This is a genomic window from Clostridium sp. TW13 (genome assembly GCF_024345225.1).
Taxonomy (GTDB): Bacteria; Bacillota; Clostridia; order Clostridiales; family Clostridiaceae; genus Inconstantimicrobium; species Inconstantimicrobium mannanitabidum.
The window spans coordinates 1,153,428-1,384,113 of record NZ_BROD01000001.1 but is presented as its reverse complement, the minus strand read 5'-3'; the positions used below and the strand labels follow the sequence as shown (position 1 = coordinate 1,384,113).

The 230,686-nt window shown below is 29.2% G+C and carries 242 protein-coding genes, 1 tRNA gene and 1 riboswitch (2 of these 244 only partly in view); of the genes, 54 read left to right on the top strand and 189 right to left on the bottom strand.

The window, feature by feature from the left end:
* From OCU47_RS06665 to OCU47_RS06600, 14 genes are all read right to left on the bottom strand, one after another.
* On the bottom strand, nucleotides 1-283 hold the start of the coding sequence (locus tag OCU47_RS06665; protein WP_261827816.1) for a RelA/SpoT family protein. 1,910 nt of this gene lie to the left of the window's left edge; 283 of the gene's 2,193 nt are visible here — the first part of the coding sequence; the start codon lies at nucleotides 281-283; its stop codon lies off the left edge, out of view.
* A 102-nt stretch (nucleotides 284-385) separates the two neighbouring features.
* Nucleotides 386-904, bottom strand: coding sequence for an adenine phosphoribosyltransferase (locus tag OCU47_RS06660; RefSeq protein ID WP_261827815.1), 519 nt, complete (start codon nucleotides 902-904; stop codon nucleotides 386-388).
* A 59-nt stretch (nucleotides 905-963) separates the two neighbouring features.
* Nucleotides 964-1,809 carry a DHH family phosphoesterase gene (locus OCU47_RS06655; RefSeq protein ID WP_261827814.1) on the bottom strand — a complete coding sequence of 282 codons (846 nt, stop codon included), beginning with the start codon at nucleotides 1,807-1,809 and terminating at the stop codon, nucleotides 964-966.
* Between the two features lie 132 nt (nucleotides 1,810-1,941).
* Nucleotides 1,942-2,811, bottom strand: coding sequence for a protein translocase subunit SecF (gene secF / locus OCU47_RS06650; RefSeq protein WP_261827813.1), 870 nt, complete (start codon nucleotides 2,809-2,811; stop codon nucleotides 1,942-1,944).
* A gap of 5 nt (nucleotides 2,812-2,816) precedes the next feature.
* The gene (secD, locus tag OCU47_RS06645; protein WP_261827812.1) at nucleotides 2,817-4,070 is read right to left on the bottom strand and encodes a protein translocase subunit SecD; all 1,254 of its coding nucleotides are present in this window, start codon (nucleotides 4,068-4,070) and stop codon (nucleotides 2,817-2,819) included.
* Between the two features lie 88 nt (nucleotides 4,071-4,158).
* A complete protein-coding gene (gene scfB, locus OCU47_RS06640) occupies nucleotides 4,159-5,520 on the bottom strand; it encodes a thioether cross-link-forming SCIFF peptide maturase (protein ID WP_261827811.1) in 1,362 nt (453 codons plus the stop codon).
* Between the two features lie 74 nt (nucleotides 5,521-5,594).
* Complete coding sequence (gene scfA, locus OCU47_RS06635; protein WP_021801337.1) at nucleotides 5,595-5,732, bottom strand: six-cysteine ranthipeptide SCIFF; 138 nt, start codon at nucleotides 5,730-5,732, stop codon at nucleotides 5,595-5,597.
* A gap of 71 nt (nucleotides 5,733-5,803) precedes the next feature.
* Nucleotides 5,804-6,172, bottom strand: a complete 369-nt coding sequence (locus OCU47_RS06630) for a TIGR04086 family membrane protein (RefSeq protein ID WP_261827810.1) — start codon at nucleotides 6,170-6,172, stop codon at nucleotides 5,804-5,806.
* Between the two features lie 74 nt (nucleotides 6,173-6,246).
* A complete protein-coding gene (gene yajC / locus OCU47_RS06625; RefSeq protein ID WP_261827809.1) occupies nucleotides 6,247-6,570 on the bottom strand; it encodes a preprotein translocase subunit YajC in 324 nt (107 codons plus the stop codon).
* A 37-nt stretch (nucleotides 6,571-6,607) separates the two neighbouring features.
* Nucleotides 6,608-7,747 carry a tRNA guanosine(34) transglycosylase Tgt gene (tgt, locus tag OCU47_RS06620; RefSeq protein WP_261827808.1) on the bottom strand — a complete coding sequence of 380 codons (1,140 nt, stop codon included), beginning with the start codon at nucleotides 7,745-7,747 and terminating at the stop codon, nucleotides 6,608-6,610.
* 17 nt (nucleotides 7,748-7,764) lie between these two features.
* Nucleotides 7,765-8,793, bottom strand: coding sequence for a tRNA preQ1(34) S-adenosylmethionine ribosyltransferase-isomerase QueA (queA, locus tag OCU47_RS06615; RefSeq protein WP_261827807.1), 1,029 nt, complete (start codon nucleotides 8,791-8,793; stop codon nucleotides 7,765-7,767).
* A 15-nt stretch (nucleotides 8,794-8,808) separates the two neighbouring features.
* Complete coding sequence (gene ruvB, locus OCU47_RS06610) at nucleotides 8,809-9,846, bottom strand: Holliday junction branch migration DNA helicase RuvB (RefSeq protein WP_261827806.1); 1,038 nt, start codon at nucleotides 9,844-9,846, stop codon at nucleotides 8,809-8,811.
* A gap of 13 nt (nucleotides 9,847-9,859) precedes the next feature.
* Nucleotides 9,860-10,462 carry a Holliday junction branch migration protein RuvA gene (gene ruvA, locus OCU47_RS06605; RefSeq protein WP_261827805.1) on the bottom strand — a complete coding sequence of 201 codons (603 nt, stop codon included), beginning with the start codon at nucleotides 10,460-10,462 and terminating at the stop codon, nucleotides 9,860-9,862.
* A gap of 150 nt (nucleotides 10,463-10,612) precedes the next feature.
* Entirely contained in the window at nucleotides 10,613-11,182 is a 570-nt protein-coding gene (locus OCU47_RS06600) for a hypothetical protein (protein WP_261827804.1), read from the bottom strand.
* Between the two features lie 249 nt (nucleotides 11,183-11,431).
* Here OCU47_RS06600 and argH point away from each other — a divergent pair, with 249 nt between their 5' ends.
* Nucleotides 11,432-12,745: an argininosuccinate lyase gene (gene argH, locus OCU47_RS06595; RefSeq protein WP_261827803.1), complete on the top strand. Its 1,314-nt coding sequence runs from the start codon at nucleotides 11,432-11,434 to the stop codon at nucleotides 12,743-12,745.
* 89 nt (nucleotides 12,746-12,834) lie between these two features.
* On the opposite strand, the gene OCU47_RS06590 is transcribed toward argH, so the two are convergent.
* The 3 genes from OCU47_RS06590 to OCU47_RS06580 are packed head-to-tail and all read right to left on the bottom strand — an operon-like array spanning nucleotide 12,835 to nucleotide 16,248.
* Entirely contained in the window at nucleotides 12,835-14,055 is a 1,221-nt protein-coding gene (locus OCU47_RS06590; RefSeq protein ID WP_261827802.1) for a hypothetical protein, read from the bottom strand.
* Nucleotides 14,056-14,114: 59 nt separating this feature from the next.
* Nucleotides 14,115-15,572: a sensor histidine kinase gene (locus OCU47_RS06585; RefSeq protein ID WP_261827801.1), complete on the bottom strand. Its 1,458-nt coding sequence runs from the start codon at nucleotides 15,570-15,572 to the stop codon at nucleotides 14,115-14,117.
* Nucleotides 15,559-16,248, bottom strand: a complete 690-nt coding sequence (locus tag OCU47_RS06580; protein ID WP_261827800.1) for a response regulator transcription factor — start codon at nucleotides 16,246-16,248, stop codon at nucleotides 15,559-15,561. Before OCU47_RS06580 ends, OCU47_RS06585 begins: the two co-directional genes overlap by 14 nt.
* A gap of 253 nt (nucleotides 16,249-16,501) precedes the next feature.
* Here OCU47_RS06580 and OCU47_RS06575 point away from each other — a divergent pair, with 253 nt between their 5' ends.
* Both OCU47_RS06575 and OCU47_RS06570 read left to right on the top strand, forming a co-directional pair.
* A complete protein-coding gene (locus OCU47_RS06575; RefSeq protein ID WP_261827799.1) occupies nucleotides 16,502-17,005 on the top strand; it encodes an AAA family ATPase in 504 nt (167 codons plus the stop codon).
* A gap of 161 nt (nucleotides 17,006-17,166) precedes the next feature.
* Entirely contained in the window at nucleotides 17,167-18,867 is a 1,701-nt protein-coding gene (locus tag OCU47_RS06570) for a GGDEF domain-containing protein (RefSeq protein ID WP_261827798.1), read from the top strand.
* A gap of 323 nt (nucleotides 18,868-19,190) precedes the next feature.
* Here the strand turns inward: OCU47_RS06570 and OCU47_RS06565 are convergent, their stop codons facing one another.
* The 9 genes from OCU47_RS06565 to OCU47_RS06525 all read right to left on the bottom strand — a co-directional run bounded on the left by OCU47_RS06565 (nucleotide 19,191) and on the right by OCU47_RS06525 (nucleotide 27,136).
* On the bottom strand, nucleotides 19,191-20,282 hold the full coding sequence (locus tag OCU47_RS06565) for a 3'-5' exonuclease (RefSeq protein WP_261827797.1): 1,092 nt from the start codon (nucleotides 20,280-20,282) through the stop codon (nucleotides 19,191-19,193).
* Nucleotides 20,283-20,284: 2 nt separating this feature from the next.
* On the bottom strand, nucleotides 20,285-20,701 hold the full coding sequence (locus tag OCU47_RS06560; protein WP_261827796.1) for a hypothetical protein: 417 nt from the start codon (nucleotides 20,699-20,701) through the stop codon (nucleotides 20,285-20,287).
* A 159-nt stretch (nucleotides 20,702-20,860) separates the two neighbouring features.
* The gene (locus tag OCU47_RS06555; RefSeq protein ID WP_261827795.1) at nucleotides 20,861-22,138 is read right to left on the bottom strand and encodes a hypothetical protein; all 1,278 of its coding nucleotides are present in this window, start codon (nucleotides 22,136-22,138) and stop codon (nucleotides 20,861-20,863) included.
* A 334-nt stretch (nucleotides 22,139-22,472) separates the two neighbouring features.
* Nucleotides 22,473-23,231, bottom strand: a complete 759-nt coding sequence (locus OCU47_RS06550) for a potassium channel family protein (protein WP_261827794.1) — start codon at nucleotides 23,229-23,231, stop codon at nucleotides 22,473-22,475.
* Between the two features lie 238 nt (nucleotides 23,232-23,469).
* On the bottom strand, nucleotides 23,470-24,447 hold the full coding sequence (locus OCU47_RS06545) for an Ig-like domain-containing protein (RefSeq protein WP_261827793.1): 978 nt from the start codon (nucleotides 24,445-24,447) through the stop codon (nucleotides 23,470-23,472).
* Between the two features lie 151 nt (nucleotides 24,448-24,598).
* Nucleotides 24,599-24,952 carry a GIY-YIG nuclease family protein gene (locus tag OCU47_RS06540; protein ID WP_261827792.1) on the bottom strand — a complete coding sequence of 118 codons (354 nt, stop codon included), beginning with the start codon at nucleotides 24,950-24,952 and terminating at the stop codon, nucleotides 24,599-24,601.
* A gap of 7 nt (nucleotides 24,953-24,959) precedes the next feature.
* Nucleotides 24,960-25,148 carry a hypothetical protein gene (locus OCU47_RS06535; RefSeq protein WP_261827791.1) on the bottom strand — a complete coding sequence of 63 codons (189 nt, stop codon included), beginning with the start codon at nucleotides 25,146-25,148 and terminating at the stop codon, nucleotides 24,960-24,962.
* A gap of 1 nt (nucleotide 25,149) precedes the next feature.
* Nucleotides 25,150-25,707: a hypothetical protein gene (locus OCU47_RS06530; RefSeq protein ID WP_261827790.1), complete on the bottom strand. Its 558-nt coding sequence runs from the start codon at nucleotides 25,705-25,707 to the stop codon at nucleotides 25,150-25,152.
* A gap of 274 nt (nucleotides 25,708-25,981) precedes the next feature.
* Nucleotides 25,982-27,136 (bottom strand): hypothetical protein, encoded by a 1,155-nt coding sequence (locus OCU47_RS06525; protein ID WP_261827789.1) that lies wholly within the window; start codon nucleotides 27,134-27,136, stop codon nucleotides 25,982-25,984.
* Between the two features lie 159 nt (nucleotides 27,137-27,295).
* Between OCU47_RS06525 and OCU47_RS06520 the strand changes: the two genes are divergently transcribed.
* Nucleotides 27,296-27,499 carry a helix-turn-helix domain-containing protein gene (locus tag OCU47_RS06520; RefSeq protein ID WP_261827788.1) on the top strand — a complete coding sequence of 68 codons (204 nt, stop codon included), beginning with the start codon at nucleotides 27,296-27,298 and terminating at the stop codon, nucleotides 27,497-27,499.
* Between the two features lie 95 nt (nucleotides 27,500-27,594).
* On the opposite strand, the gene OCU47_RS06515 is transcribed toward OCU47_RS06520, so the two are convergent.
* From OCU47_RS06515 to hflX, 10 genes are all read right to left on the bottom strand, one after another.
* Entirely contained in the window at nucleotides 27,595-27,768 is a 174-nt protein-coding gene (locus tag OCU47_RS06515) for a hypothetical protein (RefSeq protein ID WP_261827787.1), read from the bottom strand.
* Nucleotides 27,769-27,794: 26 nt separating this feature from the next.
* Nucleotides 27,795-28,001 carry a hypothetical protein gene (locus OCU47_RS06510; protein ID WP_261827786.1) on the bottom strand — a complete coding sequence of 69 codons (207 nt, stop codon included), beginning with the start codon at nucleotides 27,999-28,001 and terminating at the stop codon, nucleotides 27,795-27,797.
* 61 nt (nucleotides 28,002-28,062) lie between these two features.
* Nucleotides 28,063-30,015 carry a hypothetical protein gene (locus OCU47_RS06505; protein WP_261827785.1) on the bottom strand — a complete coding sequence of 651 codons (1,953 nt, stop codon included), beginning with the start codon at nucleotides 30,013-30,015 and terminating at the stop codon, nucleotides 28,063-28,065.
* A gap of 617 nt (nucleotides 30,016-30,632) precedes the next feature.
* On the bottom strand, nucleotides 30,633-31,421 hold the full coding sequence (locus OCU47_RS06500; protein WP_261827784.1) for a tyrosine-type recombinase/integrase: 789 nt from the start codon (nucleotides 31,419-31,421) through the stop codon (nucleotides 30,633-30,635).
* Between the two features lie 174 nt (nucleotides 31,422-31,595).
* Nucleotides 31,596-32,333 (bottom strand): YebC/PmpR family DNA-binding transcriptional regulator, encoded by a 738-nt coding sequence (locus tag OCU47_RS06495; protein WP_261827783.1) that lies wholly within the window; start codon nucleotides 32,331-32,333, stop codon nucleotides 31,596-31,598.
* Nucleotides 32,334-32,505: 172 nt separating this feature from the next.
* Nucleotides 32,506-33,159, bottom strand: coding sequence for a YigZ family protein (locus OCU47_RS06490; protein WP_261827782.1), 654 nt, complete (start codon nucleotides 33,157-33,159; stop codon nucleotides 32,506-32,508).
* A gap of 15 nt (nucleotides 33,160-33,174) precedes the next feature.
* Nucleotides 33,175-34,566, bottom strand: coding sequence for a MocR-like pyridoxine biosynthesis transcription factor PdxR (pdxR, locus tag OCU47_RS06485; protein WP_261827781.1), 1,392 nt, complete (start codon nucleotides 34,564-34,566; stop codon nucleotides 33,175-33,177).
* A 38-nt stretch (nucleotides 34,567-34,604) separates the two neighbouring features.
* On the bottom strand, nucleotides 34,605-35,498 hold the full coding sequence (locus tag OCU47_RS06480; protein WP_261827780.1) for a nucleotidyltransferase domain-containing protein: 894 nt from the start codon (nucleotides 35,496-35,498) through the stop codon (nucleotides 34,605-34,607).
* 82 nt (nucleotides 35,499-35,580) lie between these two features.
* The gene (locus tag OCU47_RS06475; RefSeq protein WP_261827779.1) at nucleotides 35,581-36,114 is read right to left on the bottom strand and encodes a hypothetical protein; all 534 of its coding nucleotides are present in this window, start codon (nucleotides 36,112-36,114) and stop codon (nucleotides 35,581-35,583) included.
* Nucleotides 36,115-36,220: 106 nt separating this feature from the next.
* Nucleotides 36,221-38,008 (bottom strand): GTPase HflX, encoded by a 1,788-nt coding sequence (gene hflX / locus OCU47_RS06470; protein ID WP_261827778.1) that lies wholly within the window; start codon nucleotides 38,006-38,008, stop codon nucleotides 36,221-36,223.
* Nucleotides 38,009-38,110: 102 nt separating this feature from the next.
* Here hflX and hpt point away from each other — a divergent pair, with 102 nt between their 5' ends.
* On the top strand, nucleotides 38,111-38,635 hold the full coding sequence (hpt, locus tag OCU47_RS06465; RefSeq protein WP_261827777.1) for a hypoxanthine phosphoribosyltransferase: 525 nt from the start codon (nucleotides 38,111-38,113) through the stop codon (nucleotides 38,633-38,635).
* A 71-nt stretch (nucleotides 38,636-38,706) separates the two neighbouring features.
* Here hpt and yunB read toward each other — a convergent pair whose 3' ends face one another.
* The gene (yunB, locus tag OCU47_RS06460; protein ID WP_261827776.1) at nucleotides 38,707-39,342 is read right to left on the bottom strand and encodes a sporulation protein YunB; all 636 of its coding nucleotides are present in this window, start codon (nucleotides 39,340-39,342) and stop codon (nucleotides 38,707-38,709) included.
* Nucleotides 39,343-39,441: 99 nt separating this feature from the next.
* On the opposite strand from yunB, the gene OCU47_RS06455 reads away from it, so the two are divergent.
* From OCU47_RS06455 to OCU47_RS06445, 3 genes are all read left to right on the top strand, one after another.
* Entirely contained in the window at nucleotides 39,442-41,976 is a 2,535-nt protein-coding gene (locus OCU47_RS06455; protein WP_261827775.1) for a transglycosylase domain-containing protein, read from the top strand.
* A gap of 174 nt (nucleotides 41,977-42,150) precedes the next feature.
* Complete coding sequence (locus OCU47_RS06450; protein WP_261827774.1) at nucleotides 42,151-42,543, top strand: YtxH domain-containing protein; 393 nt, start codon at nucleotides 42,151-42,153, stop codon at nucleotides 42,541-42,543.
* A gap of 17 nt (nucleotides 42,544-42,560) precedes the next feature.
* Nucleotides 42,561-42,902: a hypothetical protein gene (locus OCU47_RS06445; protein WP_261827773.1), complete on the top strand. Its 342-nt coding sequence runs from the start codon at nucleotides 42,561-42,563 to the stop codon at nucleotides 42,900-42,902.
* A 23-nt stretch (nucleotides 42,903-42,925) separates the two neighbouring features.
* Here OCU47_RS06445 and OCU47_RS06440 read toward each other — a convergent pair whose 3' ends face one another.
* Nucleotides 42,926-43,960, bottom strand: a complete 1,035-nt coding sequence (locus OCU47_RS06440; RefSeq protein ID WP_261827772.1) for a type 1 glutamine amidotransferase family protein — start codon at nucleotides 43,958-43,960, stop codon at nucleotides 42,926-42,928.
* A 283-nt stretch (nucleotides 43,961-44,243) separates the two neighbouring features.
* Between OCU47_RS06440 and OCU47_RS06435 the strand changes: the two genes are divergently transcribed.
* Genes OCU47_RS06435 through OCU47_RS06415 form a run of 5 tightly spaced genes read left to right on the top strand, consistent with a single transcriptional unit; the run spans nucleotide 44,244 to nucleotide 48,509 of the window.
* On the top strand, nucleotides 44,244-44,783 hold the full coding sequence (locus OCU47_RS06435; RefSeq protein WP_261827771.1) for a helix-turn-helix domain-containing protein: 540 nt from the start codon (nucleotides 44,244-44,246) through the stop codon (nucleotides 44,781-44,783).
* Between the two features lie 22 nt (nucleotides 44,784-44,805).
* Complete coding sequence (gene potA / locus OCU47_RS06430; protein WP_261827770.1) at nucleotides 44,806-45,855, top strand: spermidine/putrescine ABC transporter ATP-binding protein; 1,050 nt, start codon at nucleotides 44,806-44,808, stop codon at nucleotides 45,853-45,855.
* Nucleotides 45,856-45,857: 2 nt separating this feature from the next.
* Nucleotides 45,858-46,682, top strand: a complete 825-nt coding sequence (locus OCU47_RS06425) for an ABC transporter permease (RefSeq protein WP_261827769.1) — start codon at nucleotides 45,858-45,860, stop codon at nucleotides 46,680-46,682.
* Nucleotides 46,682-47,473: an ABC transporter permease gene (locus OCU47_RS06420; RefSeq protein WP_261827768.1), complete on the top strand. Its 792-nt coding sequence runs from the start codon at nucleotides 46,682-46,684 to the stop codon at nucleotides 47,471-47,473. The genes OCU47_RS06425 and OCU47_RS06420 overlap by 1 nt, the downstream gene beginning before the upstream one ends.
* Complete coding sequence (locus OCU47_RS06415; protein ID WP_261827767.1) at nucleotides 47,460-48,509, top strand: ABC transporter substrate-binding protein; 1,050 nt, start codon at nucleotides 47,460-47,462, stop codon at nucleotides 48,507-48,509. Before OCU47_RS06420 ends, OCU47_RS06415 begins: the two co-directional genes overlap by 14 nt.
* A gap of 56 nt (nucleotides 48,510-48,565) precedes the next feature.
* Here OCU47_RS06415 and ndk read toward each other — a convergent pair whose 3' ends face one another.
* Nucleotides 48,566-49,015, bottom strand: coding sequence for a nucleoside-diphosphate kinase (gene ndk, locus OCU47_RS06410; protein ID WP_261827766.1), 450 nt, complete (start codon nucleotides 49,013-49,015; stop codon nucleotides 48,566-48,568).
* Between the two features lie 253 nt (nucleotides 49,016-49,268).
* Here ndk and dapF point away from each other — a divergent pair, with 253 nt between their 5' ends.
* On the top strand, nucleotides 49,269-50,234 hold the full coding sequence (gene dapF / locus OCU47_RS06405; RefSeq protein ID WP_261827765.1) for a diaminopimelate epimerase: 966 nt from the start codon (nucleotides 49,269-49,271) through the stop codon (nucleotides 50,232-50,234).
* 77 nt (nucleotides 50,235-50,311) lie between these two features.
* Here the strand turns inward: dapF and OCU47_RS06400 are convergent, their stop codons facing one another.
* On the bottom strand, nucleotides 50,312-50,962 hold the full coding sequence (locus OCU47_RS06400) for a flavin reductase (protein ID WP_261827764.1): 651 nt from the start codon (nucleotides 50,960-50,962) through the stop codon (nucleotides 50,312-50,314).
* A 178-nt stretch (nucleotides 50,963-51,140) separates the two neighbouring features.
* On the opposite strand from OCU47_RS06400, the gene OCU47_RS06395 reads away from it, so the two are divergent.
* Nucleotides 51,141-52,058, top strand: coding sequence for a magnesium transporter CorA family protein (locus tag OCU47_RS06395; protein ID WP_261827763.1), 918 nt, complete (start codon nucleotides 51,141-51,143; stop codon nucleotides 52,056-52,058).
* 101 nt (nucleotides 52,059-52,159) lie between these two features.
* Here the strand turns inward: OCU47_RS06395 and speE are convergent, their stop codons facing one another.
* The 4 genes from speE to OCU47_RS06375 form a co-directional block, all read right to left on the bottom strand.
* Nucleotides 52,160-53,014: a polyamine aminopropyltransferase gene (speE, locus tag OCU47_RS06390; protein WP_261827762.1), complete on the bottom strand. Its 855-nt coding sequence runs from the start codon at nucleotides 53,012-53,014 to the stop codon at nucleotides 52,160-52,162.
* A 1-nt stretch (nucleotide 53,015) separates the two neighbouring features.
* Complete coding sequence (locus tag OCU47_RS06385) at nucleotides 53,016-54,470, bottom strand: aminotransferase class I/II-fold pyridoxal phosphate-dependent enzyme (protein ID WP_261827761.1); 1,455 nt, start codon at nucleotides 54,468-54,470, stop codon at nucleotides 53,016-53,018.
* Nucleotides 54,471-54,490: 20 nt separating this feature from the next.
* Nucleotides 54,491-55,309 (bottom strand): adenosylmethionine decarboxylase, encoded by an 819-nt coding sequence (speD, locus tag OCU47_RS06380; protein WP_261827760.1) that lies wholly within the window; start codon nucleotides 55,307-55,309, stop codon nucleotides 54,491-54,493.
* 250 nt (nucleotides 55,310-55,559) lie between these two features.
* Nucleotides 55,560-55,712 carry a hypothetical protein gene (locus OCU47_RS06375; RefSeq protein ID WP_261827759.1) on the bottom strand — a complete coding sequence of 51 codons (153 nt, stop codon included), beginning with the start codon at nucleotides 55,710-55,712 and terminating at the stop codon, nucleotides 55,560-55,562.
* A 171-nt stretch (nucleotides 55,713-55,883) separates the two neighbouring features.
* Here OCU47_RS06375 and OCU47_RS06370 point away from each other — a divergent pair, with 171 nt between their 5' ends.
* The 4 genes from OCU47_RS06370 (at nucleotide 55,884) to OCU47_RS06355 (ending at nucleotide 58,812) form a co-directional block, all read left to right on the top strand.
* Nucleotides 55,884-56,363 carry an MgtC/SapB family protein gene (locus tag OCU47_RS06370; RefSeq protein WP_261827758.1) on the top strand — a complete coding sequence of 160 codons (480 nt, stop codon included), beginning with the start codon at nucleotides 55,884-55,886 and terminating at the stop codon, nucleotides 56,361-56,363.
* Nucleotides 56,364-56,637: 274 nt separating this feature from the next.
* Nucleotides 56,638-57,417, top strand: a complete 780-nt coding sequence (locus OCU47_RS06365) for a transporter substrate-binding domain-containing protein (protein ID WP_261827757.1) — start codon at nucleotides 56,638-56,640, stop codon at nucleotides 57,415-57,417.
* Nucleotides 57,418-57,434: 17 nt separating this feature from the next.
* On the top strand, nucleotides 57,435-58,100 hold the full coding sequence (locus OCU47_RS06360) for an amino acid ABC transporter permease (protein WP_261827756.1): 666 nt from the start codon (nucleotides 57,435-57,437) through the stop codon (nucleotides 58,098-58,100).
* The gene (locus OCU47_RS06355; RefSeq protein WP_261827755.1) at nucleotides 58,081-58,812 is read left to right on the top strand and encodes an amino acid ABC transporter ATP-binding protein; all 732 of its coding nucleotides are present in this window, start codon (nucleotides 58,081-58,083) and stop codon (nucleotides 58,810-58,812) included. Before OCU47_RS06360 ends, OCU47_RS06355 begins: the two co-directional genes overlap by 20 nt.
* A 105-nt stretch (nucleotides 58,813-58,917) precedes the next feature.
* Here the strand turns inward: OCU47_RS06355 and OCU47_RS06350 are convergent, their stop codons facing one another.
* From OCU47_RS06350 to OCU47_RS06335, 4 genes are all read right to left on the bottom strand, one after another.
* A complete protein-coding gene (locus OCU47_RS06350) occupies nucleotides 58,918-59,505 on the bottom strand; it encodes an undecaprenyl-diphosphatase (RefSeq protein WP_261827754.1) in 588 nt (195 codons plus the stop codon).
* Between the two features lie 2 nt (nucleotides 59,506-59,507).
* Complete coding sequence (locus tag OCU47_RS06345; protein ID WP_261827753.1) at nucleotides 59,508-60,152, bottom strand: DedA family protein; 645 nt, start codon at nucleotides 60,150-60,152, stop codon at nucleotides 59,508-59,510.
* 551 nt (nucleotides 60,153-60,703) lie between these two features.
* On the bottom strand, nucleotides 60,704-62,119 hold the full coding sequence (locus OCU47_RS06340) for a sensor histidine kinase (protein WP_261827752.1): 1,416 nt from the start codon (nucleotides 62,117-62,119) through the stop codon (nucleotides 60,704-60,706).
* Nucleotides 62,100-62,780, bottom strand: coding sequence for a response regulator transcription factor (locus OCU47_RS06335; protein ID WP_261827751.1), 681 nt, complete (start codon nucleotides 62,778-62,780; stop codon nucleotides 62,100-62,102). The genes OCU47_RS06340 and OCU47_RS06335 overlap by 20 nt, the downstream gene beginning before the upstream one ends.
* A gap of 180 nt (nucleotides 62,781-62,960) precedes the next feature.
* Here OCU47_RS06335 and OCU47_RS06330 point away from each other — a divergent pair, with 180 nt between their 5' ends.
* The gene (locus tag OCU47_RS06330; RefSeq protein ID WP_261827750.1) at nucleotides 62,961-63,563 is read left to right on the top strand and encodes a zinc dependent phospholipase C family protein; all 603 of its coding nucleotides are present in this window, start codon (nucleotides 62,961-62,963) and stop codon (nucleotides 63,561-63,563) included.
* A 105-nt stretch (nucleotides 63,564-63,668) separates the two neighbouring features.
* Here the strand turns inward: OCU47_RS06330 and OCU47_RS06325 are convergent, their stop codons facing one another.
* The 4 genes from OCU47_RS06325 to OCU47_RS06310 all read right to left on the bottom strand — a co-directional run bounded on the left by OCU47_RS06325 (nucleotide 63,669) and on the right by OCU47_RS06310 (nucleotide 67,527).
* On the bottom strand, nucleotides 63,669-64,694 hold the full coding sequence (locus OCU47_RS06325; RefSeq protein WP_261827749.1) for a glycosyltransferase family 4 protein: 1,026 nt from the start codon (nucleotides 64,692-64,694) through the stop codon (nucleotides 63,669-63,671).
* 78 nt (nucleotides 64,695-64,772) lie between these two features.
* Nucleotides 64,773-65,966: a glycosyltransferase family 4 protein gene (locus OCU47_RS06320; RefSeq protein ID WP_261827748.1), complete on the bottom strand. Its 1,194-nt coding sequence runs from the start codon at nucleotides 65,964-65,966 to the stop codon at nucleotides 64,773-64,775.
* Between the two features lie 356 nt (nucleotides 65,967-66,322).
* Entirely contained in the window at nucleotides 66,323-66,853 is a 531-nt protein-coding gene (locus OCU47_RS06315; RefSeq protein ID WP_261827747.1) for a GNAT family N-acetyltransferase, read from the bottom strand.
* The gene (locus OCU47_RS06310) at nucleotides 66,853-67,527 is read right to left on the bottom strand and encodes an HD domain-containing protein (RefSeq protein ID WP_261827746.1); all 675 of its coding nucleotides are present in this window, start codon (nucleotides 67,525-67,527) and stop codon (nucleotides 66,853-66,855) included. The genes OCU47_RS06315 and OCU47_RS06310 overlap by 1 nt, the downstream gene beginning before the upstream one ends.
* 185 nt (nucleotides 67,528-67,712) lie before the next feature.
* On the opposite strand from OCU47_RS06310, the gene OCU47_RS06305 reads away from it, so the two are divergent.
* The 3 genes from OCU47_RS06305 to OCU47_RS06295 all read left to right on the top strand — a co-directional run bounded on the left by OCU47_RS06305 (nucleotide 67,713) and on the right by OCU47_RS06295 (nucleotide 71,718).
* Nucleotides 67,713-68,651, top strand: coding sequence for a DUF2935 domain-containing protein (locus OCU47_RS06305; RefSeq protein ID WP_261827745.1), 939 nt, complete (start codon nucleotides 67,713-67,715; stop codon nucleotides 68,649-68,651).
* Nucleotides 68,652-69,012: 361 nt separating this feature from the next.
* On the top strand, nucleotides 69,013-71,013 hold the full coding sequence (locus OCU47_RS06300; protein WP_309297442.1) for a methyl-accepting chemotaxis protein: 2,001 nt from the start codon (nucleotides 69,013-69,015) through the stop codon (nucleotides 71,011-71,013).
* Nucleotides 71,014-71,247: 234 nt separating this feature from the next.
* On the top strand, nucleotides 71,248-71,718 hold the full coding sequence (locus OCU47_RS06295) for a DUF3237 domain-containing protein (protein WP_376778028.1): 471 nt from the start codon (nucleotides 71,248-71,250) through the stop codon (nucleotides 71,716-71,718).
* 183 nt (nucleotides 71,719-71,901) lie between these two features.
* Here OCU47_RS06295 and OCU47_RS06290 read toward each other — a convergent pair whose 3' ends face one another.
* From OCU47_RS06290 to OCU47_RS06275, 4 genes are all read right to left on the bottom strand, one after another.
* The gene (locus OCU47_RS06290) at nucleotides 71,902-72,906 is read right to left on the bottom strand and encodes an inorganic phosphate transporter (protein ID WP_261827744.1); all 1,005 of its coding nucleotides are present in this window, start codon (nucleotides 72,904-72,906) and stop codon (nucleotides 71,902-71,904) included.
* Entirely contained in the window at nucleotides 72,899-73,525 is a 627-nt protein-coding gene (locus OCU47_RS06285) for a DUF47 domain-containing protein (RefSeq protein WP_261827743.1), read from the bottom strand. Before OCU47_RS06285 ends, OCU47_RS06290 begins: the two co-directional genes overlap by 8 nt.
* Before the next feature lie 296 nt (nucleotides 73,526-73,821).
* On the bottom strand, nucleotides 73,822-74,820 hold the full coding sequence (locus OCU47_RS06280) for an inorganic phosphate transporter (RefSeq protein ID WP_261827742.1): 999 nt from the start codon (nucleotides 74,818-74,820) through the stop codon (nucleotides 73,822-73,824).
* The gene (locus tag OCU47_RS06275; protein WP_261827741.1) at nucleotides 74,813-75,439 is read right to left on the bottom strand and encodes a DUF47 domain-containing protein; all 627 of its coding nucleotides are present in this window, start codon (nucleotides 75,437-75,439) and stop codon (nucleotides 74,813-74,815) included. The genes OCU47_RS06280 and OCU47_RS06275 overlap by 8 nt, the downstream gene beginning before the upstream one ends.
* Nucleotides 75,440-75,783: 344 nt before the next feature.
* Between OCU47_RS06275 and OCU47_RS06270 the strand changes: the two genes are divergently transcribed.
* Nucleotides 75,784-76,695: a cation diffusion facilitator family transporter gene (locus OCU47_RS06270; protein ID WP_261827740.1), complete on the top strand. Its 912-nt coding sequence runs from the start codon at nucleotides 75,784-75,786 to the stop codon at nucleotides 76,693-76,695.
* Between the two features lie 85 nt (nucleotides 76,696-76,780).
* Here the strand turns inward: OCU47_RS06270 and OCU47_RS06265 are convergent, their stop codons facing one another.
* The gene (locus OCU47_RS06265; RefSeq protein WP_261827739.1) at nucleotides 76,781-78,754 is read right to left on the bottom strand and encodes a [FeFe] hydrogenase, group A; all 1,974 of its coding nucleotides are present in this window, start codon (nucleotides 78,752-78,754) and stop codon (nucleotides 76,781-76,783) included.
* 745 nt (nucleotides 78,755-79,499) lie between these two features.
* On the opposite strand from OCU47_RS06265, the gene OCU47_RS06260 reads away from it, so the two are divergent.
* Nucleotides 79,500-79,673 carry a hypothetical protein gene (locus tag OCU47_RS06260; protein WP_261827738.1) on the top strand — a complete coding sequence of 58 codons (174 nt, stop codon included), beginning with the start codon at nucleotides 79,500-79,502 and terminating at the stop codon, nucleotides 79,671-79,673.
* Between the two features lie 98 nt (nucleotides 79,674-79,771).
* Here the strand turns inward: OCU47_RS06260 and OCU47_RS06255 are convergent, their stop codons facing one another.
* From OCU47_RS06255 to OCU47_RS06215, 9 genes are all read right to left on the bottom strand, one after another.
* Entirely contained in the window at nucleotides 79,772-80,770 is a 999-nt protein-coding gene (locus tag OCU47_RS06255) for a WYL domain-containing protein (protein WP_261827737.1), read from the bottom strand.
* Complete coding sequence (locus tag OCU47_RS06250; RefSeq protein WP_261827736.1) at nucleotides 80,754-82,046, bottom strand: helix-turn-helix transcriptional regulator; 1,293 nt, start codon at nucleotides 82,044-82,046, stop codon at nucleotides 80,754-80,756. The genes OCU47_RS06255 and OCU47_RS06250 overlap by 17 nt, the downstream gene beginning before the upstream one ends.
* Before the next feature lie 180 nt (nucleotides 82,047-82,226).
* Complete coding sequence (locus OCU47_RS06245) at nucleotides 82,227-83,450, bottom strand: RtcB family protein (protein ID WP_261830591.1); 1,224 nt, start codon at nucleotides 83,448-83,450, stop codon at nucleotides 82,227-82,229.
* Nucleotides 83,451-83,861: 411 nt separating this feature from the next.
* Nucleotides 83,862-84,494: a hypothetical protein gene (locus tag OCU47_RS06240; protein ID WP_261827735.1), complete on the bottom strand. Its 633-nt coding sequence runs from the start codon at nucleotides 84,492-84,494 to the stop codon at nucleotides 83,862-83,864.
* A 242-nt stretch (nucleotides 84,495-84,736) separates the two neighbouring features.
* Complete coding sequence (locus OCU47_RS06235) at nucleotides 84,737-85,447, bottom strand: ABC transporter ATP-binding protein (protein WP_261827734.1); 711 nt, start codon at nucleotides 85,445-85,447, stop codon at nucleotides 84,737-84,739.
* Complete coding sequence (locus OCU47_RS06230) at nucleotides 85,440-86,210, bottom strand: ABC transporter ATP-binding protein (RefSeq protein ID WP_261827733.1); 771 nt, start codon at nucleotides 86,208-86,210, stop codon at nucleotides 85,440-85,442. Before OCU47_RS06230 ends, OCU47_RS06235 begins: the two co-directional genes overlap by 8 nt.
* A gap of 3 nt (nucleotides 86,211-86,213) precedes the next feature.
* Entirely contained in the window at nucleotides 86,214-87,269 is a 1,056-nt protein-coding gene (locus OCU47_RS06225) for a branched-chain amino acid ABC transporter permease (protein WP_261827732.1), read from the bottom strand.
* A gap of 5 nt (nucleotides 87,270-87,274) precedes the next feature.
* On the bottom strand, nucleotides 87,275-88,168 hold the full coding sequence (locus tag OCU47_RS06220; RefSeq protein WP_261827731.1) for a branched-chain amino acid ABC transporter permease: 894 nt from the start codon (nucleotides 88,166-88,168) through the stop codon (nucleotides 87,275-87,277).
* Between the two features lie 31 nt (nucleotides 88,169-88,199).
* Complete coding sequence (locus OCU47_RS06215; RefSeq protein WP_261827730.1) at nucleotides 88,200-89,363, bottom strand: ABC transporter substrate-binding protein; 1,164 nt, start codon at nucleotides 89,361-89,363, stop codon at nucleotides 88,200-88,202.
* A gap of 749 nt (nucleotides 89,364-90,112) precedes the next feature.
* On the opposite strand from OCU47_RS06215, the gene OCU47_RS06210 reads away from it, so the two are divergent.
* Together OCU47_RS06210 and OCU47_RS06205 are read left to right on the top strand one after the other, a co-directional pair.
* Nucleotides 90,113-90,673, top strand: coding sequence for a P-loop nucleotide/nucleoside kinase family protein (locus tag OCU47_RS06210; RefSeq protein WP_261827729.1), 561 nt, complete (start codon nucleotides 90,113-90,115; stop codon nucleotides 90,671-90,673).
* Between the two features lie 108 nt (nucleotides 90,674-90,781).
* Nucleotides 90,782-90,956: riboswitch (Lysine riboswitch) on the top strand.
* A gap of 224 nt (nucleotides 90,957-91,180) precedes the next feature.
* The gene (locus OCU47_RS06205) at nucleotides 91,181-92,662 is read left to right on the top strand and encodes an amino acid permease (RefSeq protein WP_261827728.1); all 1,482 of its coding nucleotides are present in this window, start codon (nucleotides 91,181-91,183) and stop codon (nucleotides 92,660-92,662) included.
* 52 nt (nucleotides 92,663-92,714) lie between these two features.
* On the opposite strand, the gene OCU47_RS06200 is transcribed toward OCU47_RS06205, so the two are convergent.
* From OCU47_RS06200 to OCU47_RS06170, 7 genes are all read right to left on the bottom strand, one after another.
* The gene (locus OCU47_RS06200) at nucleotides 92,715-93,428 is read right to left on the bottom strand and encodes a M48 family metallopeptidase (protein WP_261827727.1); all 714 of its coding nucleotides are present in this window, start codon (nucleotides 93,426-93,428) and stop codon (nucleotides 92,715-92,717) included.
* 166 nt (nucleotides 93,429-93,594) lie between these two features.
* The gene (locus OCU47_RS06195; protein ID WP_261827726.1) at nucleotides 93,595-94,056 is read right to left on the bottom strand and encodes a GNAT family N-acetyltransferase; all 462 of its coding nucleotides are present in this window, start codon (nucleotides 94,054-94,056) and stop codon (nucleotides 93,595-93,597) included.
* Between the two features lie 197 nt (nucleotides 94,057-94,253).
* Complete coding sequence (aspD, locus tag OCU47_RS06190; protein WP_261827725.1) at nucleotides 94,254-95,912, bottom strand: aspartate 4-decarboxylase; 1,659 nt, start codon at nucleotides 95,910-95,912, stop codon at nucleotides 94,254-94,256.
* Between the two features lie 227 nt (nucleotides 95,913-96,139).
* Complete coding sequence (locus OCU47_RS06185; RefSeq protein WP_261827724.1) at nucleotides 96,140-96,655, bottom strand: hypothetical protein; 516 nt, start codon at nucleotides 96,653-96,655, stop codon at nucleotides 96,140-96,142.
* A complete protein-coding gene (locus OCU47_RS06180) occupies nucleotides 96,652-96,840 on the bottom strand; it encodes a hypothetical protein (protein WP_261827723.1) in 189 nt (62 codons plus the stop codon). Before OCU47_RS06180 ends, OCU47_RS06185 begins: the two co-directional genes overlap by 4 nt.
* A gap of 180 nt (nucleotides 96,841-97,020) precedes the next feature.
* Nucleotides 97,021-98,865: a hypothetical protein gene (locus OCU47_RS06175; RefSeq protein WP_261827722.1), complete on the bottom strand. Its 1,845-nt coding sequence runs from the start codon at nucleotides 98,863-98,865 to the stop codon at nucleotides 97,021-97,023.
* 64 nt (nucleotides 98,866-98,929) lie between these two features.
* Entirely contained in the window at nucleotides 98,930-99,460 is a 531-nt protein-coding gene (locus tag OCU47_RS06170) for a hypothetical protein (RefSeq protein WP_261827721.1), read from the bottom strand.
* Nucleotides 99,461-99,730: 270 nt separating this feature from the next.
* On the opposite strand from OCU47_RS06170, the gene OCU47_RS06165 reads away from it, so the two are divergent.
* Together OCU47_RS06165 and OCU47_RS06160 are read left to right on the top strand one after the other, a co-directional pair.
* Nucleotides 99,731-100,333 (top strand): DJ-1/PfpI family protein, encoded by a 603-nt coding sequence (locus OCU47_RS06165; RefSeq protein WP_261827720.1) that lies wholly within the window; start codon nucleotides 99,731-99,733, stop codon nucleotides 100,331-100,333.
* A gap of 3 nt (nucleotides 100,334-100,336) precedes the next feature.
* On the top strand, nucleotides 100,337-100,666 hold the full coding sequence (locus tag OCU47_RS06160) for a DUF1801 domain-containing protein (protein ID WP_261827719.1): 330 nt from the start codon (nucleotides 100,337-100,339) through the stop codon (nucleotides 100,664-100,666).
* A 60-nt stretch (nucleotides 100,667-100,726) separates the two neighbouring features.
* Here the strand turns inward: OCU47_RS06160 and OCU47_RS06155 are convergent, their stop codons facing one another.
* From OCU47_RS06155 to OCU47_RS06130, 6 genes are all read right to left on the bottom strand, one after another.
* Nucleotides 100,727-102,655: a DUF2075 domain-containing protein gene (locus tag OCU47_RS06155; RefSeq protein WP_261827718.1), complete on the bottom strand. Its 1,929-nt coding sequence runs from the start codon at nucleotides 102,653-102,655 to the stop codon at nucleotides 100,727-100,729.
* 15 nt (nucleotides 102,656-102,670) lie between these two features.
* Nucleotides 102,671-102,988 carry a nucleotide pyrophosphohydrolase gene (locus OCU47_RS06150; RefSeq protein ID WP_261827717.1) on the bottom strand — a complete coding sequence of 106 codons (318 nt, stop codon included), beginning with the start codon at nucleotides 102,986-102,988 and terminating at the stop codon, nucleotides 102,671-102,673.
* 71 nt (nucleotides 102,989-103,059) lie between these two features.
* Nucleotides 103,060-103,917 carry an ABC transporter substrate-binding protein gene (locus tag OCU47_RS06145; protein WP_376778027.1) on the bottom strand — a complete coding sequence of 286 codons (858 nt, stop codon included), beginning with the start codon at nucleotides 103,915-103,917 and terminating at the stop codon, nucleotides 103,060-103,062.
* Nucleotides 103,918-104,041: 124 nt separating this feature from the next.
* Nucleotides 104,042-104,710, bottom strand: a complete 669-nt coding sequence (locus OCU47_RS06140; RefSeq protein WP_261827716.1) for a hypothetical protein — start codon at nucleotides 104,708-104,710, stop codon at nucleotides 104,042-104,044.
* Between the two features lie 198 nt (nucleotides 104,711-104,908).
* Nucleotides 104,909-105,232 carry a hypothetical protein gene (locus OCU47_RS06135; protein ID WP_261827715.1) on the bottom strand — a complete coding sequence of 108 codons (324 nt, stop codon included), beginning with the start codon at nucleotides 105,230-105,232 and terminating at the stop codon, nucleotides 104,909-104,911.
* 200 nt (nucleotides 105,233-105,432) lie between these two features.
* Complete coding sequence (locus tag OCU47_RS06130) at nucleotides 105,433-106,182, bottom strand: hypothetical protein (protein ID WP_261827714.1); 750 nt, start codon at nucleotides 106,180-106,182, stop codon at nucleotides 105,433-105,435.
* Between the two features lie 406 nt (nucleotides 106,183-106,588).
* On the opposite strand from OCU47_RS06130, the gene OCU47_RS06125 reads away from it, so the two are divergent.
* From OCU47_RS06125 to OCU47_RS06105, 5 genes are all read left to right on the top strand, one after another.
* Nucleotides 106,589-107,245 (top strand): zinc dependent phospholipase C family protein, encoded by a 657-nt coding sequence (locus OCU47_RS06125; RefSeq protein WP_261827713.1) that lies wholly within the window; start codon nucleotides 106,589-106,591, stop codon nucleotides 107,243-107,245.
* A 66-nt stretch (nucleotides 107,246-107,311) separates the two neighbouring features.
* Entirely contained in the window at nucleotides 107,312-107,770 is a 459-nt protein-coding gene (locus OCU47_RS06120; RefSeq protein ID WP_261827712.1) for a GNAT family N-acetyltransferase, read from the top strand.
* 32 nt (nucleotides 107,771-107,802) lie between these two features.
* Nucleotides 107,803-108,207: a hypothetical protein gene (locus OCU47_RS06115; protein WP_261827711.1), complete on the top strand. Its 405-nt coding sequence runs from the start codon at nucleotides 107,803-107,805 to the stop codon at nucleotides 108,205-108,207.
* Between the two features lie 105 nt (nucleotides 108,208-108,312).
* Nucleotides 108,313-108,990, top strand: coding sequence for a class I SAM-dependent methyltransferase (locus OCU47_RS06110; protein WP_261827710.1), 678 nt, complete (start codon nucleotides 108,313-108,315; stop codon nucleotides 108,988-108,990).
* A gap of 96 nt (nucleotides 108,991-109,086) precedes the next feature.
* Complete coding sequence (locus tag OCU47_RS06105) at nucleotides 109,087-109,434, top strand: SdpI family protein (RefSeq protein WP_376778052.1); 348 nt, start codon at nucleotides 109,087-109,089, stop codon at nucleotides 109,432-109,434.
* A gap of 111 nt (nucleotides 109,435-109,545) precedes the next feature.
* On the opposite strand, the gene OCU47_RS06100 is transcribed toward OCU47_RS06105, so the two are convergent.
* The 8 genes from OCU47_RS06100 to OCU47_RS06065 form a co-directional block, all read right to left on the bottom strand.
* Nucleotides 109,546-109,881, bottom strand: coding sequence for a LexA family protein (locus OCU47_RS06100; protein ID WP_261827708.1), 336 nt, complete (start codon nucleotides 109,879-109,881; stop codon nucleotides 109,546-109,548).
* A gap of 54 nt (nucleotides 109,882-109,935) precedes the next feature.
* Nucleotides 109,936-110,151: a hypothetical protein gene (locus OCU47_RS06095; RefSeq protein ID WP_261827707.1), complete on the bottom strand. Its 216-nt coding sequence runs from the start codon at nucleotides 110,149-110,151 to the stop codon at nucleotides 109,936-109,938.
* Between the two features lie 254 nt (nucleotides 110,152-110,405).
* Complete coding sequence (locus OCU47_RS06090) at nucleotides 110,406-113,477, bottom strand: RNA-dependent RNA polymerase family protein (RefSeq protein WP_261827706.1); 3,072 nt, start codon at nucleotides 113,475-113,477, stop codon at nucleotides 110,406-110,408.
* A gap of 280 nt (nucleotides 113,478-113,757) precedes the next feature.
* A complete protein-coding gene (locus OCU47_RS06085; RefSeq protein WP_261827705.1) occupies nucleotides 113,758-114,411 on the bottom strand; it encodes a hypothetical protein in 654 nt (217 codons plus the stop codon).
* A gap of 59 nt (nucleotides 114,412-114,470) precedes the next feature.
* The gene (locus OCU47_RS06080) at nucleotides 114,471-115,388 is read right to left on the bottom strand and encodes a DUF5655 domain-containing protein (RefSeq protein WP_261827704.1); all 918 of its coding nucleotides are present in this window, start codon (nucleotides 115,386-115,388) and stop codon (nucleotides 114,471-114,473) included.
* A gap of 98 nt (nucleotides 115,389-115,486) precedes the next feature.
* The gene (locus OCU47_RS06075) at nucleotides 115,487-116,215 is read right to left on the bottom strand and encodes an ATP-grasp domain-containing protein (RefSeq protein ID WP_261827703.1); all 729 of its coding nucleotides are present in this window, start codon (nucleotides 116,213-116,215) and stop codon (nucleotides 115,487-115,489) included.
* A 27-nt stretch (nucleotides 116,216-116,242) separates the two neighbouring features.
* Nucleotides 116,243-117,406, bottom strand: a complete 1,164-nt coding sequence (locus tag OCU47_RS06070; protein ID WP_261827702.1) for an HNH endonuclease domain-containing protein — start codon at nucleotides 117,404-117,406, stop codon at nucleotides 116,243-116,245.
* Nucleotides 117,407-117,457: 51 nt separating this feature from the next.
* Nucleotides 117,458-118,636: an NERD domain-containing protein gene (locus OCU47_RS06065; RefSeq protein WP_261827701.1), complete on the bottom strand. Its 1,179-nt coding sequence runs from the start codon at nucleotides 118,634-118,636 to the stop codon at nucleotides 117,458-117,460.
* Between the two features lie 342 nt (nucleotides 118,637-118,978).
* On the opposite strand from OCU47_RS06065, the gene OCU47_RS06060 reads away from it, so the two are divergent.
* Entirely contained in the window at nucleotides 118,979-119,515 is a 537-nt protein-coding gene (locus tag OCU47_RS06060) for a hypothetical protein (RefSeq protein ID WP_261827700.1), read from the top strand.
* Between the two features lie 48 nt (nucleotides 119,516-119,563).
* On the top strand, nucleotides 119,564-120,220 hold the full coding sequence (locus tag OCU47_RS06055) for a carboxylesterase family protein (protein ID WP_261827699.1): 657 nt from the start codon (nucleotides 119,564-119,566) through the stop codon (nucleotides 120,218-120,220).
* Nucleotides 120,221-120,351: 131 nt separating this feature from the next.
* On the opposite strand, the gene OCU47_RS06050 is transcribed toward OCU47_RS06055, so the two are convergent.
* Nucleotides 120,352-121,524: an IS1096 element passenger TnpR family protein gene (locus tag OCU47_RS06050; RefSeq protein WP_261827698.1), complete on the bottom strand. Its 1,173-nt coding sequence runs from the start codon at nucleotides 121,522-121,524 to the stop codon at nucleotides 120,352-120,354.
* Nucleotides 121,525-121,828: 304 nt separating this feature from the next.
* On the opposite strand from OCU47_RS06050, the gene OCU47_RS06045 reads away from it, so the two are divergent.
* Together OCU47_RS06045 and OCU47_RS06040 are read left to right on the top strand one after the other, a co-directional pair.
* The gene (locus OCU47_RS06045; protein WP_261827697.1) at nucleotides 121,829-122,308 is read left to right on the top strand and encodes a hypothetical protein; all 480 of its coding nucleotides are present in this window, start codon (nucleotides 121,829-121,831) and stop codon (nucleotides 122,306-122,308) included.
* Nucleotides 122,309-122,514: 206 nt separating this feature from the next.
* Nucleotides 122,515-122,979, top strand: coding sequence for a GyrI-like domain-containing protein (locus tag OCU47_RS06040; protein ID WP_261827696.1), 465 nt, complete (start codon nucleotides 122,515-122,517; stop codon nucleotides 122,977-122,979).
* Nucleotides 122,980-123,099: 120 nt separating this feature from the next.
* On the opposite strand, the gene OCU47_RS06035 is transcribed toward OCU47_RS06040, so the two are convergent.
* From OCU47_RS06035 to OCU47_RS06025, 3 genes are all read right to left on the bottom strand, one after another.
* Complete coding sequence (locus tag OCU47_RS06035) at nucleotides 123,100-123,459, bottom strand: arsenate reductase family protein (protein ID WP_261827695.1); 360 nt, start codon at nucleotides 123,457-123,459, stop codon at nucleotides 123,100-123,102.
* Between the two features lie 103 nt (nucleotides 123,460-123,562).
* Nucleotides 123,563-123,859, bottom strand: a complete 297-nt coding sequence (locus OCU47_RS06030; RefSeq protein WP_261827694.1) for a ribosomal protein L7/L12 — start codon at nucleotides 123,857-123,859, stop codon at nucleotides 123,563-123,565.
* Nucleotides 123,860-124,043: 184 nt separating this feature from the next.
* On the bottom strand, nucleotides 124,044-124,670 hold the full coding sequence (locus OCU47_RS06025) for a class I SAM-dependent methyltransferase (protein WP_261827693.1): 627 nt from the start codon (nucleotides 124,668-124,670) through the stop codon (nucleotides 124,044-124,046).
* Nucleotides 124,671-125,219: 549 nt separating this feature from the next.
* On the opposite strand from OCU47_RS06025, the gene OCU47_RS06020 reads away from it, so the two are divergent.
* On the top strand, nucleotides 125,220-125,900 hold the full coding sequence (locus tag OCU47_RS06020; RefSeq protein ID WP_261827692.1) for a TetR/AcrR family transcriptional regulator: 681 nt from the start codon (nucleotides 125,220-125,222) through the stop codon (nucleotides 125,898-125,900).
* A 26-nt stretch (nucleotides 125,901-125,926) separates the two neighbouring features.
* Entirely contained in the window at nucleotides 125,927-126,706 is a 780-nt protein-coding gene (locus tag OCU47_RS06015; RefSeq protein WP_261827691.1) for an alpha/beta hydrolase family protein, read from the top strand.
* Between the two features lie 29 nt (nucleotides 126,707-126,735).
* On the opposite strand, the gene OCU47_RS06010 is transcribed toward OCU47_RS06015, so the two are convergent.
* The 12 genes from OCU47_RS06010 to OCU47_RS05955 all read right to left on the bottom strand — a co-directional run bounded on the left by OCU47_RS06010 (nucleotide 126,736) and on the right by OCU47_RS05955 (nucleotide 137,434).
* A complete protein-coding gene (locus tag OCU47_RS06010; protein WP_261827690.1) occupies nucleotides 126,736-127,053 on the bottom strand; it encodes a DUF3784 domain-containing protein in 318 nt (105 codons plus the stop codon).
* A 173-nt stretch (nucleotides 127,054-127,226) separates the two neighbouring features.
* The gene (locus OCU47_RS06005; protein ID WP_261827689.1) at nucleotides 127,227-128,360 is read right to left on the bottom strand and encodes a sensor histidine kinase; all 1,134 of its coding nucleotides are present in this window, start codon (nucleotides 128,358-128,360) and stop codon (nucleotides 127,227-127,229) included.
* Nucleotides 128,350-129,042, bottom strand: coding sequence for a response regulator transcription factor (locus OCU47_RS06000; RefSeq protein ID WP_261827688.1), 693 nt, complete (start codon nucleotides 129,040-129,042; stop codon nucleotides 128,350-128,352). The genes OCU47_RS06005 and OCU47_RS06000 overlap by 11 nt, the downstream gene beginning before the upstream one ends.
* A gap of 89 nt (nucleotides 129,043-129,131) precedes the next feature.
* On the bottom strand, nucleotides 129,132-129,848 hold the full coding sequence (locus OCU47_RS05995; RefSeq protein WP_261827687.1) for a M15 family metallopeptidase: 717 nt from the start codon (nucleotides 129,846-129,848) through the stop codon (nucleotides 129,132-129,134).
* An 89-nt stretch (nucleotides 129,849-129,937) separates the two neighbouring features.
* The gene (locus OCU47_RS05990) at nucleotides 129,938-130,813 is read right to left on the bottom strand and encodes a radical SAM/SPASM domain-containing protein (RefSeq protein ID WP_261827686.1); all 876 of its coding nucleotides are present in this window, start codon (nucleotides 130,811-130,813) and stop codon (nucleotides 129,938-129,940) included.
* 119 nt (nucleotides 130,814-130,932) lie between these two features.
* Complete coding sequence (locus OCU47_RS05985) at nucleotides 130,933-132,372, bottom strand: glycoside hydrolase family 28 protein (protein ID WP_261827685.1); 1,440 nt, start codon at nucleotides 132,370-132,372, stop codon at nucleotides 130,933-130,935.
* Nucleotides 132,373-132,520: 148 nt separating this feature from the next.
* A complete protein-coding gene (locus OCU47_RS05980; protein WP_261827684.1) occupies nucleotides 132,521-132,679 on the bottom strand; it encodes a hypothetical protein in 159 nt (52 codons plus the stop codon).
* Between the two features lie 24 nt (nucleotides 132,680-132,703).
* A complete protein-coding gene (locus tag OCU47_RS05975) occupies nucleotides 132,704-133,537 on the bottom strand; it encodes an SDR family NAD(P)-dependent oxidoreductase (RefSeq protein WP_261827683.1) in 834 nt (277 codons plus the stop codon).
* 239 nt (nucleotides 133,538-133,776) lie between these two features.
* On the bottom strand, nucleotides 133,777-134,349 hold the full coding sequence (locus OCU47_RS05970) for a DUF2569 domain-containing protein (protein ID WP_261827682.1): 573 nt from the start codon (nucleotides 134,347-134,349) through the stop codon (nucleotides 133,777-133,779).
* Between the two features lie 200 nt (nucleotides 134,350-134,549).
* A complete protein-coding gene (locus OCU47_RS05965) occupies nucleotides 134,550-135,347 on the bottom strand; it encodes a TIGR00266 family protein (protein ID WP_261827681.1) in 798 nt (265 codons plus the stop codon).
* Nucleotides 135,348-135,562: 215 nt separating this feature from the next.
* The gene (locus tag OCU47_RS05960; protein ID WP_261827680.1) at nucleotides 135,563-135,904 is read right to left on the bottom strand and encodes an SdpI family protein; all 342 of its coding nucleotides are present in this window, start codon (nucleotides 135,902-135,904) and stop codon (nucleotides 135,563-135,565) included.
* Between the two features lie 150 nt (nucleotides 135,905-136,054).
* Entirely contained in the window at nucleotides 136,055-137,434 is a 1,380-nt protein-coding gene (locus tag OCU47_RS05955; protein ID WP_261827679.1) for an MATE family efflux transporter, read from the bottom strand.
* Nucleotides 137,435-137,608: 174 nt separating this feature from the next.
* Here OCU47_RS05955 and OCU47_RS05950 point away from each other — a divergent pair, with 174 nt between their 5' ends.
* Together OCU47_RS05950 and OCU47_RS05945 are read left to right on the top strand one after the other, a co-directional pair.
* Nucleotides 137,609-138,283, top strand: a complete 675-nt coding sequence (locus tag OCU47_RS05950; RefSeq protein WP_261827678.1) for a TetR/AcrR family transcriptional regulator — start codon at nucleotides 137,609-137,611, stop codon at nucleotides 138,281-138,283.
* A 287-nt stretch (nucleotides 138,284-138,570) separates the two neighbouring features.
* Nucleotides 138,571-139,080: a peptidase M56 gene (locus OCU47_RS05945; RefSeq protein WP_261827677.1), complete on the top strand. Its 510-nt coding sequence runs from the start codon at nucleotides 138,571-138,573 to the stop codon at nucleotides 139,078-139,080.
* 194 nt (nucleotides 139,081-139,274) lie between these two features.
* Here the strand turns inward: OCU47_RS05945 and OCU47_RS05940 are convergent, their stop codons facing one another.
* Complete coding sequence (locus OCU47_RS05940) at nucleotides 139,275-140,078, bottom strand: hypothetical protein (RefSeq protein ID WP_261827676.1); 804 nt, start codon at nucleotides 140,076-140,078, stop codon at nucleotides 139,275-139,277.
* Nucleotides 140,079-140,584: 506 nt separating this feature from the next.
* Between OCU47_RS05940 and OCU47_RS05935 the strand changes: the two genes are divergently transcribed.
* Nucleotides 140,585-146,146, top strand: a complete 5,562-nt coding sequence (locus OCU47_RS05935; RefSeq protein ID WP_261827675.1) for a S8 family serine peptidase — start codon at nucleotides 140,585-140,587, stop codon at nucleotides 146,144-146,146.
* Nucleotides 146,147-146,372: 226 nt separating this feature from the next.
* Here the strand turns inward: OCU47_RS05935 and OCU47_RS05930 are convergent, their stop codons facing one another.
* The 6 genes from OCU47_RS05930 to OCU47_RS05905 all read right to left on the bottom strand — a co-directional run bounded on the left by OCU47_RS05930 (nucleotide 146,373) and on the right by OCU47_RS05905 (nucleotide 149,124).
* Entirely contained in the window at nucleotides 146,373-146,636 is a 264-nt protein-coding gene (locus OCU47_RS05930) for a hypothetical protein (protein WP_261827674.1), read from the bottom strand.
* A gap of 107 nt (nucleotides 146,637-146,743) precedes the next feature.
* The gene (locus OCU47_RS05925) at nucleotides 146,744-147,115 is read right to left on the bottom strand and encodes a YkvA family protein (RefSeq protein ID WP_261827673.1); all 372 of its coding nucleotides are present in this window, start codon (nucleotides 147,113-147,115) and stop codon (nucleotides 146,744-146,746) included.
* Between the two features lie 13 nt (nucleotides 147,116-147,128).
* Nucleotides 147,129-147,605 carry a GNAT family N-acetyltransferase gene (locus tag OCU47_RS05920; protein WP_261827672.1) on the bottom strand — a complete coding sequence of 159 codons (477 nt, stop codon included), beginning with the start codon at nucleotides 147,603-147,605 and terminating at the stop codon, nucleotides 147,129-147,131.
* 96 nt (nucleotides 147,606-147,701) lie between these two features.
* A complete protein-coding gene (locus tag OCU47_RS05915) occupies nucleotides 147,702-148,058 on the bottom strand; it encodes a carboxymuconolactone decarboxylase family protein (protein WP_261827671.1) in 357 nt (118 codons plus the stop codon).
* Complete coding sequence (locus OCU47_RS05910; protein WP_261827670.1) at nucleotides 148,048-148,416, bottom strand: MerR family transcriptional regulator; 369 nt, start codon at nucleotides 148,414-148,416, stop codon at nucleotides 148,048-148,050. The genes OCU47_RS05915 and OCU47_RS05910 overlap by 11 nt, the downstream gene beginning before the upstream one ends.
* A 459-nt stretch (nucleotides 148,417-148,875) precedes the next feature.
* Nucleotides 148,876-149,124 carry a hypothetical protein gene (locus OCU47_RS05905; protein WP_261827669.1) on the bottom strand — a complete coding sequence of 83 codons (249 nt, stop codon included), beginning with the start codon at nucleotides 149,122-149,124 and terminating at the stop codon, nucleotides 148,876-148,878.
* A gap of 128 nt (nucleotides 149,125-149,252) precedes the next feature.
* On the opposite strand from OCU47_RS05905, the gene OCU47_RS05900 reads away from it, so the two are divergent.
* Nucleotides 149,253-150,182 (top strand): DUF2935 domain-containing protein, encoded by a 930-nt coding sequence (locus OCU47_RS05900; protein ID WP_261827668.1) that lies wholly within the window; start codon nucleotides 149,253-149,255, stop codon nucleotides 150,180-150,182.
* A gap of 109 nt (nucleotides 150,183-150,291) precedes the next feature.
* Here OCU47_RS05900 and OCU47_RS05895 read toward each other — a convergent pair whose 3' ends face one another.
* Both OCU47_RS05895 and OCU47_RS05890 read right to left on the bottom strand, forming a co-directional pair.
* The gene (locus OCU47_RS05895) at nucleotides 150,292-151,158 is read right to left on the bottom strand and encodes a nucleotidyltransferase domain-containing protein (protein WP_261827667.1); all 867 of its coding nucleotides are present in this window, start codon (nucleotides 151,156-151,158) and stop codon (nucleotides 150,292-150,294) included.
* A gap of 13 nt (nucleotides 151,159-151,171) precedes the next feature.
* Nucleotides 151,172-151,645, bottom strand: a complete 474-nt coding sequence (locus tag OCU47_RS05890) for a GNAT family N-acetyltransferase (RefSeq protein WP_261827666.1) — start codon at nucleotides 151,643-151,645, stop codon at nucleotides 151,172-151,174.
* A 278-nt stretch (nucleotides 151,646-151,923) separates the two neighbouring features.
* Between OCU47_RS05890 and OCU47_RS05885 the strand changes: the two genes are divergently transcribed.
* On the top strand, nucleotides 151,924-152,427 hold the full coding sequence (locus OCU47_RS05885) for a VanZ family protein (RefSeq protein WP_261827665.1): 504 nt from the start codon (nucleotides 151,924-151,926) through the stop codon (nucleotides 152,425-152,427).
* Nucleotides 152,428-152,604: 177 nt separating this feature from the next.
* Here OCU47_RS05885 and OCU47_RS21790 read toward each other — a convergent pair whose 3' ends face one another.
* From OCU47_RS21790 to hypB, 7 genes are all read right to left on the bottom strand, one after another.
* The gene (locus tag OCU47_RS21790; RefSeq protein ID WP_309297440.1) at nucleotides 152,605-153,600 is read right to left on the bottom strand and encodes an HD domain-containing protein; all 996 of its coding nucleotides are present in this window, start codon (nucleotides 153,598-153,600) and stop codon (nucleotides 152,605-152,607) included.
* Nucleotides 153,601-153,970: 370 nt separating this feature from the next.
* The gene (locus OCU47_RS05870) at nucleotides 153,971-154,849 is read right to left on the bottom strand and encodes an NAD(P)/FAD-dependent oxidoreductase (protein WP_261827664.1); all 879 of its coding nucleotides are present in this window, start codon (nucleotides 154,847-154,849) and stop codon (nucleotides 153,971-153,973) included.
* A gap of 549 nt (nucleotides 154,850-155,398) precedes the next feature.
* Nucleotides 155,399-155,701, bottom strand: coding sequence for a DUF1664 domain-containing protein (locus OCU47_RS05865; RefSeq protein WP_261827663.1), 303 nt, complete (start codon nucleotides 155,699-155,701; stop codon nucleotides 155,399-155,401).
* Nucleotides 155,702-155,926: 225 nt separating this feature from the next.
* Entirely contained in the window at nucleotides 155,927-156,655 is a 729-nt protein-coding gene (locus tag OCU47_RS05860; RefSeq protein ID WP_261827662.1) for an energy-coupling factor ABC transporter ATP-binding protein, read from the bottom strand.
* Between the two features lie 4 nt (nucleotides 156,656-156,659).
* On the bottom strand, nucleotides 156,660-157,472 hold the full coding sequence (locus OCU47_RS05855) for an energy-coupling factor transporter transmembrane component T family protein (RefSeq protein ID WP_261827661.1): 813 nt from the start codon (nucleotides 157,470-157,472) through the stop codon (nucleotides 156,660-156,662).
* Between the two features lie 3 nt (nucleotides 157,473-157,475).
* Nucleotides 157,476-158,465 carry a cobalt transporter CbiM gene (cbiM, locus tag OCU47_RS05850; protein WP_261827660.1) on the bottom strand — a complete coding sequence of 330 codons (990 nt, stop codon included), beginning with the start codon at nucleotides 158,463-158,465 and terminating at the stop codon, nucleotides 157,476-157,478.
* Between the two features lie 380 nt (nucleotides 158,466-158,845).
* Entirely contained in the window at nucleotides 158,846-159,502 is a 657-nt protein-coding gene (gene hypB / locus OCU47_RS05845) for a hydrogenase nickel incorporation protein HypB (RefSeq protein WP_261827659.1), read from the bottom strand.
* 288 nt (nucleotides 159,503-159,790) lie between these two features.
* On the opposite strand from hypB, the gene OCU47_RS05840 reads away from it, so the two are divergent.
* On the top strand, nucleotides 159,791-160,213 hold the full coding sequence (locus tag OCU47_RS05840; protein WP_261827658.1) for a DUF3842 family protein: 423 nt from the start codon (nucleotides 159,791-159,793) through the stop codon (nucleotides 160,211-160,213).
* Nucleotides 160,214-160,329: 116 nt separating this feature from the next.
* Here OCU47_RS05840 and OCU47_RS05835 read toward each other — a convergent pair whose 3' ends face one another.
* Nucleotides 160,330-160,872: a metal-dependent hydrolase gene (locus OCU47_RS05835; protein ID WP_261827657.1), complete on the bottom strand. Its 543-nt coding sequence runs from the start codon at nucleotides 160,870-160,872 to the stop codon at nucleotides 160,330-160,332.
* A gap of 107 nt (nucleotides 160,873-160,979) precedes the next feature.
* Nucleotides 160,980-161,537 carry a DUF1003 domain-containing protein gene (locus OCU47_RS05830; protein WP_261827656.1) on the bottom strand — a complete coding sequence of 186 codons (558 nt, stop codon included), beginning with the start codon at nucleotides 161,535-161,537 and terminating at the stop codon, nucleotides 160,980-160,982.
* Nucleotides 161,538-161,978: 441 nt separating this feature from the next.
* On the opposite strand from OCU47_RS05830, the gene OCU47_RS05825 reads away from it, so the two are divergent.
* Nucleotides 161,979-162,779, top strand: a complete 801-nt coding sequence (locus OCU47_RS05825) for a transglycosylase domain-containing protein (protein WP_261827655.1) — start codon at nucleotides 161,979-161,981, stop codon at nucleotides 162,777-162,779.
* Between the two features lie 135 nt (nucleotides 162,780-162,914).
* Here OCU47_RS05825 and OCU47_RS05820 read toward each other — a convergent pair whose 3' ends face one another.
* The 5 genes from OCU47_RS05820 to OCU47_RS05800 form a co-directional block, all read right to left on the bottom strand.
* Complete coding sequence (locus tag OCU47_RS05820; protein WP_261827654.1) at nucleotides 162,915-163,352, bottom strand: hypothetical protein; 438 nt, start codon at nucleotides 163,350-163,352, stop codon at nucleotides 162,915-162,917.
* Between the two features lie 49 nt (nucleotides 163,353-163,401).
* Nucleotides 163,402-163,713, bottom strand: a complete 312-nt coding sequence (locus OCU47_RS05815) for a DUF6897 domain-containing protein (RefSeq protein WP_261827653.1) — start codon at nucleotides 163,711-163,713, stop codon at nucleotides 163,402-163,404.
* A 133-nt stretch (nucleotides 163,714-163,846) separates the two neighbouring features.
* A complete protein-coding gene (locus OCU47_RS05810; protein ID WP_261827652.1) occupies nucleotides 163,847-164,245 on the bottom strand; it encodes a hypothetical protein in 399 nt (132 codons plus the stop codon).
* Nucleotides 164,246-164,361: 116 nt separating this feature from the next.
* Entirely contained in the window at nucleotides 164,362-164,829 is a 468-nt protein-coding gene (locus OCU47_RS05805; RefSeq protein WP_261827651.1) for an NUDIX domain-containing protein, read from the bottom strand.
* Nucleotides 164,830-164,965: 136 nt separating this feature from the next.
* Nucleotides 164,966-165,415 carry a GNAT family N-acetyltransferase gene (locus OCU47_RS05800; RefSeq protein ID WP_261827650.1) on the bottom strand — a complete coding sequence of 150 codons (450 nt, stop codon included), beginning with the start codon at nucleotides 165,413-165,415 and terminating at the stop codon, nucleotides 164,966-164,968.
* 278 nt (nucleotides 165,416-165,693) lie between these two features.
* Between OCU47_RS05800 and OCU47_RS05795 the strand changes: the two genes are divergently transcribed.
* Nucleotides 165,694-166,269, top strand: a complete 576-nt coding sequence (locus OCU47_RS05795) for an L-2-amino-thiazoline-4-carboxylic acid hydrolase (protein WP_261827649.1) — start codon at nucleotides 165,694-165,696, stop codon at nucleotides 166,267-166,269.
* Nucleotides 166,270-166,445: 176 nt separating this feature from the next.
* Here OCU47_RS05795 and OCU47_RS05790 read toward each other — a convergent pair whose 3' ends face one another.
* From OCU47_RS05790 to OCU47_RS05775, 4 genes are all read right to left on the bottom strand, one after another.
* Nucleotides 166,446-166,841, bottom strand: coding sequence for an HAD-IIIA family hydrolase (locus tag OCU47_RS05790; protein WP_309297465.1), 396 nt, complete (start codon nucleotides 166,839-166,841; stop codon nucleotides 166,446-166,448).
* Nucleotides 166,842-166,847: 6 nt separating this feature from the next.
* Nucleotides 166,848-167,006: an HAD family hydrolase gene (locus tag OCU47_RS05785; protein ID WP_261827647.1), complete on the bottom strand. Its 159-nt coding sequence runs from the start codon at nucleotides 167,004-167,006 to the stop codon at nucleotides 166,848-166,850.
* A gap of 44 nt (nucleotides 167,007-167,050) precedes the next feature.
* Nucleotides 167,051-167,422 (bottom strand): nuclear transport factor 2 family protein, encoded by a 372-nt coding sequence (locus OCU47_RS05780; RefSeq protein WP_261827646.1) that lies wholly within the window; start codon nucleotides 167,420-167,422, stop codon nucleotides 167,051-167,053.
* Between the two features lie 456 nt (nucleotides 167,423-167,878).
* Entirely contained in the window at nucleotides 167,879-168,292 is a 414-nt protein-coding gene (locus OCU47_RS05775; RefSeq protein ID WP_261827645.1) for an Lrp/AsnC family transcriptional regulator, read from the bottom strand.
* A gap of 109 nt (nucleotides 168,293-168,401) precedes the next feature.
* Between OCU47_RS05775 and OCU47_RS05770 the strand changes: the two genes are divergently transcribed.
* Nucleotides 168,402-169,154: an MBL fold metallo-hydrolase gene (locus OCU47_RS05770; RefSeq protein WP_261827644.1), complete on the top strand. Its 753-nt coding sequence runs from the start codon at nucleotides 168,402-168,404 to the stop codon at nucleotides 169,152-169,154.
* A 138-nt stretch (nucleotides 169,155-169,292) separates the two neighbouring features.
* Entirely contained in the window at nucleotides 169,293-169,484 is a 192-nt protein-coding gene (locus OCU47_RS05765; protein ID WP_261827643.1) for a hypothetical protein, read from the top strand.
* Nucleotides 169,485-169,598: 114 nt separating this feature from the next.
* Here OCU47_RS05765 and OCU47_RS05760 read toward each other — a convergent pair whose 3' ends face one another.
* The 9 genes from OCU47_RS05760 to OCU47_RS05720 form a co-directional block, all read right to left on the bottom strand.
* A complete protein-coding gene (locus tag OCU47_RS05760) occupies nucleotides 169,599-169,997 on the bottom strand; it encodes an immunity 22 family protein (protein WP_261827642.1) in 399 nt (132 codons plus the stop codon).
* Between the two features lie 19 nt (nucleotides 169,998-170,016).
* Nucleotides 170,017-170,520 carry a hypothetical protein gene (locus OCU47_RS05755; protein ID WP_261827641.1) on the bottom strand — a complete coding sequence of 168 codons (504 nt, stop codon included), beginning with the start codon at nucleotides 170,518-170,520 and terminating at the stop codon, nucleotides 170,017-170,019.
* A 431-nt stretch (nucleotides 170,521-170,951) separates the two neighbouring features.
* Nucleotides 170,952-171,800: a hypothetical protein gene (locus tag OCU47_RS05750; RefSeq protein ID WP_261827640.1), complete on the bottom strand. Its 849-nt coding sequence runs from the start codon at nucleotides 171,798-171,800 to the stop codon at nucleotides 170,952-170,954.
* Between the two features lie 24 nt (nucleotides 171,801-171,824).
* A complete protein-coding gene (locus tag OCU47_RS05745; protein ID WP_261827639.1) occupies nucleotides 171,825-174,821 on the bottom strand; it encodes a DEAD/DEAH box helicase in 2,997 nt (998 codons plus the stop codon).
* Between the two features lie 851 nt (nucleotides 174,822-175,672).
* Entirely contained in the window at nucleotides 175,673-175,804 is a 132-nt protein-coding gene (locus OCU47_RS05740; RefSeq protein ID WP_261827638.1) for a hypothetical protein, read from the bottom strand.
* A gap of 23 nt (nucleotides 175,805-175,827) precedes the next feature.
* Nucleotides 175,828-176,985, bottom strand: coding sequence for a hypothetical protein (locus OCU47_RS05735; protein WP_261827637.1), 1,158 nt, complete (start codon nucleotides 176,983-176,985; stop codon nucleotides 175,828-175,830).
* 237 nt (nucleotides 176,986-177,222) lie between these two features.
* Nucleotides 177,223-177,729, bottom strand: a complete 507-nt coding sequence (locus OCU47_RS05730) for a ribosomal L7Ae/L30e/S12e/Gadd45 family protein (RefSeq protein WP_261827636.1) — start codon at nucleotides 177,727-177,729, stop codon at nucleotides 177,223-177,225.
* A 190-nt stretch (nucleotides 177,730-177,919) separates the two neighbouring features.
* A complete protein-coding gene (locus OCU47_RS05725) occupies nucleotides 177,920-178,183 on the bottom strand; it encodes a hypothetical protein (RefSeq protein WP_261827635.1) in 264 nt (87 codons plus the stop codon).
* A 14-nt stretch (nucleotides 178,184-178,197) separates the two neighbouring features.
* Nucleotides 178,198-179,457, bottom strand: a complete 1,260-nt coding sequence (locus OCU47_RS05720; RefSeq protein ID WP_261827634.1) for a DNA polymerase Y family protein — start codon at nucleotides 179,455-179,457, stop codon at nucleotides 178,198-178,200.
* A 321-nt stretch (nucleotides 179,458-179,778) separates the two neighbouring features.
* Here OCU47_RS05720 and OCU47_RS05715 point away from each other — a divergent pair, with 321 nt between their 5' ends.
* Nucleotides 179,779-180,528 (top strand): GNAT family N-acetyltransferase, encoded by a 750-nt coding sequence (locus OCU47_RS05715; RefSeq protein ID WP_261827633.1) that lies wholly within the window; start codon nucleotides 179,779-179,781, stop codon nucleotides 180,526-180,528.
* Nucleotides 180,529-180,980: 452 nt separating this feature from the next.
* Here the strand turns inward: OCU47_RS05715 and OCU47_RS05710 are convergent, their stop codons facing one another.
* The 6 genes from OCU47_RS05710 to OCU47_RS05685 form a co-directional block, all read right to left on the bottom strand.
* Nucleotides 180,981-181,742, bottom strand: coding sequence for a hypothetical protein (locus OCU47_RS05710; RefSeq protein ID WP_261827632.1), 762 nt, complete (start codon nucleotides 181,740-181,742; stop codon nucleotides 180,981-180,983).
* Between the two features lie 18 nt (nucleotides 181,743-181,760).
* Nucleotides 181,761-182,930, bottom strand: a complete 1,170-nt coding sequence (locus tag OCU47_RS05705) for a hypothetical protein (RefSeq protein WP_261827631.1) — start codon at nucleotides 182,928-182,930, stop codon at nucleotides 181,761-181,763.
* Nucleotides 182,931-183,087: 157 nt separating this feature from the next.
* Nucleotides 183,088-183,378 (bottom strand): hypothetical protein, encoded by a 291-nt coding sequence (locus OCU47_RS05700; protein WP_261827630.1) that lies wholly within the window; start codon nucleotides 183,376-183,378, stop codon nucleotides 183,088-183,090.
* A 43-nt stretch (nucleotides 183,379-183,421) separates the two neighbouring features.
* Complete coding sequence (locus tag OCU47_RS05695) at nucleotides 183,422-183,649, bottom strand: hypothetical protein (protein ID WP_261827629.1); 228 nt, start codon at nucleotides 183,647-183,649, stop codon at nucleotides 183,422-183,424.
* Nucleotides 183,650-183,699: 50 nt separating this feature from the next.
* Nucleotides 183,700-184,476, bottom strand: coding sequence for an N-acetylmuramoyl-L-alanine amidase (locus OCU47_RS05690; protein WP_261827628.1), 777 nt, complete (start codon nucleotides 184,474-184,476; stop codon nucleotides 183,700-183,702).
* Nucleotides 184,477-184,572: 96 nt separating this feature from the next.
* A complete protein-coding gene (locus tag OCU47_RS05685; RefSeq protein WP_261827627.1) occupies nucleotides 184,573-184,743 on the bottom strand; it encodes a hypothetical protein in 171 nt (56 codons plus the stop codon).
* Nucleotides 184,744-184,793: 50 nt separating this feature from the next.
* Here OCU47_RS05685 and OCU47_RS05680 point away from each other — a divergent pair, with 50 nt between their 5' ends.
* The gene (locus tag OCU47_RS05680) at nucleotides 184,794-185,486 is read left to right on the top strand and encodes a hypothetical protein (RefSeq protein WP_261827626.1); all 693 of its coding nucleotides are present in this window, start codon (nucleotides 184,794-184,796) and stop codon (nucleotides 185,484-185,486) included.
* 71 nt (nucleotides 185,487-185,557) lie between these two features.
* Here OCU47_RS05680 and OCU47_RS05675 read toward each other — a convergent pair whose 3' ends face one another.
* The 33 genes from OCU47_RS05675 to OCU47_RS05515 all read right to left on the bottom strand — a co-directional run bounded on the left by OCU47_RS05675 (nucleotide 185,558) and on the right by OCU47_RS05515 (nucleotide 218,180).
* On the bottom strand, nucleotides 185,558-189,052 hold the full coding sequence (locus tag OCU47_RS05675; protein ID WP_261827625.1) for a BppU family phage baseplate upper protein: 3,495 nt from the start codon (nucleotides 189,050-189,052) through the stop codon (nucleotides 185,558-185,560).
* A complete protein-coding gene (locus tag OCU47_RS05670) occupies nucleotides 189,053-191,284 on the bottom strand; it encodes a phage tail spike protein (protein WP_261827624.1) in 2,232 nt (743 codons plus the stop codon).
* A 244-nt stretch (nucleotides 191,285-191,528) separates the two neighbouring features.
* Nucleotides 191,529-191,951, bottom strand: coding sequence for a distal tail protein Dit (locus OCU47_RS05665; protein WP_261827623.1), 423 nt, complete (start codon nucleotides 191,949-191,951; stop codon nucleotides 191,529-191,531).
* An 8-nt stretch (nucleotides 191,952-191,959) separates the two neighbouring features.
* Nucleotides 191,960-193,540 carry a phage tail tape measure protein gene (locus OCU47_RS05660; RefSeq protein ID WP_261827622.1) on the bottom strand — a complete coding sequence of 527 codons (1,581 nt, stop codon included), beginning with the start codon at nucleotides 193,538-193,540 and terminating at the stop codon, nucleotides 191,960-191,962.
* Between the two features lies 1 nt (nucleotide 193,541).
* Nucleotides 193,542-193,793 (bottom strand): hypothetical protein, encoded by a 252-nt coding sequence (locus OCU47_RS05655; RefSeq protein WP_261827621.1) that lies wholly within the window; start codon nucleotides 193,791-193,793, stop codon nucleotides 193,542-193,544.
* Between the two features lie 65 nt (nucleotides 193,794-193,858).
* Nucleotides 193,859-194,329 carry a hypothetical protein gene (locus OCU47_RS05650; protein ID WP_261827620.1) on the bottom strand — a complete coding sequence of 157 codons (471 nt, stop codon included), beginning with the start codon at nucleotides 194,327-194,329 and terminating at the stop codon, nucleotides 193,859-193,861.
* A 72-nt stretch (nucleotides 194,330-194,401) separates the two neighbouring features.
* Entirely contained in the window at nucleotides 194,402-194,965 is a 564-nt protein-coding gene (locus OCU47_RS05645; protein WP_261827619.1) for a hypothetical protein, read from the bottom strand.
* Nucleotides 194,966-194,984: 19 nt separating this feature from the next.
* Nucleotides 194,985-195,332: a hypothetical protein gene (locus OCU47_RS05640; RefSeq protein WP_261827618.1), complete on the bottom strand. Its 348-nt coding sequence runs from the start codon at nucleotides 195,330-195,332 to the stop codon at nucleotides 194,985-194,987.
* Nucleotides 195,329-195,652 (bottom strand): HK97 gp10 family phage protein, encoded by a 324-nt coding sequence (locus tag OCU47_RS05635; protein ID WP_261827617.1) that lies wholly within the window; start codon nucleotides 195,650-195,652, stop codon nucleotides 195,329-195,331. Before OCU47_RS05635 ends, OCU47_RS05640 begins: the two co-directional genes overlap by 4 nt.
* Entirely contained in the window at nucleotides 195,649-195,972 is a 324-nt protein-coding gene (locus OCU47_RS05630) for a hypothetical protein (RefSeq protein WP_261827616.1), read from the bottom strand. Before OCU47_RS05630 ends, OCU47_RS05635 begins: the two co-directional genes overlap by 4 nt.
* 1 nt (nucleotide 195,973) lies before the next feature.
* Nucleotides 195,974-196,237 (bottom strand): hypothetical protein, encoded by a 264-nt coding sequence (locus OCU47_RS05625; RefSeq protein ID WP_261827615.1) that lies wholly within the window; start codon nucleotides 196,235-196,237, stop codon nucleotides 195,974-195,976.
* A gap of 62 nt (nucleotides 196,238-196,299) precedes the next feature.
* Complete coding sequence (locus tag OCU47_RS05620) at nucleotides 196,300-197,301, bottom strand: N4-gp56 family major capsid protein (RefSeq protein ID WP_261827614.1); 1,002 nt, start codon at nucleotides 197,299-197,301, stop codon at nucleotides 196,300-196,302.
* A 1-nt stretch (nucleotide 197,302) separates the two neighbouring features.
* Nucleotides 197,303-197,962 (bottom strand): DUF4355 domain-containing protein, encoded by a 660-nt coding sequence (locus OCU47_RS05615; RefSeq protein ID WP_261827613.1) that lies wholly within the window; start codon nucleotides 197,960-197,962, stop codon nucleotides 197,303-197,305.
* Between the two features lie 92 nt (nucleotides 197,963-198,054).
* On the bottom strand, nucleotides 198,055-198,948 hold the full coding sequence (locus OCU47_RS05610; RefSeq protein WP_261827612.1) for a minor capsid protein: 894 nt from the start codon (nucleotides 198,946-198,948) through the stop codon (nucleotides 198,055-198,057).
* A complete protein-coding gene (locus OCU47_RS05605) occupies nucleotides 198,935-200,230 on the bottom strand; it encodes a phage portal protein (RefSeq protein ID WP_261827611.1) in 1,296 nt (431 codons plus the stop codon). Before OCU47_RS05605 ends, OCU47_RS05610 begins: the two co-directional genes overlap by 14 nt.
* Before the next feature lie 16 nt (nucleotides 200,231-200,246).
* On the bottom strand, nucleotides 200,247-201,476 hold the full coding sequence (locus tag OCU47_RS05600; protein WP_261827610.1) for a PBSX family phage terminase large subunit: 1,230 nt from the start codon (nucleotides 201,474-201,476) through the stop codon (nucleotides 200,247-200,249).
* A gap of 212 nt (nucleotides 201,477-201,688) precedes the next feature.
* Nucleotides 201,689-202,270, bottom strand: coding sequence for a recombinase family protein (locus OCU47_RS05595; RefSeq protein ID WP_261827609.1), 582 nt, complete (start codon nucleotides 202,268-202,270; stop codon nucleotides 201,689-201,691).
* 111 nt (nucleotides 202,271-202,381) lie between these two features.
* On the bottom strand, nucleotides 202,382-202,774 hold the full coding sequence (locus OCU47_RS05590; RefSeq protein ID WP_261827608.1) for a DNA-packaging protein: 393 nt from the start codon (nucleotides 202,772-202,774) through the stop codon (nucleotides 202,382-202,384).
* A 59-nt stretch (nucleotides 202,775-202,833) separates the two neighbouring features.
* Nucleotides 202,834-203,367 (bottom strand): DUF4236 domain-containing protein, encoded by a 534-nt coding sequence (locus OCU47_RS05585; RefSeq protein WP_261827607.1) that lies wholly within the window; start codon nucleotides 203,365-203,367, stop codon nucleotides 202,834-202,836.
* 49 nt (nucleotides 203,368-203,416) lie between these two features.
* Nucleotides 203,417-204,145: a hypothetical protein gene (locus OCU47_RS05580; protein WP_261827606.1), complete on the bottom strand. Its 729-nt coding sequence runs from the start codon at nucleotides 204,143-204,145 to the stop codon at nucleotides 203,417-203,419.
* A 117-nt stretch (nucleotides 204,146-204,262) separates the two neighbouring features.
* Nucleotides 204,263-204,889, bottom strand: coding sequence for a hypothetical protein (locus OCU47_RS05575; RefSeq protein ID WP_261827605.1), 627 nt, complete (start codon nucleotides 204,887-204,889; stop codon nucleotides 204,263-204,265).
* Nucleotides 204,890-204,960: 71 nt separating this feature from the next.
* A complete protein-coding gene (locus OCU47_RS05570; RefSeq protein WP_261827604.1) occupies nucleotides 204,961-205,206 on the bottom strand; it encodes a hypothetical protein in 246 nt (81 codons plus the stop codon).
* Between the two features lie 73 nt (nucleotides 205,207-205,279).
* Nucleotides 205,280-206,371 (bottom strand): hypothetical protein, encoded by a 1,092-nt coding sequence (locus OCU47_RS05565; protein ID WP_261827603.1) that lies wholly within the window; start codon nucleotides 206,369-206,371, stop codon nucleotides 205,280-205,282.
* A gap of 288 nt (nucleotides 206,372-206,659) precedes the next feature.
* Nucleotides 206,660-207,034 (bottom strand): DUF1064 domain-containing protein, encoded by a 375-nt coding sequence (locus OCU47_RS05560; protein WP_261827602.1) that lies wholly within the window; start codon nucleotides 207,032-207,034, stop codon nucleotides 206,660-206,662.
* A gap of 173 nt (nucleotides 207,035-207,207) precedes the next feature.
* Nucleotides 207,208-207,723 (bottom strand): helix-turn-helix domain-containing protein, encoded by a 516-nt coding sequence (locus OCU47_RS05555; RefSeq protein WP_261827601.1) that lies wholly within the window; start codon nucleotides 207,721-207,723, stop codon nucleotides 207,208-207,210.
* A gap of 325 nt (nucleotides 207,724-208,048) precedes the next feature.
* A complete protein-coding gene (locus OCU47_RS05550) occupies nucleotides 208,049-208,378 on the bottom strand; it encodes a hypothetical protein (protein ID WP_261827600.1) in 330 nt (109 codons plus the stop codon).
* Between the two features lie 2 nt (nucleotides 208,379-208,380).
* Nucleotides 208,381-209,085: a hypothetical protein gene (locus OCU47_RS05545; protein WP_261827599.1), complete on the bottom strand. Its 705-nt coding sequence runs from the start codon at nucleotides 209,083-209,085 to the stop codon at nucleotides 208,381-208,383.
* A 679-nt stretch (nucleotides 209,086-209,764) separates the two neighbouring features.
* Complete coding sequence (locus OCU47_RS05540) at nucleotides 209,765-212,845, bottom strand: hypothetical protein (protein ID WP_261827598.1); 3,081 nt, start codon at nucleotides 212,843-212,845, stop codon at nucleotides 209,765-209,767.
* Between the two features lie 29 nt (nucleotides 212,846-212,874).
* Nucleotides 212,875-214,161, bottom strand: a complete 1,287-nt coding sequence (locus tag OCU47_RS05535; protein ID WP_261827597.1) for a helix-turn-helix domain-containing protein — start codon at nucleotides 214,159-214,161, stop codon at nucleotides 212,875-212,877.
* A 243-nt stretch (nucleotides 214,162-214,404) separates the two neighbouring features.
* Complete coding sequence (locus OCU47_RS05530; RefSeq protein WP_261827596.1) at nucleotides 214,405-215,574, bottom strand: DUF3102 domain-containing protein; 1,170 nt, start codon at nucleotides 215,572-215,574, stop codon at nucleotides 214,405-214,407.
* A gap of 508 nt (nucleotides 215,575-216,082) precedes the next feature.
* The gene (locus tag OCU47_RS05525; protein WP_261827595.1) at nucleotides 216,083-216,385 is read right to left on the bottom strand and encodes a hypothetical protein; all 303 of its coding nucleotides are present in this window, start codon (nucleotides 216,383-216,385) and stop codon (nucleotides 216,083-216,085) included.
* Nucleotides 216,385-216,744, bottom strand: coding sequence for a hypothetical protein (locus OCU47_RS05520; RefSeq protein ID WP_261827594.1), 360 nt, complete (start codon nucleotides 216,742-216,744; stop codon nucleotides 216,385-216,387). Before OCU47_RS05520 ends, OCU47_RS05525 begins: the two co-directional genes overlap by 1 nt.
* A gap of 284 nt (nucleotides 216,745-217,028) precedes the next feature.
* Complete coding sequence (locus tag OCU47_RS05515; protein WP_261827593.1) at nucleotides 217,029-218,180, bottom strand: hypothetical protein; 1,152 nt, start codon at nucleotides 218,178-218,180, stop codon at nucleotides 217,029-217,031.
* 156 nt (nucleotides 218,181-218,336) lie between these two features.
* On the opposite strand from OCU47_RS05515, the gene OCU47_RS05510 reads away from it, so the two are divergent.
* Nucleotides 218,337-218,543 (top strand): helix-turn-helix domain-containing protein, encoded by a 207-nt coding sequence (locus OCU47_RS05510; protein ID WP_261827592.1) that lies wholly within the window; start codon nucleotides 218,337-218,339, stop codon nucleotides 218,541-218,543.
* A gap of 72 nt (nucleotides 218,544-218,615) precedes the next feature.
* On the opposite strand, the gene OCU47_RS05505 is transcribed toward OCU47_RS05510, so the two are convergent.
* The 7 genes from OCU47_RS05505 to OCU47_RS05475 all read right to left on the bottom strand — a co-directional run bounded on the left by OCU47_RS05505 (nucleotide 218,616) and on the right by OCU47_RS05475 (nucleotide 224,843).
* Nucleotides 218,616-219,056: a hypothetical protein gene (locus tag OCU47_RS05505; protein WP_261827591.1), complete on the bottom strand. Its 441-nt coding sequence runs from the start codon at nucleotides 219,054-219,056 to the stop codon at nucleotides 218,616-218,618.
* 43 nt (nucleotides 219,057-219,099) lie between these two features.
* Entirely contained in the window at nucleotides 219,100-219,849 is a 750-nt protein-coding gene (locus tag OCU47_RS05500) for a hypothetical protein (RefSeq protein WP_261827590.1), read from the bottom strand.
* Between the two features lie 169 nt (nucleotides 219,850-220,018).
* Entirely contained in the window at nucleotides 220,019-220,300 is a 282-nt protein-coding gene (locus OCU47_RS05495) for a hypothetical protein (RefSeq protein WP_261827589.1), read from the bottom strand.
* 185 nt (nucleotides 220,301-220,485) lie between these two features.
* Entirely contained in the window at nucleotides 220,486-221,319 is an 834-nt protein-coding gene (locus OCU47_RS05490) for a hypothetical protein (protein WP_261827588.1), read from the bottom strand.
* Nucleotides 221,320-222,016: 697 nt separating this feature from the next.
* Nucleotides 222,017-222,976, bottom strand: coding sequence for a tyrosine-type recombinase/integrase (locus OCU47_RS05485; RefSeq protein ID WP_261827587.1), 960 nt, complete (start codon nucleotides 222,974-222,976; stop codon nucleotides 222,017-222,019).
* A gap of 147 nt (nucleotides 222,977-223,123) precedes the next feature.
* A complete protein-coding gene (locus OCU47_RS05480; RefSeq protein WP_261827586.1) occupies nucleotides 223,124-224,122 on the bottom strand; it encodes a GGGtGRT protein in 999 nt (332 codons plus the stop codon).
* A 28-nt stretch (nucleotides 224,123-224,150) separates the two neighbouring features.
* Nucleotides 224,151-224,843, bottom strand: coding sequence for an iron-sulfur cluster assembly scaffold protein (locus tag OCU47_RS05475; protein ID WP_261827585.1), 693 nt, complete (start codon nucleotides 224,841-224,843; stop codon nucleotides 224,151-224,153).
* Between the two features lie 286 nt (nucleotides 224,844-225,129).
* Between OCU47_RS05475 and OCU47_RS05470 the strand changes: the two genes are divergently transcribed.
* A tRNA-Leu gene (locus OCU47_RS05470) sits at nucleotides 225,130-225,216 on the top strand.
* A 234-nt stretch (nucleotides 225,217-225,450) separates the two neighbouring features.
* On the opposite strand, the gene OCU47_RS05465 is transcribed toward OCU47_RS05470, so the two are convergent.
* From OCU47_RS05465 to OCU47_RS05450, 4 genes are all read right to left on the bottom strand, one after another.
* Entirely contained in the window at nucleotides 225,451-226,470 is a 1,020-nt protein-coding gene (locus OCU47_RS05465; RefSeq protein WP_261827584.1) for a hypothetical protein, read from the bottom strand.
* 46 nt (nucleotides 226,471-226,516) lie between these two features.
* Nucleotides 226,517-227,971 carry an FTR1 family iron permease gene (locus OCU47_RS05460; protein ID WP_261827583.1) on the bottom strand — a complete coding sequence of 485 codons (1,455 nt, stop codon included), beginning with the start codon at nucleotides 227,969-227,971 and terminating at the stop codon, nucleotides 226,517-226,519.
* 331 nt (nucleotides 227,972-228,302) lie between these two features.
* On the bottom strand, nucleotides 228,303-229,382 hold the full coding sequence (locus tag OCU47_RS05455) for an HD-GYP domain-containing protein (RefSeq protein WP_261827582.1): 1,080 nt from the start codon (nucleotides 229,380-229,382) through the stop codon (nucleotides 228,303-228,305).
* On the bottom strand, nucleotides 229,375-230,686 hold the end of the coding sequence (locus OCU47_RS05450) for a hybrid sensor histidine kinase/response regulator (RefSeq protein WP_261827581.1). 2,519 nt of this gene lie beyond the right edge of the window; only the last 1,312 of its 3,831 coding nucleotides appear in the window; its start codon lies off the right edge, out of view — the gene reads right to left on this strand; it ends in the stop codon at nucleotides 229,375-229,377. The genes OCU47_RS05455 and OCU47_RS05450 overlap by 8 nt, the downstream gene beginning before the upstream one ends.

Here is a 230,686-nt window from a genome sequence, read left to right as displayed (position 1 = left end):
CCAAGTCAGCAGTTTCAGCATTAAACATATTTACTATATCTTCATAAGTATATTGAGTGTCTTCAATTACATCATGTAATAATCCCGCTACTATTGTATTGGTATCCATACCTAATTCAACAAGAATTTTTGCAACACAAACTGGATGAATTATATATGGTTCACCAGATTCTCGTTTCTGCTCTTTGTGCGCTTCATCAGCCAAATTATATGCTTTAGTGATTAAATCTATATCTACACTTAGATTATTTTCTTTTATTTTTTGGATTATACTATCTAGCATTGAATTACTCTCCTTATACATATTATTCTATTTAAAATGGCTGGTTAAGACAACCAGCCATACAATATGATTATATTACATTTATTTCTTTAAAGCAATAATTTATACATCATACTCAACAAGTGACATTACATCATACTTCTTAAGCTTATCTCTTCCATTTAATTCTGTTAATTCAATAGTGAAACCTAAAGTAACAACTTCTCCACCAGCTTCTTCAACTAACTTAGCAACAGCTTCAATTGTTCCTCCTGTGGCTAACAAATCATCAATAATTGCAACTCTTTGTCCTTTTTTAATAGCATCCTTGTGAATTTCTAAAGAATCTGTACCATATTCTAATGCATAATTCATTCTAATTGTTTCAGCCGGTAACTTTCCAGGCTTTCTAACTGGAACAAATCCAAGTCCCATAGCATAAGCTACTGGAACTCCAAAAATAAATCCTCTAGCTTCTGGTCCTACAATAACATCGATTTTTTTATCTTTAAGATATTCAACAAATGCATCAACAGATTGTTTAAATGTTTCTCCATCACCAATTAATGTTGTAATATCTTTAAAGCTTATCCCCTCTTTTGGAAACCCTTCAATAACTCTTATACTTTCTTTTAAATTCATTGTTATTCCTCCATTTTAAAATATTCACTAAACTAATTTAACTTTTTAATTGTTACACCTTAATTTGCTTTTCTTAAATATTTAACAATCTGCTCTGCCCTATCCTTATCATCTGTAGTTAATAATTCCACTACTATTCTTGCATTATCTTTTTTACTCACCACATTAGATATAGGTGTTAGTACTCTAATTATATCCCATATAGTGCTAGAATTTATTTCATTAATATTGTAACTACTCATGATAGCTCTTAATCCATAGTTATCCGTAGTCTTAAGGAAATGCTCGCCTTCCTTAAGAAAAACTCCGTTTTCTCCTTGGCTATTTATATCTTTGCACATCGTACCTAACATTATTAAATCAAGATATCTATTTATACTGTTCATATTATAATAAATAGCTATTGCTTGCATAAGCTTAAAAGTTACACCACTATTAGATAAATCCTTGTACCTGTAAGAACAATCCTTCTCGCTAGGATTAATATAAATTATGTCTTTATCATTTGTTACCTTTTTATTTTCAATAACAATGCTTTCAATTCCTAAACTTTTGCATAATTCAACTTCTAAATTAGATTTAAAATTCGCACCTACAGCTATTAGCAATTCTGCGCCTAAAAAATGAATATAATTTTTTATTATCCTATCCTCTATGGTATGAGTTACATCATTGGAATCATCAATATAATACTCTACATCTGCATTTAAGTACTGCAAAATAAGAAGCAGTGATGAAACTCCACAAAGACTATCCACATCACATCCACCATAAATAACTATTTTCTCTCTATGATTAATTGCTGCAACCATTCTTTCTATTGCTCTATTCATATTTTTAATTATAAATGGATTATATCCACTTATGTAGGTAGGATGATAAATGCTTTCCCAAAATTTTGACATAACTAACTCCTCCATAAATTTAGAAACCATTTATTATTATAATTGAATTCTTTTTCTTTTACAATAGAGAATTACTAAAAGGGTAAAAACACTGAAAATCATCCAGTATTTTTACCCTCTTTCATAATAGAATTATTTATTTGCTACTTGTTTTCTCTTCCTAATAATTACCCAAATAGGTGATGCTATAAATATTGAAGAGTATGCTCCTGAGAAAATACCTATCATAAGTGGGAAAGTAAAATCTCTAATAGTAGGAACCAAGATAAATACTGAAGTTATTGCTATTAATATAGTCATTGAAGTATTTATTGATCTTGTTAATGTTTGATTAACTGAAAGATTGGCTACTTCCGCTACATCTAGACTCCTCTTATTCTTTTCATTTTCTCTTATTCTATCAAAGATAACTACAGTATCATTCATTGAGTACCCAATTATAGTCAAAATACCTGCAATAAATGCACTATTAACAGGTACATTAAATACTGAATAAACTGCTAAAGTAATCAAAACATCATGTATTAAAGCAACTACTGCTGCGATAGCATATTCATATCTAAATCTTATAATTACATATACCAACATACCTACTATTGCAATTAGTAAAGCTTTAACAGCATTTTTTGTTAATTGTTCTCCTACTGAAGCTCCAATTTCATCTTGAGATTTTAAGGCTTTATCTGTCAACTTATATTTATCCTTCAAATCTTTCATTATGCTTTGTACTTTTGCTGAATCCAATTCATTAGTTTTTGCCTTAATTTCTAGCTGAGTATTTTCTAATGTATTAGTGACAGCATTTGGAGAATATTTTTTAACTATCTGATCTACCTCTGCCTTATTGATTGCCTTACCGAAGTCTATAGTAACTTCAGTTCCACCTCTAAAATCTATACCAAAATTAAGACCGCCTCTTGCAATGCCAAAGCCAATTCCAATTAAAATTAGTATTGCTGATATAGTAAACCATACTTTTGTTCTATCTATGATTTTAAGCATTTCACTTACCCCCTCTTAACTCTAAAGTATGATGGTTTCTTAAGCCAACCAGCGCTTAGAGCTAACTTGATGAATAATTTAGTAACAACTATAGCTGTAAATAAACTTGTTACTGTACCAATTAGTAAAGTAAGTGCAAAACCTTTCACTGGACCTGTACCTAAGAAATATAATATTAACGCGCATATTATTGATGTTAAATTCGCATCAATAATTGATGCCATTGCATGATCAAATCCTAATTTTACTGAAGTTGCAATAGACTTACCAGCCTTAAGCTCTTCTCTCATTCTTTCAAATATAAGTATATTTGCATCTATTGCTGTACCTATGGTTAAAATGAATGCTGCAATACCTGGTAAAGTTAATGTAGCATGTACTCCCTTGAAGATATATAGTACAAGTACTGTATATAATGTTAAAGCTAAACAAGCTAAAACTCCTGGGACTCTATAGAATAAAATAATGAATGTAAAAATTATAACTAAAGCAAGCGCTCCTGCTAATAATGCATTTGGTAACGCATTTTCTCCAAGTTGAGCTCCTACTGTTTTAACTGAAGCTGCTTTAACTGGATATGGGAATGAACCAGCATTTATAATATTAGCATCTGTCTTTGCTTGTTCCATTGTTTGATAAGAAATCTTAGCACTTCCTCCAGTTATAGGTTCATCAACTGTTGGACTAGAAACTTCTTTATCATCCATATAAATAGAGATTTTTTGTCCTACAAATTTAGTTGTTGCATCTGCAAATTTCTTCTTTCCAGAATTATTAAGTTCCAAGCCAACTGCTGGCTTACCTGTTGTGCTATCAGTATAAGTGTTAGCTTTCTTTACATCTTTACCTGTCAACACTACATTGCCATTTGGATCTTTAAAAGTTAAATTACCACTCTTAGATAAACTTTCAACTATTTTTGATGAATCGTATTGTCCCGGAATATCAACACGTATTCCTTTGTCTCCTTCTTTTGTTACAACAGTTTCTGCTGCACCATTAGAATTTACTCTTAATGATATAAGTTCTTTCATAACGTCCCTGTCAGCTTCTGTTATCTTATCCGCCTGAATTTCCATTAAAACAGATACTCCACCTTGTAAGTCAAGTCCTTTTGTAATTAGCTTGTCAAAAGATTTAAATTCATATTCATTTGCTCCTGAACCTATTTTAAATCCATTAAAACTGGCAAACGCGAAAAAGGCAATCAATACAAAGCACACGATTAATATTACTGCGCTTCTTACTTTTGTTTTCATCTTTATCCCCCTCTGTAAAATTCTCCTATCTCTTATTCTCATTAGGTATTATAATATTTTTCTCATTTCTTGTCAATTATTGTAAAGCTTATTCTGATTGTTGCGCTTTTAAGGCTATAGCGCACTCAATTCTCTTTTTCTGTAACTCACAACCTATTTCATATGGAATATGTATGTCTCCATTGAAATTGAAGTTATTAGCTTGGCATCCACCACTACAGTAGAATCTTGCCCAACAGTCCCTACATTTTGGTTTATTGTATATATGAGCATTTTTAAAGTTATCTACTATATCTTCTTTTATTTCGTCATCAAATATAGTTCCTAATAAAAAGTCCTTATTTCCAACAAACTGATGGCATGGATAAACTTCGCCATCTGGAGTTACTGCTACATATTCATGTCCTGCACCACAACCTGATATCCTTTTATACACACAAGGACCACCATTTAAATCAATATTGAAGTGATAGAATTTAAATTCATTGCCTTCTTTTCTTCTTTTCAACATCTCGTGATATAATTTTTCATATTGCTCAAAAATTTGAGGAATATCCTCTTTTCTAAGTGAAAGCTCATGTTCATCTGGCAATACTACAGGTTCTACAGATATTTCCTTGAACCCTTCATTTGCAAGCGCCATTATATCTTCAAAGAAATCTGTATTGTTTCTTGTAAATGTTCCTCTAACATAATATTGCTTAGATTTGTCTCTACGAGAAATCATATCCTTTATTCTAGGAAGTATTCTATCATAGCTACCTGAACCATCAATTCTAACTCTTACTGCATCATTAACAGATTTTCTACCATCAATAGATAAAACTATATTTCCCATATTCTTATCTAAATATTCCATCTTTTCTTCATCTAATAATGTGCAATTAGTAGTCATTGTAAATCTAATATTTTTCTTATATATTTTTTCTTGTTCTCTTGCATAGTCTACAATTTCTTTTATAGTATCAAAAACCATTAATGGTTCTCCACCAAACAAGTCTACTTCTATATTCTTTCTTGGGCCTGATTTTCTAATTACATAATCAATAGCCTTTTTTCCTATTTCTGCAGACATAGGCTTCCTGCACCCTTTGTATTCTCCTTCATCAGCAAAGCAGTATTTACATCTTAAGTTGCAATCGTGTACAACATTCAAACATAATGCTTTTACATAATTTTCTGATTTATCGTTCATCGCTATATCCTCATATAAATCCTCTGAATATAGCATTCCTTCTTCTTCTAGTTCTTTTAAATCTAAATATGCTTCTTCAAGTTCCTTAACATCATATTTATCTTTTAGTCTATTTATTATTTCATTCTTATCTTGAAGTTTATCTACTGTATCTAACATATCATAAATTAGCTCGTCTACAATATGCAAGCTACCTGAATTAACATCTATAACATAATAACTATCATCAAGACAAAACTTGTGAATTAGCGCCACTATGAAAATCCTCCTAACTTAAGTGTGGCAGTAACATATGTCACTGCCACCATTTTTATTTCATTCTATGTGATTTAGTTTTCACACGCTAAGTTTGCAACAGTACAAGATGTTTTACATGCTGATTGACATGAATTAGCACATTCTTTACATCCTGGTTTACAAAGGCTGTTCTTTAAAGAAGATTTGTTTATTGTTTTTATGTGTTTCATTTCCATACGCCTCCATTCTTTTATTGTACATGGCAATTATACCATAATCATTTGTCAAATTAAAGATTTTTTTAAGTATTAATTCCTAGCATTCCAGAAAAGAACCCTACAGCTAAAGCAATAATTAATCTGTAGAAGTCATATAATACAAAAGAAACTTTTTCTTTTAAGATCATTGTAAAAATAAAAAGAATAATATAATATAACAATCCTAAAATAAGACCAACAAGCCAGCCTCTTTCTTGATTTTTCTTAGCGCTGTATATAGCACCTACAAAAATACTAATACAAGTAATTATTACCCAAGCTATCCCTAATGCCTTTAGATTTACATCTTTCACCATCATTATTAAACTCAGTATAAATACACCAATAAGTGTAATCAAAATAGACCTTAATAATCCTTTGAATATGTTTACCATTATTCCTCTGTGCTCCATAAAAACACCCCCTATGTTTAAAATCTATGCACATAGGAGGTATTTTATAACTATATAAAACTTCTTTAATTAGCTTATTTATCTTCCTTTTTAGCTTCTTTATCTTCTTTTTTAGTTTCTTTATCTTCTTTTTTAGAAACTACAGTCGATATGGCTTGTTTTGTAAATCTAAGTCTTACTCTATCGGGACCTGATTCTAAAACTACTTCGTCTTCTGTGACATTTATAACTTTACCAACTAATCCCCCTCTTGTTACTACCTTATCATTTACTGATAAACTATCAAGAGTTTCTTTATATTTCTTCTTTCTTTTTCTTTCAGGGATTAATACTATAGCATAAAATATCCCCATCATTGCTACTATTATTAATAATTGAACTAATAATTCAGATGGCATTCTAAACATCCTTTCTTTTTTAAATTTTTATTTATAGTTAGGCTTTTACTCCCCATTCCTCATGCTTCTGTGCTTTAAAGTCTTGGAAGTATCCCCCATCTATTGCATTTCTGATATCCTCCATAAGTTTATTATAGAAATAAAGATTATGAAGTACACATAGTCTCATTGCCAACATTTCCTTTGCCTTAAACAAATGTCTTATATAGGCTCTTGAGTAATTTTTGCAAGCTGGACATTGGCAACCTTCATCAATCGGATTAGAATCCAATTCAAATTTTGCATTCATTATATTTATTTTACCATGCTTAGTAAACACATGTCCATGTCTACCATTTCTAGCCGGCAATACGCAATCAAAGAAATCTACACCTCTAGACACCGCCTCTAATATATTGCTTGGAGTTCCTACGCCCATTAAATAAATCGGTTTATCTTGCGGAAGATATTCTACTACACTTTCTATGGTTCTATACATTTCCTCATGTGTTTCGCCTACAGCCAAACCACCAATTGCATATCCATCTAAATCAAATTTGCTTATAGTTTTGGCATGATTTATTCTAAGATCTTGAAATATAGCTCCTTGGTTAATCCCAAAAAGCATTTGCTCTTTATTAATAGTTCCTTCTAAAGAATTAAGTCTATCCATCTCAATCTTACATCTTTCAAGCCATCTAGTAGTTCTTTCTACAGATCTTTCTACATAATCTCTTGGAGATGGAATCTCAATACATTCGTCAAAAGCCATTGCTATAGTTGAAGCTAAGTTGCTTTGGATTTGCATACTTTCTTCTGGACCCATAAATATCTTTTTCCCATCAATATGAGAATTAAAGTAAACTCCCTCTTCCTTTATTTTTCTCATTTGAGCCAATGAAAACACTTGAAACCCACCAGAATCTGTTAGTATCGGCCTATCCCAATTCATAAACTTATGTAAACCACCCATTTTAGCCACTACAGTATCTGTAGGTCTTAAATGTAAATGATAAGTGTTTGATAACTCAACTTGGCAACCTATTTCTTTCAAATCCATTGAGGATACTGCTCCCTTAATAGCAGCTAAAGTTCCAACATTCATAAATACAGGTGTCTGAATAACTCCATGAGGAGTTCTAAATTCACCTCTTCTCGCTTCTCCATCTTTTTTCAAAAGAGTATATCTCTTAGACAAAAAATCACTTCCCTTACTTATTTTACGATAAACATTGCATCTCCAAAAGAGAAAAATCTGTATTTTTCTTTAACAGCAGTATTATATGCGTTTAAAACATGATCTCTGCCTGCTAAAGCACTTACAAGCATAATTAATGTAGATTCAGGCAGATGAAAATTAGTAATAAGTGCATCTACTACTTTATATTTATATCCTGGATAAATAAATATATCTGTCCATCCACTTTGTTCTCTTACTTCTCCATTGTCATCAGCAATACTTTCTAACGTTCTTGTTGATGTAGTTCCAACTGAAACTACTTTATTGCCTCTTTGCTTAGTAGCATTTATTATATCTGCAGATTCCTTTGATAAGTGATAATATTCTGAATGCATATGATGCTCTTCTATAGTATCAGCTTTTACAGGTCTAAAAGTACCAAGTCCAACATGCAATGTTAAATATACTACATTAATGCCCTTTTCTTCAATACGTTTTAATAATTCTTTTGTAAAATGAAGTCCTGCTGTTGGTGCTGCTGCTGAACCTTCTTCCTTTGAATATACAGTTTGATATCTTTCCTTATCTTCTAATCTCTCATGTATATATGGAGGCAATGGCATTTGGCCAAGTCTATCTAATATTTCTTCAAAAATGCCTTCATATGAAAATCTAATTATCCTATTTCCTTCTTCGCCAATTGCAGTTACTTCTGCAATTAGTATCCCATCTCCAAAGCTAAACCTAGCACCAACTTTTGCTTTCTTTCCAGGCTTTGCAAGACACTCCCAAGTATCCTTATCTATTCTTTTTAGTAATAAAAACTCAATTTTACCCCCAGATTCTTCTTTTTCACCAATAAGTCTAGCTGGCAAAACTCTTGTATTATTTAGAACCAAAGTATCTCCTGGATTTAAATAATCAATAACATCATGAAATACTTTATGAGTTATCTCTCCTGTTTCCTTATTTAATACCATAAGTCTTGATGAATCCCTTTGTTCTAAAGGATGTTGTGCAATCAATTCCTCTGGTAAATAAAAATCAAAATCTTTTACGTCCATATTATATCCTTCTTCCTATTCATTATGAAATAAATTTATCTGCACTTCTTGTTCAGAAGATTTATTATAATTTCTTTTCAAATGTTTATATGCTTTTTCTGTAGCCATTCTTCCTCTAGGAGTTCTTATAATAAAACCTCTTTGAAGTAGATAAGGCTCATAAACGTCTTCCACTGTATCTAATTCTTCTCCTATAAAATAGGATAAAGTTTCAATCCCCACTGGTCCACCATTAAAACTATCTACAATAGCTTCAAGAATTTTATTATCTATTCTATCAAATCCCTCTGAATCAACTTCTAACAAATCTAAAGCTTTTATAGCAGAATCTTTTTTAATTATTTCTTCTCCGCTTACTGCTGAAAAATCTCTTACCCTTTTTAACAATCTATTAGCTATTCTTGGTGTACCTCTAGATCTACTTGCAATTTGAAATGCCGCTTCATCAGTTATAGGTGCACCTAAAACATTACTTGATCTTGTTATTATCTCCTTTAATTGTTCATCAGTATAGTATTCCATGGAACATAGTACACCAAATCTATCTCTTAAAGGTGCAGTAAGCATTCCTATTCTTGTAGTAGCTCCTATTAAGGTGAACTTCGCCAAATCCAATCGTATAGATTTGGCTGTTGCACCTTTACCTATTACTATATCTAAAACATAATCCTCCATAGCTGGATATAATATTTCTTCAACAGTTCTATTCAATCTATGTATTTCATCAATAAATAATACATCATAATCATTCAGCGTAGTTAATATTGCTGCCAAATCTCCAGCTTTTTCAATAGCTGGCCCAGAAGTCACCTTAAGATTTCCTCCCATTTCCTTTGCAATAATATTAGCTAAAGTAGTCTTTCCAAGACCGGGTGGTCCATATAATAACACATGATCCAGCGCTTCTTCTCTCATCTTAGCAGCGCTTATAAAGATATTCATTCTTTCCTTTACTTTATCCTGACCAATATATTCACTTAATTTCTGAGGTCTTAAGCTAAATTCATCTCTACTATCTTCATTTAATTCTGATGATGTAGTAATACGTTCCATAAGTTCACCCCCCTTACTTCATCAACATTTTTAAGCAATCCTTTATCATAATTTCTACAGAAGCAGTCTTATCTACTGAATTTAATGCTTTTTCTGCTTCCTTCTCTGAATATCCAAGTGAAATTAATGCTGCTACAACTTCTGATAAACTTGATGAATTCTGTATTCCTTCATCCGTACTATCAGCCTCTGAGTTTTCACCCAATATTTCATCAGATTTAAATTTATCTTTTAGTTCTAATATTATTCTTTGTGCAATCTTTTTGCCTATTCCAGGTGCTCTCACAATATGTTTTTCGTCACCTGTTAAGATAGCATATTTTAAATTAATTACTGTGCTAATAGATAATAAAGATAATGCTGCTTTTGCACCCACTCCATTTATTGTAATTAGTATATTGAACATCTCTAATTCTTCCTCAGTTAGAAAACCATACAATCCAATAAAATCTTCTCTTACTATCTGTTGAAGAAATATTTTTACCTTTTCATCTATAGAAGGCATCTTTGCAATTGTGCTTCCTGAGGTAAATATCTTATATCCTATATTATTATTTTCTATGATTACGTAATCATTTTTCAATCCTTTATATTCTCCGATTATATATTCAAACATATATTACCTCCACTCATAAACCTACATTATACTTTAACATTTTCATGCTTTAATATCAATGGACATATTACTGTTTTTTTACTGCACATAGAAAAAAGTTCGTAACTTCTAAAATAAATTTTAGAATTACGAACCTTTAGTTTTAATGAATTAAAAGAATTCTGTTATATTTTCTTCTGCCTCTTCTCTTGTTTCATAATACTTTTGAAAAGTTTGTATTTTATTTTTAGATACATCATCTAATGTTGAAACCTTTCTTTTAGTTATAAATACATCTGAATCAGGATTTTCTAAAATTAATTCTCCCTTTTCGTTGCTTTTGTAAATAGCTAGATAATCATCTTTGGCTCCTAAATAGAATTTATTTGGAATAAATTTAGTACTATTTCTATTAAATACAATTCTTGAATCTGAAGCTTCTTGTAGAGAATAATCTTCTTTGGTAAATATATTCTTAACATCATCTTTTGATATCTTCTTTGATAATTTATATAATTCCTTAACTTCCTTTATTGTATATACTTTATCTGTAACATAACCCTCTTGTTGCTTTGACCTTAACACAACTAAAGTATCATCTTGCAAACTACTAGTTTGTTCTACTGTTGGTGCCTCTTTTGCACCAGTTAGCCTATAACTAATTTCATAAGATAGTACAAAGGTGAAAAGCAAACCAAGTATTACAAGTGAAGTTATAAAATATTTCTTTCTATTTTTCATTAATTTATCACCTCACTGTAATCATTGACCTTTTTTTCATGTTTTATACATAGGAAATATATAACTTGTTTAACTTTTCTTAATCAATATTTATTTTATAGTTGTCCTTATTTTTGCATATTTATAAATCAATATTGAATCTTTATGCATTATATGTTATATTTTCATTACTAAACTTTATAATTATGCACAAAACCGAATTTTATTTCAACAAAAATAGATAAATCGTATGAAAGAAGGTATATTATTATGAAATTGTGGGGCGGTCGCTTTAAAAAAGAAGAAAATAAACTTATGGAAGACTTTAATACGTCTCTTCCTGTTGATAAGCGCTTATATTTTGAAGACATCACTGGAAGTATTGCACATGTAAAAATGCTTGGAAAATGCAACATAATACCTACAGAAGATTCCAAATTAATAGAATTAGGCTTAGTTAGTATTTTAAATGATATAGAAAATAATAATTTACTAATTGAGGGTGATTATGAAGACATTCATAGTTTTGTAGAAAGTAATCTCATAAAAAGAATAGGAGATGTAGGAAAAAAACTTCATACTTCAAGAAGTAGAAATGATCAGGTAGCTCTGGACACTAGACTTTACACTAAACATCAAACTATGAATACTATAGAAAACATTATATCCCTTAAAGACACAATTAAAACTGTAGCTGAGAGAAATCCGTATATAATGCCTGGGTATACTCACCTTCAAAGAGCACAAGTTGTTACATTTAGGCATCATTTAATGGCTTATTTTAGTATGCTAAGCAGAGATGAACAACGTTTAAGAAATGCTTTAGAAATTTTAGATGAAAACCCTTTAGGATGTTGTGCTTTAGCTGGAACTACTTATAACATTGATAGAAATCTTACTACTACAGAATTAGGTTTCAAAAAGCCAGTAGATAATTTTTTAGATGGTGTGAGCGATAGAGATTATTTATTAGAGCTAATCTCAGACTTTTCAATAATAATGATGCATCTAAGTAGATTAAGTGAAGAATTGATATTATGGAGCAGTCAAGAATTTGGTTTCGTACAAATTGATGATTCATATTCTACTGGCAGTAGTATAATGCCTCAGAAAAAAAACCCAGATGCAGCAGAACTAATCAGAGGGAAAACTGGAAGTGTTTATGGCAATCTTATGTCTCTGCTTACTACTATGAAGGGACTTCCACTTGCATATAATAAAGATATGCAAGAAGATAAGCAACAATTCTTTAGTGCTTTAGATACAGTAAATAGTTGCCTTAAAATAATGAAAGAAATGATTGCTACTATTAAAGTTAAGGAAGATAACATGAAAAAAGCAGTAAAAAGAGGTTTCTTAAATGCTACAGAAGTTGCTGACTATCTTGTTACAAAACAAGTTCCATTTAGAGAAGCCCATGGAATTGTAGGTGCAATTGTTATCTATGCAGAGGAAAATGATAAAGCTATTGAAGATCTTACTCTAGATGAATTTAAACAGTTCAGTGAATTATTTACCGAAGATATATATAAATTCATAGATTATAGTGAAGTTTTAAAAAGAGGTATAAAAACCAACCTTTAATTCATGGCGAATTTACTCATTTCATGACAACAATAAGGAGACAGCTTCTTCTGCCTCCTTATACTATTTATATTATTAATAAACTTAAATTACCTGCCAAGACTAACCAAATAGTTCTTATAACCGTTGTTATTATAAATGCTTACAAATACTCTTGTACCATCTTGATTCCACATTGCTTGCCATTGTCCACTTTTCACATCAAACTCCTTAGATAAAATATTTTTAGTTTTAGTAAGTTTATTTTCCTTCAACTCACTAATGTAAATCTGAGTTATACCACTCTTAGGAGCCTTTTCTTCATATATTATTTTATTTAAATTCTCATTTTTCATATTTATTGTACTAGCATCATTAGTTGATCCCAAACTAATATTCCCTAAGCTGGATATGCTATTATTAGACAAGTTGACTGTAGCCACTACCCCTATATTTAGATTATCAGATTTATAGTAGCTTACAAGTAAGGTATCTTGTCCTTTAATTAAGGCTAAGGAATTAATACATTCAGTATTAGGAACTCTAGTTAAAATAGCATTTTTACTTGGATTCTTCAATGATCCCTTATAAATTGCATTTCCTTTTGAAAAATAATATGTGTCACCATCAATCCCTATGGTAACATATGGAAAGCCTTGAATTCCACTTACGCAGTAATCTTCTAACCCTGCCTGATTAATAACAGTTTTTTCTCCAGTGGCACTACTGATCAATACGAAATTTTTACCATTATCAGCTAATACATATTCACCCTTTACTCCTACAAACATTGGATTAATCTTAGTAGTTCCTACTTTTATTATTTTTAAAGTTTTCCCACTTTCTAAATTTAATATAGAGTAATTGTTTGTATCAAATATCACTAATTTTTTATCCTTGTAATCAACTATACTGCTATCTTTTCCAATATTACTGATATCTATAGTTCTATTTGTGCCATTAACTAAATTCCTTATAGTTAGTTTTGTGGAATTTATATCTTCTGCAGCTAAAATGCTATCATTTCCATACCATCCTCTAATATATTGCTGTTTATTCATTTCTATTTCTTTTACTGAAGAAACTGATAATTGCTTATTGTCTATTTCCTTAGATTGTGACTTTACATTTGACACTACAACTTCTTTCACATTTCCTGTTTTATCCTCAACACCAGATTGGGCTGATGGCTTAACTAAATCCCCTTGTATATCTGCCTTACTTATGTCTACTTCTCCATACACTTGAGACTTAACACAATATATTCCCAACACTGTGAACACAGAAATTATTAATACTGTAGATAATAACATCAATTTTTTTCTTTTCATTATTATCTCTCCTTTCTTTCAAGATTAATCTTATTAGAAAGTTATGACCAAAATATTGACTAACTTGTTGCCAAAATATTAACATCAGAAAACTTTATTAAAGTCTGTACCTTATAATTCTGCCATTTAATTTCTATAGTTCCTTTATGAGTTTCTACTATTTTTCTGGAAATATTCAATCCTAATCCTCTACTTCCTTTTTCTCTAGAATCACCTTTCATAAAAGGTAAAAATAGTTGCTCTGTATTCTCCATATATTCTTTCTCACTATGATTTTCAATTTCTATATTTATAAATCCATTGTATCTAAAAGTCTCTATTCTAATTTCTTTATTCGGAACACTATATTTTATTGCATTATCAATTACATTTATAAATAATTGCTGAAGTTTCTTTTCTCTGCCCACTAACTCTATCTTTTCCAATTCAAGAACAATTCTAGCACCATATCCTTCTGCTTTTTTATATAAATCATTAGATACCTTCTCTATTAGTTTAGATATATCTATAAGTGCTTCTTCCTCTTCAATTTCCGTGTTACCTTTTGAAACTTCTATCAAATCCAGAACCAATCCATGTAATCTATCACTTTCCTGCTTAATTCTCGTAGCTGCTCTCTTAGAAAATTCTTCATCATCAACACCTTCTTCTAAAATTTGAGCATATGAAGATATTCCTGTTAATGGAGTTTTTAATTCATGAGTTATATTATTAAAAAATTCTTGCCTTGTTTTTTCAAGTTTCATTACCTTAGCCTGCTCAACTTCTAAACTTAGAATATATTGGCTTATTTCATTTTTCATAATATTGAACGTATTCGCCAAAATACCAATTTCGTCTTTTGACTTCACTCTTATTTCTCCATCATAAATTCCATTTCTCATATCTTCTATTTTCTTGGTTAAGGTTTTTAATGGTTTCATTAACCTATTAATTAATACTGCTGAAAAAATAATTGCAATAATAAGAGTTATAACTTGTATAATTGTGATGTCATTAATAAGTCCCATATCTCTGCTATTTACATTAGAATAATCTTCCCTAAAGCAAACCACACCTAAAAACTTATTGTTTAAATATAAAGGATAAGAAAATCTCAAAATAGCTCTTCCTCCATAATTATCTAACACATAATAAGCATTATTTTTAATAGCTTCCTTTACATCACTATTTTCGTTAATCGCCTCTATAGGTATATCAGTATTTATTTCTTCAATTAAATCTCCATGACTATCTCTTATTGATACATATGACTTATTTAATACACTTAATTTAACCACTAGACCATACGCAGATTTTTTCAGAGTTTCTTCACTAATCTCACCCATGTCTCCTTCTAAAGTATTTCTAATAAATTCCCTGCTACTTTTGAATAAAGAATTTTTCTCATCTCTTATACTAATTTTTCTGTTTTCTTCTATAGATTTGCGTATATATAAATTTAGTGCCATATTTGAAGTAAAAAAAATCACCAAAAATCCTAATATAAACTTTATCTTTATACTACTCTTTTTCATTTCTATTCATCCTATATCCTATACCAAAAACAGTTTCAATAATTTTTCCTTCCTTATCATCTAATTTACTTCTTAACCTTCTAACATGTACATCTACAGTTCTATCATCACCGGAAAAATCCATGCCCCATATTCTATCTAAAAGCACTTCTCTACTAAATACTATATCTTTATTTTCTGATAGAAAAAGTAATAGATTATATTCCTTAGGTTTAAGCTTTATCTCTTCAGAATTTTTTATAACTTTATGAGCTTTTCTTAAAATAGTAATTTCTTTGCTGACTTCTATTGATTCATTTTCTTCTTCCTTATATGTGTTAACTCTTCTTATAGATGCTTTAATCCTAGCTACCAATTCTCTGTTATCAAAAGGTTTAGTTATGTAATCATCTGCACCCAATTCAAACCCCAGCACTTTATCGACAATATCTCCCCTTGCAGTAAGCATTATTACAGGGACACCATTGTTGTTTATTTTTTTTAGTATATCAAAGCCATTTATATCTGGCAGCATTACATCCAAAATAACCAAATTAATATCATTTGCATTAAATAACTGAATGCCGGCTTGTCCTTTAGATGCCAATAATACATTGTACCCTTCCCTTTTTAGCAAAAAACTTAATGCATCTGCTATAGAATAATCATCCTCTATTAATAAAATTGTGTTTTTCATACCTCTATTAACTCCTTATTAAATCTAAATCGTATTCATTGATTTAGTTTATTCGAAAATATATAACTTTTTTGAATCTACTCTCTATTCTATAATAATAATGTTTTTTTTCCAATTAAATTTGTGGTATTATATTCCCATATAAATTCTAATTAACATAATTCCTAATTTCTAAGTTAACAATATTCTCAAATTAATTTTATATCAAGGAACTTTTTATGACATATATAGAACATTAAAAGGAGAGTTTGCTATGAATAAAAAATTTATTGCTTTTATCACTGGCACCTCAGGTGCTGGAAAATCCACACTAGTCAACAGCCTAAAAAACATGAATCTGCTTAATTGTAATATTCACGATTTTGATGAAGGCGGAGTTCCAGAAGGTGCTGATGAGAATTGGAGAAGAGAGAGAACTAATCATTGGGTTAATATCTGTACTGATAATTATTCTAATGGAATAAGCACTATAATTTGCGGAGTTTGCGTTCCCAATGAGATTAAAGCTTGCGAAAAATACACCGATTCACTAAACATTGCTTATGGATTTATTGAAATTAGTGAAACTGCAATTTTAGAAAGATTAGCAAATAGATCTTGGGATAACATTACAATAGAAAATAATATAAATTGGGCTAAATATCTTAAGAATTCTGTTCTTGCTGAAAAGAATAATTTTATAGTAGATGGAGAAAAAAATAATCCAACTAAAGTAGCAGAATATGTTCTCAAACAACTGCTCAAAGAAAAAGTATAAATTTCACTAATAACTATACAAGAATTTAATATTATTTTTTTTATTTTTCTATGATAAAATATACATTATGCAAGTTTTACTATTTAATTAACGTTCTTGCTAGTTTTAGTAAAAAGGAACAACACAGGATAAAATATATTATTTATTATAGGAGACACTAAATGAGAAAAAAAAACAAAGTTAACGATGAAAAATTAAAAATATATCTAATAACCTTTTCTTTATTTATCTTGTTTTCTACTATAGCACTATCTATTAAATTCAGTAAAACAAATAACCAAAACATAATAGATAGCGATATTACTGTACTTAAAGACAATTGGATTTTATCTGAAGATAATAAAAAAGATAAAACATCGATTTCTCTTCCAGAGTCCTTAAAATATAAGAAGAATACAACCATTTACTTAACTCAAATTTTAAAAAAATCTAATAAACTTGATAGAAATTCTATTTGCTTATACTTAGGCTTTAGCAATGTAATTGTGTATTTAGATAATAAGGTACTTTACAAATATTCAAATAATGATTATGAACTTTATTTAAACAAGGCAAAAAATACATTCCACATGATTAATCTGCCTACTGATTTTGACGGTAAAAAACTAACATTAGAATTTCATATGTTACAAAACTCATCTTTATCATACGAAATACAAGCGCCTATTGTTGGTAATAAATTATCTATTTGTTTTAATCTCTTAAAGAAACAATCATTATTAATTTTTGTTTTGTTTTTTGTAGTGAACTTTGTGCTATTAATCATCCTCATTCTCTCATTGAAAATAGTTATAGGCAGAGAAAATTTATCGCATTTATTTTATGTTGGAATGTTTTCGTTATTATCATCAATGTACACACTCTCAGAATCTAGCATACTTCAACTTTTGACACCCAATACCTATTTGATAAATATACTAACATTTATGCCCTTATTGCTTTTGCCAATACCTATACTTATGATAGTTCTTAAAAATATTCACTACAGATATAAAAACTTCTTAAGTTATATTATTTACTTAGTATTAATTAATTTTTATGTCCAATGCTTAATTAATTTTTTAGGAATTCTAGACTTTCGAAAAATGTTATTGGCCACTCATTTTGTTATAACTACAGCAATTTTATCATTTATATATACAACAGTGCGAACTTGGAAACAAAAAACAATTGAAGCTAAATGTTTTACGTTCTCTTTAATGCCACTATTTTTTGTAACTGTACTAGATTTCTTCCTATACTATTTTGACATAGAATCTGTAAATATAGCTTTTTTTGAAGCAGCTTTACTCTTATTTGTTGTATTCCAAGTAATTTACATTATAGATTATTTTCTTAAATATTATAGGCAATCAGTACAATTTGCTACATATAAAGAAATGGCCTATACAGATATAATGACGTCTATTGGAAATAGAACTAGATTTCAAAAAGAAATTGAATATATGGATTCTAATAAATATGAGTTTAGCTCAATTTGGTGCATCTTAATGGATTTAAATAATCTAAAAAAAACAAACGATAATTTAGGACATGCCTCCGGTGATGAGTTAATTAAGAACTTTGCAAATATATTAAAAGACTCTTGCAAACACAAAGGTAATTGCTATAGAACTGGTGGTGATGAATTCATAGCACTTTTTAAAAACACAAGCCAATTAGAAATAGAAAAATTCATAAAAGATTTAAACTACAAAATAGAAGAATTCAACTATAATAATGTTGTTAAAATCAGTGTAGCACTTGGATATGATGAGTATAAGTCTGGCATTGATGAAAATATAAGCCAATTAATTTCAAGAGCTGATAAGCTAATGTATAAAAATAAATTATTGATGAAATCGAAAAAAGTTAAAGAATAAAAAAACACCTGCTATTAGACAGCAGGTGTTTTTTTATAGAATTATTATTCTTCCCATCCTTCAGGGAATTCAGCATTGTGATAAACTTCTGTAACGTCATCATCTATTTAACTGCTTAATGGCTAAACATCTATATTTAAACAAACTTTCTATTCAATATTATATTTACATACACATTAACAAATATTTGCACATATTTCTTAATGAATGTATCGTATACCTTAATAAAGGTTTATAACTAGACTGCCTACTTGTCAATATTAACTTAAAACTATTTCAGCATTTGAGAGATTTTAAATTTCAGAAAAATATAATTATAAAATTTACACACTTTCTTTCACAGGTTCATTTACTATATCCCAAAACTCTTCCTCACTTATTGTTTTAATTCCAAGTTCTTGAGCCTTTGCTAACTTACTTCCTGCATTTTCACCTACAACTAGAATATCAGTCTTACTACTAACACTATCTGGACTTGTTGCACCATATCTAATTGCAATAGCTCTCATTTCTGCTCTATCCTCTTTCATGTCTCCAGTAAAAACTATTTTCTTATTATTAAAAATATCTTTAATAATATTTTCCTTAGCTTCTTCTAGCTTTTTTTTATCTTCGTCTCTCTTTTTCTTATCATTTTCATAATTTCTTACTCTTTTAACTGTATTACCTTCTGTACTTTTTCCTAATGCAACCCATTTTTCAATCTTTACTATTTTTAACACTTCTAATAAGTCTAAAACATCCTGCATTGCATTATGTGCTTGTTCTCGCTTTATCCCATAGTGGTTTAATATATCTTGAAGTTTATAACTTTCCAAAACTTCTTTAGCCTTAATGTTATCTCTACTACAATAAAATTCTTGCTTATCATCTACCCAATTCCAATACATTAAAAACTTTCTATCAAAACTCGCATTATGTGCAATAATAGGGCATTTATATTTTGATATGAAGGCATTGAATTTTTCTTTTAAATCTTCATTTTCTTCTATTGCTTCTAAACCTGCACCATATCCATTTTTGTATTTCTCTTCATCATTTATAATTGCAAGATGTAAACTATCCACTATTCTGTAATCCTCAACTGCAATTAAAGCTACCTCTCTAATACCATCTTGGGATCTAAAACTCATTGGTGTTTCAATGTCCAGAATAATAAATCTCTCTTTCTTCTGCATATCTGCAAAGTAATCAGGATGAATGCTGTGTAATTGCCCATTTATATATAGTATTATTTCATTATCATCTACAAAACCTGCTACATCGCATTCTACAGGCTCATTAGTATATAATCCCTTATAATAGAACTTCTTTATCTCTTTTGCTTTTGGTGAAATAAGTTGCCACTCTTTTAGCTTTTCTATCTTCTCACTTTCTGACTCAAATGTTCTCCATTCTCTCTTTGGAATTATCACAATTATTCCCCCTTTGTGACCTTATGAAATATAAATAGTTTGTCCATAGTTTTATTAATCATATCCTCTTTTAAATTTTCTAAATATGCTTCTATGTGTGGTATTTCTGATTTGTACTCTACTTCCTTTTTTTTATCTTTTAAAGACGTATTATACCTAGCTATTAAACTCTCTATAGTTTCTTTCGTTATCCAATCATAGATTTTAATCATATTATCTTTTAGTTCCTGAATTTTACTGTATTCAGAATTAGATTCTTTTATGCTTTCCATAATAGCTAAAGTTGTTGCTCTACTTGAGCAAATAACTCTAAAGCACTCTGAAACTTTCTCTATATCTATGTCTTGTCTTTTCACCTTATCTTTTTTCCACTTATTGTTGATACCATTAATAATTTGTTGCTCCATTGCTTCTATCATCAATATCCCCCCTATACCCTGTAATTATATATTAATACTACACCATTTTACCAATAAAATCAAAATGTGGATAAACATAAATAGTAGTCTATTCTTTTAATAAAAGATAAAAAAGAGGAATAAAGATTCCCCCCTCTATTCCCCTTTGAAATTTGATGTTTAGTTTTTTGTTTTATTATCATAAGGTTCAATTACAACATATGGTGATGTTATAGTTATTAATTCTCTGTCCTCAGATGATATATAATATGTATTTCCTGATTGTTGAACTACCACCCCATATACAACTTTACAATTTTGTTTATTATCTATATTATAATAAGTTATTTTTGACTCTGTATTAAGATGTAGTGTTTTTCCAAGTCCATTTCCCATAAAGTTCATAGCTGAATATGCAACTAAATACAATACAAGTATCATTGAACACATAGCTAACATAATAATAACTAAAAGTACTTTATTCTTATTCTTTTCTCTTTGTGAACTATTTGAACTATTCTTTTTATTAATTAATTTTTCTATTTTTATTGCTGTAATATAAACAATTAGGACACTAATAAATATAATTTTCTCCATTATATTCACGTATAAAAACAATCCTATAATCGGTGCAATCTCAAAAAAACTCAATATACATCTAATAATAACATGTCTATCCTTTTTATAAAAAAAGCACTGATCAAGTACACCTATTACTACCACAAGCTCAAAAAAAAGTATAACTGTATAATTCAATTTATTAAGCTTAAGATTGTCCCAATTTATACTGAATACAAATATTAGGTAAATAATGAATTCACCAGTTTTTCTAAGTCTAGTAAGAACTGAATCTAAATTTAAACTATAACATATTTTTTTTATCATGCATGAAATTATAATAACTACACCTAATATTATAACTAAATTTATAGAATTACCTATTTCAGTATCATTGGCATCTTGTGTTCCTGTTAATAATAGTAATATTGTATATAAAGCCCATAACATTAATAAATGAAGACCAATGCCCACTATTTTTATTATAATTCTTTTTTCCATTACGTACATATATGATGACAGAACAAAACATGCCATAAATATTAATATACAAATTCCTATAATTGCTACCAATTTAAAATCAAATGGTATTTGTTTTACCATTACATCCATTAATTTTCCTGCTGATATAGATTTTCCACCAAAATAATATCCATAGGTAAAACTGTATCCTAGTTGAAAGAATAGATAGGTTATAGCAACTACTAAAGCAGATATATATACATAGACATTATTCGCTAAAGCAATAGGCTTTACTTTTTCCATGACTTTTTTTAATCTACTATAATCATTATTATCTTGTGAATTTTTACTTTCATTATTTTCTGGTTCTTCTATCTTCGGATTACACTCAGAAGTTACATGACTTGTTTCACTTTTTATCTTTTTTTTATTATTCATTGATACTCCCCTAAATTCTAAAACTTTTGTATATACGCAATATCTATAAAATGTATGACATTATATACGAATAATACCTTATATTTCATAAACATTAAATTAATTATATCTATTGTTTAAAAAAACAAAAAAGGGTAATAAACAAAATTTCTTTTTTTTCTACTTCTATATCTTTTGCTTGATTTTTAAAATCCTCTATTTTCATTTTCTTACATCCCCTTTCAACAATATATTGTAGCATATATTGTATTTACAGGATGTATTTTCATAACAAAAGAACCCTAAATTAATAGAGTTCTAGTTTTAAGTTGATTTGTAAAACAAAATTTAAAAACTAATCTTGTTCCACAAAACTAAGTAATGTCTTATGCATGTCCTCTAAGTCTTCTTTACTAAGTGATTCAAAGTCATTTAATTTTTCTTGAATTGTTTCTATAACTTCATCTCTGTATGATTTAGATTTCTTCTTATTAGTTAAAAAATATGTTGCTATAGTACCAGTTAACATTCCTACAAAACCTATTCCAACTAACATTAATATTGAAGCTATTATTCTACCTGTATTAGTTGCAGGACTTATATCACCATATCCAACAGTAGTTATTGTGACAAAACTCCACCAAAGAGAATCGGCAAAACTTTTGTTTTCTGTAATAGAAATTCCAAATGCTCCAAGAAAGACTGTTACAACTGTTATAATTAATATATATTGAAAATTATTAGTTTTTAAAAATTTATCTGCTCTGTTTTTAAATTTACATATCAAAACTGCAAATCGGGCTAATTTAGCTATCTTCGCTAATTTTAATACTTTAAATATTCTAAACATTCTTAGTGATTGGAAAATAGCGTTGAAAGGTATAATAGATATTAAGTCTATTTTATTATTCTTAATGAATTTAAGTTTACTCTCGCTAAAAATAAATCGTACTACATAATCTATTACAAAAATAACCCATATAATATTATCCGAAATATCTAATATATAAGCAATATTGTTTGATGGTTCTAATGTTAATTGGACTAAAATTATTGCACAGGATATTAAAGATAATATAGCTATAAAAATTTCGTAACATATTCTTTTATACATTTTAAAGAATCCTTCTTTCCATAGAATAAACTTTTTACAAATATTCTACATAAGGTTGGTAAAATCCTTCTCAACTATTACATTATTGTATAATAAGTAATAAAATTCAACAATTTATTATAGACTATTAGGAACTATTACAAACTATAATAAACTCTAGTAATTAGTACTAGTTTATACTAATTACTACTAGATTCTACTAAAAAAAGAACCCACAAAAGTGAGTCCTTAATCTATTCTAATATTGTCTTACCTCATAAGAGTCTATCTTAGCATGTACAATAGATTCTTTAACTGACTTATATGGATTTATGTTTTTATCAAATGTATATGTTGGAGAATTAGTGCTCTTATCCTTATCTCTAGCATTATACCATTTTATAAAATCATTAACCTTATCCATTGTCACATCATATTCTTTAGTATTTCCATTGTCTAAAGATATACTTAAAATAGCATTTCCTGAATCTGTTGCTTGCTTTTTAACGTTAACTACACATGTAGTTTTAATATCTGTTCCTTTTATTTTTGCTGTTACAGTTGCTGTACCTTCACTTACTGCTGTTACATTACCTTCTTGGTCGACAGTTGCTATTGCTCCATTATCTACTGACCATTCAACAGGTAATCCTTCTGGAGTTGTTGTTGCTTTTAATTTCTGTGAATCTCCTGCTAATAATTCTATAGATGAATTATCTAACACTATTGATGAGTTGCTTGGTATTAATTGACCATCTTTATCTATGTCTATAGCATCCAATACCATTCCATTTGTTGTAGCCATTTTATTTGTTATTGTTACTATATGAACCCCTCTATCCAAACCTGTTTTAATATAATGAATAACTTGTCCACAATCTGCTCCTCTTTCAGAAAATGTTTCAACTATTTTATTATCTATAGTAACTTCAATATTGGTACTATATGAACCATATCTATAACCTAGTATTAAAAATTTTGTTCCATAAAATTTAAATGTACAGGATTTTACTCCCTCTCTTTCATTTCCACCATAATGTAGGTTGCTTGATATATGCACACCACCTTCATATGTTAAGTTAGTATCTGTATCATCATACCTTCTCCATCCATCTTCTGGTTGCAATAGCTGTTGTCCAATTGTAGCTGCACTAGCTATTTGTATATTTCCTACTCCCCCTAAACATGTAATTACTAATAAGATTATTAATGCTATAGAAAATATTTTCTTTTTCAATTTTACCATCTCCTAAAAATATATTTCGTCATGTCTATTATAACACATTATTACACAATATTACATTTTTCAAATATTCAAACTATACATTATCAATTTCGATGGTTAATAGATATTTTTATTTCCTCTAGAAAAAAGCCACTCTTATTTTTTAATAATATTTCTTAATTACTTCTATAATATCTTCGCACAACTGCTCATTCTTTTCTCTTGCATATGTAACTGAACCTCTAAAACCTTTATCTACACACTTGTTAATAGGCTTGTACAAACTGTTGTAAAAATTCTCCATAGTACTAACTACTAAACTATTATCGGTCTCTAAGGTGCAAAGAACCTCAAAACTGAGGTGTTCCACACTATATGTATTAAGTTGCTTTATTTTGTGAATGCCTTTTTCTATCTCTTTAAAGTGTTCTCTGTTTCTTCTTTTATAATCCTGTGTTTTTCCGATATAAAGGCACTTATTGCTTTCTTTTAAAAATATTCCGTATATGTAACTCATTTACCTATTACCCTCTAATATGTTCTACTTCTTTTATATTTTCTTTTATAAATCGCTTTAATTCTTCTGCATCTGTTAGTATTTCTCTACACTGCATACGTAACTCTAATTGATTTATTTTATTTTCTAGTCTATCGCACTTGCACATATAATAAATATTACAAATAGCTATAAATAGCATAGCAATTAACTCCATTTTACATTACCTCACTTTCAGCAAACCACGTTGGCTTTTTAGATTCTATGTAAATCCATCTTGATACTTTGATTGCACTTATATAATTCTTATTTATGTCTATTCCATGTTGCTCTAATATTTCTGCAATTTGTCTTGGTTTATATCCTTGTTCTTTAAACCATGCTATCCATTCTATTAAAACCTTAGAATGCTTACTATTAGGATTCTTAGATCCTCTATTTGCTTCTCTTCTCTTCCAGCTTGTAGAACTGTCTGGACTTGTACTAAACTTTTTTATTTTACTAATCTTATTGCAAACAGTATCTTTATATAGATTGTAATAAAATTGCTCTAAGGTCTCTAAAGATTGCTGAATAGCTTCTCTTTCTTCTTTAGTTCCATTTAAATATGTACTATTGTTTTCTGAAAAATGTAATACTTCAAAAGTTAATTCTCCTAGATTATATTTTCTTTGTAATATGTCTTTATTAGTTCCTTCATATTTTCCACGTTTCAGCATGTACAAGTGAGATTGTAACCTGTCATTTAGCATATTAATTTTAATTCCATACTCCAAACCTCCATATAATTACTTATTTTACTTTATATATTAATTATAGAATGGTTTAGAGTAGGAAAATAGACTTTGTAAAGTATGTTTCATGTCGAATGACCTTTTGTCTTTTTGTATACTTAAAACCTTATTATTTTAAAAATAATATTGTTCCAACTGGAGGAAATACACCACCAATTTGACAAACTACGATAGCTGGAATAGCTACTACTGCTACTGCTAAAACTAGTTTAACTGTCTTTTTCATATTCTCACCCCCTTTCAGAGTGCTTTTATATTAAATATTACATAAACTCATTAGTATGTTTTTATTATCTAATCCCATATTTATATTCTTAGATATGAAAACAAATAATTCGGCATCTATACTAATAGAGTTATTTATAATTATTTGACTAATTAATTTTCCATTTTTTTTAAAATAATTTATATTTTCCTCTATGTTCTTGTATTTTATAAGCTTAGTTATTTTAAAAATTTTAGTTAATATACAATCATCTAATATATTTAATAGGTCACATGCCTTTATTATTAAATTGAAAAATTGTTGTCTTGCAAAATCATAGTAATCTTTGTTAATATCTATTTCGTTAAATGATTCTATAAACAAATTAATATCTTTTTTTAATGAAGCTATATAACAAATATTAGCCTTACAAGTTAATTCTTCATTGTTATTTTCTGTGTAATTTAATATTTTTTGATTATACTTTATAGATTCATCATTATTTCCTAATTCTAAATTAATATTTGATAATATATTATCTATATAATTCCTATATCTTATAATATATCTTACTCTACTTACTATATCTTTTGCCTTTTCAAATTCTGCTACCATACAATAAGCTGTAGCCACATTAATATAAATATCATCTTTTAACTCTAATTCTTGGCAACTTCCAACCTTATCTTTTATTACATCGTAATAGGTTATAATGCCATTCCAATCTGTTTTGTAATATGCTACTCTCTGTAATTGTAGATAAGCATATATTAAACAATTATCATCCTTACTATTTTCTATAATTAAATAGGATAATATTGAAATGCTATTTATATTATTACCGTAATCTTTTGCTAATATTTCTATTGCCCTTTTAACATTGCTGAACTCATATTTATTCTGAGTTAATTCTAAAAATTCATCTATTTTATAATCCTTAGACATTTGCTTAAAACATTCTTCTAAATCTATATCTAAGCCTTTTTTGAATACAAGACTGTTTACTTCAAAGTCTAGTATCCCATCAAGGTGTTTTTCCTTTATAACTTCGTTTAGCTTTTTCTCTAAAGCTATTGCTATTTTAGAAGACATTTGGACTACCCCGTTTTCAATTCCGCTTATGTCTCTTAGTCCTTGATCTCTTATATCTTTTTGCTTCAGCCCCAATGTTATTCTTATATATCTTAAAGTCTCGCCTCCGTTCATTTTTATCGCCCCTTTTTTGTTTGAATTGGATTGTTTTACCTTATGTATTTATTATAGTCCTGTTTTTCGTGATTTGTCAATCACTATTTTAGTGATTTTTTCACTTTTTATTGATTAATCTCATCAAATGTAATACAATATCATCAAAGAGGTGATACTATGATTAAAATGAAGCTACATATAAAACTGGCTGAAAACAAAATGACTCAAAAAGAATTAGCTGAAAAAACAGGTATCAGTAAAAATACTATTGGTTCTTATTGCAATGAAAATAATAAGCATATAGTTAAAGAACACTTAGATATATTTTGTAAGCTATTTAAATGCAATATTGAAGATATAATTGAGTATAGTGAAGATTAACCCAAAGGTCAGTGTATATTTGCATTGACCTATTTTTTTACATAGAAAAAGGACTACCAGCTTTTATTGTGGTAATCCTATATTTTTAATAAATTTTATTTTTTACTCTCTTGTTCAAGATATTCCTTTAATAATTCAGTCCCAGTAGTATTGTATTTTTCAGCAATATTCCATAACTTATCTTGAAATATTGGTAATGCTTTATCAAATTGTATATTTAATGATTTTATTAAAGCTTCACATTCCTTAATAGCTTGTTTATCTATCATAAAACTCAACTCTTTCACTTATTATTTTAATCATAATTTTTTAAAATACACTCATCAGTATTCATGTACTTGCAATTTTGTATTTGCATTTTTCTATATCCACCAGTACCAAAATCTATAATTTGCTCACAACCTTTTATTGGTTTAATATTAGCAGAAATATGAACTATATTGATTTCTATATCTTTATTTATACATTTGCAATGATCTCTATACTTTTCAGATTTAGCCATAAATAATCCCCCTTCCATAAATTTATTAACCAGCACTTATATCCCAACTATAAGTATATTCCTATTTAAATTTACCATGTAATACTCTTTCCATAATGTTTTTAAATTCTATAACTTCTATTTGTTTATTATCATTTATAAGAAAATATTTACTCTTCTTTTTTCTCAAAAAATATTTTTCACCTATTTTATCTATAAAACATACATTTTTATATCTTAAATAATCACCAATTTCCCAACATATTATCATTTTTAAATCCATCATATTATGATTAAATTCTGTTTTTAATAAATGTTTTAATTCCCCCCAAAAGCCATAAGTATATAAATTGGTTTCATTTATTTCAATCCCTAATGGTAAACAAAATAAATCCAACCCTCTATGTGGATTAGTATATAATATATTGAACCCCAATTCTTCAGGTTTTAAATATAATACTAGATTTATCGCTGAATGTAAATCTATCTCACAACCTCTATCAAATATATTTATATTTTCTCCCTCTGGATTAGTTACATTCATAGTTTTCATTTTAAGAATAACATTCATAGCTCTCTTAGTAATTTCTTCATTGTAATTATTCATTGCAGTTTCTGACATAACCGTTTTAGATGCAGAATTACTCCTGTCCTCCCCTTGTGCAGAAATCTGCACATCCTTTTGTTGTAAATTCACTGAACATGTGTTAGCTTGCTCACTTATTTTATCTTCTGTTGACTCTTTTGGATTTTCCCCACCTTTATCACCGCAGTTCTTCTTACTACTTTTAACAATATCATCTATAACAGTCATAATATTATCTCTAATAATTCCCTCAACTATGTTATTTATATATGAAGATTCCAATTCATTTCTATCTATTTTTAAAGATAGTTTATCACAATTAAAAACTCCAAAATATTGAGTTTGACCATATCCACCGCCTGCTAAACTATTAAAATTCATTCTAGTTGGGATTAATATGCCAAACTTAGATAAATATATTCCCATAAACTCATTTTGAGCTATCTTAAATAAGTCTTTACGCCCTATCAACGGATTCAATTCTATTTTAAAATCTTTATCAGTACTTTGTAATACAAAGAAATCAATTTTAACATTATTCTTTTTACATATATATTTTATTTTGTCAAACTTATCTATGAATTTTTCAAATCCTACTCCGTCACTATCAAAATACCTGATATTATTTTTATATTTTATTAAAAGCTTATCAATTTTTCTTGAGAGTTCTCCACGTTCTAAACATTCATATACATCTCTTGATTTTATAATATTTTTGTCTATTTTATACTGAGATTTATTATTCACATCAAAAATTTCATGTAAGTCTACTTTATTTAGTTTCTTATTTTTGAAGTTAGTCATATTAACTTCTAACCCTTTGAAGTAAATTCTAAACTTCTTTTTACTAAAATCATTTAATGCAATCGTCGTAAAAAATACAAGTTGTTCTTCAAGTTTCTCATGCACAAACTCAAAAATATCACTGATTGCAACTGAAAATAACTCTATTTTCACCCCTCTATTCACCGAATCTTCAAGCTGTATTTCCTCAGTTCTATAATTATATTGAATGTAACCATTTTTTTTGGATTCAATTATTTCATCTAGCTGTAGTATAGGATTTTTAACTTTTAATATTATTTTAGTTGATTTTAGATAAGATGTAATTTTCACTTCTTTACAATCTAAATTAAGTTTGAATCCTACTCCCTTAGCCCCAATATACTTTCCTTCAAATTTATTGGTTTCACTCACATGAAAAAGTGCTGATATAATTTCATCAACAGTATTAAAACAATCTCCATTATGCCAAAACATCAAGTTTAACTTCTCATCTATATAATCAACTTGGATCACTTGACTTGATGCTCCCGCATCACTAGCATTATGCATGTTTTCTCTAATTATTTCTGTTTTTTTGCGTACATTTCTAGCAATTTCTTTAATATTGTTAGCTTGTGATGCCGTAACTTCTTCTTCATCTAATTCATATTTTTCTTCATTCACTATAATTAATCCCCTTTAGTTCTTATATCTCTATACAATTCTTATGTACATAATTTGTTTTTATTCGTTCAACTGTCTATCTCCTATGAGAATATTAACTTAATTATTGACACTTTAAAAGTATCTTAATCTATAAATATCAATTGACTTGAAGCAACGCCAAGAGAATAATGTTTTAGATTGAAAGGTTTGAGCAAAAAAATTAATTTACCTACACTCACAAACAAAAAAATGAATGTGAACATAAGTAAATTAACTCTAAAGCTTATAAATATTTTGAGTTGAATAGGAATCGCTTTAAATCTTTGTTATTAATTACATTTCTGTATAAGTAGTAATGAGACATATTATACTTGTCCAATATGTCTCATTACTACTCTTTACCCGTCCTCTAGGACGCCAAGTAACCACCGAATCTATTGTTTATAGGGTATTGGTTGACGCACACCTACGCTATATAAACACCTTCCTAGCACTATAACAAAGATAATTAATACTAGCTTTATATAACGTGGTCACTTTCTGCATTGGTTGAACAAACCACTAGATTTCTTTTAAATGGTTCTAGTGCAAAGACCATTGACCTATTGTCTAAAAAAGGCAACAAGAAACTAAGCCTACACCATTCCATTTTTTAACTGAGACTGAGCAAAAAAATGTCTTTCGGTATGAGGAGAACAACGAATTTCCTTTCTTATATTTGCTTTTTCTCCTGCTATTTTTATCACTCTTTCTACTGCTTCTACTGTTAGTTTTTTAAACCTATAACTTAGAAAAAATGGAGTATCTTCGTTCATTATTCTATTAGCAAAATAACTATTTTTACATCTAATATATCTAAGAATTATTCTTCTTGTAATTGGACTTAGCGCAACTCTCCTATCTTTTCTACCTTTTCCTTGGTTTATTGTCAAAGAAATATCTTTTACATCCTTATTAGTGATGTTACATAACTCCAAATTACGAATTCCAGTATCAAATAGAAAAGCTAATATGCATTTATTTCTTATATCCATGTATTCATTTCCCTTATAAACATTCATCATATTTTCCACTTCTTCATCAGTAAATGTATTTATAATCGTTTTTCCTTCTTTTAACCAGCTAATTTTATCAACTGGACTACTCTCTATTATTTCTTCTTGCTCTGCATATTTAAAGTAAGCCCTAAAACATTTGATTAGACCATTAATATAAGTTGGCTTATTGCCTTTTTTCTGAAGTACTTTAATATAACTTTTTATGTGGATTGGTTTTACATCTTCAACCTCAGTGATATTAAACTCTTTTTCTAGATAAGTTAATAATAATAAGTTGTTATTGTTATAACTTTTCAATGTTCTTACAGAATAATTTTTAATTTCTAATTCCAAATAGAACTCTTTTAATAAATCTTTTAATAACAAAAAAGACACCTCCTATACTTAAATAGAAAGTGTCTTAAAAATTAAACATATATCATTAAACATAAACCATAATCGTCGTATATCATAATGAACTGTTACTTTTTCTAATATTTTTTAGCTGAACAAAATCCCTGCAACCTGCTATTAGACAGCAGGTGTTTTTTTATAGAATTATTATTCTTCCCATCCTTCAGGGAATTCAGCATTGTGATAAACTTCTGTAACGTCATCATCGTCATCAAGTAAATCAAGCATCTTTTGGAATTTCTTTGCTGCATCTTCATCTATTGCAGAGTATGTGTCTGGTATCATCTTAACTGAAGCTTCTAAGAACTCTATGTTTTGTGCTTCTAAAGCTTCTCTTACTGCTCCAAAATCTTCTGGAGATGTAGTTACTACAAAAACTTCATCTTCTGCAGCAAAATCTTCTGCTCCAGCATCTAAAGCTAGCATCATTATTTCATCTTCATCTAGGTCTCCTCTTTCAATAATAAGTTCACCTTTCTTCTGGAACATAAATGATACACAACCAGTAGAGCCCATATTTCCGCCACCCTTTGTAAAGGCACTTCTAACATTTCCTGCTGATCTATTTTTGTTATCTGTAAGAGTTTCAACTATTACTGCAACACCATTTGGTCCGTATCCTTCATAAACTATTTCATCATAATGAGTTGAACCCATTTCTCCTGCAGCTTTCTTTATTGCTCTTTGAATAGTATCATTTGGCATATTAGCTGCTTTTGCCTTAGCAACAACATCTCTTAGTCTTGAATTTGAATCAGGATTTGATCCACCTTCACCAACTACCATTGCAATTTCTTTACCTATCTTAGTAAAAATCTTTCCTCTTTTAGCATCAACCTTACTCTTTTTAGCTTGAATATTATGCCACTTTGAATGTCCTGACATTAAAATTCCTCCTATCCTCTATGTAAATGTATTTATTCGATAAATTACAAATCAGCTTAAATTATATCACAACAGATTTTACACTTCAATAATTTAGGTATTTTAAAATAAATAACAAGTTAAAATATACTAACATATGAACTCACTTATTTTTTAAGATACCTTGGCTTATTTATTCTTCCAGGTTATAAAGCAACCTGTTGCCCCTCTTAAAATATACTAATATATCTCCTTGTTCTATAATAGCCTTACCATTGGTATTCTCAACTATTTTAGCTATAATATTATCTTTTTCTGAGATCTCACTTCTCATTTTTATTTTAACTACATCCGTATACTCTATGTTCTCCATATACCAATCATTTTGTCCAAATAGATATTGAATTTTTCCAAGTAGGTCATAATCAAGGATTATATCCATTTCCACTCCTTGCACCTTTTCAACTATTCCAGCTGCTTTTATTGCAATTGCAGCCCCCTTAGTATATGCTCTATTAAGTCCTCCTGTACCTAATAGAATTCCACCAAAATATCTAGTTACAACTATAACACAATCTGTTATCTCATTCTTTTTGATTACCTCTAAAATAGGTATTCCTGCTGTTCCTTGTGGCTCACCATCATCATTATAACGCTGAGTATTCATATTTTGTCCTATTACATATGCAGAGCAATTATGAGTTGCATCCTTGTGCTTACTTTTTATCTCTGCAATAAATTCTTTCGCTTCATCTTCTGTGGTTACTCTCTTAATATATCCTATAAATTGAGATTTCTTCTCAAAAAATTCATCTTCAGCTCTCTTCTCTACTGTTAAATACCTCATATATAAATCACACCTTTACAAATATTCACCGATAATACTTATTCCTTCTTTAATCTTAGCACAATCTACTTCTGAGAACCCTATTCTGAAGTACTTTAAACCATCCTTACCATTCAAGAAAAACATTACCCCGGGAGTTATAAACACATTTTTCTTTTTAAGTAATTTGTAAAGCCTAATGCTATCCATATCATCATTTTTTATCTTTAGAAATAAATGTAGTGCTCCTCCACTTAATACGAAACTGACTTTGTCCCCTAAAACCTCTCTAATAGAAGTAACAATACACTCATATCTTTGCTTATATACAGATTTTAAATTATCAGCGCTCTTGGCCCAATACTCTCTCTCTATATATAATTGAAGTACCCTTTGCATTAAAGATGACGTAGATATATCTGTATTTATTTTAGCTAGCTGTATGCTGTTTTTTAATTTTTCTGGAACTATCATATATCCGAGCCTTATTCCTGGTAAAAACACCTTAGAAAAACTCTTTATATATATAATCCTCTGCTTTTTATCCAATGTTTTTATGGGAGAATATTCTATACTTTCATCATAAATTAATTCAGACAAATAATCATCTTCAACTACATAAAAATCATACTTTTCAGCTAATTGAACCAATTTTCGTTTCTTCTGGGTACTTAATGTTATACCTGACGGATTTTGAAAATAACTCATAGTATAAAAAGCTTTAACATTATTTCTTTTTAATATTTTTTCTAAAGACTCTAAGTTTACTCCATCATCTTCCATTTCAACTTCTAAAATATTAGCTCTTCTTCCTTTGAAAACAGATAATGCTCCACTATAAGTTGGTTTTTCTACAACTACATAGTCATTTGCATTTATCAAAGTCTTACCTATCAAATCTATTCCTTGTTGTGCTCCTGAAACAATTAAAATATTATCAAGTTGCACTTTATTGTCCCAAAATTTATTTTTTATTGTTTCTCTTAAATTTTCATATCCTAAGTGATCTTGATAAATCAAAGCCTCAGCACCATCTCTATTAAGTACTTCATTTATTATGCTTTTAAATTCTTCTATAGGAAATAAATCTACAGATGTAGTTTCTCCAGTAAAATCTATTACCTTATCTAAATCTTTCTTATCTAACTTTTTAAAAGTTTCACTATAATGTTTTTTAAAAATTCTAGTAAAATCCTTTCTCTTGGCAAAAGTACCACTGCCCATCTTAGAAATCGCATGTCCTTCTTCCTCTAATTTTTTATAAGCTTTTATAACAGTTATTTTATTTACATTTAAACTTTCTGATAATTCTCTAATAGTAGGTAACTTTTCACCATCTTCAATTTGGCCTCTTTCAATACATTGCTTAATATAATTAGCTAATTGAATGTATTTGTGTTCAAAATCATTAAACTCTAATTTAATCATCTTTATCTCCCCAATGTAAATCAATTGATACCAGAATCCTACACAAAGTATTCATTTTCTTTTAAAAGTTCTGCACCATTTTCATCTCTATATACTCTCTCTGACTTGTATATTAAGTTTTGTTTATATACATATCTCAGAATCTTTTCCATGTTTATGTCTATCCCATTAAATTCTTTCAAATTCATTAATTCTTGAGATGTTAAACCCTTATTTTCTCTTTTCATAATTTCAATTAGAAATTCTGTAGAATCTTTTATTGTTTCTTTTATATATTTTTCAGTTACTTCCATAAAGTTTTGTATTGCTTCCTCATGCTTATTATCACAACAAAAAAATAACTTATCTATGGAAGACTTTAATTTATCATTTAGACTAATTGCTAGTTTTATACTATCCTTACTTACAGTATATCCATTTATATTCAAAAAAAGCTTACATAATGTTTCTGAACACCTTACTGCCACAGAATATGCTACATATATTCCATTATTATGCAAGTGCTTTTTAGAAACATTGATATCTTTAAGTAATTTTCCTAAATAAATTAAGTTTTCCTTAGACTTACTGCTTGCAACTCCAGGATTATATCTTCTACCTTGAATATATACTTCTAATTCCTTATCTCTACAAAAAATAATTTTTGAAGTTGTTAATTTGTCCATTATAAAAATATTCTTTTTTGTGTTATAAATTGCATTTAAACTAACAAATTTAATTTGTATTTGAACGTCATTAATAGTTGAATATATATTTTCAACAAACTTACTCTGGTTTTTCATTACTACAATAAGATCAATATCTGATTCTTCCCATAAGTCCCCAGTAATCATACTTCCAAATACCATTACTGCTAGTACATTTTCATTTTTTTTCAGTTTTTCTACCATTGAATTTACAGCTTCTTGATATTTAACTATAATATTTGCCATCTTTTTCTCCCAATATCAATAAAATAAACTTAATTTACATCTATAATTTCACTATATTCTACTAATTATTATATATTATTTTTTATTTTTCACAACCATTCATTCTACTTTTAAAACAATCTAATCTTCCATCCAGTAGTCTTGCTGTAAACTTTAACTGCTCTTCAATGTATACACTTAAATCTAACGCTGCCTTTACGTCCTTTTTATCTTGTAACGCATTCCCTTGAAAAAGATTTGCTGTAGCTGCCATATTAAAACTTGCTATACTTAAGTTATTCATCATTTCAACTAAAGGCTTTACTTTTCTTTCATAATACAAAAGTTCAATTTCATCTACAGCTAAGTTCTGCAAGCTATCTTTTACATTGCTAGTGTTATTAATAATATCAACTATTTTGCCATAAGCTAATAATTTTTGTTCATTTACATCCTCATTTACTGTAGCATTTGTGTTATTATCTATATTCGAAGAACTTGAACTACTTCCTGAATTATCTTCACCTTGCTGTTGGTCTATTATAGCTTTAGCTTTAATATAATTCTGATTAACTCTCTCAAAAGATGATTCATCAATGTTGTTTTCATCATCTATGTTTTTAGACTCATCATCCATACACTAATCCCTCATAAAATAATTATACATAATATATATTTTAAAATTCATTTTTTTATTCTGCTAAAAAAGGCGAAAGCATTCTACATGCTTTCGCCTTAATTTATTATTCTTTTATAAATTCTCTTAATTTATTATATACTTCCTCATCAACTTCAACTTCAAGTAAAGTTCCTTCTTCTTCATAGTATTCATTAATTACATTTGCATTCCTATGAAGGTATGCCACTTGATTTTGTTCTGTATATGGAATAAGCATTTGAACTTTAGTCAATCTATTTGGCAAAAATTCTGCTACTTTATTTAGTAGGACATCAAGATTAATTTCTTCTCTTGCTGATATCTCTACAATTTCATAATTCAAATTGTCTTCCTTCAATTTTTCTAATGTTTCCTCTGAGCAAAGATCCATTTTATTTATTACTAGTATTGTTGGCTTATCTCTAACACCTAACTCTGCTAATACTTCTTCTACTGCTTCTATCTGTCCTCTTACATCCTCACTTGATCCATCTACAACATGACATAAAACATCAGCACCACAAACTTCTTCCAAAGTTGATTTAAAAGCTTCTACTAATTCATGTGGCAACTTTCTGACAAATCCTACTGTATCTGTTAAAGCTGCTAATCTGTTGTCTAATAAATTAATAGCTCTTGTTGTAGTATCTAAGGTTGCAAATAACATATTGGCTTCAAAAACCTTTTCCTTCTTTGTCACATCTTTTAAACTAGCTACATCACATAACTTATTTCTTAATGTAGACTTACCTGCATTAGTGTATCCAACCAAGGCAATTTGAGGTACACTGTTCTTATTTCTCTTCTCTCTTTGAATTTCCCTAGTCTTCTTCATTTTTTTAAGTTCTTCAGATAAATCGTAAATAGTTTCTTTAATCTTTCTTCTATCTACTTCAAGTTTCTTCTCTCCTGGACCTCTTGTTCCAATACCACCACCAGTTCTTGAAAGAATGGTACCTAATCCTATCAGTCTTGAAGATCTATATTTTAGCTGTGCAAGTTCCACTTGAAGTCTTGCTTCTTTAGTTTTAGCCCTTGTTGCAAATATCTCAAGAATTAGTGTTGTTCTGTCTATAACTTTTACACCTAGAGCTGATTCAAGATTTCTCACTTGAGATCCAGAAAGTTCGTCATCAAATATCACTACATTAGCCCTCTCTGTTTGAACCAAATGACCTATCTCTTCTACCTTACCCTTTCCTATGTAATAGGCAGGATCAATCTTAGGTCTATTTTGGAATACAGATTCAAGGACAGCAACATCACATGCTTTAGCTAATTCAGCCAATTCTTGCATGCTTTCATACGTATCTGTACCCACTATAATAGCTTTTTCCTTATCATCCTCAACTACATCGTTATCGATAATACTATTCTCGATTTCCTTTACCTTTTCTAAGAATTCCATTTTATCAACTTCAGCTAAACTCAAATTCTTTATTTCTTCAAAATCCAAAGTGTAATCCTTAACATTGCAGAAACCAATATTTATTTTTGTTAATACTCCCTCTTCTACCCCTACTGCTAAGATAGCATCCAATTTTAATTTTAATAACGCAGATATATCTAAAGCAGATAACTTAGGATTTCCATTTGGATGAGTATGTATTATCCTAACTCCAGATAACTTACGTTCCTTTATATCGATTAATGGGATTTCTACAGAAGTACTATCTCCGATAGCAACACTTATTATATTTCCTTTTCTATCAATACCAACACTAACTTCCTTTTCTAATATCTTTGTAAATCTCATCATAACATTTAGTATTTCTTCTGTTACTAGAGAATACTTTGGAACCCTCATATCATATATTAGTTCCAATTCACTTAAAAATGCATTCTTAACTCCTTCTACATTTCCATATATCATAAATTATCACCTCAATCTTCTCTTATCTTGACAACATTGGTTTAATTTTATACTATTAAAGCTATATTGTAAATAATTTATAATCTAATTTGGAGGCAAACAATGGAAGATAAAAAACGTAACATCTTATTGACTGAAGAACAAATTAAAACACAAATACAAAAGCTTGGCTTAACAATTTCGGAAGACTATAAAGGCAAAAAATTATATGTTCTTTCTTTGTTAAGAGGAAGTTTTATTTATGCAGCAGATTTAGTAAGAGCTATTGACGTTCCTACAAAAATAGGTTTCATGACAACTTCTAGTTATGGTCATTCAGAAGAAAGTACAGGAACAGTTACTGTAGTAAATGATGTGCCTGACAATATAGAAGGTTATGATGTATTAATCGTAGATGATATAGTAGATACAGGAATAACTATGGAATTTGTTAAGAACCATATTGCAAAACTTGGAGCTGCATCTATTAAAACTTGTGTTTTACTAGATAAGCCATCTAGAAGAGTTGCTAATATAACTCCTGATTATTGTTGTTTTACCATAGAAGATGTTTTTGTTGTAGGATACGGTTTAAACTACGGAGACTACTATAGAAATGTGCCTTACATATTTAACTGGGAATCTTAATAAAAAAGAAGGTATTGAATAATACCTTCTTTTTCACGTATTAACTTTCTGGTAGCTATTGAAATAACCTACTAATTTCCTAGACTTAAATTTGTGTTTGGAATCTTTCCTACTATTATTGTCTCTGAAACAGGCATATCATTTTCTACTAATACCTCCCTATTTTCTGTAGGTAAAATCACCTTTATTCTTGCAGACAATGTAATTTTAATCTTATGTCTAGTTTGATTTATCCCTGCAGCTTCAAATTCAGAAGAATACTTTATTTGCACTCTTCCTATAGGCTCCATGCATGCAGTTATTTTAGGACCAAATCTAGAAAGTAAATTGTTATTTGTGACATAACCCCAAGGAACCTTCACTCCATTTTTTCCTAAATTTTCAATATCTTTTGTGCATTTTAACGCTACCTTCTGAGCCAAAGCTGTCATTCTAACTGTATCAGCTCTTAGAAGCGTTATATTTCCTTCTGAATCCTTTTCAATTTTCAAAAAATCTTGACTTTGTGTTCCTTGAGTATATACCTCGTATACATTATTCTGCATAATTTCAGTAGCCTCTTGTTTAAATTGAGCTTCTGCGAGTAACATAGCACTGGAATTAACCTTTCTATCTACAGAATAAATTACAAGCCATAATATATAAATTATTAATATGGCTATAATGATAAATAGAATCTTATTTTTATTATTTTTTTTAAGTTTCATAATTTCACCACTTTTAATTAGTGTTTTCTAAATATAATATGTTATAATAATATTTAATATTTTATTTTTTCTTAAACTATTTTATTTTGGGAGGAAAATATGTCAGAAGTTAAAAAGAAAAAAACTATTCCAAAAAAGAAAAAAAAGAAGAGTAAAGCTAGGCGCTTTTTTAAATATTTCTTTCTTACTTTACTATTATTATTTATTATAGGTTCCGTAGTAGCAGGAGGATATGTTTTTGCAGTTATAAAAAATGCTCCAGCTTTAGATGTAAATCAAGTACTAACATTAAATCAGCCATCTCGTGTTTATGACGCAGACGGAAAAGTTATGGATGATGTTATAGATACAGAGCAAAGATATGTAATTCCATTAAAAGATATACCTTCTAACCTACAAAATGCATTTATATCTATTGAGGACGAAAGATTCTATTCTCATGGTGGTGTAGATGTAAAGAGAATACTTGGAGCTGCATTTACTGATGCAAAGAAATTTGTAACTGGCAAAGCAGGACTTCATGGTGCCTCCACTTTAACTCAGCAATTATTAAAGAATACAATTTTAAGCAATGAAATTTCAGTTGACAGAAAAGTTAAGGAAATTTATTTAGCTATACAATTAGAGAAATATCTAGATAAAAATAAAATATTAGAAGCTTACCTTAATACTATTCCTCTTGGGGGAAATGTTTATGGAGTTGAAGCTGCAGCTTATCAATACTTTGGAATTCCAGCAAATCAATTAAATTTAATTCAATGTGCGTATATAGCTGGTACCACTCAAGCTCCAAGCTATTATAATGCATTAACAGAGAAATCAAAAAAGAACCCTACACCTTATTTGAACAGAACAAAAACTGTTTTATCTAAAATGTTAGAAAACAAAAAAATTTCTCAAACAGAATATGATAAAGCAATAAAGGATATAGACAATGGTCAGTTAAAATTTAATCCAGTTAAAAAGACAAACAGATTAAACTTTGAGTGGTTTACTCGTCCTGTAATTGCTCAGGTTAAAAAAGATTTAAAAGAAAAGTATAAATATACAGATGAAGAAGTTTCTAAGATGCTTGTAAATGGAGGACTAACAATACATTCTACTATGGATAGAAAACTTCAAAATTATACTCAAGAAGTTCTTGATAGCAATGATAATTTACTTGTAGGTAATGATAAAAACGAAATGATTCAAACTGCAGATAAAAAATATATTTATCCTGCACTTCAAGCTTCAGCAACTATAATGGATTATCATACTGGTCAAGTAAAAGCGATGGTAGGTGGACGTAATTCTTCAAAGGGCACTCAACCACCAGGAACTTCAAACAATAGAGCTTATTTTGGTTACAGACCAACAGGTTCTTCTGTAAAACCACTTACTGTATATGGTCCTGCTGTAGATATGAAGGTTGTAACTCCATCTACTACCTTTGAAGATTCACCTTTATCTAACGATGAACTTAAAATTGGTCATTTTGATGCTCAGCCTATGAATCAAGATCGTCAATATAGAGGTACTGTTACTATTCGTGAAGCCATAAGACAATCACTTAACGTGGTAGCTATAAAAGTAGAAGAAAAAATCGGAGTAGATACTGGTTTAGCATACGGTCAAAAATTTGGTATGAAGTATAATGCTCAATCTAAAAGTAGTATTGCTTCCATAGCCTTAGGTCAATTTAATAATGATCCAAGTGACAGAGATGGTGCAAATACCACAACTATGGCTGCTGCTTTTGGTACCTTTGGGAATTCTGGAAATTACACTGAGCCTATTTTATATACTACAGTAGAAGATGCTAATCACAATGTCATTTTACAAAAAGCTCCTGCTAAAAGAAGAGTTGTATCAACAGAAGCTGCTTATATAATGTATGATTTATTAAAGACTCCTGTTGAAACTTACAGCGCTAAAACTGCTAAATTTGGTGATATACCTGTTGCTGGTAAAACCGGTACTACCTCAAATAATAGTGACCTTTGGTTTTCAGGATTTACTCCTTATCTTTCTGCAGCAATATGGGTTGGATATGATAATCCTCGTGAATTACTAGATCCTTATGGAACTTCAAATGTAAGTAGTGGTTCCGTAGCTGGTACACTTTGGGGAATGATAATGAAGAAGGCTCATGACGGATTACAATTCAAAGATATCCCAAAACCTGATGGTGTAATTAAAGGTGCAGTTTGTATGGATTCAGGCAAACTTGCTACTGATCTCTGTAAAAGAGATCCTCGTGGAAACAGGGTTGTAGAAGATTTATTCATTGGAACATCTTCAAGTTCCAATGAATTATGTGATGTACACGTAACTGCAAAGGTAAATAAGTTAAATGGAAAACTTGCTACAGAAAATACACCTGCAAATCTTATTGAAGAAAGAGTTTTCATTAATAAAAAGTTAGATCCTAGTTCACCGGATTATAAGTATATGTTACCAACAGAGAAGGATGATACTAAACCTGCCGCTGAAACTAAACCTGCCACCGATACTAAACAAAATCCTGATAAAGGTAACCCTGCTAAAACTAATCCTTCTCCGCAACCAACTACTGATCCCAATAATACTGATCCAAGTAAAACTGATCCAAATAAAACTGACCCTAATCCAAAAGACAAAACGACACCTTAACCAAAAAACTTTTCTCACAATAAGTGAGAAAAGTTTTTTTATTATAAATAATAAACTTATTTTTTAGCCTCAGATAATAATTATTAAGTTTAGTTTTTTTATACATATAACTTGTATAAATTAATTCCAGCATTTATAATGTATTTATACTAATCAGTACAAAGGAGAGTAATTATGAGTTTAAGTTCAATTTTAGAGAAAAAGAGAAAAGAAAAGCAAAAGAAAGTTCGTGCAGAAAAAACTAAGGTAGCCGCTTTAGGTTTAACTTTAGGTGCTGTAGCAGGAACTGTTGGAGGATTATTGTTTGCTCCAAAGTCAGGAAAAGAAACAAGAGTTGAAATTAAAGATACTGCAAAAAAAGTCCAAGATGAATTAAGTAACAAGGCTATTGAAACAAAAAATACTATCGTTGCTAAGGCTGAAGACAAAAAAGAATCTATAGCTCAAGCAAAAAATAAAATTTCACAATACTTAAAAGACAAGAAAAATTCAGATTCTAACTCTGAAGAAGTAAATACTACAGAAGAAGTTGTAGCTGAAGAAGCTGAAACTACTTCAGAAGTATAAAAAAGTTGTGATAAATTTTGAATCTATATATTGATTTAAATTGTGTATATTTAATACTCGCTTTGGTAGGTATTATAGCACTTGTTTTACTTATAATCACATTATTTCGTGTTTCAACACTTATAAAAAATATTAATATTATCATTAGTTCAAATAAAGATAATATACAAAAAGTATGTAATGATGCTCCTGAAATATCAGGCAACATAAAAGAAGCTACCGAAAATGCCAAAAGTGTAACTGAAGTGGTAACAGAAGTTACTGCTGATGCCATAGTTGCCAAGGAAAGTTTCCAATCTAACTTTGAAACTATTAAAGATATACTCAATATTGTTTTGAGTGTATTTTCAAAAAAATAAGGTTGTCCTTTTATAGGACAACCTTATTTTTTATTTACACACTGTAAAATATCATTCTTTATTTTCAGCATTACTTCATTATTAGTTTTAAAAGAATTTATCATTATTAGTTTGTCTAATTGAACCATATTATCTTCTACTAAGATTATATTACAATAAGGATCCTTTATCATAGCATACAATTTGTTCTCCATAGGGACTTTAATACTCTTATCTTTAAAAATCTCTACTGAAAGTATGTTACTAATGCTGCAGGTAATAACTAAATTACAACTATTGTAAAGTTTCAATATACTATTTAATTCCTCTTGTGAGCATAGATAATTCAAAATTTTTAAACTACTTGGAATAAGTAATAAATCATAACACTCACCCATATATATTTTAGTATTTACATTGATAACTCCCCTACTCTGAACAAAATCCTTATCTATTGATAAATACTCAATGTCTAACCCATCTTCATTTTCAAAATATCCTACCATATTTCCTAATGATAATATATCAAACTCATCAAATAGAAGCACCCCTACCTTCATGCAGCAACTTCTCTTTATCCTTCCAAATTCTTGTTCAGTTATTTTTAACGTATGAATCTCTCGCGCTTTATCTATAACTTGGAAACCTAAATTAATCATTGAATCCTGATAATATCCCTCTTGGCATTTTTCAATCATTACAGTTCCGCCAAATTCATAAAAGTAGACTTCTAAAATAAGTTTAATAGCTTCTTCCACAACTTCTGCAGATCTATATTCTTTTTTTATTTTTATATTAAGTTTTGCCATTTGAGTAGAAGGATCATAAGCATGGAAACTTGCCTCTCCAATAGGCTGATTATCATAATTATATACCAATGTATAGCAGTTTCTTCCGTCAGTTGGAGATACCATCTTCTTGTAAAATAATTTCCACTTATCATCAGTTAAATAGAACGTACCACCAAATTCCTGCATTGAATCAGTATCACTCCATAAACTTCTTACAAACACAACCTCTTCATATTGGGGAGATTTAATATATATTTTTTTACCATTTCTTCTAAATACTTTTTCCATCGTCTATCACCTATTGTTCTTTATACACCATATATTATAGACTATTTACCTACGAATACATAGTATATTTTTGTAAAACACTAATCCTAATTGGTTATAAAACATTTTTTTATAATAAATATTGATTTATTGTTAAAATCTCTATATAATATCTTTTGTTTAGTAATCATAAACTTTATGTTTAGTAAAAGTTATTAATTTTTATTCTAGTAATCAATTACAAGTCATATGCTGAAATAATGGTTAATTTCTTTTGCAGTAAATTTAAATAGGAGATGTAACGGTGCAAATAGGAGAAAAGATTAAACGGCTAAGAATTGAAAAGCAACTAACTCAAGAAGAATTAGCTAATAGATGTGAACTATCTAAAGGATTTATATCTCAAGTAGAAAATGACTTAACCTCTCCTTCTATAGCTACACTGATGGATATATTAGAGACTCTTGGCACAAATCTAACCAACTTTTTTAAAGAAGATGAAAATGAAAAAATCACTTTCTCAAAAGAAGATATGTTTGAAACATATAATGAGGAAATGAAATTTAATCTAAGATGGTTAGTTCCAAATGCTCAAAAAAATCATATGGAGCCTATTATAGTTAAACTTGAATCTGGTGGACAATACATAAATGAAGAACCACACACTGGAGAGGAGTTTGGTTATGTACTTTCTGGTACAATATTTCTACATCTAGGAGAAAGAAAATTAAAAGTTAAAAAAGGGGAAAGCTTTTACTTTGAACCAAAAGCTAATCATTATATATCAAATGAAGGTAAGGCAGATGCTGAAGTAATTTGGATCACTACCCCACCTTCATTCTAATACTAAAAGCGAGGTGTTTACTTTGAGTGAAAATATCATTGAATTAAAAAATATAAAAAAATCTTATCACGATAACACAGTTTTGGATAACATCAATCTATCAATTAAAAGAAATGAATTCTTAACATTGCTTGGACCAAGCGGATGTGGTAAAACTACAACCCTTAAAATAATTGGCGGTTTTGAAACAACAGATGAAGGACAAGTTCTTTTTGATGATAAAGATATTTCTTATGTACCACCATATTTACGTCAAATTAATACTGTATTCCAAAAATACGCCCTATTTCCTCATATGAATGTATATGAAAACGTAGCCTTTGGTCTTAAAATAAAGAAGCTTCCAAAAAGCACAATTGATTCTAAAGTAAAAGAAATGCTTAAACTTGTAGCTCTTGAGAATTTTGAAAAAAGATCTATTCATTCTTTAAGTGGCGGTCAGCAACAAAGAGTAGCCATTGCTAGAGCACTAGTAAACGAACCAAAGGTCCTTTTACTAGATGAGCCACTAGGTGCACTTGACCTTAAACTTAGAAAAGAGATGCAATTAGAACTGAAAAATATTCAAAAGAAACTTGGTATTACTTTTATTTTTGTAACACACGATCAAGAAGAAGCTCTTACTATGTCTGATACTATAGTTGTAATGAATAAGGGTAAGATTCAACAAATGGGCACCCCAGAAGATATATATAATGAACCTGCCAACGCATTTGTAGCTGATTTTATTGGAGAAAGTAATATTCTTAACGGAATTATGTTAGAAGACTACAAAGTGAACTTCTCTAACAGAGATTTTGAATGTGTAGATAAAGGATTTTTACCTAACGAGAATATTGAGGTAGTTGTAAGACCTGAAGATATTAAGATGGTTTCAGAAGACAAAGGTATGCTTAAAGGAAAGGTTAAATCTGTAGTTTTTAAAGGTGTTCACTATGAAATAGAACTTGAAGAATTAGGAACTAATAATAAATGGATTTTACATAATACAAAATATGCAGATGTTGATTCAATTATAGGTATGGACATTTACCCAGAAGACATTCATATAATGAGAAAAGTAGGAGAATAAATATGAAAAAGAAGAACCTATCTGCTTATCCATATTTAGTATGGAGTATTATTTTTATTATTTTTCCTTTGTTTATAGTTTTGTATTATAGTTTCACAAAAAAAGTTAATGGTAATTTTGTCTTTACGCTAGATAATTATAAAAATTTACTTGATCCTCTATATTTAAAGGTGTTTGGGCGTTCCTTGTATTTGGCGTTTTCTTCTACAATTGTATGCTTAATCTTAGGTTACCCTATAGCCTACATAATTGCTAGAATGAATGTAAAGAAAAGAGGAATTCTAATTTTGCTATTTATTTTACCTATGTGGATGAATTTCTTGCTAAGAACTTACTCTTGGATGTCTATTCTAGGCAAAAATGGTATAATAGATAAATTGTTTGCTCTAGTTGGTATTCATGTTGGAAGTTTGCTATATACAGATACTGCTGTAATGCTAGGTATGATTTATAACTTTCTACCTTTTATGGTATTGCCTATTTATACAATTTTAATTAATACTGATATGGATTTAATAAATGCTGCTCAAGATTTAGGAGCAAATAAATTAAAAGTTTTTTGGAAAGTAACTTTTCCTCTAAGTTTGCCTGGAGTAATGTCTGGAATAACTATGGTATTTATGCCTGCAGTTTCAACCTTCGTTATATCAAGATTACTTGGTGGTGGACAATATATGTTATTAGGTAACTTAATTGAAGAACAATTTACTACAGCCGGAAACTGGAACTTTGGTTCTTCTATATCAATAGTTATGATGATTCTTATACTTTTATCTATGGCTATAATGTCTAAATATGAAAAAACAGAAAAGGATGGTGTGATTTAATGCTAAAAAAAGCTGGAGTAAAACTTTATACTTTTATTATTTTCCTATTTTTATACGCACCCATAATAGCATTAATTATATTTTCCTTTAATAATTCAAGAACGATGGGTGTTTGGAAAGGTTTCACCTTTAAATGGTATCTCCAATTGTTTCACAATAGAAGAATTTTAAGAGCTCTTTATTATACAGTACTTATCGCAATCTCTTCTGCTGTTATATCGACAATAGTTGGAACTATTAGCTCCATAGCCATATATAAGTTAAAAGGCTTCAAAAAGAAATTAACTTTAAATATAACTAATCTACCTGTATTGAATCCTGATATTGTTACTGGTATTGCATTAATGAGTTTATTTACATTCTTAAGCATTAAACTTGGATTACTTTCGATGTTATTAGCTCATATTACCTTTGGTATCCCCTACGTAATTCTATCTGTATTACCAAAGTTAAAGCAACTTCCAACTAACTTAGAGGATGCAGCTTTAGACCTTGGTGCTACTCCACGTTATACACTAAGAAAAGTTATATTACCTTTAATTAAACCTGGTATAGCTTCAGGATTTTTAATGGCATTTACTATGTCCATAGATGATTTTGTAATAAGTTTCTTCACCGCTGGACCTGGTGTAACAAATCTTTCTATAGAAGTTTATTCTATGGCTAAAAGAGGTATAAAGCCTGAAATTAATGCATTGTCTACACTGATGTTTTTAGTTGTTTTATTCCTACTATTAATAATCAATAGAAAAGACTCAAAAGGAGGAGGCAAAAAATTTGAAGAAATTTAAGAGACTTGCCATATTATTCTTTATTCCAATACTAATATCTTCATCTTTTGCTGGTTGTGCAATAGATTCTAATAGAACAGTTCTTCATTTATTTAATGCTGGAGATTACATTGATGAGGATCTTTTATCACAATTTGAAGATGAAACTGGCATAGAAGTTTCCATGGATATATTTGAAACAAATGAAATGATGTATCAAAAAGTCAAAAAAGGTGATTCAGGCTATGATTTGATAATTCCGTCAGATTATATGATTGAAAAAATGAAAAAAGAAAACCTTCTAGACAAAATTGACTTTGATAATATTCCAAACTATCAAAACATAGATGATAATTTTAAAAACTTATCCTATGACCCTAAAAATGAATATTCTGTACCATATTTTTGGGGTACCTATGGTATCATGTATAATAAAAAGGTAGTTTCAGATCCGGTAGATAGTTGGTCTATACTATGGAATCCAAAGTATAAAGGTAAAATATTAATGCTTGATGCTGTAAGAGATTCAATGGGGGTAGCTTTAAAAAAATTAGGTTATTCTTTAAATACAGTGAATCAAGACCAAATAAATGCTGCTAGAGATGAACTACTAAAGCAAAGATCTTTAGTAAAAGCCTATGTGGGAGATGAAGTAAAAGAATTAATGTCTAGAGAAGAAGCTTCTCTAGCTGTAATGTATTCTGGAGATTACCTAACAGTAAAACAAAATAATGAAGACTTAGCATATGCCATTCCTAAAGAAGGCACAAATAAATGGTTTGATGCTATGGTAATTCCTAAAAATGCAAAAAACAAAAGTGCTGCGGAACAATTTATAGACTTTATGTTAGATCCAGAAGTTGCTAAACAAAATGCTGAATATGTTGGATACTCTACTCCAAATAAAGCTGCTTTCGAACTCTTAGATCCTTCTATTAAGTCAAATAAGTTATTATATCCTGAAAAGTCTTTACTTGATAAATGCGAAATCTTTAAAGATTTAGGAGAAAATATCTCAAAGTATGACGATGCATGGTTCCAAGTAAAATCAAAATAAACTGTTATAAATAGCGCTGGAATTTCTAAAATCCAGCGCTTGATTGTTATAATTTTTTACATATTTCTGGCACTGAACCATTCCTCTTTAGCCACAAGTTCTGGAAACCATAGTTTTATTTCTCTTTCTGCACTTTCTTCACAGTCAGAAGCATGTACTGAATTCTCTGTATTATTTAAAGCATACATTTTCCTTATAGTACCCTCTTCTGCTTTTTCAGGATTCGTATTGCCATTAATACGCCTTATTTTTTCTATAGCATTTTCTCCTTGTAGTACTATAGCCACAATTTCGCTTCTTGTTATAGTCTTAATTAAATCATTAAAAAAAGACTTTCCTTTATGCTCTTTATAATGTATTTCAGCAAAAGTCTTATCCAATTTTACAAGCTTCATTGCTGCTATATTTAAGCCATGCTCCTCGTACATACTTATAATTTTCCCAACTAGTTTTCGTTCCACTGCATCAGGTTTGATTAGAACTAAACTTTTTTGTACTTTTTCCATAAAATCAGCCTCCAAATATTATACCTGCATAATATACTTTAATTATATTATGTAACCTTATGTTTTGTAAAGAATATTCTGAATTTTCAAAACATATCAAAGTTATCTTTCATATTATATATACTAATTTATGTGTTAAATTATTCATAAATAATTATTTTCTGAAGACGACAAATAAATAAAACATCAATAATACTAATTTTTATTATTACATGATATAATAACCCTATATTATTATAATTGGGGTGAAAATATGAACATACTTATAAGAAAATGTCACGGAACAGCCAATGACTTCATTTTAATTGACGAAATATCAAATAAGTACTCTTTTACTGATAAAGATAGAGCTACACTTGCAAAGAACCTTTGTGATAGACAAAATAGCATTGGAGCTGATGGAATTTTATTTTTACAATCTAGCACTACTTGTGATGCAAAAATGAGAATATTTAATTCTGATGGTTCTGAAGCACAAATGTGTGGAAACGGCCTTAGATGTATTGGTAGATATGCTCTTGAGCTTTTAGATAAAACAGAACTTGACATAGAAACACTTACAGCTCACTACAAAGTAGTCAAGGCTCCTAGCCTTTATAAAGATATTTATACTGTACAAATATGGTTAAACACTGTTAATTTTAACGTTGATTCTCTTCCTATGATATTTGATAAAGAACAATGCTTATTTGAGACCATAGATGAATTGGATTCTAATTTAAAAGTTACTGCAGTAAGTATGACTAATCCTCATATTGTAACTTTTGTACCTGAATTAGATAATACTTTAATTCAACCTCTTGGAGAAAAAGCAAATAACTTAAAATCAGTATTTCCTCAAGGTGTAAACTTTAACTTTGTAAAAGAGATTGATGAAAACAGTATTTATGTAAGAACTTATGAGAGAGGTTGCGGAATCACTAAATCCTGTGGTACAGGAATGACTGCTTCTACCATAACATTTTGTCTTGAACACCCTGAATGTTATGGAAAAGATGTTACTGTGTACAATGATGGCGGAATGATAAAAATAAACGTAACTAAATCTGGTGATACTTACGAAAATAAATTTATTGGAAATGCTTCTTATGTCTTTGATGCAGAAATTGAAATAGATGATAACTTTGCCTTAGAAAACACTATATCAAAAAAATTCTACGATGAAGAAATTTCAGTTTATGATGAATTTCTGTCTTATACTCGAGAACTAACTAAATAGAAGTAATTACAAGAAAACCACCATATAAAGCATAAGCTTTATATGGTGGTTTTTGATTTATGATATATCGATATATATTAATTTATTCTCTTAAAAGCTGATTTAGGTTTGTGACAAATAGGACATAAATAATCATCTGGCAAATCCTCAAAAGGAATATCCCCATCATAAATATAATGGCAAACTACACATTCATATAAAGGCTTTTCTTCTTTTTCTAATTCTTTATTTTCTTCAGTTTTAGATTGATTTGATACTTTTCCTGCTTTTAAATCTCTATAATAACTATAAGTCATAGGTTCATCTTTTGATAACTTATTAGCCTCAACAACATCTGCAATAAACAATAGATGAGTTCCTAAATCTATAGTTTGTACTACCTTACATGACATCGTAGCTATACAGTCATTCTCTACTATTGGATTGTTAATCCCATCTATTTTATAATCTATTCCTTCAAATTTATCCTTATTCCTCCCACTACTATATCCAAAGTGAGCAACGGTATCTAGGGAAGCTTTTTTACTCAAAACTGATACTGAGAATTTATTTGATTTACTTATTAATTCGGTTGTGTAGTTCTTCTTCAGTATTGTTAAACTAACTCTTATTGGATCTTGTGTTACTTGAGCTACAGTGTTTACTATACAAGCATTTTTTATTCCATCAGCTTCAGTACTCAATATAAACATGCCATAACTTAGCGCAAATAATGCTGATTCATCCATTGAATAACCCTCCTTAGGTAATAATTATTATTAATAATAACATATAACAATTAGCCTGCTTTGTCAATAGAGTCATATTATATTGCTATTTCCTATTATTTGACTTTATATGCTTGTTTTATTAATATATTTATATGGTATCTTGTACAAACAAAATAATTAAGAAAGCAGTGATGAAATGATTAATTTAATAAATAAAGCTAGTGTTCAATCACCAGACAATATTTGTATAAATGATAATGAATTATATCTTGGATTATTTACCATAGAAGATTTTGATTTAGTATATTCAAAATTAAATTTAGATGAAAAAATTATTACTGAATGCCATAAAAATGGTACATCTAAATTTGAAAGTCATTTAGGATTTGACTTCATTAAATTAATATTGCCAACTTCAAAGGATTCAAAAGACAAACAAACTAAAATATTTATTTATTTTAGTTCAAATTTATTGATATTTATAAGCAACAACAACAATATTCTCAAAAAAATATCTTCAGATTTTAAATCTAGTGACACTAATATAATAACTTTAGAGAAGGTACTATATGCATTCCTTGAAAAATTAACTTCTGAAGATTCACTTATGCTTGAAAAACTAGAGCAGCATATTTCAAATCTTGAAGAGAAGCTTATAACCTCATCAAATTATGATAACTATATCAATGAGATTATTACATTACGTAGAAGACTTCTAAGCTTAAAACGTTATTATGAACAATTAATAGCTATAGGTGAATCCATAGAAGAAAATGAAAATGAATTGATTTCTGAAAAACAACTTAAATATTTTAAAATGTTTACTCATAGAATGAACAGACTTTTTAATAGTGTAATAAATTTAAGAGATTATGTAACTCAAGTTAGAGAAGCTTATCAAGCTCAGGTAGATATAAATCAAAATAATCTTATGAAAATCTTCACTCTTATTACTACTATATTCTTTCCTTTAACCCTTATTGTGGGTTGGTATGGGATGAACTTTCAAATGCCTGAATATGGTTGGAAGTATGGTTATCCTATAGTGATTACTCTAAGTATATCTATAATAGTAATTTGTATTTTCTTGTTTAGGAAGAAGAAATGGTTTTAATATACTAATACGTGCCTATTATAAGTACGCTTAAAATAATAGGGTATGTCCACCGGACATACCCTATACAATTCTTTATGAAATAATTATATTTTCCTTAATTACTTTTCAGCTTCAGCTAAAAGATCTTTTACGTAATTAGGTAAAGCAAAGCTTCCCTTGTGAATATCAGTATTATAATACTTAGTTTTTATTTTTAAGTTATTCCAAGCTTCTTCATTTAAATCTGATATCGGATCAAACTTCTTTGAAGCAAATCCAAATAACCAATGTCCAGAAGCATAAGTAGGTATATGAACTTGATAAACCTTACATATTGGGAAGAACTCTTCTATTCTCTTATGAGCACGTTTCATAGCTTTTGCATATTCTGAATAGTATGGAGATTCATGTTGATTTACAAGTATTCCATTTTCATTAAGTGCTCTGTAGCAGTTGCTATAAAAATCTGATGTAAATAATCCTTCTCCAGGTCCAATAGGATCTGTTGAATCTACTATAATTAAATCATATTCATTTTCTTTTGTTTTAACAAACTTAAGACCATCTTCAAAATATAGATTTACCTTTTCATTATCAAAACCACAAGCAGTTTGTTGTAAATATTCCTTACATACATCTACTACGACTTTATCGATTTCTACCATATCAATTTTTTCTATAGTACTATATCTTGATAGTTCTCTTATTGTACCACCATCACCAGCACCTATTACTAGTACCTTTTTAATATTAGGATTAGTTGCCATAGGTACGTGCACTATCATGTCATGATAAATAAATTCATCTTTTTCTGTTATCATAACTAAACCGTCTATAGTCAAGAATCTACCAAATTCCTTTGAATCAAAAACATCAATTCTTTGAAAATCACTTTGCACTGAACAAAGTTGTTTGTCAACTTTTATAGAAAACCTGACATCTTTAGCATGTTCTTCAGTATACCATAATTCCATATTACAATTCCTCCACAACATTAATTCTTTCTATGTTTATATCTTCTGTTCCTGTAAGGAAACATCCTTTTTCCTTTGAATAACTAATATAATCTAAAATCTCTCTAGTAATTCTTTCCCCAGGAGCAAGTATAGGAATTCCTGGTGGATAACACATTACAAATTCTCCACTAATTTTATTAACACATTCGTCAAAAGGCAGTGATTTTTTATCTGCATAAAATGCGCTTTGTGGAGTCATAACAACATCTGGATTAATATATTCGTTGTCAAAAGAGTCACCTGTATTTCCCTCATTTAATCTTTTTATTTGAGAAATAGCTGCAACTAATCTTTCCACAGCGGGCATATCATCTCCTACAGAAATTATTGCCAAAATGTTTCCAATGTCTCCAAATTCAATTTGTATATCATATTCATCTCTAAGAATATCATAAACTTCTATACCTGCAAGTCCCATGTCTCTTGTAAATACCGAAAGCTTTGTAACATCAAAATCAAACACTTCATTATTATCAATTAATTCTTTTGAATAAGCATAATATCCATCTATCTTATTGATTTCTTTTCTAGCATATTCGGCTAATTCTGTTACTCTTTTAAATATTTCCTTACCATTAAGTGCTAGTTCTCTTCTCGCCAAATCTAGAGAAGTTAATAATAAATATGATCCACTAGTAGTTTGAGTCAAATTAATTATTTGACGAATATATCCCACGTGTAAATCACAATTTGTAAGTAAAAATGAACTTTGAGTTAACGATCCTCCAGTCTTATGCATGCTTACTGCAGCCATATCTGCTCCTGCAGCCATGGCTGATATAGGCATGTTTTCGCCAAAGTAAAAATGAGTACCATGAGCCTCGTCCACTAATACATACATTCCATGCTTGTGGGCAAGTTCTACGATACCTTTTAAATTTGAACAAATTCCATAATAAGTTGGATTATTAACTAGAACTGCCTTTGCTTCTGGATGCTCTTTAATTGCATTTTCTATATCTGATACTGACATTCCTAAAGGTATACCTAGCTTTTTATTTACTCCTGGATTTATATAAACTGGAGTTGCTCCACTTAGTATCAAAGCATTAATTGCACTTCTGTGAACATTTCTAGGCATAATAATTTTATCACCTTTTTTGCACACGCTCATTACCATTGCTTGCACTGCAGATGTAGTACCATTTACCATAAGAAAAGCATGCTTAGCGCCAAATGCATCTGCTGCTAGTTCTTCTGCTTCTTTAATAACTGAAACTGGATGACATAAATTATCAAGAGGTTTCATAGAATTAACATCTACTGAGAGACAACGTTCCCCTAAAAACTCAGTTAATTTTGGATTTCCTTTTCCATGCTTATGTCCTGGAACATCGAATGGTAATATTCTCATAGATTTATATTTAACCAATGCTTCATAAATCGGAGCATTGTCTTGTTTCAATTTATACATTTTAAAGTCTCCTCTTGCTATCAATATATATTCATACCGCTATAAATTTCAATCATCTCTCTACGTAATTTTTGGGTGATATCAAGTCTCTCTTTTGGTGAAAGTTCATAAACATCCTTCTTAAAGAGATAATTTTGAAGGTTAATTTCTTTTATAAGAAGTTTTGTATGGAAAATATTAGATTGATATACATTCACATCTAAAGCATCATATTTAGCTAAAGTAGTATCATCTATATAATCTTGAATAGATGCTATTTCATGATCAATAAATAATTTTTTTCCATCCATATCACGTGTAAATCCACGAACTCTATAATCAGTTGTTATGATGTCAGAATCAAAACTACCAATCAAATAATTTAAAGCATTTAATGGTGAAATCTGCCCACAGGTAGAAACATCAATATCTACTCTAAAAGTTGCTATTGAATTGTCTGGATGATATTCTGGATAAGTATGAACTGTAACATGACTCTTATCTAGATGCCCAACCACACTATCTCTAGTTTTTAGGATTTCAAGCTCACCATGATTACATGACTTATCAATTAAATGTATTGGTAGAGATTCTTCTGATATAAGAATTGTAACACTAGCACCTTGTGGATCATAATCTTGCTTTGAAATATTAAGCACATTGGCACCAATAATCTCTGTAACATCACATAAAATTTTAGTCAATCTTTCCGAATTATATTGCTCATCAATATAAGCAATGTAGTCCTTTTGCTCACGTTCACCTTTTGCATAGCATACATCATATATGTTGAAGCTAAGTGTTTTTGTGAGGTTGTTAAAGCCGTATATTTTCAGCTTATCATTCAACCCTAACATCACGCCCTTTCCTTTATTTTTTTGTACTACTCTACATTACATTAAAACAATTAAAATGTAAATAATTCTATGAATTTTTTTCATAATTTAACGTTGCAATATATCCCAATAATACTACATACTTGATACAAATAAATATCTAAACTTATTATGTAAAAAATATAATAATTTTATCCATTATTAATGATGTATTTTAAATATAAAAAAGATTCAACGCAGACTTAACTCTACGTTGAATCTTTTTTTGTTAAATTTAATCTATTGGTTCAGCTTTTCTATTTCCACTCTTAGCTTTTCCTTGAATTTCAGGAACTGTAGGAGTTGGCTTTTCAAAACGTGGTTTATGATTACTCTCAGTGCCATGAGCATCATTTGGATCTGGTCTTCTCATACCTGCTTTTGCCATAATATCACCTCTCCTCAAGTTTATGATGATATTATTAATCTTATATTCAAAAAATATTCTATGTATATATGTAAAACATAATTTTCTAAGTAACTTAGCAATATCATGGATTTAATAGTATTTTAGTGTTAAGATATAGCTTATATATTATAATTATTAGGAGATAAATTAATGATTGGTATTCCTGAACAATTACTTAGATTATTTATTGCCTCAATTGTTGGAATTCTTATTGGGGCAGAAAGAACAAAAAGAGGCAAATCTGCCGGTGTAGCAACTTTTTCTATAATTTGCATAACTTCATGCTTTTTAACATTAATCTCTGCTTACGGCTTTAAAAATTCTACTACAGATCCTACTAGATTAGTTGCAAACATTATAACTGCTATCGGATTTGTAGCTGGTGGTGTAATTTTTACCATAGGTAAAGATAATCAAATAAAAGTTACAGGTATTACTACAGGAGCCATAATATTTTGTGTAGCTTCCTTAGGAATAGGCATTGGCCTTGGTTTGTATTGGATAGTGTTTACTGCTATATTGTTAGTTGAATTAAACTTAATCATTGCAATGAAATTGAAAAAACACTATGCAAAACAAAAGAAATACCTATCTCTTGATGAAGAAGAAGACTATAACCCAGATTTATAAATCAAACCCTCTCGAATAATCTGATTATGATTATCTGAGAGGTTTTGATTTATATTTTGAAAAATTATCATTGATTTTATTTACTCCATATCTATTATTGAATCCCATTAATTACACTCTACCTTATCAACAAGTTTACATTGTATATACGTAATTGTATCGTGTAAAAAAATAACTTAACATAAAAAATACTCCCAGAATAAAATTATTTTTTATAGCTAATACTAAATTTACAATAAAAATAATTCAATAGTATATAAGGGGGCATTTATAAATGAAAAAAAAATCAATATTATCAGTCATATTATCATCATTACTTTTAGTAGGGTTATTACAAGGCTGTAAAGCAAATAATACTAATAATACACAAACTGCAGCCAAAAAGTATATTATAGCTTGCGATGCTAAATTTGCACCCTTCTCCTTTGAGGAAAATGGAACTTATAAAGGTATTGATGTTGAAATTCTAAACGCTATATCCAAAGCAGAAAATTTCCAATATGAATTAAAACCTATGGATTTTGAAGGAATAATTCCAGGTTTAACTTCAAATCAACTTGATGGAGCACTAGCTGCAATGAGCATCACTGAAGAAAGAAAAAAATCTTTAGATTTCTCCAATGGTTATTTTGAATCTGGTTTATCTTTAGTTACAAATAAAAGTAATACATCAATTAAGAGTGAAGCAGATTTAAAGGGTAAATCTGTGGCAATTAAAAAAGGAACTGCTGGTGCAAAATTTGCTGAAGACAACAAAGATAAATATTCTCTTGTATTAAACTATTTTAGTGATTCTCCTTCAATGTTTCAGGCTGTTGAAAATGGAAATGCGGATTTCTTATTAGAAGATTTTCCAGTAATAGCTTACAAAATAAAAGTTGATAAGAATTCTAAGCTAAAAATAGTTGGGGATAAGTTAAACACTGTAAATTATGGTTTTGCTGTTAACAAGGGACAAAATGCTACACTATTATCTAAATTTAACTCTGGTCTTAAAAAGATAAAAGATAATGGTGAATACGATAAGATTGTTGCACAATATATAGCTAAATAGTATAGGAGAATAAAAAAATGAATTTTTTAACCTTATTAAAAGATAGCTTACCTAGTTTATTAAGTGGACTTTGGGTTACTGCACAAGTTGCAGTAATCTCCTTAATTTTTGCTGTAATTTTGGGTATTGTTTTTGGTATTCTAAGCATAAGCACTTCTAGCATTTTAAGAGCTATATCTGCTATCTATATTTACATAATACGTGGTACACCACTAATAATTCAAGCTCTATTCCTTTACTTTGGTGTAGGGCAGGCACTAAATGTCAGATTTAATCCTATAGTAGCTGCTATTATAACACTTTCTTTGAATGCAGGAGCTTATATGTCTGAAATATTTAGAGCTGGTATACAGGCTGTGCCTGTAGGTCAAACAGAGGCTGCAAGAAGTTTAGGACTAAATTATGTTCAGACTATGAGCAAGGTAATCATACCTCAAGCAATTAAAATTATGGTTCCATCAATAATGAATCAATTTATTGTTACAATAAAGGATACATCTATCTTATCTGTAATCAGTATTAGAGAACTTACTTTAAGTGGCCAAATTATTATAGCTAGAAACTACAAACCTTTTGAAACTTATAGTATTGTAGCAATAATGTACTTTATTTTAATAACTCTTTTAACATTAATATCAAAAGGTGTAGAAAGGAAATTGCATTATGGTAATAGAAGTAAGTAACGTAAAAAAACATTATGGTCGCTTAGAAGTACTTAAAGATATATCTTTACACGTATCTGAAGGTGAGGTTCTTTGTATAATAGGGCCTTCTGGTTCTGGCAAAAGTACACTTTTACGTTGCCTTAATAGATTAGAAGAAATTCAATCTGGCAGCATAGTAATTTTTGGTGAAGACCTGGTACATACAAAAGATGTAAATAAATTAAGGCAAAATATAGGCATGGTATTTCAATCCTTTAATCTATTTCCGCATCTAACAGTATTAGAGAATATGATTTTAGCACCATTAGAATTAAAGAAAATGAAAAAAAATGAGGCAGTTGAAAAAGCATTAGATCTATTAGATAAGGTTGGACTTAAAGATAAAAAGAATGTATATCCTGATACCTTGTCCGGAGGTCAAAAGCAAAGGGTAGCTATTGCTAGAGCTCTAGAAATGAATCCTAAAATTATGCTTTTTGATGAACCAACCTCTGCTTTAGATCCAGAAATGGTTGGCGAAGTTCTTAAGGTTATGAAGGATTTAGCCCAAGATGGAATGACCATGGTAGTTGTAACTCACGAAATGAATTTCGCCAAAGATGTAGCAGATAGGATAATTTTTATGGATCAAGGATACATTTTAGAGGAAGGGCCTCCAGAAGAAATCTTCACAGCACCTACCAGCGATAGATGTAAAGAATTTTTAGATAAGGTAATTAACAATCACTAAAAATGAGGCTATTATATTGATATGCTCTCTTCCAAGTAAAAACTAATAAACTTTAGTTTTTACTTATAATGAAGATTATCATATAGTAGCCTCATTATTCTTTAATTAATTTCCGTTATATACTCTTTTGATTCTTATTATTGATAATATATACTTTTCTACTGCTATATATAATTTTTCAACTTTACTTCTTAATAGCAAGTTATAAACATAACTTGTAAATAAAACAAGTAAATATGCTCCTATGACATCCATAGGATAATGATGTCCAACATATATTCTTGAAAATCCTACTACTATAGATAGCATGGTTAATATTAAACTAAGTATTTTATTATATTTTCCAGTTGCTAAGGCTATACTCATTGTTCCAGTGGCATGATCACTTGGAAATGATGCATCCACAACATGTGGAAATAATAAGTTAACTTTATTATGTACAAAAGGCCTGTCCTCATAATAAATGCAGCCAATAGCAAAACTAAATATTAGATTTAATGTAGTAAATACAAAAGCATTCACTGCAATTTTTCTATACTTTGAATTTCTTTTTACAACTCCCATCATAAATACTGCTACAATGATGCCCATAAATAAATATGGGACATCTTTGGAGAAGAAAATCATTACCTTATCTAATATATTATTTTTATATGCTAAATCATTTATTGCTCTAAATATTTCTATGTTCATTCTTATTTCCTCCTTTTTTTCTTCTCAATGATGAATGCTATTATTCCAGGAATAATGGATATAAAGATTACACCAACTAATATAAGTGAAAAATTGTTTTTAATTAAAGGAATATCACCAAATAGATACCCTCCCCCTAAAAATAATAAAACCCAAAGAAACCCTCCAAACATATTGTACATAATAAATGTAAGATATCTCATTTCCCCAATACCTGCCACAAAAGGTACAAAGGTTCTTATTATTGGTATGAATCTTCCCAAAACTATTGTCATTGAGCCGTATTCCTCGTAGAAACTATGTGCTTTTTTAAGGTTTTCCTTGTTTATAAACCTTATATTCTCCTTTTCCAGTATCTTATTTCCAATACTCTTACCTATATGGTAGTTAACTGTATCACCAATAACAGCAGCCAAAAATAATACAATTAGCAATGTATATATATCCATGGAACCTGATGCTGCAAGAGCTCCTGTAGCAAATAGAAGAGAGTCCCCAGGCAAAAATGGTGTAACTACTAACCCTGTCTCAAAAAATATAATTAAGAATAAAATTATATAGGTTCCTACTCCATAGTTTTGAATTATAATGTTTAAATATTTATCAATGTGTAAAATTACATTAATTAAAGTATGTATGTAACTCATATGCTCTCCTTTCAAATTACCACTCTTTCAAAAATCATGCCTTTGTAAACTCTAACCTAGAAATTAACTTAAATTAATTAAGTTTTATTTTTATTACATTATTATTATTGCCACAATACATTAAAATTAAATTAAAATCTTCTAATATTAAGCTTAAATTTTCAGAGAAAGAGCCTCTGTTTTTTCCACCACATTATTAAATATCAATATTCCTTTCAGTAAAATTCTATATCAAGTGAAACTTGATTCAGGTGGGGTGTATCCCCATCTGAATCTTAGTTGAACTTATCCAGGAGCGTGCAGCCGTTATCTCCAACTTAAAGAAGTTGGAGTGTTACGGATGCTAGCTATCGGATAAAACAACGAAATGGATATTTTCAGTTATGAAAATATCCATTTCGTGAATGGTCTGAAAGCATGACCCCATCATGCTTTTTATATTTTATTCATTAGGCTTTTATGTGCCATATTCAATCAAACTTCCTAACTTCTTCTTATTTCTTGTACCGCAAAGTAGTTTCCTTCAATATCTGAAAAATTGAAAGTTAAAATTATGTATCAAGTTGAAATGTAACAACTATTTTAGTTCCTTCATTTTCTTTACTTTCTACCTCAACAGTCCCTTGATGCATTTCTACAATCCATTTAGCAATAGACAATCCAAGTCCTGTACCACCCTTTTCCTTTGATCTAGATTTATCTACTATATAAAATCTATTAAATATATTTTCAATTTCATCCTGTGGTATTCCAATACCGTTATCAATAACAGATATTTTTAAAGCTGTATCCTGCACTTCTGATTTTATATCTATATTTCCATGTTCTGAAGTAAACTTTATACTGTTATCAATAAAAATTCTTAACATTTGCTTTAACATATCATAATCAGCGCATATCTCTACAATATCATTTTTACTATTTGTTATAAAACAATTTTGTGCAATCATTCTACTTTCATCTACTACTTCTGAAATTAATTCGTTAACCCTAAACACTTTCTTATTTATCTTTTGAGTGCCGCTATCCCCTTTAGCCAAGAATAATAACCTTTCAACTAAAGCCGCCATATTTGCAGTTTCTAATTTGATTGCATGTATTGATTTCTCTAAGGCATTTTTATCATCCTTTCCCCATCTATCCAATAAATTTGCATACCCTTGAATAACAGCTATGGGGGTTCTAAGTTCATGTGATGCATCTGATACAAACTGTGTTTGGCTTTCAAAAGAATTTTGAAGTCTATCTATCATCTTATTAAATGTTTTTGAAAGCCTTTCCAGTTCATCATCTGCCCCTTTTAACTCTATCCTCTCCTTCAAATTGTTAATACTTATATTTTCGGCAGTTTTAGTTATATGATCAATTGGCCTTAACATTCTCTTACTTGCCAAATAGCCAAATCCAATAGAAACTATTACTCCTATAAAATCTGCTACAGCCATTACCACAAACAATATTTTCAAAAAGTTATACTCACTATACATATCTTTTATAATTTGAATATATATATCACCATATTTCTTACTATTAAATTCAACATTTTTATATACAAAATGCCTTTCTTTATCTTCAAAATGACGCTCACTTTCTTCTTGTTTTACTACACCTTTATCAGGAATTTTAATTTCATAAGCAAATTTTTGTGATGAGTTTATTACTTCACCCGTCTTGTTAGTTATTCGTATGTATATATTTTTATTTGCAGGAACTTCTGAAAAAATATCTTTATCTAATATGTCCAACGATTCTCCCTTTAATTCAAACTCATTAAGTATTAAAAATTGTGTATCTTCAATCTGCTTATTAGCTTGATTATATATATAAAACTTAACACCATATAAAATTGAAGCATTTGATAAAAGTAATACTAAACAAAACATAAATGTATATAGAACGGTAAGTTTTATAGAAATCTTTGCAGCTTTTATAACCTTTAACCCCTTATCAATTATCCTTAATGACATATCCCACACCTCTAACTGTAGTGATTAATTTATCATCAAAACCTTCATCAATTTTACTTCTTAAATATCTTATAAATACATCCACTACATTTGTATCTCCTATATAGTCATACCCCCATATCTCTTCAATTAACCTTTCTCTTGTAAGTACAATATTTTTGTTTATCAGAAGAATTTCAAGAAGGTCATATTCTTTTTTGGTTAATTCTATTTGTCTACCATCTCTCCAAACCTCATGAGTTGTATTATTCATTATAATATCTTTTACTTTAATTTCATCACCTTTAATTTTTACTGAATTTTCTCTGGTATGTACTCTTATTCTTGCTAATAGTTCTTCTATAGCAAAAGGCTTAGTTATATAATCATTAGCACCACCATCAAGTCCTAGAACTTTATCTGATATATCACTTTTAGCCGTTAGCATAATAATAGGTACATTAGAAAATTGCCTTATTCTCCTGCAAACTTCCATTCCATTTAAATTTGGTATCATAATATCAAGAAGAATCAAATCATACTCTGTACTCTCCACCTTATTTAAAGCTTCTCTACCATCATAAGCTAAGTCCACTGTATATCCTTCATGAGCAAGCTCCATTTCAATAAACATAGACATCTGCTTCTCATCTTCCACTAAAAGAATTTTAAAATATTTCAAACTACAATCCCTCCAAAAACATGACTTAGTATAAGTATTTACATATACATAAATTTATATTTTATTTTGTATATTTCATATTAATTTTACATAACTACCACAATGCTTAATTCTAGCTTAACATCTATATAGTTTAATTGTATATATAGAAATGTTATATACATTACAAGGAGATATTTTATGAAAGTAAAAACTCATGTTAAATTAGGAGAATTATGTCTACTTAAAAGTAACATTGATCTTCCAAAAGGTTTTTCTAGATTTATGTTTAATTTTGGACTTGTAATGATTGACCAAAGCTGGCATGTAAAAACTCATCCTCATTATATGCAAAAATCTCTAAGTTATATAAATGAAAAAATCAAGAAACTTTCAACTCAAAATTTAAATACCTATAATTCTATGCAACTAGGTATAATTGTCCACTACCTTTGTGATTTTTGTTGCAAACCTCACAAATCAGGAGCTGCTGGTAACGTGGTATATCATATAAAATATGAACATGACTTACAAAAATATCTACTCAACAATTTTGACCTTATAAAAAATCAAGTTATTAATGACTCGAGCTATTCTTCTCTACCAATAAGTAACTTTTCTTCACTTAAAGATAATATAGATACTATATTATCAGACTATATTAATGGAGAGGAGTCTTACCTTTGGGATATTCTAAACTCCATAAAAATAAGTTCTTTAGTTTGTTCTTATATTTTTAATACTTCTGCAAATTATACAATCGCTGTAAAACAGCCAAATAAACTACTACAGTTATCTAATTAATAAAATTTAAGCAAAGCATCATGTTAAAGACGCTTTGCTTATTATTTTTCTACCTGCTCATTTTATATTTTCTCCTAACCATAATACGATCCAGTATTAGTATATTTATTCATCAGCTTTTACCTTACAGTAGAACTCCTGCCACATCCTTGAAACATTCTCTTTACAATAATATTCATGACCTTTTCCTGACATTTCACACGCCAAACCATAAAATTCCTCATCTCTCCTTAATCTATTTATTAGCTTTATAAAATCTTCATTATTATTTGCTTTTAAATAGAAATCAAAAAGAATATTCTCATAAATCTCTAAATCTCTTAACAATATAGGTACTTCACAATTCATTGATTCTAATACTGTCATAGGAAACAATTCCTCATAAGAAGGCAAAAACATCAAATCAGATAAATTATATACCTCATTCATTTTTTCTCTATCAATTAAGCCAAGAAAATGAATGTTATTAGGTACATTAGCGAGCATTTCATTTATTTGTTTATATCCATCAGATATCTTGCCAAATGCAAAATTCCCCGCCCAAATAAATTGAACATCAGGCATTTTATTGGCTATCTCAATAAAATCAAAAATACCTTTTCGCTTCTGAAGCTGCCCAGCACAAAGTACTGTAAATTTATCTTGGTCTAAATTATATTTTATTCTCAACTGCTCTTTATTTTCTTTGCTTAACTTATAAAAGCTTTTTGAATCTACAAAGTTGGGTATATAACTTACTTTATTTTTATCTACTCCATATTTATTTAAAACATCTATAAAGTATGGATTTACAGTTACTAAATAATCCATACTTTTATAGAATGTAATCACATACTTATAAAATATTTTCTTTATTATATTAGGTAACTTGATACTATTTTCTAAGGTTTCCGGAAGAAAATGCACATATCCTACTGTTTTCCCTCTTCTCTTTGCAAAAGGAATCATGAAAAAGAATTCCGGATTTATTGTATGAAAGTGCATAATATCGCATAGCTTTAATTCATTTTCTACAATTTGAAAATCCTTGGTTAATTGTTGTTTTACTAAATTCACCTGTTCATCATGTGCAGACAATACACCTTGACCTTTTACCATATCTGCTCTTGAAAGCATATTAATTATAGTCATATTTATCTCCTTAAATAATCTAATTTAAAAGTATTAGAATCAAACTTTAATACCATATACTATATTAAAAATATTATTCTAACTACCAAATGTTGAATATGGTTTTTCAATTTCTAAATTGTACATTTGGCTTTCTAATAATTGATTAAAATAAACACTCTCAACTTGTCTAACGAAATTTTTCTCCGAATATTTTTCAGCAACTTTGTGTGCATTATTTGACATAAAGTTATATAAATTATCATCATTTAAAATAGTCTCAACTTTTTCTAAATATTCAGTTATACTCTCATAGGCAAATCCATCATATCCATTAATTATTACATTTTCTAAACATGAATCTTCTCTACATACTGCAGGTAATCCACTTGCTAAAGCCTCTAAATATGTTAGCCCCTGTGTTTCACTTTTTGAAGCACTAACAAAAATATCCCCTAGTTTGTAATACTTATATATCTCTTTTGGATTTATCATTCCTGTAAAAATTACGTTTTTATCTATTTTCATTTCTTTTGCTTTCTTTTCCAACTCTCTTCTGAAAGGTCCATCTCCAACAATCAATAATACTAACTTTTCATCTATTACTAATAAATCTTTCATATTGTCTAGCAGTTCTTCAATATTCTTTTCTTTTGCCAATCTTCCTATAGTAACTAATACTTTATTTTCTTTGCCTATTCCAAGCTCCTCTTTTAACTTATCAATTTCTATAGGTTGTTTTTCAAAGTTCTCTAATTTAATTCCTGTAGGAACCGTTACAATATTATTTTTTACTCCATAATCCTTTAGTACTTTTTGTACTTTATCTGTTGGTACAATAACTGTTGTAACATTATTCAAGAGCTTTCTCGAAAGCATACTCACCACTTTTCTGCCTAAATTTTTGTTATGTGTAAAATAATGAGTATAATCTTCATACATAGTATGGTAAGTGTGAATTATTGGTATATTCAACTTCTTTGATATTTTTCTAGCAAAAATAAAAGAAGTAAATTCACACTGGGAATGAATAAGGTCTGGATCCCAATCTATAATTTCTTTTATATATTTGTTATGAAAGTTCATAGTGGCTCTAGCATTAGGATATATCCTTACTCCAAATGATTTTACATAATACACATTATCTTCTTTCCTTGAGAAATTATCTTCTGATAAAGTCAGAATTCTAACATCATGGCCTCGTTCTATAAGTTGAGAGCGTAAATTTAATACAGATGTTACTACACCATTAACTGTTGGGGTAAAAGCATCTGTTGTAATTAAAATTTTCATACTCTTCATCCTCTCCAATTTAATACTTTCTTGTCAACATCTTTAATGTAGCTTTCAAATATTATGAATTTCTTAGTATTTCATAAATAGAATATAGATTTTATATAAAATAAATCTTATTATCTAAATCTAATATCTATGGATTCTTGTGTAAGCTGATTTTCATCACTTGTTTGCCACACTCTACACTCTAAATGTAATAATCAATTAGATCTATTTTCTATATTCTATGTTTCCCAAATTAAGAAATTTTAAAGCTTATATTAAATTTGGATTAAAAAATTAACTCATTAAGGATTTTGTAGCCTTTAAGCTGCACATTCTTAACGAGTTCACCACACATATCTTTATAGTACTTATTTTCCTGTTAAACTAATCCATTCCTCTCTTAATATTGACATAACAATTTTATTATGGAATTTTCCGTCTCTAAAGCAGGCTTGCCTCATAATTCCTTCTGTTTTAAAATTCGCTTTAGTATACGCTCTCACTGCCCCAACATTAATATCTGAAACAGTTAACATAATTCTATTAAGCCCTAAATCTTCAAACCCCATTTTAACTATCTCTTTTGTCACAAATGTACCTACACCTTTACCATGATAGGACTTGTCACCAATAAATATAAAATATTCTCCAGATTTATTAATCTGACTGATTCCTGATATTCCAGCATATCCAATCAAATTGTTTTTTGCACTATCCACTATGGCTTTTTTATAGGATGACTTATCTAATAAGACTTTATCAAACCATTCTGAGATTTCACTATCACTATTCATTTTTTGAAACTTAGACAGCGAATATTTAACTACCTCTTTATCTCTTATCCATGAATAGAAATATTCTTTATCTTCTTTTTGCAAATTTCTTAAACGTATGCTCATTATTTAATACCTCTCATCTCTGCCCTTAACGTATTAAAATATTCTTCCATGAACTTCAGTCTCTCTATCCCTATTTCTTTTGCTTTTTGTGTATACAATTTTTCAGGAACTTTTTTAAACTTTACTTCATACTCAATAAATGGTGAATGTTTTGAAACGTCTTTTATTCTTCCATTTTCAACAGTGTTTGTTTTTAAATATTGATCAAGTGAATCATCTATCTCCAACCTTTGTCCAAATTGACCTGCAAGCATAAACGTACGAGCAATGCCTGTAGCTCCAATAACATCTAACTTATCTGCATCAAAAAGTATCTTTGCTTCTATGGTTCTAGGTTCATTTCCTGTTCTGAACCTATGTGCAAGGATACAATGCTTTATTTTATAAATCTCTGTTTCCTCATATTCTAATGCTCTCAGTATTTCACCTGCCATCTCACTTCCTAAAACAGCATGATCTATTTCTCCTGTTTCATCCTTACTTTCTTTTACTCTAGCAATATCATGCAGTAAAGCTGCTGGGATTAATACATCAAGATTTACACTATCTTCACTCTTAGCAATTAATAAGCAAAGATTATAAACTCTATAGACATGATCCAAATTATGCGCTGAACAAGTTAACTCCTTTTCTACTATCTCAACTATTTTTTTGTGCTTCATTTCACTACTCATAAAAGGCCTCCTAAATATTTCTAAACAAAGTTTATCAAACATACGTTCTTTAGTCAAACATTACTTCCTTTTTACTATCTATACATAGTTACAAATTTAACTTACTATTAATAAAAAGCCACTCACTAAAATCATGATTTTTGAATATATTATTTATAGTAAAAATATTATTATTGGAGAATTAAATGATAACAAAGCAAGATTTTATTACTCAGTCCTTAGAATTAAATCTATTTTTTCTAAGAATAATGAAAGAACATTCCATATTCTTAGAGGCATCTTTTACACCTAAGAACAAAGATTTAATTGCTCAAGCAGATTCATTCAAAAATGAATTCAATAAATTACTTAGTCAAGCTATAACTTTATCAGAAGGAATACTTCCCCCTAAAATAGCAAGATCAAACGAACTCGTAACACAATATACTTTGGATGCTGAAAAAGTAACTGAAAATTATACTGGAATACCAATCGACACTAACTTAACCAAAGCAGAGCAATCTTTATCAGCTGGCCGCAGTGATCAAAACATATCTCTGTTAACTGAACAGATTTATATGTTAAATCACCGTGCTATATATGCCGCAAACATGCTTATTAAATTTAAAGCAAAAATTAAAAATGAAGTATTATCTTGTAAGTTGTTCACTACTCTATATCCAGCAGTAATTAATCATATACTTAGTGAAGCTCAATTTTATGTAAAACTATTGACTAAATTGCAAGATGGAACTGAATTTGATTTAAACAAAGAAATGCTTGATAAAGAAGTCTTTTGGGATGATAAATTATCAGAACATGCTTACACTATAAGAGGATTATTAGATCCTACTGAAAAAGCATTATTTAAAACAGCAGATGATTTTGGACATGATTTTGAAGACTTGAAAAAACAAGCAGAAGAAGCACGTGCCACTTCTAAACAATTAGAGGATCTTACTAGAAAAACAATAGAAGAAACTCTTAAATTAAAAGCCTTTAAGGAGGCAGCTACAGGTGGTTTGTTAGCCTGTAAGATTAAATCAATAATCTTGCCACTTTTAGCTGATCATGTATTAAGGGAAAATAATCACTATTTAAATCAACTTGAAACTTATATGGCTGATCAGAAATTACCCAAATAAGAATACTTCCTAATTTTAAGAGAACCAATACGGTTCTCTTATTTTAACCTACTTACCTTACATTCTTTTTCACGAAACTTATTGATAAATTAAATTATATTAATTATTAATAATTGTTCTTGCATGCACATTACTTTACATTTTCTATGTATAAACTTGTTAACTTTTAATTAACCTTATGTGAATTTTCTATGTATTTTAATGATTTTTTAGCATTTTTCAAAAAATATTATCCACATTAATACACCAAAACCATATACTTAAATACTAGTAATTAACTTCTTGTGTAGAATTTGATTCAAAGTTCGATAAATAATATCATTTAAAAAATATTATTTCAAAATAAAGATTGGGGGTCTAAATGATGAAACAAAAAAAATTCACTTTAAATTCAATTCGTACAAAGCTGATTATAAGTTTTCTGTCGGTTTGTCTAATTCCACTTATAATCTTAGGCTCAATCTCCTTGGCTCAGTCAACATCAATTTTAGATAAAAAACTTCAATTAACTAGTACCCAGACATTATCTCAAGTTAATTCAAGTTTAAATAATTATTTTTCTGGAATGAACTCAATGACAAGTATAATGTCTAATAACTATTCATTCCTTCATATGAGTGAAGCTAATAATTTATCCTCTGCAGAAGAATTACTAAAATCAATTAAAGAAAGTCATGCAGATATTCTTAATACATACGTAGGCACAGAAGAAGGCAAGTTTTATATTAATCCTAGCCAAAAGCTGCCTGATGACTTTAATCCAACTCAACGACCTTGGTATATTAACGCAAAATCTAATCCTGATAAAGTTGTAACTACTTTACCTTATAAGGATGCTTCAAGTGGCAAATTAGTTGTCTCCACCGCAAAAGCAATTCAAAACAATGGTAAAATTCTAGGGGTTGTAGCTATTGATATCTCTGTGGATACATTAATAAAAGATATCTCAACTAGCAAGATTGGTTCATCTGGATACATATTTACAGCTGACATGGATGGAAATGTTATTGCACATCCAGATCAAGCACTTATCGGAACAAATGCAATTGGAAAACAATCATACTGGAATGAAATCAAATCAAAGGATAGTGGATACCTTCCTGTTACTGTTGGAGGACAAAAACAATTTTTAGTATATCAAACCAACAAAATTACTGGTTGGAAAACTGTTGCTGTTATGGCTCATAGTGAATTAACAGCTGATACTAATTCAATTATGTCTACTACACTAATTATGATAGGTATAATGCTAATTATAGGAATAGCTGCTTCTTGGGTATTAAGCAAAGGCATAGCCGAAAACATAAAAAAACTTAAAGAAGTTTGTGCAAAGGTATCAAAAGGAGATTTTACTGTTTCCGTTGAAACCAAAGCTAAAGATGAATTCAAAGATTTAATAAATGATTTTAATTTAATGATAAGTAATATATCCAGTCTTATGAAAAAAATAAAGAAGTCATCAGAAACTGTTCTTGAAACTTCATCAAACCTTGCAAGTATGTCAGAAGAAACTACAGCATCTGTTGAAGAAGTTACAAGAGCAATTAACGAAGTATCTATGGGTGCTGTTAGCCAAGCTGAAAATGCTCAAGAAGGAGTTGCAAAAATTCATGAACTATCTTCTACTCTAGATATTATTACAAAGAATAATGCTGATATGAATAAACTTTCATTATCAACTGAAAGCTTAAGTAGCGAAGGTCTTGCTAAGGTTAAGGATTTAATTGAAAAATCTGATAGAACAAAAGCATCAACTGATCAAGTATCTAAGATTATATCAGACATGGACAGCAGTACAGCCAAAATTAATTCTATATCTGAAACTATATCTGATATTACAGAACAAACTAACTTATTATCTTTAAATGCAAGCATAGAAGCTGCTCGCGCAGGTGAAGCTGGCAAAGGCTTTGCTGTAGTTGCAGATGAAATAAGAAAACTTGCTGAACAATCTAAAGATTCTACAGAAGAAATTAAATCTATTATTGAAAATATAAAATCTAGATCTGAAATAGCAGTTATGGCTATAGAAGATGCTGGAAATATAGTTATAGAGCAAGAAGTTGCAGTAAAAGAAACACAAGAAATTTTCAATAAAATAATAGAAGCAATCTCCTCAATAACATCTCTAATTGGAGACATGCGTAGCTCTGTAATAAATGTAGATTCTAAAAAAGAAGATGTTCAAACTGAAATAGAAAATATCTCATCCGTTTGTGAGCAAACAGCCTCTGCTTCTCAGGAAGTAACTGCATCTGCTGAAGAAATAAATGCAACAATGGACGAATTTACTACTTATGCTCAAAATCTTCAAACTCTATCAGAACAACTTGAAGAAGAACTTAATAAATTTAAAATATAATAATTAACTAATATAGCCGTAACAAACATTCGTTACGGCTTATCTTTTTATTGTTTTCAGGTGAAAAAATTCTATTTCTAGATTGATTTTATAGTGCATATTTAATGATCATAGAGCTATCTATCTATTAATATCTACTGAATTATATACTAATTCATAAAACTAATATATAATTGATGAGAAACAGATAATAATTATCTGTAAACAAAAAATAGAAACTAGGTGAAAAAAATTATGATGAACTTTGACAATGTACAATTCGAAGAAGTATTTAGTATTACAATTGATGTAGATGCACCTATAGTGATTGGTCAAGACGAAATAGTTGGTAGACGTCAATTAATTCCTATACGTTCTGGTAAAGTAACTGGTAATGGATTTAATGGTGAAGTCCTACCTGGTGGTATTGATAGCCAAATTATTCGACCTGATGGGAAATGTGAGCTTTCGGCTCGATATGCAATAAAACTTGATGATGGTGCAACCATATACATAGAAAACAATGGAATAAGAACTGTTCCACCTGAGTATGTTAATGCTGTTAAAAATGGTGAATTTATAGATCCAAATGTATACTATTTCCGTACTGTTCCTACATTTGAAGTCTATAGTTCAAAATATAAATGGCTGACTGAGTATACATTTTTCTGCTCTGCAAAAAGGTTACCTGAAAATGTTCTTTTGCAATTTTACAAACTCTTATAGAACTTCTAGAAATAAGTACTAGGGCAAAATAGATTCACATATAAAGCCACTTATTTTCCGAGGATGCCAAATTATAATAGAAAACAATAAATGTCATAGTACTGGTAAAACTGCTAATTCTAATAGCAACCTTAACAAATCTATGACATTTTCTTTTCTAACATCTATTCAATTATCTAAATATTATACAAATAGCTTGGCCACAGTGATTATAATAGCTGATAATCCTGCAGTTATTGGAATAGTCAATACCCACGCCCAGACAATATTTTTAGCCACTCCCCATTTTACTGACTTCAATCTTTTTGAAGCTCCAACTCCCATTACAGTTGTTGAAATTATATGAGTTGTACTAACTGGAGCATGGAATGCACTTGCCATTAAAATAACAACTGACGCACCAGTTTGTGCTGCAAAACCATTTACTGGAGTCAACTTAGCCATTCCGCTTCCCATAGTTTTAATTATTTTCTTTCCACCTATAGAAGTTCCAAGTGCCATAGAGGTTGCGCAAGCTATTATTACCCATGTAGGAACTTTAAAGGTAGCCGCACTTATAAATCCACCACTCATTAATGCCATTGTAATTAATCCCATAGACTTCTGTGCATCATTACCACCATGGTTTAGAGCCATTGCAGCGCCTGCTACTACCTGAAGTTTTAAGAATATCTTATTTACAATTCTAACTTTGAAAGGCTTTAATATCCAGTTCAATATCTTCATTATAATATATCCTACTGTAAATCCTATTAAAGGCGAAAGGAATAGCCAAAGTACTACACTATGAAATAAGTTGTACCAGTTTACCACTTTTAAAGTACAAGTGTAAGCAATAGCTCCTCCAACTAAAGATCCAATTAATGCATGTGAAGAACTACTTGGAATTCCAAAATACCAAGTAATCAAGTTCCAGATTATAGCTGAAATTAATACTCCAAATATAACCCATTGAGGTATTGATGAATGACTAACAATATCCTCACCTACTGTTTTGGCCACAGCAGTACCTGTAAATGCTCCAATAAAATTAAATATAGCGCATATTATAATAGCTGCTGTTGGTGAAAGTGCTCTTGTAGTAATAGACGTTGCAACAGCAGTCGCTGTATCGTGAAATCCATTAATAAAGTCAAATATCAATACCAAAATTACTATAAAAATAGTTATAGCTAAAGCACTATGCATTCTTTATGACAACTCCCTCTATAAGATTTGCAATCTTCTCACATTTGTCAATAGTATTTTCTAAAATTTGATATATTTCTTTCCATTTAATAACCTCTAATGGGTTTGTCTCATTTCTAAATAATTCTCCAACGGTTTTTCTAAATAGAGCATCTGCATCATTTTCTATTTTGTTTATGTTAATTATTCTTTCTTTTATGTGATTTGACTTACTGCTCAATAGATGAAGTTCACTCATTAGTTCTAGAATGTTTACTGCACATTCTACTACCATATCTGCTAAAAGTTTAGCTTCTTCTGTACTTTCATCAATATTAAACATTACAAATCTGTGGGCTGTGGAATTTATTAAATCTAATATGTCATCCATTTGCTTAATTAATACATATATATCTTCTCTGTCTATTGGTGTTATAAATGCTTCATTTAGTTCCTTAGTAACAACACTAACTAACCTGTCTCCTTTATGTTCTAACTCTTCAATTTTAGCAACATCTTCTTGTTTGTTAGATAAAGAATCTAAACTTTTTCTAAGTGTTACAGCTGCTTCATTTACATTTTGTGCTGCGTCTAAGAACATAGTATAGAATTTATCTTCTTTTGGCTTTAAGTTAAACATATTATCACATCTCCCTATAAAATACGCATACTCGACATATAAATTAATAAATCGCAATCCATTACAAGTATATTCTATTTTGAAAATTTTTTAAACTATTTTTTAAAAAACTTAACCTAATCTTAATATTGCACCCCTTTACACTTAACACTATAAAATATAATTTTAACATTTCTATTTAATAATTTATACAATTTAAATAGAAAATAGACCTGTGAATTCTAATATTATTAAAATCCCCAAGTCTATTTTCTAATTTTCCTAACTTCATATGTATATAGAACTATAGCTCTGAATTATACAAATAATTTAATTATGAATATAGTTAATGCTGAAATTATAGCAGTTATAGGAATAGTTAAAATCCAAGCCCATACTATGTTCTTAGCTACGCCCCACTTTACTGATTTTAATCTCTTAGAAGCACCAACTCCCATTACAGTAGTTGAAATTACGTGTGTTGTACTAACTGGAGCATGGAATGAACTTGCAAGCAATATTACTCCAGCTGCCCCTGATTGAGCTGCAAAACCATTTACTGGTGTCAACTTTGTCATACCACTACCCATAGTTTTAATGATTTTCTTTCCACCAACAGAAGTTCCAATAGCCATTGCCAATGCACAACATACTACAACCCATTTTGGCACTTCAAATGTACTTATATAACCACCGCTTAATAAAGCCATTGTAATTAGACCCATTGATTTTTGAGCATCATTACCTCCATGGTTCAAAGCCATTGCAGCTCCTGCTACTACTTGCAATTTTAAAAATATTTTATTTACTATACGCACATTAAATGGTTTTAATATCCAATTTAATATGAACATTATAATATATCCAGCAGTAAAACCTATAACTGGAGCCAAGAAAATCCACATTATTACATCCTTAAAAAGATTATTCCAGTTTACCACTCCAATTTTCCAAGTATAAGCCATTGCTCCACCAATTAATGCACCTATTAAAGCATGGGAAGAACTACTTGGAATTCCAAAATACCAAGTAATTAAATTCCATATAATTGCCGATAACAGTACGCCTAAAATAACCCATTGAGGAAGCTCTGAACTTTTTACTATATTAGCACCAACAGTTTTTGCAACGGCTGTACCAGTAAATGCTCCCACAAAATTAAAAATTGAACAAATTATAATTGCCGCTCTCGGACTTAATGCCCTTGTAGAAATAGATGTTGCTACCGCAGTAGCTGTATCATGAAATCCATTTATAAAATCAAATATCAACACAAAGGCTACTATTAAAATAGTTATAGTCATAGTGTTATGCATTCTTAATAACAACTCCCTCTACCATATTAGCAATTCTTTCACATTTATCTATAGTATTCTCCAAAATTTGATATATCTCTTTCCACTTAATAACTTCTATAGGGTTTGTCTCATTTCTAAACAACTCTCCTACTGTCTGTCTAAATAAAGCATCAGCTTCATTTTCAATTCTATTTATACTTATAATTCTTTCTGATAAATGATTTGACTTGCTGCCAAGTGAAGGAAGTTCCTCCATTATGCCTAATATATTGCTTGTGCATTCTACAATCATATCACCTAAAAGTTTTGCAGTTTCAGTGCTTTCGTTAACGTTAAACATAACAAATCTATGTGCTGTTGAATTTATCAAATCTAATATATCGTCCATTTCTTTTATCAACATATAAATATCTTCTCTGTCAATTGGTGTTATAAAGGCTTCATTTAATTCTTTTACTATTTTGCCTACAAATTTATCTCCTTTATGCTCCAATTCTTCAATTTTACTAACCTCTGCTTCTTTAGTTGATAAAGAATCCAGACTTTTTCTTAAAGTCAATGCAGCCTCATCAACATTTTTTGCTGCTTCCAAGAACATAATAAAAAATTTATCCTCTTTTGGCTTTAAGTTAAACATACTTATCACATCTCCCTAAAAAAATAATTATTTGATGTTTTTTAATTCAATCCATTATAAAGTATATTCGATTTTTAACAAATTTTAAACTACTTTTAAAAAATTTAACCTAAACTTAATATAAACAACATTTATTTGACTCATATTCCATATTATTGAATTCGTTCTGCCCGAATTATATATTTTGTAATGGATAAAATACAATTATAATTATAAAACTCATTTTCAATTGATAATGAATCCCACTGTGTTTTATGCTTGACTTTCCAATAATTATAGATGTATTATATATTTAATTTAAATTCTCAACTGAAATAAAAAAATATATAATTGGAGGCAATATTATGAATGCTAAAGTTAAAGTTGCTAGATTATCTTTACTTTCAAATTCAACATTAATTGTAATGAAATTAATAGTCGGTTTACTCACAGGTTCTGTAAGTATTATTTCAGAGGCTATTCACTCGACAATGGATTTATTGGCTGCCATCATTGCTTTTTTCTCAGTAAAAATTTCTGACAAACCTGCAGATAGCATGCATCCTTATGGACATGGAAAGATTGAAAATATTTCTGGTGTAATTGAATCCTTATTAATATTCGCAGCTTCTATTTGGATAATTGTTGAATCTGTTAAGAAAATACTTAATCCATCTGAAATTGGTTCAATCGGATTCGGCTTTATTGTTATGTTTATTTCATCAGCCATAAACTATATTGTATCAAGAAAGCTATACAAAGTAGCCAAACAAGAAGATTCTATAGCCTTAGAAGCAGATGCTCTCCACTTAAAAGCTGATGTTTACACTTCTTTAGGTGTAGGCACAGGATTATTGCTAATATGGGTTACTAAATTAAACTTTTTAGACCCTGTAGTTGCTATTGGCGTGGCCATTTTTATTCTAAAAGAAGCTTATGAATTGTTAAAGACTGCCTTCGAACCACTTCTAGATGTAAAGTTGTCTGACGAAGACATTAAAGTAATAGAAGATAAAATCATAAAATATTCCGATGTATACTGTAACTATCATAATCTTAAAACAAGAAAATCAGGACACATGAGATATATTGATCTTCATTTAGTTTTTCCTGATGAAACCACAATTAAGCAGGCTCATGATATATGTGATTCCATTGAGAAAGATATAGAACAAAGTTTAAAGCACACTGATATCATGATTCACATGGAAGCTTCTGAAGAAGCAAGTAACTGCGAAAACTGTAAAGTTAAATGTAAAAATAAATTTGCACACTAAAAACAGGTTATAAAATACTTTTAACGGTATTTTATAACCTGTTTTATTATTCTAAATTGTTATGCTTATATAATTAATGTATATATTATTCTTTGTATTCTACTACATCAGATTTATTTTTATCCTTTCGTACTTTAACCCTAGGAAAATATGAAGTATGTAGCAATTCATGCGCCTTGTGACTTAATGGATGCTCTAAATATTTTTCATAAATTGCTTGGATATATGGGTTTTCATCAGATTTTCTAATTTCCTTAGACCTATCTATACTATTCAATCCCTCTGCTCTATTAATTAATACTTCCTTTTTATTTCTCTTTATCTTAGGCTGTCCGCCTCCACCTACACATCCACATTCGCATGCCATAATTTCTATAGCATGGAAAAACTCTTCGCCTGATCTTATCTTATCCAACATTTTGGCTGCTTCTCTAAGACCATGTGTTACACCTATCCTAAGTTTTAGATCTCCAGCCTCTACTTCAGCTATTCTAAAACCATCCCAACCTCTTAACTGTTCAAATTCAATATTATCAAGCTTCTTTCCTGTTATCTTTTCAACAGCAGTTCTAACTGCAGCTTCAATTACTCCTCCTGTTCTTCCAAAGATTATTCCAGCTCCAGTATACTCTCCTAAAACCGGATCTATATCTTCTTCCTCAATATTTTTCAAATCTATTCCTGAAGTTTCTAATATCCTAATTAACTCTCTAGTAGTAATTACATAATCAACATCATAATTTAAATTTATTGAGAATTCAGCCCTTGATGCCTCATACTTTTTAGCTATACAAGGCATAATTGCTACTGAAGTAACTTCTTCTCTTGAAAAACCTTTTTCTTTTGCCCATATCTCTTTTGCTACAGTTGCAAACATCTGCATTGGTGATTTTGCAGTAGAAGGAACATCAAGCATATCTCCATAATTTTGTTCTATGAATTTAATCCAAGCAGGACAACAAGAAGTTAAAATAGGAAGACGTACATTTTTCTCTCCAGCCAAATACCTTTCAAGCCTATCTTGAAATTCAGCGGCTTCCTCAGCTATTGTTAAATCAGCTCCCCAAGTGGTATCAAATACATAATCTACTCCTAATTTTCTAAGAGCTGCTGCTAGTTTTCTTTCAACATTCTCTCCTGGTTCAAATCCAAAAGCTTCTCCAATTGTAACCCTTACAGCTGGAGCCATCTGAGTGATTACCAGCTTGTTTGGTGTTGCTAAATCTCTTAAAAATTTAAGACTATTATCACCAGCAGTAATGGCATCCACAGGGCAAACTGATATACAAGCTCCACAATGAACACATCTATCATAATCAATTTTATGTAGCTGTTTCTTTTCTCCCACTATACAGCTAACAGGACAAACCCTTGCACAGCTCCCACATCCTATACATCTTGGCGTAATTGTTATTTTAACAAGATGGTTGCATTGAGAGGTATAGCATTTTTTTTCTTCAATATGCTCCTCTATTTCCTCATAAAATTTTTCTATAATTTCTTTTACTACGTCATGCTCTTGCTTCATTTTATTTGTGATATTTTGAGAAATTCTTCTCATAAGATAGATATCACGCATATTAGTTACACCCTTACTTATCCTATCCCAGACCTTAAGCAATTCTGTGAACTCTTCTTTTACTGCATCATACTCTCCATAAATTCCATCTTTTATTTTGCCTAATAAGTACTCTAAATAAAATTTTTCATACTGAACAATGCAATCTTCTTCAGATAAAATAATTATTGTTTTACTTGAAATATCTTTGAATGTGTCAAAATCTAATTCATCCTCTAAATTTTCTTTTGTTAAAAAACCACCAAATGGAATTCCTATCTGAGCAGCTTTAAAATCAAAATCATCAATAATTCCACCAGAAACTTCAATAAGATCCTTAAGAGTCCCCCCTTGTTTTAATTCATATATTCCTGGATTATTAATCTTTCCACATATAGCTATTGACCTTTCCCCTTTAAGCTCTTTTAATTCTTCTTCACTAAAAACAGAAAAAATACATCCAAAAGGACTTTGTATAAATGTTGGTTTATTCTCAGACATTATATCACTCCTTAGATTCTCAATAAATTTTATATAATCACTACAACCATAAGATAGTAAATTTAGTTTCTATTAAATATGTGTAAAATATCTAGCTATCTCTTTTATTACTAATCAAATATTATTTTAAGTATTATCCTCGAATATTATTCAATTATTGTATATAATGTTCAATTTCTAGTATCATTAAACTTTTGTGCTTTAAAGAGTATATAACTGTTTCTTAGACTTTTGTATATTATTCAAAATAGTGGTAAATAATATATATGTGTTGCTTTTTTGATTTAAAAATTGCATAAATGTATATATTGAGAATAAAAAAATTCATATTTTAATAAATTAATGTTATCCATCCTTTTTATAAAATTAATCAGTTTCATAAATTTTAGTGTCCTATATCTAAAATCAGCATATGATATAACTTGTAAGGCAACTTTTAAGTTTTCAAGTATATACTCAATGTGATTTTTTTAATATTCAGAGTTAATTTATATTGAAATTGATAATAAAATATTCATATTATTGCATAATTTTTTCTGATTATTTGCAGGTTTTTATGCAATTATTGTACAAATATCATTTGAACATAACTTTTTTACTTTATTATTCATGAATTTTTTTACATTATTATTTTTTTGAAAAATTACGTAGGGATATTTTACTATATTAATAATTTCGGTTTCTTTACTCTTATCGGAATTATTAATATAATAAAATCAACATAAAGAAGGAGTGTGAAGGAATTATGTTATTTATAATAATTTCAGCTTTAATTATATCTTTATTAGTTTATGACTATAATGAAGAAAAGAACGTAGATGACATTCCAGAGGAATATAGAAACTTACCTGAAATGAATTCATTTGCAAAAATAAAGAGAATGAGAAGAATTAGAAAATGTAATGTTCATCGTATCTAGACGTTTTTCTAGATTAGAAATAATTATAGCGTAGGATAATATCCTACGCTTCTTTTCTAATTTTATATTCAATAAAAATTTTTGCTGCTTATCTATTTCTATTCATAAGCTTTTTTAATTCTATCGATTAAAATATTTTTAACTCTTTCTGGTGATTTCACCTTAACATATGGTCCAAGAGACAATATCTTATTTATTACTTCACTTTCATCGAATGTGTAATAATAAATATCCATTTCATACTTACCTTTATCTAGCTCCCTAGAAGTTCTTTCAAAGGATGAGAAGCTCATAAAGCATCTTTCAACAACACCTCTTGTATCTTGAAGTTCCAACGTGATTGGAGTATCACAATATTTGCTTTCCCGTAATTTTTTCAATATCTGCTCTCTATTTATCTCTAATTTTGTATCTTCATCTATTTTAACCTCTCGTAATGTATGTAAGTTTACCAACACACTTCTATTATCTTCTATTGAATATAATGATGCCCTAAGAACGTCATCCTTTATGGAATACTCAATCCTTATTGGAAGTGCCAATTTATCTATATATTCATTGCCATACTTATCAACATTCGTATATCTAATTGGTGTTTCTTTTATTATTCCTTGTAAAATAGTAAAAAAGACATTAGCTACATTGTCATAGTCGTACCCGAAGTTTCTTTTTATTTTATTAGTAAATTCTATTATATTATTATTTCCTTCATTTATATTTATTAATGCCTTTTCTAATTTACTTACAATCTCTCTGCCGAGGAGAACTTGTACTATAGGCTCCTTAATTAATCCATTAAGCCATTCTTTTTCAACCTTTGAAAATCTAACTTTAAGGGGTAATTTATCTTCTTCATTTATTACAGCATAGAACTTATTATCGATCCTTTTTAATAGATTTAAGTTGCTCTCAGGATTGTATTCATTTGTTAACATTCCTTCAAAAGTTCTAAAGTCTTTACCTATTGCTTTTTCTTCATATTCTTCTTTATCTACAAGTTTAATAATTTCCTCTTCACTAATGCCAGTATTGGCTAAATTCAAGATTCTAAATATAAAATGAAAATATTTATTTTTGTACTCATGAAATAACTCCATAACTCCTCAACATATCCTCCCAATCATTTTTTATTCTCTTACTCAACCAACTAGGAGCAATAACCTTTAAATATCCAGCATATTTACGAATCCACGGAATCATTTCTATAGGAGAATTTACTTCTTTGGTTATCAGATACTCCGTATCACTTATTTTTTGAATTATGCATTCTAACAATTCTCCTTTAATTTTTTCAACAATATAATACTCCTGCTGAGAATTTATATTAACTTTAAACTTCACTATTTCATAAGGATCATTGTTGTTATGTGGCACACTTGAAAAACTATTCTTCATAGAAAATCTATATTTGTCTTCATACTCCTCATAATTGAACTTTGTCTTTAAAATCTCTACCTCATCTCTTCTATCAATTCTAATACTTATACATCTACCACTGTTATTAAATCCAATCAGATAAAACCTACCACATTCAATATCATATCTAAGTTTAAATGGCTTAATAATTTCATCATTATGATGCTTAACTCTAATTGTTTTAGACTTAGCTTTAAGAATTATTTCATATCTACCCTCAATTGCATTCATAATTCTTAATAGTAATTCTTCATCTATAACAGGGTGAAAGTGTAAATTTTTATATTGAAAACAGTCATTATCAGCAACCTTAATATGCCTCTCAAATTCCATATAATCTTTTAATGTATCATAAAAGTAATAACCACTTATATTAGGAAAAACAATATTCTTAAATAGATGCACTACATAATAAAGTTTTTCTAACTCCTCAGCATCTAATTCCTTTAATATATCTTCAGAAATATAATATTCCTTTACTCTTCCTATTTTTTGAAATGACACTATTTCCATAGAATTAGCCATTTCACTAAGTTTTCTTTCTATAGTTTTACTGCTTATGTTATCATAATTTATAAGTCCTCTATTTACCAGCTCATTTTCAATTTCAGAAAAAGTCATTGGTTCATCAAAATAATTTAAAATTAATAAAATATAGTAATATAGGATAACATCTGTTTGAGTAAAGCTTTTGCTTAGGTATGTATCAATCAAAAAATTTTTAGTATTGGAAATAGAATCATAACTTAAATTCAAAAGTTTATTTTTTCCATCCTTATCTACCTTTACAAAATCTTTTGCTATATACTGCCTAATTCTTCTCATTTCATAGCTAACTTTTCTGGAACTCCCATGATTTTTACTTTCCAAATCGCTTCTTGAAAAGCATCCATATAAAAAAATATCTCTTAAAATTGAACGAATTAAATCATAGTGTTTAATAAAATCTGGGAACATTAATAACACCCCTTCCAGTTATGCATCATAGAAAAGTTACTCCATATTATAACATATAATTATCTTGATTAAACCTTAGGATTTAATATTATTGTTCCCATGAATACTTCACCATATATGAATGATGAAGTATTCATGGGAACAATATATATCTTATATTCACTTATCTTAAATCCAAATTTATGCTTGAGCCTTAAAATTATAAATTGGTTTAATTATTTCTATGATATCAACTGTTTCTAAAATATTATTAATTATTTCTTCTTTTGGCTTATAAACCATCGGTGCCTCATCAATCGTATTTTCTGAAACTGATGTAGTATAAACACCTTCCATGGACGCTTTGAATTCTTCTAAACAAACCTTCTCTTTAGCCTTAGTTCTACTCATAACACGTCCTGCTCCATGAGGTGCTGAATAATTCCAGTCTTCATTTCCTTTTCCTATAGCAAGTATGCTGCCATCCCTCATATTTAATGGAATTAATAATTTTTCACCTTTATAAGCTGAAACACTTCCCTTTCTAATAATGTTATCTTTGAAGTTTATATAATTATGAATTGTAGAAAATGATTCAAATTCTTCAAATCCTTTATTCAACAACCTTTTTAATATTATATCTGCCATTGTATTTCTATTTAAAGTAGCATACTGTTGGCAAATATCCATATCATACAAATAATCTTCTTTATATTTTCCACTTAGAAAGCATAATTCTTTAGCATAACTTGGCTTTAACTCATCATATAGTCTCTTCAACGCAAGTAAAGCACCTTGTATCTCTTTTCTACGTCCTTCTTTCTTATATTCTTCAATTATTTTGTCTCGTTTTATAAAATAATCTTCTTTTCCACTGCACAAATCAATTGCTAAGTTTTGATACATATCTGCTACCTGTGTGCCTAAATTTCTGCTTCCAGAATGTATAACAAGATATTTTGTCCCATCACTTCCTTCATTAATCTCTATGAAGTGATTTCCTCCACCTAAGGTACCAATACTTCTTTCAATTCTCTTAGTTTTTTTTAGATTCCTATAACACTTTAAATTTTGTAATTCAGGAAACTTAACCATTCTTCCTTCATGAACATTCATTCCTGATGGAACATGTTGATGAATAATGTTATCTAACTTTTCTAGATCTATTTGAACTTTTCCTAAGTTTACCGTTAACATTCCACATCCAATATCTACACCTACAATGTTAGGAATAACCTTATCTCCTAAATCTGCTGTAAAACCTATAACACAACTTGCTCCTTTATGTGTGTCTGGCATTATTCTTACTTTACATCCTTCAGTAAAAGACTGATTACACAATTCTATTATTTGATCTACTGCTTCTTTTTCTATATTATCGGTAAATACTTTTGCAGTATTATATTTTCCCTTAATCTCCATAATAATTAACTCCTTAATTAAAATAAATGTATTGAGTTTTAGTTCATAAATATTAGAGATGATTTATGGAGTTGCACCATAAAATACTCATATCATCACATTATCATCAATAATAAATTTAATTGCAAACCATACTGCTTTGTGGTATTTAAAAGATACTCTACATTAACTCTCGTGACCATTACCCAAAGATTTTAAAGATTCTTTATCTTTATTATTTATTCTTTGACAACTAAAGAACTGTAATCTTTAAGGTTTAATCTTTAATCCTTGAACTTTGAACTTTTCTTTTCCAATCCATAAATAAAACCTAAGAGATTTATTAACCCATAAATCAAGGGAATGTAGAATTTATAAAATTTCATATAATTTGCAATTTATATTATTTTAGTAACTTTTATATACTAGCTTCCCTTAATCCTCAACTTCTATAAATGTTGTGGCATTAGACTCACTAAGTACAAAATCAATGTTATTTTCAAAATCTTCAATTTCTAACTGAAGTTTTTTTATTTCTTTCTCAATCTCAAGCCCATCAACCAGCTCCCATTCATTTTGCTCCTTATACTGATTAATGAAGCCATCCACTCCTGAAGACTTATTTTGTTTATCAGATCCTAATATAATTTCAATCTGCTGATTAATATTTATCTCTACTTCTGCATTCTTTCTATTTACATTTGCCATGTTGAGATTATATTGAGCTATTAATTGATTTAACAAATCTTTTTTATTTTCTATAATCTTCTTATTTTCAATTGCTTCTGCTACAGTATACTCCTTACCTCCAACAGTAACTATGGTCTTAGCATTTGATAATACTATTAATCTCTTTATTTTAGTTCTTCTATTAATTAGATCATTAATTGATTGATATTCACTCTTAACACTCTCAACAAATTTTTCTTTGGTTGAAGTTGTATCATGCACATTTGTAGCAGATTTTTTCTTGCTTCCTACAAACTTTGTCTCTTTAATACTTCTTGCAATTCTTTTATCTAACATTTTTAATTCGCTTAAACCTCTATGCACTGACATCTTTATCATAATTGTGCCCTCCTCTAAATTACCTATTTATAAATATTCACTATCTATGCTTTTAATCCAGTTCTTAACCACAAGATTTATTATAATCATATATAAAATTTGTTACAGACAAAAAGTTTGCAACTTTTAGCATTAATACCATATAATTTTTGTTCACTAAACTAATGCAGAGGCAATTATTGCAAAAAAATAAGGTGCAATAAGCACCTATTTTCTCACTATATTTATATTCATATCTATTTTTATAATTGTTCACCAAGATAAGCCTTCTTAATCTCATCATTGTTTAGAAGTTCTTTACCTGAACCTGTTAAAGTTATTTTTCCAGTTTCCATTATATAGCCTATATCAGCTATTTTTAGAGCTGCATTAGCATTTTGTTCTATTAATAAAACTGTCATGCCTTCTTCATTTATCTTTTTAATAATTCCAAACAACTCTTTTACTATTATAGGTGCAAGTCCTAAGGAAGGTTCATCCATCATTATTAACTTAGGTCTTGACATAAGCGCTCTTCCTATAGCAAGCATTTGCTGCTCTCCACCTGAAAGAGTACCTGCTGCCTGCCAAGTTCTTTCCTTTAATCTTGGAAACAAAGTGTATATCTTTTCTAAATCTTCTGCTATTCCCTTTGCATCCTTTCTTGTATAAGCACCTATCTTTAAGTTTTCAAGTACTGTAAGGTCTGCAAAAACTCTTCTACCTTCTGGAACCAAAGCTATTCCCTTGCTTACCATGCTTTCAGTACTTAATTTTATTAAATCTATACCTTCATAATTTATGGTACCACTCTTAGGTTTAACAAGTCCCACTATGGATTTTAATGTAGTACTCTTTCCAGCCCCATTAGCACCAACTAAAGTTACTATCTTGCCTTTTGGTACTTCTAAGCTTATACCCTTTAAAGCTTCAATTCCACCGTAGGACACTACTAAATTATCTATCTTAATCATCTTCAGTTACCCCCAAATATGCATCAATAACCTTCTTATCATTTTGAATTTCAGAAGGCGTACCTTCAGCTATAGTAATGCCATATTCAAAAACTTGAATTCTATCAGATAAACTCATAACCATATTCATATGATGCTCTATCATGAATATACTCAAATCAAACTTATCCTTTATTTCTTTAATAAAAGCAGTAAGTTCATCTGTTTCAGTAGGATTCATACCTGCTGCTGGTTCATCAAGAAGAAGAAGCTTTGGATTTGTTGCAAGCGCTCTTGCTATTTCAAGCTTTCTTTGCTTACCATATGGCAGTGAACTTGCCTTTTCATCCTTTAAATCCTCCAAGCCTAATTCTCCAAGTAAATCAAGAGATTTTTTAACCATTTCTTTTTCTTCTCTTCTGTACTTTGGTAACTTAAGTATAGCCTCTAGAAAATTAGACTTAATGTGAACATGATTTGCAATTAATACATTATCAAGCACGCTTAAATCCTTGAATAGTCTTATATTTTGAAAGGTTCTTGCTATACCTGTTTTTGTTATAAGGTCTTGCCTCATTCCAGTAACATCTATATCATTAAAGATTATCTTTCCCTTGGTTGGAGTATACACATTGGTTATCATGTTAAAAGCTGTAGTTTTACCAGCTCCATTTGGTCCAATTAATGAAACAACTTCGCCTTGATTAATCTTAAGATTAAAGTCTTTAACTGCAGTAAGACCTCCAAATTGCATAGTTGCATTTTCTACATTCAATAGTGCCATATTCTATTCCTCCCCGTGCTTTAGAGGTTTTTTATTAAAAATTCCAAATAGAGATTTCCAAGTAATCTCCTTTGTCCCCATAATTCCATTTCTAAAGAATAATACTATAATCATAAGTAAAACTGAAAAAACTACCATTCTAAGTCCAGATATTCCTGTAAATTTGAATAAAAACAAATCAATTGGTTTTTCCATATCTAAAAATCTTAATACTTCTCCTAAAATTGTTACAAAGAAAGCTGAGATAATTGTCCCAGTAATACTTCCCATACCTCCAATTACAATTATAAGAATTATATTAAATGTAAGAACAAACTTAAACATATTCGGATCTATAGTTCCCATTAAGCTTCCCAAAAGTCCTCCACCTATTCCTGCAAAAAAAGCACCAACAATAAAAGATATAACCTTATGTTTAAATAAACTTATTCCCATACTTTCAGCTGCAATTTCGTCTTCTCTTATTGCCTTTAAAGCTCTTCCGTAAGAACTATTAATTAAAGACACAAGAACTATTATAGTTACAATTGCAATTCCAAAGGTCCAATATAAATTTGTATTATGAGGAATTCCTCTTAGTCCTAAGGCACCGTTAGTTACATTTTGAACATTATTTAAAATTATTCTTATTATTTCTGCAAAACCTAAGGTTGCTATAGCTAGATAGTCTCCTTTAAGTCTTAAAGCTGGAGCTCCGATTAAAAAGGCTATTAATGCAGCTACAAGCCCTGCTATTACCAATGCCACCACGAAAGGTAATTGGATATTATTTAATGGAGCAATTAATGGCTCCATAAAGAAATTTTGATTTTTTACCTTTGTAGACATTGTAAGAAGTGCAGTTGTATAAGCACCTATAGCTATAAATCCAGCATGTCCTAAAGAGAATAATCCTGTAAAACCATTAATTAAATTTAAACTAAGTCCAAGAATTGTATATATCGCACATAGATTTAAAATTCTTATTCTATATGAATCAAAGTAGTAATTTGCAGCTAATAATAGTAAAAATACAACTGCAATAAGAGCTATATTTAAAAATTTATTTTTCGCTTTCATATCTATTACACCTTCTCTGTTAGATTTTTGCCCATTATTCCTGTAGGCTTAAATAACAATATTACAATTAAAAGTACGAAGGCAAAGGCATCTCTGTAACCTGTTAATCCTGGTAAGAAAGCTACTAACATAATTTCCCCAATTCCAAGAATAAAGCCCCCAATAACTGCCCCTTTAATATCACCGATACCGCCTATAACAGCTGCTATAAAGCACTTTAATCCTGGGATCATTCCCATAAGTGCAACTATTTGCGGATATTTAGCTGACCACATCATAGCTCCTACAGCTGCTAACATTGAACCTATAGCAAAAGTAAAAGATATTACTCTGTTAACTTTTATTCCCATAAGCCTAGCAGTTTCAACGTCCTTTGATACTGCTCTCATTGCCATACCTATATTTGTATTATTAACTAAATGTAATAGTCCAAATAATAATAATGCTGTTACTAAAGGAATTATAAATGTAAGATTTTGAATTGAAACTCCGCCAATAACAATTCCATCAGTAAGTATCTTTGGTGTTGGGAAGGCCTTTGGTCTTCCACCAAATAAAACTACTGCTAAATTTTCAAGTAAAAACGAAACACCAATAGCAGAAATCAATATAGAAATCTTGGGTGCATTTCTAAGAGGTCTATAGGCTGTAAATTCAATAGATACACCAAGAACCCCTGTTAATGCTATGGCTATAATAAAGGCAAAGTACCAAGGAAGATGGAAGGTTGCTACTCCAAAGAATGCAAAGTAGGCTGCCATCATAAATATATCACCATGGGCAAAATTTATAAGCTTTAATATTCCATAAACCATAGTGTATCCTATAGCAATAAGAGCATATAAACTTCCCAGAGAAATTCCATTTGTTAAATGTTGCATAAATATACTAAAAGTCATGTTCTCTCCCCCTAATTTATTTTTAGATATCTTATTCTGGTTTTATTGTATCAAGATAAGTAAACTTTCCATTCTTAACTACCTTTAATACTGCATCCTTTACTGCGTTATTATTTTCATCTATAGTAATAACTCCTGCAGCACCAGGATAATTTTTAGTTTTAGCAATTTCATCTCTTATCTTTACTGGATCTGTAGAATTTGCTCTTTTTATTGCATCTAATATAACTAAGTAAGCATCATAAGACAATGCAGTAACTGCTGATGGTTCCTTATTATATTCTTTTCTATAAGCATCTAGGAATGTCTTAGATTCTTTGGTTATAGGTGTTTCACTAGCAAAGAAAGTTGAAAATACTGTACCTTCCACTGCTGATCCTCCTATTTCAGTAAACTCAGGTGTTTCCCAAGTATCCCCACCTATTATTGGAGTTGTGATTCCTAATTGTCTAGCTTGCTTAATTATTAAAGCTCCTTCCGTAAAGTTTCCTGGAGCAAAGATTACATCTGGATTCTTTCCTTTTATATTTGTAAGCTGAGCTGAAAAATCTTGATCCCCTGTGTTGTAACTTGACTTAGCAACAATTGCATTCTTATCCCCTGTAATTTTTTCAAAAGCATCTGTGAAGAATTTACAAATACCAACTGAATAGTCACTAGATACTTCTTGAAGAAGTGCAACCTTCTTAGCCTTTAATTTTTGAGCCGCATATTTTGCCATTACTGTTCCTTGAAAAGGATCAATAAAGCAAACTCTAAAATAATAATCATTTCCTGCAGTTACTAAAGGATTTGTACACGAAGCTCCAACCGCTGGAACTTTTGCTTCTTGAACTATGTCTCCTGCAGCCATAGAATTTCCACTTCCCCAACTTCCTATGATTGCATTTACCTTTTCTTGTTCCACAAGATTTGATGCTGCACTAGCTGCTTCAACCTTATCTGATTTGTTATCAGCAAACACTAACTCAACCTTTTTACCAAGAACTGTTGGATAAAGCTTATTTGCAAGTTTTACCCCTTCTACTTCAAGTTGTCCTCCAGCAGCATTTGCACCAGTCATAGGCTCAAATACTCCAATCTTTATAACATTGCTGTCAACTTGAACTTTAGTTTTTGATTTAGGTGTACAGCTTACTAAAATCAGTGAAGTTGTCATCGCTAATGCTAATAATAAAGAAATTTTCCTTTTCATATAATTTAGCCCCCTATGTTAGTTTAACTTTATGCACTATAAACACTAGGTTAATTTCATATAATGTTCGTGCATTATAAGAATTTTCACCAAATATCAATACTGCCAACTTTCTCTTGAAAAATTAGTAAATTATCAATATTTAGCCCAATTATTTGACGAATTACGTATTATGAACATATTATATCATAGAATTTATTATGTCAATACAGGATGTTACATGTAATTTATACAAAAATAATCGTATAAATAATCTCGGAAAACAAGATAATGTTTACATTTATTATTTTCAACTATTTATGCTTTTTTATGTAATTTTCACTAAAAAAATAGTACTAAAATTTCTACTAGGAAACTTCAGTACTATTTTGACTAATATTTTTCTCTTAAATTATCTTCCACTCTTTTGCTTTTGAACCATTCCAACAATAGCTACAATTATTGCTATAACAAGAAATACCATTGGCTTTAATAAATTCGAAGTACAAATTAAATTCTTTCCTAAATAAGAATTTTCCTCCTATTTCCAAGAAAATTATATCATTCTCAATGAAAATATCAACCTACGTTACGTTTACATTAACTCTATGTAAGTAAACGAATAGTAGAGTTCTACTTTTTATAAGATTTTTTCGATTTTTTTGTCAAAAAAGCTAAAATTCATTGTTATATTGTGATATAATTATCAATGTTGGCTTTTTACTTATCTATAATTTGCCAAGTAATTTTTTAGTTAAGGACGTGGAAAAATGAAGAAATATTTAATGCTTATAGGCTCTCCACCTGCTTGTGGAAAGACTTATGTATCAACTGAGATTGCTAAAAGACTTCCAAATCCAGTTTATTTGGACAAGGACACTATAATACCTTTATCTAAGATGGTATTTGCTGCGGCTAATGAGCCTTATAATAGAGATTCAGCATTTTTCAAAGAATATGTTAGAAATGCTGAATATGATGCAATAATGGATGTAGCTTTTGAATCTCTACAATTCAACACACATGTAATGGTTAATGCTCCATTTGCAAAAGAATTTAAAAATGAAGCTTACATCAGTAATCTAAAAGAAAAGCTTAAAGAGTACGATGCTGAGTTAGTTCAAATTTGGGTTCATTGTGATGTAGATGTTTGCCATCAAAGAATGATTGAAAGAGACTCTGAAAGAGATATTTGGAAGCTTCAAAATTGGGACGAGTATATTAGCGGTCAAGATTTTTCAATTCCTCAAGTTGAAGGAATTCATGTAGTGGACAACTCTGGTTCAGATAAAGTTCAAGCTGATATAGAGAAGGTACTAAAGGTATTATAGGATTTCCCTATAATACCTTTTTTGTATAATGATTTGGAATTGCCATATTTTTATCATTGACTTATTCATTGTTTTGATTCATAATGACTTAGTAATTAAATAGTAGATAACTGAGATAGAGGCGCGAAACCTAAGAGTAGTATTACGGAGGTAAGCTCAATGAAGTAATATGAAAGGATGTTTCGCCGAAGTGAATAGTAGATTGCTTTGAAACTATTTGCTGGTTTTATGTACAATATGCATAAAACTGTCACAAATTATTTTGTGGAGAGCTATTTTCAATGAGAATGTACGGTTTATTTAATATTTTTTAATATTGAACCTTTCGTATAATGTCATGAATATGCTTTCATGGCATTTTTTTTATTGCTCAAATATAGATATCTTAGTTACTTGCTTAGACATCTTCAAAAATATGCAAGTCAATATGTGACAGATAATGATACTTGTTTCTATTTGCAGATGTGTTATGGACTTTATTTTTTACACCCATAAGGAGGACAAACAATGAATGACGAAAAAAATGAATTAAAAAGAGGTCTACAAGCAAGACATTTAAACATGATAGCTTTAGGTGGCTCCATTGGAACAGGTATTTTTCTTGCTATGGGAGACACTCTAAATCAGGCTGGACCTGGTGGTGCACTGGTTGCTTATGGCCTAATAGGCATTATGGTATATTTTCTAATAACAAGCTTAGGAGAAATGGCAACTCATATGCCAATCTCAGGATCTTTCAGCTCCTATGCTACTAAATTTATTGACCCAGCTCTTGGATTTGCTCTTGGTTGGAACTATTGGTACAACTGGGCTATAACTATAGCAGCTGAAATGGTTGCAGGATCTTTAATCATGAAATATTGGTTTCCGCATGTAAGTGGATTTGTATGGAGCATAATATTCCTTGCAATAATAGTAGGCTTAAATGTTCTTTCATCTAAAGCCTATGGAGAATCTGAATATTGGTTTGCAGGAATAAAGGTATTTACTGTTCTTGTATTTTTACTAATTGGTGTTTTAATGATTTTAGGTGTTATAAATGCTGGAAGTGATGTAGGCTTCCATAACTACACAATAGCTGATGGCCCTTTCCATGGAGGAATAAAATCTATATTTGCTATTTTCCTAATTGCAGGTTTCTCCTTCCAAGGAACTGAACTTATAGGAGTTGCTGCTGGTGAAAGTGAAAATCCTGAAAAAACTATTCCAAAGGCAATTAAATCAGTCTTCTGGAGAATATTAATATTTTACTTAGGAACTATAATTATTTTAGGAGCTATAATACCATTTACTAAGGCAGGGGTTTCAACAAGCCCATTCACAATGGTATTCCAAAAAGTTGGTATAGCTCAAGCTGCTTCACTTATGAACGCAATAATTTTAACTTCAGTATTATCTGCTGGTAACTCTGGAATGTACGCTTCAAGCAGAATGTTATATTCAATGGCTAAAGAAGGCATGGCCCCAAAAATATTTGCAAAAACAAATAAAAGAGGTGTTCCTGTAAATGCCTTAATCATAACTACAATAGTTGCATCTGCTTGCTTCTTAACTGGTATTTTTGCAGAAAGCACAGTTTATGTTTGGCTAGTTGCAGCTTCTGGACTTGCTGGATTTATAGCTTGGGTAGGTATTGCAATCTGCCACTATAGATTTAGAAAAGCTTATATTTATCAAGGTAAAGATCTTAAAGATTTAAAATATCAATCAAAATTTTATCCTTTAGGACCTATAATGGCCTTATTGATGTGTATAATAATAATTTTAGGACAAGGTTACTCTTGTATAAAACCAGAAGGAATAGACTTTAACGGTCTAATAGCTTCTTATATAGGAATTCCACTTTTCGTTGTACTGTATGTTTGGTATAAAGTTAAACACAAGACAAAAGTTATTCCTTTAGCTGAAGTTGACCTTGAATACCATGAAGAAATTGAAAATACAGAAGATAATGCTACTGTAATAAAAACAGAAAATAGTTTAGCATAAAAATTTAAGCTTAGGATATTTGTACTATCCTAAGCTTTTATTATATATATTATTACAAATCGAGTCTCATGCCATTTTCCTTAAGCCATTGTCTCCTCTCCTGATAATCAGGAAGAATTTTACCCACTGCATTCCAAAAATTCTTAGAATGATCTTTATGAGGCATATGACAAAGTTCATGAACAACTACATAGTCGATTATATACATTGGAGCCATAACACAGCGCCAATTAAACAATAAATCATCCCTATAAGTACAACTTGCCCATCTTCTCTTCTGTTCCTTAACCCTTATACTTCTAGGCTCCTTATCAAAGAAAGTGGTGTAGTATTCTACCCTTTCACTTATCTTTTCAAGAGCTCTTTCTCTATACCATTTCTCCAAAGCTGATTTTATAAACTCTTCTTCTGCATTGTGAGTTGTAACTATGAGCTTTCCTCTCAATAATTTTACACTTGCCTCTTTATCTTGCTTACATATATTTATCTGCAAAGTATAATTTTTTCCTAAATATAAATAGGACTCTCCATTTACAGCTCTTCGTTTTATGATACTAGCATTTATCTTACTTAACTCTTCTTGCTTTTCAACTATCCACTTACCCTTTTTCTTAACCAAATTGACTACAGTTTCATCAGAAACACCTATAGGACACATAACTCTTACTTCACCTGTAGGTACTATCTGTATTCCAATTGTTTTTCTTCTGCTATGCTTAACAGTAAATTCTATTTCTTTTGTTCCATATATAAATTTGTACTTCATCTAATCACCATTTCAATTTTTTATTACTATCTTTTGTACATCTCAGTTATGTTAATACGCATTCTTTGATTACGTAATTCAACGCCATTGCTAACTCTATGTTTTATAAATTATTCCTATACCAAGAGATATGTTTTAGAATACATTTAACAATAAATTATGCTCGTTATCCCCAATTTTCTATTGCGGTGTTTGTACATTTAAATCCATTATTCAAATATAGTTGAATAGCCTCTTTATTCAAGTCTGCAACATATAAAGTAATTTCATCAATTCCTACTTCTTGCAAACTGTTAATAGCAAAAAATAAGAGTTTCTTTCCGTATCCTTTATTTTGATATTTTTTGTTAACAAATAAGTGATCTATTATATTTTCATATATCTCAACAGAACCTACCATCTCTTTATCTATAAACATAATAAAAACATTAGATTTCTTTTTATTCATTTCCTCTTGTGTATAAAATAAATCTGGGTCTAGATTGGTGGCTATACTTAACTCTCTAAAACAATCACAACAAATACTTTTATAATCATTATAATATTCATCACTATAATTAACTACATCTATATTCGAACTCACTTTTTCACCGTAATATTTCATTTCATGTACAATAACTTCAGCCATTTTTACCTCCAAAAATATAAACAATACATTTATATCTATTCTACCATTAGCTACTTGTCTAATTATGTATTATATACATCCTAATTATAGCATTAATTTCCATGAAATGTACGTATTTAAATGAAATTTAAACAATAAAAGAAAGCATAAGTAAGTTATATAAATACAATTTATACTTTTACTTATGCTTTTGCAAACTATTTATTATTTTTATTTGTGCTTTCCCAAGAAGCTACATACTCTTCCAATATTTTATGTAATTCCTCTCCAATTTTTGAGTATGCTTCATCATTAAGATTTGCTAGTGATATTCTTATTGACCACTCAGGTCCTTGAAAACCACTGCCACTTAACAATACTATAGATGAATCTTCAGCTAATCTATATAAAATATCCACTGGCTTGTAATTGCTCTGCAAGTAATCTCCAAATTCTGCACCGTAATAACAGCTAGCCCATTCTAACAAATCAAATTCAGTATAATAAGCAGTATCATATGGGTCCCTTCTTAAATCTAGACCTAACCCTTTGAACAAAAGTTTTTGTCTACGTCTGCAAATATTCTTTGTCTGCTCCTTATATATATTTTCCTTATCAAGAAGTGCAAAAGCACAGAAAAATGCCATTTGTACCTGTTGTGGAGTTGATAACCCTGCTGTATGGTTAAGTGCTACTTGACGACTATCTGCCACTACTCTATCGATAAAAGGTATATTATCAGGATCAATAGAAAGTGCTCCATATCTCTGTCTAAGCTCAATTTTCACTTCCTCTGACTGTCTTTTCAGTAATTTATCAAACACATTCTCTTCATAAAGAGCTATGGTTCCAAGTCTCCACCCTGTGACACCAAAGTATTTTGAAAAAGAATATACACCTATTGTATTATAAGGTAAATCAGCCATTAAGGAACGGAAGTTGTCAACAAAGGTGCTGTATACATCATCCGAAATAATCATCAAGTCTGGATTATCATTTTTTACTATATTAACCAAATAATCTGCTGACTCTGGCCTAATTGCAACTGAAGGAGGATTACTAGGATTAACAACAAATAAAGCCTTTATAGAAGAATCCCTAAGCTTATCAAGTTCATTTTTAGGATACTGCCAAGTATGAGTTCCATCCTTTGTTAACTCTGTTGCATTAACATATACAACTTCAAAGTTATAACGAGGCAAATGTGGTATTTCTAAATAAGGGGTGAAAACTGGTACCATAAGTGCTATTTTATCTCCATGAGCTAATAATTCATTAGCTATTAAAGTATCAAATACATAACACATTGCCGCAGTAGCTCCCTCCAACGCAAAAATATTAAATCTGCCAACAGGAGGCTTGTTATAGCAAAGCTCTTGAACAAGATATTCATGAACAATCATTTCAATATGGGTAAGCATTCTATCTGGTACAGGATAGTTATCTCCTATAATTGCATCTGTAAGCTCGAACACCCATCTATCAGGATCAAACCCTTCTCTCTTAATTCCATAATCAATTATATCTTTTAAAAGTTTTATTCCTGGCATATTATTATTCTTTTCTATAAAATCATAAAGACGCTTAGCTATTCCGTCTCTTTTCGGCATACCAGCTAAGTCACCATCATTCCAAACTCTTCTTGTTTCTTCAACTGCAAAAAGACCAAAGGTAAAAAAAGCTTCCCTTGGTGTAGCTGCTGTCCAATTTGGATTTCCTCTTCCCGCATCAAGCAAGGTATGAGCACTCTTTTTTCTTTGACCCTCTGCAAGACTTATTAATTTATTTTTAAATTCAAATGGACTTATTTTACCGTAAATATTCTCAATTTCTTCACGTTGAACATTTTTAGTTTCCTCAATCTCCATTGTTATCATAAGCAATTCTCCTTATCAAATAATATAATTACAACATATATTGTTTGATAGGACTTAATAATTTATTCTTTATTAATGAGGTATGTAATGTATAGACCTGAGTCTGTATAAAACTATTCCATAATAATGTTGGTGTACAAGTTACAATAATTTGACATTTTTTTCACCAACATTTAAGTGGAACAGTTCTATATACTCCTAAAAAAATATATATTAAATGAAGTTGATTAGTCTTTAAATAACATTGGCACCCCTTCCCAAGCCAGTTGTGGCATTTCATTCAGTCTATTCAAATAAACATATATTGTCTGATCATCACCCCAAATTCCAGATTTCGGCTTAACAGTACATAGTGTAATATGATATATTCCTTTCTCTATTTCTACTTGCTGCTCTTCAGGACAATATGAATCCCAATCCATAAGCCAAAATAAATCCTTAATACAAATTCTATTTCCTTCAACATCTATGGCTAATCTTATTTGCAATGGGTATAATTCATCTACTTCCTCTGTAGGATAGCCACTTCTAAACTTTAATGTATAATCTCCACCTGAACCAGTACAAAATCCAACTATATCTCCTTTTTTCACGTGTTTTGCTACTTGCTCTGGTTCACTATATTCATTTTGGAAATAATTATATCCTTCTTTTATATCTTTTACAGCCCCGTCAGAATAAAAAACAATTCCCATACCATCTAAAGGTAATTTAATATCAATATTTAAGTTATCATATTTCATTCGATTTCCTCCCATATTCTCTTCTGTTTTTTATAATTATTTACACCTATATAAGCGTAAGTCAATCCTAAAATTATAAATGGAATTCCTATTAAATAATTTGCGCCAATTATCTCCATTATCCCTACAAATTCAAAACAAATACTTGGAAGTAAGCGCCAAATCCATGTTTTTACTTTACTCATTGAAGTCCCCCCTTATGTAAAATAGGCAAGATATTATTTACTAATCACACCCTATATAACATTAATGATTAATTATACCATATATGTCCATAGCAATTGATTGTAAAAGAATCAATTTCACAAAAAAATCACTTGCAATTAACATTGTTAATTTACAAGTGATATCAATGGTTATCTCTACTATACTTGTTTGTTTACATTTTTCTTGAACATCTTAATTACTAATGCTTTATCTTCTTTTTCATATATATATCTATCATTAGCATCTAATTTTAATTCTTCCCACCAAACACCAGTTAATACTTTGGCTAGCTTTATCTCTGCTAAGATTCTAGTATTCTTTCTGATAATAGCTTTTTGCTCTTCTAACAATTTTTCTAATTTCTCAAAAGAAGTATCAATTTTATTTTCTCTTAAATACTCTATATATTCTTTCATTATAGTTTCAGGCTTGTTCAATTTCTTGTTTGTACTTTGCATCTTTTTTAGTAGATTGTCTACCTTAGGCAAAATACTAAAATATTTTAATCCAAACTCAAAGAACCTGCACTCATATTCATTAGAACTTTCTTCTACTACCTTATTATCTATTCCACTATAAACTCCACTTAAGTCTATTCCATATTCCTTAAGAAGCTTTATTTGCTCCTTTGAGTACTTTGCTACAAATCTACATTGAGTCTTTTGAGCTACGCTCTTGATAAAATATCTTATAACCTTTTGCTTACATTCAGCCACTCTTTGCTCATAATAAGTCTCTAACACATAACCTAAATTATCACTTTCTAAAACATAATTCCTGCTCAATACTGGTAGCTTGCATATGTTTATCTGTATTAGAGTATGATTATCTAACTTATAATTTTTATTCTTAGATATGGAAAATAAACCTTTTGTCTTTAAGTTCTTTAAAAATTTTAATGTGTCCTCAGACACTAAAACTTTAAATTTTTCTATATTTCTATCTCCATCTTTAATAATTGTCTGCTCTCTAAAAACCTTTGCATTAAAAATGTTGGTATCAAAACCAACTTCCTTAGCTTGTCTAGGATTAATAGTAACAGTGCCTTGAATTTCATACCTAACAGAAATATTCATCTTATCTTTTGAGAATACTAGATTCCTAAAACTTGTCACTACCTGCTCTTCGCTATTAGGCTTAAATACATTATAATTATCCACTACCTTTTTCCCAATTCTCTTATACTTTTCTGAAGATATTGGAATGAACATATCCTCGTTTTTCTCAAACACCTCAAGCAGATCCATAAAGCAAGGTCCACTCTCTAAAACCTCACCCTTCTCTATTATACCCTCAACAAGCCTAGCTTTTGTCCATACTTTAGGTTCTAACTCTATCTTTCTATTATGAACTGACTTCAACAACAATTTCTTGCAGCTTTCACGTTCCTTAGGCGTAAATGAATTTAATACTTGCTTGCTTAAATATTTATCCTTTAGTGATAAACTCAAGATATCTAAGGCCTCAGCTGAATTTCCTTTGCAATACGCATTATAGGCTAAATAATATAGAAGATTATTAACCTCTGAAGATATAAGTTCATCTTTTACATCAGAAGACTTATACACCTTCCCATTTATGTTAAATTCAAATTCTTTTTCTTTGGCACTCAATATATAAAATCTGTTAATAGATTTCAATATATTGATACTAAGATTATCGTTTTCTAATCTTGATTCTTTTTTTGATAAATACACTATAGATTTTCCCTCACAGCTAATATCTATAGTCTCACTGGATTTGTCCTCTATGACTTTAAACTGTTCTTTGAATTTAGGTAAATACTGATACACAGCATTCCTTGCTTCAACAATATCTTTTGTACTATTGATTTCTTCTATAAGACAATCAATATAGTTAAGGATTCCTTCTTGCCTCCTCAAAACTTCAATAAATTGATTTCTTATTGTTGAAATGTCCTTATATTTGTAAGGAACATAATTGAATTGGATAACAGTATAAGTAGTCTTTCCTACAGGTATAATAGACTTTTTTATTTTCATCCTTTCTCCTAAATCACACAAACACATGTTTTCATACTATTCTATGATTTTGAGGATGAAATCATTACTTAACATAATTATCTTTACCATTATTTCTTTTTCTGTGCTGCATATTATTACTCCTTAGACTACAAAAAACAAATAAAGGTACGGGAAAATATACGATAAAATAATATACTGCCCCCTTAGTGCCTAACGTTAACGCAGCTACTGCTAATACAAATAATATGGATGACAATAAAACTAAATTAATATATTTATATAATGTATATTTTTCTGAATCTTCTACCATTGATTTAAAGAAAACAGCTTTAAACACTTGAACTAAACAAAACTCTAGTAATACGGCAAGTCCAACATTCACCAAGGCTAAAAGTGCGAATATTGGCATTGTAAATACATTGCAAAGTACTGAAAAATCTGAACCATCAACATACATTCCTTTTACAAAACAACTCTCAAAAGAAATTTGTATATTCTTTAAGGTACCAAAGATAATTACACAACATACTATGCTAAGTACAGCATATAAAATTAAAAATTCATGCCATTTACTATCAAATGACTTTATTGGAACTTCCTTTTTACTATTCATTATTTCCTCCATATTTATTATTACTTCATGTATAACTACTTTGCTTTCTTATATTATATTGCAAATTTGTTTAAAAATTCAATTTAGTATTAATCATTCATTATTTAATTGTATTTCATTTTCTATAGGCTTAATTTTCAAATCCATGCATTTCCACTTTGTTGACATATCACTATTCCTGCAGAATCCCTATGTTGTAATTATTAACATTATATTTCAATCCATGTTATAATTAACATAAAGACAAACTATATTTTTGGGGTGATTATTGTGACAGAACAAAAGAAAGCAGCAATTCTTATTTATCCGGACTTTAGTAACTATGAAATAAGCATAGTATCAGCCATATTTAAGATTTTTGACAAAGAAATTGTTGTATTTTCTGCTGAAAAAAATGCAGTTAACAGCGAAGAAGGGTTTCATTTCATTCCTGATAAAACTCTTACTGAATTTGATATAAATGATTATGATTGTCTCATATTGCCTGGCATGTGGTGTTTCCCGGATGTTTTATGTGATGATAGATACCTAAACTTTTTAAAGCAATTCAAAGGTAATAAAGACATCTTAATTGGAAGTATCTCAAGTTCCCCAATACTCTTGGCCAAAGCTGGCGTCCTTGAAGGAAAAAGATACTGTGCTGGTTTATATGAAGAAGACATAGATACTTATGATTTTATTAATCGAGACTATGTGGTGAAGACCCCTCTTGTAACTGATGGAAACATTATTACTGCAGTAGGAAAAGCCTACAGAGAATTCGCCATAGAAGTAGGACATAAGTTAAATTATGATTGCGATGATGAGTGGTTTACAGGAATTAAAAAGCCAATCAGAGCGGAGGACTACACATTTTTTAGAAATGAGGAATAAAAAATGATAGAAGATATAACTAATTATTTAGAAAAATTCGAAGATAATACAAAACAAAGGTTTTGTATACTAAATGAGCTTATTTACCAAAGCACTTCTCAAAAGATTGATGAGAAATTGTGGGCTAAAATTCCGTCTTTTTATGTTGGTGAAAACTTTATTCGCCTTATTCCTTTCAAAGACCATATTAACATTGAAGCAAAGGCAGTAATCTTTTATAAAGATCAATTGGCGGGATATAAGATAACACCTAAGGGAATGCTACAAATTTTTCATAATCAAGAGATTCCTTGTGAATTGTTAAAAGCAATATTTAAGGAGAGTTTTGAGTAAAGCTTATATTTTTATAACAAAAATCCTAAGCAATTATAAAATTGATTAGGATTCTCTCCTTTACACATGTTCCAAAGAAGTTTCTTCTATATCTTTAAAGCCAATTGTATGATTAAAGGCATTTACCCTATCTCTAAAATAGTTTCTAAGAGCCTCATCCTCGCACCATACATAGCAGCCTTTAAGTCCTCTTGTCATCAATATTCTATAAGTATTTTTTATGAGTTCATCACTGATTTTTAAAGCCTTTTCTTTGTCTGTTTTGTATAACTTCTTTATCCCGTTAAGGCTTTTATCAGTTTTTGCTCTTTTAGTAAAATCAGTTACCAGCTTGCCATTTTCGAATCTTAGATCTTGTCCAATTATTACTCCTACATAATCAAATTCAAGTCCTTGACACGTGTGAATACAACCACATTGATTTACTGATTCTTTATCTATTGCCCAAGTGGATGTATTGCTGAGATTCCACTTCATCTTAAAATCATATTCTTGAAATTCTATATCATGGTTGTTCCAATTTTCTTTTTTCTTTGTCTGCCATTCGTAGCAATAACCTGCCACTAACCTTGATTTATTGTTAATTTCATTCTTGCTTTCAATAGCTTTTCTAAGTTCACTTGGATCATCAAATACCTTAAAATCAAAGTCAAAATCAAACCCATCAAAGTTTCCTGTTTCTCCAATCTCTAAAACATCATCCAGCCATGATAAATACCCATCTGAACCATTGCATCTAAATTGAGAAGTTAACTTTAATCTTCTAGTTTTAACACCTAGCAAATTCGCATATCTTTCAATTTCTTCAACACTCCCTATATCATCCATCGTAACCCTTTGGTTATTATCAACAAATAATATAGAAACCTTAGCTGTATTTATAATTTCTTTAATTTGATTTTCACCTAAATTCTTAAACATCCCTGATTTTGCATTGAGTCTATGTGCTTCATCCACCACTAAAACATCAATCTCATTTTCCTCAGTATCTGTATAAACACCTGATCCTTTAAAAAGATTGTCTATATATTTTTTAGTATAACTACCTTTTAACTTCTCACAATAAACATTTCTAGGTGCAGCATTTTTGGTTACATACTGACAATTTAAATTCATACCGCATACTCTAACAAGAAGATTTATAGCAAGAACTGACTTACCTGTACCTGGTCCACCTTCCACTATTATTGTTTTCTTCTTATCATTTTTAATGCAATCCCTAACAGTTCGCATTATACTTTCAAAAGCAACTTTTTGGTCATCTATCATTATAAACTCTTGATTTCCATCGAGCATAAGCTTTAATGCATCTTGAAGAGACTTTGAAGGCCTTATTTTTCCACCTTCAATATAATAAATCCCCTTGCCTTGATCTGCTTTTTTTACATATTTACAAATGAATTCTCTGAGTTTAAGCACATCCCCTTTTGTATAAGCAGGAGCTTTGTGAAGCCACTCATCATAAACCTCGTCAACAAGAGGATCATTTTCTACATTCTTAATGTAGTTATGCAAATAAGCGCAAGGATGCAATCCTATACTATTCTTCTCCACAGCTTCATTATAATCGCTAATTAAACTAGCATATGACCAGGCTTGATATGATGGATGTGAGACTTTTCTCTGACTTCTGTTAATAACAGTTTTAACAATAGCCTCCTCATCCTCCACAACCTCAAGCTCACTCCACTGCTTAAGTTCAACAATTATAACATTTTCTTTATCATTCTCATCAAGCCCAGTTAAGATAAAGTCTACTCTTTTTGAAGTTGCAGGAATTCTGTACTCAATAGCAACACCACACTCATCTGGTATATCCTCAGTATTAAGAGCCTTATACATATATAACATAGAATTATCCCAAGCTCTAAACTCATTTTCTCTAGATCTACCTATTTTGTTTCTGTATTCTTTATCTATTAAAATGCTAACCTCATCATTAGTAACATGCTTCATAAAATCTTTTTTACTAGCTTGATATACAATCACTTTAATACTCTCCTTCTACAGTTCAGTATACTTTTTGCTACTTCCCTTAGCTTTCTCCACAGGATATTTCTTCTCATTCTTATCCATCTTGCTATTGATAATTTGAGCTATATCAACACCTAAGCAATCAGCCATATGTACACAATAAACCATAACATCAGCTAATTCCTCTAAAACATGCTCTCTATTATAGTTCTCTTCATCCCATAAGAAATTTTCTAGAAGCTCACCAGCCTCTATGGAAATTGCCTTTGAAAGATTTGCAGGGGTATGGAATTGATCCCAATCTCTATCTGTTCTAAACTTTCTGATTCTATTTATTGTTTCTTGCATATTCATCACTCTTTCTATGTTTTACCAATGTTTTTTCTATATTATATCATAAATTTACATAGAAATATTGGTCACTGAATCATATTACTTTTATCTAATCCATTCTCTACAAGAATAGCATAAAGAGTGCCATCTGATTTCATATCATCAATTATTTTATTTAATGCATTTAATAAGGAATTATCATTTTTCTTAACTGCTATTCCCATAATTCCTTGTAACTGCGGAGTATAGTCTTTTAATGTTCTAAATAACGGACTTTTTTCTTTTAATATATGATAGTTTATAATAATAGAATCTGCTAAACCTGCATCAATCTTTCCACTACTTATAGCATCAATTAATTCGGCTGTACTTTCAAAACTTAATACCTCACCTATTAAGTTATCTTCCTTCCATTTCTTCGCTAAAGCTTCAAATATTGTTCCTTTCTCTACTCCAACTTTTCCATTTTTCAAATCAGCTATAAAATTTACTTTTGAAAATTTAGGAACAATAACAGTTTCTGACTCTTTATACAACGGATTAGTAAATGCTGCTAGCTTTTCACTCTCAGGAGTTATAAATATTCCGCCAACTGCCATATCCATACTATCATCAGTATTAAGCTTTTGTAATAAATTTGCAAAGGTTACTTCCTTAATTTCAACTTTTGCAATTCCAAGCCGTTTTGAAATTTCATTTATGATATCAGCATCAATTCCACTCATCTTATGCGTATCAGAATCTATGAAAAAAAATGGAACTTCCTTTGGGGGTCCAGCAAAAGTCAATACTCCTTTTTCCTTCATCATTTCCAACCTATCTTTTTGCCTTGAATTATTTATTGTAACGACTCTACTATCAGCTACTGTAACAACTCCCATTATTATTCCTATGAAATCTATCATAACAATTAGTATTGATAATTTTTTCAAAATTCTCTTCATAAAAGCCTCCTTTAATTCTCAGTTACAATTATTCCACTGCACATAAAATAAAGCAGTAGTTTAATATACCTACTGCTATTTTGCTATAAAATATAAAATTTAAAACATACAAAGAGGTGAAATTTCATAGAATCTCTTCTGCTGTGAATTCCACCCAATAATTACAATGGGGCTCAATAATAAAGTTAAACATTCCTTTATAAAGCCTTGCTAAGTCACTAAGTCTACATTTTGATACAGGCGATTTAGTGGCATTATATTTCTCAGCCTGTTCTTCTGTTAAGAAAACGCTTATTGATTCATATTCTTTTCCATCCTTGCTTCTCTTAAGAGTTTGTATACCAAATTCTGAGTCTTTTTTAAAAGTTGGCATATTTCCTAAGAAAAAGATTTGTTTATTTGCCATTAATTTAGCTGCTTTTTCATTATTAATCTTATTACATACACACGCATACATAATACAAAAACTATCTACTAAATCTTTAAGTGGCTGTAAATCTTCATGGGTTATATATAAGGAAACAGATGATAATCCTTCTATAATAAGACCTTTTACATTATCATTTTGGATAACATAATCAACTGCTTTTCCTAATCTATCTGCATAATATGTTACTTTGTTTTCTTTCACATAATCACTATTTTCCGCTAACCATTTGTTTAAACTATCATTTGTTATAAATATTTGAACATTTCCATCACTTACGACACTTCTATCATATAATAAAATTGCTACGTTATTATCAATATGTTGCATTAATTGTAATTGTTCTAACTTCACATTACTTTTCATCTCTTGACCTATCCCCTTTAATTTATATTAGATAAAGTTCTTTATTCCTTTCATTTTAGAAAGTTACTTTTGTTCAACTACTGTCTTATTATCTTTTATCAGTAGAGCTTACTAGTCTCAGCATATACCACTATTTTAACACTATAAAATTTTATAACAATTTTTATGGAGTTAATTAAAGCTTAACTTTGCAATTAATTATTCTAATAATTTCCACATCTCATCTCCAACTCTACTTAATGGTTCATTAACTTTTATTCTTTCCTTAACATCATTTTTCCATATAAAGAACTCTGATAATCCACCTCTTGCTGGATATAAGTTCTTATGAATAGTTTTTATTTCACTAATAATATCCTCAGAATTGGAATATTCATTATTAATATTTTCTCTTAGTAAATTAACAACATACCTTACCTCTGATATTTGATAATCTATTTCACCCTTTCCATGTTGCTCTATTATATTAAGTAATTCACTAAATAGCTTTTCTAATTTATCTACCATATTTTTATTATCCATTGTTTCTTCCTTCTAATATTTTACTTGTCTCTTCTAGCAAGTTAGCCTCTATACATAACTCTGTAGTACTCATTTCTTCTTTCCTTTTATACTCATTTCATTTTTATGTTTTATGTACTTCCATTATAAGCCTACATACTAAAATAAGGTATACAAATTTGTATACCTTATAATTTAAGCTTTTCATTATAGCATTTTGATTATAAAGAATCTATATTGTCACCGATTTTAAAGATGTCTTTTATCCATTGGATAGGTGTTTTAAACTCTCCTAATACTGTTATTTCTTGAATTGCTTCCGCAAAATATAAATTTTGGCTATAGGTTTCATAACCAATATAAAAATTTTGAACAGCATGTCCATTCTTTAAAGCAAGTCCATTTTTGCATTTTTCTATTCTTTCATCTGAAAGTTTTTCACCCCAAAAACAATAAATTGGACGTAATATAGGATAACCATTTGCCTTTTTTTGTTTGTTAAAATAATTATCAATTATTTTATTAAGTTCTTTAGTTTCCACAAATATCTTTTCTTCATCTACAGTTTCATCTAAAATCATAAAAACATAGCCATATTTGTATTGACATAATTTTGTCTTTTCATTAATCTGTTGCAAACCTACTTCCATATTATCAACACAATATATGTCAAATTCCTTTTCTTTTAATCCTTCAATCAGTTGTGCTCGTGTAATTTTAGATGATAAGTAATGTTTTAGCTTTGATTCCTCACGGACAAAGTTAATTACCCTTTTATATAATAAATATTTACTTATACAAACATAAATAAGTACCAGTAATACTGGAATTACTGTCACCATACAACGAGCATCATTTATTTTACAACAATAATAAAGAACAATGAACAATATGCTAGATATAAGAGTTGCTATAGCAATTAATCCAAAGACTATCTTATAATAATTTTTTATAAAGAAATATTTATTCATGATTCAACTCCCTTTTGATATATTGGTTAATATTTAATAAGTTACTCCTAAACATTCTATTTTGGTGTTATAGGCATTATTTAGAACTCAAAACTTTTTAGTAAGAAAATTTTCAACTCTTCCTATATCCTTTTATGTTCCAATTTTGTTTCCTCCATTATAGCATAAATTCAGTTTTGAGTACTCATCTGCTTATCCGATAGCTAGCATCCGTAACTCTCCAACTTTTTTAAATTGAAAATTGATTAGCATCATATCATATTTGAAAGATTAGTCATTGCAGCAATTGGTTAATACCCACTTCATTATATTGACAGATGTTACAGAAAAAGCTCATAATATAAATAATGGTAATTTATCGTGAATCCTATATTATTGGGATTTAATTAAGAAAGGGGATAGAAAAATGCCTTTTGCAATGACTCATTTACATATTGCTTATAATATATTAAATAATACAGCTCAAATAAAGAACCCTTGTGATTTTATGTTAGGTGCTATAGCACCAGATTCTGTACATTTTAGAGATGAGTATACTAGTGATATGAAAAAGAAAAGCCATTTATGTGTTGGAGAGGAAAAGTGGGGTAGAACTACAAACAATCAAGAATGGTTAAAAAGTGTGCTTGATTTCTTACATAAAAATAAAAGTGTGGAAAACACTGATTTTATATATGGATATTGTTCTCACATTCTTGCTGATATACAAAACAATATAAAAATTTGGACACCATTTCTATTAGAAAACAAAGAAGATTTAGAGAATGGTCTGGGAAGTATTTATCATAAAGAATCATCTGATATGGATTATGAACTTTACCTACGAAGCCCACATCAAAAAATAATATTTGAAATGCTTGAAGATGCAACTGGTTATGATATTCCAGATGTTGTTAGAAAAGATGACATAAATAAAATGAAAGATACTATATTGAATAGCCAATATTTATCCAAGCAATCTGTAGATGTATCTTCTAATAAATATGTTACGCTTCCTTGTATGCAAGAATTTATTTCTGTAGAATCACAGTACATTAGAAATCTATTATACTATAACGATTAATAATATATTTTATTAATATTAATTTGGAATATTGTTAAGCAATAACAAGTTAGGGGGGAGGCTATAATGTATCAGTATTATAAAGGTTTGATTATTAGAGAAGGTGGAGATGGACTTAAATCTGATGTGATTAAGAAAATGTACGCTGAAGTTGGCTTGGTGTCTTCAAATCAGCCACAATGGCAAGATGAAAAGTACGAAATCTGCTTTAAAAATTCATCCTGGGTTTTCACTGTATGGGATAATGAAGACATGATAGCGATGGTACGAGTTGTATCAGATAAAGTTATGACTGCAACTATTCAAGATCTTGCTGTTAAGGAGGCATATAGAGGAAGAGGGATCGGTAAAAAATTAGTAAGCTTATGCCTACAAAAGTTACCTCATGGAAACTGGTGGGTACATACAACTCCTGAAAATTATGATTTCTATAAAAAATGTGGATTTGAGCTTTCTCAAATATCTGAAAGTTCAACACTAACATATATGGGGTTCACAAAGGCAAGATTAGAAGGACATAGATAATCTGGACTAATGTGCATTGATTGGAGAGGAAAATGAAAAAAATTCTAAAAGAAAATTTAATAATTAGGAATTCTTTTAAACTACCATTTTTAGGTGGTGAAATATGGAGTGAAGAACTCGACGGATTGAACATATACACAGATGTTGTAATAGATAAATTCTTGAGAGATATGGTAACTATCAGAAAGCCGTCTTCTCCAACCTTAATAGCAATCCATCTCAATGAAACATTAGTAGAAGAACGTCTTGTTAATATTATTGTTACAGAACTAAAAAAAGCAGATAACTCAATTCAAAAAGTAGTTTTTGTTGGACTTAATCGTACTTCTCAAAAACTAATGAAATCTTCAATAGAAATAGTAGGTGTTTCTTTCGCATATGCTTTCAGTAACGATTATGAGAACGCAAAAGAATGGTTAGTAAATAAACAGAGATGACATTATAGATATCACCCAGCTAAAAATGAGAATATTTTTTAGTTATAATAGATTCACTTTTTTATTCTACTGTTAAGCAATAATAAGTTATGGGGAGGAACTAAAATGAATACAGAAAATTTTACTGGCAAGGCCGAAGCCTATGCCAAAGGAAGACCTGGCTATCCCCAGGAAGCTATAGAAACAATCTTCAAACTTGCACCATCAGACGCGGTATTCGCAGATATTGGTGCAGGGACTGGAAAATTCACGGTGAAATTAGCAGAACGTGGCTACTCTGTGTTTGCTGTTGAACCAAATGCGGATATGCGAGGACAGCTTGCCATTACGCTTGCCCCTTTTACAAATGCTAAGATTATGGATGGCACTGCCGAAGCCACAACAATCCCCGATCACAGCATTGATATTCTCACCGTGGCCCACGCACTACACTGGTTGAATCTGGATGCATTCCGTGAAGAATGCCACCGTATCGTCAAGCCAGATGGATTGGTCATTGTTATTTATAACCATGTACCCGGTGAAGAGATGACAGACCTTTACAAACAAACCGTCGATACGTTTTTCACAAAGCCGATGACATGGGAATTCCCGAACCCAATTGATTATACAAGAGATAACTGGCTTGCTTACATCGCATCACAGGACGGCAATCCAACACCCACTGACCCAGGATATAACGCACATATTTCTGCAATAAATGCTGCGTTTGACCGTGATAGTATGGATGGTCTGTTACACTGTGATAGATTAACAAAAGTATATTGCGAAAGAATAGAATAAAAATTAAAAATCATAACATTTGCTGAAAGTTTTAAAGGCACAAAACCTTCTAAACCCCCAAGAAAATCTCGTGGAAAAAGAGGTGAAAAAATGTATATATTCTTGATAATAATAAGTCTTATTACGCCATTAGCACTGCTTATAGTTGGGCTTGTTTTTCATAAACACTACCCTAACGAATATAAACCTTTTGTTGGCTATAGGACAACCAGAGCTAAAAAAAGTAAAGAAGCATGGAATGAAGCAAATAGTTACTCTACTAAGTTACTAATTAAATATTCATCAATTATATTAGTAATAACTATACTCACAATTGTTTTAGTGGGCAAGCCTTGTGATATTATGGGTATTATCAGTATCCTTTCAACGCTCTTAGGTTTAATAGACATCATTATAGTATATGTATTGACAGAAAAACACCTTAAAAATATGTTTGGTGATTAAAGGAAGCAACTAATGGTGCTTCCCTTAAAATTTATATACATATCATCACTATTATAAAACAGAGCTAAATACCAGAGCCTTTCCGTAGTTAACCTTAATTGTTAAACTCAATTATGAATTTTTTATCAATCCCACAGCTACTCCAATGATGCTGAACTGTCCTTCATCCAGCATAAAAGGTTCATATGCATCATTTTCTGGCATAAGAAGGATCTTTCCACCCATGGTTTTATAGGTTTTCAAAGTGCAGTTATCTTCAATATCTACAGCCACTATGTCGCCTATATTAGCTGCCTTTTGTTTCTTTATAACTACATAATCCCCATCATTTATATTCTTATTTATCATGGAGTCTCCTTTTATCTTTAGAATAAAGTCATCTTCAGAATTATCAAGCCATGCTTGGAGGTAGATACTTTGAGCAACATCTGAAATAAAAAATCCCAACCAATTATAAAATTGATCAGGATTTCTATATTACACCTACAGGAAAATAATTTTTTATTTACCTTTACTAAGCTCTATGATTCTCTTTTCTGCAAGTCCAGTAGCCTTACTAATCTTATTAATTTCCACTCCTAGCTCTAATAAGTTTTTTGAAGTTTTAATTTTTTCTTGTTTTATAAGTTCTTCTTCACTTTTCCTGATTTCTTTCTGGGTTTCCTTTCTGACTTTTTCCTTCATTCCGCTTATCATAAATGCATTATTGGCAATCATGTTTCCTCAGCCTTATTTTACATATCTCTTCTACTTTCAATTCTGTCAATTTACTAATATCCTCATCACTCATTCCTAATTTCATTTCATTTTTGACAATTTAAATCCTATCTTCCTTTCTAACTTTTTCCACAAATCCCCTTATCATAAACTGCATTATTAGCTACCATATTTTCAACCCCTTCTAGCCATCTTGAAAAATAACATAATTTTAATAATTATTATTCAAAAATTACTCTCATAGAAATTAAATTCTATTCTTTCATATAATGTTCAATTTGATTCCACAAGCTTCCTTTCCTTTTTGCATTAACAATATCTGGTGAAAAGAAAGGCGGTGTAGGTTTAAATGCCTTATCCATTTTCTGAAGTCCATATTCCTTAATTTGAAAATCTCGTAATGCTTTTATGTTAATTTCATCAATTAATGCTGTACTATTTACTCCACCCTTTATTTTTACTATATCTTTATTTTCTGTTTTCGAAGGTTTTATTAGTCTACTGTCACCATAATCGGAAGTATTGACTTGTATACAATAACAATGCAAGTCTCTATTTAGCGACTCAATTATACTACTGTAATAATTAATATCATGATTCCATTCAATTGTTACAACTAAATCAGCAATTGATTGAAATAGAGCTCTTCTTTTTATTGACGCAACTTCAAAACAACAATATACTGGAAACCATAAATTATTCCAAACAAATAACTCATGATTCCTTCCTTCAGCACAGTCAAACCTATATCCCTCAATTGTAAATTTTTCATCTGGCGAATAAACTACTTTACTATGCATATTTAAATAGGCATATTTACAATCCTCATATATAAACGGTAAAATAGTAGCAGTAAAATTATAAACTAAAGTACCACTAACAATATGTTCAACTCCTGTAATAATAGCCATCTGTGTCTTAGCACTTATAGACATCACTATAGGGAGCCACTCAATTGGCAAATATGACTCTGGTAATACTAAAATATCAGCATTATTCTTTATTGCTTCCTTAACAACTGCAGCAAGATTTTTATATCGTTCACGACTTCGACAAGGACTGTTTGTTAAAACATCAATAAAATTCTTCTCATCCAATTTTACATTTGCTAAAGCAACTTTTATTTTTTCTTTTTGTTTATTAATACTTTTCCCAACTTTAATCGCAAACAAATCATAATCCTTTGTTTCTATAATTTCTTTAACATCAATTTCATCTATGTAATTTTTACTTTTGCTTTTTTGTGCTTTAAAGTTTAATCTATTATAATTATAATTAATAATTGCTAAAAGTTCCTCTGGGTTTCGTAACTTTTCATTATTTTTTATATCATAAAAAATAGCACTTAATTGCAATTCTTGTGGTGAAATTATATAAGGATAATAGTAATAATTAATGTTTTTAAATTCAAATTCACCTATATACTTCATAAACTCTTCAAGAACTGTAAGATTCAATTTAATTTTATCAGTAAACATTTTAAAATTATTACTTTCAATAATTATATCAATTAATGCTGGTATTGCATTATTATCTAACATACGTGTTACAAGAAAATTTTGACGTTGTTTTAAAACTTCCTTATAGCTAAATTTACTTGCAGCATCAGATATCTCTCTTGTATTATTCTTTATAACTAACTTATAAATACTCTCTATACATTGCTTAGCATTCTCCCCCCAATTTAATGATAAACCTCTACATAGTCCAGCATATAAAATTTTCACTAAACTTGTTTCCATTTTCATAGTACATTCAAAATATGTGTAATTTAAGTTTGATATGCTTTTAACTATTAACCCTATAAAATCAATGAGAACATCAAATTTATTGTTAATAGCTAATATTTCTACAATTTTTTCCCAAACCAAATAATTCTCAATTACTACTCTGCCGTTAAATATCCTGAGAATATCATTAATGAACATTAATTCTTTTTTATCATTAATTAATCCCCCAACTCTTAAATATTTGCCTAAAAACTTTGATAACTCATATTTATCAATTGAAACTCCTTTTATTCCAGATAATTTATTTATTGAATCTGAGTATTGCAGTCCGAATATTTCACTATAATCTCCTGATTCCAATATATTATCATCTTCTGGCATGTACCTAAATTCGCTTTTATTTAGTGCTATTGCTTTTTTAAATTTTGTTATTAAAGCATCTGAAAAATTATGTCTGAAGTAAAATACATTTACCTTATTATTTTGTACTTCTACTCTTCCCTTAGAATTACCTAGAAAAGTACTATTAACATAATATATCTTCTTATTTTCATCATTTTTTAATAAATAAGCATTTCTAGGGCATTTACTACTTTTATCTGCGTTACATTTACATAAGAAGTATTCTATTATTTCTGTTTTATTTATAGTGTTGGTATTCACCAAATCAAATAATCCACTATTTTTTTCAACCTTATCAACTATAATTATGTCGTCAACATATCTTCCATAATATAAAGGATTCCATCTCTCTATAACTGCTGAATCAAATTTTCTTAAGTATTCATTAGATAAAATATTTGATGGTAGAAAACCTATTGGTAAAAATACACGCTCTTCAAATTCCTTTTTAAATAAAGAACTATATTTCTTTAATACCTTGTAAACAAATTTATTTATTCTCTTTATAATATTTATTTTCACTATTTCTCCACCTATATCTGGTTGCTTCATATATATAGATAGATATTCATCGAAATTTTCTTCTTCAAAATGCACTGAATAAAAAAACCTTCTAAAATCCATAGTTAATATAATTACATCTTTCGAAAGTTTCAAGTGTTCTTGAGCTTTTTCAAGACCATAATCTCTCCAACTTTCATATTGGGTAAAATAAGGTTTAAATAATGTATTAGTAAAGTTTGCTTCTCCTGTATCTTCAGAAATTAATTTTTCACTTAATCGATTTCCATATGAACATTTATATACATTAGAATCTATAAGTTTCCCAATATATAATATCCATAAGACTCCTAATAAATGCCCCTCTACATCCATATCAATAAAATACTGATTTTCTGCAATTTGAATTTGGGTGATTAAATCATTTATGATAATTGAATCTTCATTAGATTTTATCTTTTTCGGTAATGTTAATGCATTTATTGATAATAATAACTTTTGTTCATAATCATTCCATTCCTTATCGTTTCCATTAAGAATCTTTGATATTTTTCTAAATTTTAGTTCTATATTTTCTATTCCTATAGATTCATATTCAGCAATACTATTTCTCAATATCACTTGTGTTTTATCATAATATACACTTGCTTTCAGTTTTTTATATGCTCTTTTTATTTGTTCTTCAAATCCCATAACTTTCCTCTCCTAATCATGTTCTATATACTATTCAATGTTTTCCTCTTCTGTATCTATCCCTGAACCTTCTCATAATCACCTTCGGCATATTAATATTTAAATGTCTACTAAAAATTCAGGTACATCCCTATCATTAATGGCATCCTTATTGAAATAACTGTGTAAACACTTAATGTATACACTATTACTTATAATCATGGCTTGTACATTTCTATATAATCCACTATGTAATTCTAATATAATTTCATGATGTAAACTCTTAGTAAAGTACAATATTTTAACTATAATTAAATGTACTATTGTCAATTGGATATTTAAATTTAACTGAATCATGTTCTAAGAATTCTAATAACTTTACTCCAATAATTCTAGCTGCATAATAAGCAATTATAGCATCATCTGCCATAAATAATCTTTCTCTACTATTATCTTGATTTACTTCATGTTTAGATTTATTATATATTTTTACGAATAGAAAAAGATTCTTTATTATAAAATCAGGTATTGTATTTATTTCTTCAAGTCTCTTTGTTGCATTACCAAGAGTAGAATTCATATGTCGGATATTTCCAAAATGTTTGGATTGTTTTAATGCTAATCTCACCACTGATTCCAAATGTAATCCGCAATTTAATACAATATACTTTGAATGCAAATGAATCCCAGTTATATCTATTTCTGAACGTGCATATTGTAATGGTCTAAATAGCTCTCTATATTCCCCACCTGAAAATGGATTCTTTATAGGATCACAGGGCATACAGTAGCCTCCAATCCCACCTATTGTTTGATCTAGTTTCCATAGATTCTTTGTTGAGTAATTATAGATATTTTCATTGATTTCATCCAATATTTTTTGAATATCACTCTTTTGTTTGTCTGAAAATACAGAATCATAAAGTTTAGTGCTTTCTGGTAAAGCCGATTTCATATTATCCCTCATTTACACTTTAATCTATATATTACACTCTTAAACTCTTGATGTAAAAATTACATTCTTAACCTATAAACCTGCTTTATCAAACTAAAAATATATTCTAATTCTTCATCATCTGAAATTTGAATTTCATAATCCCCATTTCCCCAATGCCCTGTATTGGACATATCCTTAGCAATATTCTTAGAATCATTTATAGTTCCTTTCTTTGTGTTCAACCAAATCTTTAATGCTTTCTTTTGTAAGTGAATATCTACCATAATTTTATTTTTATATAGAAATCCCATTTCATACTTTTTAGCTTTTATAGTTATTCCATCATTTAATGAAAGAATAAATTCTTTAATCCTACTGTACAAATCTATCATTTCTTCTGATGAATTTTTAAAATGATCCTCTTCTGTATATACCATAACTTCTTTATTAACAACTTCAGCCTGCTCATTTGAACTAACTATAGTTTTTATTGATTCAGATGTTTTAGATTGTTTTATTGCATTAAAATAGACAATATTGTTAGAAAATTTCTTAACTTCCCACAATTCAAAAGGCAAATCCTTAAAGTTAATTGATTCCTTTTGATAATTATTAAATGAAGGTGATACAAAAATTACTCTTGATTGAGACCAATCAACATCATCTCTTTTTAAGCTTCCATTGCAACTTTCATTATATTCAAGTATAAACTCTGCCTTATTATTTAATAACAATGATAAATAAGCATATCCTTGATCTATGACACTAAAACTACTTGTATTTTTATATTCAATTATTACAAAAGCTTTACTACTTTCATCAAATGCTAAAGTATCAAATCTAAAGTTATTAAATGAAAATTCCCTTTTTACAAACTTTAGTGCAAATATTTTTTCTAAATTACTTTCACACAACTTATGAATCTCTATTTCCTTTTTAAATGGAACTTCTTTTATTTCTTCTAATTCATCTTGATTAATATTGTATAAAAACATAATCATTCCCCTATCTACTTAGCAATGTTTTCTATATGCTTATATTCCTACTATTTCTAAATTCAAAAATCAGCTTTTCAAAATTAATTATCGCTTTACTAAAAATCACACTCATCAATGGTATTAGTCAACTCAGCCCATCTAGCAGCCAATAACTTTGCATATGCTAAATCTGATAATCCATAGAAGCCTAAAGAATAGCCATCATTTACTTCAATTAATAAAGTCTCCCCTTTATCTGTTAATCCGAAATCTATGGCATATGCTTTAGGTGCAGATTTGAATTCAGATACTGCATTTTCTACTATTGTAGAATTCAAATTTGCTCTCCAATCCCCTTTGTATCTACGAACATCTATTATCTTTCCATATCGAACAAAGCATCTCCATTCTGCAACGAAATTTACAACTTCTGAGCATAGTATTTCAGTATCTTCATTATAAGTTCCACAACCAATTAAATCTTTAGTACTTCTAACTACAACTCCAGTAAACTTTTTATCCTCAATAGGCTTAATAAATACGTTCCAATTTTCTGGATTATTGGCTATGGAACTTAATTTAGTCTTCCATATTTTCCTTCCTAAATAGCTTTTTAATTCCTCTGGATAATCTATTTCAGGTGCTATAATATTAAATCTACTCAATGCTGTTCTTACATCATCAACATAACCAACTACTATATCTTCTTTTTGGCTATCACGTAAATCTTCTATGTTTTGAAAAAACTTTATTTCAAATCCCATTTGCTTGAATCCGCTAAATGCTTCATAAAAATTGTGATTTGAAATTTCATTATCAAAACCTTTTCTTATAAATACTTTCATAAAGACTCCCTGCCCCTCATTAAATTTTTAAACTAACCTATCCATCACTCTAAAGCCCTGATTCTTAGCAATTCCATAAACAGGCCCAATCTCTTGTTTTAGTCTTTTTATAAATTCCTCTTCCTGTCTTTGCTCCTTAAACTTCCTTGCATTTTCAACTCTTAATATATCTCTATATTCCTCCACTGAGTTTCTTGCATTTGTATCTACTACAAAGCAGAAAGCTTCATATTGCAGCTCACAGAACTTGTCTATATAGGTATCATAATCAAGCAAATTATCACTCTTTTTGCTATTGATGTTTTTAAAGGTTGGAGTCAAATTCCACATTTGATCATGAAGTACAAAGCTCCAAGGAATGAAGTGATCAAGGCTTAAAACTCCATATTCATCATAATTATCACTGGTAAAATCTAAGCCAGTATAAAGATCAACTATATGCTTTTGCTCTATGATCTTCTTCCATATCTTAGTTTGCTCCTTTAACTCTCTAGTTTTAGGTGCTTCTAATTTCATTGCTATCCCTGGAACATTTGGATTACGCTTTTGAAGAAAACATACAAGCTTATAGTATGTCCATCCTTGAAGTATCTTATAGTTGTATTTCAAGTAATCACACCATTTATCTCTTACTCTTATACACTTCTCATCTTTTTCATTATTATATATTTCATAAACACAGCTGTTATCTTCCTTTGAAAATTCCTCTATCATCTTTTCAACCTTTTTCTTTCCTCTTAACTTGTCTTCAAAAAATGGAGAAAGAAATCTATAAGGAACGTTTAAAGTTAAATCTCTAATCATTTTATTCAACGTCTTATCTTCACTTTTATATATAAAATCTAAAAGCTTATGTGAATCATAGTTACTTGGTAGATTAAAAGTCTCTGAAATATACTCAGCCACCTTTGCCAAGTTATCACAATATCCAAAACTAAGCTTAAACTTCAAAAGTGGATACCATGCATACACTATCATTTTACAAATCAACCTTCTAAATTCTATTTCTTTATGCCCAATAGAAACCTCATCCAATAAGGATAATAACCAATATAATTTATAGCTTGCCACTACTTTATCATCTCTTAATACTCTAGAGAAAACTGCATAATCAACTTCTGCACTATAAGGAACCTCTGCTATTTCCTTTGGCAATATTATATTCTGTTGAGGAACATATATTTTGTCCATTTAAATCCCACCTAAAATGCTTTTTTCATATATATTGCATCTCAATTTATATCATAAATTTTTCTTAACAATTTCAATAATGTCTTGCCCATACTTTTCACATTTAACAGGTCCAAAGCCATTAACTAATTTAAGTTCTTCTATGGTTTTAGGCTTTGCTGTAACTAAAGCTTCCAATTGTAAATTGTTGTACACAAAATAAGGTTTATTGTTTTCTTCCTTACTTTTATTATAACGATATTGCTTTAATTCTTTATAAAGTTCACTTTCCTCTATTTTCTCACTTTTCGCTACTTTTTCTCGAGAATCTATTTTCACTAATTTTTCTACGATCTTTATTTTTCCTACTTCTTCTACATCCTCTACTAACTCTGTTTCTTTAACAATTTCTTTATTTTCTATGGCAGCTTTCTGCTCCGAACAATCATCTTTTAAATCCATGTTTTTATCATCATAACTAGTAAGGGAAAATCCATACTTTCTTTCATAATTAACTGTATATGTTCCATTGTATTTCAATAAATCATTTGCTATCCCATACATAGTTTCTTCTGGAAACCAGTTTCCATCCTTATTTGCTTCATGCAATTCTTTAAGCTTATTTATCAACTGATCATGCTTTATTATATGTTTCTTTATATCTTTACTGGCGTATTTGCTATTGATTACAGCTTTGGGATTTGCCACAGTTACAATATGTTTTATTAATTTACAGCCTTTCTTATTAAAGCTTTTTTCTTTCATAAGAATATCTTCAAGTAAAGCTACATGCCTCTCATTTTGAACAATAGGGCTGTACATGCCTTCTTTCTTATACACTTTCCCACTTGGTCCTTTAAAATACCTTACAAAATCTCCATCACTTGATATAGAAATATCTCCAACTAAATTTTTGCACTCAATTACTAAAATAAATCTTTGAGCTATTACCACAAAATCAATTTGTGCCTGAAGATCATTATACTCAAGAAATAAATCATGTAATATTAATATTGGCATATGACTGCTTTTTAGCTCATAAGCCACATTTCTTTCTCCAACCATTCCATAAGAAAGTAATTTAATATCTTGTTCTATTTGTTTTTTTGCTTCCTCTGGTGCTATTCTTAAAAGTTCTTTCAACTCACTAAATTGCTTATTATCTTCATTAAACTCTTTAATAAAAACAGGCTCTCTTAATGTAGATGGTTTATTGGTTATTACTTCTTTCAATGTTTCAAAAAATCCCATATTCTCTTACCCCTTAAAAACACTTTAATTTATTAACTCTATATTCAAAATAAATTTAATTTCTCATTCAGTAAATCATGCCTCTAATGTTAAATAAACTTTATAGCACCTATATTTTAACATGAAAAGAGAACTTATCCCATACAAACTACTAATAATACAAATTTTTCTTTACAAAAGTTTCATCTAAACCTTTCTTCACTAACTTCTCTTTTAGAATTCTAGCATCCTATGTATTCTAATGCCAAATATTGCAATCAGTGTTTGCTTTCTGTATAATGTAATAAAATTACAATGAGTCAAATTAAATTATTATTTATTAAGAATATGCAGGATGTAAAAATGATAAATATAGATAATCTCTTAAGCTTTGTTAAACCTTACTATGAGAATAAAGACATTATGCACAATTTATCTCACATAGAAAGAGTTCTTAAATATGTTGATAAATTATTAGAAGCTGGCAGATATCAAGTAGATAAAGATATTTTAACCTATGCTGCCTATTTTCATGGTTTTATTTACAATAGTGAAGAAAGTATAGTTGAATGGTTAAAGATGCAGCAAGTTCATAATGATATAATAGGAAAAATCATAACTGTTGCATGGGAATCGCAGAAAGATGAAGAGGCAGTAACACTTGAAGGCAAAATTCTTCATGATGCACATATGATTGAAGGAGGCAAAACCTATTTAATTGTAAAGTCTTTAATAACTGGCTCTGTTAGAGGACAAACTTTAGAGCAAACTATAAAGTATATAGAAGATAATGTATTGGATAAAAGAGTTTGTTATTTACCAGAAGCACAGGATATTTATAGACAGCAGCAGCAATTTGCAAAGAGTTTTATATCTGACCTTAAAGAAGGTTTATATTAGTAATCTTATTAGAATTTTGTTTTAACAAAACTAAGAAAGGATATTGAAATGAGTTATAAAAGTTTTAAACTTCAAAGAGACCTTACTTCAACACTAAATTATCTTGTCTATTTGCCCAAAAGTTATAGCCCAAACATTAAAATGCCCTTAATTCTTTCCTTGCATGGTTCAGGTGAACGTGGGAATAATATTGAAAATGTAACAAGGTGGGGTATACATAAGATTTTAAGAGAGAACGATGATTTTCCCTTTATTGTAGTGTCTCCACAATGCCCTGAGGGTGAGATCTGGGAAATGCAGTTTAATGCGCTAAAAGATCTATTGAATAAAATAAAAAATGATTATAACATTGATGATGAAAGAATATACTTGACTGGATATAGCCTTGGTGGATATGGTACATGGAATTTTGCTATACTCAACCCAGAAACATTTGCTGCAATAATTCCTATAAGTGGCGGAGCAATATCTCCAAAGAAAGCTCTGCATTTAAAAGGACTTCCTATTTGGGTTGCTCATGGAGATAGTGATACAGTTGTTCCATTTGAGGAATCCAAAAGAATTGTGGAAAGCTTAAAAGAACATAACCCAAACATCATCTTTAAAGTTTATGAAGACAAAGGACATGAAGTCTGTACCTCAGCATATGAAGAACCAGAGCTTTTTCAATGGTTTCTAAAACAAAAAAAGCATAATAAGTCATAGCATATTAGAGAGAAAGATTATGTGCAGTATTCAAAAAGCCTACTGCAAAGAAGGTCAACATGACTTTCCATGCAATAGGCTATATTTTCAGCATTTCTTCAGAGCTTAGTCAAGTATTAATATTACTTAACTCAGTTACCCTTAGCTTCAACAATCTGTGGTCTTAGCAATCTTAGCTCTGTTTCTTCAATATCATCGACCTCTACCTCAAATCTCCATGGATTGCTATAATTAAAAAGGTATAGGAAGCTTTGCTTTTCATCTAAACCTAACTCTCCTATTTTAGCTTCATCAACATGTGGACCTTCATCATCATATGGAGAAGTAAATTTATTTTTTGACCAAGCCACCCCATCCATAAAGAAAGAATACATATTATCATTATCCAAACTAAATGCTTCTTGAATATAGTTATGTAAATCTAGTAGTGTATGATTCCCATTAAATCTTATTTTTGCCCACATGTTTTTATTTAGAGATACCTTAAATGTGTAAATTCCATTCTTAAGTTCAACAGCTTTTCTTGGTAAAGTTTTATTCAATTCCCCATCCTTAAATAATTTCTTGAATGGTACATAGAACTCCTCAATAAATTCTACGTTCCACTCCCCTAGCTCTCTTAGATATGGGAGATTCCAGTTTTCTATATTTCTCCTTTGATCTAATATCTTTAATATTTCTAAGCCCATTGTGATTACTTTAATTTCTCCTAACAAGAATACTCTTTCATTTTTTTCTTTTCCTTCAAGCTCATTTTCCTTTACATCAATCAAACCAAAATAAGATAAATATAATATTATAGTACTAAGTGGAATTAGATTTTTATCCACATGCATATTTTGATTTACTGGTGATACAGAAAGATTTTCTACAATTCTCATTGTATAATTTACATCTATAAAATCATGAGTTTGATATCTTATTTTTTCAAAATCACAATCCACCCATAGTATTTCTATTAGGGTAATATATTTTTCAACTTCACTTAAATCATTAAAGAGCTTTAACCTATCAGTAGCCTTTAGAATTATTTTTCCACCATTTATACTTTTCCTTACAAACAATCTACCACTCACTGATAAATTGTGAAACAGATGAATAAGTGGATATGCTACCTGTGTACTTGTAGGCTTTATACCCTCCTGTTTTATTTCCATAACTTCATTAATTTCAAATAAAAACTTTGGTGAAATAAAATTATTTGTTTTCCCCACAGTAACTTCATTAAAAGCTAAGTATTCTATAAAACTATTGAAATCTTTTAAAAAACTTTTCATTCTCTTATCTAACTCAAACTTTTTCATTTTCATCCCCACATTCACTATGTAAATTAAAAATATTATTCACCATTGTAATTTTTTCCTTTTTAACACGAAATAACCTTACATTTTTATCTTAATAGAAAATCATTCAAAATACAAACTTTTTCCTCAAAATGCTGATTTTTACTATAAATATTTATATATTTTTCTATAAACATAGGTTTATATTTTTATTTTTTTATGTTTTTCTATGTAAATATATTTATAGCCACGTATATATAAATTGAGAGAAAAATAATTCTGTGCTAAGAATCATAGAATTACAATAATTATAGGAGGCTTGTAAATGGATATGTATGCAAAAAAATCAAGAAAAAAAAGAAAAGAAGAAGAGGATATTATGGTAATTAATTGCTATGATGAGGAAGAAGAATGTTGCCACTTTGATAATGATGAGTGCACACCAAAAGGCAAAGTCTTGCAATCTTTTTGCTTTGATGATAATAGTGCTTCTACTGATATTTCTAAGGACACTTCCTTTCCTATGAATCTTTCATCAGATATAAATACTACTAACAACACAACCATAATAGATGATACGAAAATTGAAGACCACAGAGTTGGAAAAGCTAACCCTAATGGCAAAACTCCTGCTGTTGATGGAGAGGCTTTTGATATGCTGAGATCTTATAGCTTGAGACCTTCCACTGTCAGAATCTTAAGCAAAATCAAAGCAATTCATAAAGACGATAATGTTTATTTAAACACCATTGTTGATGAAGCTATTCGCCATTACTATGAACACCTTAAAAATGTGGATGAGTAAAATTATATACTCCTCCGCAAATATTTAATTCACAATAGCTCTGTATATCTTTATATAAATTATTATCTTCAACTAACTCAATTATAACATCAAAGCAAAGTATTTTTAATCAAAAAATTTAGCATTGTAAATCATTTGCAATAATTTTATTAAATGATGTATAATTAAATACGAACATAGTTTCTATTATAATAGGAGGTTTCGTTATGAAAATAAACAAGTGTATAAAAGAGTCCTTTTCAGTTATAGGTAAAGAAGGTTCCACAAATGACGGTGAAGGGTTTATTCAAAAATTATGGGCTGACGCTAATTCTAATTTTGCAGAAGTGGCACCACTAGCAAAGAAAGATGAGAAGGGAATTCTTCTTGGAATATGGGGTGCAATGTCTGATCTATCCCATTCCTTTAATCCTTGGGAAGATAATTTTACAAAAGGACTTTACCTTGCAGGAGTTGAAGTTATGAATGATGCTCAAGCACCACAAGGTTGGGTGAAATGGACGATTCCATCCTATGAATACATTTATGTCAAAAATGAAAATCAAAATACATTTGCTGAAGTTATAGAATATTTAAAAGAAAACAATATAGAACTTGCTGGTGCAGCTCATGATTATAATTGTCCTGAAGATGGACAAGGATATATCTTTTTCCCAATACGAAGGATCTAAGTATACAAAGCAAAAATATAGTGAGCTTTAATTAAAGCTCACTAATTAATTATTTAATTTTCTTTATTACTGGCTCTTTTAGTCATTTTCACAAGTAATCTTCCAACTTTCTTATTTTAGTTATTTTAATTTTTCTTCCCACAAAGCTTCATCTCTAAAGCCTACAAGTACAAAATCCTCTCCAACTACTATTGGACGTTTCACTAACATTCCATTTGTAGCTAAAAGCTTAACTTGCTCTTCTTCTGAAAGTGTTTTAAGCTGCTGACTTAAATTCATTTCCTTATACAAAATTCCACTAGTGTTGAAAAACTTTTTAATTGGAAGTCCGCTTCTCTTTATCCACTCTTGAAGTTCTTCCTCTGTTGGATTGTTCTCTACTATATGTCTATCCTCATAATTGACTCCATTATCATCTAACCATTTTTTTGCACGCTTGCAAGTTGTGCATTTTGGGTATTCTACAAATAAATAAGACATTATAATCATCTCTCTTTCTTAAAATAATCTTTTTATAATTATAATTCTTTTTTATAGTCGCTTTCAATAGTAAATAATAAATATTTTTAATTAATATTTATTATTATTTATCATTAACATCTATACTTATTTCATCAATATATTCTTTGGCTTCTTTCAAACCAATTCCAGTAAGCATTCTATATGTTTTTATAGCTTGAATCTTCTTTCCTTCTGAAATAAGAGTTAATAACTCATCTTTTACTTCTTTTGTTATTATATCTGGTACTCCAACTTTCTTAGCAATCTTGTCCAAAGTTATTTTCATACGCATCATATCATTTCTTAATTGACTTATAATGCTCACTAAAATTATTAGTATAGATACCCCTATAATTATCATCATTACATTACTATTCATATTCTAAGTTACCTCTGTACTTTCTATTGTTTTATATTTTCTAAATAAAGTCTTTCGTATTTGTTCCAAATGATCACTCCACCAAAAGCACCAAATGGTACTTCAAAAAGAATTAACATAATAATAAATCCAACACTTATAATTATATTACATTTTTCCAGGTGTTCCTCGTAAGGGAGTAATATTATAACTTTCTAACAACAAATTCAAGAGCTCTTTTCTCATTACCATATCTCATAATGCTTTTTTCCTCACAAACTTCAATGATAAAATCTCTAAAGTAGTAACCTATATCTTCCTCACCAAAAAATCTCTTATATCCAGCCTTAGTCAAATAGAAATTCTTTTCTATTTCCTCCTCACTTCCAGCTCCATAATTCATGTCATTTATAGAATTAACTCTTCCAATTAAATGTCCACCAGGTTTTAAAACTCTTTTTATTTCTTTGATTATATTCTTAGTTGTTTCTTCACTAAAATAATGAAGAGATAACTCTGCTATTATTACTTCTATGCTTTCCTCTTCAAAAGGTAACGTTTTTGAAATATCCATTTGAATTGTTTTTACTTGTGGAAGAAAATTATTAACTATATTTATTGCTTCTTCTGAATTATCACATGCGATAACCTTATACCCTCTCTCTGTTAAATACAAGCTACTTCCCCCAGCTCCACAGCCCAAATCAATTATAGGTTGCTCTTTTGATTTGTCTAAAATATCTTTATATCTATCAAGCCATAAATCATAAACTGGTTTCTTTTCTTTTATAGATGAATATATTGCGTTCCAATTTTCCTTATTCTCTTTCATACCTATTTACCCCCACTTGTCCGTTTCCTTTTCTATATTATACCAATTACTATTTTAATTATATACGCTTCACTTACAAAATTAAAGTCAGTATCAAAGACTGTCGTCAAGTTTATCCCACATTATTTTTCACTTCCACTTTTTATCAAGTGAAACTTGATTCAGGTGTGGTGTATCCCATCTGAATCTTAGTTGAACTTACACCCTCAAGGGGTACCTCGTCCAAGAGTGTGCAGCCGTTATCTCCAACTTAAGCAAATAAGTGAAAGTCCAAATCTATGATTTGGTTACTTGAACTTAGTTAACTATGAATTAGTTAACTTCATTAAAATAGATTTAGTGTGAATCGGTTAAGCAGACATATCAAATCTATGATTTGATGATGGTCGCTTACTCTGTGAGCACTCATCTGACTTTAGGAAGAGGAGTTTCATATAAGGTTGGAGTGTTACGGATGCTAGCTATCGGATAAATAACATTGACATGTGGAAAAATAACACATATAATGAAATTGAATTTGAATTCAATTTCATTGTTAGGAGAATTATTATGAAAGATACGTGTACAAATAAATTAGAAAATAAGAAACTTTTAAAGAAAAAAGCTATCCTTGATGCAGCAGCAAAGGTTTTTGCTGAGAAGGGATACCTTGATACATCCATAAAGAATATTACTGATGAAGCATCTATATCTGTAGGTTCTTTCTACTCTTACTTCACTACTAAAGAAGAAGTGTTAGAACAAATTTATATAGAGATTTTAGATATGACTTTAAAGCTTGCTTCAGATGCTTCTATGAATCCAGATGATAGCAATGCAAAAAAATTCACCTTGTCTATGACCTCTGCAGTTTGGACTTATGTGAAAAATAAAGAACTATCAAAAGTACTCTTAGTAAAATCAATGGGAATCAACGAACTATTTGAGAAGAAACGATGGGAAGTTCTAGACAAAACAAATGCTTTTCTACGAAAGATATTACTACATTTAAAAGAGTGTGATTCTGCTAATATACAGGATGTTGATGTAACTTCAGTTTTGCTTACTCAAAGTATTTTTGGCGTTATAACCTACTGGATTGACGAAAAACTTACAAGTGATTTGAAGGATACAATTTTCACCTTATGTACTTATCATCTTAGAGCTATGAACATTGACTTTAAAGATGAAGAAATAACTCAATGCATCAATGAAGTGCTTACATCAGATTATGAAAAATTTCTTAAGTAAAAAATAAATTTATAGGAGATGTTATTATGAAAGAGTATAGATTAAAAGAAATTTACGGTGATTTTTACGAAAATGAAGGAAAACCTCTAGTTGTTCTTATAGGTGGAAGTAGACCTGGTCTTCCAGCACCTTTAAGTGATGACTTGATGAATTATTTAATCCCAAATTATAATGTCCTACTACTTGCATACTTTGGCGTAGGAGAAATTTCAAAATCCTTAGAGAATGTTCCAATAGAATATTTTAAGAATGCTATCACTATAGTAAAAGAAGAATACAATATTTCTGATAACAAGATAGCTGTTATTGGACAATCTAAAGGTGGAGAAGCCGCCCTACTACTAGCAAACCAGCTAAATTCTGCACTTACTATCGCTTGTGTTGCTAGCTGTTATGTTTGGCAAGGACTCCCTGAAAAACTTCAAGATATGGGCAAAGCAGAACCTAAATCTTCATGGTCTTGGAACAATGAACCATTGCCATACATTCGATTCCACATCGATGAAGAAGCACTAAGAAATGCAGCCAATAAAAAATTCTGTAAATGCTATGAGAATTCAATAGAAAGATATTATGATGAAAAGGCATTAATAAATATGGACAACTACACAGGAAAGATATTACTCTTATCTGCTGAAAATGATGCCTACTGGCCAAGTAAAAAAATGAGTAATATTCTAGTTGAAAACAGCAAAACTAAAGAAAATATAAGCCATATTCCCCTTAACTTAGAGGGCCATTACTTCTTAAATTATGAAGAATCAGTCAGAGAAATAATTAATTTCTTAAAGGCAAACTTTTCTTAATATTAATGGAGCTCATATTAAGAGCTCCATTAATTCCATATTCCTGTTCCATATTTCTTTTGAGTTCTTGTAATCTTAGTCAAGCTTATACAAAATCCCAATATCCATATTATAATGCCGTACTGACTCACATTGATTAACTCAAATACTACCATTATTAACATTGTGACTCCAAGCATAACATATCCCTTCCCCATGGCTTCTGTATAATCTTTTATATCCTCTTCTTTTACATTCCTGCTATTATAGCCACTAATTAAAGATAACTTTTGCTTTTTCCAAACTATTAAACCCAATAGTACCATTAAAATTCCTACTACTAAAAGTATATAAGAAAAAATATTCATTACTAGTCCTCCAAAATCGAGTATATATTTTGAAAATGTAGACTTTTGTACATTTTTTTCATTATACACTATACAATTAGAACTCTGCAATAAATTGAGAAATATTTGAATAACACTCTCTTTACACTATCATAAGTCATCTGAAAATAAATAACATTTTTTAAGATGCCTAACTACTCTTTTAAGTATGGTGTAATAATTGATGGTTTAACAGGTAATCTTACTTCAAATATAGTTTTCTCATCATCACTATATGCTGCTATGGTTCCTTCATGTAATTCAATTATGTTTTTTGTTATAGCAAGACCTAGCCCTGAACCAGCTATTTTACTGTTTCTTGATTGATCTGTCCTGTACATTCTATCAAATATGTATGGCAAATGAACTGCTGGTATTGATTGCCCGTAATTAACAACTTGAACTACTGCCATCTTACCTTCACGCTTTGTTACCACATCAACATAATATCCATCTTGCCCATACTTAATTGCATTGGATAGTAAATTTTCAAACGCTCTTACTAGTTTTCCACCATCTGCATTTATTATCAACTTATCATTTGAAAAATTAGTTCTTGATCTCATATCCGCACTCTTAAATTGATATTCAAAATATGCAACCACTTGTCCTAACAGCTCTACCAAATTAATATCTGTCTTTTCTATATTTATAGTGTTGTTTTGCATTTTAGTAAGTTCAAACAAATCATTTATAAGCAAATTTAAACTCTTAGATTTTTCATACGCTATATTGGTATAATATCTAAGTTCTACCTCATCTTTATATTTATCAGTATCTATAATTTCTAGATAACCCATTATAGAGGTTAACGGAGTCCTTAAGTCATGAGAAACATTAGTTATTAAATCATTTTTGGTTTTTTGTGCGTTTCTTTCTTGTATGGTCAAATTTTTAAATTGCTTTGATATATTATTTATATTTTCTGCTAAACTGTTGATATTGCTATTTGAATTAACATGTATAATTCTGTCTAAGTCACCATTTGCCATGAGTTCAGTTTCATTTATAATGGATACGAAACTCTTTGCTTTTCTATAAGTTACAAGCAAATAGAACATAAAAAATATCAATAGCCCAATGATTATAGTGTTAGGGTCTTTAAGAATCTTGTACTTAACGTTTCTCCAAAGTTCCCACAAATAGGCAATGATTCGATTTTCATGTTCTCTATATAAGTAATCCATGAACTTTTTACTTAAAAACAATGTTGCATAAGTTAAGAGCAAAGCAATTAATATATCTCCTATGGAGCCTAAAAAATATTTAAGTAATCTTTTATTTTTCAATTTTATAACCAACTCCCCATATAGTGTGAATTATCTTATTCCCCTCCATATGTTGTTCTAGCTTGTCCCTAAGTCTGCTCATATGCACCATAACAGTATTATTTGATTGGTAGTATTGTTCTTGCCATACTCTTTCAAAGATTTCTTCTGCATTGAAAACTCGTCCTCTATTGCTAGCTAATAAATATAAAATCTCAAATTCTCTTGCTGTTAAATCCACTTCATTATAATCTATCATTACCTTGTGTCTCTTCTTATCTATAACCATTGATTCTATTCTTATTGTATCCTCTGAAACCTGCATTTTAGCATTTAGGAAATAGGCTCTTCTAAGCAGTGCTCTTATCCTAACTGTAAGTTCTAAGTGATTAAAAGGCTTGCATACATAATCATCTGCACCAGTCATAATACCTTGTATTTTATCCATATCCTCACCTTTTGCACTGAGCATAAGGATTGGCATATTGTATTTTTCCCTTACTTTCTCACAGACTTTTATCCCATCCATACCTGGCATCATTATATCTAAGACTATCAAATTAATATCTTCTTTATCTAATATTGATAAACACTCTTCTCCACAACTTGCCTTAAATACATTATAGCCTTCATTTTTAAGATTTATCTCTAACAAATCTCTTATTTCTTTTTCATCATCTACTACAAGAATATTATTATTCATTTTTCCTCCAAATTTAAGCATGTGAAAATAAATAGCAAGTCCAAATAAACTAGATAATGAACCTATTTACTTTCAGATACTTTATTCTATTATTTTTCCAAGTATTCTTCCAATGTAAGTCCATTATCATGAATATACTTAGCAGCTTTCTTTCCAACATATCTAATATGCCAAGGTTCATATTCTGTTCCTGTTATACTTTTCTTTTCAGCAGGGTATCTTATGATAAAGCCAAATCTATAGCAATTTGCTGCAAGCCATCTTGCTTCTTTTGAGCCTAAAAAATATCCAGCTTTATTAGTAAGGTCGATACATAATCCTGTTTGGTGCTCACTAAGCCCTGGTTTAGCTACATATTCATCGGCAAGCTTTTGACCTTGAGATTTGATTCTATTATTATAAGTTCTCTCTTGAGATTCATAAGATCTGTACCCTGAATTACCAAGTAATATTATTCCTTCTGATCTAGCTGCACCCACCAAAGTTTCTAATGGGTTCACAATAAGTGTTGCCACATGCTTTTCTTCATTTTCTGCTGTCTTTGAAAATGGTATATTAGGAATTTTCAAACCTTTGGGTATGTAATCTTCACTTAAACAATGCTCTCTATTAACTAATAGTAACTCTGGTCTTACACTAACATTAGCTGCTTGTATCCCTGCTTTGTCGTCATCTAAACCAATACTAAATCCATTAATCTTTATATTCCTTGATTTTAGAATTGTACTTCCTATTGCATACCAAAATATACAAATTATAATTACTATTATACTAAATACCTTAATCTTTTTAAATCCTTTCTTCATATCCTCTACTTCCTTTCCAATATCATACTCTTATTGTAAAAGGTAGAGCTTACAGGATTTATAAGAATTTCTTACGAAATCTTAAGTTATTAATTTCCAAACTTTCTTCTATAACCGCATTTTCTGCATAATTCCTCAACTGCCTGCCTGTTTGAGAAGCCTTCAAAAATATTTTGTGCTCTCTCATCTGCTAATATTTCCGAGAAATCTTTATTATTTATATTACCAAGGTTAATTACGCCTTCCCCATCAAGACAGCAAGGCACCACAGTTCCATCTACTAATATGGCAATCTGACTTCTGAGCCCATGGCAAAAACCAATGCCATCATCTTCCTGTTCTTTTAAGTCAGGCCACTGAAATATATGATCTTGATTTAAATACACGTTATTATCAATTTTAACACCACTGCCTGGAGTAACTTTTTCTTCAATTTTATAGGTTAGATTAAACTCTTTTTCAATTAAATCAAGTACTTCATAGTTCCTTTTGTTTTCTAAATTAATTGAATTATCCTGATCTAAATTCCAAAGTCTTAACGAGATTATAAGATTATTCTTCCTGGTCTCTTTTACAAAGGAAAGAATATTATTTATATATTCCCCTTTGCTATTGTATTTACTATTTGCATCAAAGCTATGTAAGGAAAAATTCATTTGTCTAAGGCTAGGCTTGTTGATTATCTTTTCTTTGGCTTTTTCTATAAGGGTTCCATTTGTTGTTATGTTAACTTTAAAACCCTTCTCATTGCTCAAGTCCAAAAACTTATCTATCTCTGGATGAAGAAGTGGTTCCCCCTTTACATGAAGGTATATATAATCTGTATAAGGTTTTATCTGATTTAATATCCTGTCAAACATTTCTATTTTCATGTACTCAGGCTTTCTCTTAGTTTGTGGACAAAAATCACAGGATAGGTTGCATACATTAGTAATCTCTATATATAATTTTTTAAATCTTTTCATTTGTTCTCCTACATTTCTATTTAATTTATATCAAGTATTATAACATAAGCTAATGATACTTTTTAATATCATTAGCTTATTAGAATTAAAATAAACAAATTTCATTAAGTTTTATAACTTTAAGCAAATTTATATCCCATACTGTTTTTAAAAGTGAATGCCTTCCCTTGTGAAGGAACAACTTTGACATTATCTAAATTTACATTGGATGTATTCTCTGCTATAAAACCGTTAATGGACTTTATGTTTATATTCTTTAAATATAGATTGCTGACTGGCATTGATGTAAGTCCCTTAATATCCGCGGCTTCTTTTGCCCCATCGCAAGATATATTTGATATATAAATGTTATGGAAATTAGGAACTTTTACATTTGCTTTATTGGCAGTACTCTTACCTTCATAATTGGTATCAAAAACAATGGCGTCTGTAACTATATCCTTCATATTTACCTTATCAATATATACCTCTTGAACATCTCCACCATCTCCAATATCACTTTTAAATCTTAAACCTGCCTCTGTCCCAGCATAAGTACAGTTGTGTACATAAATATTCTTCATACCACCGTATGTATTGCTTCCAATTACAAATCCACCATGGGCATAATTAACTGTACAATTCTCAATAACCACATTCTCTAAAGTCGGTTCATTTCCCTTTGATTTATTTGATAAATTAGACTTCATACAAATACCATCATCCCCTGTATTAATAGTATCATTATTCATCATTACATTTTTACAAGAAGTTATGTCAATTCCATCTGTATTCTGAGCCCAATTTTGATTATTAACCTCGGCATTTTGAATAATTACATTTTCACTAGAGGTTACATCCACATTAAATTGTGGGGAATTTTTAAAAGTAGGGCCATCTATTAAAACAGTCTTACAATCATTTAATTTTAATAGATTGGGACGTTTTATATCCTTAACGTCTTTACTTGGCCACAGCAAAGTTCCAGTACTATCTATAACTGCACCTTTGTCAACAAAAGAGTTCCATACAATATCTGTAACCTTTACCTTCTTCACTGGTCGCCAATTATCTCCATTCCCATTGAATACACCATTGCCTGTTATGGCTATGTTATTTAAATTTTCTCCTGAAATAAAATTCTCAAATTCGTCTGCAGATGATTTTTTTGTATCTGCCTTTTTATAATCATTAAGATCTTTGCTAAAAATGACTGTAGCATCATCCTGTAAATATAAGTTTACATTGCTTTTCAACTTAATAGGCCCTGTGAGCCAATTCCCAGCTGGAACTACTACTCTTCCTCCACCAGCCTTATTGCATTGTGAAATTGCTTCTGCAAAAGCAGTAGTATTTTCAGTCGTCCCATCTGATTTTGCTCCATAATCTGTTATATTAAAATTCTTATTTTGAAATTTAGTTTTCGCAACAGCTGACATTTTAAAAGGAGTACCATAAGCACATAATCCCTGCTTATTATTTCTATCTGATATATTCATCCTATTAGAGTCACACACCATAAAAAATGTGGTAACTGCAAGTATTGGTATAGTTAACTTTAATATTTTATTGAATTTCATAAATAACTCTCCTCTAATTAGCCCTGGTAAGCATTGGATCTTCTACAGTCTAATTATATTGAAAAGTTGTAACAAAATAATGAAATAAAGGTTAAAATTTAAGAGATATTGGGTATTCCAACATCTCTTTCTCCTTTATAAAGTTATTTTATTTATTATCCAAATATCCCTTAACTATGCAAACAACCTCTTCAAAATCATCTTTGTATTTAAGTATGTGTTCCAATAGTTCTTCATGTGTTGATTCTTTATATCTATGTGAAATTCTATTTCTAATTAATCTTGATTTATCTAAAAAAGCAAACATTTCTTCACTTAAAATACTTCTGATTTATTTATCTAAAAATCTCTTAATCATTATTTTATCTACTGCCCAATTTCCTAGTGTTCTTTTTACTATTTTTAGCAATGTACATCGAATCCCTACAGAATACTGCCTTTTAGGATTTTTTGTAGAAATTATCCTTGATACAATTTTCGCTACCTTTACTGCTTGCTGTGAACTAGTAATTAGCTTTGTAAAGTTTTTCTTAAAAGCTGCAATTTGTTCTTTATATGCTGTTGCACTTTCTGATGTGGCTGCTTTAGAGAGAGTTTGCATTGCTGGTATTATAAATGATGTATCTACAAAATAAGGTTGTATTTTTACCACTTTAATTCCAAACTTCTCTGTTTCCATCCTGAACCCATCAATCATACCTTCCAATGCTTGTTTTGAAGCAGGGTAATAAGGCATTATAGGTGTAGAAACTATACCTGCCAAAGAAGAAGTTACAATAATATGCCCATAACCTTGTTTTCTCATCTGCGGCATAACAGCTTTAATTGTTCTTGCAACTCCAAATAAGTTAACATCGAATTCTGCTTTTGCATCTTCTATATCAACAGTTTCTAAGGCTCCAGTACAACCATATCCCGAGTTTGCAAATACCACATCAATTCTATTTTCAGTTCCAATTATAATCTGTACTGCTTGTTTTAATGTTTTTTCATCTGTTACATCTACATAAAGAACCTTTCCTCCAAGCTTTTGTAGTTCTTGCATTTTATCTACTCTTCTAGCTGTACAATATACAATATGTTTCTCTTCTAATAGTAGTTTTGCAGTTGCATACCCTATTCCAGAGCTTGCTCCTGTGATTAAGATAACCTTTCTATTTTGCATTTTTGGCCTCCTACGTGAAAAATATTCACATATATAGTATATGTAGAACTATTCCATAAGAATGTTGGTGGACAAGTTACAAAAATTCGACATTTTTCTAACAACATTTAGCTGGAACAGTTCTATACATATTTTTATAATTGCATTAGCCCATACTTATATGCAAAATAATTCCATAAACTAAAGAGAAAATAAAAAAACTAAGGGAGCTTTATTGACATAAGCCTCCCTTAGTAATTCTAATTCACAAATGTATTTTTTACACGTTCTGAACGTGTAAAATATGGTATCCAAATTATAGCTGATATCAAAGGTGCAACTAGTGCTTTATTTTCACCCCTTAATGTTGAACCTAAGCTAAAAATTGAACTTAACATCGTATCCTTAAATATTGCCTCAAGCAACATTACCACACAAAAAGCTATCATTACTTTTGGAAATATCTTTTTCTTTCTAAAGAATAGATATAATACAATAAGGTCTAATAAAATTATTATAGCACACTCATAGAAATCAAATGTTATGTAGGCTTTAAAATCAGGAGCATGTCCTATTGTTGAAATCTTTTCTATAAGCTCTAAGCCTGATTGAGTAAAAAGTGCATCATAGAAACTTTTAAGCGAAAAAAGCATTATCAATGGTGCTAAAATTCTTCCTATTGCCACAATAATTAGTATTCCACGAATTTTACCATACTCTTGGTTTTTGTAATTCGTTTCTCCCTCGGAGCAATCTAAAAGATATGTACCACAATGAATACATTCAGTCGCATCATCTGGACTATCCTTTTTACAGTTAATACAATGTTTCATATAAATTCTCCCCCTTTTCCCATCCAATAGTATTTGTTTTATAGTACTATACTAATTTTCCATAACACAAAAATACTAATTATATACAATTTAATAACATTTATATTATCATAAATATTGTAATACGTATACATTATTTATCTTTAATAACAAAACCAGCATCTTATCCTATAAAATAAAATGCCGGCTTATGACTTTATCTAGTTATCACCATCAATTAGATTTCCAAACAACCCAAGCACGCTTCCTTCTTCTTTGCTACGCCCACCTGCATTTGGTGCTGCAGCAAATACACGACCTGCTAATCTACTAAATGGTAAGCTTTGAACCCAAACAGATCCTGGGCCTGTTACTGTGGCGAAGAATACGCCTTCCCCACCAAAGAATGTGTTTTTAATTCCACCTACAAATTGAATATCATAATGTACATCCTTTGTCATTGCAACTAAGCAGCCTGTATCAACTCTTAATATTTCACCTGGTCTCAAATCTCTCTTTACTATGGCACCACAAGCATGGATAAACGCTAATCCATCACCTTCAAGTTTTTCAAGGATGAACCCTTCACCACCGAAGAAACCTACACTTAATTTCTTTCTAAAATCTATTCCTATTGACACTCCCTTAGCCGCACATAGAAAGGCATCTTTTTGGCAAATCAGCTTTCCTTGGTACATTCTTAAATCTATAGGAATTATTTTTCCTGGATATGGCGCTGCAAAAGATATCTTTTCCTTAACAACTCCTGAATTTGTAAAAGCAGTCATGAACAAACTTTCTCCTGTAAGCACTCTTTTCCCTGCTGAAAAAAGCTTATCCATAAATCCGTTAGATTTCTGATTTGATCCATCACCAAATATAGTTTCCATTTGCATGTTAGGGTCCATCATCATCATGGCTCCTGCTTCTGCAACCACAGTTTCTCTTGGGTCAAGTTCAATTTCTACAAATTGCATGTCATCTCCATAAATCTTATAATCAATCTCGTGTGAATACATAAGTTCATCTCCCTTTTTAGGCATCTTCAAAAAATAAATAAGTCCATCTGCTAGTCTATTTGGACTTGTTATTTATTTTCATATGCTTTATCTTAATATTAATAAGTATAATCTATGCTAAATTAAATATACTATATTCTTGTTTATTTTTTATATCCTTTTAACTTTAGTACAACACTTTTCTTCACAAATCACATTTTCAAGTCATTCATCATTTATTTTCTATTTCCTTCTTTATCAAATATTCTTCTAAGGTGTACCTCTGTATAAAATACAAATACAATAATAATTATTGCAGTACTGAGGGCGCATATTTTACTGATGAAATCTTGATTAGATTTGAATAGTTCAGTTAGAATAAACGAAATTGCAGATGCTATAATTGATCCACATATGGCCATTATACCTGCAAATGTATTGGCTTCCTTCCAAGTGTCTTCATTCTTCATAGCAAATGGAGACTTATAGCCAATTCCGTTATTTCTATTTGGTGGAGCTATTATTAAAACTAATCCCATTAAAAAAAATATTATTGAAACTAAATAATATATCTTCATGCACATCCCTACTTTCCTATCATACTTAGAATGATATTATTCGAATATGTGCATATTATAGCATAAATTTCCTATCTATCATCGCTTATAAATCTTAAGATTTGCTTAAGATTTTTAACGCTTCACACTTGATTTTCTAAAGATATTTTTTTATTGTGCTTGAGCTAACCCTAATTCCTCTTGATCAATTTGAATATCAAGGTTTCTGAATTCTTTTAACATCCAAAATACAGTAAGAATTAATGATAATAAATCAGATACTACAAAGGAACCAAACACACCTGTCATTCCAAAGAAAATAGGTAATATTACTGCAAGTGGTACCAATAAAATGCATTGTCTCAATCCTGATAATATGCCTGACTGTTTTGATTTTCCTATAAACTGAAAATATCTAGCGCTTATCATTTGAAACCCTACAAAAGGAATACTCAACCCTATAACACGCATCCCATTTGTTGTCATATTAACAAGAGCAACATCTTGCGCTCCTCCAAATAAAAGAGCTAGTGAATGGCTGAATATCTCCATAAAACCAAACATAACTAATGAAAAAACAGTTGCATATTTTAAGCTTTTTATCAAGGTTTCTTTTACACGCTTATTTTGTTTAGCTCCAAAGTTTACTCCTACAATTGATTGAATTCCTTGGCTAAGACCAATGATTGGCATATATACCATCATCAAAAGTGTGTATATAACGCCATAGGAAGCTTGACCTATACTTCCACCATATTGATTTGACACACGATTAAATACCATAGAAATAATGCTGATAGTTATTTGCATAATGAATGCAGGAACTCCTACTGAAATTATTGTTTTTGCTATAGACTTATCAATCCTCATATATGAACGATGTAACTTTGCTACAGTCTTATTGCTTGTTAAGAATCTAATAGCTATTATATTTGAAACTAGGTAACCAATTGAACATGCCATAGCTGCACCCTTTATTCCTAAATGAAGTCCAAATAAGAAAACTATATCTAACATAGCGTGAATTCCTATGCTGGTTAAAAAGTTATAAGTTGCTTTCTTCGAATATCCCATTCCTCTAATAATATTATTTAACACTTGGTTATTTATAAAAAACATTGTAGCTATAAACATAACTAAGGTATAAGGCATAGCATACTGCATACTTTCGTCAGTTGCTCCATAAAGAGTTAGAATTGGTTTTAAAAATATACATCCAAGTACTGTCAATATAATACTCATAATAATTGACAGCGTGTAGGCATTTCCAATCATCTTCTCTGCTTTTTCTTTATTATTTTTTCCAAGTTCTATTGCTATAGCTGCAGATGCTCCTCCTGCAATAATTTGAGAAAAAGCTTGAAGAAGTAGTTGAATTCCCATTGCTACAGATACTGCGGCCAAAGCCTCTGTACCCACAGCCTTTCCTATAAATATTCTATCCAGTGCTATATTCAACGTACTTACCATAAAGGCAAATATAGCTGGAGCTGAAAGGTTGAAAATTAATTTGCTAATTGATTGTGTTCTTAACTGTTCTGTTCTATCCATAATTTAATACATCTCCTCTTTAAATATGAGCAATCACTCATGTTATGATTGAATTATATTCCTGCTAGAAATCTTTGTCAATATTAATATGAGTAAAAGCTCATATTTATTTGACAATTCTATAAAAACATCTTAAAATATGGATATTACAGTGATAAAAAGGTAGGAAATAAAATGATTAAAGATGAAATAATAGATAACCCTAATAATAAAATTGAAAATAAAAAAAGTAACGATACAGATTCTATAAGAAAACCAAAACAAGCTAGAAGCATTGAAACTAAGAGAAAGATATTAGATACTGCCTTGAAACTTTTCTGCAATAATGGTTTTCATAAAACCACCACTAACGAAATTGCGAGAGAATCAGGTGTACCTATTGGCTCACTTTATTCATACTTTAAAAACAAGGACATGATTTTAATCGAAATACTAGATGACTATCATCAAAGCTTCGCTGATAGAATTAGTAGCTTAAGCAATGAGAAAAACATAGAAATTGCCAAGCAGGACAAAAGAGCATGGATCAGAGGATGTATTGAAATGTTAATAAAACTTCATGAGGAAACAAAAGAATTTAATTTAGAGTTGCAAGCCTTACAACATTCTATTCCTGAAGTTGCAGCCTTACATGAAGAACATGACCTAGAAATACAATCAAGAATAATGCGTGAATTTGAACCTTTTAAAGAAGAAATGAATATTACGGATTTTGAGGCAGCTGCTATTGTTCTAAACGATGTTATGTCTTCTACTGTTGATCGTATAGTTTTTACTAAGCTTAATATTGAACGTGAAAGAATCATTGACTGTACAGTAGAAGTTGTTTACAAATATTTATTTAACTAAAATGTTTATGATTAATTTATATAATAAGTTTGCATACTAAACTTACTATATAAATTTATAATTATATAAATTCTAAAGTAATAGTTCACATTACTAAAAAGTGCATTAAGCAATAATGAGGTTTATTTATTGAAATATCTATTAAATTTATTTAAACAAACTTTAAAACTTCAAAAATTTAGATATAAAAAATGTATTTCAAAGATATTCTAATATATGGTACAATATTAATTATTCAGACAATTCCATATATTGTGACTTATTTCTTGTAAATGGAGGTTAGTGTGTTGAAAAAGTTAATATTATTATTTGCCACAGTTATGCTTTTTATTTGCTTTGCTGGTTGTTCAAAAAAAGCAATGCCAACAAGCGTACAGGCAGCTAGTCTAAAAAATTATGAAAACCAAATATATGATATTTCATTAAAATATGATCCTACATGGAAATTCGACCCTAGGTATAATGAACGTTATGAAGGAGACAACGGTTTTTTCCAAGTTGGAGCTACTGATGGAAAAAACTTAAGTATAGATCAGGTTGCTAAAAATGATGCTAGCCATGACCTATATCCCTTCGGAAGGTACCCTAAAATAACAAAGTTAACCATACAAGGTCAAGATGCTAGACTTATTATGCCATCACAAGATCAATCATCTTCCTTCTCAAAACAAGCTGAATTAGTAGTAAAGTATCCAAAACCAGTAAATATCAATGGTAACTTTTATTCTTATTTAGTTATCTGGGCTGATATAAATCATATTAATGAAATTGCCGGCACAATACAATTTTTGCCTTAACTACTCTATACAAGAAGGTATTTACATTAGTACTATATTAATAAAATTATCTTCTTGCATAATAACTATAAAAAACTGCTTGGTTTCTTGTCACCAAGCAGTTTTTTATATAATGTTTGTTTTAATCTTACTGTTTATTCCGTTTATGGCACTCGTTTGTCTTACTAACACAATCTTTTTTATATCTAATTAAATTATCGTTGCTTAATCAACACAAAAAACAAACTTAGCATAAATGTTACAACTGATAGAATAACTGCTATTAGCAGGATTCCTGTTATAAAAATATTATACTTCATTACATCAATTGCAGTAATAAATTGGGCTATATCAAAAACATTTAAAACTAACAATATCAAAAACATTATTCCAAGTCCTTTTGAAGCTCCTTTTATGTCTGCGTGGCTTAAGGATATATGTGAAGCTATGCAGATTGATAAAAATAAGAATAAATAAAACCATGGATTTTTAAAATTTTGTGCTGAAAAAATAGTCTTTATCAATTCACCATAAGATGTTAAAATTCCTTTCACTATTGTTTTATTAAAAGACTTAACCTGCAAATTTTTAATTAAAATATGTAAATACTGATTATATGCTCCTGGTATTATAAAATACATAAGTGCAATAATTGAAAGTCCTCCTCCAAAAATTGGAGCTATTCCTATGAAAAAATTTCCCACTTGATGATATAAATTATTTTTATTAAAAGAGTGATTTACATAACCCATTACTCCATTACTATCTGGCTTTTGAAGAAGCTTTATTTCCTTTATCTTATGTCCAAATACTATGGCTAAAAGAGCATGACTAAGTTCATGTATTGGTACTCCAATAAAACCTGTTATCATCATTGCCTTGCTTCCAAAACTTCTTTGAAAATTTTTTAATGAATTATTTCTTAATATACCAAGCAAAAAGCCTATTAATATAATTACTCCTGTTAAACAAATTGTCTCTATTATTGCATTTCCTAATAATTGTAGAATTTCTATCATTCTCATCACCTTTCCCAATAAATTTTTACTGCATAAGTAGTAATTAAGGTTTTTGGCTAAATTTATTTCTCATTTTAATCATTAATCATAATTAAGTATTTAAATAATGAGAATTATTATTAAGCTAACCCTATATATTATATTATAAAAACGCTTAACAACAAACTAGTTTTTATTTAGCGCCTTTATATATTCCTTATTTTTCCTAAGTTATCAATCTGCTACGTTCGACTTATTTTTTGTTATCAATTTCATTTTTTTAACAGTTAAATAATGTGAAATTGATAATTAAAATCCTTCTAATTTAATTTCTTATATTTTTTCAATGTTTTTGAACATGTTTATTGTATATTGTTACAATTTATTATAAAATGTTGTAAATATGTAATGATCAACTGCTATTACATTATTAGCCATGTCTATTTCCTTGCATCGGGCTAATATAATTTGTAATAGCATTCTTCGTTATATATATAAAAATATATATTTTAAAAGGGGGAAAAATATTGAAAAAATCAAGATTTAAGCTGCTTTCTATTGTAACAACTATTTGCTTAGTATCTTCTTTTTCAACCGCTAGGGCAAATACCAAGAAGTTATCTGATGAAGAATTTAAAAAGATAATTTCTGAGTATTATCAAAATTCAAAGCAGTCAGACCAAATGAATCAAGCATTAAAGTCTAAACTTGGAATCAAAGACACAGATTCTGATTGGGAACAATCTAAGGCAAAAGACTCTACTGATGGGGAAAAGGTAGTCAGAGTTCTTGTTCAATTAGAAGACAAGCCTGCCATAAAAAGTGGTTCATCATTAGATTCTAAAAAGGCTGTAGAAAAATCCTTAAAAGATGAGCAAAAAGATGTTATTAGTGAAGTAGAACAAATAACAGGATCCAAAGTAAAGAGAAGTTTTGGATATCTTTTAAATGGTTTTAGTATTGAAGCTAAGAAAAAAGATATTTCTAAAATTGGTTTACTTAAGGGTGTAAAAAATGTTTCAGAAGCCAGAACTTATCATCCACAGATGACATATGCTAAGCAAATAACAGGTGTCACTAAGGTTTGGCAGAACAATAAGTACAAAGGGGAAGGAATGGTTGTAGCTATAATCGATACTGGTATAGATTACAAACATAAAGATCTTAAAATTACAGATACATCAAAAGAAAAATTAACTAAATCTGCTGTATCTGATAGTATTTCTAAATTAAATCATGGGAAATATTACACTGACAAAGTTCCATATGCTTATAACTATGCGGACAATAACGATAATGTTATTGATACCACTGGTGTAATGCACGGAATGCACGTTGCAGGTATAGTTGCAGCTAATGGTAGTGATGATCCTAATTTTAATTCAGTAATGGGTGTTGCCCCAGAAGCTCAACTTTTGGATATGAAAGTATTTTCAAACACACCTAATGTAGAAAGTGCTTATGATGATGATGTAATCGCAGCAATCGAGGATTCAGTTAAACTTGGAGCTGATGTTATTAACATGAGTTTAGGTTCAGAGTCAGGCTTCGCTGATGCTGAAGATCCTGAACAAACTGCTGTAAAAAATGCAACTGATGCTGGTGTAATGGTTGTTGTTTCTGCAGGAAATGCTGGAGAATCTACAAATACCAGTAGTTGGGATCAACCAACAAATATATTAGGAATAAAAGACACTGCAACTGTAGGCGCACCTGGTACTACTCCTTCTGCATTAACAGTAGCTTCTATGGAAAATAGCAACATAGTAGTAAACAAAATAGAATATGCTACCGGTACTGAAAAAGGTTATATGACTTATGCAACAGTTGAAAATGACGATTATACTTCAATTGCAACTCCTCACCAATTAGTTGATTGTGGAATAGGTCAACCTAGTGATTTTAATGGCAAAGACTTAACAGGTAAAATAGCTCTTATAAAGAGAGGGAGCTTATCATTTAATGATAAAGTTACTAATGCTCAAAAAGCTGGTGCTATTGGTGCATTAGTTTACAATAACGATGAGGGTGGAACTGATTTAATTCAAATGTCAGTATCAAATAACAGTATTCCTGCTTTATCTGTCAGCAATGTAGATGGTACTAAGCTATTAAAAAATATAGCAACTGCCACTATTGCAGTTACAGGAGCAAAAGGTTCTCAAGAAAATCCAGATAAAGATGATATGTCACAATATAGTTCATGGGGACCAACTGAAAGCCTAGATTTCAAACCTGAAATCACAGCTCCTGGTGGAGATATATATTCCTTAGCAAACAATAACAGCTATCAATCTATGAGTGGTACTTCTATGTCCTCTCCTAATACTGCTGGTTCTCAAGCATTACTAATCCAATCAATAAAAGAAAGAGGATTAGGACTTACTGGCAATGCTGCAGTTAAATTTGCTAAGAACTCTATTATGAATACTGCTACAGTTATGTACGACAAGTATAATAAGACTGTTCCTTATTCTCCAAGAAGACAAGGTGCTGGACTTATTAACCTTCCTTCTGCTGTAACAAATAATGTAATAATTTCAGATTCTACTGGCAATGCTGGAGTAACATTAAGAAGTTTTACTGAAAAAACTAAAACTTTTGATTTAACACTTAAAAATTATGGTAAAACAGCTGTGACTTACAATGTGCCTAAATCAGATTTACTTTGTGAAAAAACTGATGCAAATTCATTTATTCACGAAGCTGTTGTTACAGATGGTTCAGTATCTACAAATACCTCTACAATAACTGTTCCAGCTAATGGAACTGCTACTGTAAAAGTTACTGTATCAATTCCTGACCAATTTAAGGCTGATAACTTTGTTGAAGGTTTTGTTAAATTTGATAGTGCAACAAAAGATGCACCATCTCTTTCAGTTCCATTTATGGGTTTCTATGGAGATTGGGCTGCATTAAATATCATAGACAAACCTGCATATGACAAAGATACAATATCTGCCGCTACTTGTATTGGAACTGTTACAAAAAATGGTTTTGTTTCTTTAACTTCAGAAGATCCTAACGGAACAGCTTTCTCACCTAATGGTGATAATTCTCAAGATTCTGTTGTTCCAAATTTATATTTGTTAAGAAATGCAAAGCATTTAACTACTCAAATACTTGATAGCAACAAAAATGTAATTGCTACATTAGATACTGGAAATAACGTAAGTAAGACTTCTTTAGAAAAATTCATGAAAAAAGACACAATCGGAAGAACTCTTACTGGAGCTAAATGGGATGGTACTATTTATGATGCCTCAACTGGCAGCTATAAGAAACAAGCTGATGGTCAATACTATTACAGAATCATAGCTACAACTGATTTAGAAGGCGCTAAAGATCAAGTTATTGAAATGCCTGTAAAGATTGATACTGTAGCTCCTGCTTTAAAACTAGCATCTACAAAAGCTAATCCGGATGGCACTTATCATGTTGTGTGGACTGCAAATGATACTGGTTCCGGGGCTTATAATGATAGAATTTATGTTTCTGTAAACAACGAAGTAGTAATAATTAGCAAAGGTGTTTCAACTAATAAAGCATTAGTTAAAAATTTCGTTGCTAACGGAAATACCTACAGTGCAGACGTTGCTGTTACTGCAAATACAAGAAACAATATAAAAATGGGTCTTTTCGATAATGCAGGAAACCTTTCAATGACAACAACAGACCTAGCAGTGGGTGATGTACCTCAAGTTCAATTGTTTAACTTAGATGATAACATGTATATTGGACCTGATTCTGTGGACAAGAAAGTGTTCACAATTCAAGGACAAGTTTCTTCTAACATTAGTACAGTTTCTGTAAATGGAACCGATGTACAACTTGAAGATAATGGGTACTTGGATGCAGATGTTAATGTTGCAGAAGGTGCAAATACTGTAGTAGTATCTGCTAAAGATTCTTCTGGTAAAGAAATTTTCAACCATTCTTACAACTTTACAGTTGATACAACTAAACCAGAACTTAAAATAACTGTTCCTGGTTATACTGATCAAAGCAGTATTATAAGCTCAACAACTTCTACCATAGATATTACTGGTAATGCTAGTGATGCTAATTTAGCAGAAGTTAGGGTTAACGGATTACCTGTAGATAAATCTGCAATTGATAGTAATGGTAATTTCAAAGCTACTGTAAAGCTTGTAGATGGACTAAATTCTATTTTTGTAGAATGCAAAGATATCTGCGGTAATGTTTCTAATAAATTTGTAAAAGTTAATTATGCTGACCCTAAAAAAGCATTCAATATAACTTTTGATAATTTATCATCATTAATGACTCTTAATGCAAATGATGTACCAAATGGTGTTTACACAGTTAAGGGTTCTGTAAATCATACAGTTAAGACATTCTTAATAAATGATACTCCTGTAACTGTAGATCCAAAAAATAATACTTTTGCTGTTGATGTAAAACTAAAGCAAGGTACAAATATAGTTAAAGTTTACGCTGAAGAAAACGGAACTGCATTATACAATTTTGGATATAGAGTTCTTTTTGATTCTAAGGCTCCAAGCTTTACATTAAAATCTCCTGTTACAAGAAGTGACGGAAAGATTTATACAAACTCAAATAATGTAAATCTAGTTGGAACTGCAAGCGATAACTTATATGGTTATACATTCTATGTAGATGGTAACGCTATATTTACTCTTGATAGGTATCCTTCTTCAGATTCAAAAGTATTGACAAAAGATTTCAACGTTCCTTTAAAAGTTAAAGATGGTGATACCGTATCAATAAGCTTAATAGATGAGTTTGCTAATAAGACAGAGCAAAAAATTCCGGTAGTAGTAGACACAATTGCTCCTGCTGTTCCAAAAATAACTCTAAGCACAACTGATTTCACTAATAAAGCTCTAACTGCTTCTATAAGTGATACTGATACACAGATCGATCATTTTGAATATAGCTTTGATGGTAAGACCTTCTCAAAATATGATGGATCTCTAAATATAGCTTCAAATTGTAAAGTATATGCACGTGCAATTGATTATGCTGGAAATGTTAGTGAAGTTGCTTCATTAGATGTTACAAATATTGATACAACAGTTCCTACAGTTACTGTAGCTGGTATTAATAATAACGGTGTCTATACTCAAGCAATAACACCTTCTATAACAGCTGATGACAAACAAAGTGGCTGTGACAAAATAGTTGCTACTCTCAACGGAGCTCCTTATACTTTAAATACACCTATAAACAAAGTAGGTTCTTATAATTTAGAAGTTTATGCTGTTGATAAAGTAGGTAATAAATCTTCTATTATAACTAAACATTTTGACATTAAACTTGATGTAAATGCTACTACAGCAAACGGTAAAACAAAGGTAACTGTAGGTGGTACAGGATTGCAAGCTCCTTCAATATTAGGTGTTTCTGCAACAGGTACTCCAAGCTATGAAGTTGACTTACCTGCTTACCTTGTTGATAGTAACAGTGTATTTGCAGTTACTGGTGATACTGCAAGCTTATCAGTACCTATGTCATTATTCACAAGAGATGAGCATAGTACTATAAGATTGCTTGCTGATGTAAATACTAATTCAAGCATTATGACTGGTATGAAATTTGCTGGAAAGGCTTATAACTTTAGCCTATTCAATGTTGATGAAAAGGGAGTTCAAACTCCAATAACTAAGTTTAATGGTAAAGTTGTAACTGTAACAATAAAGCTTACTGATGCTGACTTAAATGGATTAGACACTGCTAAGCTTACTGCATTCTGTTACAATGAAGCTACAAAAACTTGGGATTCAGTTGGTGGATCTTATGATGGGGCTACTAAGTCTGTAACTTTCTCTGCTCCTCACTTTAGCACATATGCTATAGCTGAGAAACCAGCAGTTACTCCAACAAACCCAACTAACCCAACAAACCCAACTAACCCAACTAACCCAACTAACCCAACTAACCCAACTAACCCAACAAACACTGGAAATCAAAATAATGGCTCAAATACTAATTCAAAAATTGTAAAAACAGGATCTGTATTTGGTTCAACAGTACTTGGCATAGTTGGTGTATCATTAGTTATATCTGGTGCTGCAATATTATTTATAAAGAGGAGAAAATTCTAATATAAATAAAGAAGTACTAACTAAAGAATGATACTCATTAAAGACTGTGGCATTAGTAGTAAATAACTACTAATGTCCAGTCTTTTTTAATTTCCTTCGGAAAAGACAAGCCCTTTTCCAGTAACTTTGATAGTACTTTGTCTTCACTGCAATTCCTATACAATAAAAAAAGAAGTGACACTAGATAATTAGTGACACCTCTATTGGTTTATCCTTTATATAAATATTATACTATACTCTCTATTCCTGTTAAAACTGCATCTCCTTGCAATGGCTTATAAATTGAAACTTTCGCTATACCCTCACGTAAGTCTTGGCTAATGAGTACTGACTTACATATAAAACAATAATTTGTTCCATTCACCAATTGTGTTGCTACTTTTATAGGCTCATATTTCACTCCTACAAGTCCTTTTACAATGTTATTAAACATTTCTAAATCTTCAGCTGATATAGTATCATGTACTGTCCATCCACCTGGTATTTGCATAAATAATTTCCTCCAAAAAATAATTAATAAATCTATATTATTATTTTATACAAGAAAACTTTCTTATATTCCAACTATTATTTATATAAAATAATTAATATGCTCTTCTATACAAATATTCTAACTATTTTATATATAATCCAACCCCATAAAAGTAGTATGAATACTGCTGCTATTATACCCTTTTTTCTCATACCTGCCTTATCTTCTTGCTGCTCTCTACATTCTTCAATAACTTCTGGTGGAATCAATTTTATCACTAAAGTAATTCCTGCTGGAATTATTAATAAATCATCTAAATAGCCTAAAATAGGGATAAAATCAGGAATTAAATCTATTGGGCTAACAGCATAAGCTATCACCAATATAGCTAGTATCTTAACATACCAAGGTGTTTTAGGATGTCTATATGCATTATATAATACATAAACATCTTTCTTTATTTTTTTCATCTTTTGCTTAAATTCTTTAATATCCACTTGTATCTCCTTTTTAAACCAATACTATCTCAAATTCAAGCTCATGCTTTAATGGGATATTATAATCTCCCAGTATAGGAATTGACGGCTTTATCTTTCTTGCTGCATCAACAGCATTTGGATATATACGAGTTAAATCAAATCCTCTTTTTTGATAAAATCCTATAGCATTCAAATTATCATTAGTTGTAATTAACTTAACCTTATTACATCCTGCTTCTTTAGCTGCCTCTATAACCTTATCTACAAGCATAGTTCCAATACCTTGCTTCTCTTTTAGACTATCTAAAGACATTATCTCACATTCATTGTTTTCTATCATATATGTTGCCAAACCAATGATATTATTCTCTTCATATATAGCAAAGCCTTCCATAGCTGTCATATCAAATACTTTGCCTCTAATTACCATTTCTGTTGAGAACCAATGGTCTATTATAAATTTATTTATTTGTTCTCTATTTTCGGTTGATATTACTCTTATATCCATGTTCACTCGCCCCTTTTATGCTTCATCTAAACTGAATTCATTTTGTTAATTATAACATCAACTTCTATATAAATACATGTTTAAGCTAAAACTTACCTACTCAACTACTATCTCTTTCAACGCGTTAAGAGCATTTATAGCTGTTGGAAATCCTGAGTATGGAACTGTTTGAATTATTATCTCCTCAATTTCTTCAGTAGTCAATCCAACGTTCATCCCAGCTTTTATATGAACCTTTAGTTGAGGCTCTACTCCACTTCTGCTTGCTAGCATAGCTATTGTTGCAATTTCTCTATCTCGTAAACTAAGACCATCTCTTGAATATATATCACCAAATGCAAATTCAACTATGTATTTTCCTAAATCACCTAATGGTGCTACTACTTCTTCTCCTACTTGACCGTCCACTTCTGCTAATTTCTTTGATCCTTTTTCAAATCTTTCACTTATCATTATTTTTTCCCTCCATATTGTTGTAGACTTCAATTTTATTATTTAAATAATCAATACTCTCTCTAATTTCATCAATTTGTGAAATTAGTTTTTCTTTTTGTTCTTCAAGCATTATACGTCTTTCTTTAACAGTGGTATCTCCAATATACCTTAAATCAGCATATATTTTTATCTTTTCAATAGGCATCTTTATTTTCTTTAATCTTAACAAAAACCTAATCCAGTTTAAATCTTGCTCAGAATAATCTCTGTTTCCACTTTTATCTCGATTAATATTCTTTATGAGTCCTATCTTTTCATAGTACCTAAGTGTGTCATAGCTAATGCCTAATATTTGTGATATCTTTGAAATATTCATGATTTTTTCTCCTCGTAAATTAATATATCATCTGGAGTTAACTCCACGTCAACACCTTTTTATTATTTTTTATAAATTTTACTATTTTAAATCTAATAACTATATCTATATCTTCGTAATAACTTGTAGAATACTGCCTTTACTCATTTCAAATCAGCCTATTTTCTTGCAAAGTGCCTTAAATTCTTACTTGCGTAACTGCACATTATATATAATCATAGACCTGTATAGAACTGTTCCACTTAAATGTTGATAGAATATTGTAGAATTTTTGCAGCTTGTCCTTGGCTTTTCCTGTCGAATTATTGCAACTTGTCCACCAACATTTTGATGGAATACTTCTATATGCATTGAAAATTGTGTCTATGTTTTGAAATAGTGTTAAAAGCGTATAAATTATTAAAGATAGTAATTTTGACTTCCCTTAATTCATTTTTTAAGAAGACTGCGAAATAACTTTTACATTCTTATCCATTTTGTCTTAAAATCATTTAAGTCTCCATCTTCATCAATCATACAGTATTCTGCATGATATACCTTGTCAATCATACAATTATTTTCATCATAGAGTATGTATGGATATAAGCATATAACATCGCATTCATCACTGTTTTGTTTTATAGATTCACATTCAATATATCTAGCCTCTATGAGATATGCTACTGCACCAATAAAAGATAAGCCATTAAGGATTTTCAAATCAACCATACAATCACCTTCTGTTTAAATAAAAATTATATATGCATTTCATAATACTTTTTTTATTGAAAAAACTCTTATTCACTATTCTATAATTTATGAATATATTATATATGTAATAATCTTAGGAGAATACAATGATTACAAAACCAAAATTTATAAATCAATCATTAGAAATAAATCTTTTCTTTTTAAGAATAATGAAAGAACACTCATTATTTTTGGAGGCTGCCTTTGGTATAAAAGATAAAGAACTAATCACTGAAGCCGACAAATTTAAAAATGAATTCACTAAATTACTTTTACAAGCTATAACAATATCAGATGGTGTTATTCCTTCTCATGTTCTATCTGCAAATGAAATTGTAACTAATTACACAGCCGATGCAGAAAAGGCAACTGAATTTTACACAGGAATTGATATAGACACCAATCTCACTGCTCTTGAAAAATCACTTACACCTGCCACTGGTGCTATACCAAAGAATTTGTCTCGATTAACAGAAGATGTTTATTCACTGAACCATCGTTCTATAAGTGCAACAAATGCACTTATTAGATTTAAGACTAAACTTCTAAATGATGTGCTATCTTGTAGTGTATACACAACAGCTTATCCTCTATTAATTGATCATATATTAAGAGAGGCAAAATTATTTGTAAGTTTATTAACTAAACTGCAAAATGGCACTGAAATTGACATGAAAAATGATGTGTTAGATTTAGAATCTTTCTGGAATAGAATAATGTCTGAACACTCATATTTCATTCGAGGTTTGTTAGATCCAACAGAAGAAGAATTATTTAATATCGCAAATAACTTTGGAAATGAATTTGCAGTACTAACAAAAGAAGCTTCTGCTATAAACAAAGCCTCTCTAGACATGTCTAACTTAACTAATAAAACTTTAAACAAAACTATAAAACTAAGAGACTTTAAAACACAAGGCACTGAAGGTCTTTTAAGTTGTAAAATCAAATCAATAATTGTTCCACTTTTAGGCGATCATGTACTTAGAGAAGCTAATCAATATATACATTTACTTAAATTATTTCAAGCTTTATAACCCATAAATATTTAAGGATAATATTGAAATATATTAATTTTTAATGGAAGCATTTTAGCTTCCATTAATTATATTGCAAAAATATTCTAGTGCTGCTGCATTCTTGAAGTTAAATATATACGGGGTGTATGTGAGGTATTCGAGCAGACTTTAGTTTACTTAAAACTATCTTTGTGTTAATTTCTGGATATATATTATTAATCATATCCAAGGTCTCAAACATAATAACTAAGGTATTTTCAAATGCTTCCTTTGGCGAGTAATTAAAAACATCTCTAAATCTTTGTTCAATATTATCAGGCTTAATTTTAAAACTTTCAAGTGATTTGTACATCCATTTGAAAGTTGGGAAATATCCTTTGTTTAAGGCAAGTAATATTATAAATATACTTTTTTGTAGGTTAGCAATATGTTCAAACAATAATGTTGAATTTTCTCTTTGCAGATAAAGCTCAACCTGTGTACTATTAATTGATTGTAGGGCTTTATTAATGTTTTCTATTGCAATCTGTCTTGGATATTCCTTGACTTTAGCCTTCCATGAATTCACTATATCTTCTCCAAACATGGGTATACAGGTTCTTATAGTATCAATAGCATTACTACTTCCAAAATCAATTTTAAAATCTTTAATTACAGATTTGATGACTTTTTCTTCTTGTTCGAGAGTAATATGCCATAAATCAATCTTAAATCCATTTACAATTATATTATCTTCTCTTGCTTCATGATTATATGGATAAAAGTACTCTGCATTTAATTCCTTTATTATAAGTTTTCGAATATTCTCATTGGGAAGTTCATCCCAAAATATAGGTATTTCTACATCTGAATATTCATCTGCGTACCCTCTTGCAACTGAACCTCCAGCAATTATCGCTTTTATACCTTTTGTACCTTCTACACTCTTTATCTTTTCACAAATTTGCTTTGCTAACTCTAATCTCCACTTACAATGATAATTTAAAGTACTCATTTTATCCCCCCTTTTATAGTGCTTTACTTTTTATCCATAAATCCTTTTTCATACACACACTATTTGCATTTCCTGCATACATCCCATAATTTTCAGTCACGGTATATCTTGCATTTTTATATAAACTAATTGCTTCAATTTGCTTAATTCCTGTTTCCAACACAGCAAATTTATAGCCTTTTTCTTTTGCTAACTTCTCTAATTCACTGACAATTATCTTTGATAGACCTTGTCCTCTCTCTTCTTTTCTTAAAAAGATACGCTTCAACTCTACAGTATCTTCACTATGTTCTTTAAATGCTCCACAGCCAACAGCAACATTATCTTTATAAATTACAATTACATCATTTATATAATCAACACTATTTAATTTATTATATTGTTTCTGCAGTTCTCCATATTTCTCGTTAAGTCCTTCATCTAGTAACTTTATGAGATTAAGAAAATCTCTATTCTTCCCATCTGTCTTTAATATTTTCAACTCCATATTTGCCCCCCAATATTGCTTAAATTATTTATTTTTATTCGATCATTGTTTGAATTTAATTAATCCAATAATTCTTATAGTTATTTATTTTTATTATATAACATTTTTCACACCATAAATGGAAAAATTAACTTCTGTTTTTAAATATAATCTGAATTTAATTTTACGTTAACTTTACAAGCACCTGATATTTTTCACGCTTGTAATATGTAAAAAATAAATATACAATATAATTACATAATTTAAAAATAATTGTATTTTATTGAGGAGAATTATAAATGAAGGTAACTAAGAAATCTAAATCGTCCAATATTATCCTTTGGTGTTTATTCATAATATATCTAGCATTATTGATTAAGGTAATATTTTTTAAATATCCCCTGTCTATGATAAGTGTTATGCTAACAGATTACAAACAACCTCTAAGTTCTAGAATAGAATATGCTAATTTTATTCCTACAAAAAGTATTTTTCATTATTTATCAGGAAAAGAAACTATTAAAATTGCTGTAGAAAATTTGCTTGGAAACATAATTGCATTCGGCCCTTTAGGCTTTTTCTTACCTACATTATTGAATTGGGCAAAGAAATTTAGGCATACTGTTTTTATTTCTTTTATAGTTAGCCTTTCTTTTGAAGTGATTCAATTATTAACTGCCATTGGTGATTTTGACGTTGACGACATTATTTTAAATGTGCTTGGAGCTATGATTGGCTTTGGATTTTATAAAGTAATAATGAATATAGTAAAATTGAGAACTTCCACTAATATTAATTTATAACTTAAAGTTTTCATTTTATAAATTACATTTAAGTATACGCACGAATTTATGTTTATCACTGGTATGAAAAAGGTTAACTAAAGAATTTCTACACTCTAGCTAACCTTTTATTTATGCTTATATCATTAGACATCTGAAAGTACCTAGGTTTTATATGCTAGTCTATTTTCAGAGTTCTTACACTTCCAAAATCATCTTAGCACTTTGATATTTCTGCTCCATGATTTCTTTTGCTTCTGGGCACAGCTTGTTCCAACTTCTTTGAATCTTTTTACTTACCCACTTTGCTCCTTCTTTTACTTCCATACCTCTATTACAGTAAGCAAGATGTAGTAATGATGGAACTTGATCTATATGTGCCATTGCATCCGCACTAGCTACACATATTGCTTCCTTTGTTGTTTGCTCTTTTCTTACACTTCCTCTATGACATAAAATACAATCTTTTATTATCTCTATTTTTTCTTCTGGATAATCTAGTTCTTTTAGGATTCTCTCAGCTTCTATGGCTCCATATATATGATGCTCCTCATACATGTTCTTATCTTTAGCACTTGCATAATCATGTAAAATTGCTGCAATCTCAACTATTTCTTCATCAGCACCTAATTTTCTTGCTAAAATTTTAGCATTTTTAACTACACTAGTCACATGGCATGTCCAAACTTCATAGCCAAAGAAATTATCCTTACTTTTGCATTGTTCTTCTACTATAATTGAAACAGTTTTTATTATTTCCATCGACTTTAACTTTGTTTCCACCTCATTAATCAAAATAGGTTGAATCTTTGGATAGGTTAAATCTTGTGGCATATCATCAAACAACTTAACTTCCCCTATTTCTAAGTTAGGTAATTCACCTAGCTCCTCAATGTCTGCAAAATATAATCTTCCATAACTTTTGGGATCATTTTCTCGCTCTATAGAATAATCACATAAGTAATCACATATAGGAGTTAATTTAAACTTAACAGCTCCTGTTTCCTCATTTAATTCCCTTGATGCTGCATCGTCAATAGCTTCATTTAATTCTCTGTGTCCTCCTGGTACTTCCCAGGTTTTTCTTTTCTTATGCCTTACATATACGAATTTTCCATTATATTTTGATACCATAACTGCAAACTTTAATTCTTTATCTTCAACTAACCCTAAATTGCATATTTTTGTTTCCATATAAACCTCCTGAAATGCTATATTAGATTATATTCTTAACCACTTTATTTCCCATGATTTTATACTCCACAGGATAATCTTCCACTATCTACATTATACCAAATCACACCTATTTTTAAACTTATCAAGTGAAACTTGATTCAGTTGGGTTTGATCCCCATCTGAATCTTAGTTGAACTTATCCAGAACCGTGCAGCCGTTTTCTCCAACTTAAAGAAGCTGGAGTGTTACGGATGCTAGCCATCGGATAAAAAATAAAAAGGTTAATTAACTTGCAATATGCAAGCTAATTAACCCTGAAAAAACTTTATTATTTTTAATTTAGACATCTCAAAGCAAATACGTTTATCTGCTAATCCATTTAGACTTGTTATTTATTTTCTGATGCCTTATTTTTATTATCAATATAGCTAACTGCATTCAAACCAGCCATTTGCCCTTCTCCAGCAGCTTTTATATATTGATAAGGCTTTCCTGTTATATCACCAGCTGCATAAAGACCTGGCAGATTAGTCTCCATTTTTCTGTTAACCTTAATATGCATTTCATCCATTTCTAGACCTGGAACAAGCTGACCTGGACTTATACTGTCCTTCAATATAAATACTGCATCTGTGGAAACTTCACCATCTTTAAGAACAAGTTTATTGACTTTATCAGTCCCTAAAACCTCCTTAGGGATTGATTTTATTACTTCTATATTAGGATTTAAGCTATATTCATCTTTGAACATTGGAATAAAGTTAACCTTTCCTACAATCTCACTTATGAAATTAGTTTCTTCAACAGACTCCTTATTGTAGCCTACTACTGTAGCCACCTTACCTTTATATAAAGGTGCATCACAAGTTGCACAATATCCAACACCTCTACCTAAGAACTCCATTTCTCCTGGCAATGGTTTTGAAAACTCTATTCCTGTTGTTAAAATAACAGTTGTTGCTTCATAAGTTTTGTCATTTACCATCAACGCAAAATAATCTCCCATAGCATAAATATTATTGACTCTCTCTGTGGTTATTTCTATCTCCATATCCTCAACATGCTTTTTAAAATGCTCCTTAAGTTGTTCTCCTGTAACACCTGGCAAACCTAAATAGTTATTAATTTTTGGAGCCTTAACTATCTTGCTGCTCAAATCTTTACTTCCAAAAACTATTATATTCTTATTTCTTATCTTTGCATTTATAGCAGCTGATAAACCTGCTGGTCCACTACCCACTATGGCAATATCGTATCTTTCACTCATGTTCAAAATTCCTTTCCTAATTATTATTAATCTATAATAAATTTATTAATATATTTTATCACATTAGGCATCTTCAAAAAATAAATAAGTCCATATGCTAGCCTATTTGGATTTGTTATTTATTTTCAGATGCCTTAACTTATTTCTTCACTCTTATTTTAGTATGTTTATATTTGTATTCAGTATTCATAAATTAAGACATTAAGCATATGATCATTATTCTTTTGCAACTTCATACTTTCCCTCCAATACTCTAAATAAGAGACCTGTAGACATTTATCAATCTTGTTATACTTTCGATGTCATTATATTAAATTTAATTTTATTCAATTATATGAGTAGCTATTCATATGTTTACATATAATATATAACTTATTACGCTTTCTGTCAATAGATGCTAAGGGAATAATATCCTCTAAAATCTTCACTACATATATAACATCTATATACCACAACTTACCACTTATTTGTATAAAAAAAACTGCGTAATCAATAAAAATACCTTCTCATTAACTGCACAGTGCTATTTACATATAATCTTTTATTAAATTATTTATTTGCTTTTAATCTTGCTATATCTACCAAGTTATTTGCAGTAGCTTCTTCCACTCTGCACAAGTCTTTCTTTATAATTGTTACCTCCTCAGCAGTTCTCTCCACTTGTTCATGTGTTGACTCCAATTTCTTTTCAATTCTATCAACTTTAATATTAAGTTCTTGAATATCTGATTTTATTCCTTTTACATCTTCTTTTATTCCTTGAATATCTGTTTTTACGCCTTGAAGCTCAACTCTAAATTCTTGTTGCTCTTTTTGCATTTGCTTCAATATCTCTAGGATTTCTTTTTCCATCGTAATCCACCTCATTAAATTATTGAGTGAAATTATTATAGCATAAAAAAATATATGTTCCAATAAATAAACTATATATTTTTTGTCTGCTATATTTACAAGGGATGTGCTATCTTATTTAGAAATAATATATTAAATATATATATCGCTATTAGTTTTCTGCATCTATAATTTAGATATATGCATACAATAATTGTTATATAAATGTAATTTTATTATTGCACCTTATATAATATTATTTTTATATAAAAAGTCCTTATCCTTCATTATCTCATCATACTTACCATCTCTAATTATTGTATGATCACCTGAAAAGACAACAGCTCTCTTAAATACATCTTGTATGTACTCAAAATCATGGGTTGAGCATAAAATTGTTTTTCCTGCATTATTTATGGCTATCATAAATTCTCTTAGAAATCTTTTAGTCTTTGGATCGAGCCCATTCATAGGTTCATCAAATATATATACCTCTGGATTTAAGACTACTACTGTAGCAATAGCTACTTTTTTCTTTTCTCCACCGCTTAGATGGTAAGGTTGTCTATCTTTTAAATCTTCTATTTTTAGAAGTCTTAAAGTATCTTCAACTCTTCTTTTAACCTCTTCTTCCTCCATGCCCATCTGTCTTGGCCCAAAGGCAATTTCATCATAAACATTTGAACAAAATAGCTGCATCTCTGAATTTTGAAAAACAAATCCAATCTTTTTGTGGAAAGACTTTGAGAAACTTTCCTTTTGCAATTCCTTATCAGTGATTTCTTTACCTTCAAATAAGTATTTTCCATCACTTGCAGTTATCAATCCATTTATTAATTTCATCAATGTAGATTTTCCACTACCATTTACGCCAATTAGAGCAATTGCTTCTCCTACTTCAATATGCAAATTTACATTTCTCAGTGCAAAAGTGCCCTCACTATATTTGTATGAAACATTTTTTATATCAATCATCTAATCACAACCTATCAAAGTAAAAATATATTATTATAAACACTGCATTAGCTATAATACAAACATAATCTTGTAACTTCATTTTAAATTTCTTATAAACTTTATACTCTCCTGTAAATCCTCTACATTCCATGGCTCCATACATCTCTTCAGACATCTCTTTTGATTTTATAAACATGGTTCCTAGCACTCCAGAAAGTGCCGTACTTTTATTTTTACTTTTCCCCACAGATCTTAGCTTAAGTGCATAGATCATATTTAAAGAAAACTCTCCCAAAACCAAAATGTACTTTATAGTTATATCAAGCACAAAGATAAATACATCTGGTACTTTAAATAGTTTTAATGTCATTATCAAATCATTCCACTGAGTTGTGCAAGCTAATATGTTTACAGAAGCAACTGAAACTAGTATTTTTAATGTGATCATTACTGCATTACTGCCATATCCAAAGAAAATTGAAGGTAGCAAAAGAATAAAGCTAAAAGCTGTTACAATCAAACTTACTTTCAAAATATGCTTTATTTCATTTATGCTAAGGAAATTAATTACCACAAGTATAAATACATTTGCAATTATAACAAAAGTAAGATTTTTTGCTAAGGAAACAAACACTATTAGTATAAGTGTTGAAATAAGCTTAACTGCAGCATTTATGGTAAACTTATTTTGTTTAGTCTTACCTCTAAATCTTGTAAGCACATTCAATAGGGAAATAATACTTTTATCTATAAAGGAATTCTTCTCCTTCAACGGTGTATAATTATCTTTTTCTAAAAGCCATTCTGGCATTTGTAACTTCCTCTCTTCTACCATTAGTTATTTACGCCGTTTTTTTTCTTTCTTCATATTTGCTATCAATCTAAATATAATTAAAAGAATTGCTACCCCTGCAACTGCTGATAAAATATATCCTAGATTATCTGATAGTCCTTTAACAGAGTAATCTGGCATCAATGAATTAAAGTTAAATCCATGCTCCATACCTTTTGGTACAAATCCTAATGCTTTTCCCCCATTTGAAACAGTGCTTATCTCATCAGCTCCCCATTCGCCCCAAGCTGTACCTGTAGCTAACAATCCTAAAGGTGACAAACAAATAAGCAATAATATAAATGCATATATAGGTTTTGTTTTTGTAGCAGAACCTTCATATATAATTCCTGGTGAAACCTTCTTTATAAATCCTAATACACCAACTGTAATGATACCTTCTAAAACCCCTGCAACTGCAAGATGTGGAATTAGCATTGCTGGTATAGAAATTGATAGTGGATATGGACAATATAATGGCATACCTGCGGCATCCTTAAAAAGTAATGGTTGTATACCAAACTCTATTGCAGCACATAAGGCACCAAAATTCAGTCCAATATATGCAGCAATAAAAGTTATAATACTTTCTCCTTTTTTAATTCTGCTGCTTAAAAATTTATAAATATAATACCCTACGTATGGAATCACAAAAGCCATGTTAAAGCAGTTTACCCCAAAGGCCAAAATACCACCATCACCAAATAATAATGCTTGGATTAAAAGTGCTATGGTTATAGAAATACAAGCTGCCTCTGGCCCTAAAAGAACAGCTAATAGGGTTGCTCCTACAGCATGTCCTGTAGTTCCTCCTGGCAATGGTACATTAAACATCATTGTTAAAAATGAAAGTGATGCCCCAATACCCATAAGTGGCATTTTCTTTTTAGTAACCTCTTTTTTTACTTTCTTTATTGCTCTTGTCCATATAGGAACCATTACAGCACCCATAACTGCACAGGTTGATGGACTTAAATAATTGTCTGGAATATGCATAATAACTCCTCCCAAATACCCAAATAAGTAACAAAAAATAAAACCACAAGAATTGATAACTGCTTTCAGAAATCAACCCTCGTGGTTATTAATCAGTATAAGTATATTTATATAAGTTCTAAATAATATCCTACATTAATATCAAATATAAAAGATACAGCATGTAGTCTATTTATTCATTTGAACATACATATTAAATTTTATATTATAGATATAAAACATTAAAGTTAAACATTATCCTTTGCTCAAGTAAAAAACAACTTCAGCTTATCTTTAGTTGTAAAAACAATGTTATTAACTTAGACATCTATAAAACGTATACTTTCGTAGTACACAAGATTATAATACTATAATATTCCCATTTTGTAAATATAAACTTGCTACTTCAAATCAGCTTTTACTCTCTCTTCAATGAACTTAACAAGAGGATCTATCCCCTCTCCAGTTTTTGATGAAACTCTAAATATCTCTGAACTTTCGTTTAAAAGTTTAACACTTTTTTCAACCATATTATCATCAAATTCAAAGTACTGCATCATATCAAACTTGCTTAAAACCACTGTATCAGCTGTAGAGAACAGTAATGGATATTTTTCAACTTTATCGTCACCTTCAGGAATACTTAAAATAGCAATTTTAAAATTTTCTCCAAGATCAAATTCAGCAGGGCAAACTAAGTTTCCTATGTTCTCAATAAAAATCAAATCTATTTCATTTAAATCAAAGTACCCCAATATATTCTTAATTGATATTGGTTCTATGTGGCATTCCCCTTCAGTATTAAGTTGAATTACAGAAATCCCAAGTGCATCAATCTTCTTAGCATCCACTTGTCCAGCTATATCTCCCTCAACTACTGCAATCTTATATTTATTTTTTAAACTCTTTATCAATTCAATAATTAGACTGGTTTTTCCTGTACCTGGTGAGCCCATGACATTTATTAAATAAACATTATTATCCTTCAAAATCTTTTTTATTTCATTACTGCACTCTTCGACTTCCTCTAATTTCTGTTTTACAATCTTAATGTCCATCTACTCACTCTCCATCATAATTATTTATATACCTCAGAATGTTATTTTCACTAAAAAATAGAATCTACTTATATTTTATTATATAATACTATTGTTGAACATGAAATACGGCATCTTGAAAAAATAAATAAATCTATCTACAAATCTATTTGGACTTATCATTTATTTTCTGATGCCTAACTAATTTGGGGTAGTGTAAAGTTAGTTATGAAAAAACAAGATTTAATTGATTAACTCGGTACACAGTAAGACTTTGATAATTATATTTATTTTTGAGGAGGCATAATCATGAAAATTGCTGTTATAGACACTCAAGGTGCAGGTCTTGGACAAACTGTTGTGAAAAAGATTCGTAAAGAAATAGGTCAAGACGTTAATATTATTGCCCTTGGTACAAACTCCTTTGCTACCTCAAAAATGGTCAGAGCTGGCGCCAATGTTGGCATAAGTGGAGAACGATCTATTATCTCATTTTGCAAAACAAATGAGATTGATAGTATAATTGGACCAATTGATATAATTTGCTGTAATAATATTGATGGTGAGATTACACCCTTAATTTCAAAATCAATAATTAATATGGATTGCATTAAATATGTCCTGCCATTACAAAAATATAATATTTACATACCTGGAACAAATACTATGCAAATTAAAGATATAATTGAAGAAATAATAAATGATATAAAAAATAGAGCAAAACTCATATGATGCCATTATTCTCCCGTTATAGCAGATCAGTTTAAATAATAAAAACTGTTTGCTACGAGGATGAACATATCAGGCTACAATAAGTATGCTCTATTCTTCTATTCTAAAGCTTAATATTATAATTTACCCTTATATAAGAATTCTTTAAATTTATTAGCTTTTCTTAATTTCACAAAGAAATATGCAATAATCCCAAATCCAATTAACTCAGGTAAAAAAATAGTTGGATCTGTAACAAGTTTGATAATAGTACTTAACATCCAATTACCTTCTGGTCTAGTAGGAAACTTCCAACCAAAGTATGGCCAAAATAGTATACCTGAATATAGCCACATACTATCAAATATCAAATGTATGAAACTAGAAATACCCAAAAATAGAATATTGTTTTTCTTATTTTTATATAATATACACACCCCTATTAACACTAGCAAGGTAGAAAATAATAATGTATGCGCAAATATACGACTATTATGAAAGGTACTTCTAAACAAAAAAGCTCCAATAGGCTTGTCTATCAAATCAGGTAAGACTGATCCAAATAAAACAAATCTATAATCAATTGGAATCCTATCCTCTAAATCTTTATGTTTATAAGTTATTTTTTCATATGTCTTTATTACTCCTGTAGTAAGTCCTAAATGTCCAAATAAAATCATTATAACGCTCCTCTATCTAAGGCATATTCTGTCAATTTTCTTCTTCGAAGTTTTTATGATATTTCTTAGTTTAGTATATATTAAGTTTTTTTTCAAGCTACATATTATTATCTTTTATTCTCTAATTCATCTATCTTCTTTAATAAAGTTTCTATAGTTTTTGTATTTTCTGCCTGTTGTTCCATTAACAAATCAAGTTTGTAATGCAAATCTTCTACTATAATTTCAGATTTTAAGTTGATAAGATAATCATTAGCAGCTGTTAATCTATCTTTTTCTGATTGACGGTTTTGTGACATCATAATTATAGGAGCTTGTAAAGCAGCAAGGCATGATAACACAAGATTCAAGAATACAAATGGATATGGATCAAATGCTTTATTACTTAAAATAAAAGCATTTCCTAGAATCCAAACTACTAGCACCACACAAAAACTTATTATAAATGTCCAACTACCACCAAATTCAGCTATTTTATCTGCAACTCTTTGTCCTAAGGTTGAATTTTCATCATCAGCTTCATTTATGTTTTTTGATACTTTTCCATTAATCAGTTCATGTATCATTTCTTCATTAATATTACTTTCTTTTAGGTCCCTATCTTTTTTTAATATCTCTCTTACTAACTCTTCTTTACTATAATATGAATTTTCCTTATCATTCATAAATATTATCTCCCCTTTAAGTTTTCTATTTATTCTATATAAGTGAACTCTTTCTTGTACCTATATTTCTTAAGTATATCCTAAGTTTTAGTTAATGCTCTTCCAAAACAAACTTATTATATCTAATATAGAGTATGCATCTTAGCAACTCCTATTCCTAACAAATGTTTCAAGTTATATTCTAACATATAGTTTGTATAGTTCCCATATAAATCTTTAATGTGAACATCTTACTACTTCTTTTAACCAAAGTGCTATTCATATCCCCCCTAAGAATATGCAAGAATTCCGCACATTAAGTTAAAATAACTAAATAACTATGATATAATAGCAATTAACTTCTCTTCAGCTCATTATTAAAGTAATGTAATAAGAAGAGGCTTCACGATATATTAGTTGTATTAGTATCAATAAAAAGAATTTAACGAAGGGAGCTTTTATATGAAAAGTAAAAAAATCAAGCAGAGTAAATTTAAAAATAAAATATTATTAAGAATCTTACAGTTTGTTGCCATAACACTAATTATTATTAGTGGATTTATTTGCTTTAAATATGGTCCTACCATTTCATCCTTGTATGATAATGCAACTACGAAGGTTAATAATTGTACTGTAGATAGCTTTAATACTAATAAATCTAACAATACAACAGCTTTAAATAGTAAAGATCCGTTATATTTAACATCTTCACTTATTCCTAAAGATGTAAAAAATGCTTTTATTGCTATTGAAGATAAAGACTTTTATAAGCATGGAGGCGTAAGCATAAAAGCAATCTTTAGGTCAGTATACTCAATCTGTACAAATGATTGGAAATTAACACAGGGAGGTAGCACTATTACTCAACAATTAGCAAGAAACGTGTTTTTAAACTTCGATAAAAATTACAAAAGAAAAGTTGAAGAAATGTTTATTGCCACCAAATTAGAAAAGAAATTCTCAAAAGATCAAATATTAGAGTTTTATATTAATAATATTTACTTCAACAATAATGCTTATGGTATTAATGCTGCTGCAAAAAAATACTTTAACAAAGATTGCAGAGAATTAAATCTTTCAGAAATATGTACCTTAGTTGCAATTCCTAATGATCCAGAATATTATAACCCCATAAAGCATTTAAATAATACTTTACAACGAAGAAATCTAGTTTTAGAGAAAATGAAAGAATATGGTTATATTACTAATGAAGATTATCAAAGCGCTATAAATTATAAGATAGTTCTAAATTTAAGTAAGTAATCCTCTCTACACCAACCAATATTACATGCAGTAATATTGGTTTATAAGTATCTGCTATTTTTCAATTTATCTTAAAAAGCACAAAAGATTGAAAACTAACATCCTTACTTGGATTGTAAGCTTTCAATCTTACGTTCAAAACATTTTTGATTTTCCCAAGCTATTTCTTAATGAATTTCCTAATATCAATATTATTAATATGTTAACTATGATTGGAGTGAAAATTCTTAGTGCTATGATCACATTATAACTAAATGAAACCATTGGCAAATAAGCTACAGCTGAAATTGATGAAAGCACAACTAAATATACATAACTATTCTCATACTCCATTTTCAACTTATTTAAAATAAAGTAATATACTGATATGCTAAGTACTTTAGTAAAGCATAAAATTAATATAAGATTTAAATCTGCTACCCTATCTTCCTTAAACCCAGGATCAACTGGAGACGAAAGAACGTAATAAACAAAAAACTCTAAAAAATAAATTATACTAAAAAAACTCAAAAATATAATTTTGGTAAAGCTATTGAAAGTATTTTTCGTTAATATCCCTATTGTTCTTTTCATTTTATCCTCCACTTGCAAATAATTGTGTTACAATTTTGTTTGCTAAAATCTAAATTATTTTAATACTTTGTATAAATTCAGCGTTAATAACTTCCATTCCTTTTTTAGTTTCAACCTCAATCCAATTTTCATTTATATCAACAATTTTACCTGCTACATTCGTACCAAGTGACCCTGTAGATATCCTGCACTCTTTGCCTATATACTTTTTTAATATCTCATTTGTCATAATTTTCAACCCCTTTCTATTCTTATTTTTTTTAATTACGAACTTTTGCATATTACGTTGTTGCGGTAATATTACAAAAAGTAACATGAAAATAGGTAAATAGATTGCAATCCATGTAGCTGAGTTCAACAAATCATCCCCCCTGTAAAATACAAGATACAATAATTAATAAGAATTTGCAAAATAAATTTTATCGCTAGAAATAAAAACTTCGGTAAAATCACTTACCGAAATTCTTTTAAAATTTTTATCACTATAATATATATTAAAATCCTTCACACTCTTCGCAAAACTCACTGTTATAATAATTCATATCTTTCTTTTCATAAATTTCAATGTTTTCATTTAATGCATCAATTTTCATAAATACATTTCCAATCGATTCAGATATATCATTTTCCCAGTATTCTTCTTTACTTATTCTTCTACCTAGACTATTATCATAGTTCTTCCCCAGTCTAATTAAATTTAAAACTAAGTATAGTCTATTTTTATCTTGTACACTTCTATGTACACCTAAACGATTAATTATAACATTAGTCCTCTTTTCTTCTTCTTTAGTTATATCTGCTGCAAATGCTTTCTTAAACAATTCATCTGTAGTAATTTTCTTTATAAGCTTTACTTCTGATTCCCCATCATCACTTATTAATCTTAATTCCATGTTTCAAGCCCCCAATTACTCGTTTTACTTTATACATAAATTGTAAAGTGCTTTGAAGGATGAAAGTAGGTTTTAAAAAGAATGTTTTTTGTCGAAAGCCCTTTTATCTTTTCGTATTAACAGCATTCAACTAATCTCTTCATTTTTCCATACCACTCAGGAAAATAACTTCTCGCATTGCACTCCTCTAGTAAGATCTTAAAATATTCTAAATCAATTGCACTAAATCTAGAACCTTCGTTTAGTGCAATAAACTCTAATTTTTGAAGTGCTTTTAAATTAGCTGGCTTCTCTACTTCTTCCTCTTCCGGGTCATACCCCAAAGATACTTCTTGCTCCCCTATTTTCACTAAGAAAGTATGGTGATTTTCCTTATATTCCTTTTCAAATTTGAATATTATTGTTGCATCGACATTTGCCTCTTCTCTTAATTCACGAATTATTGCTTCCTCTGCAGTTTCCCCTTCTTCTATTCCTCCACCTATAAAGAAATGTGTATTCTGTTTTTCATCTATCATTCCACTTCCAAATAACACTCCATTATTTTGAATAGCAATTGCTTGTACTCTCTGTCTTTGCCCCATTATACACCTCACAAATAAATTTATTTGCTCTTTAAAGCTTAATAACAGTATCAATTATAAGTACTAACAAAATAATATTTATAATTGTTGCCATGCACATGTTTATTTCTATTTATCTTTAGTGGACCGACTTTCACTAAAGATTGTACTCCATGAGTATTTCATCTTCATCTACATCTCCTGTATGGTGAAACCCCATGTTAAGATATAAATTTTCTGCGATTTCATCGCCTTCTTTATAACAAAGAATTATTGAATCATATTTGTTTTCATTCTTTATCATAGAAATCCAAAGTTGTAAAGCTTCCTTGCCGTACCCTTTTCCTTGATACTGTTCTGCAATCATAAACTCAGTAAGTAAACATGATATTTTACCATTTTCATTATAATCATTCTGCATTAGCATCCCTATAGGCTCATCCTCATTGTAAATAGCATAAATCTTACTGTTATAATCTCTATATGCAAATGCTCTTGCAAGCATTGTTAAGTTAGGTGCGACAAAATCCTTCTGCTCATCTTTAACCTTTAATGCACTAAAAATACGCCAGTTTTCAGGGTTAATGCTGCCAAAATAAACACTCATAATTATCCTCCAAATAGTAATTCTTTTACAAAATGGTACCATTTATTTGCTAAACAAGCAATATTTAATCTTATACTTTTTACTGACAACAACTTGTATTATAAACTGCTAATATAAGAATACCGTGGCATTCAGTTGAATACTACGGTATTTCTATATTAGAATATTAACTTATTATATATATATATTATACCACAAAAATCCACAAATTACCAGACTGTTATTTAACTTTGCATTTCCTTATAATTAGATAAATATCATTGATTGGGGGATTGATTATGGAAAACCATTTTATTGAGAATGAGGTCAAAGAACTCTTTTGGGATGAACTGCATAACTTTCAATTGGAACGAGCAACAAAAATAGTTGAACTTTTCATAAATACTTTTGGGGATGATGCTATTAAAATAATTGAAGAAATCAATGTAGACTGGAGAGAACCACTCAAACTATACATAAAAAATACAGTTACTATTATTGAAAAATTCAAAGAACTGTATGGAGATAAAGTACTAGAACTTCTTAAAGAATTTAATCCAAATGATTCACTAAAGCGTGGTGAAAATATTTCTGCAAATAGTGGTAATACACTTGATGATTTTTTAAAAATCTTTGGTACAGGAGGAACTATTGTAAGAAAAAGTGAATCTGAAGCATTTATAAGAAGTTCAGGATGTTTAGTAGCACAGGTTGCAAGAGAACTTGATGTTGAAAATATTATGTATTGCCTTCACTGCTATGGAGATCCTTATTATGCAAAAGGTATCAACCCAAATATATCATGTAAACATAATAAAACATTAATGCAAGGTGATGACTGTTGCGAATATCTTATAACTATTGAAGATAAATAAAATTGATACTCACTAATACTATTAAAACATGAAGCTTTTCAATGGTTACGCAAGCGTAACCCTAACTATAAGGAAAATAATTTATTAATCATTATGTTAAGACTCCTTTTATGCATAGAATGATTTATCATATTTGTCTAAAATTACATCTACAGATTCCTTCATATTACAAAGAACTACTTTTCTCTTTCTACAATCCACTTAACAGCCTCTAATACATTCTCTGCCACATAATCAGGCTCTATATTAGCCCAAGTATTTCTAAACTCAGTTAAACTCCCTTGTCCAACTCCTGTACGCACCAATATACCTTTTGCTCCAACAGCCTTTGCCATAACCATATCAGACATTCCAATATCTCCTATAACATAACTCTCTTGAATATTTATATTAAATTTTTCTTTTGCTTGTAATACCATTCCTGCTAGTGGTTTCTTACACTCACACCTATCAGCTTTCTCATGAGGACAACAATAAACAGCATCAAAGTGTGCTTCTTCTTTACTCAATTGCCTTTTCAAGTCCTCAACTCTATTATTAAAATCTGATATAGTCAAATATCCCTTTGATATACGGCTTTAATTTGTAACCACAATTGCTAATATCTTATGTCTATTCAACAATCTTATGGCTTCAATTGAATATGGAAAGAACTGAAAGTCCATTATATCTCCTACCCCATCTCCACCTAATGTTCCTTGTAAGTCTAAAAATACTGCTTTACTTAAATCATTCACTTGTACACCTCAAATAATAGAAATAATTTTATATATTTATTTTACTAATTATAAGGATAATAATGTGGAATCTTAGATTGAAATTCCTTTAAACTTATAATGCAGTCACTATCATTAAATTCTATAAGTGATACACCATCAAACTCTCCAATTCCCCCATCGTATTTACATTTAAAATACCACTCAACTACAGTAACATTAGTAGAATGAATAAATTGCTTTATATCCCATACCAATACAGTTCCTCGTTCATTCCAATCCGTGAACCATTTCTTTATAACATCTATTCCTCTATATTCAGGTCCATAGCACTCACTATACACTACTTTAGAATCAAAAATATCATTTAATATCTCACTGTCATTATTTATCCAACATTGAAAATAACGCGTAATAATTTCTTCTCTTTTATTCATCATTAACTCCTAAAATTTAGTTTTGTAACTCTATGCTAAATCTACTTCCATTAAATATAATCATTGAGTATTAACATTTCTGCAGGCTCGTCCTTATTATAAATAGCATAACTCTTATTGATTTATTTACATAATTTATTTCTAATTTCAGTTAGCAGCTTTGTTTGTTCCTTAGAATTTTCTAACATTTGACTTAACCATTCACACAATAAGAATACGAAGAATGAAGATATTATAATACAAAATCAAACTTGTTACCTTATTATAACATTTTTTACTTCTTTTAATACAAAGGATTTAATAGCAGAAATATTTATATTTAAATATAAAAATATATAAATATTTATAGCAAAAATGCCAACTTAGCTTTATCAGCATAAAAAATGTACATACTAAATATGTGCAAAAAAATGCCCACACTTATTAATAACTAAATTAATATGGTGTGAGCATATATTACTTAATATTTTCTATTGATAAATTTATTTTATAGTTACCATATTGTAGAATTTCATCTAACAATGCCAATATTTCTTTTTGATTAGATGCAATTACTTTTAACATATAGCACCCCTCTCCACTTATTCTATTTCCTTCAACTATTAGTGGATTGGTACGTATATATCTTTGAAATGCCGCATGATCAGTAGTTTTCATAAAAACAGTTATAAAGGCGGTTACTCCTCTACCAATCTTATCAAAATTTATTTTTAAAGTATACGCTTCTATAACTCCCAACTTTTCCATTCTATTTATTCTATTTTTAACTCCTTGACCAGTTAGATGAACTTCTTCACCAATCTCCTGCCATTGCATACGTGAGTTTATTGTAAGTAAATTTAAAATTTCTATATCTGTTTGATCAATCATATTCTATAAATTCCTTTCATCATTAAACAACTTCTACCAATATACTTTAACTAATCAATTATTAATTATTATATACTAAATATATACCAAATTACAGGAGGGATATATTTTGATAATCCAAACAATACGACATGCAACCTTAATAATACATTTAAATAATAAAAAAATACTCATTGATCCTATGCTGAGTCCTATAGGTTCTATGCCACCTATTCCAGATGTTCCAAACCAAAATCTAAATCCTTTAGTAGATTTGCCTACAAATGTTGATAGTATCATTAATTGTGACGCTATACTCATTACTCATACCCACAGAGATCATTTTGATGATGTTGCAGCAAGCTTACTTTCAAAAAGCATCCCTGTATTCTGTCAACCTGAAGATGAAGATAAAATACGATCATTAGGTTTTGTTAATGTATCTTCAATTCATAACAATACTACATGGAATAATATAACATTTAATCGTACTAACGGAAAACATGGTCATAATGAAATAGCTGAACAAATGGGGCCAGTGTCAGGTTTTATTATTTCTTCAGCAGGTGAACCATCTATATACATCGCTGGAGATACAGTTTGGTGTGATGAAGTCGAAAAATCTATAGAAAAGTATGATCCTGAACTAATTGTTTGTAATTGCGGTTCTGCTCAATTTTCCTACGGTGAACCAATAACTATGACAGCAGAAGATATACATGAATTATGCGATAAGTTTCAAAATGCAAAAATCATAGCCGTTCATATGGAGGCATGGAATCATTGCCGATTATCACGAGAAGATTTAAAACATTATATTGATGCACATGATATCAAAAACTCTATTTTTATACCTAAGGATGGAGAGCTTTTATCTTTTTAGATTGTAGTCACTACAGTAAAATAATCTAAATGTAGGTACTCTAAATATTTGAACTTCCCTGCTATGTAGTATATAATTAAGCAAATAGATCGCTCGAAATTATATCCTAATAATCAATTAAATGGTAGGAGTGAATTTATGGATAAAGATGATCAACGTAAAATTGATGAATATAAAAAAAATCCAATGACTAACTTTGCAGATTCAGCAAATCGTTCACAGATAGGTGATTTAACCCAATTAACGAAAGGAAATTTACTTACAAGGATTATTACTAGTGTTGTAATTATTGGAGTACTTGCATTAATATTCTATGTTGTAAATAATTAGAAGTTGTTAGGGATGTTAAAACTAGTCATAAATGGTTTTATGGCTAGTTTTAGATAGAATATTCTTAAGCCACGATAAAATCCTTCCCCCCATCATGTTAAAACAATAAGTTTACTAATAGTCCATTTCATCATACTCTACACTACCAATATATTTTATATACCTGTCACTTTCCTGTATTTCTTTAACATTCTTATTATAGTTAAAGTTATATAAAAGAATAATACTATTATATTTAGTTCCCAAGCAATCATTCTGCTCTTTTGTGTAATTTTTTATTATGCTATTATAATATGAATGTTCTTGTAGCATGCATGTAAATGATTCTTGAGGCTCTTCAAACATATTTATTTCTCTGAAATCCTCATCATAATATTCAATACCAAAATCTGCTTCAAACTTAGAATCAACACTATCTCCATCCTCGGTATAACCACTCTCTACATATCTTTCCAATTCTTTAAACTCACTGAAATTACCTACCCAAATTGAAACTTGGCCTTTACTTTCCATATAAATTTCTCCTACATCTTTATTTAAGAATTTCATCAATTGACTCTTCAAATTTTATATAATAACTATCATATCTACTAATAATGGATTTAAACTGAATTGCTACTTCATCTAAGTCGCCATATATCTGGCTTTCTGCCAAATAATAAGAATCATCTAATCCATATAAATCATAATATTCATCCTCATAAGATAAACTTGTATGAATTAACAACGTATCAGTACATTTAATTGCTTTTACAATATCTATTTCATTATTAATATACTTTTTATAAATAATTGATAAGATAACTTTAACTATTTCATCTGTGTTAATATTACTATAATAATTTAATTCACTAAGCTTATTTTCAACATCATCCACTTTAGACTGAGACATCAAAGATATCTCTATAATTTGATATGGTGGATTTTCTAGATGTTCAATTAATTTATCACAAAATTTTATAGTTTCTTCAATTGTAAATGCACCACAACCCAGTCCAAGATTGTATGTTGCTACAACCAACTGCAATGAATCCATATGCTATACCCCACTTTTTATTTATTAGACTTACTTTATATCTTAATTTTAAATGTTTTGCTACTAATTAGCAAATCAATAGAAGAGTTTTTTATCTATTGATTTCCTTCTATTTTCTTTTTTTGCATAACAAAAAAAGTTATGTTAATTAATGAAGAGATTGCCCTCCATTATTAACATAACTCTATTACATTTTATACCTCTATCTATTTTTTTCTTCAAGTGAATCAATAAAAATTTTAACATTTACTACATTCTTAAAAATCAACATATCTTCATTCCTATATTTTTATTTGTATTATCAATATAAACCTTCTATTATTAAAATGTAAAACATATCTTTTGTTGATATTTCAAATAAACTTTCAAGATTTACTTTTTAAATTGGGCACACATATTATTCTATACCCTAATTATGTTGACTATGCAATTTATTTATTTAGTATTTGTCGTTTTATTGTTACTGTATATGTTTTATTTTTTTTGTTTATTTTTTTGCTCATTTCAAAAATAACATTAACTATATAACCCAATAAAAACAAATCTAAAAACTTCCCTATAAAATACTGCAATATTGATACAAATCGAATTGTTCCTTTATCTGGATAATTGTAAAATCCTCCAAGAGTATATTTACTTAATTGCCATAATGTTATCCAACTTGAATCTAAGGAGTTAAATTTACTTATAATGTCTGCTCCCCAACAGCCATTATAATAATAGTAAAGTCCAAATATCCAAGTACCAAAAGTTACTATTAAACCATAACAAGACAATACAACTACCAATTTATATACATCATGCTTCACATAAATAATTGAAGACCATAATGAAGAAATAGTAATTAGTAAAAAAACTATCACCCCAAAAAATAGCACTATTGTATTATTAGTATTATTAGCTATTACTTTTACTAATCCACATCCAAATAAAAATATATAACTATACATAAAAATTATTCCAGTAATCTTTATGGTTATATTATTGTCTGATAAAGTATCCTTTATATAAAAAAATCCAGTTATTGTCGTGGTAATTAATAGTAAAATTAGCGGAAATATGTTTGTATCCCCATCAATTATAAGCACTAATAACAATGAATACATTAAAGACAATAAAAATAAATATTTAACTCTTCTCGAATCCTTTATAAAATAATTATTTAACCTTACTAATATGTTGATATAATTTCTATTTTTTTTATATACTATAAATAGAAATATAGAATATATTACCATTAAAGTTAATATCCCTACAATAATTACCAGTATATATTTCATTATTATCCCCCTCAAAAATTATTTCTAACTTAATACATTAAGTACTTCCTTAAAATATGGTTTATTTCCCCACAACTCTTTATCTCCTATAATCACAACTCTCTTTTTAGCTCTTGTAACTGCTACATTCAATATATTAGGTGATTTAGAGGCCCAATTCACAGCTCCTTCATGTTCTTTATCTACTCCTAAACAAATTATTACTATATCTGCTTCTTTTCCTTGAAAAGTATGAACTGTGCCTATTGATTTTTTTATCCATTTCTCTAAATATTGGCTATCTATAAAATCAAATTCATTTTTTAGTTCCCTGATTCTAACCTTAAGTCCATTTACTACTGTAGTAAACGGTGAAATCACATATAAATTTGGAAGTGTACTATCCACAATACACTCTTTTATCTTTTCATACGTAATTTCCCCCTGCTCTGGCACATAATGCGACTTACCTCCACTACTAATTCCTTTACAATCAATCCACATACTTTTCTGAATAGGCAACTCTTTATATTTACTTAAAGTTCCATATATCATTTTATTTTCATAGGCTATCTCATTACTTATATTAAACATAGGATTCTCACATCTTCTATGAACTCTTAAAGGACATCCTATCCATAACTCTTCACGATTTGTACCATATTTATTTATGTTATCAGCCATTCCTTGTACTGATAAAGTTTTTGACACTACATCTTCTACATTCCAAGCCTTACCTATTACTTCTATCAATGATAATGGTACTGTTGATACTGGTTCTACTTGTAATGGATCTCCAACAACAACAACTCTTTTGGACCGCCAAATAGCCCCAAGTGCAGTTTGTGGTAATGCCTGACCTGCTTCATCTATAAGTAACCATCCTATTTCTTCTCTTCCTAAATGTTTATACATTCTTGATATAGACGCAAATGGACTTGATATTACTGGAACTACTAAATATAAAGTATTCCATAACTCACTCATATACCCTAAATAATCACCTTGTATTTCAGCTCCCGAAAGATAATTCATCACTAATCCCATATTATTTTTTATTGGCTTTTCAGCATTCAATATAAATGTTTTATGTAATTGTAACGCTAATAAAAATAATTCACACCTCTTATCATTCAACTCCTCGGTTATCCATAAACAATATATTTGTTGGTTATCTTCTGACTTTTCCCAATACTTTTCCGGATATAATTCTCCTATCTTTTCCAACCACTCATCTTTTGTTTTATTAATAACATCCAACTTAATTAGATTTTTCTTTAATTCCTCATTTAATTCAGTTTCTTGTGCTTTAAATTTATCTACTATCTCTTTAATATCATTTAAATTATTATTGTTCTCTAATACTTCAACTAATAATTTCTTTTTATCTTGATTATTGGCTTCTAACTCTAAAACATAATCCTTATACTTCTTTCTATTTAAGATTCTACTAAAAAATGATGGTTTCTCATTTAAGTGACATTTAATTATCTCTTCTAATATATTAATTGATTCCTTTAATTTTATATTAATTTTCTCTACCCTTTTATAATCTTCTTCATTTGGTTTAATACAAACTTGTACCTCTTTAATTATATTGTTAATTTCACTAATATTAATATTTACTTCTTTTTCTTCCTCTAGTGCTTGTTTAAATTTATCTAATTGATTTATATAGCTTTCTACTTCATTATACTTATTTAAAAATCTTTTCTTCTCAGCTTCCCAACTTTGAACTTTATTTTTCTCGTCTTCATTTTTGTGTATTTTATAAAATCCTCCCCACCAAAAATCATTTACGAATTTTGAACAATTAGCTTTCTTTCCCAAAGTAGCTGCAATTAGTCCCCAACTTTCTATATTTAAAACCTTATTTGAAAAATCTCTAAAATAATCAGCTCCTACCTCATTATAAAAATCTTTTATAGCCCCTATCTCTGGTAACTCTTTAGATATATTTTCAACAGCATTATTATTAGAAGAAACTATTGTTATTCCATATCCTTTTAAATTTTCATTTAATTTATATGGATGAAATGGAATATCATCTCCTTTATTACTCTTAACTTTAATACAACACTGACTTTTTTGAAATGCATCTTCTGGATTTTTATATTTTGCTAACTCTCGTGCTCTATTAACTATAATATTACTAATTATATCTCTTAATAGTGTTGTTTTCCCTGTTCCTGGTGGCCCATTTACTGAAAATACTCCCCTACTATCAGCTAATTCTTTTAGAACTGTATTTACTGCTACTTGTTGCATTAAACTTAACCCATTCTTTGAAGGCCATTTACCCATTGGGATATTCTTAGGCTGTAAAATAAATTCTATATGTTTAATATCATTTTCTATATCTATTTTTTTAGAATCATTATGCTGCAACACAAAATCTTTAAATGCTTTACCATAATTATTTGCCTTCACTTCATTTATTAATTTTTCTATATCTTTTAAATAGAAACTATTTAAATATGTATCTGTTTCTTCATTATCACTATTATTTTTTATTGCAATTTCTTCTACTTTAAACTTTCTTCCTACTGGCAGCCAACTTTCGTGAAACCATTTAAAGTGTTTTAATATTTTAACAAAAAATTTATTTAGTGTTTCATAATTAACACTCTTCAATTCATTAATTGCAACACTTTCAATCCCCTCTACAAAATTTCTAAATTCATTAGAACTATTTGTTGTATTTATGTATCCAGAAATAAGTTCATTTATAGCATAATGTAATGTTGGTATTTTTATAGATTCCTCAATATACTCTCCATTTTCATTCACCTTAAAAATACATAAACATGAAAATCCCAAAACTTTTTCCGGTAACCCTTCTTTATCTCCATACTTATTAATTATAAAGTCTATTAAATCTGAATTCTTATATATCCCTAAATAGACTTCATAATTTTTATCTTTTCTATTATTTAACCAAGGTAATTCTTCGCAATATGAATTTTTGTCAAATTCAACTTTAAACTCTGAAAACTTCTCAACTGTATACCAGTAATATAATTTGTTTGTAATTTCTTGCATCATTATCTCCTAAATTAAAATTTTGTAACTTTACTTTACACATGATTTTATTTAATAATGTAACTATCTCCTTTAGTCACACTTATATCCAAAATTTGATTTCACATGTAATTTTATTTTAATTCATATTAATTCTATTAGCAATTATTAGTTATTCAGTTATCACTTACTATTTAAATATTAAGGAACATTATAAAAATCAAATACTCTTATTGCATCTATCTCATTATCTTCAATTCCAACTACACTTAGTTGTTCCATACAAATAAATCTTCCCAGTTGCCACGTACCCTTTTTATTCCTATTTTCACCTCAGAAAAAATTCCTCACTCAAAAATCATGCTTTTTTACTAAACTGGATATTTATTTTAAGCATACATATTTGTTAAAAAACAATAATATTGTCTTACTCTTGAATAGTTTTCTTACATTTTAAGGCTATATTAAAGTTAATGAGCAAAGAACAATTGCTTTTTTCTTCTAAAATTTCTCTTAGACGTTGATTTATCTATATTTCTCTACATAGCAAAAAATTGTGTAAATAATAAAGAGGTTGCCCCTCATTACTCACACAACTCTATCACTTGTAACATAACTTTATTGTTGTTGTAAACCAACTTCTACTTATGTATTATTTCCCATTTTATTTTTCTACTTATTTTCAATTATATAAATATCCTCATTTTTTATTCTAATAGTTACGTGCTAATCATAATTCCATACTCCAAACATCTATATAATTATTTATTTCACTATATATTAATTATAAAATAGTTTGGAGTAGGAAAACAGACCTTATAAAATATGTTTCTTGTCGAATGACAGTTTGTCTTTTGTGTATTATCATTTAATTATCTTAAGAATGCTATTGTTATTATTGGTGGAAGTGAACCACCTCCAATTGCTACTAAAGTTGTAGTAACTGGAATAGCTAACGCAAAAACTAAACCTAAAGTTATCACTATCTTCTTTGTTCTTTTCATCTGAATCACCCCCTTTCAAGGTTTTATATATCGTCACATAATGTTATTAATTTTTCTTTTTCTTTAAAGTTCATATCACTATTCTTGCATATAAATACATATACACTTGAATCTATATTTATGTCTCTATTTAAAATTATTTTATATATTAGATTACAATTAGACTTAAAATATTCTATATTTTCTGATATACATTCACTGTCTAACCTCTTACCAATTTTAAATATTTTAGATAATATATCTATATCTGAGATATTGAATGTTGCACAAGATTCAATTATACATTTTAAAAATTGTTCTCTAGTATATAGTGAATAATGTCTATCTGCATCTATTAAATTAAAATACTTCTTAAATAGATCTATATCACCTTTTAGCGAAGCAACATAACAAATATTGAATTTATTGGTTAAAGATGTATCATCATTTATTGTGTAACTTAACATCTTATAACAATACTCTAGAGCCTTATCTAGTCTATTCAAATTTGAATTTATTAAAAATAGGATATTATCTACATACTCTCTATATCTAGTTGTATATTTTACATCATTGATCAATTTTTCTGCTGTTATATAATCTCCAATATGGCAGCACGCTATTGATATATTTACATATATGTCATCTCTCATTTCTGTATCACTACAACAAGAAACGTTATCTTTTATAATATCAAATATTGTAACCGCATTTTTATAATCTTGCTTATAACAAGAAATTGTAATTAACTGTGTATAAGCATAAATTATACAATTATCATCATTGCTGCTTTGTATTATTTTATATGCTAGTCTCGAAATACTATTTAAGTTCTTTTCGTAGTCTCTCTTTAGTATTTCTATTGCTCTTTTAACATTGCTAAATTCATATTGGTCCTGAGTTAGCTCTAAAAATCTATCTATTTTATAATCCCTAGACATTTGTTTAAAACATTCCTCGAAATCTATATCTAACCCTTTCTTAAATACAAGACTGTTTACTTCAAAGTCTAGTATCCCATCAAGGTGTTTTTCCTTTATAACCTCGTTTAGCTTTTTCTCTAAAGCTATTGCTATTTTAGAAGACATTTGCACTACCCCATTTTCTATTCCGCTTATGTCTCTTAGTCCTTCGTCTCTTATATCCTTTTGTTTTAATCCTAGTGTTGTCCTAATATATCTTAAAGTCTCACCACCATTCATTTTAGTCTCCCCTTTTTTATTTAAACTAGATTGTTTTACCTCATCCGTTAAAGTTCTATTCTATAAAAAATGCTATAATCCTTCATTTTTGAAATAAATAAATATTTTTACAATTTATCCATTATAAAACCAAGCGAAATTTGTTGGGTAACATTAGTTGAAAAAAAATATTACTGAAAATTAAAATTTCCAGTAATATTAAATACTAATTACACAAAACTATCTATTCTCTCAATACTAATTAGGCAAACTATCTATTTTCTCATTTATTTCTTTAAATGTACCTTGTTCTATATGTAATTCAATATCAATATCTGCTTTTTCGCAACCTACTATTTTTATGCGATTATTACCTTTTTTTATTGGTACAGTAAATGATGTTGTTTCATTCATAGTGGCTTTATTTGTATTTTCTACAAGAGTAACAACTGTATTGTCAGGTGATATTAAAACGATTTTTGCCTTTCCACTTTTTACTGATAAGATATATGGAACTTTTAAATCAATATCCGAATCACTTTCATATGTCCAAATAGTTCCACTTCCACTTAATTTAAACCTTGCTTTATATATTCCAGGTTCTATTGTTTCCTTACTATGAGATAATCCAAAAGTATCATATGCACTTGCAATTTTACTATTATCATCATAAATCTTATTCATAGCCTTATTGCTACATCCACTCAACAAACTAATTATCATAATTGTCATAGTTATAAATATTATTCTTTTTTTAGATGTCATCTTTATTCTCCCTTCACTTAGCTTAGATAATTTTTATAATTTGATTATATACTAATTATAACATTGATTTCATTATATTGGTAGAAAACAAAAATTAGTTTATAATATAAAAAGACACTGTTTTTATTAATTACTTCTCACCCAATAGACCTATTAATTTAATTCTCTCATTACTTTCAAGAAATTGTTATTACATTTTATATAACATCCATTTGCATGTACTCAACTCATATTTTAATTCATAAATCCTATCAATGTTGCTTATTACACTTTGACACCTAAAAACCATCATTAAATTTCCTGCTAATTTTTCCTTTTCTTTAAAAAGAACTCTATCAACCTTTATAACGTTTACTACTTCATCTGCACCTCTTATTTTAAATCTTAGAGGTGTTGGAGTACCATCTTCTGTAAACCATGCAATCATTTCAATATCTTTAGCGATTACCTTCATCAAACCCCAACTCCCTATAGCAAACTCGACATTACTGGGTAATCTTCTTCTCCTATTCCACCAGAAATGCTTTTTATACCTGAATGTAAGAAGGAAGACCTAACTAATGCCCCTGATCCATATTTTGAACGTATCTTATCTAATGTTTTATCTAAAGCCCTTTCTTTCTCACTATTTCCATTATCAAAAAGTGAGCATTGGTAAAATTCATTTGTACATAGCTGAGTAACCTGAATTCCTATATGCCTAACAGGCTCTCCATTCCATTTTTCATCAAATAGTCTATATGAAACCTCTGCTATCTTTTTGGTACAGTCTGTTGGACAATATAGTTTTTTCTGGTGAGAATAACTAATAAAATTGCTACTTCTTATATTTATAGAAATAACACTACAACAATTTTGAGAATTTCTTAATCTTGCACCCACCATCTCTGCAAGAGATAATAATACTAAATGTGCAGTTTCTCTATCTTCAACATCAAAAGGAATAGTGGTAGAATTACCTATACCTTTCATTTCAATATGGCTACTTTTTCTTACTTCAGAATTATCTATTCCATTAGCATAATTCCAAATTAATGCTCCATGGCTTTTAAGAACAGATTTCAATACTTCCAAATCATAATTTGCTAATTCTCCAATAGTAAATATGTTCAGCTTATTTAATTTAGGTAAAGTTGCTCCTCCTACCATAAATAAATCTTCCACAGGCAGCGGCCACATTTTATCTTTTATCTCCCAAGGAAACAGTGTATGTATATTATCTGGCTTCTCAAAGTCTGAAGCTACTTTTGCAAGAAGCTTATTTGATGACATTCCTATATTTACAGTAAAACCTAATTCTTTTTTAATCCTTTCTTTTATTTCTTCTGCAAGCTTCATATAGTCTGGATATAAATGTTGCATATTGCTAAAATCCAAGAAACTTTCATCTACAGAAAAACGCTGTATTTGCGGAGTATACTGCTGTAAAATTTCATTTAAAGCATTACTACACTGCATATATAAATCGTATCTTGGTGGTGCAATTACTAATTCTGGACACTTTTGACGTGCTAAAAATAAAGATTCACCAGTTGCAATTTTATATTTTTTAGCAGGAATAGATTTTGCTAAAACTATACCCTGCCTACTTTCTTCATCTCCACCTACCACAGATGGAATTTCCCTTAAATCAACTTTTTCCCCATGCTGCACCCGATAGGTAGCCTCCCAGGATAAGTAAGCTGAGTTAACATCAACATGAAATATCAATTTATCAAAATTATTCATAGAATACATCCCTTTACTATCAATATATAAAACATTATATGCGAACATAGGTTCTGTGTAAAGCATTTTTGTGTTTATTATTTCAACATAACATTTACTCATTCTCCATATTGCCGATTTAATCTCAAAACATATACCAAAGATATGATAAATGGCTATTCCATAAGAAGATGTGCCATTTATACAAAATTAAAGCTCTTTAGAACGAGAGGAGCAATTTATGTATAAATTGTGTAAAATATTGTAATTATATGCTTATATACTATATAATTAAATAAAGTAGACAATTGTAATCTAAGGTGAGATACAGGAGGTGAAAATATGGATTTTGCAAAAATTACAAATGAATATTATTCAAAGTGGCTTGGTATCACGCCTGAATTGATGTATAAAAATGGGGTAATATTTATAGAATCTCCAGAAAGAGATAAACAACAACTTGGATATTCATGTGTTTTTGATGTTTATACTTATGTAGCAAGTAATTTAATTATTATTTCTTATAGCAAAAGAGTATCAGTTCAAATTGAAGAAGTGAGGAAAAAAATTGTTGCTGGGATGGCAACTAAAGAAGTTACTAGTATAATGAAGAACATCTTTAACAAAGAGGTTAAGAGTAGTATTAAATTTTGTTATGAAAATTCTCTTAATAAAATTCACTCTACAATGGCTGTCAAATTAATAGAGAGTGACTATCCAAAATACCTACAGTTTTTTATGACTGAAAATCCAAATGCAAATGTAGATGGTTGGTTGGAAGAATATTTTAATGATATTTGTAAGAGTGGCCTTGCTTTTGGGATTTTTGAAGATGGCAAACTTGTTAGTGTTACAGACGCACCAGCTGTACCATATACGGAAGATAAAATTCAGGAAATTGGTATTAATACTTTGTCAGAATATCGCAGAAAAGGTTATGCTAAATTAGTTACTTTAGGATGCATTAAATCCATAATAGAAAATGGTAAATGCCCTTTATGGTCTTGTAATACAAATAATATATCTTCTGAAAAATTAGCATATAGTGTTGGATTTAGAAAACTTGCTGATGTTCTCACTATAAGCATTTAACAAGCTAATAATGTCGTGTTACACTTGAATGGTTTTCTTGCATTTCATTTGGATATTAGGGGTAAAGAGCAAGAAAAAAGGGCTTTTTCTTCTTCTTTTTTCTTCTCTTTAACTCAAAAAAAGTTGTGCAATAATGAAGAGGTTATTTTTCATTATTTACACAACTTTTAACACGACTTTATTATCTGTAACACAACTTTATTCTTGTTGGATAATATTAAATTTCTTATTTTGTAGTTTCTTCTATAGTAACTGTAACTCCAACCATTGGGTTATTACCAATTCTGATAAGACTCATCATTTCAACGTTTAAAGCTATTAAACAGTATATAACTAAGTATTTTAGCCATTTCTGAACATAAGAGTAATGTTCTTTTCTATAATTTGTTCTCTCACTATATTATAATTAGACATTAATACTATTTTTTTTATTTGTCAACAATAAATTTTAGTTATTTTTTCGAATTCTTAAACACATTATTTACAAGTATTCCTAATAGTGGTACAAAAAATATTAATCTATAATTTTCAAAACTCTTATCAGAAATTTTAGGAATATTAATAACTTTATTAGTGTGTATTGTCTGAAAATTCAAAAATGTAATTAATTCTGTCCAGTAATTTAATATTAAAATTCCTACAATTATATAAACCAAAAGAAATATAGTTCGTATTTTAGATATATTTTTGTAAATAGGTTTTATTCGTATTCCTTTAAATGGATTTACATATTTATTTATAAAATCTATAAATTTAATAAGTTTAGGTTCTACTTTATTTTTTAAAAATGATTTTACAAAACTAATATTAAATAACTTTTTAATTACATTATTTATTGAAGATATTATTGCCACTATTGTACCTACAAGAAAACTATCATAAGAAATAGACTTTATGCCAAAATAGATTACTGCTAGCATAGAAATTATTATCGTAATACTCCCTGTTACTAGAATAAATATAACCATTAATAAATACATATGAACTATAAATAATTGTATAACTTTTGATTCTGTATCTATTGCAAAGATATTATCCACCCACTTTCCTATTGGAAAATAGTCATTCAGCATCATAAAAAATATAAATGAAAAAACTAATGCTGCAATTAAATCCAAATATGAATTAAATTCTTTATTAAATCCTATTCTCAACGCAAATCTTAAGGTAATAATTACTGAAATAAAAAATAATACATATCCTAAAAAATCCATATATTCTTCCACTCTCTCTTAATTCATTTCTTTATTCATATTATCAATGCATTCAAAAATTATATCTAAGGTTATAATTAGGTTTATACAGTTTACCTTAGTTCCATAATTAACATCTGCTCCATGTAATATAGCATGTCTGCTAAATTTAGGTATTTTATCTCCAAAAGAAAATTGTTCTAATATGTTGCCAATAAAATATGCTTTTGTTATTTGATTATTTGAACTCAGATTATCACTACCTGTTTCCAAGATTTTTTCAATATGTTCCTTATATTTCCCCATTCTAGATTTACCATTAATCATAAAACTCTCTGCGACTACACCCTCTAATTGTGATAACAACAATGGTATAACCAATGAGTACTTCTCTATATTATATACATATATTGCATCTTGAAATAGCTGTAGTCTTTTTTTGAGAAAAACATATTTTTCCCATTTATCAAATATTTCATTTATAAAATCATCATTATAGTTCTCTACTATAAATGAATCTATAATTTTATATACTTCCTCATCTTTTTTATTTTCTACTATATATTTTATTTCAGGCATATTCAGCTCTACTGGTGGATACCCTAAATCTATTAATAATTTATAATACTCAGGTATGTACTTCCCAATTTCACCAAGTATCAATCTAATATTTTCAGGGATTTTAACTAATTGTTCAGATAAATGACTAATTTTCAAACACATTTCCTTAAAAATCAATTGAATTTTTTCATCTAAATCAAATTCTGCTATAATAGGTGCGAAATTATCATTAATATAATCCATTTGTTCAATAGTCTTCTTAATATTTTTCATTGATTTATTAATAGCTTGATTGCATTTTATTTTTGTCTCTTTTAATAATAAATCAGAATAACTTTCAATTTCATTATAGAATTGTTCATATGATTTAATTGTTTTTTTACTAATACCATTCAAACTAATAAATTTATTTAGTATAAAATATATTTGTCCTCTAGTTAAATTATCGATAAACACTTCTATTGAAGGATTTCCAATAGTTATACATTTAATTCCTAATTCCTTCTTTGTTAATTTACTCTTATTTTCACTAAAAAACTTAAGATATCTAAATGTGATTGTAGGATTAATATCGTATATTTCTTCATTAAATCTAAATTTAATAGTTGGAATTTTAAATTTATTTAAATCCAATACATATTTTCTCATTATCATCAACTCCAGCATAAAAAGTTGAACATCTGTTCTTATTACATTGTAACAAAAATATACTTTTCTTACAATTATATTTTTAAATTTTACTAAGTTCTATATATAAAAAACAAAAAAGGGTAATAAAGATTACTCTCTATTACCCCATATGTATTTACTTGCTTTCAATTTTTGTCTTGATAATCAATAAGTCATTTTTAACTTCTATCATATCATTCTTAATAGTGTTAGTTTCTTGTTGAACGTTCTTAAATTCACATACTGCCACGTTAAAAGAATTAATTGCTAACTCAAAAAGTTTCTTATCTTCTTTATTTTCTTTTCTTAATAAATTTATTTGTTCTTTTGTATCTTCTCTCAACATTTTATCCTTTTTGTTTACATACCTTACAATTAAATATATTAATATTAATGTTATTGCAATTGGGAATCCTAGTTGTCCCACTAGCGACCCCCAACCTACTAAACCTAATTCCATAATATTTTACCTATTTACTTTCTTCTGTATTAACTGTACTCTTAGGCAAGTCTAATCCTGTTGTTTGAGGATTATTCATAACTCCAAGTACCACCAATATTGCACATATGATCTGTGCAGTTTCACTCAGCCAAGGCATGTCTACCTTAATACCAAATTGAAGCAATAAACTTCCTACTAATCCTACTAAACCTACAACAGTTCCTACATTTTGAAATCTCTTTAAATATTCTACCATTTTTATCTACCATCCTTTTTAATATATTTTTATTTATTATTTTTAATATTTTATAATCCTGCTCTGTATTTAACAAAGCCTACTTTTTTACCTTCTTTTGTGTTGTATAAAACAACTATCTTACCATTTACGTCTGCAATAGCATTACATAATTCATAACTATCTAAACTACCTATTTTGTCAACACAAGCTTCAGTTTGATAAACTGGTTCTGGTGTACTCCCGTTTTTGTATATCTTATCCATTTCTTTAAAACCCCCATTATTGCTATCATTTTGATTGACAGCCACTTTATTATTTGAAACTGTATTTTCTATACTTTTATTTATAATACCTTCTGCAATTGCTTTACCTAAAGCTTTTGCATTATACCTATTGGCATCTTCTTGACTATCTACAAAGCAACATTCAATAAGAATTGCAGGTGCTTTAGTATACTGAATCACATAGAAATTAGCTGTTTTAACACCTCTATTTTTATATCCAAGGTCGACAACTTTGTCTAAGACTTGCTTTGCATATTGTTCTGCTTTACCACCTAGTCCTACGCAATAAACTTCGGTTCCTACTCCACCACCAGAATTTAAGTGTATTTCTGCAAACATATCTACGTTGGCATTATTAGCTTCATCCACTCTATATTGCAAGCTTTGAATTACACTACTAGCATCATCTATTCTACATAAAACAACTGTGTGTCCTGCTTCTACTAAATACTGCTTTGCATAGTTTGCTATATCTCTTGTACAATTTTCCTCAATTAAATAACCTCTTGCGCCTGTGTCAGCACCTCTTAAGGTATGACCACATGATATTGCTATTTTCATAATTACATTACTCCCTTTCCTTATTTTTTTTCACATTATAAAAGGCTTAGATGAAATATTCTAAGCCTTTTAATATAACCATTTTAAATTATTTTTCTATTGTATATCATTTAATATCCCATTAAATTTTATAAGATATTTATTTTTTCTTTCTTCTAATTCCTCGTATTCTGAAATATCTCCTCTATCATTAATAATTATTTCCTCTGAGTTTTCCCATTCTTCTAAAAGTTCTAAAAAAATATCTGTTAATTCTTTTTTTAACATTTTACTCCTCCATAAAAGTGGTATAATATTCCTAGAAAGAGGTGTTGAAAATGGATTGTATAACTGACGCAAAAATATGTATTCAAGTTTCTGATTCCATGTTAAAAAATATTGAAAAAATTTATAACGAATCGTTATTAAATGATTCTATGCCATCTACGCTTAAAGTTACTATAAAAAATTTTTTAGAAAATATACGTTCCTCATTAGAATATATCACTAATTATGTTTTTTATACTTACTGCGCTAAAAATTATACTGGAGCAGAATTAAAACGTAAAAAAGTTTACTTTCCAATAAGAAAAGACAAAAACTACTTTAATAAATGTATAAATAAAGATTTTCGTGGATTGCGTGAATCAAATCCAGAAATTTATAAAATTTTAGAAAAGTGCCAAGCATTTAATGGTAATATGTGGACTTCGTACTTAGCAGACTTATGCAATAAGAATAAACATATAAACCTTACTAAACATAGACGAACTGAATCTGGACATATAGAATACATGAGTGACATCCATGGAAATATATTTCAAAATTGTACATTTATAAATTGCAAACATGGTATTGTTTACAATAATACTCCTATTTATGATTCAAATAATCCATATATAAAATCCTTTGAAGGATATATCAATATTGAATATTTATTTGAAGAAATTAATCAACCAATACTTCTTGTTATCAATGATATATATAATGGAGCAGTTTCAGTAATAGATGAATTTGAAAAGATTCTTTAATTACTAATCTTTATGTTCTTTGCAAATATTCCAAAAATTTTTATTAATACATTATATTTACCTATTACACATTAATATTTGTTCCCTTTAAAATATATCCATTCACTAAATACAGCTTTTCCTATAACATTGGAACTATCTTTTAAGAACGTTTTATTTCCCACACTTATATCATCCCCAAAAGTAAATGTTAAGTTTTCAAGCCCTAACATTTGTGTTTTAAACATTGTTCCTTCAGTTAATACTCTACCTATAGAATTAGGCACAATATTTTCTAAAGCTATTCCTAAGAATTTGTCTTTAGAGTCTGTACTAAGCATAGGTCTAATACTATTTATATCGTTGTTATAACATACTGGTGTAAATCTTTGTATTCCATCTGTTGAACTATTTTTAAGTTTTATTTCTTTATCTATAATGGTAGGATAATCCTCATTAGCAACAGAATCATAAACACTAGCTAAAGCAACTGCTCTAATATTTGAATTCATTTCTGAAATTATAGTAGCATTATCTAAAGACGTATAATCTTTATTAAATGTTATAGTGTGGTTAATTCCGTTTATTGTTATAATTAGCGTTTTAGTTGTAGTAGAACAGTTTCCAAGTCTTTTTCCAATTGTGTTTTTAGCTAGAGTATCTTGAGTTAAACCTATTTTAGTTCCAGATATATCCCAACTTCCATATGCGTAAGGTAAAATGCCACCACCACCATTTTTATTAATCACATCGCCAAATAAGCTACTTATAGCTGTTCCATCTATTTGTATAATATCTGTATCCTTTACACCTTGTATCTTTAAACATCTTGTCCATGAATCCATATGAATTGGAGTTGAATTGCAATTATTAAAAATCACTCTATAATCTAAATGTGCATATAAATTGCTTTCATCTGTATTCAAATAAGCCCCTTTACTAAAGCCTATATATCCCCCGCTAAAGTTACAACTGTTGAATATATTCTTATTGTTAGTTCCACTTCCAGAACTTGTACTGCTTAATACAATTTTTGATACGTCTCCCCTTGTTGAAAAAACACAATTGTTAAATTCATTTACATTATCACGATTAAAATTCATATTTGCGTGTGAAGCCCATGCTTGAATTTCATAGCCTGTAAAAATACACTCATTGAATTGTTCATATAATCCACTTGCTGAACCATATCCATACGCCATTGTGCTTGCCCATACTGTTGAAGCTAACAATCCACTTGATGGGTTTGCATTTCTCCAATCTCTAACACCTTGATTCCCATAATGTATTACTTCACAGTTAGTAAGTATATGTTCACAATCTGAATTAGCACCTGACTCTTCTGAATGAATGGCATATCTCATATTTTTTGCGGTAATCTTTAAATTAAATAATTTACAAGTTTTCTTTAACCATATTGTACTTGTATAACTTATTGCAGAGTCTAAAGCGTTATTGGGTAATTCACCACGCAATTCACATAGTTCTCTATTCTCACCTCTTATTATTGTATAAGGTGATACTGTCCATTCTGTTTCTGTGTATACTCCATTTTTAACAAAGATTTCATACCATTTATTAGGACTACTATCAGTAATTGAATCACACGCTAATTTAGGGCTTAAAAAGTCACCAGTTCCATCTTTTGCAACTACTAATCTTACTATTTCAGAATTATTAATATTCTCCATCTTATTATATATATTATCAATTTCTTTTTGAGCTGTTGAAATTGAATCAATAATATTTTGAATATAAGTAATTTCTTTTAATTCAAACCAAACATCTTCATTCGTTTTTGGACTTCCAGTAACAAGAATATAAGGTGCTATTTTTGCAATATTTGAAGGGGTATTATATTCCACAATTGCACAAGTACAATTATCATTTATATTAATAAATTTAGAATTAATCCCAACACCTTGTGTTATCGTACCACTATCATCATATGCGTTTAAAATTAATTCAAGAGTTTTATTTGTAAACAAATTAGCAGAATGATTAATTAAAATGTAAAAAGTATTGTAATTACTTCGTAAATTAAAATCACCGTTATTATTAGATAGAGATAGAATTTGATAATATGTCGCATTGCCAGTTAAACCAGTTGGGATTGTTAATTTATTGCCTGAAATTATTGCACCGTTTTTAGGAGATATTACTCTACTATCTATATCTAATTTATGATGAATACTATTTTCTAAAATAGTATTATCAATATAACTAGTTATTTGTGAATTATTCTTAACAACAAGTCGATTAATTGTTTTTAAATTACTGGTATTAATCCTATCAGAACCTTCTATATATATACCAACATTATATAAATTAAACCATATATCTTCTGTAACTATTTTATTATCAGCAATTTGGAATATTGATGTAATTTTTGTTGCTTTTTTAGGTAAAGTAAATTTAAGTACAAATACTTTTATATTATTTCCTAAATCTTCAGTTTCTAAAATTGTCGCCACATTTGAACCAGTTGTTGAATCTGAATAAGAAATGTTACCATATATAGAATAAGTCTTTCCTTGTGCTACAAAGTTGCTAGAAAATTGAACTTCCAAATAGCAAATTATAATTTCTCCTATTGATGCATCTAATTGACTAACATTTAGTTCATAAGACCTATAAGCTGTATTTCCACTATATCCTGATGGTATTTTCCCTCCATTATTATAAATAACTCCTCCATTTTGTCCAAATGATCCACCAACAGTTAATTTATTTATATAGTCTGTATCCATTAACAATGTATTATCTATTTTGTTTTTTAATATTGTTTCTAGTTTTGGATTACTGATTGTATTATCTCCTGGGGTAGCGTTTATTGGTGTAGTCCCAGCCATTGCTTGTTTAACCTCATCAGCTAAATCAGCTAGTAATATTTTATCTGTATTATTTCTTTTTATTGCAAATTCTGCGTCAACATATGCTTGCTCTGATTTATTACTATTTAATTCATTTATAGCACCTGTTACTGTTTTACTTGTAGTTGTTCTGTTAGAATCTGTATCATTAGTTTTTGTTGTAACTATCGAATTGGTAAAATCTAAATCACTTTGGTTCGCTTTTTTAGACAATTGTGTAGTATTATTTTGTACTCTATTATCTAAATCAACTATATCTCCATGTGCTTGAACCCAATCATCTAATTGTTGTTTTGTATTTGTAGCTGTAGTATTGGCATTATAAATTTCATCTACTATAGTAGCCACATTTTTAGAAACCGCCTGTCCTTGAATAACACTTGGTAGTACATTTATACCAATATCAAATGTAGTAGTTTGCTTACATGCTTTTACTATAACTAATTCACAACGCGCAACACCTACAGCTCTAGTTGCATCTACTGGACACACTATAGTTACTGCACTACTATTAACAGTTATGTTGCTACCTGCAACATTTACTATGGTGTTGTCCGCCTTCACGAAATTAAAAGAAAAAGTAGCATTAGTTAAATCACTTGCTACTCCATTCTCTAAAATATTAAGTTGTATTGTTATATCATCGTTTTGCTTACATTCTAAGCTATAATATAGTTTATTGTATAAGTCTGCATTTATATTAAATGTTCTCAATTATTTAATCAACTCCATTCTTATATTTTCATATCTTTTTTGCTTTAATACTATATTCCAACTAAATTTTAGATTAGGCTCACCAAATACCTTGAAATTTGTATTATTTGTTTCTTGTACCCAAATATCGCCCTTACCATGTTTAGTTAAAAATACTTCATACCCTTCACTTGGTGTAACTGTTTCCAAAAATAAAGTATCTATATTAATAGTACATTCGCCACTGTTGTCTAATATAGCATGTCCATAATCTGCGAATAATGCATTTGGCGTTTCATAAGCATTTAGTCCTACTTTTCCTATACTAGTTTCAACAACTCTTGATTTCGTTCCAGAACAAGCTATATTTCCGACTACCCACAACCCACCATTTATTCCGACCTGTGAATCGCTGGAATAAATATAGCAAGTGTCGTTATCTCCTATGTAGAGTTTTGAATCGCTGTGCAACATAGTATTTTTCCGAATATTTATACTTCTTTTATCTTCAGATTTAACTTGTGCTTCGTCAAAATCGATGTATGGGTAAACAAGTCCATCATCCGCCAAATATCCTATTCTTAAAAAAGCGTTTTTATCATGTGATATAACTATACCTTGTTTGGTAGGCTCATTTACTATATTTTCTGTTCCTATACTACCAGAATACTTACCTGCATCATCGTAACGATAAAAAATTATATTATTCCCCTCTATAGATAAAGAATTTTGACCATTTCTTTTACAAGTTAAACCACCAGTACCGCCTAAATCCATTATGAATGAACCATCGGCATTTTGTATTTTTATTGCAGATAGTATCCCAGCTTTTATTAAATTCGCACTTAATACTCCCGTATCTATAAAATCAGCCACTATATGTCCATCAGATGTAATTGCTGTCTCAAAATTACCATTATATCCAGTACTAGAATGTGCTAATCCATTCTTATTAAATCTCCATACATTTTGCATAGTATTTATATCTTTACTATCACCAATTACTATTTCATCTTGCTTACATACAACATAACTGTTCTTTAATCCAGACTTAATTAGAGTTGTTGCATATTCCTTAGCTATTGCCAAGTTATCTGTATTTTTAACAACTAGATTTGCTAAATTATTTGCTATTTGGCTAATAGTTACTGATTGTGGTTCTATGTAATTACTTAGTGTTAACTCTGTATCTTCCTGAGTTAATATGTTATATTTTTTTTCAACTACTCTTACCTTTATATCTGCATCTAATTTAGGAACATAAACCCTTATTGTATCTCCTATTAATGCTCTTTCAGCCTGAACATAATTCTTATATTCTTCTGTTTTAATTAAATCAACATGTTTTACTGTAAATGTGGCTTTTATTTTATCAACATTATTTTTACTAAATTCAAGTGTAACTCTTCTATCCAATTCATCCTGAGCCTGTTGTAATGTATCAAAAATCATACCTTCTTCATTCTCATTCATATTTTCACTTCTCAGCTTAACATCTTGGTATTCAAAAACATGCCTATATACCTTGTTATAATTATTGATAAGTGGACTTTCTACCCAATTTCCATATATTCCATTGTAGCCTTTTCCTTGAGCCTTAGTTATTAGAGTGTCTAAATTAGATTCTCTTTCTAAGCTTATTAGATTCTTTTTATATCTAATATTTACTCCATTATCTTCTCCTATTTGCTGATTTAAATATAAATTAAAGCCACGTCTTTTAACTTCTCCACCCCAGCGATTAATAAAACATTGATCGCAAGTATGTATTGCATCATATAAACTCATCTTTTGATAATACGCAGTAGCTTTATTCCCTATATCACTATGTATTTGTATCCTTTTTATTCTGTTATCTGCTATAGAATTATCTAATAAATAACTCAATGTGGCTTGACCATCTGTCTCAGTTGGTCTTACATCTTCTAGCCATAAACTTCTTTCTTCTTCTATAGTTATTTGTCTTGCAGTAATATTTATCTCATTTAAATTAGGATTACACTTTGTTATAACAAATAATTCATCACCATAATCCATTTTTACTTTTAGTATGTTTTCTTCATTAAGATATTTATATATCCCTTCATTATCTTGTAAAAATACACATTCTAATATGTAACTACCTGTAGATATATTTTCAATCGTTCCTGCCTTTGTGCATATATTATCTAATATAGCTAATCCATTGGTATTTAAAATTTCTTCAACTGTTGCAAATTTCTCATAGACAGCTATTTTTATTTCTTTTGCCATACAATTCCCCTTTCTTTCCAAAATAATAGGTAATAGAAATATCTATCACCTATACACATTCTTATATTTAACTTTTATACTGCTTACAGACCCTTCTGAACTAATTAAGTTTTGTCCAACCTCAAAAATAGGAAAATCTCCATACATATTGTTTAACTTGTTTATTCCATTTCCATCAATACAAGTCATTAATTTAGAGTTAATTATCAGCACTCCATTAACATTTTTAAATTGTATCGTATCACTATTTATTGTTTAAAGATTGTTCAATCTCTTCTAGATTAGTTTTAAATGGTTCACATCTAAATTTAATTATAATCGTGCCATTGTCATTATTTTCTTTCTTTGCATCTGTAATTTCTACTGTTTTAACAATATAACATCTATCTTGCCTTGCATAAACCAATCTATTATCTTTTATGTTAGTCATCCAATGTTCTATTTCATCTACTATTTTATAAAAATCTTTATCAATGATATTTAATTTGAAACTCAACTCTCTATCCTTATAAGTACCTTTTTTCTTTATGTATGCACCACTTCTTCCATCAACTTCAACGTATTCTATGTCTTCATTAATTTTGGTATCAGAAGGTTGTTCATATACATAAACTTTTCCAAAGCTATCTAACCATTTATTATTAAAATAAAAATTGTAATCTTGCATAATTACACCTACCTTCCAAAACTCCATTTAGCTAATTCATTTTGATGAGGAGCAACTACTTCTCTAACAAATTCTCTTCCATCAACGTTCATTGCAAGGTTTATAACGAGTAAATCTTTAATCATATTACGCAACTCACTAATTGGTAAAACAGCCTCAGCTTGATTACCTTTCCCATGATCTGCATCACCGACACCTATTCCACCAAGAACAGTAGGCTTAGTAAAGATACCACCTGAACTATACCAATCAACGCCTAAATATGGAGTAGAAGGTGGAGTTAAAGAAAACTCTCCCTTTATAGAAAAATGAGGTAGCTTTATTTTAGGTAAATGCCAATCAAAATTAAAAAATCCTTTTACTTTATCAATTACTCCTCTTATAAAATCTTTTACACCATTGAATGTTTTATTTATTGAATTTCTAAAATTGTCATTATGTTTATATAGTAGTGCAAATGCTCCTGCAAATGGATTAACTAAGAATAACAATATTTCTTTCCAATCATTCTTAAAGAAATTGAATATCCCTTTAAATACATTAACTACTCCACTTGCAAATCCCTTTACAAAATTTCTAAAACCCTCACACTTAATCCACAATAATGCTATTGCTGCTACAACACCACCAACTATAATAATTACAGGTGCAAAAGGAACTGTAAATGCTAATCCCAACCCTGCTAGAAGTCCATTTAATGTGCCTATTATACTTACTAAAAATCCCATACTAGCAACTACTCCAGCAATTATTAATATTGCATTTTTAGCTTGTGGAGATAACTTATTCCACCAATCAAATATTTTTTGTAGTCCATTAGTGAAACTTTCTACAACTGGCAATAACATTGTTCCTATTTGTTCTTTTAGTCCACCCCACTCATTTTCTAACTTTTTAGCCTTTCCTTCTGGAGTTTGTGCTATCTTTTCATTCAAATTACCATAGTTTTGCTTTAAAACTTCAGTAATTGTAGCAACTCTCTGAGACTCATTGCCTTGCTCTATTAATTTCTTTTGATGTTCACTCATGGTAACGCCTACTCTAGTCATAGCAGTTGCATTACCTTGCATAACTTTGCCTATTAAATTGGCATATCCCATCATATCTTCACTAGTATTATTTACACCCTTCTGATTAACTGCTAGATTATCTAATTGGGGAATTAATTTCTTTATAGAATCTGCTTGCAAACCGAAGGTAGCTAATTGGGACATGGCAGTTTTATTAAGTCCAGTACCTATAACACCATTTTGTGTCATTTCACTAGCGTATTTCTTTAAAGATTCGACCTGAGCATCTGTAGCATGAGAAGCACTTTTTAATACTTCTGTTAATTTAGCATTAGTAGTAATGCCTTTTTCAGCGCTACTAATGGCACTTTTAGCAAAAGAAACTATCGCTGTACTAGAAGCAAAACCAGCAACAGCCTTTCCTACATTTCCTAATGTTTTTGAAAAGCCACCACTGGTTTTCTCTGTTTTATCTAATTCTACACCTGCTTCTTTGGCTTGTTTTTGAACCTTTAATAATCCATTAATTGCTTCCGTAGTTTTTAATATAATGCTACTCTCTAAGCTAAAGACTTCCAAATTACATCCCCCCTTCTCTAATTAAATTTTTGAACTTTTCTACAGTATTGTTAGCATCATTTCTAATCTCATTTAATTTATCTTTACTAATCTCGTTATTCTTCTTATTAGCACCAATTAAATCTCTATACTCTATATAACTTATTGGTTTTTCTGCCATTACGTTAGACAGTAAATATGAATTATATAGCCTATCTTCATATTTTTGTGTAACTATTTCCTGCATTATTTCAAAAGATTCTTCTATATCCATATCCGCGATATAAGAAAAGCAACCACTAGAAAACAAAATTGCTCTTAATGAGCCACCTAAGTTCTCTATCTGGTTGCTAAGCTGAAAACCTTTTGCATAGTCTCACTTTGCGCTATTTCTTTCACTCTATCTATCGCCCAATCTAAATCCTTATCTCGTACTTCTTTTTCACTTAATTCATAAATTTCAGCTAAACATTTATAAACTTCTTTTTCAGCTTGTGGAAGTCTAGTTATTCCATCTAGCATCAATTTAGCACCCTTTTTTGTTCTTCTACTATTTATTTCACTTAACTCTTTAGCCAATTCCACATGTTCAATCAATGTTTTATTGGTTATATTACTTTTATCCTCATCGCATAATTCTGTATAATCTTCATTTTCACTTTTAATTATTTCTCCAAGCTTTATGTATATTTGTTCTTCTTTAATATTTAATTCTCCTAAATCAGTTATAACTTCAACTATTTCATCTGTCATTCCAAGCTTATTTAGAATTCTTATTATATTAAAACCTTGAGAAGTTGTTATTATCATTTTACTTTCTTCCATATTATTAAATCTTACCTTTCTATATAAAAATAAGGGAATATCAACTATTCCCTGAGATTATGCTAAATCTTTTGGTTTAAAAATTCTGAATGGAGCATCATCTAAATCTGTCATATCATAATGTCCTTCAAACTCCAATGAAACACCTGCATTTTCTTTATCCTTCATTTCTAAAGACACCCCATTATTGTTATAAGTATTTTTAATCAATATGGCAACAGGGTCTGTTTTTCCTTTCTCTTTCCCTACAATTAATAAATCTTTGTATAGTTCAGTTTTAATATCTGATAGTGGCTTAAATACATCAAATTTAGTAGATGCATTGGAACTATCTTTTTCTAATAATGATGCTCCTAATACCTTATCATTAAAATCTATACAAGTTCCACTTGCTTTTATTTCCCAAGCTAACCCTTCCATCCCTTTAACTTTTCTATCACCTTTTCCTGCAAAGTCGTAATCATGTAGTTTGGGACTTGCATTAAATTTTATAGAATCTTTTCCTAATCCTAATTTTTGTGTATCTGTTAATCCTGCTAAAAATGTATCTATATTAGAAGTATCAAATGTTCCATAATAAAATACTCCATTTTCAACAATCATATTTATTGCATTACTCACTTACAATCATCCTTTCTTATTAATAATTTTGTATTGTATATTGCAAAACAACATTAAATTTATCATCATCAGAATATGATGAATAGTAAACATTATTTCTTACAATATAAAATGTTCCTATATCTGCTTTATTTATTAGCAAATCTATATCTATTGCTTTTTGCTCTATATCAATTTTATTGGTTTCTAATCCAACAATTCTTATTTGTAAAGATATATCATCCCTGTACGATAAATCCTGAATGCTATCTCCAACCTTAATTTCTATTGCATATTTATTGGCTATAAAATCAAATTTATCAGATATCCTATCATAAGCTTCAATTACTACTTTAAATAACTCCTCTTGTACATCTAATATTGTCACTTCATAGCCCCTCCTAAATTTTTCTTTATTATATCTTCTATTTTTTGTTTATCCTTATCTATAGTACTTCTCATATAACTCTTATTTTCAAACTCAACTTTGGCAGCATAAACTATAGATTTATCTACTCCTAAAATTACTTTAAAAGTATTATCTTTATTTTCTACAATAAAGGTTTCTGCTCTACGTAAATTTCCTGTTAAAACTGGAGTTCCACTTTGCATATCTGCTAAAAGAGTTGTCCCAACTTCCTTACTGATACCATTCATAGTTTTTTTAATAAGTTCTACAACTTTATCAGTATTATCTTTTAAAATCACGGTAGAACCACCACATCTACAGACATAATTGCATATAACTTATAGTCGCCCCAATCAATAACCTTCTCTATAGAGTAAGTTTTATTATTATAGATAATCACATCATCCACCATAAACAACTCATCACAATACATTTGAAAATTGGATTTAATATCATTCCCCCACGTATATGTAATAGCTTTTTCTTCTATAGGTTGTATATCACATAAAATAGGTAATTCTTGTTTCTTGTATTCTTTTAGTTGTTGCCCTATTTTATTTTTACTTTCTACATATGCAGTTTTATAAACTTGATCATTATAAAAATAATCAAAAATCATATTAACACATCCTTAAATAAGGTCTAGGTAATAATATTTTCACATCATTATCCATAACACTATAAGAATTATCAAAACTTACACTTCTACTGCCCTGATTTAGTTGGATTACACTTTTGTCTCTATTAGGATTTATCTTCATTTTTTCTACTAATAATTTCATAGCTAGACCAAATTGTGTCTTTATCTCATCATCTGTAAAATCTTTATTCAGATAGTTTCTAATAGATATTATTGCCATCTGTTCATACTCATCATCTGTCACTCATATCATTCCTTTCACATAAAAATAGGTAGGTAAGGAATAAACCCACCTACCATGATTCACTATTTCTTTATTTTAGCTAATACTACCTTAGAAGAATCACTTAATGCTGTAACATAATGTTCATCAACAGAAATATCAGTTTTTCTAGCTAAAGAAACTCTGTCTGTTTCTAAGTTTATGTTTCTCTTTAAGTAAATAGTTAATGCTGGGGTATCGTCTTCAGTTTCAGTATCAGCAACTAATTTTACTATTGGATTAAAGTAAACACTTGTATTATTCTTTAATACATGTCCACCAACTAATGTGTTTGGCAAAGATGCTACTACATCAGATAATAATACTTGAGACCCTGTTGGTGTTCCACTAGCTATAATTTCTAACGCTCCTGAAGCACCTACTTCACATGGAGAATACCATGCCGAAAATAATTGAACTTTCTTAGAAGTCACTATTCTGGTATTTGCTATTTTACCTATTTCACCAGTAATCATTACACCAGCTTGGTATTTATCAGCAGAAATAAAGTTTGAATCTTTTCTCAAAGCTGTTACTTGAGCAGGATTTACAAACATCACCTTTTCTGAATTTAATTCTTCGTTGAATACATCAATGGCATCAACGATTGTGTTATAAGAGATTGCACTTGATGGTGATTCAAAAAATAATTGTGCATCATATAAAGAATTCATAGCATCGTTATCTATTTTTGAAGCTACTGCTTTAGCTAATTGAGTTGTAGCTTGTCCAACTGGATCACCATATCCACTTAAAATAGCTTCATCAGTAATTTCTACTGCTCTGCCTGCTTTCTTTACTGTTACTTGTTTTGAACTTGTACCTAATTTTACAGTTTCCATAGCAACTCCTTCAGCTACGTCCACTGCATCGCCTATGTAGGAATAAACTGGAATTGTAATTGTGTTGCCTGGTTGACCTACTAAAGTAGTATCAATTTTTGCAAATGGTGTTACCACTATTTTTGTTGGAATTTTAGCTGAAACTATATCAGCCATTACCTCTGGATTTATTAAATCTGCTATTTTTGTTGTTAAATTTGACATATTATCTATCTCCTTCATTGATTAAATTATTGTATGTTTCTTGGTCTGTTTTATAAAGATTAAGTTTTTCTTTATATCCCATTTTATTAAATTGTTCTTTTGTTATTGTATTTGTGTTATTTTCTGATTTAGGTGGCACATAAGAACTATTACTTAGTTTATCTTTTACTTTATTATCAGTTAAAGATGTAATAATACTACCAATCTTTTCGATGTTTGCATTAGTAGAATCGTCATCATTCCCCAATACAAAATCTATTAAATCAGTAGAAAGTCCTTTTTCACCTAATACTTTAGTAAATTTGTTTTGCATTTCTGCCCTAGTCTTTTCTTTTTGCATGCTATCCAATTGATTTTGTAACTCTTCAAGCTTTAATTGTTCTGGAGTTTTACCCTCATTAGATTTAGCTTTTATAGCCTCTTCTATATATGTTGGCATCTTTTTAGTTTTAAAACTTTCAACACCTTTGCTTACTGCTGAGTCAATCTGACTTTGGTTATAACCTTTTATTTCCTTGTTATTCTCGAGAATTTGTTTAAAATCTTCCAGTGTTAGCTTATTCACATCTAGCTCAGAAGATTTAGCTAAACCTTCTATTTCTTTCACTTCATCTTCATCTTTTAAATCTTTAATTTTTTCTAATAATTCTTTTTTTAACATTTATATCATTCCTTTCGCCCTTAGAGTCATTGCCCCTAAAGTCATTAATTTTTCACATAAAAATAAGCCTAGATAAATTTATATCTAAACTTTTATTCCTCATTATCATTTTTCCATTCTTCATAACTCTTCCAATCTATAGTTCCTCTAGTTTTATTATCTAGCCTAGAAGTTGGTCTATAATCCTTGTTAGGTAGAGCAACATAAGTGCACCGACAACCTACATGAGTATCTTGTATAGGTATCGGCTTACTGGAATCATCAACTCTAAATACTTTTCCGTCTAAAGATGCATCATATTCTGCTGTTTTATCATCTAAAGTTGCTGACCACATTTCATATTCGATATTATTATCTTCTGCCCACTGTTGGTTTATATCTGTTTGTACTCGTGCCATTTCATTTTGCACTAGCCTACTAGTATTACTAGCATCAACATTAAATCTATCCTTAATAATTTTTTCAATCGAGTTTACGTTAGTCTCCCCGTTAAAAAGCTTATCTAATTCTATTTTTAATTGTTTTGCTACTTTATTACTATTGTCATAGATTCTATCACTATAGTTTTTACCATCAATTTTATAGTTCAAAATCTCTTTTATATCCTTGCTATCAATTTTACTAGCTTTAAAATCCATACCTAACTTCAATAAATAAGTGTTACTATTATATTTATCTTCTATAATATTAGTAAGTATATCAGTAATTTGCTTGGTATCATTTTTATATTGACTCATAAATAAGTCAGTAACTAATTCTCCAAACTTATTATGTAATTTTTGTTTTTCCTGTGTTGTTACACTTAATATTTTATCTTCAATCTTATAAGATAGAAGAACATTTGCAACTTCCTGTAATACTTTGTCTCTATTAGCTTTTTTAATCTTTAGCAAATCATTTAATGTTATTTCACCTTCATCATAAAGCTTCTGTGCAAATTCTAAAGATTTATCAATATAAAATTGCTCATCTTTAGTTGGCTTCATCAGTACCACCCACTTTATCTAAATCTGTTATCCCATCTTCACTATTTTTAGCTATTTCCTTTTGCTCTGCTAACATTTTCTCAAATTCCTTACGTCCATTTTGGATAAATGAAAGCTGATTCAATCCAGTTTCAATGGATAATTTACCAGTAAGTTGAGAAATCATATTAGCCGTACTAACATCATCCTGCGGTACAGAAATAGTAAAGTTTATAGCTATATCTCTATAATTATAGTTTTTACTATAAGCTATATTTAAATATGTAAATAGTAATTTTAACCTATTACTTATTGCATCTCCTAAACATTTTTGTTCTAACTTTATTCTATTCCTAAGATTAATAATTCTACTTAGTATAGCTACAGAAGACGTATTACTTTGCATAGCTTCATTCATGTTTACACTTTGGGATATCTGATATATCTTATCTTCCAATATACCTAATAGAGTTTTCATATAATCACTTGGTAAATTCTTTATAAGAAAATCAACATCTCCTTCAGCTGGCACTATTAAAAGTTTTTCTTCTTTTATTTTCTCTGCAACCGTATCATCTATACTCATACCTTTAGCTTTCATATAGCAATCTCTTAAATCTCCAGAATTATTTATCATATCAGATAGAGCTGCTTCATAATTATCACACAAATTAGAAATATCATTATATAATGTTTCTTCTTTTCCACCTTGTAACCTTGCTACTGAAACTGGTACACACCCAAAATACAAAGGTGTAGGCTCAGCAACCGTGTTAAAACTATTATCGAAGTGATAAATAGCTTCATCACAATAACAATCTATGTATACAGTTTTAGTATCATCTAATTCTTTTGTATAAAAATAAAGTAACATCTCCGCTTCATCCTCTGTGTTACAATAAACACAAGCATTCAAAGGATTAACTACTCTAAATCTTAACTCATCTTTATATATGTAGGCTATTTCGTAGCTTTCACCGAATATAAGCATATTTTTATATAACTCAGAGTCCAAAGAACCTTTTTGGATTGCCACATTATATTCAATATCTTTTATACATTCAGTGTTATCTGAAGCACTTGTATATGTAATTGGTGCATTTAAACCATAAGCCACATGCTCGCTAATAAATTTTCTTATGTATGGTACATGAGCTTTTCTATTACTTCTATTCTCTATTTCCTTATACAATATGTCTATTAATGTCTTACCTCTCCAGTAATCATACATGTTTTGGTATTTAGATTTATTGGAATCATATTTTATTTTTAATTTCGTAGCTATTTCTTTATCAAATTGCATTTAATCACCATCCTTTCTATAAACCTAATTTTCTAAGGTCATAAGTTTTTAATTTATTATCTTTAGTGCCTATTTCTGTTGATATTCCATATCTTAAAGCATCTAGTCCGTGGTTATATTGGTCAATCGGAACATTCTTATATTCACCAGTAGACTTGTCCTTAGCCCACGTATAATTCTTTAATTCCTCAATTATATATGTACATTTAGCATTAACTATAATTTCATACTGCTGTAATAAGTTAATTCCATTAATAATACTATCTTTACCTTTTACCGCTCCCTTAACTCTATCTAATCCATTACGTTTTAATTCCTCAATACTTTTAGGTTCAGCACTATCACAGACTATAACTTCTTTTCTAAATCCCATTTGAATAATCTTAGCTGCTATTTCATCATTTAATAAACCCTTCTCCTGAAACTCATCAAATATCCATATCTTTTTATTCACTTTATCAATTACGGAACACACAAAAGCAGTTGGATCATTTGTAAATCCGAAGTCCAGAGAAAATATTGCCTTACTATACTTAACTTCTTTAAGAATTGTGTGATAATCAAAGGTATCTACTTTCCAATTGGTATAAACAAGTTTATCAAGTGTAGCGAACTCTCCGAGGGCATAAATATTATAATATGCATGATTGTTTTTCTCCATCTCCAAAAGGTTGTCTATGTATTCTTTAGGTAGAAATTTATTATTCTTATATGTAGTATGTAAAACTATTGTATTCTTTTTATTATATCCATTAGCAAACCATCTTTTGTAAACCCAATTACTTTTGTCAATTGGGTTAAACATAACATGAACTTGGTTATATGGCTTCTTACTTCTTAAACGTAAGCAAAGTTGGTCGAAAGAAAAATCATCTATTTCCGTGCATTCTTCAACGATAATATCATCAATTCCATTTATTGATTTTAAACGTTCGCTATCATCTAACCCTTTAAAAATAAAGTTACTACCATTAGGCAATTCAATTGTAAGGTCAGTTTTATTTATTTTACATTGGTCATATAACTTCCAATCTGAAAGTATTTGCTTTATTAATGAAAAACATGAATCCTTTAATGAATTCTGGGTTTTTCTAACTACTAAACATTTACGATTTTCACATTTGAGATATTTTAAAATCATTTTTTGAAATACAAAATGTGACTTTCCAGAACCTGCTCCCCCATAGAACACGTTAAATCTAGTATTATAGTTTTCTAGTTGTGGTAAATAAATTTCATTAAACATTTTTTTCGATATTTTAAAAGTTGTATTATCATTTTTTATAGTTACTCACCTTCTTTCTTAGCATTTATGCCCTTTTATTTTTTCAAAATATTTTGTTAGACTACGAATACGAAATTCTGTCCAAATATAGAACCATACCCCCTGTTGTCTAAAAAAGGGTATGAAAAAAGACCTAGATATTGCTCTAAGTCTTTAATAATTAATATTAAGTTTTATTTAATATATCTATCTTTATATCTTGCTAGTGTTCTCTTGTTTATCCCAGTAACTTCTTCTACCTTTGTATAACTCATATCACCACCATTGACTGATAGTAAAGACAAAGCATATTCTATCTGTTGCTTGGTATGTTTAATTGGTCTACCTTCTGTAAATCCTTCCTTAGTCTTAGCAATAGCCTTACCTGTCTGAGTACGTTCTATTATAGTATTTCTCTCCATCTCAGCAACTGCTAACAATGTAGTTAAAAAGAATTTTCCCATTGTAGTATTCTCTAATAGTCCTACATTAAGTACGTGTACACTTACACCTCTATCAAATAGTTTTTGTACAATATCTATTCCTTCAACAGTATTTCTTGCTAATCTATCTAGTTTACATACAACTAAAGTATCATTCTCTTTTAGTTGATCTATAACCTTATCAAATATAGGTCTATGTGTAGTAGTTCCTGTATATTGTTCTTTAAATATCTTAGCACTTTCATATTTACTTAATATTTCTTTTTCCTGCTGTTCTAAACTATTATTATCCAATTGTCCTTTACTACTAACTCTACAATATCCATATATCATATAATAACCCTCCATAGTTATGACATTAAGTTTTGTCATTGTTCTATACCTATATTTTACGTCACCACATGGCATATGTCAATACTGTTAAGTTTTGTCATGGTTATAAATTTAGTCTTCTAATTGTACAGTAATAGTCTTATTGGTTTGCTCTACTTCTGATTTATCTACCCACTTATAATTATTTTTTAAGGTAAATATAGTTCCAGCAGGATTTCCATTAGCAAACAGCCTTTGTTCATAGCACATCTCAATATATTTCTTAGCTCTTTTTATTGCGTCCACAATCTCAGCTTTCGCACTATCATCTAAACTTAATAATCTGCCATTTTCCAAGCAATTCTCATAGTTTATTAAGTCTTGCCTATTCATATTAAGTGCAAATGCTAATCCAGTAACAGTTGGAAATTCATTGTTTTCTTCACATTCTTCAAAGTATTTATCAATAATTTTCTGCATTTGTTTAGCATTTTCATATTTTGCTGGTTTAGTTCTCCACTTCATCTTTATCACCCCCTTTGATAATTTTTTGCATATAAAAAGAGACTACTAAAATGTAATCTCTAATCCTGAATTTCTATAAATCCTAATTTTATTAATAATTTTTTATACTTTTTATATTTACTTAATTGTTTAAGATATTTTTCAGTACCCTCAACATCTTGGTTTAATCCTGCTTTAACAAACTTCTTAAATATAATAACCTTATAACTGCTATAAAGCAAGAATGGTAATACTATTAAGCCTAATACGCTTATCTCTGGTTGTCCAATTAAAATCCCTACTAAAAATGGTATCCAAAATAGGAACATTAAAATAAAATTAGCATGTACTCCATAATTATTTCTATAATATTCGAAAGTTTTTCTATACTGATTATATCCTGCAAAATTTGATTCACTATTAACTACATCATTATATCCAACATTTTTTCTATACTGTAATCCATCTTTAGTTCCTGTAGCTCTTATGCCTTGTTCATTAGCACTTATTCTAGCACCTTTTACTCCACTGCTAATTCCAATACCACCAGTTTTACTTAAATTAATTCTAGTATTTTTAGTAAGCTTAATGGATTTCCTGAAACTTAATCCCATAATAATTCACCATCCCTACTTAACCATTATATTACTTTTAGTACAATTATTATAGCATTTTTAGATTATTCTTATATTCTTTCCATATGAGTTCTATAAATTCACCTGGTGTAATATCATAATGTCCACCACTTTCTTTAATAAAAAGTTTTTTATTATCGATATTGTTTTTAAATATTTTACCAGTATATATTAACCTTAATCTTTGATTGGTACATTGTTGAAATTCTTCATCATTTAATATTTGTTGATGTAATACTTCTCTATCTCTATAAACTCTTTCCATTTTATTTTCTCTTTCAGCATTAATATCATTCATATTATCATCTATTATTTTTTCGCAAACATATTTTGGGAAATCTAATCCCTCCTCAAAAAACCAGAAATCTTGCTCAGCAGCGAAAAGAACAATTCCTTGGTGTATGATATATACATATAAATATATTGGCTTGTTAAAATCTAATTCATATACTCTTTTATTATGCTCGTCAAATTTATCTTGTAAAATCAATTTAACTTCCGGTTCAAGCCAAAAATCTGATATTATTTCATCATCTATCACTAATGCTTCTTCACTCGTAAATCCATAGTAATAAAACATTGAATTGATGTTATTCTTGCATGAAAATTTAATTATATCTTCAACGCACATTAACTGCATTGAATTAGTTGTTGCAAAGTTTTCTTCTGAATTAGTAGTTTCAAATGTTTGTTCTATTTTATACCCATCTATATTGGAAGATTTAAATAGCTCTAATAATTCTTGCTCTGTCTTCATTTTTCATACCACCTCTCATATAACCTTATTATACAAAAAGTGGCAAAATAATTCAATAAACATTTCAATTAAAAAGAACCCTAAATTAATAGAGTTCTTAGAAATAACTTCTTAAATTTAATAATGGTATTTTCCAACTGTATAAGTTGTAGTATCTGTTCTTCCAAATTTGTCATAAGGTAATTCTCTTATAAGAAGTCTTTCTATTTGTTCTAATCTTTTTTTCAAAAATTCTTGTTTTCCCTCATTAAATAATTCTTCTGATATTTCAAAGTTCCCACCAAGTTCTACAATTTTTTGAGATATAGCAAATTTCTTTTGTAATATCTTTTCTGCTTCCTGTTCATTGCCCTTACTTCTTTCTAAATGCCAATAAAATAATAACTCTATACTTTCTTTTAGCAATTTAGATATTTCTTTTTCATTGTTTAAATTTAAAATCTCTATATCAAATCTGATCTTAGTATTTATATCAGCTATGCGTATTATTTTATTTATATATATATCATGCTCAAAATTAAATTCTTCTTTTCTTCTTATTGTTTTAATCCCAGTAACTTTCAGCTTTATTTTTCTATTAACATATGTTTTTATTTTATCTAATTCATCTTCATTTTCTACTTCACAATTAAGTTTTTTCAATACTCCATCGTCATAATATTCATCATTATTTATTGTTATTTTTAATGAATCATCTAGGATACCTATAAAACCTCTTCCGAAATATTCTTTCATTTTCCCCATAAATCACACCACTTTCTATATTATATAATTTTATTATATAGACTAAATTAATAGAATTCTCATAAGAATTATTAACTATTGTATTCTATTGTAATTTCATTAGGTTCTTCACAATATAAACAATACACTATTGCCTCCAATGGGATTTCATAACCATTTTTCTTCATAGCTTTAATATTAAAAAGTTTAGCACTATCTTTAGCCAGTTGATTTTCTACATCCAAAATTCCTATTCCTTGTGCAATTTGAGGAACATGATATGCCCATTTAAATTCTTTTCCACAATATTTACATTTACATATATCTTCTAGCTTCATAAATCTCACCACCCTTCATATAAATTATACAAAAGGTGGTAAAATAATGCAATTAATATAAACCTATTTCTACTTATTTAGTAACTAACTGTTTCTCTAATTCCAATATATTATTATATTTTTCAATAAGCAATCTTGTTATCTCTTTAGAATGCTCTAAATCTTTTTTTGCTTCAGCTACTTGAAAATTACTTTCTATATCAGACTTAGCCGCAAAAATATCAGATATTAATTCATAAAAAGTCTCAAAATCCACTTCATATATATATTTCGCAAAATCTTGTCCATCCATCTTTACAACTGAACTAAAGTCAACTATGCTATATATTCTTTTTGAATATCCATACTTTTCATTAACATAATTAAGTTCTTGAAATCTATAATCGCCTAAATCAGTTATAATTTTATAATTATATGAACTTCTATAAAATGAACTTATATAAATAAACTTATTATATTCTTCTCTTGTATATTTCCTCAATATTTTGTATTGTGCTAATTCGATTGATAGATGTACCTTATTATTTATTTCATTATATTCTTCATTTATATCTTCTTTTCTAATTGTATAAATACATTCGCTTGTTTGTTCCATCAGACCATTATTAAAAAATATTTCTGTGAGTCCAATTGGATTATATTTGCTACGTTTTTTAACTGGAATCAGATTCACAAGTTCATTTTTACTACAATTATATAAACGTGACCATTCAAGATTAAAGCCGTTCATAAATGCTTTTTTAACTTCTTGTGGTATTTTATTTTCTTTAACTGAATTTAATATTATATTAGGATTAGCAAATCCACCAGCTTTTAATACATCATTTTCTTTATCTGCCAGCTTAGCTACTTCATATAATTTTCCTAAAACTCTACTATCATCATTTATATCACAATATTCTTTTAATTTTTTCTCTTCATGGATCGATAATTTACGTTGCCCTACTAAAACATTTATATCAATATTTAATATTCTAACAATTCCATTTGCCAATTTGGGTGGTATACTTCCACTTTTTATATTATCAATTATTTCTTCACAATTTAATTGAGTAAGTACAAATAAATCATCTAACTTTCCCATAAAATCAATTTTTGTTAAATACAATTTCAATGCTCTTTGCGTATTCACACGATTAACACTAATATTTGCTTCTTTATTCATAGTGATCCTCCTAAATTTAAAATATAGGAGATGCGCATCTCTTAACTATATAATACTTATAAATTAAATGTCTGCAAGTATCTTGACACTTTTCAGTAAACATGCTATTTTATCATAAAGATAGTAATAATTTATGTAGATAAATTAAAGAATAAGTTAAAATAACATTTTGATAATTTCAAAAAATACGCCTTCTATTATTAATATTTTAATATCTTGTAATATATATTTTTAACACTCTAATATATTTATGCAAATTTGCTATATATCTATTCCAAGATATTTTCCTTACATCTCTACCCAACCAACCTCTTTATTTTTCCAAGATATTATCTTATAGATATAATCTCTATGTAAGTTCATCATCATTTTCCACTTGATTATAAATTTCGCATCCCAAATACTCTTTAATGGTGGCTTAACGTCTATAATCACTATTCTTCCATCTTCTAAAATTAAAGTAAAATCTGATTTATATGTGATAGCTTGTATCTTTTTAGAACATAATGTAAAAGGCTCCTGTAATATGTATTTTACTTGTCTATGTATTTCTTTAATATTATATTTATCTTTGCTTTCCTGAAGATAACAAAAGAATTGAAATTCAGCTTTTGAATCCCAACTCACTCCATTATCATCTATGTATTTTTTAATTCTTTTCATGTTTCCACGCTTCTCTAACATCAAAAATGCAATCTATAATAACCAATACACATAATAATTCAGATATTGATTTAAAATCTATTGTAGAATTATTTGTACTATTTATGAAAACTAGAAAACATGAGAATAGTATAAAATTTAATACCGATAACACTTTACAAACCCTTTTCATTTTATCTCTCACTATCCTTTACAATTACGTTCTTCCACCTAATACCATTTCTAATTTTACTTATTGCGTTATAACTGCAATTGTATGTCTCTGCTAATTCTTTATTACTGCAAGTATCCAATAATTGCTTTATTTCTCTAACTTTATCTTCAGTTAATTTAGGATATTTATTATATGCTTCGCTGGTGCAACCATTATCTGCACCTCTAACATTACATACTATAACCCCTTCTACTTTTTCAAAATGATTAATATATTCCTGCTCTATTTCTCTTGCTTCTACTTCACTTTCTAAATTATAAGCTAACAGTTCTGGTCTTATTTGCTTATCATCACTTTCGTTATAAGCTTGTTGGAATAACTTGTTATCATGTTCTCCACGTTTAGCCTTATTTATATTTCCCTGTACTCTCTCACCTTTGCCACTTCCAGTATAAACATAATCTCCAATCCATAGAGCATACACTAATTGTTTATCCATAATCACGTCATTACTTACATATTTTTTCTTTCTCATAATATATATTCCTTCTTTCTTTATTAATTTATTGACTTTACATATAAATACATCTAATATATAAAACAACAGAGCAACATATTGGTACCTGTTACTCTGTTATTTTTCTTTTTTTCAATTTTCTTTTCTCTTAAAGGGTTTAGTAAGTTTTTTGCTAAATCCTTTAAATTTTTTATTGACTTTATCTCCAAACTCCTGTACAATATAGTTATACTAGGATTTTTGTAACTATTTTTTTAAATAAAAAAAGACAAACGAAAAAAGCATCTCATCCCACAACAGATAAATGCTTTTCCGTTAATTTTTGTATTCGTACATAATTTATTCAACGACTTTGAACCAATTCCTTTAATTTATGTTCGGCTGCTATCATTTCTTTCATTCTTTCTTTAATAGCAATTTTTAAATATTCTAATGCTTTCTCTGTAGATTCTATACTTCTTTTATTTTCTTCGCTATCTTCTAGCTCACTCATGGTATCTAAGAAATCTTCCAAACATTCTTCAGTATTTATAAGATTTTCAAAGTCAAGTTCTTTGAGGTCGTCAATTATTTCTCTCTCACTTCTAGAATTTAATCTATTATATAATTGTTCTGCTTCACTATTAGTCATTTCACCTTTAACCATTTTACTTACCATTTCTTTATTACTCATAACTACGCCACCTTTCCTAGTCTATTTACAATTTGGTTTACTACCATAGAACTATTTGAATATGAATCAATTTGAATATCAAACTTATCTAGGACAGCATTTGCATCTTCACTATTTTTCATTATAATAAGCTTATTATCTATGCAACTAATTCCTACATTTTTAATATTAAATTCATTTAATCTTTTAAAAGTAGTTTCTTTTATATCTTCTACCTTCCATGTTGGTACCAGCATATTTAATGCATAATAAAATCTAGAAATAAATACCTTGAAATGTTCAACTTCATTTTCTAGTCGCTTTGAATTAGAATATCTTTCAGCAATTTGTTTTGATATTTCTAAGATCTTATCCTCTTTTCCCCTAGTCAACCATAAATTTATACTTTTATGCTTCCTAGAGTACCAACCCTTGTTGCTCTTTAAACAACTATTTCTCCAGTTTATCTCTTTCTCATAAATTTCATTAATAAAACACTTTAGAATATCTTTAATGCCTGTAATATTTTCATTTGGAATAGTTATAACATAGTTGCAGTTCTCACATTCAATTTCCTCATAAATTCTGCACTCAATTTCATTTCTTTTTAGTTTTAATTTGTAACCCCACGCATGGCCATTGTCAATTTCATACTGGCTGTAGTCGTTTAATGCTACGTTAACCTTCTTTAGTAGTTCTTTGATTTCTTTGTTTACTAATTTACTCATAATAATTCTCCTTCTTGCCTTATAGGATGGCATAACCATATATTTTTTTATTTGATTGTAATAGAGAAAAATATCTCCTTTGCAGATTTTACATAATAAATATGGGTATTCTTTAATGGGCACCTGAAACAGCAAGTACCCTTATTTCTATTTAATTATTTTTCATTTTTTAAACCCTCTAATTAGCAGACTAGTTAATTGAAACTAGTCCACCAACCCAAATTAATTATAAATAAAATAAAAGAAGGAATTAGCAGATATAAACTGCTAATTAGAAAGTTTAAATCTGCACCTCCGAATGAAAGAAATGCAGAATGGTACATAAAAAGCTTTAATCTAATTTTAATTGATATTTTTTGTTTACAAAGTCATATTTGTATGTTACTGTTATTATAGAGTTTTTATATAATAAAACAAATGTAAAAAAGTTAATAAACATGGAGAGATTTAAAAGAAATTTTATAACATCTTTCTTATTCCCTCCACATCTATTATAGAATCTATAATTTGCATATTTATATACCCTACTCGCTAATAAGGGTCTTAGCTTATTCAGCTAAAATTTAACTAGTTCAATAGAGAGAATATTTTTATAAAATTTTCCCCTATCATATAGGGATTTTTGTGAAATCTCTTAAACCTAGTCTATAAGCCACTTTACAGCCTTTAATTGTCAATCTTAGGACAAGCTATTTATTTCTTCCAGTTCTTTTGTATTCTTAAAACAAGATAAAAACCTCTTTGGATTATTATTATAAAGGATATTTAATAATTTTGTTTTCATATAACTATTTGATTTAAGATATTTATTATCTTTATCCAATGCTCTAGCAATTAGTAAACTTTCTACATATATATTTATATTTAAATCCTTTAATTTATCCATATATTCTTTATAAAGAGTATTATAATAAAGTATATTATCTTCATCATCAAAATCATCATTTGCATTTATAAAATTTGTAATAGTATTAAATTCTTCAACTATTTTTTCTACTTCTTTTGCTTTTCTGCTAGTTTGTCTGCTTTTGGTTTTATCAACATAGTATACTAAGAAATTGGAATCTGAAATTTGTTTACTTTTATCAGCATTTTTGATTGAGTTTATTTCTGGTATAATCCAATCCATAGGACAATCTAATTCTATTAAATTTTCTTTAATTTCTTTAATTTTAGCTTTAACTCTTTCTTTCTTTTCTTTATCTTTTAATTTATCCCACTCAACTTTATTCTTTTTTCTTAATTTTTTTTCTACTTCTTCTGGGTCTGTTATAGAAGTTGTATATTGCCAAAATGTAGGTTTTAAATCACATGGTAACTCTTTTTTTAATCTATCAATTTGTTTTTCTATATCTATAGGAAATATTTTTTTGCTTTGGTCGATACAAATTTGTGCCATAATTGCATTAATAGCAACATTATTTAATAAAGATTCTATTCTTTCTTTTCCTACGTTTGTTCCTCTATAAAGTTCTTTTATATGGTGATAATAAGTTAAAGCCAATTGAGCATTATTGCTAGTTGAACCAATTTGTCGTTTACTCTTAGCTAATAGATTGTCCACTTCTGCTAAACATTCCATAGTGTTTTTATATTTCTTTTTACTTGGTTCAATTTTATTCACTATTGTAGGGTACTTTTGAGCCTTTTTAGAAGCTTCAATTGCTATATTATTTACGGTGCAAAAGAAGAAGTCCGAATCTTCATCCCAGCCCATCCCAGCTGACTGTAGGCTATTCTTAATACAATTAACAACTATTATATTATTATCTAAATTGAAATAATCATCTATTAAATGATGTTTGTGGTTAATATAATACATTATAGCGTTAGGGGCATTGTGAGGACTTCTCATAGCACATATTTCTTGCTTGTCCTTAAACAACTTAGCATAACAGCTATAACCATTATTACTATCACCTGTTTCATTTAATAATACTGGTAAAGTTTCGTCTCTATAATTATCATCGATTATGTATTCTTTACTTCCATCATCATGTTCTACTATGTGATAAGGAACTAAACCGACCGCATATTGTAAAATTGTCCAAATATTTGCGAACACTGTGAGATTATCTCCTTCTACCAATAATTTACCATTGTATAAAGTTTCTTTATATTTATTAATTAATTTTCTTCTAACTTCTTTAAACATATGGCTCTTAGAAAATAATTTATTTTGTTTGTATATCTTTGCTAACATTTCATAATTATTAACTTTGCTTTTATTTCTTAGTAGATGATTTACAAAGAAATCATCGTCATTTTTTAGCTTCATTATATAATCTATTGAATCCTTACAAAGTTCTTGAATTTCTTCTTTAGACATATCAGCAAATGAATTAGTAAACTGATAACTCATTCTATTTTTTATAGTTTCTCCAACTTTATATTTACTTTCATGTGTAGTTTTACATATGCCAAACATACAATGATTTTCTTCTACTTTAGAACACCAATAATCATAACTAGTTGCATCTTTAGACATTAGTTTTTCCCACTTAATACTGTTCTCTGTAGTCAATACTCTTATATCAGATACTTTAACATTTCTGCCATACTTGTCCATTATGTAAGCTGTATTATAATTTTCTTTATAATGGTCATTTAAGAATTTAACCAATTTAGTATTACATGCACAACTCTTAAAAAACAAATGTCTTAAAACTACCATACCTTTATTTTTATACTCACCTAATAATGATTCATCAATGCAACACATACCATCCCACAATGTATTTTTATCAATTCCTCTTTTAACTTCTGCAACTACATCATTATTTTCATCAGTATCCACCATGATTAAATTTTCTTCAAATCCATAACTATTTAAGTCGTTTAAAACAAGAATTGATTTAGGGTCTATATAAACATATCCCTCAATATGTGAACTAACAAGAGATTTGTATGCTTCAGCTTCTACTAATTTTACATTTCCATCTTTATCAACTTCTAATTCTAAGTCCATCATCATCCATTTATTAATTATATCTCTATATTCTCTATTAAAGAAAATTACATCACCGACCCTTGATTTGCTTGGACTTCTAAATCCAAAATCATACCAAATAGTTTCTTCTATTTCATCAGTATATTCTCCAGCTTTTTCATCATATTTATAGTAATCAATTTTAAATCCATTTTTATATAGATATTTTCTAACTTCATCTGTTTGTTTTATATGGTCTTTTATATCTAGTAATTCCTTTTCTTTAGTACATTCTTCAAACTTAAGGCAATAATCATTAATTGCTATATCATATATGTAACTATCAATCCTTTTTCTTAAGTTTCCTATTTTTATTATTTTAGTATTTATTTTATTTTCTATAGACTTAAATTCTTTTTCACTAATTTTACTTTCATCAGTTTCTAGTTCTTTTAATTCCTCTAATTCTAACTCCAATAAGGTAATTTCATCATCATTTTCATCTATTTTATTTTTAGCATTCTCTATTTCTTTTTCTAATTTATTTATGTTACTGTTGCCTTTTTTGATATCCTTTTTAATGTTTTTTATATTCTTAACTCTATCGTCAGCTTCTAAGCTATCATATCCATATGAGAAAGTAACTCCTACAACATTTCTAGTCTTAGTTTTGTTAATGTCTAATGCCCCTAAATTAACCATATGGTCAAATAGCATACTCTTAGCAAATACACCTTTATAACCTATTTCTGGTATTCTACCTTCTAAATTACTTTTTAATAATTCAGCACCTTCAACAATTTGTATTTTAATTCCTTTATCATTATTCATAATTCTTCAATCCTTCCTTTTCTTTATTTTTAAAATTCAATATCCTTTTTACCCTCATAAAATGGGTTACTGGCTCCCCAATAAACTTCTTTATAATATTCCTCTATTTCTTCATCTTTTTCTCTGTAATACTTGTCCAACTCTTCTTTACTAAGAACCGATTCTAAGATCACTTGTCCCCTATCATCGTATTCAATTTCACATAGCTGCTTTTTGCCTTTTATCTCTTCTAACTGTTGTTTATGTATATCTTCCATATAGTCTAATACCTTAAAGCAGTCATCAATATCATAAGCATCTAATCCCTTATCACTAAAATAGTTATTCCAATCTTCATAAATATTAACTTTCAGTTCATTTTCATCTTCCAAATTGTTCATAGCCTTATTAAGCTTATCTATTTCCCTTTTAATATCATTTAAAGACTTATCAACTTTATTGGTAACCTTCTCTTCCAACTTAGTTAATTTATTTTCTAAGCTAACTGTATCTTTACCAGCATTCTTCTGTCTCTGAATTTGCCCTTTTAATCCTCTAATTGATTGATTTATCTTAGTTGCTTTTTTACCAATAACCATCCAACCTTCAGCAGACCAATAATTTTTGCTAATGTCCAAGGCTCTTTCTAAGTGAGATTCATGACGAACATAAACATTATTAGCTTGTTTTTTATCTTTATTTTTAATAATTAAACCTATATTCCCATAGGCTATTAATTTTAATTTACTTAATTCGTTTAAATATGTATTAAAAGTAGTCTCTGATATGTCTAAATCTTTTGTAATATCTTCATAGCTGGGGAAACAGTATATTGTGGTATCACCTTTACCATCACTCATTCGTGATAATAGGTAATAATATATGTACATTAATGTGATTTTATTTAATTTAGTATCACTATCTAATATCTCTAAATAATCTTCTCTATAAACTTGAAAAAACTGAGTATCTTTAGAATCTTTATCAACTAATATTGGAATAGAATATTCACAGGTAATTAATTCTTTATATTTAACTTCACTGAGATTACATTTTACATTTGTAATAAGCTGTTTCTTTTCTAACTCAATTAAGATATTTCTGAATTGGTCTACATTTCTTCCCTTTTTAGGTTCTGCTTTATCTCCTAAAACAGTAATTAATTGCTCCAACGAAAAAGATATTGTACCAACTCTATTTAGTAAACAATCAAACATTGACCATATATGGCATAACCTTTCGTTATATTGATATACATAAGTATTTTTTCTTTTACCTCCTACATCCCAAACTAATTCATTTGGTAGCTTAATAAATTGTTTAATTTTATCATTCAATAATAATCATTCCTTTCATTTGATTTATATAAACAACTAACAACAAAAAACAATGAAAATGAATCTATGCTCTTTGAGACTTTCAAGTCGAAAATAAATTTGTTTCTTTTATTGTTAGATATGTTTCTTTTATTGTTACACGTTAAAAGTTGCCCATTTTTTGGACATTTGAGTTAACTTGCAAGTTACTTCATTTGTCCACTTTTTAGACATTTGACAAATTCAAGTTAAAATACAATACATTTAACTTAGTAGATTCTGTTGTAATAGATTGTCTTTTAAAATACAAATAGCTTTAAACTTATCTTCTGCTTCAGCATCTCCTTGATTACAATCTGGGTGATATTTTTTAGCCAATGCTTTATAGCCAGCGATAATAAATTCTTTCTTGAGGTCTTTGTTTTCTTGAGGCTCTTGCTGTCTTTTAGCTAATTCTTCATTGATTTTTTTATACACTTCATCTTCCCAAGTACTCATATTTTTTATTTCTTCATTTCGATTTATTGCTTTTTCCTTAAATCTTAAACATTCACCAATTATAAAATCTCTTTCTTCTTGTACCAAATTCTTATTTACATTTAAATGCGAATAAATAACTTCATCTAAATCAATTATCCAGTCAGCATATACACCGTCCAATACAAGTTCCTTTGAAGAACTTCGAACTAAATACACATTATAATTAAGCTGTTTACTGTAAAGAATGCCATCTTTAATAATTTCCTCAAATTCAACTTTTAAATCTAATGATTTTTTATTCCTTAATATACTTTCTTTAACATCCTTAGCTTGTCTCTGTTTTAGCTTCAATTGTTGTTCCAATTCCTGCTGTTCTTTTATTAATTGAGATAATTTTTGCTCATCATTTAGGTTCTCTTCTGTTTCTTGGCTCTCCTGAAAATCAACATCAATTATTTTTTCAGTTTCATTTACGCAAACGTCTGCGTTTTTATATTGGTTTGATTTTTTCTTAGATTTTTTATTTTCTTTAATTACCTCTTTTAATTCCCTTACGCTCATTTCCTCAACCGTTTTTTCAGCTCCACCTACAAAATGAGTATTTCTAATAAACTCCTCTATATTATCTTTTTTGATACTTGATATTTCTACAAGTTTGCTTGAATCCAACTTATATAAAGTTGCCTCTAGTTCTTCAGGCAAATCCATCATAATCTTATAAGTTTTAATATATGTTTGAGCACTTCTGACACTGAAATCTACCTTTTCAGCTAACCATGATTTCCACTCACCATGTTGTACTAATTGCTTTGCTATATATAATCTTTTTCCTATTTTTAATATATTTTGTGCAATGTCTTCTTTAGCTGTAATTATGTCATTAATTAATAACGCCATTTGCTTTTCATCTTCTGGTAATGCTAAATACTCTTTTTTAGTTAATACTTTAGTCATAAATTCTCTCTCCTTCTTACATTTATATTTTGTTAAATTAGTTATTTTATTTAGTCAGACCTTAAAAGTGTCTGCTAATATAATTTGGTTTTATATAAACCCACCATTGGACACACTTTATAGGTATGTCCAAAATCGATTTATAAGCTTTAAATTCAATAATTTATTAAAAAATATTGACACTTCTCATTTTTAGCGGTAAAATTAAATTAATAAGAAATAAACAGACACTTGAATAGACCTCGCCAATTTCTGTTTATTTTATAAGAACTTTTAAAAACATACTTTTGAGGTCGACAAAAAACCATAATGTTTAATATAGATTTACCAGATCTATATTAAGAAACCATAACTAAAGAATTTAAAACAAGAACATAAAATGAAACTGTTAAGTTGTCTAAGAGATTTTACCAGAATCTTCTTAGGCAATTTTTCGTGTTTGTTTTTATTCTACTCTCTTCGAAGTGGCTTGTCAACATTTTCAAATTAATTATTTTTATACCACTAATTAAGCCACTAATACTGCATATTTATTATTATTGAATGTGATTATAGCTGTGCTTTCATTATCATCAAATTCAACATTTTGAAATCCTTTTTCTAACTCTTCATACGCTTGGTCGTTATTTTTAATATTAAGCATCTTATGTAGGCAACTCCAAACTTCTTTTTCACCATTGCCAACTAACATATTATCATAAATTCCTTTTTTATAGTCTTCTTCTTTTAAAAACAACATTTCGTCTTGAAATTCCACCCCATAATAAATTATAAAATTAATTAGATCCATAAACATTTCTCTTTTTTTCATTATTGATCCCATCCTTTATTTATTCTTTCATATATTTCTATACTCCTAAAATTTGTTTTTATAAATACACCTTTAATTGGCTTACTTATATCATTCTCCCAATATTCTTCTTTACTTATTCTTCTGCCTAAACTATTATCATAATTTTTATCCAATCTAATTATATTTAAAGCTAAATATAACCTGTCCCTGTGATTTACCTTTCTATTTTCCATTACTTCCATGACTAGTTCTGTACGTCTCTTTTCCTCAACCGTTATATCTACTGCCATAGCTTTATCGAAAATTTCATTCCAAGTCAATGTGCCTACTAATTTTACGTCTTCCATCTTTTGATTGGTAAATATTTTTAATTCCATGTCCCAAACCTCCAATTAATAACTTATTTTACATTTATATATTAATTATAAGATTGTTTGGAACAGGAATATAGACTTTATATGATATATTTTTTGTCGAATCGCATTTTTCTTTTGTATATTAAATATTAAATATTAAATATTTAATTATTTTAAAAATAATATTGTACCGATTGGAGGGAAAACTCCAATTTGACAAATTACAATAGTAGGAATAGCTACTACTGCTACTGCTAAAACTATTTTAACTGCTTTTTTCATTTTTTTCACCCCCTTCAAAGTGGCTAAATCTCACATAATGTCACTAATTTTTCTCTGTTTTGTGTTTCTAAATTGATATTTTTATATATATAAATGAACATTTCAGCGTCAATGCTTATATTGTTCTTTATAATTATCTCACTTATTAGTTTTAAATTATTATAAAAATAATCTATATTTTCTATATTTTTGTAACATACTTTTTTACTTATTTTGAATATCTTAGTCAAAGTATTTTCGTCATTTATTTTTAAAGTTTCACAAGCTTTTATTATAAATTGAAAAAATTGTTCTCTCGTAAATTGATAGTATTCTTTATCAACTTCTATTAAATTAAAATATTTGTGAAATAAATCCATATCATTTTTAAATGAAGCAATACAACAAATATTAAATTTACTAGTTAATTCTTGACTTACATTTGTAGCATGTTCTAATATTCGGCAACTATTTATTATAGCTTCATCATATTTTTCTAAATTTACATTTATATTAGTAAGTAAATTATCTATATAATCTCTATTTGATATAGTATATTTAATTTTACTTACTAATTCTTTAGCTATTACATTCTGTCCTACCATACAGTATGCTGTTGCTGTATTCATATATATATAGTCTTTCATTTCTGTATCACTACAACAATCAATCTTATCTTTAATTACATCATAATATGTTATAATGCCATTCCAATCAATTTTGTAATATGCTACTCTTTGCAATTGTAGATAAGCATATACTAAACAACTATCATCCTTACTATTTTCTATAATTAAATAAGATAATATTGAAATACTATTTAGATTGTTGCTATAATCTTTTTTCAGTATCTCTATTGCTCTTTTAACATTGCTAAATTCATATTTTTCCTGAGTTAGTTCTAAAAATTTATCTATTTTATAATCCTTACTCATTTGTTTAAAACATTCTTCTAAGTCTACATCTAAGCCTTTTTTAAATATTAGTGAAGTTACTTCAAAGTCGAGTATCCCCTCAAGGTGTTTTTCCTTTATCACCTCGTTTAACTTTTTCTCTAGTGCAATTGCTATCTTAGAAGACATTTGGATTGCTCCACGTTCTATTCCAGTGACGTCCATTAGTCCTTCGCTTCTAATATCTTTTTGCTTTAACCCCAATGTTGTTCTTATATATCTTAAAGTCTCACCACCGTTCATTGTTATCGCCCCTTTTTTATTTAAATTGGATTGTTTTACCTTATATACTTATTATAAACTTACGTTTTGTGCGTGTCAACACTTACATAAAATTATTTCATAACATTTTATTTTGTACTTGCATGTGCTATAATTATAATAGCAGGAGGGATACAAATGGTAAAAATCAATCTTGAAAAGTATTTAGAAAAAGAAGAACGTTCACTACGCTGGGTAGCTAGCAAAACTGGTATCGCTGTATCTACACTTCAAAATATAAAGCAAGGAAAAACACAATCAATCAGTTTTGAAGTTTTAGAAAAATTATGTGATTTATTTAAATGTAGCGTAGCTGATATTATAGAGATATCTAAAGAAAATTAATATATGGGGTGCCAGCTAGCACTTCTTATTTTTTTGCATAATAAAAAGCCTAGATTTCTCTAAGCTTAATTATTAATGATATTCTGCTATTTCACAATCAACATGTACAATTTTATCATCTAATTTACAAAACTTTTCTAATTTTTGAATAGCACCACCTAATATAGGTGAATCATCGTTAGTCCAGTCACTCTTAATTATATTTCCATTAATATCTTTAAAAAACATATTAACCTTTACATAATTAATAGTATCAGATGAATTATTTTTAAGACCAATTACTACATTGTAATATCCATTTTTCTGATTATCCAAATAAGCATTAGTTATTGTCAAAGCTGGTTGTTTAATAATATCAGAACTTGAACTAGATGTACTTACTTCTGAATTGTTGATAGTATTAGGAATATTGTAACCTTCTTTATCTTGGATATATGCCAATATCCCTAATACCAAAACAAGTAAGCCTATGGAAGAAAGCATTATTTTCTTTTTAAATGGTAGTTTATTCATTTTTAATTTCATCCCCTAAAAATATACTTATATTTAAAATTATCTAATTTTGAAAGCTTGTAAGTGTTCCATTATCAAAATACAGGTAAATTCCACCAAATACATATTGTTCATGTGTCCCACTACTTGTAGTTGTTTTATTTATATGTTCGGGATATACATAATCTGTAAAGGCTATTACTTCGTCTTTTGTCATACCTATTTTTAATTCGTATCTTTCCATATTTTTATATAAATCAAAATAACGGTCTGCATGAGAATAAGCATATTTAAATTTCAAATTGGATAAGTTTTTTACTGTTAAATCATAATTTTTATTATTATATTTATTTAAAAAATCCATATATTCATTTACATATTTAGTTAATTGTTCTTTAGTCATATTGCTAATATTAATACTATTTACTTCATCTACAATTTTAGTATATTCATTGTCAACTTTAGCTTCTTCTTCCTTCTTTTTTAATTCATCTTGCTTTCTTTTTTCATCTTCACATTTTTGTTTATATTCTTCTGCTTGAGAAAAACTTGTAAATCTATTATCAGCACAAATGTCTACTATGGTAATCATATCATCTCTGTTATTCGGATCAGTTATAAAATAAGTATATGTTAATTCCCTTGCTTCATAATAATCTTCATTTTTTATTAAATGTTCCAATCTATTTTTCTTTGACTCTACAGACATCCCAAATCCTGTTGTGTATTGATATTTTTTAAAACCCACTACAGAAGTTATTAATATAATTACACTTATTCCAATAATTATCTTCTTTTTTAATGACAATTTCATATTTTTATAATCCCCTTTATTATACTGTTGCCAATAATACCTTTCTCTTTTCTGCGAATTCTTCTTCTCTTAAAAACCCCTTATCTTTTAACTTCGCTAATTATTCAATATCTTTATAAGTATTATTTTCTTTAACATTAGCCTCATTTTTTTATATCTCCGTGACAAATTATTTACCATATGAAGATTTGAATTTTTCTTCTAAAGAATTTAAATCTGATTCTAAATTAAATTTAACTTGTCTTTCATTTTCAATTTTTGTTCTCATTTCCTTTAATTCAATCATATCATCATTTATACCTGTTTCATTTAAAAGATACTTTTTGAAATATTCAACTTCTAATTCTTCTAATTCTTTGTATTTATTTGTAACTTTTTTTAGTTCATCTACTAATTCCTTATATGCTCTATTTTTAATTTCCTCTCCTACTGAAAAAGTATATCCACTCATATTATCATTTCCCCTCATAAAATATTAACCAGAACTTCATACCAGTTATAATGTATTTCTATAAAATAACTTAATATCCTTTTATTACATTTAAAATCAAAAATTTATTTTCATTTTCCTCTAACCTTTATATTTACTTGCTAAAAGACTATTTTTAATTACCTTAAAATTATTGCTTTAACAAACTAAACTTTAAATATATCCACTACAGCTCCAGTTATAGTTTCTAAAAAAGTAAATGGTTCTCTTACTCTTTTATTAATTTTGTTTATAATGTTATTAGTTTCATTTATTAATTGTTGTTGTTCTTTTAATAACTCTATAATACTATGTTCATTTTTTAAATGTTCATTAATTTTTTTCAAAAAATCCTCAATTTTAATGTTATCTAATGTATTTTTATAAATCGTTACTCTATGCCAACCATTATGTCGGTCTCTGCTTTCAAAACAAATTCCTTGTAGATTAAGATTATCATTCTCTAAATTTGTTATTATATTTTTAAATATTTCATCTGTAATAAAAATGCTATAACTACGATTTATATAAGGTTTATTTATTTGATCTTTTGCTGTATATATTGCATAATCCTTTTCTTTTATTAAATTTGAACAACAATTTTCTAATTCATTAATTAAGTATTCTTTTATTATTTCTAAATTTTCTTGATATTCATCAGCATATTTTAATAACTTAAACTCCAGTTCCTCACATTTATCAATAACATCTTGTTTAAGTTCAATTGATTCCCCATTAAATTTCATTTCTTCTATTAAAGGCATATACCTATCACAAGATGATGTTTTTATTAATTTAAAATCATCCCATTTCTTAGGATTACCATTTTTAATTCCATCAAGTAAATTAGAGAAATGCACACTAATATCTCTATATTTATTTCTAAGAATTTGACGGTCAGATTGATTTTTCCCTGATTTTAAACCAAGAACAAATGTTATAGAACTAACAACTAAACTTGTACTAAGACTTGTAATAATATTTTTAACTGTGTCATTCATAATTTAACTTCACCCCACATTATCTTTGTTGATATTCCCATAATTAAGATTATATACTAAATATTTAAAATTAACTACTTGACTTTAGATAATGCCAAGAGAATAATGTTTTAGATTGAAAGGTTTGAGCAAAAAAATTAATTTACCTACACTCACAAACAAAAAATGAATGTGAGCATAAGTAAATTAACTCTAAAGCTTATAATGTTTTGAGTTGAATAGGAATCACTTTAAATCTTTGTTATTAATTACATTTCTGTATAAGTAGTTTTACCATATTATACTTGTCCAATATGTTGAATTACTACTCTTTACCCGCCCTTTAGGACGCCAAGTAACCACCGAATCTATTATTTTATAGGGTATTGGCTGACACGCACCTACGTCATATAAACACCTTCCTAGCACTATAACAAAGATAATTAATACTAGCTTTATATAACGTGGTAACTTTATGCATTGGCTGACCAAACCACTAGATATTTTATAGTAGTTCTAGTGCAAAGACTACTAACTTATTGTCTAAAAAAGGCAACAAGAAACTAAGCCTCCAACCTTCCATTTTTAAAATTTTTGTGGTAAGCTAATTGTATCGGGTTTAACTTACCTTTCTAAATGGAAGGTGTAAGATTAATAAAACTATATTTAGTTTTTATAACTGATACTTTTGGCGAGTATCAGTTATTTTTTTATTGAATCACTTTTTAAGTTTTATATGTTTTGTCTCTTTATTTTTTCTTTGGATATCTTCTAATGGATTAAAAATCACTTCATCTTTCTTTAAATCTTGAGTTAATAAGTTAACGTAGTTCCTTAAAACCTCTAAATTACTATGACCTACAATCTTTTGTAACCTAATCAAATCCATGCCCAGTAATACACTCTTTTTACAGAACCAGTGCCTAAATTTGTGTATTCCTGTCCTTTGTATATTTCTTGAATGGTTGTAATCATCTAAAGCATGTGAAATACTTCTTGCTTTCATTTGCTCTCCTAAAACAGTAGGAAATAAATATATGCACTCCTGTGGTAAATACTCCAAGTATTCTTTAATAATATTACACATACTTGGTGATATTGGTACTGTTTGAGCCTTTCTGTTTTTAGTATGTCTATAATGACAGTATCCGTTTTCTACATTCAAATCTTCAAGTTGTATATTTATTAAAGTAGAACGTCTACAACCTGTATTACATAAGAAGCAAACACAAACCCAATTACGATACTCTACAAATGTACATTTTTTCAAGTTAGGCTTTACTAATAACTTTGATATCTCTTCATCTGTATACGCTTCTATCTCTTCTATATCTGCTTTAATTAAAGCTACTTTTATACAATCATCTATCCAGCCTTTATCTTTAAAAAACTTAATAACTGTCTTTAATGCTTTAAGCTGTATATTAATTGTGCTTTCTTTTATATCTCTTTCTTTAAGCCATAAAACATAATTATTAATATCTTCTTGTTGCAAGTTTTGTAATTCAGTATCCTTATCATAAAATTTGTAGAAACTGTATTTTGTTATTTCTCTATAATGTTTTTCTGTACTTGGTCTTAAATTTTTCATAACACAATGTTCTAATATAAACTGTTCAAATCCATCATCAAAAGTCTTATTAGTTCCCTTAGTTTTCATGTTTATTTTTTTCAACATATACCACCTCACACTTACAGATGTGAGTACATTTTTAGACACAAAAAAAATACACACATCCATAGATATTAAAATCTATTAGATGTGTGTATTTTTTTTGTATATCTTAAAGGTCAAAACCAAGGTTATAACCCTCTATTAAATTTCTTATCTTGTATGTTCTTCTATAGCAACTGCAACAGCAACTGTAGCTCCAACCATTGGGTTGTTACCCATTCCGATAAGACCCATCATTTCAACGTGAGCTGGAACTGATGAAGATCCTGCGAATTGAGCATCTGAGTGCATTCTTCCCATTGTATCTGTCATACCGTAAGAAGCTGGACCTGCTGCCATGTTGTCTGGGTGAAGAGTTCTTCCAGTACCACCACCTGATGCAACTGAGAAGTATTTCTTTCCTTGTTCAACACATTCTTTCTTGTATGTTCCAGCAACTGGATGTTGGAATCTTGTAGGGTTAGTTGAGTTACCAGTGATTGATACGTCAACGCCTTCCATGTGCATTATAGCAACACCTTCTCTAACATCATCACATCCGTAGCATTTAACCTTAGCTCTATCTCCTGTTGAGTAAGCTGTTTCTTTAACTACTGTTACTTTTCCAGTATAGTAGTCAAATTTAGTTTGAGCATATGTGAATCCATTAATTCTAGAGATTATGAATGCAGCATCTTTTCCAAGACCGTTTAATATAACCTTTAATGGCTCTTTTCTTACTTTGTTAGCTTTTTCAGCTATTTTGATAGCACCTTCAGCAGCTGCAAAACTTTCGTGACCAGCTAAGAAAGCGAAACACTTAGTTTCTTCTCTTAAAAGCATTGCTCCTAAGTTTCCGTGTCCAAGTCCAACTTTTCTATCATCAGCAACTGATCCAGGGATACAGAATGCTTGAAGTCCTTCTCCGATTGCTTCAGCAGCATCAGCAGCAACTGTACAACCCTTCTTTATTGCTATAGCAGCACCTAAAATGTATGCCCAACATGCATTTTCAAAACAGATTGGTTGAGTAGATTTAACTATGTCATAAACATTTATACCCTTTTCATCACAAACTGCTTTAGCGTCTTCTATAGTTTTCATGCCATACTTTTCAAGTACAGGTGTAATTTGATTAATTCTTCTTTCATAACTTTCAAATAATGCCATTATAGTGTCCTCCTTTTTTTACTAATTATTATTCATGTCTTGGATTTATTTTTCTTACAGCTTCATCAAATCTTCCGTATTGAGAAGTTGCTTTTGCTAGAGCTTCATCAGCAGCAGTTCCCTTTGTGATCATTTCCATCATCTTACCAAGGTGAACGAACTTGTATCCGATTATTTCATCAGCAGCATCTAGAGCTACTTCTGTAACATATCCTTCAGCCATTTCTAAGTATCTAGGTCCTTTAGCTAATGTTCCGTACATAGTACCAACTTGGCTTCTTAGACCCTTTCCTAAATCTTCAAGACCTGCTCCTATAGGTAGTCCACCTTCAGAGAATGCAGTTTGAGTTCTTCCGTATACTATTTGTAAGAATAATTCTCTCATTGCTGTATTTATAGCATCACATACTAAGTCTGTGTTTAATGCTTCTAATATAGTCTTTCCTGGAAGTATTTCTGAAGCCATTGCTGCAGAGTGAGTCATTCCTGAACATCCTATAGTTTCAACTAGAGCTTCTTGAATAACTCCATCTTTAACATTTAAAGTTAACTTACAAGCTCCTTGTTGTGGTGCACACCAACCTATACCATGAGTTAAACCTGAAATATCTTTTACTTCTTTAGCTTGTACCCATTTTCCTTCTTCAGGAATAGGTGCTGGACCATGATTTGGACCTTTAGCAATTACACACATTTCTTCAACTTCTTTTGAATACATCATATTGTTTACTCCTCCCTAATATTAAACTTTGACCTTATATCTTTAACAAAAAAAAATACTGGTCATTGGTTGTCCCAGTGGGTCAAATTTTATTTAGCTCATGTTTATTCTAACAAATTTATCCCCCTATTATCAATACTTTTCAGAAATTTTTAGATATATTGGACTAATTTCCTCATTTATTTGGATTCTTTTTACATATAATAGGGTTTTATTCCAACAAAAAAACTTTTTTTAAATTTTTCTTGCACTTCCATAACCTATATGCTATTATAATAAAGGACTTGCCGCTGTGATGGAATTGGCAGACGTAGTGGACTCAAAATCCACCGGTAGCGATACCGTGCCGGTTCGAGTCCGGCCAGCGGCACCATATCGAAAACTGTGTTACTTGATTTTTATCTTGTAATGCAGTTTTTTGCATGTTTCTTATTATATGAACTTTTCCTATTGAACTAAACTACAAAAATAAGACCACTTATATTAAGATATAATTACATCTTCTATATAAGTGGTCTTAAACAAATTTGCTATTTTAAATCTTTTGCTTTTGCTATCTTATTAAATGACTATTTTTCTCTGTTTAACTTAAAACAAATATAACGATTTATTTTAAGTTCTGCATATCTGTTAGTAATTTATCTAGTTGTTCTGCTGCAGATACTATTGTATTTGCATCTATTGTGCTTGCCTTTGAAGCTGATTGTATTGCGCCCATAGGCACCTCAATTTTTTCATAAAGTGTAGCATTCTTTTGTTTTACTATCTCTTCACTCGTGCTCCAATATTTTTCTAATCTTGCAACATATTTTGTAACTTTCTCTTTATTAACTGGTGATGAGAATTTTTTAATTTTTGCTAGAGCTGTTTTCATGTCTTGTGGTGCTGATGAAAAAGAAATAGATTTTTGTAATTGATTTAATTCTTTATCCAATTCTTCAATTGATGCAGATAATGATTTTGTATCAAGGGGGGATATCTTTACACCTGCATTAATAGCTCCTAGTGGAGATTCAACTTTTTCATAAAGATCCTTATAGCTATCTTTTATTCCATCTTCAATTGGTTTCCAGTTTTCTTCTAATTTTTCTGAAGTTTTTATTGCCTTATCTTCTTCTTTGCTCTTTAATTGATCATTCATTTCTTTTAATGCATTTCTCATATTCTCAAGTCCAGTTGTAGTTGCATCAATTTTTTGTAGCTTCACTAGTTCTTCATCTAATTTGTCTATTGATTTATTTAGAACTTTTGAGTCTAGAGGTTTAACCTTAGATGCAGCTTCAATAACTTCTAGTGGGTCTTCAATCTTAACGTATAAATCTAAGTACTTATCTTTTAAATCATCCTCAAATTTTTCTTCAAACTCCTTCCAAGATTCCTGTAACTTTGTCCCACCTTCGCTAACTTTATCTTCTTGGTTTTTTGATAATTGAACTCTCATATCCTTAAGAATATCTCTCATATCCTTACTTTTATCATTCATAGTTAATTCTTTCTTCTCTTGACCTGAAGTTTTTTCTGTGCTCTTTGTTGAATTGTTTTGTTGTGTTTTTTGAACTCCACATCCAGTCATTGTAATTGCCATGCCCAAAGTTGCTATGAATAATAATTTTCTTACTGCTTTCATAAATTGCTCCTCCATTTGCTTTTCAATCATGTTTTTTTCTTTTGATTTAATTTGTTTTTAATCTATTATGTAGTGTGACTACAACTGCTATAATAACTAATAACACCTGAGGTATTAATCCTTGCCATGTAGGATATACTGCTAAGGCTGATATTGTAGGTAATGAATCATTAGATGTTGCTGGTAATACTCCAGCTAATTGAAGACCATTAATCCCCATTCCTGTGAATTTTAATCCCAAATAGAATACTAATATACTAGATACAAGGAAAAATGGCTTCATTGGGATATGTAACCCGACTTTCAACATTAATATAGCTATTATTATAAGTATTGCAAATCCTAATGCTATTCCTAAAAACAAGTCAGTTAATTTAATTGAAGATGCCATTCCTATATAGAAAAGTACTATTTCAGTTCCTTCTCTAAATACTGCTAAAAATGCTAAAAATCCTAAAGAGAACAAGCTTCCATTAGCTAATGACTTATAACTTTTGTCTTGTATACCATGATTACGTGAAGACACTTCTGATTTACTATGTAGCCAATAACTTACATAAATAAGCATTATAGCTGCAAATACGCCTGTACATCCTGAAATTAAGAAATTATTGTTTCCAAAAGTTCCTGATGTAAATAAAAGTTTAACTAAAACAGCTAGTACAATACTTACTATACTTCCAATTACTACACCACCATATATCCAAGATTTCTTATCTTCTTGGTCGGATTTCTTAAGAAAACCTAGTAGTGCAATTACAACTAAAAGTGCTTCTAAACCTTCACGAAGTATTATTGTAATTACATCTACTATTCCGTATGATGTATTTCCCTCTAATAATGATAAGTATCCATGCATTCTATCAATAACCTTTACTGCCTTATCTTTTTGAATTGGCTCTACGGTAAGATATGCTTTTGCACTAACCATATCTCTCTCAGCATCATCATAAACAGTTTTTGATTTTGTTAAAACTATGCCTTCAACATCTAACCAAGATGAACTAAATGTATCCATAGTTTTAATGGCTGAGACATTATCTCCACTTTCAATTTGACTCTTCGCTTTTTCTAAAAGTTCTACTAAATCTTTTATACTTGTTGCTTTCCCTTTAGCTTTTTTTTCTCCACTATTACCTTCACCTGCTATAAATGCTTCATTAGTTTTTTCCAAGTCTTTCAAAGCAGTTATAACTTTATCTTTTTGTACTGGGTCTTGAGTAAATAAAAATTTAACCATTCCCATTTTTCCTTCAATATCCCCATAAGCTTGTTTAGATTGTTCTTTAACTCCATCTTCCAATTCACCCCAAGCTTGGTTATATTCATCATATAAATCTCTCCCCTTCGAAAGATCACCAGATTTTACAGCTTCTATTGATTTTTCAATAAAGAAATTGCTTTTAGACAGTTCCTCCTTAGCATCTGCTGCAAATGCTTTAATAGTAAACATTGGCAATATTAAAAATGCTGCCAACACTAACATAAATAATTTACGCAAAATATCACTTCCTTATCTTTTGTTAATTAAATTTTAATCTAAGTTAAATATTTCTTGTTAAGGCGCTCGCAATTGATAACAATTATCAATTTAACTTGATTCTCATTATAAATTATGTCGAAAAATAATGCAAGTTATTTATAAAATAAAATTTCAATAGAAACCATGCTATTTATACATTAATATTAATTATTTCTTTTGATTTTTAATCATAATAAAAGAAGCCTAGAACAAAACCTAAGCTTCTTTTGAAACATTTTATAATATCATTTTTCTCTATCAAAGATTCCTTAATTTATGATGCCATAAATCACGAACAGATACCTGAACATTAACAATCTTTAAATTGTTCCATAATCTCTATAAATTTATCTTCTCTGCTTATAAAAGCGTCAACTACATCCGGATCAAAATGAGTTCCTCTTCCTTCAAGAATAATAGCCTTAGCATCTTCATGGGTAAATGCTCCCTTATAAACTCTTTTACTGATAAGAGCATCATACACATCACTAAGTGCCATAAGTCGACCAGATATCGGGATATCTTTATTTGATAATCCTCTTGGGTATCCGGAGCCATCCCACTTTTCATGATGAGTTAATGCAATCTCCTTAGCTAAGGTTAAGAAGGATTCCTCTCCTAATTCTTTTATACCAACCATTAATGATTCTCCACCATAAATTGTATGTTTTTTCATTTCTTCAAATTCTTCATCTGTAAGTTTTCCTGGCTTAAGTAAAATACTATCCTTTACTCCCACCTTTCCAATATCATGTAATGGCGCTGATTTATAAAGAAGTTCTATGTATTCGTCTGTAAGCACATCTTCATATTCTTTATTGCTGCGTAATTCCAATGCTAATTCTCTTATATATTTCTGCGTTCTTTTTATATGCTGACCAGTTTCAGGATCTCTTGTTTCAGCTAAAGCTGCTAAGCAATATATAGTAGCAAAATTAGTTTTTTCAATGAGTTCAGTTCTCTCTTTAACCTTTTGCTCTAAAATAATATTTTGACCCTCTAGCATTAATCGTGCATCTTCTAGCTTAAGTTGAGTCTTAACCCTAGCTTTCACTTCAATAATTTCAAAAGGCTTAGTTACATAATCCACTGCACCTAAAGAAAAACCTTTGAATTTTGAATCGCTATCAGTTATTGCAGACAGCAAAATCACAGGTATATGGTTTAACTCTGAAGTTTCCTTTAGTCTTTTTAAAACTTCGTATCCATCCATTTCTGGCATCATAATATCTAAAAGAATTAAATCTGGTTTTTGTTCTTCAGCTAGTTCAAGAGCCTCTGCACCATTGATAGCAACAATTAATTCATATTCATCTTGAAGTGCTTCCACTAAAATATCAATATTCATTTCTGTATCTTCTACTATCATTATTGTTTTTTGTCTATCCATTATTTTGCTCCTTTACAACTTCTATTAGTTCCTCAACCATTACCTTAGCCTCTTTGAAACGATAGCGGTCTACAAGCTTCTTTATTTCTCCAATTTGAGGCAACGAATTAATATCTTTAGTATTGACTACTAAATTATTCATACTTTCCTTTACTTCTTTAGCACGAGCTTTTTGTAAATCTTCCAGTAATTTAACCAAAGCTTCATACACATCAAAATTAGAAATCACTTGATTTTCTTCTAACTGGTCTTTGTGTAAAATTTGTATAATTTCATTTAGTAATTCCTCATTTAATGCAGAAAGTATCACAAGATTTTTCTTTAAGCTTTCATCATCATAAGATTCATAATCCTCTTCAAACTTAACTACAAATTTATTAAGCTTCATGGCTCCTATATTCCCTGTAACACCTTTAAGGCTGTGAATATATCGTTTAGCATCATCGTATTTTTCATTTAGTATCATATTCCAAAACTCTTTTTGCAAGTTTGTATAACTATCCTGATATCTTTTCAATAAATCACAATAGAACTCTTCCTTATTACCAAAACGAATTAATGTTTTATCAAAAGCTAAAATTTTAGTTTCCTCATTAATAATTTTCTTTAAAGGCTTTTCAATATTTTTATTGTCATTTGGCGCCAACCACTTAGCTAATGTTGTAAACAACCATTCTGGATCAATAGGTTTTGAAATATAATCATTCATACCACATTCTATACTCTTTTCACGATCACCCTCTAGTGCATTAGCTGTCATTGCTATAATAGGAAGCTCTGAACTTGGATAGCTTTCTCTTAAAATTTTAGTAGCTTGATAACCATCCATAATTGGCATTTGCATGTCCATAAGAACCATATCGAATTTATTAGCATTAACATATTTGATTGCCTCTTCACCATTGTTTGCAATATTTACATGAACACCAACTTGTTCCAAGATATCTTTTGCAACCAATTGGTTTATATCATTATCCTCTACCACTAATATTCTCTTATCTTTTAACAACTCTTCAAACTTTTTATTATTTACGCCATTAGAATCTATCCCTATCTCTTTCTCAGCCTTTATATTGTTCTCATCATCCGAAGATAATTTAAAAACATTTATTACAGCATCAAATAATAGCGATTGATTAATAGGTTTAATAAGAAAGTTTTTAATACCTAATTGATTTGCCTGATTATAATAACTTTCACGACCTATGGCACTTATAAATATGGTGTTAGGCACATCAATTTCCGTATTAACTATTAACCTCTTATACAAATCAATTCCTGATAACTCTGGCAAATTAAAATCT

Excerpts from the sequence above, each read along its gene's own strand:
- OCU47_RS06660 (WP_261827815.1), bottom strand. The coding sequence starts at position 904 with ATGAATTTAAAAGAAAGTATAAGAGTTATTGAAGGGTTTCCAAAAGAG.
- OCU47_RS06655 (WP_261827814.1), bottom strand. The coding sequence starts at position 1,809 with ATGTCAAAATTTTGGGAAAGCATTTATCATCCTACCTACATAAGTGGA.
- secF (WP_261827813.1), bottom strand. The coding sequence starts at position 2,811 with ATGCTTAAAATCATAGATAGAACAAAAGTATGGTTTACTATATCAGCA.
- secD (WP_261827812.1), bottom strand. The coding sequence starts at position 4,070 with ATGAAAACAAAAGTAAGAAGCGCAGTAATATTAATCGTGTGCTTTGTA.
- scfA (WP_021801337.1), bottom strand. The coding sequence starts at position 5,732 with ATGAAACACATAAAAACAATAAACAAATCTTCTTTAAAGAACAGCCTT.
- OCU47_RS06630 (WP_261827810.1), bottom strand. The coding sequence starts at position 6,172 with ATGGAGCACAGAGGAATAATGGTAAACATATTCAAAGGATTATTAAGG.
- yajC (WP_261827809.1), bottom strand. The coding sequence starts at position 6,570 with ATGCCATCTGAATTATTAGTTCAATTATTAATAATAGTAGCAATGATG.
- queA (WP_261827807.1), bottom strand. The coding sequence starts at position 8,793 with ATGGACGTAAAAGATTTTGATTTTTATTTACCAGAGGAATTGATTGCA.
- ruvB (WP_261827806.1), bottom strand. The coding sequence starts at position 9,846 with ATGGAACGTATTACTACATCATCAGAATTAAATGAAGATAGTAGAGAT.
- ruvA (WP_261827805.1), bottom strand. The coding sequence starts at position 10,462 with ATGTTTGAATATATAATCGGAGAATATAAAGGATTGAAAAATGATTAC.
- OCU47_RS06600 (WP_261827804.1), bottom strand. The coding sequence starts at position 11,182 with ATGAAAAATAGAAAGAAATATTTTATAACTTCACTTGTAATACTTGGT.
- argH (WP_261827803.1), top strand. The coding sequence starts at position 11,432 with ATGAAATTGTGGGGCGGTCGCTTTAAAAAAGAAGAAAATAAACTTATG.
- OCU47_RS06590 (WP_261827802.1), bottom strand. The coding sequence starts at position 14,055 with ATGAAAAGAAAAAAATTGATGTTATTATCTACAGTATTAATAATTTCT.
- OCU47_RS06585 (WP_261827801.1), bottom strand. The coding sequence starts at position 15,572 with ATGAAAAAGAGTAGTATAAAGATAAAGTTTATATTAGGATTTTTGGTG.
- OCU47_RS06580 (WP_261827800.1), bottom strand. The coding sequence starts at position 16,248 with ATGAAAAACACAATTTTATTAATAGAGGATGATTATTCTATAGCAGAT.
- OCU47_RS06575 (WP_261827799.1), top strand. The coding sequence starts at position 16,502 with ATGAATAAAAAATTTATTGCTTTTATCACTGGCACCTCAGGTGCTGGA.
- OCU47_RS06570 (WP_261827798.1), top strand. The coding sequence starts at position 17,167 with ATGAGAAAAAAAAACAAAGTTAACGATGAAAAATTAAAAATATATCTA.
- OCU47_RS06560 (WP_261827796.1), bottom strand. The coding sequence starts at position 20,701 with ATGATAGAAGCAATGGAGCAACAAATTATTAATGGTATCAACAATAAG.
- OCU47_RS06555 (WP_261827795.1), bottom strand. The coding sequence starts at position 22,138 with ATGAATAATAAAAAAAAGATAAAAAGTGAAACAAGTCATGTAACTTCT.
- OCU47_RS06550 (WP_261827794.1), bottom strand. The coding sequence starts at position 23,231 with ATGTATAAAAGAATATGTTACGAAATTTTTATAGCTATATTATCTTTA.
- OCU47_RS06540 (WP_261827792.1), bottom strand. The coding sequence starts at position 24,952 with ATGAGTTACATATACGGAATATTTTTAAAAGAAAGCAATAAGTGCCTT.
- OCU47_RS06535 (WP_261827791.1), bottom strand. The coding sequence starts at position 25,148 with ATGGAGTTAATTGCTATGCTATTTATAGCTATTTGTAATATTTATTAT.
- OCU47_RS06525 (WP_261827789.1), bottom strand. The coding sequence starts at position 27,136 with ATGAACGGAGGCGAGACTTTAAGATATATAAGAATAACATTGGGGCTG.
- OCU47_RS06520 (WP_261827788.1), top strand. The coding sequence starts at position 27,296 with ATGATTAAAATGAAGCTACATATAAAACTGGCTGAAAACAAAATGACT.
- OCU47_RS06515 (WP_261827787.1), bottom strand. The coding sequence starts at position 27,768 with ATGATAGATAAACAAGCTATTAAGGAATGTGAAGCTTTAATAAAATCA.
- OCU47_RS06510 (WP_261827786.1), bottom strand. The coding sequence starts at position 28,001 with ATGGCTAAATCTGAAAAGTATAGAGATCATTGCAAATGTATAAATAAA.
- OCU47_RS06495 (WP_261827783.1), bottom strand. The coding sequence starts at position 32,333 with ATGTCAGGACATTCAAAGTGGCATAATATTCAAGCTAAAAAGAGTAAG.
- OCU47_RS06490 (WP_261827782.1), bottom strand. The coding sequence starts at position 33,159 with ATGAGGTATTTAACAGTAGAGAAGAGAGCTGAAGATGAATTTTTTGAG.
- pdxR (WP_261827781.1), bottom strand. The coding sequence starts at position 34,566 with ATGATTAAATTAGAGTTTAATGATTTTGAACACAAATACATTCAATTA.
- OCU47_RS06480 (WP_261827780.1), bottom strand. The coding sequence starts at position 35,498 with ATGGCAAATATTATAGTTAAATATCAAGAAGCTGTAAATTCAATGGTA.
- OCU47_RS06475 (WP_261827779.1), bottom strand. The coding sequence starts at position 36,114 with ATGGATGATGAGTCTAAAAACATAGATGATGAAAACAACATTGATGAA.
- hflX (WP_261827778.1), bottom strand. The coding sequence starts at position 38,008 with ATGATATATGGAAATGTAGAAGGAGTTAAGAATGCATTTTTAAGTGAA.
- hpt (WP_261827777.1), top strand. The coding sequence starts at position 38,111 with ATGGAAGATAAAAAACGTAACATCTTATTGACTGAAGAACAAATTAAA.
- yunB (WP_261827776.1), bottom strand. The coding sequence starts at position 39,342 with ATGAAACTTAAAAAAAATAATAAAAATAAGATTCTATTTATCATTATA.
- OCU47_RS06455 (WP_261827775.1), top strand. The coding sequence starts at position 39,442 with ATGTCAGAAGTTAAAAAGAAAAAAACTATTCCAAAAAAGAAAAAAAAG.
- OCU47_RS06450 (WP_261827774.1), top strand. The coding sequence starts at position 42,151 with ATGAGTTTAAGTTCAATTTTAGAGAAAAAGAGAAAAGAAAAGCAAAAG.
- OCU47_RS06440 (WP_261827772.1), bottom strand. The coding sequence starts at position 43,960 with ATGGAAAAAGTATTTAGAAGAAATGGTAAAAAAATATATATTAAATCT.
- OCU47_RS06425 (WP_261827769.1), top strand. The coding sequence starts at position 45,858 with ATGAAAAAGAAGAACCTATCTGCTTATCCATATTTAGTATGGAGTATT.
- OCU47_RS06420 (WP_261827768.1), top strand. The coding sequence starts at position 46,682 with ATGCTAAAAAAAGCTGGAGTAAAACTTTATACTTTTATTATTTTCCTA.
- ndk (WP_261827766.1), bottom strand. The coding sequence starts at position 49,015 with ATGGAAAAAGTACAAAAAAGTTTAGTTCTAATCAAACCTGATGCAGTG.
- dapF (WP_261827765.1), top strand. The coding sequence starts at position 49,269 with ATGAACATACTTATAAGAAAATGTCACGGAACAGCCAATGACTTCATT.
- OCU47_RS06400 (WP_261827764.1), bottom strand. The coding sequence starts at position 50,962 with ATGGATGAATCAGCATTATTTGCGCTAAGTTATGGCATGTTTATATTG.
- OCU47_RS06395 (WP_261827763.1), top strand. The coding sequence starts at position 51,141 with ATGATTAATTTAATAAATAAAGCTAGTGTTCAATCACCAGACAATATT.
- speE (WP_261827762.1), bottom strand. The coding sequence starts at position 53,014 with ATGGAATTATGGTATACTGAAGAACATGCTAAAGATGTCAGGTTTTCT.
- OCU47_RS06385 (WP_261827761.1), bottom strand. The coding sequence starts at position 54,470 with ATGTATAAATTGAAACAAGACAATGCTCCGATTTATGAAGCATTGGTT.
- OCU47_RS06375 (WP_261827759.1), bottom strand. The coding sequence starts at position 55,712 with ATGGCAAAAGCAGGTATGAGAAGACCAGATCCAAATGATGCTCATGGC.
- OCU47_RS06370 (WP_261827758.1), top strand. The coding sequence starts at position 55,884 with ATGATTGGTATTCCTGAACAATTACTTAGATTATTTATTGCCTCAATT.
- OCU47_RS06365 (WP_261827757.1), top strand. The coding sequence starts at position 56,638 with ATGAAAAAAAAATCAATATTATCAGTCATATTATCATCATTACTTTTA.
- OCU47_RS06360 (WP_261827756.1), top strand. The coding sequence starts at position 57,435 with ATGAATTTTTTAACCTTATTAAAAGATAGCTTACCTAGTTTATTAAGT.
- OCU47_RS06355 (WP_261827755.1), top strand. The coding sequence starts at position 58,081 with ATGGTAATAGAAGTAAGTAACGTAAAAAAACATTATGGTCGCTTAGAA.
- OCU47_RS06350 (WP_261827754.1), bottom strand. The coding sequence starts at position 59,505 with ATGAACATAGAAATATTTAGAGCAATAAATGATTTAGCATATAAAAAT.
- OCU47_RS06345 (WP_261827753.1), bottom strand. The coding sequence starts at position 60,152 with ATGAGTTACATACATACTTTAATTAATGTAATTTTACACATTGATAAA.
- OCU47_RS06340 (WP_261827752.1), bottom strand. The coding sequence starts at position 62,119 with ATGTCATTAAGGATAATTGATAAGGGGTTAAAGGTTATAAAAGCTGCA.
- OCU47_RS06330 (WP_261827750.1), top strand. The coding sequence starts at position 62,961 with ATGAAAGTAAAAACTCATGTTAAATTAGGAGAATTATGTCTACTTAAA.
- OCU47_RS06325 (WP_261827749.1), bottom strand. The coding sequence starts at position 64,694 with ATGACTATAATTAATATGCTTTCAAGAGCAGATATGGTAAAAGGTCAA.
- OCU47_RS06320 (WP_261827748.1), bottom strand. The coding sequence starts at position 65,966 with ATGAAAATTTTAATTACAACAGATGCTTTTACCCCAACAGTTAATGGT.
- OCU47_RS06315 (WP_261827747.1), bottom strand. The coding sequence starts at position 66,853 with ATGAGCATACGTTTAAGAAATTTGCAAAAAGAAGATAAAGAATATTTC.
- OCU47_RS06310 (WP_261827746.1), bottom strand. The coding sequence starts at position 67,527 with ATGAGTAGTGAAATGAAGCACAAAAAAATAGTTGAGATAGTAGAAAAG.
- OCU47_RS06305 (WP_261827745.1), top strand. The coding sequence starts at position 67,713 with ATGATAACAAAGCAAGATTTTATTACTCAGTCCTTAGAATTAAATCTA.
- OCU47_RS06300 (WP_309297442.1), top strand. The coding sequence starts at position 69,013 with ATGATGAAACAAAAAAAATTCACTTTAAATTCAATTCGTACAAAGCTG.
- OCU47_RS06295 (WP_376778028.1), top strand. The coding sequence starts at position 71,248 with ATGATGAACTTTGACAATGTACAATTCGAAGAAGTATTTAGTATTACA.
- OCU47_RS06290 (WP_261827744.1), bottom strand. The coding sequence starts at position 72,906 with ATGCATAGTGCTTTAGCTATAACTATTTTTATAGTAATTTTGGTATTG.
- OCU47_RS06285 (WP_261827743.1), bottom strand. The coding sequence starts at position 73,525 with ATGTTTAACTTAAAGCCAAAAGAAGATAAATTCTATACTATGTTCTTA.
- OCU47_RS06280 (WP_261827742.1), bottom strand. The coding sequence starts at position 74,820 with ATGCATAACACTATGACTATAACTATTTTAATAGTAGCCTTTGTGTTG.
- OCU47_RS06275 (WP_261827741.1), bottom strand. The coding sequence starts at position 75,439 with ATGTTTAACTTAAAGCCAAAAGAGGATAAATTTTTTATTATGTTCTTG.
- OCU47_RS06270 (WP_261827740.1), top strand. The coding sequence starts at position 75,784 with ATGAATGCTAAAGTTAAAGTTGCTAGATTATCTTTACTTTCAAATTCA.
- OCU47_RS06265 (WP_261827739.1), bottom strand. The coding sequence starts at position 78,754 with ATGTCTGAGAATAAACCAACATTTATACAAAGTCCTTTTGGATGTATT.
- OCU47_RS06260 (WP_261827738.1), top strand. The coding sequence starts at position 79,500 with ATGTTATTTATAATAATTTCAGCTTTAATTATATCTTTATTAGTTTAT.
- OCU47_RS06255 (WP_261827737.1), bottom strand. The coding sequence starts at position 80,770 with ATGGAGTTATTTCATGAGTACAAAAATAAATATTTTCATTTTATATTT.
- OCU47_RS06250 (WP_261827736.1), bottom strand. The coding sequence starts at position 82,046 with ATGTTCCCAGATTTTATTAAACACTATGATTTAATTCGTTCAATTTTA.
- OCU47_RS06240 (WP_261827735.1), bottom strand. The coding sequence starts at position 84,494 with ATGATAAAGATGTCAGTGCATAGAGGTTTAAGCGAATTAAAAATGTTA.
- OCU47_RS06235 (WP_261827734.1), bottom strand. The coding sequence starts at position 85,447 with ATGATTAAGATAGATAATTTAGTAGTGTCCTACGGTGGAATTGAAGCT.
- OCU47_RS06230 (WP_261827733.1), bottom strand. The coding sequence starts at position 86,210 with ATGGCACTATTGAATGTAGAAAATGCAACTATGCAATTTGGAGGTCTT.
- OCU47_RS06225 (WP_261827732.1), bottom strand. The coding sequence starts at position 87,269 with ATGAAAGCGAAAAATAAATTTTTAAATATAGCTCTTATTGCAGTTGTA.
- OCU47_RS06220 (WP_261827731.1), bottom strand. The coding sequence starts at position 88,168 with ATGACTTTTAGTATATTTATGCAACATTTAACAAATGGAATTTCTCTG.
- OCU47_RS06215 (WP_261827730.1), bottom strand. The coding sequence starts at position 89,363 with ATGAAAAGGAAAATTTCTTTATTATTAGCATTAGCGATGACAACTTCA.
- OCU47_RS06210 (WP_261827729.1), top strand. The coding sequence starts at position 90,113 with ATGAAGAAATATTTAATGCTTATAGGCTCTCCACCTGCTTGTGGAAAG.
- OCU47_RS06205 (WP_261827728.1), top strand. The coding sequence starts at position 91,181 with ATGAATGACGAAAAAAATGAATTAAAAAGAGGTCTACAAGCAAGACAT.
- OCU47_RS06200 (WP_261827727.1), bottom strand. The coding sequence starts at position 93,428 with ATGAAGTACAAATTTATATATGGAACAAAAGAAATAGAATTTACTGTT.
- OCU47_RS06195 (WP_261827726.1), bottom strand. The coding sequence starts at position 94,056 with ATGGCTGAAGTTATTGTACATGAAATGAAATATTACGGTGAAAAAGTG.
- aspD (WP_261827725.1), bottom strand. The coding sequence starts at position 95,912 with ATGATAACAATGGAGATTGAGGAAACTAAAAATGTTCAACGTGAAGAA.
- OCU47_RS06185 (WP_261827724.1), bottom strand. The coding sequence starts at position 96,655 with ATGAAATATGATAACTTAAATATTGATATTAAATTACCTTTAGATGGT.
- OCU47_RS06180 (WP_261827723.1), bottom strand. The coding sequence starts at position 96,840 with ATGAGTAAAGTAAAAACATGGATTTGGCGCTTACTTCCAAGTATTTGT.
- OCU47_RS06175 (WP_261827722.1), bottom strand. The coding sequence starts at position 98,865 with ATGAAAATAAAAAAGTCTATTATACCTGTAGGAAAGACTACTTATACT.
- OCU47_RS06170 (WP_261827721.1), bottom strand. The coding sequence starts at position 99,460 with ATGAATAGTAAAAAGGAAGTTCCAATAAAGTCATTTGATAGTAAATGG.
- OCU47_RS06160 (WP_261827719.1), top strand. The coding sequence starts at position 100,337 with ATGATAGAAGATATAACTAATTATTTAGAAAAATTCGAAGATAATACA.
- OCU47_RS06150 (WP_261827717.1), bottom strand. The coding sequence starts at position 102,988 with ATGCAAGAAACAATAAATAGAATCAGAAAGTTTAGAACAGATAGAGAT.
- OCU47_RS06145 (WP_376778027.1), bottom strand. The coding sequence starts at position 103,917 with ATGAAGAGAATTTTGAAAAAATTATCAATACTAATTGTTATGATAGAT.
- OCU47_RS06140 (WP_261827716.1), bottom strand. The coding sequence starts at position 104,710 with ATGAAAAGTAATGTGAAGTTAGAACAATTACAATTAATGCAACATATT.
- OCU47_RS06135 (WP_261827715.1), bottom strand. The coding sequence starts at position 105,232 with ATGGATAATAAAAATATGGTAGATAAATTAGAAAAGCTATTTAGTGAA.
- OCU47_RS06130 (WP_261827714.1), bottom strand. The coding sequence starts at position 106,182 with ATGAATAAATATTTCTTTATAAAAAATTATTATAAGATAGTCTTTGGA.
- OCU47_RS06125 (WP_261827713.1), top strand. The coding sequence starts at position 106,589 with ATGCCTTTTGCAATGACTCATTTACATATTGCTTATAATATATTAAAT.
- OCU47_RS06120 (WP_261827712.1), top strand. The coding sequence starts at position 107,312 with ATGTATCAGTATTATAAAGGTTTGATTATTAGAGAAGGTGGAGATGGA.
- OCU47_RS06115 (WP_261827711.1), top strand. The coding sequence starts at position 107,803 with ATGAAAAAAATTCTAAAAGAAAATTTAATAATTAGGAATTCTTTTAAA.
- OCU47_RS06110 (WP_261827710.1), top strand. The coding sequence starts at position 108,313 with ATGAATACAGAAAATTTTACTGGCAAGGCCGAAGCCTATGCCAAAGGA.
- OCU47_RS06095 (WP_261827707.1), bottom strand. The coding sequence starts at position 110,151 with ATGATTGCCAATAATGCATTTATGATAAGCGGAATGAAGGAAAAAGTC.
- OCU47_RS06090 (WP_261827706.1), bottom strand. The coding sequence starts at position 113,477 with ATGGGATTTGAAGAACAAATAAAAAGAGCATATAAAAAACTGAAAGCA.
- OCU47_RS06085 (WP_261827705.1), bottom strand. The coding sequence starts at position 114,411 with ATGAAATCGGCTTTACCAGAAAGCACTAAACTTTATGATTCTGTATTT.
- OCU47_RS06080 (WP_261827704.1), bottom strand. The coding sequence starts at position 115,388 with ATGTTTTTATACAATATTAATCAAGATGAATTAGAAGAAATAAAAGAA.
- OCU47_RS06075 (WP_261827703.1), bottom strand. The coding sequence starts at position 116,215 with ATGAAAGTATTTATAAGAAAAGGTTTTGATAATGAAATTTCAAATCAC.
- OCU47_RS06070 (WP_261827702.1), bottom strand. The coding sequence starts at position 117,406 with ATGGACAAAATATATGTTCCTCAACAGAATATAATATTGCCAAAGGAA.
- OCU47_RS06065 (WP_261827701.1), bottom strand. The coding sequence starts at position 118,636 with ATGGGATTTTTTGAAACATTGAAAGAAGTAATAACCAATAAACCATCT.
- OCU47_RS06060 (WP_261827700.1), top strand. The coding sequence starts at position 118,979 with ATGATAAATATAGATAATCTCTTAAGCTTTGTTAAACCTTACTATGAG.
- OCU47_RS06055 (WP_261827699.1), top strand. The coding sequence starts at position 119,564 with ATGAGTTATAAAAGTTTTAAACTTCAAAGAGACCTTACTTCAACACTA.
- OCU47_RS06050 (WP_261827698.1), bottom strand. The coding sequence starts at position 121,524 with ATGAAAAAGTTTGAGTTAGATAAGAGAATGAAAAGTTTTTTAAAAGAT.
- OCU47_RS06045 (WP_261827697.1), top strand. The coding sequence starts at position 121,829 with ATGGATATGTATGCAAAAAAATCAAGAAAAAAAAGAAAAGAAGAAGAG.
- OCU47_RS06040 (WP_261827696.1), top strand. The coding sequence starts at position 122,515 with ATGAAAATAAACAAGTGTATAAAAGAGTCCTTTTCAGTTATAGGTAAA.
- OCU47_RS06035 (WP_261827695.1), bottom strand. The coding sequence starts at position 123,459 with ATGTCTTATTTATTTGTAGAATACCCAAAATGCACAACTTGCAAGCGT.
- OCU47_RS06030 (WP_261827694.1), bottom strand. The coding sequence starts at position 123,859 with ATGAATAGTAATGTAATGATGATAATTATAGGGGTATCTATACTAATA.
- OCU47_RS06025 (WP_261827693.1), bottom strand. The coding sequence starts at position 124,670 with ATGAAAGAGAATAAGGAAAATTGGAACGCAATATATTCATCTATAAAA.
- OCU47_RS06020 (WP_261827692.1), top strand. The coding sequence starts at position 125,220 with ATGAAAGATACGTGTACAAATAAATTAGAAAATAAGAAACTTTTAAAG.
- OCU47_RS06015 (WP_261827691.1), top strand. The coding sequence starts at position 125,927 with ATGAAAGAGTATAGATTAAAAGAAATTTACGGTGATTTTTACGAAAAT.
- OCU47_RS06010 (WP_261827690.1), bottom strand. The coding sequence starts at position 127,053 with ATGAATATTTTTTCTTATATACTTTTAGTAGTAGGAATTTTAATGGTA.
- OCU47_RS06000 (WP_261827688.1), bottom strand. The coding sequence starts at position 129,042 with ATGAATAATAATATTCTTGTAGTAGATGATGAAAAAGAAATAAGAGAT.
- OCU47_RS05995 (WP_261827687.1), bottom strand. The coding sequence starts at position 129,848 with ATGAAGAAAGGATTTAAAAAGATTAAGGTATTTAGTATAATAGTAATT.
- OCU47_RS05990 (WP_261827686.1), bottom strand. The coding sequence starts at position 130,813 with ATGAAAAGATTTAAAAAATTATATATAGAGATTACTAATGTATGCAAC.
- OCU47_RS05985 (WP_261827685.1), bottom strand. The coding sequence starts at position 132,372 with ATGAAATTCAATAAAATATTAAAGTTAACTATACCAATACTTGCAGTT.
- OCU47_RS05980 (WP_261827684.1), bottom strand. The coding sequence starts at position 132,679 with ATGTTTGCTTTTTTAGATAAATCAAGATTAATTAGAAATAGAATTTCA.
- OCU47_RS05975 (WP_261827683.1), bottom strand. The coding sequence starts at position 133,537 with ATGCAAAATAGAAAGGTTATCTTAATCACAGGAGCAAGCTCTGGAATA.
- OCU47_RS05970 (WP_261827682.1), bottom strand. The coding sequence starts at position 134,349 with ATGAAACATTGTATTAACTGTAAAAAGGATAGTCCAGATGATGCGACT.
- OCU47_RS05965 (WP_261827681.1), bottom strand. The coding sequence starts at position 135,347 with ATGTATTCACACGAGATTGATTATAAGATTTATGGAGATGACATGCAA.
- OCU47_RS05960 (WP_261827680.1), bottom strand. The coding sequence starts at position 135,904 with ATGAAGATATATTATTTAGTTTCAATAATATTTTTTTTAATGGGATTA.
- OCU47_RS05955 (WP_261827679.1), bottom strand. The coding sequence starts at position 137,434 with ATGGATAGAACAGAACAGTTAAGAACACAATCAATTAGCAAATTAATT.
- OCU47_RS05950 (WP_261827678.1), top strand. The coding sequence starts at position 137,609 with ATGATTAAAGATGAAATAATAGATAACCCTAATAATAAAATTGAAAAT.
- OCU47_RS05940 (WP_261827676.1), bottom strand. The coding sequence starts at position 140,078 with ATGATAGAAATTCTACAATTATTAGGAAATGCAATAATAGAGACAATT.
- OCU47_RS05930 (WP_261827674.1), bottom strand. The coding sequence starts at position 146,636 with ATGCAAATACCAGGTGGATGGACAGTACATGATACTATATCAGCTGAA.
- OCU47_RS05920 (WP_261827672.1), bottom strand. The coding sequence starts at position 147,605 with ATGGATATAAGAGTAATATCAACCGAAAATAGAGAACAAATAAATAAA.
- OCU47_RS05915 (WP_261827671.1), bottom strand. The coding sequence starts at position 148,058 with ATGATAAGTGAAAGATTTGAAAAAGGATCAAAGAAATTAGCAGAAGTG.
- OCU47_RS05910 (WP_261827670.1), bottom strand. The coding sequence starts at position 148,416 with ATGAATATTTCAAAGATATCACAAATATTAGGCATTAGCTATGACACA.
- OCU47_RS05905 (WP_261827669.1), bottom strand. The coding sequence starts at position 149,124 with ATGGTTGATTTGAAAATCCTTAATGGCTTATCTTTTATTGGTGCAGTA.
- OCU47_RS05900 (WP_261827668.1), top strand. The coding sequence starts at position 149,253 with ATGATTACAAAACCAAAATTTATAAATCAATCATTAGAAATAAATCTT.
- OCU47_RS05895 (WP_261827667.1), bottom strand. The coding sequence starts at position 151,158 with ATGAGTACTTTAAATTATCATTGTAAGTGGAGATTAGAGTTAGCAAAG.
- OCU47_RS05890 (WP_261827666.1), bottom strand. The coding sequence starts at position 151,645 with ATGGAGTTGAAAATATTAAAGACAGATGGGAAGAATAGAGATTTTCTT.
- OCU47_RS05885 (WP_261827665.1), top strand. The coding sequence starts at position 151,924 with ATGAAGGTAACTAAGAAATCTAAATCGTCCAATATTATCCTTTGGTGT.
- OCU47_RS21790 (WP_309297440.1), bottom strand. The coding sequence starts at position 153,600 with ATGGAAACAAAAATATGCAATTTAGGGTTAGTTGAAGATAAAGAATTA.
- OCU47_RS05870 (WP_261827664.1), bottom strand. The coding sequence starts at position 154,849 with ATGAGTGAAAGATACGATATTGCCATAGTGGGTAGTGGACCAGCAGGT.
- OCU47_RS05865 (WP_261827663.1), bottom strand. The coding sequence starts at position 155,701 with ATGGAAAAAGAAATCCTAGAGATATTGAAGCAAATGCAAAAAGAGCAA.
- OCU47_RS05860 (WP_261827662.1), bottom strand. The coding sequence starts at position 156,655 with ATGATTGATATAAAAAATGTTTCATACAAATATAGTGAGGGCACTTTT.
- OCU47_RS05855 (WP_261827661.1), bottom strand. The coding sequence starts at position 157,472 with ATGGTAGAAGAGAGGAAGTTACAAATGCCAGAATGGCTTTTAGAAAAA.
- cbiM (WP_261827660.1), bottom strand. The coding sequence starts at position 158,465 with ATGCATATTCCAGACAATTATTTAAGTCCATCAACCTGTGCAGTTATG.
- hypB (WP_261827659.1), bottom strand. The coding sequence starts at position 159,502 with ATGGACATTAAGATTGTAAAACAGAAATTAGAGGAAGTCGAAGAGTGC.
- OCU47_RS05840 (WP_261827658.1), top strand. The coding sequence starts at position 159,791 with ATGAAAATTGCTGTTATAGACACTCAAGGTGCAGGTCTTGGACAAACT.
- OCU47_RS05835 (WP_261827657.1), bottom strand. The coding sequence starts at position 160,872 with ATGATTTTATTTGGACATTTAGGACTTACTACAGGAGTAATAAAGACA.
- OCU47_RS05830 (WP_261827656.1), bottom strand. The coding sequence starts at position 161,537 with ATGAATGATAAGGAAAATTCATATTATAGTAAAGAAGAGTTAGTAAGA.
- OCU47_RS05825 (WP_261827655.1), top strand. The coding sequence starts at position 161,979 with ATGAAAAGTAAAAAAATCAAGCAGAGTAAATTTAAAAATAAAATATTA.
- OCU47_RS05820 (WP_261827654.1), bottom strand. The coding sequence starts at position 163,352 with ATGAAAAGAACAATAGGGATATTAACGAAAAATACTTTCAATAGCTTT.
- OCU47_RS05810 (WP_261827652.1), bottom strand. The coding sequence starts at position 164,245 with ATGGAATTAAGATTAATAAGTGATGATGGGGAATCAGAAGTAAAGCTT.
- OCU47_RS05805 (WP_261827651.1), bottom strand. The coding sequence starts at position 164,829 with ATGGGGCAAAGACAGAGAGTACAAGCAATTGCTATTCAAAATAATGGA.
- OCU47_RS05800 (WP_261827650.1), bottom strand. The coding sequence starts at position 165,415 with ATGAGTGTTTATTTTGGCAGCATTAACCCTGAAAACTGGCGTATTTTT.
- OCU47_RS05795 (WP_261827649.1), top strand. The coding sequence starts at position 165,694 with ATGGAAAACCATTTTATTGAGAATGAGGTCAAAGAACTCTTTTGGGAT.
- OCU47_RS05780 (WP_261827646.1), bottom strand. The coding sequence starts at position 167,422 with ATGAATAAAAGAGAAGAAATTATTACGCGTTATTTTCAATGTTGGATA.
- OCU47_RS05775 (WP_261827645.1), bottom strand. The coding sequence starts at position 168,292 with ATGATTGATCAAACAGATATAGAAATTTTAAATTTACTTACAATAAAC.
- OCU47_RS05765 (WP_261827643.1), top strand. The coding sequence starts at position 169,293 with ATGGATAAAGATGATCAACGTAAAATTGATGAATATAAAAAAAATCCA.
- OCU47_RS05760 (WP_261827642.1), bottom strand. The coding sequence starts at position 169,997 with ATGGAAAGTAAAGGCCAAGTTTCAATTTGGGTAGGTAATTTCAGTGAG.
- OCU47_RS05755 (WP_261827641.1), bottom strand. The coding sequence starts at position 170,520 with ATGGATTCATTGCAGTTGGTTGTAGCAACATACAATCTTGGACTGGGT.
- OCU47_RS05750 (WP_261827640.1), bottom strand. The coding sequence starts at position 171,800 with ATGAAATATATACTGGTAATTATTGTAGGGATATTAACTTTAATGGTA.
- OCU47_RS05745 (WP_261827639.1), bottom strand. The coding sequence starts at position 174,821 with ATGCAAGAAATTACAAACAAATTATATTACTGGTATACAGTTGAGAAG.
- OCU47_RS05740 (WP_261827638.1), bottom strand. The coding sequence starts at position 175,804 with ATGAAAAGAACAAAGAAGATAGTGATAACTTTAGGTTTAGTTTTTGCG.
- OCU47_RS05735 (WP_261827637.1), bottom strand. The coding sequence starts at position 176,985 with ATGAATGGTGGTGAGACTTTAAGATATATTAGGACAACACTAGGATTA.
- OCU47_RS05730 (WP_261827636.1), bottom strand. The coding sequence starts at position 177,729 with ATGACATCTAAAAAAAGAATAATATTTATAACTATGACAATTATGATA.
- OCU47_RS05725 (WP_261827635.1), bottom strand. The coding sequence starts at position 178,183 with ATGAAGGTAATCGCTAAAGATATTGAAATGATTGCATGGTTTACAGAA.
- OCU47_RS05720 (WP_261827634.1), bottom strand. The coding sequence starts at position 179,457 with ATGAATAATTTTGATAAATTGATATTTCATGTTGATGTTAACTCAGCT.
- OCU47_RS05715 (WP_261827633.1), top strand. The coding sequence starts at position 179,779 with ATGGATTTTGCAAAAATTACAAATGAATATTATTCAAAGTGGCTTGGT.
- OCU47_RS05710 (WP_261827632.1), bottom strand. The coding sequence starts at position 181,742 with ATGGATTTTTTAGGATATGTATTATTTTTTATTTCAGTAATTATTACC.
- OCU47_RS05705 (WP_261827631.1), bottom strand. The coding sequence starts at position 182,930 with ATGAGAAAATATGTATTGGATTTAAATAAATTTAAAATTCCAACTATT.
- OCU47_RS05695 (WP_261827629.1), bottom strand. The coding sequence starts at position 183,649 with ATGGTAGAATATTTAAAGAGATTTCAAAATGTAGGAACTGTTGTAGGT.
- OCU47_RS05690 (WP_261827628.1), bottom strand. The coding sequence starts at position 184,476 with ATGAAAATAGCAATATCATGTGGTCATACCTTAAGAGGTGCTGACACA.
- OCU47_RS05685 (WP_261827627.1), bottom strand. The coding sequence starts at position 184,743 with ATGTTAAAAAAAGAATTAACAGATATTTTTTTAGAACTTTTAGAAGAA.
- OCU47_RS05680 (WP_261827626.1), top strand. The coding sequence starts at position 184,794 with ATGGATTGTATAACTGACGCAAAAATATGTATTCAAGTTTCTGATTCC.
- OCU47_RS05670 (WP_261827624.1), bottom strand. The coding sequence starts at position 191,284 with ATGGCAAAAGAAATAAAAATAGCTGTCTATGAGAAATTTGCAACAGTT.
- OCU47_RS05665 (WP_261827623.1), bottom strand. The coding sequence starts at position 191,951 with ATGCAAGATTACAATTTTTATTTTAATAATAAATGGTTAGATAGCTTT.
- OCU47_RS05655 (WP_261827621.1), bottom strand. The coding sequence starts at position 193,793 with ATGGATATAGAAGAATCTTTTGAAATAATGCAGGAAATAGTTACACAA.
- OCU47_RS05650 (WP_261827620.1), bottom strand. The coding sequence starts at position 194,329 with ATGATAATAACAACTTCTCAAGGTTTTAATATAATAAGAATTCTAAAT.
- OCU47_RS05630 (WP_261827616.1), bottom strand. The coding sequence starts at position 195,972 with ATGATTTTTGATTATTTTTATAATGATCAAGTTTATAAAACTGCATAT.
- OCU47_RS05620 (WP_261827614.1), bottom strand. The coding sequence starts at position 197,301 with ATGTCAAATTTAACAACAAAAATAGCAGATTTAATAAATCCAGAGGTA.
- OCU47_RS05615 (WP_261827613.1), bottom strand. The coding sequence starts at position 197,962 with ATGTTAAAAAAAGAATTATTAGAAAAAATTAAAGATTTAAAAGATGAA.
- OCU47_RS05610 (WP_261827612.1), bottom strand. The coding sequence starts at position 198,948 with ATGAAGCCAACTAAAGATGAGCAATTTTATATTGATAAATCTTTAGAA.
- OCU47_RS05605 (WP_261827611.1), bottom strand. The coding sequence starts at position 200,230 with ATGCAATTTGATAAAGAAATAGCTACGAAATTAAAAATAAAATATGAT.
- OCU47_RS05600 (WP_261827610.1), bottom strand. The coding sequence starts at position 201,476 with ATGTTTAATGAAATTTATTTACCACAACTAGAAAACTATAATACTAGA.
- OCU47_RS05595 (WP_261827609.1), bottom strand. The coding sequence starts at position 202,270 with ATGATATATGGATATTGTAGAGTTAGTAGTAAAGGACAATTGGATAAT.
- OCU47_RS05590 (WP_261827608.1), bottom strand. The coding sequence starts at position 202,774 with ATGAAGTGGAGAACTAAACCAGCAAAATATGAAAATGCTAAACAAATG.
- OCU47_RS05585 (WP_261827607.1), bottom strand. The coding sequence starts at position 203,367 with ATGGGATTAAGTTTCAGGAAATCCATTAAGCTTACTAAAAATACTAGA.
- OCU47_RS05580 (WP_261827606.1), bottom strand. The coding sequence starts at position 204,145 with ATGAAGACAGAGCAAGAATTATTAGAGCTATTTAAATCTTCCAATATA.
- OCU47_RS05575 (WP_261827605.1), bottom strand. The coding sequence starts at position 204,889 with ATGGGGAAAATGAAAGAATATTTCGGAAGAGGTTTTATAGGTATCCTA.
- OCU47_RS05570 (WP_261827604.1), bottom strand. The coding sequence starts at position 205,206 with ATGAAGCTAGAAGATATATGTAAATGTAAATATTGTGGAAAAGAATTT.
- OCU47_RS05565 (WP_261827603.1), bottom strand. The coding sequence starts at position 206,371 with ATGAATAAAGAAGCAAATATTAGTGTTAATCGTGTGAATACGCAAAGA.
- OCU47_RS05560 (WP_261827602.1), bottom strand. The coding sequence starts at position 207,034 with ATGAAAAGAATTAAAAAATACATAGATGATAATGGAGTGAGTTGGGAT.
- OCU47_RS05555 (WP_261827601.1), bottom strand. The coding sequence starts at position 207,723 with ATGAGAAAGAAAAAATATGTAAGTAATGACGTGATTATGGATAAACAA.
- OCU47_RS05550 (WP_261827600.1), bottom strand. The coding sequence starts at position 208,378 with ATGAGTAATAAAGAAATGGTAAGTAAAATGGTTAAAGGTGAAATGACT.
- OCU47_RS05545 (WP_261827599.1), bottom strand. The coding sequence starts at position 209,085 with ATGAGTAAATTAGTAAACAAAGAAATCAAAGAACTACTAAAGAAGGTT.
- OCU47_RS05540 (WP_261827598.1), bottom strand. The coding sequence starts at position 212,845 with ATGAATAATGATAAAGGAATTAAAATACAAATTGTTGAAGGTGCTGAA.
- OCU47_RS05530 (WP_261827596.1), bottom strand. The coding sequence starts at position 215,574 with ATGACTAAAGTATTAACTAAAAAAGAGTATTTAGCATTACCAGAAGAT.
- OCU47_RS05525 (WP_261827595.1), bottom strand. The coding sequence starts at position 216,385 with ATGAAAAAAAGAGAAATGTTTATGGATCTAATTAATTTTATAATTTAT.
- OCU47_RS05520 (WP_261827594.1), bottom strand. The coding sequence starts at position 216,744 with ATGGAATTAAAAATATTTACCAATCAAAAGATGGAAGACGTAAAATTA.
- OCU47_RS05515 (WP_261827593.1), bottom strand. The coding sequence starts at position 218,180 with ATGAACGGTGGTGAGACTTTAAGATATATAAGAACAACATTGGGGTTA.
- OCU47_RS05510 (WP_261827592.1), top strand. The coding sequence starts at position 218,337 with ATGGTAAAAATCAATCTTGAAAAGTATTTAGAAAAAGAAGAACGTTCA.
- OCU47_RS05505 (WP_261827591.1), bottom strand. The coding sequence starts at position 219,056 with ATGAATAAACTACCATTTAAAAAGAAAATAATGCTTTCTTCCATAGGC.
- OCU47_RS05500 (WP_261827590.1), bottom strand. The coding sequence starts at position 219,849 with ATGAAATTGTCATTAAAAAAGAAGATAATTATTGGAATAAGTGTAATT.
- OCU47_RS05495 (WP_261827589.1), bottom strand. The coding sequence starts at position 220,300 with ATGAGTGGATATACTTTTTCAGTAGGAGAGGAAATTAAAAATAGAGCA.
- OCU47_RS05490 (WP_261827588.1), bottom strand. The coding sequence starts at position 221,319 with ATGAATGACACAGTTAAAAATATTATTACAAGTCTTAGTACAAGTTTA.
- OCU47_RS05485 (WP_261827587.1), bottom strand. The coding sequence starts at position 222,976 with ATGTTGAAAAAAATAAACATGAAAACTAAGGGAACTAATAAGACTTTT.
- OCU47_RS05480 (WP_261827586.1), bottom strand. The coding sequence starts at position 224,122 with ATGGCATTATTTGAAAGTTATGAAAGAAGAATTAATCAAATTACACCT.
- OCU47_RS05475 (WP_261827585.1), bottom strand. The coding sequence starts at position 224,843 with ATGATGTATTCAAAAGAAGTTGAAGAAATGTGTGTAATTGCTAAAGGT.
- OCU47_RS05465 (WP_261827584.1), bottom strand. The coding sequence starts at position 226,470 with ATGAAAGCAGTAAGAAAATTATTATTCATAGCAACTTTGGGCATGGCA.
- OCU47_RS05455 (WP_261827582.1), bottom strand. The coding sequence starts at position 229,382 with ATGGATAGACAAAAAACAATAATGATAGTAGAAGATACAGAAATGAAT.